Annotated in this window: 181 protein-coding genes, 1 tRNA gene and 1 pseudogene (1 of these 183 cut by a window edge); 83 read left to right on the forward strand and 100 right to left on the reverse strand. The window is 39.2% G+C overall.

Annotation, left to right across the window (positions count from 1 at the left end; translation table 11 throughout):
• Both HRT55_RS14430 and HRT55_RS14435 read right to left on the reverse strand, forming a co-directional pair.
• Positions 1 to 3,880: filamentous hemagglutinin N-terminal domain-containing protein (locus HRT55_RS14430; protein WP_291622375.1), on the reverse strand; the 3,880-nt coding region annotated here is incomplete at its 3' end.
• 214 nt (positions 3,881 to 4,094) lie between these two features.
• A complete protein-coding gene (locus HRT55_RS14435; RefSeq protein ID WP_291622376.1) occupies positions 4,095 to 5,858 on the reverse strand; it encodes an immunoglobulin-like domain-containing protein in 1,764 nt (587 codons plus the stop codon).
• 828 nt (positions 5,859 to 6,686) lie between these two features.
• Between HRT55_RS14435 and HRT55_RS14440 the strand changes: the two genes are divergently transcribed.
• From HRT55_RS14440 to HRT55_RS14465, 6 genes are all read left to right on the forward strand, one after another.
• Positions 6,687 to 7,496, forward strand: a complete 810-nt coding sequence (locus tag HRT55_RS14440) for a hypothetical protein (protein WP_291622377.1) — start codon at positions 6,687 to 6,689, stop codon at positions 7,494 to 7,496.
• 14 nt (positions 7,497 to 7,510) lie between these two features.
• Positions 7,511 to 8,827, forward strand: coding sequence for a DUF4123 domain-containing protein (locus tag HRT55_RS14445; protein WP_291622379.1), 1,317 nt, complete (start codon positions 7,511 to 7,513; stop codon positions 8,825 to 8,827).
• A gap of 21 nt (positions 8,828 to 8,848) precedes the next feature.
• A complete protein-coding gene (locus HRT55_RS14450; protein WP_291622381.1) occupies positions 8,849 to 11,281 on the forward strand; it encodes a hypothetical protein in 2,433 nt (810 codons plus the stop codon).
• Between the two features lie 67 nt (positions 11,282 to 11,348).
• On the forward strand, positions 11,349 to 12,287 hold the full coding sequence (locus HRT55_RS14455; protein ID WP_291622384.1) for a hypothetical protein: 939 nt from the start codon (positions 11,349 to 11,351) through the stop codon (positions 12,285 to 12,287).
• Between the two features lie 520 nt (positions 12,288 to 12,807).
• Positions 12,808 to 13,788 (forward strand): transposase, encoded by a 981-nt coding sequence (locus HRT55_RS14460; RefSeq protein WP_291622385.1) that lies wholly within the window; start codon positions 12,808 to 12,810, stop codon positions 13,786 to 13,788.
• Between the two features lie 570 nt (positions 13,789 to 14,358).
• On the forward strand, positions 14,359 to 16,419 hold the full coding sequence (locus HRT55_RS14465; protein WP_291622387.1) for a beta-1,3-glucanase family protein: 2,061 nt from the start codon (positions 14,359 to 14,361) through the stop codon (positions 16,417 to 16,419).
• A gap of 112 nt (positions 16,420 to 16,531) precedes the next feature.
• Here HRT55_RS14465 and HRT55_RS14470 read toward each other — a convergent pair whose 3' ends face one another.
• The 14 genes from HRT55_RS14470 to tagH all read right to left on the reverse strand — a co-directional run bounded on the left by HRT55_RS14470 (position 16,532) and on the right by tagH (position 32,767).
• Entirely contained in the window at positions 16,532 to 17,530 is a 999-nt protein-coding gene (locus HRT55_RS14470; RefSeq protein ID WP_291622388.1) for an AgmX/PglI C-terminal domain-containing protein, read from the reverse strand.
• 5 nt (positions 17,531 to 17,535) lie between these two features.
• Positions 17,536 to 18,042 (reverse strand): biopolymer transporter ExbD, encoded by a 507-nt coding sequence (locus tag HRT55_RS14475; protein ID WP_291616707.1) that lies wholly within the window; start codon positions 18,040 to 18,042, stop codon positions 17,536 to 17,538.
• A 5-nt stretch (positions 18,043 to 18,047) separates the two neighbouring features.
• The gene (locus HRT55_RS14480; protein ID WP_291622389.1) at positions 18,048 to 18,623 is read right to left on the reverse strand and encodes a biopolymer transporter ExbD; all 576 of its coding nucleotides are present in this window, start codon (positions 18,621 to 18,623) and stop codon (positions 18,048 to 18,050) included.
• The gene (locus HRT55_RS14485; RefSeq protein WP_291622391.1) at positions 18,623 to 19,240 is read right to left on the reverse strand and encodes a MotA/TolQ/ExbB proton channel family protein; all 618 of its coding nucleotides are present in this window, start codon (positions 19,238 to 19,240) and stop codon (positions 18,623 to 18,625) included. Before HRT55_RS14485 ends, HRT55_RS14480 begins: the two co-directional genes overlap by 1 nt.
• 77 nt (positions 19,241 to 19,317) lie before the next feature.
• Complete coding sequence (locus HRT55_RS14490) at positions 19,318 to 19,614, reverse strand: hypothetical protein (RefSeq protein WP_291622392.1); 297 nt, start codon at positions 19,612 to 19,614, stop codon at positions 19,318 to 19,320.
• A gap of 13 nt (positions 19,615 to 19,627) precedes the next feature.
• On the reverse strand, positions 19,628 to 22,612 hold the full coding sequence (locus tag HRT55_RS14495) for a bifunctional serine/threonine-protein kinase/formylglycine-generating enzyme family protein (protein WP_291622394.1): 2,985 nt from the start codon (positions 22,610 to 22,612) through the stop codon (positions 19,628 to 19,630).
• 24 nt (positions 22,613 to 22,636) lie between these two features.
• The gene (locus HRT55_RS14500; RefSeq protein WP_291622395.1) at positions 22,637 to 23,395 is read right to left on the reverse strand and encodes a protein phosphatase 2C domain-containing protein; all 759 of its coding nucleotides are present in this window, start codon (positions 23,393 to 23,395) and stop codon (positions 22,637 to 22,639) included.
• On the reverse strand, positions 23,395 to 23,607 hold the full coding sequence (locus HRT55_RS14505; RefSeq protein WP_291622396.1) for a hypothetical protein: 213 nt from the start codon (positions 23,605 to 23,607) through the stop codon (positions 23,395 to 23,397). The genes HRT55_RS14500 and HRT55_RS14505 overlap by 1 nt, the downstream gene beginning before the upstream one ends.
• A 63-nt stretch (positions 23,608 to 23,670) precedes the next feature.
• Positions 23,671 to 24,390 carry a type VI secretion system-associated protein TagF gene (tagF, locus tag HRT55_RS14510; RefSeq protein WP_291622398.1) on the reverse strand — a complete coding sequence of 240 codons (720 nt, stop codon included), beginning with the start codon at positions 24,388 to 24,390 and terminating at the stop codon, positions 23,671 to 23,673.
• Positions 24,390 to 27,950, reverse strand: a complete 3,561-nt coding sequence (gene tssM / locus HRT55_RS14515; protein ID WP_291622400.1) for a type VI secretion system membrane subunit TssM — start codon at positions 27,948 to 27,950, stop codon at positions 24,390 to 24,392. The genes tagF and tssM overlap by 1 nt, the downstream gene beginning before the upstream one ends.
• Before the next feature lie 74 nt (positions 27,951 to 28,024).
• On the reverse strand, positions 28,025 to 28,951 hold the full coding sequence (icmH, locus tag HRT55_RS14520) for a type IVB secretion system protein IcmH/DotU (RefSeq protein ID WP_291622402.1): 927 nt from the start codon (positions 28,949 to 28,951) through the stop codon (positions 28,025 to 28,027).
• Between the two features lie 24 nt (positions 28,952 to 28,975).
• A complete protein-coding gene (gene tssK, locus HRT55_RS14525) occupies positions 28,976 to 30,310 on the reverse strand; it encodes a type VI secretion system baseplate subunit TssK (protein ID WP_291622404.1) in 1,335 nt (444 codons plus the stop codon).
• Positions 30,311 to 30,407: 97 nt separating this feature from the next.
• Complete coding sequence (tssJ, locus tag HRT55_RS14530; RefSeq protein ID WP_291622406.1) at positions 30,408 to 30,977, reverse strand: type VI secretion system lipoprotein TssJ; 570 nt, start codon at positions 30,975 to 30,977, stop codon at positions 30,408 to 30,410.
• A gap of 14 nt (positions 30,978 to 30,991) precedes the next feature.
• Entirely contained in the window at positions 30,992 to 32,767 is a 1,776-nt protein-coding gene (gene tagH / locus HRT55_RS14535; RefSeq protein ID WP_291622408.1) for a type VI secretion system-associated FHA domain protein TagH, read from the reverse strand.
• A 498-nt stretch (positions 32,768 to 33,265) separates the two neighbouring features.
• Between tagH and tssA the strand changes: the two genes are divergently transcribed.
• From tssA to HRT55_RS14610, 15 genes are all read left to right on the forward strand, one after another.
• The gene (tssA, locus tag HRT55_RS14540) at positions 33,266 to 34,393 is read left to right on the forward strand and encodes a type VI secretion system protein TssA (RefSeq protein ID WP_291622410.1); all 1,128 of its coding nucleotides are present in this window, start codon (positions 33,266 to 33,268) and stop codon (positions 34,391 to 34,393) included.
• A gap of 95 nt (positions 34,394 to 34,488) precedes the next feature.
• Complete coding sequence (gene tssB / locus HRT55_RS14545; RefSeq protein WP_291622412.1) at positions 34,489 to 35,010, forward strand: type VI secretion system contractile sheath small subunit; 522 nt, start codon at positions 34,489 to 34,491, stop codon at positions 35,008 to 35,010.
• Positions 35,010 to 36,500, forward strand: coding sequence for a type VI secretion system contractile sheath large subunit (gene tssC, locus HRT55_RS14550; protein WP_291622415.1), 1,491 nt, complete (start codon positions 35,010 to 35,012; stop codon positions 36,498 to 36,500). Before tssB ends, tssC (HRT55_RS14550) begins: the two co-directional genes overlap by 1 nt.
• Positions 36,501 to 36,754: 254 nt before the next feature.
• Positions 36,755 to 38,290: a type VI secretion system contractile sheath large subunit gene (gene tssC, locus HRT55_RS14555; RefSeq protein ID WP_291622416.1), complete on the forward strand. Its 1,536-nt coding sequence runs from the start codon at positions 36,755 to 36,757 to the stop codon at positions 38,288 to 38,290.
• A gap of 2 nt (positions 38,291 to 38,292) precedes the next feature.
• Positions 38,293 to 38,781 (forward strand): type VI secretion system baseplate subunit TssE, encoded by a 489-nt coding sequence (gene tssE, locus HRT55_RS14560; RefSeq protein ID WP_291622419.1) that lies wholly within the window; start codon positions 38,293 to 38,295, stop codon positions 38,779 to 38,781.
• 201 nt (positions 38,782 to 38,982) lie between these two features.
• Positions 38,983 to 40,818: a type VI secretion system baseplate subunit TssF gene (gene tssF / locus HRT55_RS14565; protein WP_291622421.1), complete on the forward strand. Its 1,836-nt coding sequence runs from the start codon at positions 38,983 to 38,985 to the stop codon at positions 40,816 to 40,818.
• Entirely contained in the window at positions 40,782 to 41,957 is a 1,176-nt protein-coding gene (gene tssG / locus HRT55_RS14570) for a type VI secretion system baseplate subunit TssG (protein ID WP_291622423.1), read from the forward strand. Before tssF ends, tssG begins: the two co-directional genes overlap by 37 nt.
• Positions 41,958 to 41,960: 3 nt before the next feature.
• Complete coding sequence (locus tag HRT55_RS14575; protein ID WP_291622425.1) at positions 41,961 to 42,434, forward strand: hypothetical protein; 474 nt, start codon at positions 41,961 to 41,963, stop codon at positions 42,432 to 42,434.
• Between the two features lie 82 nt (positions 42,435 to 42,516).
• Entirely contained in the window at positions 42,517 to 45,258 is a 2,742-nt protein-coding gene (gene tssH / locus HRT55_RS14580; RefSeq protein WP_291622426.1) for a type VI secretion system ATPase TssH, read from the forward strand.
• Between the two features lie 169 nt (positions 45,259 to 45,427).
• Complete coding sequence (locus HRT55_RS14585) at positions 45,428 to 47,005, forward strand: hypothetical protein (RefSeq protein WP_291622428.1); 1,578 nt, start codon at positions 45,428 to 45,430, stop codon at positions 47,003 to 47,005.
• The gene (locus tag HRT55_RS14590; protein WP_291622430.1) at positions 47,005 to 49,863 is read left to right on the forward strand and encodes a tetratricopeptide repeat protein; all 2,859 of its coding nucleotides are present in this window, start codon (positions 47,005 to 47,007) and stop codon (positions 49,861 to 49,863) included. The genes HRT55_RS14585 and HRT55_RS14590 overlap by 1 nt, the downstream gene beginning before the upstream one ends.
• Positions 49,850 to 50,464 carry a hypothetical protein gene (locus HRT55_RS14595; protein WP_291622432.1) on the forward strand — a complete coding sequence of 205 codons (615 nt, stop codon included), beginning with the start codon at positions 49,850 to 49,852 and terminating at the stop codon, positions 50,462 to 50,464. The genes HRT55_RS14590 and HRT55_RS14595 overlap by 14 nt, the downstream gene beginning before the upstream one ends.
• On the forward strand, positions 50,464 to 50,763 hold the full coding sequence (locus tag HRT55_RS14600) for a hypothetical protein (protein WP_291622434.1): 300 nt from the start codon (positions 50,464 to 50,466) through the stop codon (positions 50,761 to 50,763). The genes HRT55_RS14595 and HRT55_RS14600 overlap by 1 nt, the downstream gene beginning before the upstream one ends.
• Positions 50,764 to 50,864: 101 nt before the next feature.
• Entirely contained in the window at positions 50,865 to 51,452 is a 588-nt protein-coding gene (locus HRT55_RS14605; protein WP_291622435.1) for a hypothetical protein, read from the forward strand.
• 205 nt (positions 51,453 to 51,657) lie between these two features.
• The gene (locus HRT55_RS14610) at positions 51,658 to 52,983 is read left to right on the forward strand and encodes an amidohydrolase (RefSeq protein WP_291622437.1); all 1,326 of its coding nucleotides are present in this window, start codon (positions 51,658 to 51,660) and stop codon (positions 52,981 to 52,983) included.
• Between the two features lie 440 nt (positions 52,984 to 53,423).
• Here HRT55_RS14610 and HRT55_RS14615 read toward each other — a convergent pair whose 3' ends face one another.
• A complete protein-coding gene (locus HRT55_RS14615) occupies positions 53,424 to 55,745 on the reverse strand; it encodes a BspA family leucine-rich repeat surface protein (protein WP_287206450.1) in 2,322 nt (773 codons plus the stop codon).
• A 210-nt stretch (positions 55,746 to 55,955) separates the two neighbouring features.
• Positions 55,956 to 57,539 (reverse strand): nitric oxide reductase transcriptional regulator NorR, encoded by a 1,584-nt coding sequence (norR, locus tag HRT55_RS14620; RefSeq protein WP_291622442.1) that lies wholly within the window; start codon positions 57,537 to 57,539, stop codon positions 55,956 to 55,958.
• 276 nt (positions 57,540 to 57,815) lie between these two features.
• Between norR and HRT55_RS14625 the strand changes: the two genes are divergently transcribed.
• From HRT55_RS14625 to hmpA, 3 genes are read left to right on the forward strand one after another with little or no spacing between them, the layout of a single operon-like run.
• The gene (locus tag HRT55_RS14625; RefSeq protein ID WP_291622444.1) at positions 57,816 to 58,088 is read left to right on the forward strand and encodes a hypothetical protein; all 273 of its coding nucleotides are present in this window, start codon (positions 57,816 to 57,818) and stop codon (positions 58,086 to 58,088) included.
• A 1-nt stretch (position 58,089) separates the two neighbouring features.
• Positions 58,090 to 59,406: an NnrS family protein gene (locus tag HRT55_RS14630; RefSeq protein ID WP_291622446.1), complete on the forward strand. Its 1,317-nt coding sequence runs from the start codon at positions 58,090 to 58,092 to the stop codon at positions 59,404 to 59,406.
• A gap of 58 nt (positions 59,407 to 59,464) precedes the next feature.
• Positions 59,465 to 60,724: an NO-inducible flavohemoprotein gene (hmpA, locus tag HRT55_RS14635; RefSeq protein WP_291622766.1), complete on the forward strand. Its 1,260-nt coding sequence runs from the start codon at positions 59,465 to 59,467 to the stop codon at positions 60,722 to 60,724.
• 379 nt (positions 60,725 to 61,103) lie between these two features.
• Here the strand turns inward: hmpA and HRT55_RS14640 are convergent, their stop codons facing one another.
• Entirely contained in the window at positions 61,104 to 61,379 is a 276-nt protein-coding gene (locus tag HRT55_RS14640; RefSeq protein WP_291622448.1) for a hypothetical protein, read from the reverse strand.
• Between the two features lie 210 nt (positions 61,380 to 61,589).
• Between HRT55_RS14640 and ppa the strand changes: the two genes are divergently transcribed.
• The gene (gene ppa, locus HRT55_RS14645) at positions 61,590 to 62,120 is read left to right on the forward strand and encodes an inorganic diphosphatase (protein ID WP_291622450.1); all 531 of its coding nucleotides are present in this window, start codon (positions 61,590 to 61,592) and stop codon (positions 62,118 to 62,120) included.
• Positions 62,121 to 62,247: 127 nt separating this feature from the next.
• Here the strand turns inward: ppa and HRT55_RS14650 are convergent, their stop codons facing one another.
• Positions 62,248 to 62,460 carry a hypothetical protein gene (locus HRT55_RS14650; RefSeq protein ID WP_291615697.1) on the reverse strand — a complete coding sequence of 71 codons (213 nt, stop codon included), beginning with the start codon at positions 62,458 to 62,460 and terminating at the stop codon, positions 62,248 to 62,250.
• Between the two features lie 404 nt (positions 62,461 to 62,864).
• Between HRT55_RS14650 and HRT55_RS14655 the strand changes: the two genes are divergently transcribed.
• The 3 genes from HRT55_RS14655 (at position 62,865) to HRT55_RS14665 (ending at position 64,647) form a co-directional block, all read left to right on the forward strand.
• Entirely contained in the window at positions 62,865 to 63,083 is a 219-nt protein-coding gene (locus HRT55_RS14655; RefSeq protein WP_291615699.1) for a hypothetical protein, read from the forward strand.
• 95 nt (positions 63,084 to 63,178) lie between these two features.
• Complete coding sequence (locus HRT55_RS14660) at positions 63,179 to 63,310, forward strand: hypothetical protein (RefSeq protein WP_291622452.1); 132 nt, start codon at positions 63,179 to 63,181, stop codon at positions 63,308 to 63,310.
• Positions 63,311 to 63,531: 221 nt separating this feature from the next.
• The gene (locus tag HRT55_RS14665) at positions 63,532 to 64,647 is read left to right on the forward strand and encodes a PepSY domain-containing protein (protein WP_291622454.1); all 1,116 of its coding nucleotides are present in this window, start codon (positions 63,532 to 63,534) and stop codon (positions 64,645 to 64,647) included.
• 41 nt (positions 64,648 to 64,688) lie between these two features.
• Here the strand turns inward: HRT55_RS14665 and HRT55_RS14670 are convergent, their stop codons facing one another.
• The gene (locus HRT55_RS14670; protein ID WP_291622456.1) at positions 64,689 to 65,084 is read right to left on the reverse strand and encodes a VOC family protein; all 396 of its coding nucleotides are present in this window, start codon (positions 65,082 to 65,084) and stop codon (positions 64,689 to 64,691) included.
• 15 nt (positions 65,085 to 65,099) lie between these two features.
• Positions 65,100 to 65,324 (reverse strand): hypothetical protein, encoded by a 225-nt coding sequence (locus tag HRT55_RS14675; protein WP_291615705.1) that lies wholly within the window; start codon positions 65,322 to 65,324, stop codon positions 65,100 to 65,102.
• 290 nt (positions 65,325 to 65,614) lie between these two features.
• Here HRT55_RS14675 and HRT55_RS14680 point away from each other — a divergent pair, with 290 nt between their 5' ends.
• Complete coding sequence (locus HRT55_RS14680; protein WP_291622458.1) at positions 65,615 to 67,747, forward strand: EAL domain-containing protein; 2,133 nt, start codon at positions 65,615 to 65,617, stop codon at positions 67,745 to 67,747.
• A gap of 36 nt (positions 67,748 to 67,783) precedes the next feature.
• Here HRT55_RS14680 and HRT55_RS14685 read toward each other — a convergent pair whose 3' ends face one another.
• Together HRT55_RS14685 and HRT55_RS14690 are read right to left on the reverse strand one after the other, a co-directional pair.
• Positions 67,784 to 68,668: a protein-glutamate O-methyltransferase CheR gene (locus tag HRT55_RS14685; protein WP_291622460.1), complete on the reverse strand. Its 885-nt coding sequence runs from the start codon at positions 68,666 to 68,668 to the stop codon at positions 67,784 to 67,786.
• Positions 68,669 to 68,670: 2 nt separating this feature from the next.
• On the reverse strand, positions 68,671 to 73,884 hold the full coding sequence (locus HRT55_RS14690) for a CHASE3 domain-containing protein (RefSeq protein ID WP_291622462.1): 5,214 nt from the start codon (positions 73,882 to 73,884) through the stop codon (positions 68,671 to 68,673).
• 327 nt (positions 73,885 to 74,211) lie between these two features.
• Between HRT55_RS14690 and HRT55_RS14695 the strand changes: the two genes are divergently transcribed.
• The 4 genes from HRT55_RS14695 to HRT55_RS14710 all read left to right on the forward strand — a co-directional run bounded on the left by HRT55_RS14695 (position 74,212) and on the right by HRT55_RS14710 (position 78,036).
• Entirely contained in the window at positions 74,212 to 74,673 is a 462-nt protein-coding gene (locus HRT55_RS14695) for a CidA/LrgA family protein (protein WP_291622464.1), read from the forward strand.
• The gene (locus HRT55_RS14700) at positions 74,673 to 75,368 is read left to right on the forward strand and encodes an LrgB family protein (protein ID WP_291622466.1); all 696 of its coding nucleotides are present in this window, start codon (positions 74,673 to 74,675) and stop codon (positions 75,366 to 75,368) included. Before HRT55_RS14695 ends, HRT55_RS14700 begins: the two co-directional genes overlap by 1 nt.
• 160 nt (positions 75,369 to 75,528) lie before the next feature.
• Entirely contained in the window at positions 75,529 to 77,439 is a 1,911-nt protein-coding gene (locus HRT55_RS14705) for a nitrilase-related carbon-nitrogen hydrolase (protein ID WP_291622468.1), read from the forward strand.
• 93 nt (positions 77,440 to 77,532) lie between these two features.
• Positions 77,533 to 78,036, forward strand: a complete 504-nt coding sequence (locus tag HRT55_RS14710; RefSeq protein WP_291622469.1) for a regulatory protein RecX — start codon at positions 77,533 to 77,535, stop codon at positions 78,034 to 78,036.
• 79 nt (positions 78,037 to 78,115) lie between these two features.
• On the opposite strand, the gene HRT55_RS14715 is transcribed toward HRT55_RS14710, so the two are convergent.
• Entirely contained in the window at positions 78,116 to 78,682 is a 567-nt protein-coding gene (locus tag HRT55_RS14715) for a lipid-binding SYLF domain-containing protein (protein ID WP_291622471.1), read from the reverse strand.
• Positions 78,683 to 79,088: 406 nt separating this feature from the next.
• On the opposite strand from HRT55_RS14715, the gene HRT55_RS14720 reads away from it, so the two are divergent.
• A complete protein-coding gene (locus HRT55_RS14720) occupies positions 79,089 to 81,413 on the forward strand; it encodes an aminotransferase class V-fold PLP-dependent enzyme (RefSeq protein ID WP_291622473.1) in 2,325 nt (774 codons plus the stop codon).
• 176 nt (positions 81,414 to 81,589) lie between these two features.
• Here HRT55_RS14720 and HRT55_RS14725 read toward each other — a convergent pair whose 3' ends face one another.
• From HRT55_RS14725 to HRT55_RS14740, 4 genes are all read right to left on the reverse strand, one after another.
• Entirely contained in the window at positions 81,590 to 82,654 is a 1,065-nt protein-coding gene (locus tag HRT55_RS14725; RefSeq protein WP_291622475.1) for a hypothetical protein, read from the reverse strand.
• A 78-nt stretch (positions 82,655 to 82,732) separates the two neighbouring features.
• On the reverse strand, positions 82,733 to 83,785 hold the full coding sequence (locus tag HRT55_RS14730) for a hypothetical protein (protein WP_291622477.1): 1,053 nt from the start codon (positions 83,783 to 83,785) through the stop codon (positions 82,733 to 82,735).
• Positions 83,786 to 84,340: 555 nt separating this feature from the next.
• On the reverse strand, positions 84,341 to 84,958 hold the full coding sequence (locus HRT55_RS14735; protein ID WP_291622478.1) for an HdeD family acid-resistance protein: 618 nt from the start codon (positions 84,956 to 84,958) through the stop codon (positions 84,341 to 84,343).
• A gap of 210 nt (positions 84,959 to 85,168) precedes the next feature.
• On the reverse strand, positions 85,169 to 87,541 hold the full coding sequence (locus HRT55_RS14740; protein WP_291622480.1) for a S8 family serine peptidase: 2,373 nt from the start codon (positions 87,539 to 87,541) through the stop codon (positions 85,169 to 85,171).
• A 456-nt stretch (positions 87,542 to 87,997) separates the two neighbouring features.
• On the opposite strand from HRT55_RS14740, the gene HRT55_RS14745 reads away from it, so the two are divergent.
• From HRT55_RS14745 to HRT55_RS14755, 3 genes are all read left to right on the forward strand, one after another.
• Positions 87,998 to 89,827 carry a S8 family serine peptidase gene (locus HRT55_RS14745; RefSeq protein WP_291622482.1) on the forward strand — a complete coding sequence of 610 codons (1,830 nt, stop codon included), beginning with the start codon at positions 87,998 to 88,000 and terminating at the stop codon, positions 89,825 to 89,827.
• Positions 89,828 to 90,107: 280 nt separating this feature from the next.
• On the forward strand, positions 90,108 to 91,823 hold the full coding sequence (locus HRT55_RS14750) for a S8 family peptidase (protein WP_291622485.1): 1,716 nt from the start codon (positions 90,108 to 90,110) through the stop codon (positions 91,821 to 91,823).
• 99 nt (positions 91,824 to 91,922) lie between these two features.
• Positions 91,923 to 95,084 carry a two-component regulator propeller domain-containing protein gene (locus tag HRT55_RS14755; RefSeq protein ID WP_291622486.1) on the forward strand — a complete coding sequence of 1,054 codons (3,162 nt, stop codon included), beginning with the start codon at positions 91,923 to 91,925 and terminating at the stop codon, positions 95,082 to 95,084.
• 211 nt (positions 95,085 to 95,295) lie between these two features.
• Here HRT55_RS14755 and HRT55_RS14760 read toward each other — a convergent pair whose 3' ends face one another.
• Positions 95,296 to 95,649 carry a DUF3718 domain-containing protein gene (locus HRT55_RS14760; protein ID WP_291622487.1) on the reverse strand — a complete coding sequence of 118 codons (354 nt, stop codon included), beginning with the start codon at positions 95,647 to 95,649 and terminating at the stop codon, positions 95,296 to 95,298.
• A 537-nt stretch (positions 95,650 to 96,186) separates the two neighbouring features.
• On the opposite strand from HRT55_RS14760, the gene HRT55_RS14765 reads away from it, so the two are divergent.
• Positions 96,187 to 96,762, forward strand: coding sequence for a DNA-J related domain-containing protein (locus HRT55_RS14765; RefSeq protein ID WP_291622488.1), 576 nt, complete (start codon positions 96,187 to 96,189; stop codon positions 96,760 to 96,762).
• 123 nt (positions 96,763 to 96,885) lie between these two features.
• Here the strand turns inward: HRT55_RS14765 and HRT55_RS14770 are convergent, their stop codons facing one another.
• The 13 genes from HRT55_RS14770 to HRT55_RS14830 form a co-directional block, all read right to left on the reverse strand.
• Entirely contained in the window at positions 96,886 to 97,458 is a 573-nt protein-coding gene (locus HRT55_RS14770; protein ID WP_291622489.1) for a hypothetical protein, read from the reverse strand.
• 297 nt (positions 97,459 to 97,755) lie between these two features.
• Complete coding sequence (locus HRT55_RS14775; protein ID WP_291622490.1) at positions 97,756 to 100,794, reverse strand: ATP-binding protein; 3,039 nt, start codon at positions 100,792 to 100,794, stop codon at positions 97,756 to 97,758.
• Between the two features lie 380 nt (positions 100,795 to 101,174).
• Entirely contained in the window at positions 101,175 to 102,131 is a 957-nt protein-coding gene (locus HRT55_RS14780) for an FAD:protein FMN transferase (RefSeq protein ID WP_291622491.1), read from the reverse strand.
• A gap of 93 nt (positions 102,132 to 102,224) precedes the next feature.
• Positions 102,225 to 104,147, reverse strand: coding sequence for a protein-disulfide reductase DsbD (gene dsbD, locus HRT55_RS14785; protein ID WP_291622492.1), 1,923 nt, complete (start codon positions 104,145 to 104,147; stop codon positions 102,225 to 102,227).
• A gap of 248 nt (positions 104,148 to 104,395) precedes the next feature.
• Complete coding sequence (locus HRT55_RS14790) at positions 104,396 to 106,378, reverse strand: WD40 repeat domain-containing protein (protein ID WP_291622493.1); 1,983 nt, start codon at positions 106,376 to 106,378, stop codon at positions 104,396 to 104,398.
• A 107-nt stretch (positions 106,379 to 106,485) separates the two neighbouring features.
• Positions 106,486 to 107,799 carry a DUF3570 domain-containing protein gene (locus tag HRT55_RS14795; protein ID WP_291622494.1) on the reverse strand — a complete coding sequence of 438 codons (1,314 nt, stop codon included), beginning with the start codon at positions 107,797 to 107,799 and terminating at the stop codon, positions 106,486 to 106,488.
• A gap of 164 nt (positions 107,800 to 107,963) precedes the next feature.
• Positions 107,964 to 108,194 carry a DUF4266 domain-containing protein gene (locus HRT55_RS14800; protein WP_291622495.1) on the reverse strand — a complete coding sequence of 77 codons (231 nt, stop codon included), beginning with the start codon at positions 108,192 to 108,194 and terminating at the stop codon, positions 107,964 to 107,966.
• On the reverse strand, positions 108,194 to 108,685 hold the full coding sequence (locus tag HRT55_RS14805) for a TlpA disulfide reductase family protein (protein WP_291622496.1): 492 nt from the start codon (positions 108,683 to 108,685) through the stop codon (positions 108,194 to 108,196). Before HRT55_RS14805 ends, HRT55_RS14800 begins: the two co-directional genes overlap by 1 nt.
• A gap of 131 nt (positions 108,686 to 108,816) precedes the next feature.
• Complete coding sequence (locus tag HRT55_RS14810) at positions 108,817 to 111,873, reverse strand: hypothetical protein (RefSeq protein ID WP_291622497.1); 3,057 nt, start codon at positions 111,871 to 111,873, stop codon at positions 108,817 to 108,819.
• 963 nt (positions 111,874 to 112,836) lie between these two features.
• Entirely contained in the window at positions 112,837 to 113,934 is a 1,098-nt protein-coding gene (locus tag HRT55_RS14815) for a site-2 protease family protein (RefSeq protein ID WP_291622498.1), read from the reverse strand.
• Positions 113,935 to 114,069: 135 nt separating this feature from the next.
• The gene (locus tag HRT55_RS14820; protein ID WP_291622499.1) at positions 114,070 to 115,113 is read right to left on the reverse strand and encodes an NADP-dependent oxidoreductase; all 1,044 of its coding nucleotides are present in this window, start codon (positions 115,111 to 115,113) and stop codon (positions 114,070 to 114,072) included.
• Positions 115,114 to 115,128: 15 nt separating this feature from the next.
• Positions 115,129 to 116,310 (reverse strand): iron-containing alcohol dehydrogenase, encoded by a 1,182-nt coding sequence (locus tag HRT55_RS14825; protein ID WP_291622500.1) that lies wholly within the window; start codon positions 116,308 to 116,310, stop codon positions 115,129 to 115,131.
• 83 nt (positions 116,311 to 116,393) lie between these two features.
• Positions 116,394 to 117,080, reverse strand: a complete 687-nt coding sequence (locus tag HRT55_RS14830; protein ID WP_291622501.1) for a type 1 glutamine amidotransferase domain-containing protein — start codon at positions 117,078 to 117,080, stop codon at positions 116,394 to 116,396.
• A gap of 210 nt (positions 117,081 to 117,290) precedes the next feature.
• Here HRT55_RS14830 and HRT55_RS14835 point away from each other — a divergent pair, with 210 nt between their 5' ends.
• Positions 117,291 to 118,235 (forward strand): LysR family transcriptional regulator, encoded by a 945-nt coding sequence (locus tag HRT55_RS14835; protein WP_291622502.1) that lies wholly within the window; start codon positions 117,291 to 117,293, stop codon positions 118,233 to 118,235.
• Positions 118,236 to 118,479: 244 nt separating this feature from the next.
• Positions 118,480 to 119,766, forward strand: a complete 1,287-nt coding sequence (locus HRT55_RS14840; protein ID WP_291622503.1) for a sensor domain-containing diguanylate cyclase — start codon at positions 118,480 to 118,482, stop codon at positions 119,764 to 119,766.
• Positions 119,767 to 119,778: 12 nt separating this feature from the next.
• Here HRT55_RS14840 and HRT55_RS14845 read toward each other — a convergent pair whose 3' ends face one another.
• Complete coding sequence (locus tag HRT55_RS14845) at positions 119,779 to 120,396, reverse strand: PolC-type DNA polymerase III (RefSeq protein WP_291622504.1); 618 nt, start codon at positions 120,394 to 120,396, stop codon at positions 119,779 to 119,781.
• Between the two features lie 120 nt (positions 120,397 to 120,516).
• A complete protein-coding gene (locus tag HRT55_RS14850) occupies positions 120,517 to 120,861 on the reverse strand; it encodes a helix-turn-helix domain-containing protein (RefSeq protein ID WP_291622505.1) in 345 nt (114 codons plus the stop codon).
• A 115-nt stretch (positions 120,862 to 120,976) separates the two neighbouring features.
• Here HRT55_RS14850 and HRT55_RS14855 point away from each other — a divergent pair, with 115 nt between their 5' ends.
• Complete coding sequence (locus HRT55_RS14855) at positions 120,977 to 121,621, forward strand: cupin domain-containing protein (protein ID WP_291622506.1); 645 nt, start codon at positions 120,977 to 120,979, stop codon at positions 121,619 to 121,621.
• 29 nt (positions 121,622 to 121,650) lie between these two features.
• On the opposite strand, the gene HRT55_RS14860 is transcribed toward HRT55_RS14855, so the two are convergent.
• The 5 genes from HRT55_RS14860 to HRT55_RS14880 form a co-directional block, all read right to left on the reverse strand.
• Positions 121,651 to 123,057: an ATP-binding protein gene (locus HRT55_RS14860; protein WP_291622508.1), complete on the reverse strand. Its 1,407-nt coding sequence runs from the start codon at positions 123,055 to 123,057 to the stop codon at positions 121,651 to 121,653.
• Complete coding sequence (locus HRT55_RS14865) at positions 123,044 to 124,429, reverse strand: sigma-54 dependent transcriptional regulator (RefSeq protein ID WP_291622510.1); 1,386 nt, start codon at positions 124,427 to 124,429, stop codon at positions 123,044 to 123,046. The genes HRT55_RS14860 and HRT55_RS14865 overlap by 14 nt, the downstream gene beginning before the upstream one ends.
• A gap of 154 nt (positions 124,430 to 124,583) precedes the next feature.
• Positions 124,584 to 127,007, reverse strand: a complete 2,424-nt coding sequence (locus tag HRT55_RS14870) for an FtsX-like permease family protein (RefSeq protein ID WP_291622512.1) — start codon at positions 127,005 to 127,007, stop codon at positions 124,584 to 124,586.
• 16 nt (positions 127,008 to 127,023) lie between these two features.
• Positions 127,024 to 127,755, reverse strand: a complete 732-nt coding sequence (locus HRT55_RS14875; protein ID WP_291622514.1) for an ABC transporter ATP-binding protein — start codon at positions 127,753 to 127,755, stop codon at positions 127,024 to 127,026.
• A 125-nt stretch (positions 127,756 to 127,880) separates the two neighbouring features.
• Positions 127,881 to 129,137 (reverse strand): HlyD family efflux transporter periplasmic adaptor subunit, encoded by a 1,257-nt coding sequence (locus HRT55_RS14880; RefSeq protein ID WP_291622517.1) that lies wholly within the window; start codon positions 129,135 to 129,137, stop codon positions 127,881 to 127,883.
• A 292-nt stretch (positions 129,138 to 129,429) separates the two neighbouring features.
• Between HRT55_RS14880 and HRT55_RS14885 the strand changes: the two genes are divergently transcribed.
• The gene (locus tag HRT55_RS14885; RefSeq protein WP_291622519.1) at positions 129,430 to 130,512 is read left to right on the forward strand and encodes a cysteine synthase A; all 1,083 of its coding nucleotides are present in this window, start codon (positions 129,430 to 129,432) and stop codon (positions 130,510 to 130,512) included.
• A 25-nt stretch (positions 130,513 to 130,537) separates the two neighbouring features.
• On the opposite strand, the gene mnmH is transcribed toward HRT55_RS14885, so the two are convergent.
• Together mnmH and selD are read right to left on the reverse strand one after the other, a co-directional pair.
• The gene (gene mnmH, locus HRT55_RS14890; protein ID WP_291622521.1) at positions 130,538 to 131,659 is read right to left on the reverse strand and encodes a tRNA 2-selenouridine(34) synthase MnmH; all 1,122 of its coding nucleotides are present in this window, start codon (positions 131,657 to 131,659) and stop codon (positions 130,538 to 130,540) included.
• Complete coding sequence (selD, locus tag HRT55_RS14895; protein ID WP_291622768.1) at positions 131,659 to 132,693, reverse strand: selenide, water dikinase SelD; 1,035 nt, start codon at positions 132,691 to 132,693, stop codon at positions 131,659 to 131,661. Before selD ends, mnmH begins: the two co-directional genes overlap by 1 nt.
• A 149-nt stretch (positions 132,694 to 132,842) precedes the next feature.
• On the opposite strand from selD, the pseudogene HRT55_RS14900 reads away from it, so the two are divergent.
• Positions 132,843 to 133,142, forward strand: a pseudogene (locus tag HRT55_RS14900) (PLP-dependent transferase); the annotation flags it as partial.
• A 169-nt stretch (positions 133,143 to 133,311) separates the two neighbouring features.
• Here the strand turns inward: HRT55_RS14900 and HRT55_RS14905 are convergent.
• A complete protein-coding gene (locus tag HRT55_RS14905) occupies positions 133,312 to 134,367 on the reverse strand; it encodes an alkene reductase (RefSeq protein ID WP_291622523.1) in 1,056 nt (351 codons plus the stop codon).
• A 128-nt stretch (positions 134,368 to 134,495) separates the two neighbouring features.
• Between HRT55_RS14905 and HRT55_RS14910 the strand changes: the two genes are divergently transcribed.
• Positions 134,496 to 135,077 (forward strand): TetR/AcrR family transcriptional regulator, encoded by a 582-nt coding sequence (locus HRT55_RS14910; protein WP_291622525.1) that lies wholly within the window; start codon positions 134,496 to 134,498, stop codon positions 135,075 to 135,077.
• Positions 135,078 to 135,132: 55 nt separating this feature from the next.
• On the opposite strand, the gene HRT55_RS14915 is transcribed toward HRT55_RS14910, so the two are convergent.
• The gene (locus HRT55_RS14915) at positions 135,133 to 136,149 is read right to left on the reverse strand and encodes an AraC family transcriptional regulator (protein ID WP_291622526.1); all 1,017 of its coding nucleotides are present in this window, start codon (positions 136,147 to 136,149) and stop codon (positions 135,133 to 135,135) included.
• Between the two features lie 271 nt (positions 136,150 to 136,420).
• On the opposite strand from HRT55_RS14915, the gene HRT55_RS14920 reads away from it, so the two are divergent.
• The 3 genes from HRT55_RS14920 to HRT55_RS14930 all read left to right on the forward strand — a co-directional run bounded on the left by HRT55_RS14920 (position 136,421) and on the right by HRT55_RS14930 (position 140,329).
• Entirely contained in the window at positions 136,421 to 138,007 is a 1,587-nt protein-coding gene (locus HRT55_RS14920) for a parallel beta-helix domain-containing protein (protein WP_291622528.1), read from the forward strand.
• Between the two features lie 81 nt (positions 138,008 to 138,088).
• Positions 138,089 to 139,384, forward strand: coding sequence for an SO2930 family diheme c-type cytochrome (locus HRT55_RS14925; RefSeq protein ID WP_291622530.1), 1,296 nt, complete (start codon positions 138,089 to 138,091; stop codon positions 139,382 to 139,384).
• A 369-nt stretch (positions 139,385 to 139,753) separates the two neighbouring features.
• Complete coding sequence (locus HRT55_RS14930; protein WP_291622532.1) at positions 139,754 to 140,329, forward strand: outer membrane beta-barrel protein; 576 nt, start codon at positions 139,754 to 139,756, stop codon at positions 140,327 to 140,329.
• Positions 140,330 to 140,516: 187 nt separating this feature from the next.
• Here HRT55_RS14930 and HRT55_RS14935 read toward each other — a convergent pair.
• The 3 genes from HRT55_RS14935 to HRT55_RS14945 all read right to left on the reverse strand — a co-directional run bounded on the left by HRT55_RS14935 (position 140,517) and on the right by HRT55_RS14945 (position 142,850).
• Positions 140,517 to 140,601, reverse strand: a tRNA-Leu gene (locus HRT55_RS14935).
• A gap of 233 nt (positions 140,602 to 140,834) precedes the next feature.
• Positions 140,835 to 141,941, reverse strand: a complete 1,107-nt coding sequence (locus HRT55_RS14940) for a DNA alkylation repair protein (RefSeq protein ID WP_291622534.1) — start codon at positions 141,939 to 141,941, stop codon at positions 140,835 to 140,837.
• A 288-nt stretch (positions 141,942 to 142,229) separates the two neighbouring features.
• Positions 142,230 to 142,850, reverse strand: coding sequence for a TetR/AcrR family transcriptional regulator (locus tag HRT55_RS14945; protein WP_291622536.1), 621 nt, complete (start codon positions 142,848 to 142,850; stop codon positions 142,230 to 142,232).
• 162 nt (positions 142,851 to 143,012) lie between these two features.
• Here HRT55_RS14945 and HRT55_RS14950 point away from each other — a divergent pair, with 162 nt between their 5' ends.
• Positions 143,013 to 144,113: an efflux RND transporter periplasmic adaptor subunit gene (locus tag HRT55_RS14950; RefSeq protein WP_291622538.1), complete on the forward strand. Its 1,101-nt coding sequence runs from the start codon at positions 143,013 to 143,015 to the stop codon at positions 144,111 to 144,113.
• A 20-nt stretch (positions 144,114 to 144,133) separates the two neighbouring features.
• Positions 144,134 to 147,232 (forward strand): efflux RND transporter permease subunit, encoded by a 3,099-nt coding sequence (locus tag HRT55_RS14955; protein WP_291622540.1) that lies wholly within the window; start codon positions 144,134 to 144,136, stop codon positions 147,230 to 147,232.
• A 147-nt stretch (positions 147,233 to 147,379) separates the two neighbouring features.
• Here HRT55_RS14955 and HRT55_RS14960 read toward each other — a convergent pair whose 3' ends face one another.
• Positions 147,380 to 147,754 (reverse strand): hypothetical protein, encoded by a 375-nt coding sequence (locus HRT55_RS14960; RefSeq protein WP_291622542.1) that lies wholly within the window; start codon positions 147,752 to 147,754, stop codon positions 147,380 to 147,382.
• A gap of 457 nt (positions 147,755 to 148,211) precedes the next feature.
• Between HRT55_RS14960 and HRT55_RS14965 the strand changes: the two genes are divergently transcribed.
• Positions 148,212 to 148,724 carry an RDD family protein gene (locus HRT55_RS14965; protein ID WP_291622544.1) on the forward strand — a complete coding sequence of 171 codons (513 nt, stop codon included), beginning with the start codon at positions 148,212 to 148,214 and terminating at the stop codon, positions 148,722 to 148,724.
• Between the two features lie 187 nt (positions 148,725 to 148,911).
• Here HRT55_RS14965 and lptG read toward each other — a convergent pair whose 3' ends face one another.
• Genes lptG through lptF form a run of 4 tightly spaced genes read right to left on the reverse strand, consistent with a single transcriptional unit; the run spans position 148,912 to position 151,404 of the window.
• Positions 148,912 to 149,976 carry an LPS export ABC transporter permease LptG gene (gene lptG, locus HRT55_RS14970; RefSeq protein ID WP_291622546.1) on the reverse strand — a complete coding sequence of 355 codons (1,065 nt, stop codon included), beginning with the start codon at positions 149,974 to 149,976 and terminating at the stop codon, positions 148,912 to 148,914.
• On the reverse strand, positions 149,976 to 150,104 hold the full coding sequence (locus tag HRT55_RS14975; RefSeq protein WP_291622548.1) for a hypothetical protein: 129 nt from the start codon (positions 150,102 to 150,104) through the stop codon (positions 149,976 to 149,978). Before HRT55_RS14975 ends, lptG begins: the two co-directional genes overlap by 1 nt.
• Positions 150,104 to 150,238: a hypothetical protein gene (locus HRT55_RS14980; RefSeq protein WP_291622550.1), complete on the reverse strand. Its 135-nt coding sequence runs from the start codon at positions 150,236 to 150,238 to the stop codon at positions 150,104 to 150,106. Before HRT55_RS14980 ends, HRT55_RS14975 begins: the two co-directional genes overlap by 1 nt.
• Positions 150,238 to 151,404, reverse strand: a complete 1,167-nt coding sequence (gene lptF / locus HRT55_RS14985; RefSeq protein WP_291622552.1) for an LPS export ABC transporter permease LptF — start codon at positions 151,402 to 151,404, stop codon at positions 150,238 to 150,240. The genes HRT55_RS14980 and lptF overlap by 1 nt, the downstream gene beginning before the upstream one ends.
• 220 nt (positions 151,405 to 151,624) lie before the next feature.
• Between lptF and pepA the strand changes: the two genes are divergently transcribed.
• From pepA to HRT55_RS15005, 4 genes are all read left to right on the forward strand, one after another.
• Entirely contained in the window at positions 151,625 to 153,130 is a 1,506-nt protein-coding gene (gene pepA / locus HRT55_RS14990) for a leucyl aminopeptidase (RefSeq protein ID WP_291622554.1), read from the forward strand.
• A 123-nt stretch (positions 153,131 to 153,253) separates the two neighbouring features.
• Entirely contained in the window at positions 153,254 to 153,748 is a 495-nt protein-coding gene (locus HRT55_RS14995; protein ID WP_291622556.1) for a DNA polymerase III subunit chi, read from the forward strand.
• Positions 153,749 to 153,943: 195 nt separating this feature from the next.
• Positions 153,944 to 156,814 (forward strand): valine--tRNA ligase, encoded by a 2,871-nt coding sequence (locus HRT55_RS15000; RefSeq protein WP_291622770.1) that lies wholly within the window; start codon positions 153,944 to 153,946, stop codon positions 156,812 to 156,814.
• Between the two features lie 474 nt (positions 156,815 to 157,288).
• Positions 157,289 to 157,498, forward strand: coding sequence for a cold-shock protein (locus HRT55_RS15005; RefSeq protein ID WP_011041587.1), 210 nt, complete (start codon positions 157,289 to 157,291; stop codon positions 157,496 to 157,498).
• Positions 157,499 to 157,719: 221 nt separating this feature from the next.
• Here HRT55_RS15005 and HRT55_RS15010 read toward each other — a convergent pair whose 3' ends face one another.
• From HRT55_RS15010 to HRT55_RS15070, 13 genes are all read right to left on the reverse strand, one after another.
• A complete protein-coding gene (locus tag HRT55_RS15010; RefSeq protein ID WP_291622558.1) occupies positions 157,720 to 158,487 on the reverse strand; it encodes a PepSY domain-containing protein in 768 nt (255 codons plus the stop codon).
• Positions 158,474 to 159,262 carry a PepSY domain-containing protein gene (locus HRT55_RS15015; RefSeq protein WP_291622560.1) on the reverse strand — a complete coding sequence of 263 codons (789 nt, stop codon included), beginning with the start codon at positions 159,260 to 159,262 and terminating at the stop codon, positions 158,474 to 158,476. Before HRT55_RS15015 ends, HRT55_RS15010 begins: the two co-directional genes overlap by 14 nt.
• 7 nt (positions 159,263 to 159,269) lie before the next feature.
• The gene (locus tag HRT55_RS15020; protein WP_291622772.1) at positions 159,270 to 160,415 is read right to left on the reverse strand and encodes a hypothetical protein; all 1,146 of its coding nucleotides are present in this window, start codon (positions 160,413 to 160,415) and stop codon (positions 159,270 to 159,272) included.
• Positions 160,416 to 160,660: 245 nt separating this feature from the next.
• Positions 160,661 to 161,770: a 3,4-dihydroxy-2-butanone-4-phosphate synthase gene (gene ribB, locus HRT55_RS15025; RefSeq protein WP_291622562.1), complete on the reverse strand. Its 1,110-nt coding sequence runs from the start codon at positions 161,768 to 161,770 to the stop codon at positions 160,661 to 160,663.
• Between the two features lie 180 nt (positions 161,771 to 161,950).
• Entirely contained in the window at positions 161,951 to 162,637 is a 687-nt protein-coding gene (locus HRT55_RS15030; protein ID WP_291622565.1) for a riboflavin synthase, read from the reverse strand.
• Positions 162,638 to 162,649: 12 nt separating this feature from the next.
• Positions 162,650 to 163,930, reverse strand: coding sequence for a bifunctional diaminohydroxyphosphoribosylaminopyrimidine deaminase/5-amino-6-(5-phosphoribosylamino)uracil reductase RibD (gene ribD, locus HRT55_RS15035; RefSeq protein ID WP_291622567.1), 1,281 nt, complete (start codon positions 163,928 to 163,930; stop codon positions 162,650 to 162,652).
• A 1-nt stretch (position 163,931) separates the two neighbouring features.
• On the reverse strand, positions 163,932 to 164,429 hold the full coding sequence (gene nrdR, locus HRT55_RS15040) for a transcriptional regulator NrdR (protein WP_291622569.1): 498 nt from the start codon (positions 164,427 to 164,429) through the stop codon (positions 163,932 to 163,934).
• A gap of 339 nt (positions 164,430 to 164,768) precedes the next feature.
• Positions 164,769 to 166,028: a serine hydroxymethyltransferase gene (gene glyA, locus HRT55_RS15045; RefSeq protein WP_291622571.1), complete on the reverse strand. Its 1,260-nt coding sequence runs from the start codon at positions 166,026 to 166,028 to the stop codon at positions 164,769 to 164,771.
• A 462-nt stretch (positions 166,029 to 166,490) separates the two neighbouring features.
• The gene (locus HRT55_RS15050; protein WP_291622573.1) at positions 166,491 to 167,198 is read right to left on the reverse strand and encodes a hypothetical protein; all 708 of its coding nucleotides are present in this window, start codon (positions 167,196 to 167,198) and stop codon (positions 166,491 to 166,493) included.
• Positions 167,191 to 167,814, reverse strand: coding sequence for a sigma-70 family RNA polymerase sigma factor (locus HRT55_RS15055; protein WP_291622575.1), 624 nt, complete (start codon positions 167,812 to 167,814; stop codon positions 167,191 to 167,193). Before HRT55_RS15055 ends, HRT55_RS15050 begins: the two co-directional genes overlap by 8 nt.
• A 123-nt stretch (positions 167,815 to 167,937) precedes the next feature.
• Positions 167,938 to 169,113, reverse strand: coding sequence for an ABC transporter permease (locus HRT55_RS15060; protein ID WP_291622576.1), 1,176 nt, complete (start codon positions 169,111 to 169,113; stop codon positions 167,938 to 167,940).
• Complete coding sequence (locus tag HRT55_RS15065; protein ID WP_291622577.1) at positions 169,113 to 169,868, reverse strand: ATP-binding cassette domain-containing protein; 756 nt, start codon at positions 169,866 to 169,868, stop codon at positions 169,113 to 169,115. The genes HRT55_RS15060 and HRT55_RS15065 overlap by 1 nt, the downstream gene beginning before the upstream one ends.
• Positions 169,869 to 169,913: 45 nt before the next feature.
• A complete protein-coding gene (locus HRT55_RS15070; RefSeq protein ID WP_291622578.1) occupies positions 169,914 to 171,365 on the reverse strand; it encodes an alpha/beta hydrolase in 1,452 nt (483 codons plus the stop codon).
• 503 nt (positions 171,366 to 171,868) lie between these two features.
• On the opposite strand from HRT55_RS15070, the gene HRT55_RS15075 reads away from it, so the two are divergent.
• Positions 171,869 to 172,087, forward strand: coding sequence for an EF-hand domain-containing protein (locus tag HRT55_RS15075; RefSeq protein ID WP_291622580.1), 219 nt, complete (start codon positions 171,869 to 171,871; stop codon positions 172,085 to 172,087).
• Positions 172,088 to 172,221: 134 nt separating this feature from the next.
• Positions 172,222 to 172,881: a hemolysin III family protein gene (locus HRT55_RS15080; RefSeq protein WP_291622582.1), complete on the forward strand. Its 660-nt coding sequence runs from the start codon at positions 172,222 to 172,224 to the stop codon at positions 172,879 to 172,881.
• Positions 172,882 to 173,002: 121 nt separating this feature from the next.
• Here HRT55_RS15080 and fabV read toward each other — a convergent pair whose 3' ends face one another.
• Positions 173,003 to 174,193, reverse strand: a complete 1,191-nt coding sequence (fabV, locus tag HRT55_RS15085) for an enoyl-ACP reductase FabV (RefSeq protein WP_291622584.1) — start codon at positions 174,191 to 174,193, stop codon at positions 173,003 to 173,005.
• A 156-nt stretch (positions 174,194 to 174,349) separates the two neighbouring features.
• On the reverse strand, positions 174,350 to 174,664 hold the full coding sequence (locus tag HRT55_RS15090) for a BolA/IbaG family iron-sulfur metabolism protein (protein ID WP_291622586.1): 315 nt from the start codon (positions 174,662 to 174,664) through the stop codon (positions 174,350 to 174,352).
• 94 nt (positions 174,665 to 174,758) lie between these two features.
• Between HRT55_RS15090 and HRT55_RS15095 the strand changes: the two genes are divergently transcribed.
• The 7 genes from HRT55_RS15095 (at position 174,759) to HRT55_RS15125 (ending at position 180,647) form a co-directional block, all read left to right on the forward strand.
• On the forward strand, positions 174,759 to 175,949 hold the full coding sequence (locus tag HRT55_RS15095) for a methyltransferase (protein WP_291622587.1): 1,191 nt from the start codon (positions 174,759 to 174,761) through the stop codon (positions 175,947 to 175,949).
• An 18-nt stretch (positions 175,950 to 175,967) separates the two neighbouring features.
• Positions 175,968 to 176,537 (forward strand): YajG family lipoprotein, encoded by a 570-nt coding sequence (locus tag HRT55_RS15100; RefSeq protein WP_291622590.1) that lies wholly within the window; start codon positions 175,968 to 175,970, stop codon positions 176,535 to 176,537.
• Between the two features lie 47 nt (positions 176,538 to 176,584).
• Positions 176,585 to 177,172, forward strand: coding sequence for a peptidylprolyl isomerase (locus HRT55_RS15105; protein WP_291622592.1), 588 nt, complete (start codon positions 176,585 to 176,587; stop codon positions 177,170 to 177,172).
• Positions 177,173 to 177,412: 240 nt separating this feature from the next.
• On the forward strand, positions 177,413 to 177,742 hold the full coding sequence (locus tag HRT55_RS15110; protein WP_291622594.1) for a hypothetical protein: 330 nt from the start codon (positions 177,413 to 177,415) through the stop codon (positions 177,740 to 177,742).
• A gap of 286 nt (positions 177,743 to 178,028) precedes the next feature.
• On the forward strand, positions 178,029 to 179,432 hold the full coding sequence (locus HRT55_RS15115; RefSeq protein ID WP_291622596.1) for an MFS transporter: 1,404 nt from the start codon (positions 178,029 to 178,031) through the stop codon (positions 179,430 to 179,432).
• Positions 179,429 to 179,599, forward strand: a complete 171-nt coding sequence (locus HRT55_RS15120; protein ID WP_291622598.1) for a hypothetical protein — start codon at positions 179,429 to 179,431, stop codon at positions 179,597 to 179,599. The genes HRT55_RS15115 and HRT55_RS15120 overlap by 4 nt, the downstream gene beginning before the upstream one ends.
• A 190-nt stretch (positions 179,600 to 179,789) precedes the next feature.
• Positions 179,790 to 180,647: an HDOD domain-containing protein gene (locus HRT55_RS15125; RefSeq protein ID WP_291622599.1), complete on the forward strand. Its 858-nt coding sequence runs from the start codon at positions 179,790 to 179,792 to the stop codon at positions 180,645 to 180,647.
• 60 nt (positions 180,648 to 180,707) lie between these two features.
• Here HRT55_RS15125 and HRT55_RS15130 read toward each other — a convergent pair whose 3' ends face one another.
• The 5 genes from HRT55_RS15130 to HRT55_RS15150 form a co-directional block, all read right to left on the reverse strand.
• Positions 180,708 to 181,106, reverse strand: coding sequence for a YacL family protein (locus HRT55_RS15130; RefSeq protein ID WP_291622601.1), 399 nt, complete (start codon positions 181,104 to 181,106; stop codon positions 180,708 to 180,710).
• Positions 181,107 to 181,197: 91 nt separating this feature from the next.
• Positions 181,198 to 181,851, reverse strand: coding sequence for a fumarylacetoacetate hydrolase family protein (locus HRT55_RS15135; RefSeq protein WP_291622603.1), 654 nt, complete (start codon positions 181,849 to 181,851; stop codon positions 181,198 to 181,200).
• Between the two features lie 50 nt (positions 181,852 to 181,901).
• On the reverse strand, positions 181,902 to 183,203 hold the full coding sequence (locus HRT55_RS15140) for a hypothetical protein (protein ID WP_291622605.1): 1,302 nt from the start codon (positions 183,201 to 183,203) through the stop codon (positions 181,902 to 181,904).
• A 56-nt stretch (positions 183,204 to 183,259) separates the two neighbouring features.
• On the reverse strand, positions 183,260 to 183,535 hold the full coding sequence (locus tag HRT55_RS15145) for a DUF2249 domain-containing protein (protein ID WP_291622607.1): 276 nt from the start codon (positions 183,533 to 183,535) through the stop codon (positions 183,260 to 183,262).
• 3 nt (positions 183,536 to 183,538) lie between these two features.
• Positions 183,539 to 183,979 carry a hemerythrin domain-containing protein gene (locus HRT55_RS15150; RefSeq protein ID WP_291622609.1) on the reverse strand — a complete coding sequence of 147 codons (441 nt, stop codon included), beginning with the start codon at positions 183,977 to 183,979 and terminating at the stop codon, positions 183,539 to 183,541.
• A gap of 267 nt (positions 183,980 to 184,246) precedes the next feature.
• Here HRT55_RS15150 and HRT55_RS15155 point away from each other — a divergent pair, with 267 nt between their 5' ends.
• Positions 184,247 to 185,506 (forward strand): outer membrane protein transport protein, encoded by a 1,260-nt coding sequence (locus HRT55_RS15155; RefSeq protein WP_291622611.1) that lies wholly within the window; start codon positions 184,247 to 184,249, stop codon positions 185,504 to 185,506.
• Between the two features lie 144 nt (positions 185,507 to 185,650).
• Here the strand turns inward: HRT55_RS15155 and argR are convergent, their stop codons facing one another.
• The 7 genes from argR to HRT55_RS15190 all read right to left on the reverse strand — a co-directional run bounded on the left by argR (position 185,651) and on the right by HRT55_RS15190 (position 195,858).
• On the reverse strand, positions 185,651 to 186,127 hold the full coding sequence (gene argR, locus HRT55_RS15160; RefSeq protein ID WP_291622613.1) for a transcriptional regulator ArgR: 477 nt from the start codon (positions 186,125 to 186,127) through the stop codon (positions 185,651 to 185,653).
• Between the two features lie 150 nt (positions 186,128 to 186,277).
• A complete protein-coding gene (locus HRT55_RS15165; RefSeq protein ID WP_291622616.1) occupies positions 186,278 to 187,390 on the reverse strand; it encodes a DUF1513 domain-containing protein in 1,113 nt (370 codons plus the stop codon).
• Between the two features lie 147 nt (positions 187,391 to 187,537).
• Positions 187,538 to 189,841, reverse strand: a complete 2,304-nt coding sequence (locus tag HRT55_RS15170; RefSeq protein ID WP_291622618.1) for a TonB-dependent receptor — start codon at positions 189,839 to 189,841, stop codon at positions 187,538 to 187,540.
• A gap of 11 nt (positions 189,842 to 189,852) precedes the next feature.
• Entirely contained in the window at positions 189,853 to 191,013 is a 1,161-nt protein-coding gene (locus HRT55_RS15175; RefSeq protein ID WP_291622619.1) for an imelysin family protein, read from the reverse strand.
• Positions 191,014 to 191,055: 42 nt separating this feature from the next.
• A complete protein-coding gene (locus tag HRT55_RS15180; protein WP_291622622.1) occupies positions 191,056 to 192,522 on the reverse strand; it encodes a di-heme oxidoredictase family protein in 1,467 nt (488 codons plus the stop codon).
• Between the two features lie 19 nt (positions 192,523 to 192,541).
• Positions 192,542 to 194,239 (reverse strand): di-heme oxidoredictase family protein, encoded by a 1,698-nt coding sequence (locus tag HRT55_RS15185; protein WP_291622624.1) that lies wholly within the window; start codon positions 194,237 to 194,239, stop codon positions 192,542 to 192,544.
• Positions 194,240 to 194,463: 224 nt separating this feature from the next.
• Entirely contained in the window at positions 194,464 to 195,858 is a 1,395-nt protein-coding gene (locus HRT55_RS15190; RefSeq protein ID WP_291622625.1) for an imelysin family protein, read from the reverse strand.
• A gap of 308 nt (positions 195,859 to 196,166) precedes the next feature.
• Between HRT55_RS15190 and HRT55_RS15195 the strand changes: the two genes are divergently transcribed.
• From HRT55_RS15195 to HRT55_RS15205, 3 genes are all read left to right on the forward strand, one after another.
• Complete coding sequence (locus HRT55_RS15195; RefSeq protein WP_291622627.1) at positions 196,167 to 198,362, forward strand: S46 family peptidase; 2,196 nt, start codon at positions 196,167 to 196,169, stop codon at positions 198,360 to 198,362.
• 503 nt (positions 198,363 to 198,865) lie between these two features.
• Positions 198,866 to 199,318 carry a hypothetical protein gene (locus HRT55_RS15200; protein WP_291622629.1) on the forward strand — a complete coding sequence of 151 codons (453 nt, stop codon included), beginning with the start codon at positions 198,866 to 198,868 and terminating at the stop codon, positions 199,316 to 199,318.
• Positions 199,319 to 199,387: 69 nt separating this feature from the next.
• Positions 199,388 to 199,624 (forward strand): hypothetical protein, encoded by a 237-nt coding sequence (locus tag HRT55_RS15205; protein WP_291622631.1) that lies wholly within the window; start codon positions 199,388 to 199,390, stop codon positions 199,622 to 199,624.
• Positions 199,625 to 199,683: 59 nt separating this feature from the next.
• On the opposite strand, the gene HRT55_RS15210 is transcribed toward HRT55_RS15205, so the two are convergent.
• The 9 genes from HRT55_RS15210 to HRT55_RS15250 form a co-directional block, all read right to left on the reverse strand.
• Positions 199,684 to 200,049 carry a cupin domain-containing protein gene (locus HRT55_RS15210; RefSeq protein WP_291622633.1) on the reverse strand — a complete coding sequence of 122 codons (366 nt, stop codon included), beginning with the start codon at positions 200,047 to 200,049 and terminating at the stop codon, positions 199,684 to 199,686.
• Positions 200,050 to 200,097: 48 nt separating this feature from the next.
• Positions 200,098 to 200,286: a hypothetical protein gene (locus HRT55_RS15215; protein ID WP_291622635.1), complete on the reverse strand. Its 189-nt coding sequence runs from the start codon at positions 200,284 to 200,286 to the stop codon at positions 200,098 to 200,100.
• Positions 200,287 to 200,393: 107 nt separating this feature from the next.
• A complete protein-coding gene (locus HRT55_RS15220; protein ID WP_291622637.1) occupies positions 200,394 to 201,170 on the reverse strand; it encodes a phytanoyl-CoA dioxygenase family protein in 777 nt (258 codons plus the stop codon).
• Between the two features lie 23 nt (positions 201,171 to 201,193).
• On the reverse strand, positions 201,194 to 201,700 hold the full coding sequence (locus tag HRT55_RS15225) for a shikimate kinase (protein WP_291622640.1): 507 nt from the start codon (positions 201,698 to 201,700) through the stop codon (positions 201,194 to 201,196).
• Between the two features lie 100 nt (positions 201,701 to 201,800).
• Positions 201,801 to 202,343, reverse strand: a complete 543-nt coding sequence (locus HRT55_RS15230; protein ID WP_291622642.1) for a hypothetical protein — start codon at positions 202,341 to 202,343, stop codon at positions 201,801 to 201,803.
• Positions 202,344 to 202,398: 55 nt separating this feature from the next.
• The gene (locus HRT55_RS15235) at positions 202,399 to 203,736 is read right to left on the reverse strand and encodes a S41 family peptidase (protein WP_291622644.1); all 1,338 of its coding nucleotides are present in this window, start codon (positions 203,734 to 203,736) and stop codon (positions 202,399 to 202,401) included.
• Positions 203,737 to 204,046: 310 nt separating this feature from the next.
• Positions 204,047 to 205,807 (reverse strand): 7TM diverse intracellular signaling domain-containing protein, encoded by a 1,761-nt coding sequence (locus HRT55_RS15240; RefSeq protein WP_291622646.1) that lies wholly within the window; start codon positions 205,805 to 205,807, stop codon positions 204,047 to 204,049.
• A 185-nt stretch (positions 205,808 to 205,992) separates the two neighbouring features.
• Entirely contained in the window at positions 205,993 to 206,757 is a 765-nt protein-coding gene (locus tag HRT55_RS15245) for a class I SAM-dependent methyltransferase (RefSeq protein ID WP_291622648.1), read from the reverse strand.
• A gap of 221 nt (positions 206,758 to 206,978) precedes the next feature.
• Positions 206,979 to 208,196: an acyl-CoA dehydrogenase gene (locus HRT55_RS15250; RefSeq protein WP_291622650.1), complete on the reverse strand. Its 1,218-nt coding sequence runs from the start codon at positions 208,194 to 208,196 to the stop codon at positions 206,979 to 206,981.
• A 235-nt stretch (positions 208,197 to 208,431) separates the two neighbouring features.
• Between HRT55_RS15250 and HRT55_RS15255 the strand changes: the two genes are divergently transcribed.
• The 16 genes from HRT55_RS15255 (at position 208,432) to HRT55_RS15330 (ending at position 229,578) form a co-directional block, all read left to right on the forward strand.
• Positions 208,432 to 210,507 carry a TonB-dependent receptor gene (locus HRT55_RS15255; RefSeq protein ID WP_291622652.1) on the forward strand — a complete coding sequence of 692 codons (2,076 nt, stop codon included), beginning with the start codon at positions 208,432 to 208,434 and terminating at the stop codon, positions 210,505 to 210,507.
• 139 nt (positions 210,508 to 210,646) lie between these two features.
• On the forward strand, positions 210,647 to 211,603 hold the full coding sequence (locus tag HRT55_RS15260) for a MipA/OmpV family protein (protein WP_291622653.1): 957 nt from the start codon (positions 210,647 to 210,649) through the stop codon (positions 211,601 to 211,603).
• Between the two features lie 19 nt (positions 211,604 to 211,622).
• Positions 211,623 to 212,090: a DUF3019 domain-containing protein gene (locus tag HRT55_RS15265; RefSeq protein WP_291622655.1), complete on the forward strand. Its 468-nt coding sequence runs from the start codon at positions 211,623 to 211,625 to the stop codon at positions 212,088 to 212,090.
• Positions 212,091 to 212,134: 44 nt separating this feature from the next.
• Positions 212,135 to 212,863: a response regulator transcription factor gene (locus HRT55_RS15270; protein ID WP_291622657.1), complete on the forward strand. Its 729-nt coding sequence runs from the start codon at positions 212,135 to 212,137 to the stop codon at positions 212,861 to 212,863.
• Between the two features lie 2 nt (positions 212,864 to 212,865).
• Positions 212,866 to 214,161 (forward strand): ATP-binding protein, encoded by a 1,296-nt coding sequence (locus tag HRT55_RS15275; protein WP_291622659.1) that lies wholly within the window; start codon positions 212,866 to 212,868, stop codon positions 214,159 to 214,161.
• Between the two features lie 120 nt (positions 214,162 to 214,281).
• A complete protein-coding gene (locus tag HRT55_RS15280; RefSeq protein WP_291622661.1) occupies positions 214,282 to 218,700 on the forward strand; it encodes a response regulator in 4,419 nt (1,472 codons plus the stop codon).
• A gap of 48 nt (positions 218,701 to 218,748) precedes the next feature.
• Entirely contained in the window at positions 218,749 to 219,624 is an 876-nt protein-coding gene (locus HRT55_RS15285; RefSeq protein WP_291622663.1) for a protein-glutamate O-methyltransferase CheR, read from the forward strand.
• 24 nt (positions 219,625 to 219,648) lie between these two features.
• Positions 219,649 to 220,260 (forward strand): chemotaxis protein CheB, encoded by a 612-nt coding sequence (locus HRT55_RS15290; protein WP_291622665.1) that lies wholly within the window; start codon positions 219,649 to 219,651, stop codon positions 220,258 to 220,260.
• A 1-nt stretch (position 220,261) separates the two neighbouring features.
• The gene (locus tag HRT55_RS15295) at positions 220,262 to 221,554 is read left to right on the forward strand and encodes a hybrid sensor histidine kinase/response regulator (protein ID WP_291622667.1); all 1,293 of its coding nucleotides are present in this window, start codon (positions 220,262 to 220,264) and stop codon (positions 221,552 to 221,554) included.
• Between the two features lie 209 nt (positions 221,555 to 221,763).
• Positions 221,764 to 223,230 (forward strand): Gfo/Idh/MocA family oxidoreductase, encoded by a 1,467-nt coding sequence (locus tag HRT55_RS15300; protein WP_291622669.1) that lies wholly within the window; start codon positions 221,764 to 221,766, stop codon positions 223,228 to 223,230.
• Positions 223,231 to 224,124 carry a sugar phosphate nucleotidyltransferase gene (locus tag HRT55_RS15305; RefSeq protein WP_291622670.1) on the forward strand — a complete coding sequence of 298 codons (894 nt, stop codon included), beginning with the start codon at positions 223,231 to 223,233 and terminating at the stop codon, positions 224,122 to 224,124.
• Between the two features lie 163 nt (positions 224,125 to 224,287).
• Positions 224,288 to 225,367 carry a phosphotransferase enzyme family protein gene (locus HRT55_RS15310; protein WP_291622671.1) on the forward strand — a complete coding sequence of 360 codons (1,080 nt, stop codon included), beginning with the start codon at positions 224,288 to 224,290 and terminating at the stop codon, positions 225,365 to 225,367.
• A gap of 357 nt (positions 225,368 to 225,724) precedes the next feature.
• Complete coding sequence (locus tag HRT55_RS15315; protein WP_291622672.1) at positions 225,725 to 226,444, forward strand: spondin domain-containing protein; 720 nt, start codon at positions 225,725 to 225,727, stop codon at positions 226,442 to 226,444.
• 9 nt (positions 226,445 to 226,453) lie between these two features.
• Entirely contained in the window at positions 226,454 to 227,197 is a 744-nt protein-coding gene (locus tag HRT55_RS15320) for a spondin domain-containing protein (protein WP_291622673.1), read from the forward strand.
• Positions 227,198 to 227,241: 44 nt separating this feature from the next.
• Positions 227,242 to 228,015 carry a response regulator transcription factor gene (locus HRT55_RS15325; RefSeq protein ID WP_291622674.1) on the forward strand — a complete coding sequence of 258 codons (774 nt, stop codon included), beginning with the start codon at positions 227,242 to 227,244 and terminating at the stop codon, positions 228,013 to 228,015.
• Between the two features lie 69 nt (positions 228,016 to 228,084).
• Positions 228,085 to 229,578: a HAMP domain-containing sensor histidine kinase gene (locus HRT55_RS15330; protein WP_291622675.1), complete on the forward strand. Its 1,494-nt coding sequence runs from the start codon at positions 228,085 to 228,087 to the stop codon at positions 229,576 to 229,578.
• A 152-nt stretch (positions 229,579 to 229,730) separates the two neighbouring features.
• Here HRT55_RS15330 and HRT55_RS15335 read toward each other — a convergent pair whose 3' ends face one another.
• Together HRT55_RS15335 and feoB are read right to left on the reverse strand one after the other, a co-directional pair.
• Positions 229,731 to 230,045 (reverse strand): hypothetical protein, encoded by a 315-nt coding sequence (locus HRT55_RS15335; RefSeq protein WP_291622676.1) that lies wholly within the window; start codon positions 230,043 to 230,045, stop codon positions 229,731 to 229,733.
• Between the two features lie 142 nt (positions 230,046 to 230,187).
• Positions 230,188 to 230,686 carry the final stretch of a ferrous iron transport protein B gene (gene feoB, locus HRT55_RS15340; protein ID WP_291622677.1) on the reverse strand. 1,736 nt of this gene lie beyond the right edge of the window, so 499 of the gene's 2,235 nt are visible here — the last part of the coding sequence; its start codon lies off the right edge, out of view; it ends in the stop codon at positions 230,188 to 230,190.

The following is a 230,686-nucleotide window of genomic DNA, read 5'->3' on the forward strand; positions in this document are numbered from 1 at the left end:
TTAAGGCATTAAAATTAACAAAATTAACTTCATCTGCGGTGCCGTCGTTTATTACACCTTTATTTTCTGCTGTGATTGACCAAGTATTAGCTATATTGCTCGCGGTTAAGGTATTACTGCCGGTGCCAGTAACCGTTTCAATGCCAGAGATATCTGTGCCGATTACAACCGTTTGATTTGTCGCACTAAGGGTTAAGCTATCATCATCACCGCCACCAGTAATAAGTCCGCTGATATGGTTCATATCGGTGATATTAAAAGTATCAACCGCGCTGCCGCCGGTTAAGTTTTCTATGCCGGTAAAAGCATTGATATACGTTTCGGGAGTTGCTTGTGTATCTGTAACATTCCCTGCACCTGCTGCAGTAACATGCCATATATTGGCAGCTTCTCGTCCTTCTATGGTGTCAGTGCCTATACCTCCAATAACAGTACCGCTAATATTGCCCGCAGCGCCAAAAACAAAGCTATCACCACTAATACCCGCGCTTATATTAGAGAAATTGTCAAAAGCGACACTACCTGCGGCATCACTGCCAGAAACATCAACATCACCACTGTCAGTTGCATCAATATCCCAGGTATTTTCAGCAGTGCCATCAGCTAAAAGATTATTGTTATTAGCTATACCACCATCAACGGTTTCAACATAAGAGACCTTACTAAGGTCTAGTGTTTGTCCGGTGCCAGTAATATTTATTTTATCTGTTGATAAAGCCTCATTGGCAGATGTGGTATCACCATAGATATGACCTGTTATATCGGCGGTGCTGGCAATATTAATCGTATCATTGCCAATACCAGCAATAATGTTGGTAACAGTGCCACCGTTGATGGTAATGGTATCGTTATCATCTTCTCCGCTAACAGTGGTAATTGCACCGGCATTAATGGTGATAAGATCGCCACCGACACCACCATTAACGGCAGTAAAATCATGACCGATATTCATGGTGTCTACTGCAGTACCACCTTGCAGTATTTCAAAGTTAGTAAAGGTAAAGTTATCGCTACCAACACCAGTAGTAGAAAGGTTTCCTGCACCATCACCTGTACTTGCGAACGTATTAGCTTTATTGGCGCCTGTTATAGTATCAATACCACCTGAACCAGTTACATTGACAGTAGAGGTAAAAGCACCAGTATATCCAAGCAAAAAACTACCGAGTGGTGAACTTGAACCAGCTAAAGTGAAGGCTACAGTACCGTTTTGAGGTCCCCCTGTATCGCGAGCATTTACATCACCATTTAAGGTAATTGATGGTGTGCCGTTAGCAGAATTATTCGTTGCTGTGATAGTGATATCAGCACCTCTTTTGGGGCCTGAGCTATTTGCAGCTCCCATGGTGATATCTTCGGCGCTAAGGGTAATTTTTCCGCCATCTTCTACGCCTGTAGTATTAATATTATCTACAGAAATAGTGTCACTGCTAATATTTACCGAGCCAGAATCATCTTTTCCTAACGAAGTGGTGATATTGCCAAAAGTGAAGGAATTTGACCCGGTAGAGATGAGTTTGTTGGCAAAGATGTTATAAGAATCAGCTTTCACGTCACCTGATGCGGTAATAGTCACATCACTAAATCCTAGACTTGCAGTACCGATGTTTCCGGTAAAAACGATATCATTTCCTATTAAAGTTAACTTATCAGTATTATTTACATCGGTTGTCAGATTGTAGAATTTAGTTGGACTAACGCACGAATCGGCAAAACAAATACTACCTGTACCTGCATCGATGACCGTTTGAGCAGTAACGAGGGTATTACCATCTATTAAAACATCACCGCCCAATGTCCTAATCGTTTGATCTGTAGTGCTAGCGTTATAGTCAATAACAATATTATTAGCACTAACAACAATATCACCACCAGCAGTCCAAATAGTGTCATTAATATAGACATCACCACCTGCTAAATTATTTGTAGGTAAGTTGGCTGAATCAGCTTCTAAAGTCAGTGTTAGTGAATCATTTATATCAGGTGAACTCCCTGCCCAAATATACTTATTGATGATGATATCGTTATGGGCACGTAGAGTTAAGGTAGAATGCCCTAGACCTGAAAAGTTTAGAACTGAATTTAGCGTAATATTGCCAATACCATCAGCTTCTGCGGGCCCACCACTGCCAGTTTCAATTAAAACATTTCCACCATTACTTAATGCTGACTTTAAATCACCAATATAAATATTTGAATCCATGGTGGTGTGAGTGAAATATGAGTCAACACTTCCTGCGGGATATGTTTCATCAGCAGAAGTGGCACTGCCAGAAATAGTGATATTGTAAGGGTCAATTAACCACAATCCACTATCACCATTAGCGGCACTAACATCTACTGTTACCGCTAAATCAACGACACCTGCTGAGGTTTCAACAAATCCGCCATCCCCACTCATTAAACCGCCTGTAGCAGAGATATTGCCATAAACCTTAGCGGAATCATTACCCCAAATAATAACTTTACCGCCATCACCGCTATTTAGTGCGTTAGCATTAATATGAGTATTTCCAGCAATATAACTGGCACTAGCACTTCTTATTAAGTCATTTTCACCACGATAATCACCGCCTATTAAAATTTCACCGCCGCCTGTTTCACCGGAAGCGTCAATAACAGAGTCATTTAGTAAGGCAACTTTATCACCTAATACTTTAATAGCGCCGCCATTGGCAACATCACCGCGCGCTGAGGTTAAACTTTGCTCGGTAAGTAGCACTGTATCTTGAGCGTGAACTTCTATATTACCCGCTTGAAACGAAGTAGAATCCGCGCTTACGTTAGCAAGTAAGTAACCACTAGAGGTGATATTTTCACCTAATACAACTATTTGACCAGCACCCGAAGTGTTGCCACCTACATTAATGGAAGATACATCAACCTTGCCGCTATTTATAACATCGGCACCACCGCCTAAAGAGAAGCTGCCATCAGCATGTACTACTACGCTAGTAGCATGTTCAATGCCTGAGTTTACCGCTTGTGAAAAGACATATTGACTGGTGCTGGCGGTTAATAATACTCGTCCGCCTTTAGCGTTTATTTCACCGCTATTAACTAAGGCCGGATCTAACCCCAGCTCTTCTTGTAATATTTCATCAGTAATACGTACCCCTAATAAGCCGCCGGCTTCAAAGGTTAATACCGCTTGTTTACCTACCGCCAAATTGACTGCGCCTAAGTTAGCTGAAATATAACCGTGGTTTTCAACTTGTTTACCTATTAAGCTAACACTACCACCAGTTGCCGCATTAATAATGCCGTGATTTATGACCGCGCCATTACCGTCACCATTAATACTATTTTCTAAGGCATCAAAAACATAATTGCCGTTAATAAAATCATCCGGAGTAATGCTAAGGCCAGAGGCAACTAAACTACCAACATTAATGTTGGCGCTTTGGGTAAAGACGATACCGTTAGGGTTAACTAATATTACCTTGCCGTTAGCGTCGATATTACCGGCAATGACAGAGCCATTGCTGCTTAAGATATTATTAAGAGATACCGATTGGCTATTGGGCTGTATATATTGCACCCGTTCATTACTGGCAACATTGTAACTGTCCCAGTTAATCGCCATATGTTGCGAGGTTTGGTTAATTATTGTGGTGGTGGCATCAAGTTTCGAGATATCGCCGCTACCGTCAACAACAACACCACCTTTAGGGCCATTGGCATAGGCAGGATTAATTAGGGCAGGTAAGGTATAAGTTGAGAGTGCTAGACACACTGAAAAGGCTGTAGAAGAGATCGCAAAAACTTGAGTTTTAGACTTGTTCAGATGAGTGTTTTTAGCCATCTGACCATTAGCTTGTATCTTGCTAACGTTGTTTTGACTACCATTGCTCTTTTTATTATTAAAGCGACTGCTCATGCGAATATCCTTACTGCAAGTTTCTAACTTTAGGGTTAACGATTGTAGCGTTATTTATATTTTCAATTTATTATTGTGATATTTTTTTTAATGCGCTTTACTATTGAAATAGCTAACCTTATAAAGGAGCTATTATGGGTTTAAACCACAACAGCCCATTAAATAAAATGTTAATCCGACTATTCAAGCCTGAAAGAAATAATCACTCAATCAATCATTGACTTGAAATAGTCCAATTATAATTAATCGACAAATTTTCAACTACTGCATCTGAGCTTGTAGAATAGCCCTTAGAACTTAAACCTAACCTCACATCATGCACATCATGTTGAATCACCTGCAGACTCCATGTTTGTAATAGGGCATCATTATTAACGGTACTCATATTGCTACCCCAAAACATTTCAATCATGTCATCGACAGAGCTAATATCCCAGAGGCTTAAATCTTGGTTAAATGCACTAGCGCCATTAAACATCTTGTCTAAATCCATTACTGAACTCACATCCCAATGACTAATATCAGCGTTAAAGTTTACCGCTTCCTCGAACATTCTCTTCATGTTATTAACTAGTCTTAAGTCTGGGGTATCTATAGCGTCGCTAGTTGCGTTTACACATTGATAAAATGCATAGCTCATATTTTCCCAAGCAATATCACCCCACTGATTAATATTGATTAACTTTAGGTTGTTATTATCGAACCCTTTAAGATTCATTAATATCCGAGGAAGTGCACCATTAATGGTAACTGTATAAGTACCCGGATTTATATAGGTGTGAGAGGCAAAATACACTGCTTGGTAATTTTCCACAGGCGTACCATCGCCCCAATCGACATCAAAATTGTAGGTATAGGTATTTGGGTCAGTACCTATTGCGATACTTTCACCGGCTGCTGTAGTTTGCCAAGTGGTAATAAAAGGTCTGGGTTCAACAACATCAACGATACGCACTAAAGTAGAGATATTACCTGCAGCATCAGTGGCAGTGTAAGTTAATTGGTACTCGGCAATAGTAGTATTATCCACTGTACCTACTGGCTCAATTGGCCCAGCTATCACGATTACTTCATTATCATAAACATCAAGTGCAGTAGCACCTAGCTCTTTATAATCACGTCCTTGACCTAAAGTAATAGTGCTATCACCATTTAAAGTAATCACAGGACCAACTAAATCGGAAACATTTACCGTACGCACAACAGCTGTTGCTTCATTCCCTGCGGCATCTTCTGCAGTGTAAGTAATGGTATAGCTATTAATTTGGTCAATGTTGACGCCACCTGTTGTAGTAACAGTTACCGAAGTATCAATGTTATCTGTTGCCGTTGCACCAGCATCGTCATAATCATCGCCATAGTTATGCTCAATAATGGCTTCACCCGTTAAGGTAATAACAGGCGCAGTCAAATCAACAACATTAACCGTACGCATAACAGTTATTGCGGCATTATCTGCTGCATCAGTGGCGTTGTAAGTAACAGTATAACTGCCTATAGCATCAGCTTTGACATCATCTGAGGTAATGACGTTGATTACTTCATCAACATTATCGCTTGCTGTAGCACTGGCATCTATATAAGGCGTGCCGACAGGGTGAATAACTTCACTACTACCACCAAGGGTAATAACAGGCGCTACATCATCAATAACATTGACTATTCGGGTTGAAGTGCTTTTATTACCCGCAGTATCAGTAGCGGTGTAAGTTAGGGTATAACTGTTAACAATTGTGCTATCAACACTACCTGTCATGGTAACGTCTACATTGCCATCCGTTGCATCATTTGCCGTAGCCCCCTCATCATCATAAGAGGTGTCGATACTGTGAGTAAGAGGAGTATTACCTATTAAGGTAATAACTGGCGCTGTAGTGTCTTTGGGTGTAGGAGTAGGCTCAGTAGAATCGCTGCCTCCACATGCGGTTAAGGTGCCAAGTGAAAATAGGAATACTGGCGCTAAAGCTGATAACTTCATAAAACGTCCCTGTGTCTGTAAAGTAAAAATAATAAGTAAAATAAGTAAACGCTTATCCTAACTTATGAGTTAATCCGTGCATTAACTCATACCTTAAATAAGGCGTTAAAGACCGTAAGCACACTAGTTCCAATGTTAATAAGAGTGTGTTTACTAGTTAAAAACAGATAACAAGCCTGTTACCGTGACGTTAACCAATGTCTATTTCGTGCGCGAAATTAACATATATTCAACTTAATTGACACTATAATAACCAGAATTGTTACTTCTTGTGTAGCTATTTTTTGTACTATCTTTGTAAATGCTACTTAACATATAAAAGTGTCGCCATTTCGCTACACCCTAATATTTATGGGCTATGGAGAGATTAAACCGCTAATAATACTTATTGATAAGTTAGCTTTTTTTATCAGCTGCAAAGTAAACAAATGATAAAGCGTTGAATTTTTCATTGATTTTATACTTAAGTCTGGCTTGCTATTGTCATTATTTGGGACTACAGGGGTATTTTTAGACAATGGATTCCCGACTACACACTTTGGCAATGACTCAAGGCGGATTACCGATTACGCACTTCGGGGGGTGACAGTCCTTGGGTTTTCAATTAAGAAACAACGACAACGACTGAGAACTTCTTCGTTATTCCGGTGTCTTTGAACCGAAATCCTCCCCTTTGAGAAAAACTAATGAATTGTCGATTATTTACCACAACAATGGATGTTGATTAACTGATAACAACTTGTAAAATAAAAGACGTGCAATCACCTTGAAAGCCTAGTTATAATCATTAGCATGAAACGATTGTATTCAATGGACTGTGCACAATAAATGTTAACCTCACAAGTATTCAAAAGCAGAGCTGGCCTGCATTACACGCTTAGGCTTACCAATAAAGGCTTTAGTTCCCTACCCAATACCATTAAAGCCGAGCCTTTTACCGACAAGAATGCTGCTTTGCAATTTGTTACTAACTTGCAGGTGCCGCTGTTTTTTTGGGAGAACTTGGCACAGTCTAATACTTTCTTTAGCTACCGAAATTGGACTAATGCCAACCCGTGGGCTGGTATAGAAAACTATATTGCTCAAGCGTTAACACAAGGTAGTATGCAAGCTTATAAAACCGCGTCAATAAGTGAGTTAAACGGATCACGTCAATTAAGAAGTTTTAAAGATACTCAAGGTAAACGCTTTGAGTTACAACCCGCGGCAAGTCTATTAGTTAATGCAACTGCCGACGTAAAACCTGTTCATGACAAAGTTAGCGCAGAAAAAGTGCTGCAAGATCTCAACATCACGGCAGAGTCAGCTGAAAGTATTAATAAATCATTTAACTTGCCTGCCAATAGTGGAACTAGTGTTGAAGCATTAAAAACAGCACTTATCAATGGTGACATTGTACTTACCCAACTGCCTGAGCCACTTAAGCCTTCTACCGGTCAAGATTTAGTTGAAACCGTTTTTGAGGCCGCTAAATCACCATCAGATCCGCCTCCTCAAGCAGCGCCGCCAGCAGCACATGCAGCAACAACAGCGTCACCTACGCGCGCTGAAAATGCCACGGCAGATGGCTTAACTAAAGCAGCAGAAGATGGCACACCATTCTGTGAAGAATGTGAAAAAGCAGCAAACGCGGCATAACCTAGGCTGATATTATGAAAATGACTACAAAACCAGTAACAAAGCACGACATTGAAGCGATTCAGCAACAGTTATGGCAAGCCAATAGTAACGGCAAAGTACCAATCGTTTATGCCATTTTAGATGGCGCCCGAGATAAACAAATTGAGCGGTTAGTAAGACTAGGTTCATTAAAGTCATCTTGCTTATATGAAGGTAAATTGACTTTCAAAATGACCCAAGCTGCCCCCTATTTAGTGCGATTAGAAAAAGATCATCCGCAAACGTTAGAGATCCTTCAAAAGGGTTGGGGTAATAGCTGGGGAATTTTTGCCATAACTTACCAAGGTGCAACACACATTAATGTACGTCATAACTGTCGTAAAATTGCCCGTGTTAAAGGTCCTAATGGTAAAAATCTAGTATTTAGATATTACGATCCGCGTGTGCTACGTACCTATATTACTCAATGTGACATAAATGATGCTGAGAAAGTATTTGGCCCAATATCAGAGTTCATTGTAGAAGGTGAACAAACCAACACTATGCATCGCTTTAAGCGAGTTGAATCGGGGGTTCAAGATAGCCATAATGCTAATGATATACATATTACCACTTGCGTAGAAGATGAAGACTTTACCCGCGGTGAGTCGGGCGCTCTTAGTATCACCAGTCATCAGTTCTCAGTATTTGAACAAGAAAAATTCAAACGGTTTATTGCCGAGATGGAATTACACCTTAGTAGCTATTTTAAAGCGCAAACGGCTGAGCTTATTGAACAAGAGCAACTTAATGATTGGGTAAGTCAAAATGTTTTACACGCTCAGGATTTTGGTTTTATCACCGAACTTGATATTTGTCGCTACCTCAATGTAGCGATAGTACAAGGTGAATCGGTAAAAGACGCACCTTGGTTGAAGGCGATTATGGCTGAAAGCTTATTTCCAAGTACTAAAGCAACGCTGCTGGAAGAAAAGTCGCTAGAATTGCTCGACCAAGAGCATCAAGTTGTTATTGAAGAACTAGATCAAGTCAATCAACAGCACTTAGAACGATTTTATCAAAAACATCATAAAAAACTACTCGGTATTGGTGTGCCCCTTTATGATTTAAGTTTTACTGATGAACAAGCATTAAAAGAGTGGATGTTCCGCGTTGGCAAGCAGTGCATTAACTTAGGATTAACCGATGAAATGGCGCTAGATATTTGGCTAGATATCGCCATGCGCTACGGTGAAAATTTTCCACAAGAAGACTGGGCAATATTATCCGAGGCGCAAAAGGAAGAGTTGTCGGCGTCAAATAAATTGTTTCATTTACTAGCTCAACAACCGCATAAGAAAAGCGCTTAAACGGATTTATAGTAACCCATTATGACCTTAAGTAACCCTACTCCAGCTGAACGTATTGTTTCTCATGAGAATAAAATCACTGAGAACATTCAGCAAATAAAAACAAATGAGCAGTTAATTGAAACCCAAGAAGCTGAACACATTGACTTACTAGCAGAAAAAACAGTATTAGATGCTAAAAGCCCAACCTTTTCTGAACGATTTATGTTTGATGACAGCTTAAAGGTAGAAAAGGCAGCAAAGAAACAAGCCGTAGAGGATGCTAGAGAAGAAACAACAGAGTTAAAGGAAGATACCTATCAGCTAAAAGAAGATACTCATGTAGAGCAAGAAAAACTTAAGGTAGCTCACGCTGACGAACAGGCTCTGCACCAAGAAAATATTGATGAGCTGGAAGACAGCAAAAATAGAAGTGAAGACAGACTTAAACGCTTAGAAGATTATGATGAAAAAGATCCTACAAAAGCAGCCGCACAAGCTGAAAACATAGAGCAAGAACAAGCAGTATTAGCCAAACGTGAAAGCGATTTAGCACAAGCAAAAGAGTCAGCTGAAAATGCAAAAGAGGCTGGACAAGCAAGAGATGCCAAAGTAGCTGATGACGTAAAAGAAGCTTGTCCGCTAAAGTGTAAAGCTACACAACTAGCGATAAAAAGTAATAACGATAAACGTAAATATCAAATGGCGACCGAGCTCAACCAAAGCTCACAAACTCTGCAGGTTATTAGTTTAAGTAAAGCGGCTGTAGAGAAAGGCACCCGCGAACCACCTGTTTCTATTATTTCGGTTGCTATTACCGGTTTATGTGAAAAAGGAAAACCTTCAGATACTGCTGCCGCCGCAGACGAAAAAATACTAGCCCGGGTAAGAAGTGGTGAATTTTGTCCTGTTGTTAAAATTGACAAGTCGCCACTTAATATTGTCATGCCCGGCACTAAAGGCAGTCCGTTAAATTTTCAAGCTTTTTGCCCAGATCCACCAACAGGATTCAATTGGGATTACTTGTTTAAAAATATGTTTATGGTGAGTAAACGTGAACCTGCTATTTATACGATGGAAACCGAAGGCTGTGATGGCAGTTACGCCTTAGTTAGTAAGGTCGAAGCTTACCCGAAGATAAAGGCAGAAATAGGCGTATCTATTGCTTATAAACAAACAAAAGATATTACAAAAGTACCAAACTGGGAAGCAGATCCAAAAGCAGTAGATAAAATTACTGATTATAACAAAGGACACCGCACAGTTGAGTGTGGCAACTGGGTTTTTGCCTTCAACATGAAAGGCAGTGTGGACCAAGTTAGTCTCGCTGCGCAACTTGAACATCTATCACCCAACGATTTACTACCTAAGTTACGTAAAGCATTAAACCTATTTATTTTTATCTTTGATGTGATAAGAATTTGTTGCGACAACAAAATGGGAAGTAATATTTTTGAAAAAGCTGCCGCAATTGCTGATGCCGCGGATAAAGACGGTCCTTATGACGAAACCGGCTTAGTTAAAAATGATAAACCGGGTAGAGATAGTGCCGGTAAAGTTATCGATGCGGATGCAAGCGGCCCGACGGGCAGTATCAGTATTAACTATCCTAAAATATCCTTTGGTTTGGGTTACGAAAACTGTGAAGCGGTTGGTAAACCTACATTAGGTAGTGCAACCTCATTACAGTTAAAACTTGACCCACTTATTGGTGTTACAGGTAAAGTAGATATTCTTGGTGCTTTAATTCAAATTGGCATTAACGGCTTAATTCCCGGTGCAGCCTTGGCGGGTAAAACGTTTGTAGAATACATTTGGCCTATATTAAAAGGCCTATTACCAGAAGATACTGAAGTTACCAAAGAGAATATAGACAAACGTAACTATTACCTTGAAGGTGGTGTCGCTCTTGTGATGAAGGTCGGTGCCAATATTACCGCTGAAGGAAAATGGACACACCATAACGATGGTGAAAACTTAACGAGCTCTTTTGTACCTTTACCTGCAGACCCAGTGAATAATCCCGTTTCAGGCGCGTTCAGTGGTATGGCTGGTGCCTCCCTAGAAATGCATCTTGAGGGTAAAGCTTATGCTAAAGGTAAAGCATGGGCAGTAACCTTTGAAGCAGGTTTAATTATTGCTGTAGGAAGTGCTAAAGAAATTGGCGCAGCTAAGTTAGAATATAAAGTTAACATCACCGAGAAAAACGAACAAATGATGGTTGATGGTGCCTTTGAGTGGAATGGCTTGGCGATTATTACCGCTTCTTATAAATCGGCGGGTATTGGTAGTAAAGATAATGATGATACAACTAAATCGGCACAGGGTGGCAGACCTAGCGCAAAATCAAAACAAAGTGAAACAAAACATACCTTTTCAGAAAAGGATTTAAAAAACCAATGGGTATTAATTGAGCCCGGTAAAACGCCAAAAGACACAAAACCGGTACCACTAAATGACTATTTCAACTCATAAAATAGCGCTAATAAGCGCAATACTTTTAACCCTTATATTTACAAGCTTATTACAGGCAGAAGACTCTATGCTCACTAAAAAACCCTATTTTACCTACCGCATTGAAACTAAAGGTGCGTTGTATCACGCTAAAATCAATGGCATTTTATTAGAGGAAGATTTTGAAGGACATGCTTTAAATTTTGAACAACCCGTCAATCAATATATGCGTACTGGTACAAATCGTATTGGATTTGATTTATATACTTTTACGCCTGAAGAATTTGGAGAAGCAAAAATTACCGTTAGCTTATACGTTAACCAAGATGGCGCGGGTGAATCACAAAAGAAATTAATTAGCCAAGTCACTTTTAAAGCCAACGACTTTGCTGTCGAGAAAAGCCCACAACAAGCTATAAAAGCAAGTATGCCTGCTGTACGTCTAGATTCTACTGATGAGTTTTTAGCAAGTGATAAGGGAGATGTAATTGTACATACACCACAAATTGAACCATCAAAAATAGAACCAACTGCATATCATGTCTATCAAGATATTGAAGTTAAAACTCCATTTCCTGAGTGGGGATTTTTTGAGGCTGAAACACTTGACTTCCCTACGCTCTGGGATGATTTCACTGATGATTTTGAGAATTATAACAAGGCATTAATTTCCCCCCTATATAGAGAACATGAAATAATATTTGAAACATTAAAAACTCAAGATTTTGATAAAATATTACCCTTATTTTCTGAACGTAATAAAGAATATGATATAGCGCTATATTACCCTGAAGGTACCTATGATGAAAAGCTGAAAAAAGCTTTACAAAGTGACTTCGATGATAAAAACTCAGTATTAAAAATACATAAAGATGAATTTGCTGCACCTGCAATTAGTGATGATAAAAAACTAATTCGTATAGGCTCCCCGCAGATGATTTACTTTGAAAACGAAGAACATTCACTGTTTTCAAAGTACCCTATCTGGTTCTACAAAAAAGACGGTAAATGGATTATTTCTCGCTAGTTTCAGTTTGAACACTCACTAAAATTAAGAAAAAAGCCTGCTATATATTGCAGGCTTTTTTATAGGCATTACTCAACGTGTCTCTTAGAAACTTAAACTTTTGTAGAACTCAATAATGCTAACGATATACTTGCTAAGAACGGGTTACCTACACAAAACGCTCTTATATTGATGAACTCATACACATGAAGTCCTTAAGCTTGTCCGCCGATAATAAGATCTATTTAAACTGCAGTAGAATCAATTGGCTGGACAAGCTACTCATATATAGGTAATAACAAATCTAATAAAAAAAAGGTAATAACTGCAAAGTTATTACCTTTTTTTGTTTGCTCTTATCTGTACTAACCTACTACGACGGCAAGAACTCCACCGGATAAATCACTGTCACCGATTTTACGTCAGCTGCGCCAAAGTTAAACTGCCTAACGCGAGAACTTATTAGGCCACCCATGATAACTTGTACATATTTACCTCAATAAACTAAGCTTAATTTACCTCGTTAAGTTTGGTGATTGTTATGCCTAAGCCTCGTTCACAACAAATCAGTTTATTAGATACGCCGTATTATCATATTTGTAGTCGCACGGTACGAAAGGCCTTTTTGTGCGGCGTCGATAAAGAAACAGGTATTAGCTTTGAACATAGGCGCACATGGATTGAAAAGCGTATTTTTCAATTGGCTCAAGTGTTTTCTATCGATATCTGTGCGCATGCTGTCATGCATAACCACTTACATCTCGTTTTACATGTTGATATAGAGCAAATAAAAACGTGGTCAATGGACGAGGTACTTGAACGATGGCATCAGTTATTCAAGGGCACACTACTGACTCAGAAATACCAAAATAAAAAATCGCTTGATAAGTTCCAACTAGCAATGGTTGAAAGCACTGCTGATATTTACAAACAGCGCTTAATGAGCATTAGCTGGTTTATGCGTTCATTGAATGAGCCAATTGCTCGACAAGCAAACCGAGAAGACCAATGCACAGGACACTTTTGGGAGGGACGCTTTAAATCTCAAGCCCTGCTTGATGAAGGTGCACTATTGTCTTGCATGGCTTATGTTGATTTAAACCCGGTACGCGCTGGTATAGCCCCTACGCCAGAGCAGTCTGCTTTCACCAGTATTCAATTACGTATAAAAGCAGCGATAAGAGGTCAACAACCTACGTCGTTATTATCTTTTACTGGCAATGAACACCAACATAAACCAACGGGTATTCGCTTCAGCTTAAAAGACTATTTAACACTTGTTGATGAGACTGGACGGGTTCTTCGTGATGATAAACGTGGTGCCATCAACCATAAAACGGCAAATATTCTTGCAAGGCTTCACATCAGTGAAGAAAGCTGGTTAAAACTCACTACGGATTTTGAAGGTATCTTCACAGGCGCCGTCGGCACAGCTGAGCACTTATGTGAATTTAGTGAGCATATTGGCCTGCAACGCACTCATGGTATTACCAATGCTCAGGCCTGTTTAAATACCGCTTAACGCCCTTTATCAATCAACCATGAAGTTTTATGTTACCTTTACGTGGCAGGCTTAACTCAGTCAAAATTCAATGGTTTAGAAAACTTCAGTAATAAACCGATTAACTAACGCCTACCTACTTTAAAATTAGGCATCATACTAAACTCCAAAGGCCAAAATTTACGTGCCCTTATTCCTTAGTACTATCATGGGTGGCAGAGTTATTAAGAGTTATTACTATCATGGGTGGCAGAGTTATTCCGCAGAGTTATTACCCCTTAGCTAAAATTCAATGGCTTAGAAAACTTCAGTAATAAACGATTAACTAACGCCTACCTACTTTAAAATTGGGCATCATACTAAACTCCAAAGGCCAAAATTACGTGCACTTATTCCTTAGTACGATCATGGGTGGCAGAGTTAAATCGCAGAGTTAAATCCATTGTCATCACACACCTTATTTATAATTAAAAAACAATCACTTATTTACTTATAACCTCATTAAACATAGCTTATAATTAATACTCAAAATCTCTACTCATTGTTAATGATTTTGACAAATACTATTACTAAAGGGACTTAGGTAACACAATGGTTAATCATCGAATTCAGACCGCTATTTATTTCAGTACGCTTTTTGCTAAACAATGGCTATTTTTTTTATTGTATTGCATTTGTTTTTTTATTGGCAGTATTCATGTCAACGCACAAACCTTGCCACTACCTTACCTAATAAACAACGCATCAGCATTCAGTGATAACGACATCTACGTTGGGCTTGTCGGCAAAATTGAGGGTAACAATGTATGGATTGATATTGCCACTGGCGAAATTAATGAAATGCAAAGCTCAGACAATACTTTGCAAGGTCCCATCCATAATGGTAACAGTGGCCCTGGAGGAGATGGCAGGTATGCTGATATTTTTACTCGTTTAGGTAATATCCCCAATAAAACCATCAATATTCCTCATATTGATACGGCACGTATTTTTATTTCATTTGAATCGCCACTTTATTTGTATTTCTTTGCTGATGGCGGAGGTTATTCAACCCCCTCTTTGACTAATGATTCAGATGCTAACCTAGGGCTTAAGTTTGAACTGATTGAGCTAAGCTATGATGATAATGGTCTTTCAACAAATACTACCCGTGTTGACGCGTATCAATACCCCATGGGGCTTGAAGTTTGGAGTACGGATGGCTTTTATAAACGTATTGGTGAAGTATTAAGTCATGATGATATTCTCACACAGTGGCGAACAGATGTAAGCCTTGCATTTCAAGCTTCACTTGATGAAGAACTTGGTATTATTTTAAATCCCTCTCTTAGTAGCAGTTTTCAAGAAGGTGAGGCAAATGAGCAATATTTTACTGACTATGTTGATGCACTATGGAATCGTTATGAAGCTGAGGAACTATATGTCTACATAGATGCTCAAGCCGTTTGGCTTGGTCGCGTTACCAACGAGCAATTTACCTTTACTAACCAAACAGACCAAACGGTTGCCATAATATCCGCAAAACCCACTACTTTAGAGATACTCACCACCAGTGGTGTTTTGGCCGAAGATGTTAGCAATACACCCAACCTTGATGCTGATAAATATATCCAACAACACTTTAGTACTGCGCTTAATATGGGGGCTATTGACCTCAATATTGAAACAAACCAATTAGCCGACTGGTCTGCAATCGACAGCTACTTTAGCAGTAATATACACAATGAATATCTCGCTTTTTGGCACTCTCAAGACATCAGTTATCAAGGACAAACTTTTGCCTACAATGATAGCCACCATAATTCGGCAATCATTCAAAGCCTTATGCCTGAAAGAGTCACAATCACTATCGGCGGCTTGGTTAATGATGCTTATCATGCAGCTGAGTCTATTGAGGTTTATTCCATTACCGGTGGTGATGGTGAGACTACTCTTATCTCTTACGGTACAAATACTAGTGAGCACTCATCGGGGATAGGGTTTGGTATCAACACTACAGGAACCGTTTTATTAGAGGCCCGATTATTACCGCTAAATGTTACCGTTCCAACAATTATTTGGCAATCAAGTGATGCTTCTGTTGCATCCGTTATTGATGGACTTATAACGGGTATCAGCACAGGTACCGCTCTGATCACAGCAAGTAATCATGATGGCGCAATATCAATAACTTGGGGAGTAGAAGTTAACGACGATAACCTGGACATTTCAACGTCCATAGATACGACTACCAACTGCATAGCAGGGACTGATAGCTCTGCTACCTTAGGCAATAAAAATGATAACTATGCTATAGGAACGACTTGTTCTATTACTGGAACCATTGAGCTCAATAATGATGGTTTGAGTATTCCCCCGGGGACAATTAATGATACCGTGATTATTGAGCCGACTAATAATAACTGGGCTGTTGTGGTAAATAATGGCGGGAGTATTACCCTGCCAATAACTGATATTACTGATGACAATACAGGTACTGACAATAACTCACACATTGAAACGACCAAAGCTAATGACAACTCAGAAACTGTTGTTGCCAGCGAAGTCAATGATACACAAGCGGCACAGACAGACAGTGGCGGTTCAATAAGTTTTGCTTTATTTAGCTTATTCGGTATGCTTTTATGGCGTAAGCATAAAGACGTTAGTTGAGAAGTATAAGTTAAACTAATTCAAAAATTAAAAAAAACTCTCAAATAAAAAAGGTAATAACTGCAAAGTTATTACCTTTTTTAGTATTTACCCTTTAATAAACCCTAAGCTATTAAGATGGCAAGAACTCCACTGGATAAATCACTGTCACCGATTTCACGTCAGCTGCGCCAAAGTTAAACTGTCTAACGCGGGCAACAATACGCGATTCCAGGCGTTTATCGTTTAGCTCGCTTGAGGCAATATTTACCACTAACACTTTACCTTCAGGTGAAATGGTTATCTCTAAGACAATCTTCCCTTTAATACCTGGGTTGCTTCTGCGCGCTTTACGATAGAGTGCGTGCAGCTTGCTTTTGTTTTTATCCATAACATAAGCAATGTCTTCTTCTGGTCGGTAGTTACCTGTGCGTTTAAAGGCTTTATCTGCCGATTGCTCAGGTTCAATTCCTTCCACTAAACTGGTATCAGCACGTGCGGCAAGTAATTGCTGTTGTGCAGCGGCCACTTGCGCACCGTCAAGTTTAACGGTACTACGACTACTATTAAGTACACTTGCAGTACTTACCCCGCCACTGCCTTTACTGGCATCAGCAGTAAGTAAGGAGTCACGTTGCGCAGCCCTTTTTTGACTACTGCTGGTATTAGTTTTAGCTAATCTATTACCGACCATGGCATCAATACTTGAGGTATCCATTAAATCAGACAACTCATTACTAAGTGCTAACAAACCACTTTCACTGGCGACTTCACGAGCCTTTACTTGTTTTTTAGTTAACACTTGTTGCTTTTTAACCTGCTGTTTTTTTACTTTAGGTTTGTCTTTTGGCTTAGGTGGATCCTTTTTAATCACCTTAGGTTTTGGTGGTTCTTTTTTAATGACCTTAGGTTTGGGTTTAGGCTTTGGTTTATCTAAAATAAATTTAGCCACTCGCTCAGGTATTACTACTTTGGCACGTTTTGTTTCTGGTGGTAGCTCCATTGAGCCGATATAAAAACCTAAACAAACAATAAGTAATACAATACTCGTCGCAAAAAAGATAAAAGATTTATCCGTTTTACTTTGAGGATGCCAAGCAAGGGCCAACTGTTGGTAAGTAGCAGTTGTCATTATTATTACCCTTTACTTTTCGCTGTTTGCACCGCGGCAAAAGCTATTTTGGTGTAATTTGTTTGACGGCAGCTCGCTAAAATTTTTCTGAGCACTTGATAAGGAATACTCTCATCACCCATGATGGTTATAGCAAGTCCCTCGCCTGGTTGTTCTTGTGCGTATAAGCGGTTATCTGCTCTGAAATTAAGCTCTGTTACTAACTCAGCAATGATGTTTTCATCACTTGTTAATAACTGAGCAACATCAACAACCTTCTTGCCTTGTACTAGCACTTCTGTCGCTGTGATACTTATTATTAGCGTTTCTTTTGGCACCTTATCTGCGACCGAAGTCGGTAAGGTGATGTCTTTACTATTGGGTAACTGCTGGGAGCCAGAGCTAACCAATAAAAAGAATACTAAAATAGTAAAAATATCCATCAGCGATACCAGGTTTAACCCAGCATTTTTATGGAGGCCTTCAAAACTCGACATGCGTTTTGAACGACCGGATAACTTAGCCTTTTTCATAATAGTTACTCTTTGGCACTTTTATCACTTGCTTGACCTGATGCTACGCCGGCTTCCACTGCTAAGTCATTAACAGCTAATTCTGCAACAGCGATGACTTGTGCATCACCAATAGAAATATCGGGAAATAACACCACAGTTTCAGCTGAAAAGCCGACAACTACTTGCGCACTGCGTACTTTATCCATGACTTTAATCATGGTTTTGTAATCAACTTCAGGTTCAAGTAATAATGAAATACTGCTTTCATCAGGAAAACGGGTTTTAATGGCAACCATGGCATCAGTAAACTGCTTCCATTGACTGTCTTTTTGCGTACGCTCAATTTTTTTGATTAGGCCGATATTAGCGTCTTGAATATCAAAGCTGTGTTCGCGTATTACCAATTCCAGTTGCAGTTTCACTTTTGCTGAGTCATCACCTTTGGCGTCTAAGGCCGGCAGGTTTAATTCAAGTACGGTAAGCCTTGAAAACACCGCAGTGATCAACAGGAATGGTACTAATATCACCATTAAATTTAAAAAGGCGGTGATATTAAGCTCTTCAGCTTGTTGTATCGTTTGTAAGCCTCTTCTTTTCATTAATCTCTAACCATTAAGTTAAGTGCTTTTAGCGCTGATTTTTCAATGCTATCCACTAGGTGAGCTGTTTTGGTTACTAGATAAGAATGTACTAGTAATAATGGGATAGCAGCGATCAAACCAAATGCAGTGGTATTCATGGCAACGGCGATACTGGCAGAAAGTAAGTCGGCTTTTTCAGCAGGGTCCGCTTGAGCAACTGCGGTAAAGGCTTGAATAAGACCAATGATGGTACCTAATAAACCTAATAGAGTGGCGATATTGGCATACATTGCTAAATAATGGGTGCGCTGAGTAAGCTGTGGCATTTCATCCATAATGCCTTCTTCTAATGCTGCTTCAATTACTTCACGGCTTTTGTTGTCGTTATGACGGGAAAAACCATAATTAAGTACATTGGCTATGGGGGTTTTTATTTCAGCCGTTAATTTTACTGCACGTTGAAAATCTAACGCTTTTAACATAGGCACCAGCTCAGTCCATACTGAGTTGGTAGCTTTTTCGGTTCTGATCAAATAAATGAAGCGCTCAACAGCAATAACAAGGCCAATAGCAAGGACTATCAGTATCGGGTACATAAACGTGCCGCCCGCTTGAAATAATTTAACGATTTCCATAAAAATACCTTTTGATTAAGTGATTATAATTTTTCTGATTAATTTAATTTATTTAAGTTAAGTTAAGTTAAGTTAACTTAACTATTGTTTGAGCCTTTGATAAAGTTCATACAAGTATCGAGTTTTTTAGCAAAATACGGCTGAGTTTTATCAAGCTGTTGATTATTTTCAATTTGCTGAACATCGCCAATGTCCGGTGTTTGTACCGATAGTGGTGCTGCAGTCACTTGACTAGCGGCGATACCATTAACGTTTAGATCGAGCGCATCTAATAATACTTTGCGCTCACGCCGATAATCAGCTAACGACAGCTTGTAATGGGCATGAGCTTTAGTCAGCTCTCGTAATTTTTTCGAGCATTGATTAATATTCATATTTAATACCTCTTTAGCTGCCTACTAAATCCCTAACTAAGCGAAAACCGGTAATTTCATCCGCTTTACCGTTATGATTGGTGATGCTCGTGCTAGTGCAAACATCCATAGCCGTTTGATATGAGCCACCGACAGCGGCAACTTTTCTACCCGATAGATACACTAATTCTTGAGCATTACCGGCATAATTAACCACACCCCAGGTATTTTGTTTGCCTGTGGTGGTTTTAATCAATTCATCACCCTTGTTAATACCGCGCGAGCTAATTTGACAGTTACGGTTGGAATCAAGGCGATTACCTTTAGACTGTGCGGCATGTAGCCATTCACGTTTATGAGGTAAACGATATTTTTTACCCGTGGTTTTACTCAACCAGTTAATGTAATTAGTCATTTCGGCTAGCGTGATATCGGTTACCGGTAAACGCTTACTGCGACCAGAAATAGCCTTGCAGGCCTTAGATTTATTGCAGTAGACATTGTATTGTGAGATTGAGACTTCGTACTTACCAATGGCAAACGATTTAATTTTATCGCTAGCCGGTATTACCACCATGGTTGGCCCGTTACCGCCAACTTTTAAAGCATCTTTACAAACAGCGCGAGAGCCTCGAGCGCCTAGTCCAGCAATAGACGACTGGCAGCCATCTTTTTCTTTAATCACTACCGCAGCTATGTCTTGGCTGTCATTAAACAGTAGTAACGCATAACGTTTAGCGTCTTTGGCGTAATCCGGGCTAACTTGTCCCATAGTAACAATACAAGACGCTAAGTTTTTGGTAATGGTCTTTTCCGACTTTTGATAGCGGGAATAATCTAAGGTGCGCAGTTTTTCAATGGCAATCTTAAAATCTCGCATATTGAGCCGTTGAGTACAGCTCAGCTGTTCATTTACGTTGGCCATGGCTAAATTATAAAAATTGGTGCTGCTTTTTTTATCGGCCAATTGTGTCTCTTTAGCTTCATTAGCTTTTGCCGTTTGTAGCGCTTTTCTTTGTTTTTCTACTGCCGCTAAACGCCTAGCTTGTTGTGCTTTTTTATCAGCCGCTTCTTTGTCACTTCTTTTTTGCGCTAAGGTAAATGTGTGTTTGTCTAGCTCACTTGGGTCATCGCTATAGCGACTGGCATTCGTTATCAAACCATTAGCGCGAGAAAAACTTGCCGCACTGATAGCCGTGGTAATTTGTGTTAGATATAACTGATAGATTTCTTCTCGTTTGGAAAAGTACCAAGAGGTCGGTTTTTCCGGAAATAAATTAGCCAGCGATTGCATCTCTTCCCACAACGAGCCTTGCCATTCTGCCGAGAAGCTGGGCGAGGCAATAAAGCGATCGATATTTTCTCGTAGTACCTGATAACGAATTTTAAATTCAAGCTGGGTCATTAATTCGGCTTGCGATATTCTCGGCTCTTCAACCTTGCTATATTCATAATAGGCAAACCCTGAAGCGGCAACGGCTACCGCAAACGTAGCAGCTAGCAGCCCATTGGCTTTTTTCTTTTCGGTAATCTCGTTATAAAAAGCTTCCACGGAAACAATGCGATCTTTACGCTCAAAGGCGAGTGCTGCTTCAATCGCTTTCCAGTAACGTTTTTTAATACCTTGAATGCGTTTAGGTTTTAATTTTTTGTCGTAGGCTTCATCAGCGGGTAAACGGGTAAAAGGATGATCGCCAGTAAGCATTTCGTAGGCAATACAACCTAAGGCATAAATATCATCTCGAACATCAGGTACTTGCCCTAAGAGCATTTCACGGCTGGCATAAGCAGGCGTTAGTGCACCAAGATTACCGGCATCAAATACCGTTCTGTCTTGTTCACTATGACTTCGATCAATTTTTTGCACTGCTCGCGCAATACCAAAATCAAATATTTTCGCAGTACCATTCTCAGTAACAAAAATATTGCCTGGTTTTAAATCTGAATGAACTATATCTTCGTTGTGTGCGTGTATTAGCGCTAGACTCATGCCCTGTAAAATATGCAATGCTTCATTACGCGGTAAACCCGTAGCGTGATATTGCTTAACCATTTCATCAAGTGGCTGCCCTATCATGTATTCCATGGTCATGAAAACCACATCACCATCACGGTCAAAATCGTATACTTTTACAGTATTTTGGTTGGCAATATGTTGCGCTTTTTTTGCCTCGCGTTGTAAGGAAATAAAAGCTTCTGGATGGGTTCTAAATTCCTCACTTAATACTTTAATAGCAATATAAGGGTCTCTATCTTGCGCTTCAACTTTTAAGAGATCTTTTGCTTTGTATACCACCCCCATGCCGCCAATACCGAGGATTTCTTCTAGGACAAAGCGACCTTTAAGTATTTTACTATTACCTGTTGATGACTGAGTTGTTGCAGCTTGAACAGTTGCAGCTTGAGTATTGCTATCAGTACTGTCTATTACCGTTGCTGTATCGATTAAATCACGGGCGCTGCCTTGAACATCATTTGTTGAAGTGGCCGTGTTCGGTGAAAAGCTACTTGGGCTAAATCGGGTTGCATCATCAAGTGCTGGCTTAGCAGCTTGTGCTGGTACACGCGCCGCAAAAATAGTTTTATCGGCATCGACGATGCTTGGGCTAATTTCAATTGCCGGCTTGATAGGCGTTCTTGGGGCAAAGACTGTTTTATCTGAGCTATTCGCTTCATTAGTAGCTGTTGTAATTTTTTTAGCACTAGCCTTTGCTTTAGCAACCGATTGAGCTATTTCTTCAGCTTTGCTCTGAGAAATCGGCTTTCTAAACACTGTTTTCGCATCGTCTGGTACTGCACGAGGGTTATCATCTTTATCAGTCGCTATAACCGCTTTGTCAGTTACCATTTGTTCTCTGGCAGGCACAGTCTTTCTAAAGACGGTTTTAGCGTCTTGGTTAACATGATTGTATTGCTTGCCTTGATTAGGTACGCCTGCTTTATCACCTTTATTCGTGCTTAGTGCTTCAGTGTTTCTTTCAGTAAGCAGCGCATCATTATGTTGATCATTAGTTGCCATGACTAAATAAGTACTCCATTACGCTTATACACTGACATTTTGGTGAATGCCTTTAACCAATATAACCGAGACATTGTCTGACGCTAGGTTGTTTAAGGCTGTTTTTATTAATTTATTTACCGATAGTTCCAGAGAAGTTTCGCGCAGACACTGGATAATCTCATCATCTGCCACCGCGTTATATAAACCATCACTGCACAGTAGAAATAGATCCCCTACGCTAACATCAAAAACATCCACATCGATATCAAGGCGCTCTGAGGTACCAACTGCTCGGGTGATAACATTGGCCTCGGGGTGAGTTTTCGCTTCTTCTTCGGAAATTAAACCTTCACTGACCAACTCTGCCACATGGCTATGATCTATGCTTATTTGGCTAAGTTTGTCGTGCCTGAAACGATATAGCCTAGAATCACCTGCCCACAAACAAACACCGACATTGCCTTTAATTAATAACGAAATGAAGGTACTGCCAATAATGCGACCATTTAACTGCGCACGGGAATATTCTAATAAGCGGTTGTTAGCGTCCGTGACGGTATTTTCAATATCATTGACGAAATCATCAAGATTATTTTTCGTGTTTAAGTGACTTAAATGCTCAACGATCATTTGGCTAGCAACACTGCCGCCATCATGGCCGCCCATACCGTCTGCCACTGTCCATAAACCTATTTCAGGCTGGCATAAAAAAGAGTCTTCATTTAAAGGTCTAACGGTGCCAACATCCGTGGCACCCGCACTTGCCCAGGTAAGTGGTCTTCTTATGGTTACGTCATTCATTAACTTGCTATCCGTATGTTATTTCTGGTGCTATCAGCAATATCATGACTAAAAACGTCATGCCCAGCCAAACAATAACCGTCTGCCACTGTCCACAAGCCTATTTCAGGCTGGCATAAAAAAGAGTCTTCATTTAAAGGTCTAACAGTACCTACGTCAGTAGCACCTGCACTTGCCCAGGTAAGTGGTCGTCTTATGGTTACGTCATTCATAATTTACTTCTTTCTCAATTTCCGTATTATTTTCAATATATGTTTCAAATGAGGATTCGAAAGTTATTTAGCTATATAGGTTTTTGGCCAGCCCCAATGGGCCCAGTTACCATCAATCATTGCCGGTAATTGGCTAGAGGGTGGTAATCCCTGCACGGTAAAAAGACAAGGTGAGATATTCTCAGATCCCGTAGTTGACCAAACACTGTAGCTATTTAATGTTGAGCTGAACAAACTATCTAGCAAATGTGCATAGACATTCATCGGTAACTCTTCTTCAAACTGAAAATCAATATGCTGACTGCTTGTTGCTAACTGTTGGCCTGTCTTTAAGTAGGCCATAGGTACCATAGCCGCTTGATGATTTGCCTGTTCAAGCAATTCTTCCAGAGAAAACTGACCATCAAGTGCTTGCAGGGCTAATTCTTCAATATGGGCAAACCAGCGACCATTTGTCGACATAAACTCTAACGGGTTAATGTCATTGCTCAATGGAATAGCAATAGTAAATGGATAGTAACGCCCTACTTGGTCAACGCTGGGTAACACTATGCCGGCCCAATGATTTTCATCAACAACACCGGCCGATAAAACAAAGCGCCAAATGGGGCTAGTTAAATAAATATCTAGCCAAGGTTCGCCAATTTGCTCTTTTGAACTGGCAACAAACAGTTGCAACCATTCATCCCACGAGGTGATAAATTTGGCCGGTAAATTACGATGAACAAAGTCACCGTAACTGGGCAGTTTTCCGTATAAACCTAAAGGTATGTCTGTATTCACTAGATTCTCTCAGGACATTTAAACAAGCTTAACAATTGTTTTTCAAAAGGATTATTGACACTTTTCGCTTTGATTTTATAAGATATTGTATGTCTAGCATCAAAAGACTGTCTTTCATCATCACTGTTATTAGAAATGGCATAGGTCACTAAATAGGTACTAGATTCACTGGTTTTGGTCAATTTGGATTGCGCTAATAACCTAAACCAAGCCCATGGCCCTTCAAAGGTTTCACTGTGCTGTTGTTCATTTAAATCTTCAAAAACAATGCGCACTCGGCTTTGTTCACTATCAGCTGACCACTTCAGAGTTTTCCAAAACTTAGGACCATGACTGTAAGTGATTCGGTTAGCGCCCACTTCCAGCATAAATCTGACATTATTTTTTGGCATAGCATTCGGTTTTAAGCTAAAGCCTAAACTCGGTGTTTCCGCATTTTCTCGAAACAAGACCTTCTTAATTTCTAAGGCGCGCTGAATTTGTCGTAAGGTCGCTTTTGACAGACCTAAGTTGTACTTATCTATGGTTTTATTTTTCCAGCCTCGGCGGGTAGTTATAAAGGGTTTAACATTCTCTTGATAGAAAGTATCAACCGTGCCATTGGGTTTAAAGAAGGCGACAAAATCAAATAAGGCGATGTCGTTATCTGAATTTTTAGCGACCGGATAACGCCCTTCAATGCTGTTCATATAAGGTTGGTAAACTGTGTTTCGCCACTCATTGTTGATATGTTGATGGGCAGAGCGCAATATCACTCGCCATGTTTCATCGGCAAGACTCGTTAGCCAACGTTTAACTGGCTTAGGCATATTTTTCGCGTAAGAGTGCAGCGCGGTAATGGCATTATCAGCGCCATTTTGATAGCGAGCCTTAACCAATTTAAACGCTTTTCGGCTAGGGTCTGACGCTAAGCTGATACTATTTACCATTTCTTGCAGCTGAGATATTTTTAACAAGGCGGTGTTTATCGCCGCTGGCTGTTTTTTACTCTCACGCAACAATACATTAATACTGCGATACCTTTTATCAACCGAGGTCCACTTGGTTTTTGAGGCAGCAAAATCAGCAAGTCCACCTGCTATGCCTGTGGTATTGTCATCAGACAGGTTAGCGGCTGTTTGGCTCGACAGCTGAGTATTGCTCGAAGTGACATTCAGTATTGCCACTATGGGTGAATAAATTGGATCAGCAAAACTGCTCAGTAAATTACTGGTTTGTAATATGTTTTTCACTGGTTTGATATTTAGGGCATCATATATTTGCTGCCAATGTTTATTATAATCGGCCAAGTAAAGTGCTTTTACTTTTTTACTGATGTCATCAAGATCATCACTAATAAAAGCAACCTCTTGCTTAGCTTCATCATGCAGTAACCAACGCTCGTTAGCTATGCTGACAATAAAGTCTGAGTCTGCTGAGAAGTCTATTTCATCGTAACTTGCTTTGGTAAATAGCATAGGAATAGTTAGCTTAGCTTCGATAGCCGGGCTAACTCGATAACTGTCTTGTACGGCGCCGCCCATTTCTGCCAGCATATTAATAGGCTGAGCATATTCAGCTGTAGTGCGAATGCGTTGATAAATACGTTGCGAGATAGGCATACGCAATAAACGCTGGCGAGTTGACACCACTAATGATTTATTTAACTCTGCCGGTCTTATAGTTAAGGCAAGTAGTGCAGTTAGATGTGCTTCAAGTGCCTGTTTGTTATCTCTTTGCTGAGAAAACTCATCTTGCCATTTGTTTAAAAACCATTCTTCAACGAGTTTCCTATCCATATGTTCAAGTTTATTAAACATAATATAAGTTCTAAAGGCGCTATAAAGCTGTTCATTGCTACCGCTTCCCTTTAAATGTATTTCAACATACTTTATTAATTTCGGATAAAAGACATGGGTTAAGTGGCTTTGATAAGCCTCATTTGCCGCCTCATCAACGCTGGTGTCATACATACCTAAACTATTTAGCCAAGGATTTTGATCTTGATCATAAACAATACTGGCTTTCGCTAAGGCGTTAAGTGTAGGTAAGGTATTGCGAATATCAGATGACCAACGGCTTTGGTTTTTAACTTGCTCTTGGTACTCGGCGACATAGCCCTCAACTTCATGCATGTAAGTTCCATGCTGAGAATAAGCGCCCGTCCACATCACCACTAAAGCAACGGAGATAGCAGCCATGGTGGTATAAGCCGCACGCTGACCCCATTTAATTACTTTTTCATAAAATCGATTGGCGCCAACCAGCTCAGATTCAGTAAAAATAACATCTTTAAAAAGCTTACCTAAGAAGTAACTTTTTCCTTGCTGTAATGCTGAGTTATTGCCGGTATTAGCAAAGCCAAAGTTAGATGAAACTGAAGCCATTAAGCGATCGATAGGGGTGCCATCTTGTGTGCCACTGGTAAAATAAACACCGCGGAGATAAGGCTGTAAGCTAAAGCGGTTTTGTACAAAAGTTTGCTGAACAAAGCTATCAACCATCTCTTGCAAGTTTTCCATTTGCTGTGGAAAGCCTTGAATAGCACTACGGCGCTTGATATCACGTTCATTGTGTACTCTAAACAGCACACGCTGATATAAGCCTTTAATGATATTTTTATATTCTTGGCTAAGTTTGGCAAAATCAGGGGCTTTCGATGGTTCAGGTGAATCTGGTAAAGAGATACCAAATACTTGTTCGCGCTCTTCTTTACCTAGGTCTTCGAAAAACTCACTAAAACCTGAGACGAGATCACACTTAGTGAACATCAAATAAACCGGAAAACGTACTTCAAGTTTTTCCATTAACTCGTCGATACGGGTTCTAATAATCTTTGCGTGCTTAGCGCGCTCTTCTTCGGTTTGTGTTAATAGCTCTTGTATACTAATAGCGACAATAGCGCCATTGATTGGTCTTCTACGTCTATGTTTTTTAAGTAACTTAAGGAAACCTTCCCATGCTGAGCTATCAACCACTTTATGGCTATCTTGGGTGGTATATCGGCCGGCAGTATCAATTAATACCGCATCATTAGTAAACCACCAATCACAATTTCGGGTGCCGCCCACGCCTTGTAAAGCGCCTTTACCGAACTGCTCAGCAAGAGGAAAATCTAAACTAGAATTCACTAACGCAGTGGTTTTTCCTGAGCCTGGCGGACCAATAATAATGTACCAAGGTAATTCATATAACGCAGACTTAGCACCACTGCCATTAAAGTTGAGCTTTTTAAGGGTTGTTAATGCTTGTGTAAAACGTTCGCTCATCTGGGTCATTTCATCAGATTTTTGCTCGCTAATTATATCGCCTGCAGAGTCTTCTTGAGCGCTTTGTAAGTCATTAACTAGGTTGTTATTACTTTGTTTTTCTTGGTGCTGAATTCTTAAGTTATTGATGCCCCACAATAATGACATCACTAAAATAGTGATTAATCGTGCGCTTTCTGACTGTAACGGTGCACTATTGTCTTCACCAAATTTAAACGCTGGGCCAATAAACCAAATAAGTAACGCTAAGATGATTAAACCAAAAGCGGAGATGACAATTCTATTTTTAAAAAAAGCTATGATATTTTTCATTAAATACTCAGATAATTTTTTAAACTACTTACTTATAACGACTTAACTAAACGACTTACTTATTAGCGACTTATTTATTGTGAGTTAGCTGCTGGTAAATCTTTTGCTACTTGGTTATTTTCGCTTTTGATCTCAGTTAGCTGCTGACTTACTGAGTCTGAGGATTGATCTAACCAATACCTAAAGCCAGAGTAAGTTAACGCCATTAGCCCAACGACCACACTGGCAACAACCCACATGGGTACATAGTTTGAAAGGGTATTTTTAGAGTTAGCTAAGCCTTGCCAACAAGGTGATAACGAGCGTTCATACTCACCTCGGTAGCTACGAATGATATGAAATAAGTCATCACGTAATTGTTCTAATTGATCTCTGCCGCGAGCGATAACCCGATACTTTCCTTCATAGCCTAAGCTCAGGCAAATATAAATCAGTTCAAGTGCATCAATATTTTCCGCAGGGCTATTGCGTAGACGATCTAAAATGGCAAAAAATTTCTCACCACCAGCGGTTTCTTTATGAAATATACCGAGCAGAGTTCTTTGATTCCAAGCACTTTCAGCGCCCCAAGGGGTATTTAATACCGCCTCATCTAAGATGGTACAAAGTAGGTAACGAGCGATCATGACAGTATCTTCTTTAACACCAGCATTTCTAGCCTTGATATCAAAGGCTTTTATTTCTCGATCAAGTTGTTGATGCAAACTACCGACATTGGGGTGACTGAGTGATTCACGCGTTTTTGAAAATACCGCTAATAAGGTAGCTGCAGCATTCACTAACGGGTTTAAGCCACAAGTAGTAGAGAAATCATCGGGCACATTAGCTCTTACCCTGCTCACAGGTTGAGCTTGCTGAGGCTGATACGGTTGCTGCATCGGCGCAGGCTGTGACGCTTGATTACTGGGTGCACGGCCACCGGGCATTGGACGAACTACCGTACCATCACCTCGGTTAATGGGTTGTCTAAATACCGTTTTATCTGGATTATCAACTGACATCTTCATTCCTTTGAGGTAAGTGAGTTACTGGCGTATAGACCAAAGCTCAAGTTCTAGCTCTGGATAGTCAGCACCGATATGGAAGGCGAAGCCGCCTGAGTGGCTGAGCTCTTTCCAGAAGTCATTATTTCGTTCAAGCTCAAAGTAACAATAACCGGCATGATAAGGGATTTGCCTTGGTGCAACCGGTAAAGGTTTCAGTGGAATACCCGGCATTGCCGCATTCACTAATTGGCGAATACGTTCAACAGGACCCACTTTAACCGTGGCAGGAAATTGATTGCGTAAATTATTTTCTGGTATTGCCGCACGTACCGCTAAGACAAAAACACCTGAGCTAAGTAAACTTCTATCGGTAATTTGCGCCACTCTAATGCCAAACTTCTTCTCAACTAGCGGCATTGATACTGCAGTTTGCTCATAAACCATGCTTAAACATTGTCTTAATGAGGTCATTACCGGGGTAAATGTTTGCTGCAAATTTCCATGTAAGTAAGCACCAAAGCTTGGTGGTCTTTTAGTTTCAGTAACAAAGGTAGAAAACTCGCCGACCATTTGCACTAGCTCTGTGTATAGCTCGAGCGGGTGCAAAGTTTGCAGTTTTGATAGATGTGCAGCCAAAGGCTCTAATCGATTGATCATTTGCAACATCATATAGTCAGCAATTTCGGCGGTACCACCACGCTGAGTATCCGCTAAACGACCGGCAATTGATTCACCGCGATGATGTAATAAACCAACCAGTTCGGTTAAGAATCCTGATAATTTTGCCGTGGTTGAGCAATCTAGACATGAAGGAATATAATTATCATCAAGTAAGACGTTTTTATCTTCTCGGGTTTCAACAATTTTTAATAAAGCGATAGTGGCATAACCACTTAAATCATCAGAGCCCAGTAATAACCTTAATCTAGGTTTGCCAACAGCAATATCTAATGATTCACCACCATCAAAAGTAACATCTCTAATAGCCTGTTTGGAAGAATAGTAGCGAGCTAAACCTTGTGATTCATCATTAGATAAAATCTCAAGTGCTCCTGGACGCTTAACAGGTATCGCAAGATAAACTATCTGATTAGTAGTATTTTCAGGTACTTCAAATACGTCTGGACGATCGTTATGATCAGGAAAGCTAAAGGGCGTACCATCGGGGAAAATACCCGAAGATCTTATTAGCGATATTTTCCCTAATTTCAATAGTTCTTGGTCTAAATCCAGTTGATTAATACCCCAAGCATAAGCTCCCATTGCTGAGCATTTACCCTGAATATACCTTTCTAAGTAACGTTCCTGCTGCTGGAAATGGTGCGGATTTAAGAACATCCCTTCTGACCAAACTACTTTACTATCTAATGACATAAGATCCCGCTAATTTATTATTATTCCATTTACTTCAATTAGTCTTCACTGGTGACTTATAATTTGTCCGCCAGTGAAGCTGATTTCTTTAAGGTGATTACTTTAAAACAATCATCTTATTTTCAAACAGTTGTACCTTAGCCGTTGAACTAACTACGTTAGTTTCTGCCACAGGTATAATGACTTTATATTTGGCATCTTCATATTGAAGAAACTCAGCGTATAAACCGATATATTTTGTGCCCTTACTTAAGACAAATCTGGCCGTACTATCTTCACTAGGCTGAATTGGCTTTAACGACTGTTGGGTAATCATAGTTTTACCTAATACCTCTGAGTCTCTTTCATATAAGTCGATAAAGTTAGCGTTTTCAAAAGCCTTGGTAGACTTTAATTCATACATTCTGATAATGAGTGGCGATGATACTTTGCTGTCATCCGGGTTGACACTTTTGTCTACCACAAAGCTCAATTGTAAATCGGTATCAAGGTCTAAGAAACCACCAACTTTACTGTTTACTGACGTACATGATGCAAGTGAAAAAGCCATTGCTGCTATCGCAATTACCTTAGCCAACTTGAGCTTACCGAAAGTAAATTTTCCGAAAGTTAGGTTGCTGATATAACATTTACTTAAATTAAGTGTACTGAAATTAAATCTGCTCATTATTTTTCCGTAAATTAGTTAATAGATTCATCGTTGTTACTGTCATTGTTAGTATCATTTGGCGATAACCTAGCGCTGATTAAACGCTGCATTTGATCTTCATAAGCTTGCACAAAGTCATAGCCAAATAAATGTTGAAAAGAATCATCAAGGTTTTCAACTAAGCCTTGGTGATATTCCTTATAGGCTGACCAACGCTTACTTTTTTGCCCTAGGCTTAGCAAACTTGAACTCTTGTATTTTTCAAAACGGCTTTCTAAATTACTGGGATCAAATCTTTCTATCATACCTCTAAATGCAGCTTGCATACCGGCAATTACCGCCACCTGGTGCTCGGCAATACCTTGAAAACCTTCTCTTACCGCAGCAACTGGCGTTTTATAAGCATTGTTCTCTTTGATGAACATATTTTCCATAGCATCATCGATATTGGCAGAGAATTTTAATGGGTTGTTTTCAACAGATTGAATGGTAGTAACATTGATGCGAAATTCTTCTTTAATTTTCTTTCTAAATTTTAATACCCGCATCATGCCTTGCATGGTTTCGCGCATTAACAGTCCAACAGTGTCATTGATTTCTGCCACTTTCTTATCGTCTAAATTCCACTTACCAAGACCCATGGAATTAACAACAGTTTGTGTTTCAGTACTACCACTTGCTGGTGAACTTGGCACACCAGATACTGATTGCACTTGCAACAATTGCTGTTTCAATTGCGCCACTTCAAGCTGTAATTGTTGGTTCTTTAATTCGAGCGCGGCATAAGCGACAGCGCTATGCTGACTAGTTGCTACCGGCGTAGGTTCATGAAGCGCATTAGTTTGCAGCTCTGGTGCGGCAACAGGCTTTGCTGTAACTATTGGCGCTGCAAAAGCTTGTGGTGCGGCTACTGGCGTTGGTGCAGGTATTGGTGCAGATATTGGTGTTTCAAACGGTGAACTTGCCCCAGAGATTGGCGCCATAGCAGGGGGGAAATCAGCAAGCAGGTCATCATCATCCCAATCATCAGGAATTAAGCCTGCTTCTTGGTTGGCCTTAGGCCAACTAATTGCATCTGTGGCAGCATTGTTACTTTCAATTGAGGTACTTGTTGCTGCGGTAAAGTTATCTGCAGTAATGCTCTCTGTAGAGAAAGCATCTGCTGAAAAACTATCAAGGCTATTTATTGGCTGGGCAAAAGGATCACTGGCTGATTGTGCGCTGTCTAATAATTCAAGTGGGTCAATTTGTTCGGCGTCAAACGCTGACAGTGGATTATTAATCGAACTACTCTGCTGAATACCTGAAGCAAATGGATCACTACTAGCTGAGGAAAAAGGATCATTACCTGATGATGTTTGAGAGAAAAAATCATCTTGTCCTGCGGTTGGAGCACTTATATCTGAGAAACCAGAAAAGTCTGCAAAAGGATCGCTACTACTATTAGTGTTAGTCGCACTTTGGAAGATATCTGCGTTAGCCATCTCGTTGGGGATATTAGCGATAAATTCATAATCACTGATGGTAAAACGGTCACCATCGTTTAAGCCAACTTGATTACCATTACCAATGGGCTCAGCTGCGCCATTAAGAAAGGTACCATTGGTACTTAAATCTGTGAGAAAATATTGCTCTGCGACACAAGCTATTTTGGCATGAACAGATGACATATATTTATTAGGATCATCTAGTACCCAGAGGTTATTGCTGCCGCGTCCTAGCGTACCACCAGCTTCAGGAAATGTATGGCTTGATTTGCCTACATCAACATTACTTGGTGAGTTAATAATGGTTATTTCAATTGCCATAAGATCATTCCTTGATAAGGGAACCTCATCATCATTAATCAAAGAACATCATGTTCTTACTTCTATCGTTAAGTTATTGATTCAATTTCCGCAATAAAGTTAGGCTTATAAAGTCAAATAAAGTTCAGGATAAAACCCTGTTTTCATAGGCTTTAGCACCTAATATTAATAAAACCTCCCAGTAAAAGAACCGATAAATTTGCAAGTCATGTTACAGATGATTAATGATAAAAGCTATCAAAATTAACATCGAAAAGCCAATGTTTAACTTAATATTTACTTAAGCAAGTATTCCAAGATAAACTTCTCTAAACCCCTACTTTAATGATTGTTTTACAGTCAATTAATGTTTTTTTCGAGAGTTAATTGAAACAGCTGGTTAACAATGTAATCAGGCTGTTAATAATTATTTATCGGGGCTATTGCAAATAAAGCCATTCCATAATAATCTTCTCAGTAAGAAGGACTAAAAATAATAATACGGAGATTACAAATTCAATGCCCTCACCCGCACTAATTGATATTCCAGCCATGCTAGCCCCTATTGAGGGAGAGCTTAGCGTTGGTAATGATCTTCGTCTTGACACTGCTCACTCATCCGATTACTCGCAAATAAAAGATGCTAGGCGCGCCGCCCGTGATGCCGAACGCAATAATATGTTTGATGGTGATAGCACAGAAGCAAATGAACAGTGGCAGAAGATTTTTTTATTAGCACCTAAAGTTATAGCAACCCAAGCTAAAGATGTTGAGCTTGCCTGCTGGCTTACCGAGGCTTTAGTGCGTAAGTCTGGCTTCCAAGGCCTTAAAGATGGCTTTAGCTTAATTAGACAATTAATTGAAAACTTCTGGGAGCAAGGTTTATACCCAGTAGAAGATGAAGATGGTATTGAAACCCGTGTTGCCCCTATCGCCGGCTTAAATGGTGAAGGTGCAGACGGTGTGTTATTAAGTCCTATCCGCAATTCATTTATCACTGAAGACGCTTCTTATGAGCCCTATAGTTTATGGCAATACCAACAAGCCATAGACATTAGTCGCCTTTCTGATGAGCGCAAACAGCACGATCAAATAGAACGTATTGGCTTTTCAATGGAAAATATTGATAAAGCTGTCGCGAATTCGTCAAGCGAATACTACAGCAACTTATATCAAGACATTGAAGTTTGCTTAACTGAATATCAAGCAATAGATAAGCTGTTAACCGAATTTTGTGGCAGCCATGAAGCACCACCAAGCAGTAAAATAATTGAACTTCTTCAAGATGCTAAAGGCGCTATTAACCATATAGCTAAAGCAAAGCTACCTATTATCACCGACACCAGTGATGTCGATGAAGAAAGTGACAGCGAGCAATTAGATGAACAAGCAACAAGCTCAGCCGCTAGCCAAAACAGTGCCGTAACTAACGCATTAAATTCTCGAGATGATGCTTTCAAACAATTAAACACCATTGCTGAATATTTTAAGAAAACAGAACCACATTCACCCATCTCGTATATGTTAACGAAAACGGTGAAGTGGGGGAATATGCCACTTGAAGAGCTGATGAAAGAGCTTATTCCAGACTCCTCTTCAAGAGATACTTATAGCTCCCTTACCGGAGTAGGTGTTGACGATTCATAGCGGACTTCACTTTGTCCGAGCAGGTAATGCGCGAACTAGTGCGAAAATATTGTCGCTAACTAGCAAACTTAATTTTTTATACACGGAGAAAAACCATGGCGGAAAGTATTCATAACAAACTGAAAAGAGTAAGGAAACCTCGTGTACACATTACTTATGATGTCGAAACGAATGGCGCAGTAGCTAAAAAGGATATCCCTTTTGTTATGGGTGTCATGGGTGATTACTCTGGTGATAATACCAAAGATAAAAAGGCCTTAAAAGATAGAAAGTTTGCACAAATTGATCGTGACAATTTTAACGATATCATGGCGAAAACAGCACCAAAATTAAATCTAAAAGTTGCTAATACTTTGGCGGATGATGGTAGTGAACTAGCTATTAACCTTGATTTTAATCATATGGAAGACTTTGAACCGCATAAAATTGTTGAGCAAGTTGAGCCGCTGAAAAAATTACTACAAACTCGTGATAGATTACGCGATTTATTAAGTAAAGCTGATCGCTCAGATGAGTTAGAGGATATCTTAGAAAATATTCTCAACAATACCGATGCGCTATCTTCTTTGTCTAGCGAATTAGGTGTCAACGCTGAAAACAATGAGGGAGATAAATAATGTCTGCAGAAGAAACTTTATCCAGCCAAACAGAAACAACTGATGTACTAGAAGTGAGCTTTTTAGAACAAGCGATTAGTGCCACTAAGCAAACTCCAAGAGATGAGACCGAGGCGTTGTTAAAAACCCTTACTCAAGAAGCGCTGAATGGCACTGTAACTTGGGATAAGAGTTTAACGGTTACCATTAATGCCGCTATTGACGCCATTGATGCCGCTTTGTCTAAGCAGCTTTCTGCCATCATGCAAGACCAAAAATTTAATAAATTGGAAGGTTCTTGGCGCGGTTTACATCACACAGTGATGAACTCTGAAACTAGTTCACAATTAAAGATTCGTGTACTTAACATCACCAAAAAAGAAATTTATAAAGATCTTGAGAAAGCGGTTGAGTTTGATCAAAGCCAGACATTCAAGAAGATTTATGAAAGCGAATTTGGTACTGCCGGTGGTGAACCTTATGCAGCCTTAATTGGTGACTTTGAGTTTTCTTCTCACCCAAATGACATCGATTTATTATCAAATATTTCTAACATTGCCGCCGCAGGTTTTTGTCCATTCATTGCAGCAACAGCGCCAGAAATGTTTGGTTTTGAATCCTTTGCCGAACTTTCTAAGCCGCGTGATTTAGAAAAAATCTTTGACTCTGCCGAGTACATCAAATGGCGTAGCTTCCGTGATAGTGACGATTCTCGTTTTGTTACTTTAACTATGCCACGTGTGCTAGCCCGTCTACCTTATGGTCAAGATACCAAGCCAATTGAAGCCTTCAATTTTGAAGAAGGTACACTTGGCGAAGACGGTCTACAACGCCAAAGCAAGCATGACCATTATTGTTGGATGAATGCAGCTTACGCAATGGGCGCAACCCTAGCACGTTCATTTGCTGAATATGGCTGGTGTACCAGCATTCGTGGCGCTGAAGGTGGTGGTAAAGTTGAAGGTTTACCAAGTCATACTTTTGTTAGTGATGATGGTGATATTGATCAACAGTGTCCAACAGAAATTGGTATTACCGATCGTCGTGAAGCTGAGTTAAGTAAATTAGGTTTCTTACCACTATGTCATTATAAAAATACTGATTACGCGGTATTCTTTGGTGCACAAACTACACAAAAACCGAAGAAGTTTGATGATCCAGATGTAACGGCTAACTATGAAATATCGGCTCGCTTACCTTATATCATGGCGACTTCACGTATTGCACATTTCTTAAAAGTAATGGGTCGCGATAAAATTGGTTCATTTATTGAAGCTTCAGAAGCAGAAGAGTGGCTTAACAAGTGGATCAATGGCTATGTAAATAATAGTGCTGATGCTAGTGCTGAAATGAAAGCACGTTACCCATTAAGAGAAGCGAAAGTGGAAGTAAAAGAAGTACCAGGTCAGCCAGGTGTTTATAGTGCTATTGCACATTTATGCCCTTGGTTACAAATGGAAGAGTTAAGTGCTTCCCTTAGACTAGTAGCGAAAATTCCAAAATCTAGTTAATTGACCGCAGTAAAGTGATACCTATTGGCTGTTAAAGTCACTTGGTATCATTTTGACTATGAGGGAATAAATAATGAAGCAGGCTGCTGTTTTTGCCAAACACACAAAAATATCGATTACGGTTGCGTTTTTTAAGCTGTCGTACTTTTGTTTTTCTGTACAGCGACAACCAGTTTCTGGGTTATTTATTTCCTCATTTAGCCAATCACTAAAACAATTTCACCCCCTCATTTTATTAGCAAAAAAGCTTTAACGTGGCCTATTCTCCTACACTCATGAGCAAGCCAACGCCAGCACAACGTGATAGCGAAAATTTTAATTCGGTACCTTTTGATGCTGTATTAGAACAACCCGCCTACCTTACTAATTTAACCCAGCTACTTGATGAAAAAGACGATACTAAAGCTTTGCAGTATTGCATTGAGCACTTTGTCGATAAAAGCAAACTGACCTCAGCTAAAACCGTCAGGAATGCCTTGCTTAGACTGGTTGCTGATCTTGATGAGCAAATAAATGAGCAAGTAAATCATATTATTCATCACCCTAGACTGCAAAAGCTTGAAGCTTCATGGCGCGGCTTATGGCTATTGGTTAAACAAGCGGAAGGTTATCGCAGTATAAAAATAAAAGTGCTCGATATGCGCTGGACCGAAGTCGTTAAAGACATCAGCAAAGCCATGGAATTTGATCAAAGCCAACTATTTCAAAAAATATACAGTGATGAATACGGCACGCCCGGTGGTGAGCCTTATGGTGCCATTATTGGTGATTATGAAATTAGTCACCGCATCAGTAAAGAACATCCCACCGATGATATCTCTACTTTAGCGGGCATAGCACAAATAGCCGCAGCGTCTTTTTCACCCTTTATCGCTGCTGCCGCCAGTGACTTATTTGGTATGGATGATTTTTCTGGTTTAGGGCAACCGATAGATTACGAGAAAATATTTACCCAAACAGAATACATCAAGTGGAATACCTTAAGAAAATCAGCCGATACCCGCTTTGTTGGCTTAGCTTTACCTAAAATATTAATGCGCCGGCCTTACCAAACAACTATGGGCAGTTATAAAGGCATTAATTTTTATGAAAAAAGCTCTGCAAATGGTGAGAACAACCTTTGGGGCAATGCCTGTTACGCTTTTGGCTGTATTTTAATTAGAGAATTTGCCGATATAGGTTGGTTTGGTCACATTCGTGGCGCGCCGAGAAATCAACTCTCTGGTGGTGTTTTTAAAGAATTAGCGGTAGATAGCCACGCCACCGATGCCAACGATATTGCTTTTAAACCAACGACTAATGTCATTATTACTGATGCTATCGAAAAGAATATTAGTGAACTAGGCTTTATCCCCCTTTGCCAAGGTTATTTATCACCTTACACCACATTTTATAATAACCAGTCGATACACAAACCTAAAAAATACAACAACCTAGATGTAAATACCAATGCAAAAATATCGTCTATGCTGCAGCATGTATTGTGTGGCGCGAGAATATCCCATTTTATTAAATTAATGGTGCGCGACAAAATTGGCTCTTTTATCAGCGCCGATAAATGTGAAGATTACATCAGACAGTGGTTGATGAAATACACCACGGGCAGTGAAGATCTAGACTGGCAAGAACAAGCAAAATATCCTTTAAAAGAAGGCTATGTACGGGTAAAAGAGCATCCCAATAAACCAGGGCATTATTTATGTGTTATCCACATACAACCCCATTATCAGCTAGACCAAATGGTTTCAGAGCTGGAGCTAGTGACTGAACTAGCCTCTTTTAGGAAGTAACCATGGCGCGTATTGATAAAGACAAGAAATTACGACCTTCAATTTTAGACCGGCTCTTTGATGATGAACCTCATAATCAAGTCGAGAAAAAATTGGAGCATCACCAAGTATTAAAACAATTACGCAGCAGTATTCGCCGAGACTTAGAATCCCTGTTAAATACCCGTTTTCACTTAATACAACCAAGCAGTGACTTGACCGAAGTTGATAAATCCATATTTAATTATGGTTTGCCCGACCTTGCCACAGTCAACATCATGGATGTTGAGCGACGCAAAAAGTTTATCAGTCATTTAGAAAGTACCTTGAAAAGTTATGAGCCTAGATTTAAATCTGTCAGTGTCTCTTTCATTGAAAACGCCGACAACATAGATAGAACCTTACGTTTTCGTATTGATACTGTTATTTACGCAGATCCACTGCCAGAAGTTGTTGTTTATGACTCGATACTTGACTCGGTGACTCGCGCTGTAAGCGTTAAGGAACTTTAATTATGTCTGATGAGCTACTACCCCAAGTTGTTGTTTATGATTCTATTATTGACCCTATGCTTGACTCCGTGACTCGTGCTGTTAGCGTTAAGGAACTTTAACCATGTCCGATGAACTACTCCAGAAACATTTGTTTATTACCCTATGCTTGACTCTGCCTTGCTATTTAATGCGCGCTGTAAGCGTTAAGGAAGTTTAATTATGTCCGATGAGCTATTACCCTTTTATGAAAAAGAGTTGGTCTATATACGCCAACTTGGTGGAGAGTTCTCAAAAGAGCACCCTAAAATCGCCTCACGTTTAGGCATTAATAATGACAGTATTGAAGACCCACATGTTTCTCGTTTAATCGAGAGTTTTGCGTTTTTAAATGCCCGTATTCAGCATAAGCTAGACGATGACTTCCCTGAAATAAGTGATGCTTTGCTTGGTACCTTGTACCCGCATTATCAGCGTCCCATTCCGGCTATGTCGATTGTGCAATTTGTTGCCGACAAAGAGCAGTTAGATTCAAATTACACCATTGCCAGTGGTACCTTATTAGAGACCACACAATTTCAAGGTGAGAATTGCCGTTTTACCACCAATTATGAAATCCCCTTACTGCCTATTGAAGTTGTATCAGCAAGTTTAATGGCTAAGCCCTTTTTTACCCCAGGCTCTGCCAAGATTAGAGGCGCAGAAAGTGTACTTAAGCTGTCACTGAAAACCTTTTCTAAAGATATTAATTTCGCCGATTTAGCAGTAGATAAGCTACGCTTTTATCTTAAAGGGCAAGCGCAACATATTAACCCGCTGTATGAGATGTTGCTCAATGATTGTAATCGCACTTTTATGGCCATTTCAGAGCAAGATACTCAACCTGTTGATTTGGGCATCAAGGCTATTCAACCAGTGGGTTTTTCCACCAGTGAAGGCATGTTGCCCTACCCCGACGCTTCTTTTATTGGTTACCGGTTATTAACCGAGTATTTCGCCTTTCCAGAAAAGTTTATGTTCATTGATATTGTTGGCTTGGCGGATAAGTTAGCCACACATAACAGTGATACCTTAGATTTTTATATCTACCTCAATGAGAGCAATGTTGAACTTGAGCATAATATTTCTAAGGCAACATTTAATCTAGGTTGTACACCTGTAGTCAATTTATTTGCCCACAGCGCTGACCCAATAAAACTTGAACATACCCAACACGAGTATAAAGTTACCCCAGACTCACGTCGCTCAACTGGCTATGAAGTTTATAGTATTGACCAAGTGACCGCGTCTTCTTATTACGGTGACGATGTTGATTTTCTGCCCTTTTATGGCATGAATCACGAGCAGCAAGAAAGTAATTCTCATGCATTTTGGTTTGCTGCCCGTCGTAATGCCAAACTTGATACTTATGATAGAGATGAAGGCACAGATGTGTTTTTATCCTTAGTGGATTTATCGTTTAATCCAAATATCCCAGAAGATCGCACCATCACTATTGAAACCACCTGTAGTAATAGGGATTTGCCGCAAAAACTGCCCTATTCAGTGGGTGAGTCGCAACTGCAATGTACCGACAGTGCGCCACCGTGTTCAGCAATACGTTACTTAATGCAGCCTACTGCGGTGATTAGACCACCGCTTCGAGATCATGCTAGATGGCGATTAATTTCTCACTTAAATCTGAATTTTTTATCGATAACAGGTGGCAGTGACGCCTGCTTAGCCTTAAAAGAAATTCTACGTTTATATGATTTTAAGGGCTCAGCGGTTACCCGTACCTTAATAGAGTCGATTACCCAAGTACAAGCGAAACCGATAAGTGCACCATTGACTATTGATGGCCATACCGCCATGTGTCGCGGCATCGAAATCACAGTGAATATTGATGACTCGTTACTTAGCGGCAGTAGTGTTTTCCTTTTTTCTACCGTATTGGAACACTTTTTTGGCTTGTATTGCTCGATTAACTCTTTCACCCGATTACTGATAAAAACAAAAAATAAAGAAGGCTATTTAAAGAAATGTCCACCGCGAGCTGGCGAAAAAATACTGCTGTAATTGATAAATTAGCTCAGCAGCCTTATCTGTTTTCCTTTAAGCAGGCTGTTAGGGTAATTGAGCGCAGCAATAACTATAACGACATGGTTGAAACTTCGGCAATTCAATCTGTGGGCCGCTTTATGCCGCCTCAATCTGAATGCATACGCTTTACCAGCCGCCAATCGCTATCATTTCCTTCCGCTGAAATTTCATCGATTGAACCCTTGTATCAAGATAACAAAGAAAATAATCAATGGAAAATGGAGCTGAATTTTATTGGTTTAACCGGTAGTAATGGTGTACTGCCTTATCACTATACTGAAACGGTATTAAAACGCTTAAAACTTAAAGACAAAACCATTAGTGAGTTCTTTAATTTATTTAATCACCGAACTGCATCGTTATTTTTTCAGTCATCGGTTAAATACTTTGCTCCACTAGAGTATGAACGCTGCCGTTTAGCAAATAACAGTTCGACCCTAACGAGTAATGGTCAAACGAATAGCACTCAAAAAAATAGGGCCGACAGCAGTAAAGCTAAAACAGATAATTTCACCCAAATGTTACTGTCATTGATTGGATTAGGCACAGCTAACCTAACAGACCGCCTTTACACCAAAGATGAATCATTACTGCGTTATGCCGGCCTGTTAAGTAGCTCGGTGCGCACAGCCTCTGGTCTCAAACAAATTCTTGAAAGCCACTTTAACTTACCGGTTGAGATAAAAGAATTTGTTGGTCAATGGCAGCCCTTGATTGACGATGTCAGAACAAGAATGCCCATGAACGGTGATGCTGGACAAAATAATCAATTAGGCAAAACTGTGATGTTAGGCAAAAAAGGTTTTTTCGCTCAGGGTAAAATAAATATTATTTTGGGGCCTCTCACGGCTAAGCAATTAAAGCAGTTCACTCCACAAACCCCTCATCTTAAAGCGTTGGATGAACTTGTTCGCCTGTATCTAGGCTTTGAACATGATTATAGTTTTATCTTGCGTACGCTAAAAAAAGATCGGCCTAGTAAGGTGAGTTTTTCGGCTAACAACAAACCCATTTTAGGCTGGACCAGCTGGTTATCTAGTAGGCCTTCAGGTGCTGAACACGGTAATACAAGTGGTGACAATACTGTGATAGATATACCGATTTCGGTGAGGTAACAGATGATAAATTCTAACCGTCATAGTAACAAACAACATTTGCCATTAAGGCGACTTTATTCGCTATTAGCTTTGTTGGCTATGACTACGATCAGTGCTTGCTCTAGCAGAGTTGCTAATGAGCTAACGGATATTACCGTGCTGGCACAAGGTGAAAGTATCAAAGAAAGGCCCGAAATGGCCGAGGCTTGTAAAGGTTTTTATGTTAGCCCAGAAAAGCTAAAAGATTTTTTCCAATACGCTGCGTTAACCCATGAAGAGCGAGTTAATAACAATTATGAAAAACTGCCTTGTTACTCTTCAGGCACCGCTTATTTAGGTGATGATGAGATCCAATGGGTGCTTAGAGCAGGTGGTGTCGGTGAGTTTCAAAGCCTACAGCATAAAACGCAAAACAATAACCAAGATCAGACACAAAAAAGTTTCACCAAAATTTGCGGCGTATCATGCTGCGACAATGTACAAGGCGTTTGTTAGTACCAACACTACTGGTGAACAAGTGGGCAATTATTTAATGAAATGTGTATAAATTAACATCACGTGAAAAAAGGGAATAGATATGGTTACAATTGATTTAAAATCATTAGTCGGTAGGTTGAATGAAACCTCTCGCAATGCGCTAGAAGGAGCTGCGGGACTTTGTCTTTCACGTACTCATTATAATGTCGAAATTGAACATTGGTTATTAAAATTATTAGAAGTACCCGATAGTGATATCTTGGCGATTTTTGATAAATTTGATATCGACTTAGGCAAACTTCATCAAGACTTAAACCGAGAATTAGACCGTATTAAAGGTGGCAATACCAGAGCACCGGCATTATCACCAAGTATTGTTGATATCAGCAAAAATGCTTGGATGCTAGCTTCCGTGGAATATGGTCATAACGTAGCAACTTCAGCCCATATTTTAACGGCCTTAATGCTCGATGATACTTTACGTCAATCAACGTCAGCATTGTCGGGTGAGTTAAACAAAATTCAACCTGAATCATTACGCGAAGTAACCCGCGCTATTGTCGGTACTACCGCTGAATCACTATCAAGCGCTATGGGCGACACCTCTAACGGCAGTGCGCCAGCTATTGGTGCGCCAAGTAAAACACCATCGTTAGATAAATTCACCATCAATTTAACCGATGAGGCCAAACAAGGCAAAATCGATCCCATTTTAGGGCGTGATGAAGAAATTAGACAAATCATTGATATTCTAATTCGTCGCCGTCAAAACAACCCAATTTTAACCGGTGAAGCCGGTGTCGGTAAAACTGCAGTAGTGGAAGGTTTTGCCCTGCGTATTGCGGCTGGTGATGTGCCTGATGCCTTAAAAGATGTTTGTGTACGCACCTTAGACCTAGGTTTATTACAAGCGGGTGCCAGTGTTAAAGGTGAGTTTGAAAATCGTTTAAAGTCTGTGATTGCTGAAGTTAAAGCCTCGCCACAGCCTATTATTATGTTCATCGATGAAGCACATACTTTAATTGGTGCCGGTGGTAAAGAAGGTCAAGGCGATGCGGCTAACTTATTAAAGCCCGCTTTAGCCCGTGGTGAGTTACGCACCATAGCGGCAACGACTTGGGCAGAATATAAAAAATATTTTGAAAAAGATCCGGCCTTAACACGACGCTTCCAAGTGGTAAAAATTGAAGAGCCAAGCGAAGAAAAAGCCATCAATATGATGCGCGCCATAGCGGAAGTATTACAAAACCATCACGGTGTCCGCATTATGGATGAAGCGATTGTTGATTCAGTTAAGTTATCAAGCCGTTATATTACTTCACGCCAATTGCCTGATAAGTCGGTAAGTCTACTCGATACCGCCTGTGCTAGGGTTTCTTTGAGCCAAAGTTCAACCCCAGAAGCCATTGAAAACACTCGCCGTAATATTACTCAAGCAAAAACCACAGTTAAATCATTGGAGCGTGAGCAAGCGACCTTAGGTGATCATCAAGAAACTATTGATGAGTTAAATGCAGAACAAGCCTCGCTGAGCGAATTATTAGTGTCACAAGAAGCGCAGTGGCAAGAGGAAATGGCCCTAGTTGCTAAAATTCACAGCTTTCAGCAGCAAATCGAGCAGAGCCTAGCTGCGGCAGATAAGTCAGAGAAATCTGCTAAAACAGTTAAGTCTGCTAGCAGTGAAATAGCTGAAAATACTAAAGCAGATGATAAAGCTGAGACTAAATTATTAACTGCCGATGAGATTGCCGCCACTAAGCAAGAATTACATGAGTTGATGGCAAGCTTAACTGAATTGCAAGGCGATGAGCCTATGATTCAAGTTAACGTCGGTAGTCAGGCTATTGCCGAAGTTGTTGCCAATTGGACCGGAATCCCGGTTGGTAAAATGGTTTCAAACGAAATCAAAGCAATTATGGGTCTAAAAGATACCTTACAAAAACGTATTATTGGTCAAGACCATGCATTAGAAGCAATAGCTGAATGTATCAAAACATCACGTGCTGGCTTAACGGATCCACGTAAACCGGTCGGTGTATTCTTTATGGTTGGCTCAAGTGGTATTGGTAAAACCGAAACCGCCCTTGCCCTTGCTGATGAACTGTATGGCGGCGAGCAAAACATTACCTGCATCAATATGTCGGAGTTTAAAGAAGAGCATAAAGTTTCTATGCTGCTTGGCTCTCCTCCTGGTTATGTTGGTTACGGTGAAGGTGGTGTTTTAACTGAAGCTGCGCGTAGAAAACCGCACAGTATTATCTTATTGGATGAAATGGAAAAAGCGCATCCTGGTGTGCAAGATATTTTCTATAACTTATTTGATAAAGGTACCATCAAAGATGGTGAAGGTCGTGATATCGACTTTAGAAACACCATTATCATAATGACCTCAAATGCTGGTGAAGAGCATATCCGTGCCATTTGTGCGCAGAGTGAAGAGCGACCGGATCCGGAAGTGTTATTAGATAACTTTCGACCACAGTTACTTAACTATTTCAAACCAGCATTCCTTGGCCGTACCACAGTTATTCCTTATTACCCACTAGGTGATGAGGACTTACTGCAAATATGTAAAATCAATATGAACCGTATAGCTAAACGCGTTAAAGATCATTACAACGCCAGCTTTAGTTATGACGATGAAGTGATGTTACACATTTTAGCGAGAAGTCAGGAAGTTGATACCGGTGCACGTAATATTGAAAATATTTTAACCCGTACCTTATTACCTGAAATGGCGGTTGAGTGTTTAACTAAACTTTCTAATAACGAGCAAATATCGCATATAGAAGTCAATGTTACCGAAGAAGGTTTGTTTACTTACCAGATAACCAGTAAATAAGCTGACGACTTATTAATGTGAATAGCAGTAGTAGCAACTGAGCGTTTTAGTTGCGACTACTGCTAAGTTCACTTTATTAGTTTTTCACTATTTTTAACAGTCCAGTTCAAACTAACAATTAATAACCTGTGATGCTGCTAATTCAGTAACATCTAATGAAGTACTTTTAATGAAACTCACTTACAGCAACATTTTTGTAGCTAGCCCTTTCTTGATTAGGCTTTGCTTAACGAGGTTTGGCTTAACTAGTTTAGGTTTAGCTAGATTAAGCTTAATTGGCTTAAGCCTAATTAGTTTTGTCATTTATACCTGTGTTGATGCCAAGGCAAATAATGCAGCGAATGACATTAATAGTTATCAAGCACAGCTTGAGTCTGTTGATAAGGCACATCAAGCCTTAACCAAAAGCTTTTATGATGAGTTAGTGAAAACGCCGTCATTAAAAGCCGCTAGATTTAATACCATTGAAGCGCTTGCTCAAGCTGTGAACCAAGCACTAGTCAATGAAAGTAAAAGTGAAAGCAATAATTCAGTAAAAGCTGTTGCCTTAATAATCCGTAATCAATCTCTGCTCAAGCGCTACTACGATAGTCTAGAAACTATCTCCTTAATTAAGCTGCTATTAGATAATAATGCCTTAATTAATGCCACATCACTGATTAAAGCCATTGAGCGCCAAGGCGATGACAATGTTATTGGCCAATTAAATTACCTGTTAGCTGATTTTTATTTTCAGCGTAAAAAATGGTCCAAGGTACTTAGTTACCTTAACGACAATGATACCGACTTACCGCTGGAGCAACATCACCATGCTTTGCTGATGAAGGGTGTTTCCCTACAGCAACAAAGCAAACATGGCTTAGCAATTAAGGCCTATGAAAAGATTCCTGCAACGGCTAAACACTATACTGCTGCCCAATTAAATTTAGCCATCGCCAATATTAGACAAGGTTGGTGGACTGATGGTCACCAGATAATTAAACAACTTCTTGCCTCACAAGAAACAGTTGCCCAAGAGAAAACATTAAACCGTTTATATATTACCCTAGGCTATTCGCTGTTAAATCAAGCCTATTATCGCAATGCTAGAAAAACCTTCCAATTAGTTGGCCTTAGCAGTCGTTATAGTAATCAAGCGCTCCTAGGTATTGCCTTAACAGCTGCCTATCAAGATGATTACCTTGGTGCATTAAACGCAAGTCGGTTTTTAAAGGAAAAGCAGCAAGATGATCTGCCCATTGATGAGGCATTTTTATTGATGCCATTTTTTTATGAAAAGTCACAACAACTTGCCACCGCATCACTGGGTTACTCACAAGCAGCAAGTTATTACCAAGATAAGATTTCAGCGCTCACTCAATTGATTGACGCACCCATTAATTTAGCAAGTCACCCGATTGTGCTCAGTAATGGCATCAGTAACGGCGTCAGTAACGGCGTCAGTAACGGCGTCAGTAACGGCGTCAGTATGAACATTAACAATATGCATATCGGCTTCTCGGCAAATTATCCCAGCTACTTCTTTACCCAGCGGCACAATGCAGAACAATTAAAGTCATGGCAGGCGCAATTAAATAATCCTAAATTAAGTCAGGACTTGTCTTCGGTAATGCAAGAGTATGATGTGTTAACAGTGAACATGGCAAAAAGCATAATGCACAACAGAGTTGCACAGTTGAGCAGCTATTTAAATCAATCTAGATATGGCTTGGCCAGACTTTATGACAACAATACGGTGGCACAATAATGCCGGGTAATTTATCAAAATTTATTTTTTCACCACTTGTTTTTTCACAGCTTAATGCCACTAAGCTATCGTTACTGCTAGTTTGCTGCTTGAGCGGATTGCTTAGTGGCTGTAACGAACAAGAAAGCTCACGACAAACACTGCAAAGCATAGATAACACTGAACAACATAAAAATGCGCAACAAAAAAAGGCCATCGCCAAGTCAGAAAATGATATTCGCGACGCCTACATAAATTATTTAAAACATGCCTCAAAATCAGATTTATCACGTGCCGATGCGTTAAATAGACTGGCGGCTATTGAATTTAAATTATCAGAAGAGTTATTACTAAACTCGGCCATAGAAGAAGCAGAAACAAAACTGGCCAATGAAAAATTAAACAGAACTATTGAGCTATTAGAAACCTCGATAAAAGATTACCCCAAGGCAAAACACAATGATGTCACGCTTTATCAGCTAGCCAAGGCTTATGATCAACAGGATGATTACGAGCAGACACATGAAGCATTAAAGCAGTTGGCTGAAGATTACCCTAAATCAATTTACTATTTAGAAGCACAATTTAGACTGGCTGAATATGCCTTTAGTGCTAAGCAATATCCGCAAGCTGAAGATAAATATACCGAAATAATTATTGCTAAAAACAATGCCGTTTTCTACGAAAAATCATTGTATAAGCGTGGTTGGGCTCGCTTCAAACAAGAGTTTTATATTGAAGCAGCCGATGATTTTGTGCAAGTAATTAACTTTAATGACTTTCAACAATATGAGCAATTAACCGCTAGTCAGCGCAGTTTATTTGATGAGTATTTTCGCGCCATGGGATTATCATTCTCCTATCTGGGCGGCGCTGAGCCACTTAACTTGTACTTTAAACAAACTGAGCATGTTAATAATTTATATTATATTTACAGCAGCTTAAGTGACACTTTCCTCAAACAACAGCGTTATAACGATGCGGTAAGTACCTTAGACAGTTATATCGACCAATACCCTGACTCTGAGTTCTCAGCACAAGCCTCTTTAAAAATGGTCGACATATGGAAGCAAGCTGGTTTTGTCGAACAAAGAAAAGCCGCTTTCGAGCAATTTTATGCCGACTATCAACCAAGCAGTAGTTATTGGCTTAACAAAAAAAGTCGCTATAAAAAACGCTATGAGATGATAAAGCTCGCACTGAAAAACCATATTTTAGTTGAGACTGCGACTTACCATAAAAAGTATCAACAAGGTAAATTGCCAGCGGACTTCACTCGTGCAGAGCGTTGGTATAAAAATTATTTAAACCATTTTTACGCCTACTCTCGCCAAGATAATATCCACTTCTTATTTGCTTCACTGTATTTACAACATAAAGATGAAAAGCTTGCCTTTAAGCATTATCAACTGGCGGGCTTTGACGAACAGATCATCACCAATAAAGATGCCGCCTATCAAGCGATTACCTTGGCAGATAACTTATTAGCTGCTGCGAAAAATCCAAATAGTCAGGCTGTTTGGCTCAGTCGATTCATTGACTCGTCAATTTTATATGCACAGCAATACCCAACTGATAAACACACTATTAAAGTCATCGCCCGTGCCAGCGATATCGCTTATAGCAATAAGAGATTTAGCGATACCATTGTTTTAGCTGAATTGGTTATCAGTGATAAAAACAGCAAACTGATCAGCAATATTAATATGGTAAGAGCACATGCCTACTTTCAAACCAAGCAGTACCTAGCAGCAGAGCATAGCTATTTTTCTTTAGTAAATAACCAAGAGCTAATTCCTAAAGATAAAACCTCGGCAACAGAAGGTCTTGCCTTAGCGATATTTTATCAAGGCAGTCGCGCGGCTGAACAAAAAGAAATGCAGTTAGCTATTGAACACTATGCAAGGATTTCTCTGCTCACACCAAAGAGTACAACCGCAGCCTCTGGTCTATTTGATGCTATTGCTTTATCAATTCAGAGTGAACAGTGGTTACCAGCCATTGACTATATTAAGCGCTTTAGAAAACTCTATCCGCATCATAAAAAATCAAATGATATCGCTAAAAAACTGTCTGTTGCCTACTTAAATTCTAAGCAAAATATTGCCGCGGCAAAAGAGTTAGAAAAATTGTCGAGCCGTGAAAATAGTAAAGAATATAAAATGGCTTCACTACTCAAAGCCGCTGAACTTTATCAAACAAATAACGATACCCTTTCGGCTATTCGATCATTAAAAAAATATATTAAAACTTACCCGCAACCTTTTACGCCCTATTTCGAAGCTATGTATACCTTAACGCAATTATATACTGAGACTAACGAACTCAATAAAGGCATATTCTGGCATAAAAAAATTCTGGCCGCGGATAAAAGAACGCCAAACTCGGCTAAAAATGAACAAGCTAAGTTTATCGCTTCAAATGCTGCAATTGCCCTAGCACGTCACGAAAATCAGCGTTTTTCCAAAGTGAAACTAGTAAGGCCATTAAAGAAGAATTTAAAACGGAAAAAGCAAAGTATGCTAGCCAGTGTTAACTATTATGCCCGCGCTTCTTCTTATGGCGTTGCAGAAACAGCAACAGAAGCAACCTATGCCATTGCCACTATTTACAACGACTTTAGTCAGGCTTTATTAACGTCTGAAGTGCCCAAGCATCTTAATGATGACGAACAAGAGCAATATCTATTTTTGCTCGAAGATCAGGCCTTTCCCTTTGAAGAAAAAGCCATCGAATTTTACGAAGTTAACCTAGCCTATACCCAAGATGATATTTACGATCAATGGATAAAAAAGAGCCATCAAGCATTGCAGCACTTATTTCCAATCAGGTATCAGCGAGAGCCAAAAGTAGAGGACTTTATTAATGTCTTACATTAAACCTAATCTGAGCATTACTTTGAACATTAGCTTAGTCATCATTTTTATCATAACTATCTCGGCTTGTAGTAATCAAGTAACAAGTAACCAGCCGGTAGTGACTAAGCAAACTGCCGAGTCTTCAATTGAAGAGCTACAACTCTATAAAAATGCCATTGTAGCGTTAAATAATAATGAGCTAGCTAAGGCTAAAAAATTATTTACCACCATGAGTGAACGCCAGCCAAATATTGCTGGTTCATGGGCTAATTTAGCGTTAATTAGTATTAAAGAAGATAACTTAGCTCAAGCAGAAGTTTATGCAAAAACAGCGTTAGTGAAAAATCCCAATATGCCACAGGCATTGAACTTGTCCGGTTATCTAGCACAAAAAAAAGGCGCTATTAATATCGCCAAGTCTTATTACTTACAGGCAATTAGCCATAAGTCGGATTACGCCTTAGCGCATTATAATTTGGCACTCGTTTATGATGTTTACCTGCAAGACATCGCTAAGGCTATTGAGCATTACCAATATTATTTAGCCTATAACAAACAGCAAGACGAAAATACGGAAAACTGGTTAGAGGGTTTACAAGCAACCATGGCGGCAAATAATTGATGAAAAAAATACTGATTAACAGCTTAGTGTCATTGGCACTTAGCCTTGCTGCAGTTTTCGGTGCAGCCGAAGCCATTGCCGAAGATAATGTAAGCAATAACCAAAGTATGACTGAGCCTGTTGATAGGGTCGAACTAAGAACAAGCTTTATCAAAGGTAATAAAGAACTGCCCCAGGTACTTTATATTGTGCCTTGGCAAGAGATAAAAAAGGTCGTCCTAAAGCCAGAAAACATGGTGTTGCATAGCTTATACGGTGATATTTTTCAGCCAATTACACCAGCAGATCTTATTGAATAATAACTAATACTAAAATTAATAAAAAACAGTGCCTGAGTAAATCGAATACATACACGGATGCACTACAACAATAATACTAATAACAATTTTTGAGGTGTTAAATGAAAAATTACTACTGGTTACCTTTTCTAGATGAAGGTTGGCATAGCGATACTGTTGCCAGAATGACCCATAGAGACGCTATCCTCCCTTTTAGTGATGGCTCTGCGGCTACTCGCACTAGAGGCGGCAATACAAAACCTGCCGGAAGATGGAGTGATATCGGCTCTGGTGATCAAGTATTAATTGGCGGTCATGGTCACAAATATTCAACTGAAAAAGTGACCTGGGTAACAGCTAACAGAAATATTAGCTGGACGGCTTCACAATTAGCTTCAGCGATTAAGCTTAACCTTGCTAATTGTGGGCAGCGTAAAATAGATTTTCATATTCTTGCTTGTTTCGGTGCTAACAATATGACGCCACTAGCGAAAAGCTTTGGTTCAAAACTTGCCAAAGAATTAAAAGTTCGTGGTCTTAGAGGCACCTTAACAGCTTATAAAGGCGCTATAGGCATGATGGCTGCTCGAGGTCATCAAACAGGTACTAGCCGCATTACCGCATTGCCTTATTTTGCCTTTGGTGACGGCGCAAGTACCACAGGTAACCCAACTAAAGATGCTGGCGTTAAGTGGCAACTTCACCCGTAAGCTAGTAGCCATGGAAAGTTAGCAGATAAAAGGCCGATAAGTAAAACTAAAGACTTATTGGTCTTTTTTATAGCTGCTAACTTATACCTACTAATTTATACCTACGAATTAAGGTCATCTAATAGTTAATACCATTTCCTGCTAGCAATTGAACACATAAGCCCATTGCGCTACTATAAAATTCAACAGCCAATTGAGTAATCCCATGAAAAACATAGTCTTTATAACCTCTGTATTATGCCTTGCCTGCTGCTCATTAACTTATGCCGCTAATGCTGCTAATAACAATGCCAAGTCAGTTCAAGCTGCCATGCCTGAACTTATGACCTTATATAAAGATTTACACCAAAGCCCTGAGCTTTCTAGTGTCGAATTTAATACCGCGAAGAAATTAGCCAAAACGGCCCGCGATTTAGGTTTTGAAGTTACGGAAAAGGTTGGTGGTACCGGTGTGGTTGCAGTATTAAAAAATGGTCAAGGGCCAACGGTCTTAATTCGTGCCGATATGGATGCGCTACCAGTAAAAGAGCAAACCGGTTTGACCTTTGCTTCCAAGGTAACAACCACAACGGAGGAAGGTCAGCAAGCCCATGTCATGCATGCTTGTGCACACGATACTCATATGAGTAGCTGGGTTGGCACGGCAAAACTACTTAGTGAAAACAAAGCAAATTGGTCTGGCACTTTAGTGATGATTTTACAGCCTGCAGAAGAGCGTGGTCGTGGCGCAAAAGACATGATAGCTGATGGATTATATAAACGTTTCCCCAAGCCTGACTATGCCCTAGCCTTTCATAATTCAGCCAGCTTAAAAGCCGGTGTTATTGGTTATACGCCAGGTTTTACTTTTGCCAATGTTGATAGTGTAAATATTGAAGTTAAAGGTGTCGGTGGTCATGGCGCTTATCCGCACGCAACAAAAGATCCTATTGTGTTGGGCGCGCGCATTGTTGGCGCATTGCAAACCTTAGTTAGCCGTGAATTAGACCCGCAAGATCCTGCTGTAGTTACCGTTGGTAGTTTTCAATCAGGCACTAAGCACAATATTATTTCTGATAACGCGCTACTTTTACTAACCGTGCGCAGCTACTCAGATAAAACCCGTCAAACTTTACTTGATGGCATAGCCAGAATAGCCAAAGGCGAAGGCATTGCTATGGGTTTACCGGAAAATTTACTGCCAGTAGTGACAGTAAAAGATGAATACACGCCAGCCGTTTTTAACGAGCCTGAATTTACCAAAGAAATGGCCGCGCTATTTACCGCAGAGCTTGGTAAAGATCGCGTTATTGAGGTACCTGCAGTAATGGCAGGTGAAGATTTTGGTCGTTATTATCGCGCGGATACCAGCATTAAAAGTATGATATTTTGGGTAGGTGGTGTGCCGCATGATAAATGGCAAGCGGCACAAGAAACTGGCGCAGCTTTACCATCTCTACACAGCCCGTTTTGGGCACCTGATGCCGAGAAAGTTATTGCTACGGCTACCCAAGCAATGAACAGTGCGGTGTTAACTATATTGGCGAAGTAATTTAAATCGTGATTAAGCTATTGCGGCCGTTATTACACAAAAGCGCTGTGGATATATCCCTATAAGCTCACTTATTCATCCATGAATAAGATGTTTTGTTCCATAAGGCGGCTTCACAGCTTTTACTCCCTTACTTTTAGCTTAAGCTAAACAAAGCGACTGCTCATGCGAATATCCTTACTGTAAGTTAAAAATAACCTTAGGATTAACGGTTGTAGCGCTATTTATGTTCTTTTTATCATTTTAAACGTGTTCCGTCTGCTCAATAGTAGACGTTGCTATCACTTTTTTTATCAGCTTAACGATTATTAAAACGGGCTAATTTATTATTATTTTAGTAGTAAAGTTACTAAAAAATTAGCTTTATAGGCACTCGCCATAAAAGCTAACTTTAAAATAATCACCAATCAATAAACTAGCTATTTATTAAGTAATATCAGTTATGGGCTACCATCAGTAATAACCCAACCTTTGCCTTCTAATGTAGCTTTAGCTGCATCAGAGTCTAATGAAGGTAGACTATCGCCAGCACCAAAAGTGACATTAGGTTGCACAACTCGCTGACTCCAGCCATTGAGTAAAGCATCATAATTATCGGTAGAGAGGGCTATATTCTTAAACATCTCACTCATGTTTGTAACAGAACTAACATCCCACTGACTTAAGTCTTGGTTAAACGCGGTAGCACCCATAAACATCTCACTCATGCCCTTAACTGAACTAACATCCCAACCACTGATATCTTGGTTAAAGCTACTTGCTCGATCAAACATACTTACCATATTGGTTACTGAGTTAACAACCCAACCACTGATATCTTGATTAAAGGCTGATGCCTCCCCAAAGGTACTTGACATTTCGGTTACTGAACTAACATCCCAACCACCAATATCATTATTAAAGACTGAGGCACCGTAAAACATACCTTCGATACTAGTTACTGAGCTAATAACCCACCCGCCTATATCCTGGTTAAATGCAAAGGCATAAGAGAACATCTCTACCATATCGGTTACAGAGCTAACATCCCAACCGACGACATCTCCATTAAATACCGTTGCCTCTCTAAACATATTCCCCATATATAACGCTGAACTAACATCCCACTCACCAATACCTTGATTAAAGGCATATGCTTGATTGAACATATCACCAAAGCTTTCGACAGAGCTAACATCCCAACGACTTATATCTTGATTAAAGGCAAAAGCTCCCCAAAACATCCCTTCCATTACGATCACATTACTAACATCCCAATCACTTATATCAGCGTTAAAAAGATAAGCGTCGCTAAACATCTCCATCAGGTCAGTAACATTCCTTAAATCTGGAGTATCGGTAGCATCACTAGTCATATTCTCACATTGATAGAATGCTTGTTTCATTGATTGCCATGCAATATCTCCCCATTGATTAATATTGAGCAATTTCTCAGCATCAGCGTTTGTATCAATAGCAGGAAAAGTACCACTGATGGTGACTGTATAAGTATCGTCTAGCAAATAATTATGCGTTAGATCGGTTGCTTGGTTATATAATATTGTGCCGTCACCCCAATCGATAGTGTAATCATAGGTGTAGTTATTATTAATTCGTATTGTTATGTCATCATTCGGACCATTCGTTTTCCATGTGGTGATAAAAGGTCTAGGTGCAACTACATTGATAGTTCGATTCAAAGTGGTAGTGTTACCCGATAAATCGGTAGCTGTGTACGTTAAAACGTAAGAGTCTATTACAGTGTTGATTACTTCACCTGCTGGAGCCTCAACAGTGATGTCACCATCAGCGTTATCTCGTGCAGTGGCACCCAATTCTTTATAGTCACGTCCCTGGCCTAAAATAATTGTATCACTACCATTTAAGGTAATAACAGGGCCAATAGTATCAACAACAGTGACGATTCGCTCTACTGGTATCGCTTCATTACCTGCAGCATCCCTTGCCGTGTAGGTAATACCATAGCTACCAATTTTATTGATAAGAATAGTGTCAGTGGTAGTAGTTTCAACATTGCTATCGATATTATCAGTGGCCGTTGCGCCAGCGTCTTTATAAGCAATACCATATTCATGGTTAATTTTTGCTTCACCATTTAAAGTGATTACTGGCGCGGTCAAATCGACAACATTTACCGTACGCATAACAGCAGTCGCTTCATTACCTGCTTCATCTTTGGCAGTGTAGGTAACAGTGTAACTGCCGATAGCATCAGCTTTGACATCATCTGAGGTAATGACGTTGATAGCTTCATCAACATTATCGCTTGCATTAGCGCTGGCATCGACATAAGGCGTGCCGACTGGGTGAATAACTTCACTACTACCACCAAGGGTAATAACAGGAGCTATATCATCAATGACATTTACTATTCTGGTTGAAGTACTTGTATTGCCTGCGGCATCTGTAGCGGTGTAAATAAGGGTATAGCTATTCACAATCGAGCTATCAACACTGCCTGTCATGGTAACGTCTACATTGCCATCAGTTGCATCATTTGCCGTAGCCCCCTCATCATCATAAGAGGTGTCGATACTGTGAGTAAGAGGTGTATTACCTATTAAGGTAATAACTGGCGCTGTAGTATCTTTGGGTGGAGGAGTAGGAGTAGGCTCAGTAGAGTCGCTGCCTCCACATGCGGTTAAGGTAGTTAAAGATAAAAATAATATCGCATTAATTTTGGCTGAAAGTGTCGGTGATTTTCGCAGAGAAAAGAGCGATGAAAAACATGAAATTACGGGGGGCACGAAAGGTACTAACATAAAACATCCTTGTGGTATTCTTGTGGTATAAATATCAAAGGTCAATCTTTGATTACTTCAACGGGGAAAGTAACATAGCCAGAGAATTATTAACAGAGTAAAAAGAAAGCTCTTTGAAGTAGTAAGCTATTCATTAACTGGTAATAAATCCCCCAAGTAGCAACTTTGAAAGGCCTCACTATTAAAGTTGCAGCTCTTAAAGCACTTCCCTTAAACGACCGACTTCACCACTTTAATATTTAAACGCTTAGCAATACGATTCAAGTTAGCCCTATCCGTTGATAGTCGTCGTGCCGCTGCCGCCCAATTACCCTGCTCTTCTTTGAGAACGCGACTAATCAATTGCTTTTGAAAATTTTCAGTCTCAGCCTTTAGGGGTAAAATAGCACGCTCATCTGTTGTCGTTGAAAAAGCATTTTCAGCAATAAGTTCTATTGGTTGCTCTACTCCTACCGCTTGCAGTGAGCCACAATCTTCTGGCTCGATAGCGATTATCGCCTTACCACGCTGACGGGCACGCGCCTTTAGCGTCGCTCGGCTGACCACGTGCTCTAATTCACGCACGTTACCTGGCCAATCATATTGTGTTAAGTGGACAATCGCTTGTTCAGTAATTTTTAACTGAGAAATACCAAGCTTACGCCTTGTTTGTTCAACAAAATATCCCGCTAACAATTGCACATCACCAACCCTTTCATAAAGCCTTGGCACTCTAATGGGATAGACGCTTAATCTATGGTACAAGTCGGCACGAAAACGCCCTTCGCCCACTTCTTCTTTTAAGTCTCGGTTGGTAGCAGCGACAATACGAACATTCACTTCTTCAACATTATCTTGACCGACAGGTTGAATTTCATTGCTTTGTATCGCTCTTAATATCTTACTTTGCGCAGCTAAAGGTAACTCCCCTATTTCATCTAAAAACAAGGTGCCGCCATCGGCGAGTGCAAACTTACCAGCACGGTTTTTATCCGCGCCAGTAAAAGCACCTTTTACATGACCAAATAATTCACTCTCAATTAGATTTTCGGGTAAGGCAGCGCAATTGACATAAACCATAGGGCCATGTTGGCGTAGTGATTTTTGATGTAAGGTACGGGCAACCAACTCTTTTCCAACACCGGTTTCACCATAGATTAAGATATTAAAATCAGATGATGCAACTATATCTAACTCTTGTTTAAGTTGTGACATGATAGGGCTATCACCGATAAGTTCTCCACCATCACGCTTCCATGCTTCTTCTGTTAACTCCGCGACCACCAGCTGAGAGTGATCAGCCCTACTTTCAAGTTGCTCTAACAAGAACGCGGTATTCAGGGTTGCTGCCGCCATGGCTGATATGACCTCAAGGGTGCGTACTTCAATATCTTCAAAGTCATGAGGCGTTAAGCTATCGATGGTTAATAAGCCTAAAAGCTTATCATCATAATACAGTGGTAAACCCATGCATGAATGCACAGGTAAATCACCCGCTCTATCGATTAACAAACCATCATAGGGATCAGGTAATGGCGAGTCCGCGGCAAATCGAATCGGCGCTTTAGACTGACAAAGCTCAGCAAACCTAGGGTGCTCTTCAATATAAAAACGTCGTCCTAAAGTATCTCTACTTAAACCCTGCAAGGCGATGGGCTTAAGTATATCGCCATGGTAGGAGAGTAATGCCACCGCATCGCAAGCAATGGTTTTCTTAACTGTATCTAATAAGCGGTCAAATCTATCTTTACTATTTAAGCTAGTAGCTAGATCAAGCGCTAGCTCAATAACTGCCGATGATGATATTTTTTTCATTTCGTTCCTAAAATAGTTTCCTGAAATAACTTTTCTTAAATAGCAGTGCTAATACCTAGAGCCAAGGAGCGCAGAGCTAAGTAACACAGAGCCAAATCATACTCTGGACAAGACAAAATAACACGAAAGAGTCTTATTGACTACGGAATAGATGAGTCATTTAGACTACACCTACAAACACAAAAAACATAACCAGCTGAATTTAATCAATAAAAACAGTTGGCATCTACTTTGCAATATAGAAAGTAAATAAACAAAACTCGAATTGAGCCCAGCATGTATTCGCAATTTATCATCGCTCGTCAACTACCCAATATAGAAAACGCATTAGGCTTGCAAAAATGCTTAGTGATTGGCAATTACCTAATGTTGACGTCTTTTTTAGTGGTGACCAGCTGCATATTTATCACCTTCGGCTATGACCAACACTTTGCCATGTCTGCGCAAATATCGGCCCATATAGCCACCATAGTTTTTGCTGGTTTACTTAAAATTGGTTATGTACTGCGCTGTGTTGCTTTACATGGCTTTGGCAAAAGGAACTTTTAACATGCTACAAATTCAAGACCCTGAAATCACTCAATTAAGCCATACCGCTCACGGAAGTGGCCTGCAAGGATATGCTCAACAAGGCCATGACAACCAAAACATTATTGTGCTCAATTATATAGACCAACATCCAGTATTTGACTTACCGTTTAGAAGCTACTTTTTGCTGGCTGTTGTTAGCTCACTATTCGCGTTAGGTATTTGGGCAGCGTACTTTAATGGTTATTTCACTTTTAGCGGTAATGGTATTTCACCGTTAACTTGGCATATACATGAAATGATTTTTGGCTTTGGCGCCACAGTAGCCGTTGGTTTTATTCTCACTGCCGCGCAAACTTGGACAGGTCAGCCAAGTATAAAAGGCTTGCCAGTACTCGGCTTCATTGTACTTTGGCTATTAATTAGGGTGGAGTTATTTATTAACTTACCTAGCACAATCATTATGGCTATCGTCTTGCAAAGCTTTTGGTGGCTTGGCTCGATAATCGTATTTACTCGTTTAGTACTAAAAAGTAGCAATCGCCGAAATTACCTTTTTATTCCATTATTATCGGTTTTGATGTTGCTTAACATTGCGTTGTTGCTGCTCGATTTCAACGGATACTATGAGTTGGCTCGTCATATTGCTCGCACCTGTGTATTAATGTTTTGCTTGTTGATGGGCATTTTAGGCGGCCGAGTAATTCCATTTTTTACTGTCTCCGGCGCTAAGCTAGAGCCGATAACAGTACCTAGTTGGCTGACACCTTTATTAACAATCACTTCAATTTCAGGTGTACTGGTGTTTTTTAGCTCTGCCTTTATTGATTTACCCTTTAGCCCCGCGGCATTGATGATAACTGCTGGCCTGCTACACCTTATTAGACAGTGTTATTGGCGTAGCTTTGCCACCAAAAATATCGCTTTATTATGGTCTTTACACCTTGCATATTTCTCCCTTGGCTTAGGGTTAATTTTATTAGGCATGAGTTACTTAACAAACCAGACCATTGAATACCTCAACATAGCAATTACCTTCGCTGATGCACTGCATTTGATCACTATCGCTGCAATGGGCTTAATGATCTTTGCCATGATGAGCAGAGTATCTCTGGGCCACACCGGCAGAGCCTTAACACCAAGTAAACTGGTGTCATGGATATTCTTTCTTATTATTTTTTCTGCGCTGACACGAGCAATTTTGCCAAGCTTAGTTCAGCAACCACTTGTTAGTTGGAATGTTAGTGCCATAGCCTGGCTAATCGCAGGGGCATTATTTTTAAAAGTTTACTTGCCAATTTTAACCACTAAAAAAATAGTTAAATCTTTTCGTCATTAAATAAGCCAACAGCAATATATATAGATCATTAAAAATTAATTCAAAAGATCCTAAGGTGATTTTACCTTGGGCATATTCATCATTTCAGTTTACCTTAGGAGTAATCATGTTAACTGATAAGCACATCGATATAATAAAAAGTACCATTCCCCTTTTAGAGAACGCTGGTCCCGCATTAACAGATCATTTTTATCAACGACTGTTCACCCATAACCCTGAGTTGAAAGACATTTTTAATATGGCCAATCAGCACTCCGGTAGACAGCAAGTTGCTTTGTTTGAAGCTATAGCAGCCTATGCTAAAAATATTGAAAATTTAGCTGTGTTAACCACAGCGGTAGAACGTATCGCGCAAAAGCATACTAGCTTTAATATTAAAGCGCCGCACTATGCTGTAGTTGGTCACCACCTTATTGAAACGTTGCGAGAATTAGCCAGTGATGCATTCACCGTAGATGTTGAAGAAGCGTGGACAGCAGCCTATCAATTTTTAGCGCAAATATTTATTGATAGAGAAGCTGAACTTTACCAAGAGCGCGCCGATACTTTGGGCGGTTGGCGCGATGCTAGAGCATTTACAGTGGTAGATAAAATAGTTGAGTCTGAACTGGTTACCAGCTTTATTTTTATGCCTGTTGATGACAAACCGGTAATAGCATATCAGCCTGGCCAGTATCTAGGTATTGAAGTGTGCGACCCAAATAGGGAGTTTAAAGAAATACGCCAATACTCTTTATCTGATAAAGCGAATAATGAAACTTATCGAATTTCAGTAAAACGTGAACTAGCAGAAGTTGCTGGCGGTACTGCTAAAGAATTAGCTCCTAAAGGCATAGTGTCTAATTATTTACATGATGAGCTACATATTGGTGATGAGATTGATTTGTATGCACCCGCAGGAGACTTTTTCTTTACTGATCGCCAAGCGCCGGTAGTATTGTTATCCGCAGGAGTAGGTATAACGCCAATGCAAGCCATGTTAGAAACTTTAGCACAACAAGGTTACAACCATTCAGTGCATTATTTACATGCCTGTGAAAATAGTGAACAGCATTCATTTGCAGCCAGAACCTCCGAGCTTATTGAGGAAAACAATTGGCAGCAAAGCATTTGGTATCGTAATGAAGTCGTTGAACAAAGCCATATTCACCACGGCATGATGGATTTCTCGCAGCTAGAGCTACCTGTTGAGCAAGGTGATTTTTACCTTTGTGGCCCAATAGCTTTCATGCAATTTGCTAAGCAGAAATTACTAAATCTAGGGGTAGTGGCGACAAACATTCATTATGAAGTGTTTGGTCCACATGCTGAACTCTAGCTAAAACTAGTTGCTTAAAACACCAAGGGAAAACAGTGCTTAGTTAAACTTAATTTAGCTTAGCTAAACTTAGTTAGTGCTGTTTTTATATAATCTTTTCTCTATAGAAAATACCATATATAGAAAAACTGCAAAGCACACCTAATTGAATTTACTTTTTCAGGACATTATCTATCGATATATTAGTCTCTACTGCAGTGGCTCTTTCAATTGCCTTAGCAAATAGCTGACCCTTACTAAATGATTACAGTAAGGCAAATTCACTCGCCGCTATAGTCATCATTTCAGTTTTTAGACCCTGCCTATAAAGCAGAATAAAAGTATTACTAGCGCCATCTATGTCTAACCCAAGACCTAATTCAAGGTCTAACTCAAGGTCTTACGGCCCATTGTCTTTGTTCATCTGCCAAAGTTCATCAATAGGATGGGTCGATTTGATTAAAGCTACTGCAGGAGCAAGTGAGAACTTAAATTTCAAGGCGTCTGCTGGGGCAACTTTTTCCAGCTTAGTCCAATCAAATCCACCACTGTCCTGTACTAATGAGCTTTGATGAAAAAGCCACTCAAGTTGGGCAACATCTTTTAGGTAAGTTAAGTATTTAGCTTGCTGTAAGTCGGCTAAATATTGTGGAAAGTTTTCGCCGTAATCATCCATGTTCCCGGTTGTTGGCCAATGGTTAAAAATATATTATCGACTTACTTGCGCAAAGGAATCTTTGCCCACTAACTTTCAACCACTGGGTAGCTGAAGCTTAACGAACTAGTAATGGCTTGCTAAGCTGAATGAGACTGCTATATACAGAGGTGATTTTTAGGCTATTCTTTTAATGATTAAGTTAATTTAGGTGAATAATAGGAGATTAATATGAGTTTAAATACTGTGCCCGCAGGTAGACATTTGCCTGATGATATTAATGTCATTATTGAAATACCCGCAAATGCCTTACCGATAAAATATGAAGTCGACAAGGATACTGGCGTCTTATTTGTCGACCGTTTTATGTCAGCACCCATGTATAATCCCTGTAACTATGGTTATATAAATCATACCCTTTCCCTCGATGGCGATCCTCTTGATGTTTTGGTACCAACGCCCTTCCCTTTACAGCCAGGTTGTGTGATTCGCTGCCGGCCAGTCGCGGTATTAAAAATGACCGATGAATCGGGGCAAGATGCCAAAATAATAGCCGTACCCCATAAAAGCTTGAGTGGGGAGTATGAAGATATCGTTGATGTCGACGACTTACCTAAACTATTAACGGCACAAATCACCTTATTTTTCGAACGCTATAAAGAACTTGAAGAAAATAAGTGGGTAACAATAGAAGGGTGGCAAGGCATTGAACAAGCCCGTAAGGAAATACTCACTAGTTATGACAGAGCATTAGCTAAATAAAGCGCTAAAAAATAGCTAAAAAATAGCTACAGCATAAATAAAATTTAGCCATAGCTAGCCATGGAGGTAACTACCTGCAAAATTTATCAACTCGCTAGTGACCTAATGTAACTGTGGCTTAAAGCACTTAGTGGCTTAAAGCGATAATTGCGCCCTCTAAAATATCCCTATCAAAAGTGTAGTTTTTTTGGTGGAATAAAATTTCAACTTGATTGTTTTTTAATACATCCGTTATATCAAACTCATCACCAAAAGCTATTTTCACATTGTCATCACGCAAATGGATATTGGTCTTAGACAAGTAATGTCCAATTGCTATTTTATTTCGGTCATATTTCATATCGCCCCCATTTAATAATAGTCGCTTAAGTGAAAAAACCACTAACGAAATTGCACATTTTCAGAAAAATCAAGGTAGGAAAAAAAGCCCTAAATACACTAAGCTTATACCCAAGCCACCTCAATATGCAGGATTCAGCTAGAATTAGAAACGTATTTAGGCAAGGCATTGATTGAAGAGAATGGTTATTCCCTGGTCGAAATCAATAACGATGGATAAAGCGTTTCTAAACCAGCCATTCTGGGGCGTCTGAGCAAATCATGTTCATCGTTGCGTAGTTCATTAAGGGAATAACCATTAATGAAATACACGCCTTGATCATGAATCGCTCAGGCGTCCTGAAACAAACATATTGAAGTCGCTTGGGTATATATATGAAACGCTACACATTAAGGGCAATCATTATGAAAATGAATGACATTCACAGTGAAATCCAAACAGGCATTATCAATTATCTATCAGTGCACCCAGAAGCATCGGCTTCAGTGCAGCGTATATGTAATCAATGGCTTGCTAATGAAAGATATGCACATAATATTGATCAAGTACAAACCGCTGTTAATGCGCTATTAACCAGAGGGGAAATGCACAAGCGTTCGGACTCAGAAATATACACCCTGTAGTATTTACCGCTTTGTTTGGCAAAATGAGTTAAGAACTGACAACGAATAATTTGTCGATGCTATGGTTGCCGGCTCGGTGCCCATTAAAGATCAGAGTGGCAATTTTTACCCGTCTTTTCACCTATGCTCCAGCGATGCGCAGAAGTTTAGCTGACTTATTAGCTTTTGAGTCAGTATTACGCCAAGCCACCATCGAATTAACTTACTTGCTCAAACAGCCACGGTAACTAATTGTAATTAAAGTAAATTACATACATAAGCTAATATTCAATGACTTAGACTTGCCTAACTTTTCTAGACATTTGGTAAGTTACGACTCACCATCAAACAAACATTAGTAAATAGGAATTACTTCTACTTGTATTTGCGTTTACACCGCTTTCGAATTCACCTATGATAGCGCTTACAAAAAAAGTGAACGACTAATTAGATAAACCAAGTGAAAAGTATGAGAAAAAAATTATATAAATGGCATTCCTATGGTGCACTTATTGCCATGTTACCTTTATTTATCATTTCTTTGACCGGCAGTATTTTAGTTTTCAAGGTTGAATTAGATACCTTGTTAATGCCGGAAAAAATGATGGTTGCCAGTAATTCACCTGTCACTCGTTTACCGTTAGATACTTTAATGGCAAAGGTAAAAATAGCATACCCAAATCATGAAATTGGCAGTTGGGAAATATTTGATGATAAGCAAAGAACGGATACCGCTTACCTGATCAAACATCAATCAAATACTTGGTCTAAACTTTATCTTAATCAATACACAGGAGAACTTCTCTCCAAGCCTGTCGGCTTATCGGACGATTTAACCGATTGGTTACTTGATCTACACTTTAAATTACTGCTTGATACCAATGGCATGTTTTTAGGTGCAATAGTCTCGTTGTTGTTATTATTTCTAGGCATCAGTGGCCTAATTTTATATCGTAAATTTTGGTTAAACTTTTTTACTTTACGGTTTTCACAAGCAGGCAGGATATTTTTTAGCGATCTGCATAAAATAGTCGGTATTTCGAGTTCTCCGGTCATACTTATATTGGCTTTCACCGGAGCTTACTGGAACATAGCAGAAGTCGTTCATGAAGTCTCAGAGCACATTATTGAAGAACCCTATTTAATTAACAAAACACTTTATGATCAGTCACTTTCAATCCAGCAACTGCATGACAGTAATAAAAATTATATTAAAGATTTTGAGGCTACCTATCTGTTAATGCCCTATGAGCCCGAAATGAATATTACCTTTTATGGTAAAGTTGCTTCGGCTAACCCACTAAACAGTGATTATTCGAGCACTATTACTTACGATAAAAAATCGGGGAAAATGCTACATGCACAAGATGTTAGATCAGCGAATGCTTTACATGTAACTATTGATAGCTTTAGAAAGCTGCACTTTGGCCATTTTGCTGGTTTGACTAGCCAATTAATATGGTGTTTTTTGGGTTTAAGTCCTTTGATACTCGCTTTTTCCGGTCTTTACTTATACAGGTATAGAAATCGTAATAAGAAAATATTTTCAAAACTTACTTACCGTAAAGTAATAAGCTCTAACTGATTATAGCCACGGTTATTTAATTGCTTTTTGAGTTGAGTTAGCTATCCGCCCAATGGCTGACCATAACTAAATTCGACTCGATTGCCATCAGGGTCTAACACCCCACAATAATAGCCAACGGGGTATGGCTCTTCTTTAACTGGCCACAACAGTCGACCGTCACTTTTAGCTTTATTGGCTATAGCATCGACTTGTTGCTTACTTGCTAAGGCAAAGCCCAAGTGTGAAAAGTCCATTGATGATTGTTGATGCCCAGGTCCGCCAGGTAAGAGCACAAAAATAAATTTCTTCGCTTTACCAGGCTCTGCTAACCAAATAATGTCTTTGCCATTCACATGCCTCTCGCGGACTAACTCCATGCCGGCATAGTCTTGGTAAAAAGTGACACAGCTAGCGACATCTTTAACATGCAAGGCGATATGAGTTAAGCAGGCCATAATAAATGCCCCCAACTAACCTAAGAAAAATGTTCGTAACTCTCCGACACTCGGCTGAGATCTAAATATCAAACTACCATTAATCAGTATATTGGGTGAGTGACGTATATGATGCGATTCAACTAATTCAGGATTATCTTCAATATATTCAACGCAGTAATTTATACCAACATCGTCGAGCTCACGCTTTAGGTTAGGTAAACAAAAATCGGTGTGTGTTACTAAAATTTGTACATGCATAATAGACCCCTAGTTAACAATTGATTAACCACTAAGTTAAGTATAGCTAGGTATTTATCTTTACTGCTTTATCACTAAACCGTAATATTTCCCATAAGAAATAATTATTAAAAAAGATCAATAATCACTATTTTAGTGTTTTTATTTAAGCTAAATCAGCATTGTTATTTGAACCCAAGCTTAGTAAGTTCAAGATTTAATAAGTTTTATCACGAAATTTCCCATTTGGTCTACACTAATAGTACTTCTTTTCTCGCTCCCCCTTAGATACAAATTACGGCAGGTTTTAAATGGATTTACAACTTAGCAAGATTCTTGTCGTAGATGATATTCAGCATAACCGTTTTGCCATAAGCAAGGTTTTACAACCATTAACAAATACTCAACTCGTTGAAGCCTGCTCAGGTAGTCAGGCGCTATCCGAATTACTTAATAATGAATTTGCACTGATATTACTTGATGTCAACATGCCAGGTATGGATGGCTATGAAGTCGCTGAGCTTATTTCATCAACAAAAGCTCATAAACACACGCCAATAGTCATGTTAACCGCACACGACTCATCAACAAACGATATCTTACGTGCCTACGAAGTTGGCGCAATTGATTATTTAACCAAACCTATAGACAGTACTATTTTACTCAATAAGGTAAGACAATTTGTCAAAATCAATCAATTACAAAATAAGGCCAACTATTTAAAAAGTGAACGAGAAGCCATTTTAGAAGCCGCCGGCCAGGGGGTTATTAAGTTTAATAATAAAGGTAACATTCAGTTTATTAATAGCAAAGCCTGCCAATTGTTCAATGCCGATTCAAGTGAAATAATTGGCAGCCATTTTAATGACTGGTTTGAAGGAGAAGAGCCTGAACCAGAATATGATGACTTATTTACCTACCTGCAAAGTAAAACCCATGAGTCAGGTCTATACCAGCAATTTATCAGTACCATCAATGATGCTAATAACAAAAAATACTCGGTTGAATTGACCTGCACTTCAGCTACGAAACAAGTAAACAGCTCAATGATAGTATTGTTTCAAGATATTAGTGCCCGTCTCGAAATGGAACAGCGCCTTATTCATTTAGCCAATTATGATGCCTTAACTCAATTAGCCAACAGGGCAAATTTTCACGATAATTTATCAAGAGCTTTGAGTAGAGCAACACGTTTAAATACCACGGTAGTATTACTGCTATTAGACCTAGATCGCTTTAAGCAAGTTAATGATTCTTTGGGGCACGATGTTGGTGATGAACTACTACAAGAGGTGGCTAAACGTTTGAAGTCGATATTACGAGAAAGTGATATTGCTGCCCGTCTAGGCGGAGATGAGTTCGCTATTTTAATTGAAGAATGTCAATCAAGTATTGATGCTGAGCAACTGGCAAAAAAAATAGTAACACTAATTTCTAAACCTTTTTTGCTTAAAGATAAGGAGATATCAATTGAAACCAGTATCGGCCTTTCCCGTAGCGTACATGGTAAGACAGATAAAACCACCTTAATAAAATGGGCTGATATAGCTCTGTATGAAGCTAAATCAGCTGGTAGAAACTGCTATAAACTTTTTGTGCCTGCAATGTCAGAGCATGCCCAAAAAACAGCTCAAATCCAAAATAGGCTAAGGGTTATCATAGAGCGAGATGAGTTAGACGTTCACTATCAAGGTCAATTTTGCATACAAACAAACAGCTTTGTCGGCTTTGAAGCTTTAGTTAGGTGGCCTAAACTAGCCAGTGGCGAAGTTCCTGTTTCTCCTGCGGAGTTTATTCCTATTGCCGAGCAATCTCACTTAATTCACGATTTGGGCTATCAAGTATTAATGAAAGCCTGTGCAGTATTACAGTCTTGGCAAAAATCTGCCGATACTCAACATTTAACTTTAGCAGTGAACTTATCAGCCAAGCAACTTAATGCTCATGACTTTTTAGATCGACTCGAAAGTGTCTTATGTCAGTTTGAATTCCCCTTTAAAAAATTGACCTTTGAATTGACAGAATCTGCATTTTTGAATAATTCTGATTATGTCATCAAGACCATACAAAGGTTGAAATCAATGGGCTTTAGCTTAGCCTTGGATGATTTTGGTACGGGTTATTCATCGCTTAATTATTTACAAAACTTACCTTTTGATATTATTAAAATAGATCGCGATTTTATTAAGCGCTTAGGTTTCTGTAAAAAAACATCCGCTTTAGTACAGGCCATTATGACAATAGCTAAGGCTTTTAATATGGATGTGGTGGCTGAAGGCGTAGAAAATGACATCCAACTAGCAAGTGTTAAAAAGCTAAAATGTAATAAAATCCAAGGCTTTTATTTCAGTAAACCCATCCCGAAAGAACAGATTAAAGCGCTGCTGTTAGCCAACCATACAGTCAATAATGAAATACACTCATTAACAGCCAAAGTACAATAACCGGACTTATAGCCACTTAGTTAATTAGCTAGCTAGTTAATCCAACTGTAATTTTTTTTGATAAATACGTGATCTTGGTGACATAGTTTCAAAATCGTAAGTAACATCGGTTAATTCTAGGGTTTCTTTATCGCCAAGCATTAAAAAACCACGTTGCACCAAACTATCTTTTATTACATGTAAAACTCTATTTTTCAAATGGCTATCAAAATAAATCATCACATTCCGACATAACACTAAATGCATTTGCGCAAAACTTTCATCTTTCATTAAATTATGTTGGGCAAAGGTTATTTTATCGCGCAAAAAACTATCAAACAAAGCACCATCATATTTTTGATGATAATAACTAGAAAAAGAACTTTGCCCGCCCGCAGCTAAGTAATTTTCATTATATTTACGGATATTTTTCAGCGGATAGATACCTTTTTCCGCAATGGCTATGGAGCTGTTATTGTAATCTGTTGCATATATTCGGCTACGTTCTAATAACCCTGCCTCATGTAACAGTATGGCGATTGAGTAAGCCTCCTCGCCAGTTGCACAGCCGGCAATCCAAATATTGATACTAGGGTAGGTTTGCAACTTGGGTATCACTATATTTTTTAGTAAATTAAATAGTTGCGGATCGCGAAACATATCAGTGACAGTAATAGACATTTCTTGCAGGAAGCGGTCAAATATATACTTGTCATGTATAATCGCGCTGGTTAGCTCTGATATATACCTTTTATGCTCTCGTCCTTGCAAATTTTTTATTCGGCGGTATAACGAGGCTTTGGCATAATGACGAAAATCATAGCCATAAAGCTGAAAGACGGCTTGCAATAATAGCTCGACCTCCAACTCCTCTCGCTCTTCCATAGACAATAAAAAATTGCACTGTTCTTTATTTTTTTGCTCTAATAATAAATCTGTCATAACTAATTAGTCATCCTACGATAAAGCCAGACTCTCAACATTGATAAGACCTTGTCCATGTCTAACGGTTTAGTCAAATACTCAGAGGCACCGGCAGTAATACAATGATGACGATCTCCTGGCATGGCTTTGGCTGTAAGGGCTATGATTGGAATATCTTGATAGTGTTCCATTTTACGAATGCGCGCTATCGCTTCAAAGCCATCCATTACTGGCATCATAATATCCATCAAAATGAGCTCTATCGGCTGTTCTGATTTCTCAATCAAATCTATCGCCACTTGACCATTTTCGGCTTGAATAACCTCGATGCCGGTTTGCTCTAATATTCGAGTAATGGCAAAAACATTACGCATATCGTCATCAACCACTAAAACTCTTCGTCCCGCCAGCATGGCATTTTCGTCATGTAGCATTTGTAAGGTTTCGTGTTGCTTATTAGAATATTTCTCCCCAACATGATGTAAAAATAAACTGACATCATCGAGTAGACGTTCTGGCGATTCAGCACCCTTGATCACAATTGATGGGGTAAATTGATTTAATACTCGGTATTCATCTTGAGTAATACTTTGGCCTGTATAAATAATGATAGGTACATTTTTAGCCCCAGGTTGTTCACTAATGGTTTTTACTAATTCAGTACCACTGAGATCGGGTAAACCTAGGTCTAAAATTATACAATCAAAATATTGAGACGAGAGCCGTTCACACGCCTCTTTTGCCGATGCTGCAAAACTGAGTTCGGTATCACGTCCGGCAATTAAGTGTTTTATAGCTTGTTGGCTGCCGTAATCATCCTCAACAACGAGGATAGATTTAATTTCAACTTTTGAGGTATCGTAAACCTCTTGTAAAGTAGATGTTATTACCGCAGGGTCAGCCGGTTTTTGCTGGTAGCTCAGTGCTCCCAAATGTAATGATTCCATTTTCTTATTGCCAGCAGAAATAACATGCACAGGTATATGACGTGTTTGCAAATTATGTTTGAGTTGTTCCAGCACACGTAAACCATCAATATCAGGTAAACCTAAATCCAGAAGAATTCCTTGCGGTACATGTTCCACCGCTAGCAATACTCCTTCGCGGCCTTTATTTGTTGCGATTACTTTAAGATCTAAATTGTGGATTAAGTCTATTAGTACTTGGCTAAAGGCATGATCATCTTCAATTAACAGTAAGGTTTTATCTTTTGCAGTTATTTTGTGCCTGTCATCTTCAAGCCAGTCACTTACTGATTGATTTTCTTGTTGTTGTGGTTGGTTGAAGGCTGCCAGCTTATCCTGACTAGCTTGCTTGTCAAAATTAAAGGGCACAGCAGTTAAGTTAGCAACGGGATTATTTAATACCTGCTCAGGCTTTTCTTCCATATTTAAAGGTAAAATTAAGGTGAAGCGACTACCATTACCAACGCCACTGACCATCTCTATTTTACCGCCCAACAAAGCAGCCAATTCTTTTGAAATAGTAAGCCCTAAGCCAGTGCCACCATATTGACGACTGGTAGAGCCATCAGCTTGCTGGAAAGCTTCAAAAATATCATTTTGTTTTTGTTCTGGAATGCCTATACCTGTGTCACTAACCGTAAAACAAACTTTTTGTTCATAACTTGCATCGACAGGCAGCAACAAGGGATTTTCTGCGGTATAAGGGTGGATATCCAGTCTAACTGAGCCATGTTCAGTAAACTTAAAGGCATTGGATAAAAAGTTTTTAAGTATTTGTTCTAGCCTCTGTTTATCCGATTTAATATCTTGATTAAGGCGGTCATCTACATGAATTTCAAAGTTAAGTTTTCTTTCCTTAGCCACCGGAGAGAAAAGCGCATCTAGATTATCGCGGACATCCCCCGGTAAAAATGAATCTAGATTAATACTGAGCATTCCCGCTTCTACTTTCGACAAATCCATAATGTCATTGATCAGGGTTAACAAGGTTTGCCCGCCTTGATAGACGATATTAGCTTCCTCTACTTGATCTTTAGTTAGGTTGCCTTGTTTATTTTCATATAAAGACTTAGATAAAATAAGCAAACTATTCAGTGGTGTGCGCAGCTCATGAGACATATTTGCTAAAAACTCAGATTTATATTTACTGGCTAAACTCAGTTGCTCAGCCTTTTCTTCCAGCATGAGTTTTGACTTAAGTAAGTTCTTAGATTGCTTCTCTAACGAGTCTTGTTGTAAGGCTAAACTTTCATTACTGGCCCTGAGCTCTTGTTGTTTCTCCTCAAGTTCTTCATTACTAGCTTTTAACTCTTCACTTTGCTCTTTTAACTCTTCTTCTGATGCACTGAGCCGTTGATTTTGATCACTCATCTCCTCGGTACTTGCTTTTAACTGGGCTGTCATATTATTAAATGACAACGCCAATTGACCAAATTCATCGGAGGAGCTGATAAATATTTGTCGTTCATAATCCCCTCGAGTGACTTTTTCTGTCGCTTTAACTAACATGGCAAGTTTACGGACAATGCTATTTGACACAAGTAATGAGACAAGAAAGGCAATAACTATGGAAATAATAGAACCCGCTATGACGATAGTTACAGTATTATTAGCTGCCTGCTCAGCCTCTGATTCTCGTATTAACATTAACTGCCGTTCCGTTTCGACAAATTCAACTAAAACGCTACGAATTTGATCAATAAGCTTTTTACCGGTTTCTTTTTCAATTAAAGCGGTAACATCGCTCATCTTGCCACTGGTTTTGTTTAACTTCCGTCGTAATGAAATTTCAGGTGCTGCGGCATTATTCTCCCATTCTATGGCTTTTAATCGTAAGAATTCTATTTGATTTAGCACTTGGGCTTGCTCAAAAGTAGCTTGAATAAGCGCGGTTAACTCTGATAGATGCTGGTTAAACGTTAATTGTCCATCTTCAAAGGGTTGTAAAAACTCATCTCTGCCGGTGACTAAATAGCCTCGTTGCCCTGTTTCTTGATCTATCATGCCTTTCTCTAATAACAAGATTAAATAGAGTGCCTTATCATTGCCAGCGCGGATGAAAATAGCTTTGAGGTCTTCAAAGGCGAAACGAAGTTTATCCAAAATACCTTTACCCCGACCTTGAGATAAAACGTGCACTATTTTTTCATAAGGTATCTCACCACGGTTAAACTGCTTACGTAGCTCTATTTCAGGAAGCGCAGCTTGTTTTTTCCAGCTACTGTTGAGCTCAGCAACCAAACTTAGCTTGTCTAATACTTTGTTTTTATCAAAGCTATCTAGAATGACATTTTTTAATTTAGGAAAAGTTTCTCTAAGTACCGACTTACCCTTATGGTATGGATCTAAAAAAGACTCTTCACCAGTGATTAAAAACCCCCGTTGGCCGGTTTCTTGGTCTACTATGGCTTTGGCAATAGTTAACAAATAATTTGCGGCTATTATATTTGAGCTAGTAAAAGAGTTGTCTAGTTGCTCTATTAGTTGTCGTATTTCATCCTGAGTATCTTTACCAGAAGAGCGGGTTAAGGTTTTCTGAATAAACATTAAACTATTGCTCGTTTTTTTATCGATCTCTCGCCTGGCATTGAGTTCTGGTTTAGCCACTTGCTCATGCCATTTAGCTTGCATATTTCTGAGCTTAAGTAAGTCTTGTTTAAGTACCTTAAGGTCTTGGTAATTTTTGTTACTGTTACTGTTACTAATACCAAGATAAAGCATCAAATCCAACATACTAGCTTCAAAATCACTTTTACCTTGATAAAAAGGTACCAAATAACTTTCTTCTCCGGTTATTAAAAAACCTCGTTCACCTGCTTCTTGATCAATCATAGCTTTTGCTAGTTTTAAGGTATAATTTTCCCCTTGCAGATCTTTGTTATTTATAAAAAATTCTCTTAAATTCTCTTTAATGGCCAACATATTAGCCATTAATGCTTTACCACCATTTCTATCAAGTGTCTGAGTTAAGAACTCTAAGGTAGACAAACCCGTTTTGTTTATTTCCCGACGAGTAGAAATTTCTGGAATGGCTGCTTCATTCAACCAACGACTAGAGAGGTTTTGAATATTATCGACATGTGCTAACACAGTAGCTGATTTATAGTTATTTTTTACTTGCTCGCGCAGCTTTTTAAATAGCGGAATGAGTGAACCCTTGGCATTTTCATAAGGCTGTAAAAACTCAGCTCTACCGGTTATTAAATAACCTCTTTGCCCTGTTTCTTGATCGACTAGATTTTTTGATATTTGTGCCAAAGTATTAATGGCTAGCTGATGTTCAGCTTTTAAAAATAGGCTCTCTAAATTCATCGTTTCAATTCTGATATTATCTAAAATACTTTTACCCGTGGCCTGAATAAGTGTTCCTTCAATATCTTTAAATTGCTTATTTCCGGCAGTAACTTCATCCCGTAACTTTATTTCGGGTTCAGCTGCTTTAATCAACCATTGCTGAGCATTGCTCTCCAGCCGCTCTATTTTGCTTAAAATATTAGTTTGCTGGTAATTATTGTCGATTAATTGCCTTAACTGGCTCATATGCCGATTAAAATTATCTTTTCCTTGATGGTAAGGTTGCAGAAATTCATCACTGCCGGTAATTAAAAAACCTCTTTGCCCGGTCTCTTGGTCTACTAAATCTTTGCCTATGGCTAGGATAATATTTTCACCTATTAAGGTATTTGATTGGACAAAAATAGTAGTTAGTTCCGCAAGTGAAACCCTCAGTTGATCTAATATTTCTTTACCATGTCCGGCTCTCAAAGTGCTTTGCATATAATCAAGGCTTACTTCATTGCTCTTTACATTTCTTCGTGCACTAATTTCAACTTGTGCCGCTTGTTGCAACCATTGTTCTTCTAGTTCATCAATCAATTTCAGTCTAGTGACCTGCTTGTCATTATCAGCAACAAGCAATTGTAATTCTTCGTTTTTTTCTTGCCAAACTTTCTGAGCCTGATTAAAGGGCTCAAGAAAATTATCTTTACCTGTGATCAAAAACCCTCGCTCACCGGTTTCCATATCTATCATCAACTTTTCAAGTTCTTTACCATCAGCAATCACTTTTTGAGTATGTTTTACCCACTTTGAGGTTTCAATAAGCTCACCGATACTAAAATAAACCACCGAACATATAATAACGAGTAACGACATAGGTACGCTAAAACCGAGTAGAATTTTTGTTCGGGTATTGAGTCTACTGAATAGTCTAATTAGTGGATGGTTTGCGGTGTCATCATTCGAGGTTGGAAATTTTTTGCTATGCATTTACGCACTCCATTGCCATATAGTTTTTTATTATTATCACTATGAATATAGTAGAAAAAATGGCAATTGCTAATATGAAAGTACTGCAGAAAGAGCCTATGGTGTGTGATTTAAAATTTCCAGTGTTAGCCGCATTTTATCTATTTTAATAAAAATAGCTAAAGTATGGTTTTTGACTGGTAGGGTTACAGCCATAATTTTATATAAAGAGCTTGATCACTTTGGTAGATAAAGTGATCATCTAGCTGTCTATTTTATCTTACAGACTTGTTAATAATTTATTGATGACTTCATTTTGGAAATGACAAAGTTATATGAGGAACTGGTATGCGCAAACTCTCCGCTAAAATAATACCGAAACTAGCACCTAAACTAGTACCTAAGCTAAAAAAGCTAAAATTAATTTCATTAGGTTTTTGCCAAATTTTTCTGTATTTACTTATCGGTGAGTTCTTGAGTACTTTAATCCCATTACCGCCAGCAATCCTTGGTCTAATCGCTTGCTGCGGGGCTTGCTTATTATTACAGAAAATACCCGAGTCACTTGATATCGCCAGTAGTTTTTTACTAAAAAACATGGCGATATTTTTCATCCCTTATGTGGTGACAATCACACTCTTTTGGCCTGCCTTAGCCGATTATTGGCTTGCTTGTTTAGTGGCACTTTTTATCAGCACCTTAGTTACCCTATCTTTGACCAGTATTGTCAGTGATAAACTCATTGAACGTACGACACAAGAATCAACAAAGCGTTCAAGATGTCATGCAGCGATGGATGACAAAAAATAATGCCAAGCGCAACTATGTTACTTATGCTCGCGCTTAATTTGTTAATAACTTACACAGTTTTTAACTTATCAAGCAAGTTATATCACTACTGTAAACATTTCCCTTTAATACATCCGTTGATACTCAGTGCTCTAGTATTGGTCGCCTTATTATCTGTCTTTGATATTGCCATTGAAGATTATCAACAAAATAGCCAAGTAATTATGATGATGCTAGCGCCAGCAACGGTGGCTTTAGGCGTGCCGCTCTATAAAAACTTAGCGGTTTTAGCCAAATACAAAAGTGCAATATTTATCCCTTTACTACTGGGTGCAATAATATCGCCCTGCTCAGCGCTATTATTACTTTGGTTATTCAAGGTTGATAGCTCATTACTGTTGAGCATGATCAGTAAATCTATCACCTCGCCCATTGCTATTGATATCACTAAACTCGTTGGTGGCATTCCTGCTATCGCGGTGATTTTTGTTATAATCAGTGGCATTATTGGCGCCGCTTTAGCAACACCGTTATTTTCCTTACTGGCAATAAAACACGATATCAGTAAGGGACTATCATTAGGGATTGCTTCTCATGCCATAGGCACATCCTCAGCGGTGCAAATTAGTGAGCAGTGTGCCGCATTTTCAGTATTGGCTATGTGTTTAAATGGCTTATTAACCACCCTGGTTATTGTGCTTTATTCACTCATTTAATTAGCCAAACTACCAACAAACAGATAACGGCATTAACTTGCTCAGCTTTATTGCTGACAAGAATGCCGACAAGTTTAATAATTTAGCCTGATCAGCGTTTTTTAAGGTAAAATCACCTTGCTAATTTCCCCTCTTCTCCTTTATCTGGAAAATATAAATCATGCGAGTAGCCGTTTCTCAGTTTGCCACCTCCTTAAATACTCAAGAAAACCTCGCAAGCTGTATTCGTGTGATAAATGCAGCTGCAGTATGTAAACCAGATCTAATTGTTCTGCCTGAATTTTGTAATACTCTTTTTACTGATACACTTTTATTTAATACACAACTTGGTAATACACAACTTGGTAATACACAAGTTGCTAATGCTCTGCCTTGCTACGTCGATCATAATCAGGCATGGCAGCAAGCCTTAGCTATTGATGGCGCTTTTTTACAAGCTATAGCAGAGCGAGCGAAAAAGCATAACTGTTACATTGTCATCAATGTCACTTTACGCAGAGATGTTTCACGAGACTTTCCGAACAATAAGCAGGGTGGTTCGATAAAGTCCAATATTAGTGTCACTTCGTGTGTATTTTCTCCCCTTGGTGACCTCGTTCAGCAACAAAATAAAAAAATGTTGCTTGGCCATGAAAATGATTTTTTTATTAGCGCCGATAACCTTACTAAGAAGATTACTGAAAAGATCACTGAAAACACTGCAGAGCACATTACTGACGTGGTAACTACGCCCTTTGGCAAACTTGGTTTGTTGAGCGGTAGCGATAGCTTTACCTTTGAGGTATCACGTGGCTTAGCTTTAAGTGGTGTACAATTATTGTGTAATTCAATGAATTCATTTGCACTCGATCAAAGTAGTTTTCATGATCCTGCTAGAGCCAGTGAAAATAAAGTATTTTTAGCGAATGCAAATAAAATTGGTTTACTAGTACCTAATGAAAAACCTGATAGAAAACCTAATGAAACACCTGATGAAAATCCGCAAGGGCAGTCACAAGAAGCTCTTGTTGGTGTAGGTCAAAGCCAAATCATTTCTCCCGAAGGTAAAGTACTAGCAAAGATAACCAACAACGAAGAAGGTTTTGTTTTTGCTGATATAGACTTGTCGGAATGCAACATCAATAATAAATGCCGTCCTGATGGTACTAACCTTATTAAGCAGCGCCGTCCTGAACTTTATCAACAACTATCAACCGCTGTAAAAAAAGCAGCTCTGCATGAAAATGTACATGCCAGCGTTCATGTTAGTGATAAGGTGCCAGTAACCACCAATGTCGCGATATTTGCAACCTATAAGTCTAATGAGCAAGCCATAGAAGATGTTTGTCATTACATTGAAAACAACCTCAGTGACATTATTCAATTACCTGAATTATTTTTCATCGGCGATAAAACAATCACTGATGATGCACAACAAAGAGCCGAAATTAGTAGCTTGAGTCAACAAGTCATTAAGCAGGTCAGCACCGTGTTAAGGCCTTTTCAATACCTGTGCACAAGTTTAATTATTGAGGGTAAACATCAGGCAGTGCTAATAAGCGAACATGGCTTATTAGCTACACAAGAGCAATTACATTTTTGTCAAAGATATCAGTGGACTGAATTAGGTAATAATTTAAACATTATCAATTTACCCTTAGAGCAAGGCAATATTAAGCTTGCTATGTTAACAGCCGATGATGCAAACATAGCTGAAATAGTCAAGATTTCCGCGTTAAATGCTATCCACTTATTACTGGTACCTTTTGATATTCAAGAGCCGTGTGAGGTTGAATATCACTTATTATCTCGCGCCGCTGAAAATAGAATTTGCATAGTAGCCGCGAGTCGTGAAAAAAGCTTTACCAATACTCTATCTTTCGATAACGCGGCTAATAATATCTATAATAAAAATAAAGTAAAATCGCAGAAGTCTACCGGTTTAATTGCCAATTTAACTACAGATCCCGCCTTATCGCCCCAATGGCAAGCACCAAGGTTTAATGGCTATATTAATCAACCTCTGGTCAAACATCAGTATGGTAAAATAACTAAAGCCGTGATCCATCCTATTGCCGCTTGTACTAAGTGATTGTGCTAAGTAACACTACTAAGACTAGAAAAGATGTACCAACGCTGTAATTGCAATGATTAACGGATACTGAGCGATAGGATTAACTTTACCATGTATAACAAAAAGAAAAATACCAAGCCACAAGTGATCTCTTATGATCGTGTTAAATCATATATGCAGTGGATGATCGAGAGATATGGTGATTACTCAGCTAAAGCATTATTGCAAAAGGCCAATTTATTGTTTAAGGACGATACCCAGTTCAATGAACCGGCACTAGCGTATTTAATAGAGCGAGGCATTGTTGATGATTTTCGTTACGCTGGGCGCTTAACGGCTAGTTTGTCAGAGAGAAAAATCGGCCCGAACAAAATAAAAGAGAAACTGTATGTAAAAGGTTTTTCATCACAGGTAATCAATGAGTGTATTAGTGCCATAACAACAAGCGAGGAAGAATATTTGCATAAAGCGCTAATCCTAAAAATAAGAAAGTTTGGTGAAGATCCTATTGAAGATATAAAGTTAAAACAGAAAGCGTTACGGCATTTAATCTCGAAAGGGTTTTCCTATGCCATCGCCAATAAAGCGGTTAGCTATTCATCTAACGAAAATTAATGCCTCACTGTTTGAAATAAAAAATATTAAAACAAACAGCAAGCAATAGTGAGATTTCACCATTAAAATAAGCACAGCATTACAGCGCTTTATAACTATATTTTTGCCCAGCTAATGCGGCTTCATACATCAAGCCACCTTTGGTTAAAGTCATCACCGCCATACCTTTGTGATATATAGCTTTATTCTGCTTAGTTGAACTCGAATCAGTACCTTGACTAGAGCTAATGCCTGAAGAGCCAACTTGTGCTTGAGCAGCCGCAGTTAGTGCGACTGCAGAAGCGCCAGCAGAAAACTCGAAATTTCCTGAAGTAAATTCATCAAATGAACGTTTATCTTGGAAAAAAATTATTTGGCTAAATACTTGGCCACCTAATTGAAAACCAATAGACAGTTGCGTCATGCTACTTTTACCAACCTTTTTATTTTTTTTGTAAACTAGACCTTTGCCATGAGCAACGCCAATACCCAAGCCGCCTTTACCAATAGTTGGGTAAACCGCATAGCCATAAGCTTTGTTAAAAAATTCCTTAGTCGCTGGTGATGACTTAAAGTCTGCAATCGTTTGGCTATAGTTATCAGCATTTGCGGAAAAACCAGTAGCTAAGATAACAGCAGCCATTAATGATAAAAGTAACCTTTTCATATTTTCTCCACCGTATTAAAAAATTGATAAAAAACTTTATAGGCTGATAAAGACAACATCATCTTATGCCAATTGAGATTAATAGTTTTATCATTTACCCAAGGAAAAAACACGCTAAATAGTTTCTAACTTTGTTACTGCTACAGTCGATATGAGTTAATTCCTGATGGGATTTCAATTTCTCAAAAAAACATTTAGATAAACTTATCTTCCAGCAACACAAGCTATTTAGGAAAAATATTCCTCTTTGTTGATACAAATCAAAATAAAACACCAAACTATCAATTTATTTAGGGCAAGTAAGCAAAAATATACCAACTAAGACATGAAATAATTTATCTATATACATCACTGTTATGTCGACTAATAAGCAGTGAGAGCTAACAGCATAACCCAAGAGAATTTCATGACAAATTTACCTAGCACTGCCAAGCAACCACTCAGCTTAATTTATCTCGATGCCAACGCTACTACGCAAGTATTACCCCAAGCCGCAGCCGCAGCCTTAACGGCCATGGAAACGCTATTTGGCAACCCCAGTAGTAGTCATGTTACCGGGCTGCAAGCAAAACAGATAATGGATAAAGCCAGACAGCAAGCTAAGCAAATTGTTGGTGCTGGCGAGGGTAAAATTATATTTACCAGTGGTGCTACTGAAGGTATTCAAACCGCCATTTTATCAGCGCTAATCAATGCTAAAAAAATTCTTAACGACACTGTGACTCAAGGTAAGGACTATTGCCTACTCTATGGTGCAACCGAACATAAAGCGGTGCCAGAATCACTTAAGCACTGGAATGAAATTCTTGAAATAAATGCCGAAGTGAAAGCTATCCCTGTTGATGAATTGGGTCGCCTTGATATGGACTTTATCGCTAGAGAAGTTCCTCAGGCCTTGATGATTTGTACCATGGCGGTTAACAACGAAACGGGTGTCTATCAAGACATTAACTTATTAGACAAAACCATACGTGCCAATAATGCCAATATTTCTTGGATGGTAGATTGTGTGCAAGCGTTAGGTAAACAAGACTTGAACTTAGCACAGACTAGTATCGACTATGCACCGTTTAGTGGTCACAAACTTTATGCCCCTAAAGGCATTGGTTTTATGTACGTTAAAGAAAACGCCCCCTTTACACCAGTTATTGCCGGCGGTGGCCAAGAAGGTGGCTTACGTTCAGGCACGGAAAACTTACCCGGTTTAGCAGCCTTAAGCGTTATATTTGATATGCTCTCCGGCGAAAGTGAGCATAGCTTTACGCCAGTGAAAACGCTGCACTTATTTCATCAACAAATAGTGGCTGCATTGATTAAAGTATTCCCTAACATCGTTTTTAATCATTGTTTTGAAAACTCAGTGCCAACCACCATTAATTTTGCTATCCCTGGCTTTAGCTCGAAAGAAATCATGGATTTATTTGACGCAGCCAATGTCCGAGTAAGCTCAGGCTCGGCTTGTAGCTCAAAAGTAACACGCAGTTTCGTCTTAGACGCCATGGGATTGCCCGAATGGCAAAGTGAGTCGGCAATTCGAATGTCGTTTGGACCAGCCATGACGCAAGTTCTAGTTGACCAGACCTGTAGCCGAATTATCTCTGCTGCTCAAGCATTACAACAAAGCTGCTTAACTATTGACATAAATAGCATGGACGAAAATCTCAGCGCTGATAAAGCTGAGCTAGATGGTCTGATGCAATTTAAAGTGGGCGGCAGCTGTAGTTGGCTATATGTCGACAACAAGACTAAGACGGCACTATTTATCGATCCATTACCGGAAGTAGCCGATCGCTTGCAAACATTACTTACTTGTCGAGGCCTTGATTTAGTCGCGGTTATTGATACCCATGGTCATGCTGATCATGTCTCTTGTCGCGACAGTATCGCGAAAACATGCTTAGCTGAACAAGAAAGTGACTGCCTTGGCTGGCCCGCTAATGCACAAACGACAAACATTAATGGCAATGAATGCCAGTACATTACGTTAGGCGACAAGTGGTTAGTTAAAGTCGCTACACCTGGGCATACCGATGACAGTATTAGCCTGTTATTGTGCGAGCCAGTATTAGATTCTACCGAAGCATTATCTGTACATTATGCCTTTTGTGGTGACCTGATCTTGATGGACAGCCTTGGCCGAACAAACTTCTCAACCAGTAGTGCTCCGGATATGTTTACTAGCTTGCAGTTATTAGCCAAGCTTATTGGTACCCAGAGCCTTATTTGTCCTAGCCACGATTATAATAACGAATTTACCACCAGCCTGAGCGCTGAAATATCACGTAACTCTTTACTCAAGCAAGTGATCAATAATGAGATTAGTGCTAATACATTTTCACTGCAAAAATTCACTATGGATAAAGCTATTATTGATGAGTCAGGCAGTGAGATTATGTGTGGTGCTTTAATCAGTACTTGCGACAAAAAACCTGTACATGAATATGATAGTGCCAGCTTAGCTGAAGCGATGAAACAATCGAACGCGATTAAATTAATTGATATCCGTGAACCACATGAATATGCATTACAGCACGATGAAAACTTTGCTGAAAATGTACCTTTAACTCGACTAGTTCAATTTGTGCAAGAACACCAAGATTATAAACAAGCACCATTGGTACTTGTATGTCGTAGTGGCAGTCGCTCCCACTTGGCAGCGCAAGCACTAAGCCGTTTAGGTTTTTCACAGGTTGGGCATTTGAAAGGTGGTTACGCTTTACACCAATACTAGTAGATCATGCAAAGGTGAATTTTCACGGGACCAGCCAAGTAATTTACCGCTTGGCTAGAACTGTAATGACTAAATCTCTAAATAACTGCCTTAGTGCTCTATTTAGAGATTTAGAAAATTAAGTTTGTGTAAATGCAGCAAACTTAGTTTTCTAAATAACAGGTCTTGTCTTTTACCTAGCCTCCTTCAGCCATATTCTGCAATAGTAACAATCGTTGCTGTTCCTGCTCAGAAGGCTGATAAGGGGTATCACTTAAACTAGATACGGAAAATTCTTTAATTTCATATTTCTTAATAGCACTATTACCATACTTTGTTGGCTCACCTGGTGCTGGCGACATTAACTCGATTGAGAAAGTCGACAAATAAAATGGTGCCGACTTGCCTTGCAATACTGATTGATGAGCTTTTAAGTTTATATGGCTGCTGCCTTTATTGAGCTTTTCTTTACTGACTAAATGCGCAATGGGCTGGTTGTTGGCATCAAATAAATTTGCTCGTATTCTATAAAGGCCTTGCTCTCTTGTAGTTAAATTAGCTGGCATCACCATGTCTGCATCTTGGTTAAATGCTGAATTGAAGCCTTCTAGTGTGGCGATTGAATCAACATATTTGAGTGCCAGAGCAATAGTAATATTCTTACCATTAACAGATGCTTTTATCGTAGCTTGCAGCTGTCTTGGCAAATCTCGCCTGCCCTCCAGTTGTGCATACCAGTTATCTTCATCCTGTTCGAACTTGCTAGTTAATAATAAATTTCCCGTGTTAGTGTCAACCAGCTGAAGCTCGGCATTAACAATATTTTCCCCAGTAAGTGTCGCAAATACCAGCTCAGGGTAGGTATAACGATATTTTGATAATGCGGCGGTGACTTGAGTGCCTTCATCATCAACGGGTATAGATTGTGGGTTGAAATGGTTTGGTTGCAAACGGTCAAAATCATTATCAGTCAAAGGTTGCGAGTATGCGGGAAAGTTTAATTCCGCGGCATATACCTTAGCGACTAACGCTGCAGAAGCATTTGAAGTGATCTTTTCTGGCATTACCGCAAGCAATGAATTCTTGTTAACGCTTTCTGCTGGCAGTTTTGTTGCTTCTATCAATGGTGTTTTTATAAGAGGCTCATTAACCGTTATGTTTTGCTGTTGCTGTTGCTGTGGCATCGATGGCCAAAAAAGCCAAACACTGACAACAACAATACTTATGGTCAGCACCCGCTTTAAATTTTTTTGATTTTTCATAGCTCATTTACTTTCCTTTATTATAAGCTGTTAATCCTTTGTCATTTCGTTAAAAGATTAACAGCTATTACTCTTTTTCTAGTTAGGAATCGCGTCATAAATTAGTGTCGACATGCTGTCATCATTGGAATTTTGCACATAAAGGTAATTACTTTTCCAAAGCCACCAGCCAAACGTTTGAGTGTAGGTATCAAAATGAATGGCCTCACCTGATAGTAAGTTTTTCTGGCTACTTGCTGCAGTAACTTTACCTTCCTGCTTTGGCTCAAGTAGTGAGCCATGGCTATAGTCTTCTCCCATAAGCATCGGATAATGATAGGGCATAAAGCCTGATACAGCATTGCTTTGATTTGAAATTTTACCGTTGAAAGCTATTTGCGCACTACAACTGCCAAAGCTACCTTGGCGATTACCACCACATGAAGAGTGGCTACCAACAACACCGTCATCATGGCCATGAATAAACGGGCTAGTTAAACCTAAATATTCACTTGAATCACCAACAAAACGTAAACGCGGAATTCTAGCATCAGGTAATGGTGCAAGTTGTCTCGCATTATTGACTTTTAAGTCATGCAGCACACCCATTTCATCACTAAGTTGGCCACCCAACCAAGCCTCTAAAGCAGCCTCGATAATAAAGGTCCATGTTTCTGTAGCTTGAGCCACACTTACCGCTAAATCGGCAAGTTCACTGCCACCGCCAGCGCCAGCAATATCAAAAGTAGCGACTATATTAAGTGGCGCTAAGCCCGCATTTTCTAACCAAGTCTCTTGGTTGTCGATAATATAGCGAGCAACCAGATCACCGGTAGAGTGAGTGACAAAGATACAGCCCGGTGAGCAAAAATTACTTTCTGAAAAAGACTTTAATTTTGGCCACAGGTAATCTGTAGCGATTTTTCCTTCGATTCGCTCATATGAGGGCCAGTCAATACGGGCATCACTTAAGTTGTCCCAATAACCCTTCCAGTAGTTTTGGCCACTTTCGGTGACATCACCGTCGTATATTAATTGTTGTGGTTGCAGGCCATGGATAAGCACTATTTTATATGCTTTGCTGTATGTAGTAGCGGAGTAAAGCGCTAAGCAGAGTGCTACAAAAGCAGCTGAGATCTTGATTATATTCATATTATCCCCATTAGTTTTTATAATTATTTTTATTTCGTCATATTTTTATTATTGATATTGGTTTTCCAATTCAACTGATCGGACGTTGGACCAGTTGAATTACAATAGAATAGTGCTTATTTTTTATCCATCGACCAAGTATTTATAATGAGAATAACGAAAATAGATGTTATTTATAATGGGTGTATCAACCTAGAAAAACACGACAACAAAAATCACAGTAAGCACTTGATTAATAAAATCAAAATAAACATACCAGCTTGCTTTGCTTAGGGTTTTATAATTAAACAACAATCAACCACATGTTAATTAATGGTTAACATATAGTTTATGTGTGGTTAAGTTAAATTAACGAATGGTTATAAAATAATTTATCGATAATTGTGAAATAGCTAAACTATGATTGGAAAAGGATAATTTACTTAGTGAAGTAAATATACAAAGGAATACAAGGAGTAGCTTGGCTTCTATCAGACAAAAAAACCAGCAGAGCTGCTGGCTTTTTATTTACTTAATGAGTCGCTTCAATAGCTAGTTATGCTATTAATTTTAGAGCTAATTAATTAATTTCTCTTGGGTTTTCTTTACTTGATTAGCAATAGTCAATAACGCAATACCATCAAAAATAAAGCTAACACCAATAATAAGGCCAATAATCCAAGCACTAGAAAAAGGCCAGTTGGTTAGCACGACGACACCTAATACAAAGGATATAGCACCATTTACAAGGCTGAATACTTTAGCCGATGATTGTAGTTCAAAAGCAAGGATCATAGAGCTAAAACCACTGATTAAAAAATAAATAGCAATTAATAAGCCAAGCACACCAAGAATTATGGCTGGGTGAGTAAAAATAATAAGCGCTAATGCTGCTAAAACAAAAGGCCTAAACCATAAAGACATGTTCTGTGTCTTGTTATGCCAAGCATTAAAAGCCAGGGCTGTTGATGCTAGTAAGAAAATCCCACCAACAAAAGTATTAAAAGCCAAACCAATAAAGTTAGGCACCAAAATAGCTAGCAGACCAATAATGATCATCACTATGCCAATCACTTTGGTATTTTTAATCAAGGCTAACTTGAGCTGTTGTGCTGGTGTTTCCCGCGATATTTCTTGCTCAACTTCTGCAGCTTTATCTGAAGTAACTTCTGAGCGAGGTACAAAATCTGTCATGGTGGTTTATCCTTAAATTGACTCGATAATTTTTTGTTAAAACTAAGGTAGCAGAAGCGACTAATAAACTGTATTTATTATTAAAAGTTCACTAAAAAAATGTTGCCATTAAATATATTTATGCAAATATAAAAACCCGATACAAGTTACCTTGTATCGGGTTTTAGTTGCTATTTACTCACTACTAATATTAGTGAGTAAATCATTTTCCTACGGATTATAGGTTACCTCTAAGCTAACACCGCTTGCTGCCGAGTAACCATACACACCGATGTGCCAAGTATCTGCTGCTGGGTTGGTAAATGAACAACTCTCTGTGTTACCACTTTTATATGGGCGACAGTCATAAGTAGCAGAAGTCGGTTGAGAACCACGTCTAATATACATATCCGCATCACCACTGCCACCGCTCATAGCGAAATCTAATGTCGCCATGCCTACTGGCACATCAATGGTGTAATATGTCCAAGCACGACGAGCAACACTTATATCTGTTACTGAGGCACTGCCGCCGGTAGCACCGCCACCAGTGCTAGGCTCGGTAAAGCTACCAGTTAAGCTGACACCACTAAAGGCCGAGTAAGCAATGACTTTAACAAAATAAGTGCCCGTTTGAGCACTAGCAATTGCACAACTTTCAGCATTACCACCCTTGTATGGACGACAATCATAACTACTGCTTGTAGGTGCTGAACCGAATTTAACGTAAAGATCAGCATCCCCCGTACCACCAGCCATATAGAAGTTTAACTCAGTGGCGCCAGCAGGAACTTCCATAGTAAAGCTCAGCTCAGTACTTGAGCCAAGGTTCGCTTTAGCAACACCATTTTCAAGGACATTGCCTGCTGTAGGAGGCGGTGTAGTGCCACCACCACAGCTAGCTGCCAATGCATCTGATGCAGCTTTTGCTTGCACTAAACCAAAACCTGTTTTGTCATCACGACCTGCTACATCTAAGTCAATCGCGGTATTTTTCAAGGCACTGCGGACATCGTCGGCACTACAGTTCGGGTTATTGCTCCATACTAATGCAGCTACACCAGTAACGTGTGGCGTTGCCATTGAAGTGCCATTGTAATAAGCATAATCTTGTGACCCATTGACCGTTAAGCTAGCGTTAGTGCCCAATTGAGACATGAGTTGCAAGCCTAAAACACGGCTAACAGAAACAGTAGGTACAGTTACGTCAGTATTGGCATCGACAAGGAAAGGATTTTGTAACCCTGGACGGGTCGTGTCACTATAAACAATAACGGCAGAAGCACCGGCATCAGCACACGCTTTAGCTGGATTGATTTCAGGGTAATTACTGCCCTTTTGATTATCATTACGCTCTGCTAAACAAATATTGCCATTAACATTGCTACAGCTATAACTGCTACCTGAAATGGTACAGCTTGCTAAAACACCGTTAGCACTGCCATCAACATTGCTAACCACATAGTTACCGCCACTTTGAATATAATGGGTTTGCGGTACCACACTGTCATTACCGTATGTCGTTGCACCAACAGTGACAAAACCTAAACGGCCATCTCCGGCAACGGTTGATAAAATAGCTTCGCCCGGCGCTGATACTTCAACTTGACTGGTATATTGAGAAAATTCTGCATGTTGGTTGTTACTATCTAACGCGCCAACAGCCATTACCACGTCGTAAGATGCCGGGTAAGACAAGGTAGCGTTACCATCATTACCTGAAGCAGCAATTAACAATACGCCGGTATCAGCCGCTGCTTGTAGGGCATTTTTTTCAGTATTACTTGAACCTGAACCACCTAAACTCATATTGATAACTTTAGCGCCGTTATTTACACAAGTATCCACTGCATCAGATAAGTCACCCGAGTAACCCCAACCACTTTCGTTGAAGACTTTAACAATATGTAGATTAACGTTCGTGCTTGGTAAAATACCAACAACACCTTCACTGTTATTTACGCCAGCAATAGTACCCGCAACGTGCGTGCCGTGAGAGCCGCCGTTCTGATACCAGTTACCTGTGCCTGAGTTATTAGTGCCTGAAGCATTATTGGCATTCAAATCAGGGTTTGTTTGCTCATAACCCGAATCAATAATACACACTGTCATGTTAGCGGCATCTGCATCGGTTAATTGATCAGATTGTGTCTTAGCTATGCCCCAAGGTTGGTTTTGCGAAAATAAGAAACGTTGATAATCAGGTTCAATTGATTCAACCGAAGGATGCTTACGTAACTTTTCAATGAATTTTTCTACATCTTTCACCGAGTGCATTTTATCAAGAGCAATTACGTGGCTGTTATTTTTTAAAACTTTAACGTGCTTTAAATTTAGACCTATTTTTTTAGCAAGACCTGGCGGAACAGTTTTACCTTGTTTCTTATCTTTAAAAGTAATAATTAATCTGTCGGTATAATCATTACGTTGAAGTTTCTGCTCTGCTTGCCACTGGGCAAAACTTAGCGTTGCTGATTGCTTAACTGTAGTAACTTTTTCCGCTTTATTAAGCTTAGCTTGAGGTGCTGCATTACTAGCAGCACTGGTCGCGGTTAAAACTGATAAGGCGATAGCACTCAGGGCAATCTTTTTATTATTTCTCATCTGACATCAACTCCATCGTTGGTATTTCACGCTTATTACAAAAGTCATTTTGACTAATGTCCTGCGTATTCTTTTTATAGGTTGGATTAACTATTCAACACTTATCAGATTGAATCTTTATTCGTTTTTTAACTAGTAAATTATCGACAAACATTAATAAAAAACCGACTAAACACTTTTACAAAAACCGTCTAAGCAACTAAAAATTAAGGATATTAATTAACCTTGTCGTTTTTGTGCGAAAAGTTGTCGGAATTTTACTAGAGGCAGTTTTACTAGCTGTTACTATCGAATTATGCAAGAGGCAGGAAGCCAAGTTAAGCAGATGTATAGAGTAAGTGAAACATATAGCAGGAGAACGGACAGTTCATCTAAACAGTTCATCTAAATAATAAAAATTAGCGTCATTAATAATAAGAATAAGACGACACAACATTAAACAGAGAGTGAGTCCATATGAAAATTTCTAAATTTGCAACTTCAGTTCTAGCCTTAGCGGTTACCGCAGCATTCTCAGCACAAGCAGCTGATGACAGATACATTATTAAAGTAGAGAACAGTAAAAAAGGTATTGTAAAAGCCTTAGCGAAGAAACTAGGCGCTGATGTAAAAGTTGATGGCAATGGTTTTTTTGCTGCATCATTTTCAGGTAAAAGCTTAAGCCAAGTTAAAGGTTTACTGAATAATCCACATATTCAGATGGTTGAAGAAGATCAACGTCGTATGCCTTTATCTATCTATAGTGATGATGTTGGTAATGCGATGACTGAACAGTTAACACCTTATGCTGTTGTACAATCACAAGCAGATCAAGTTAGCTTTAACGCTAATGCGGGCATGAAGGTTTGTGTTATTGACTCTGGTTTAGATCGCTCTAACCAAGATTTCGTTTGGAACAACATTTCTGGTACTAACAACTCAGGTACAGGAAACTGGGATGAGAACGGTGGCCCACACGGTACTCACGTAGCTGGTACTATTGGCGCTGCTGACAATAACGTCGGTGTTGTGGGTATGGCTCCAGGCGTTGATATGCATATTATTAAAGTATTCAATGCTGATGGGTGGGGTTACTCTTCTGATTTAGCTTATGCTGCTGAAAGATGTGCAGATGCTGGTGCTAACATCATTAGCATGAGTCTTGGTGGTGGTGGTGCCAATAGCACTGAAGAAAATGCCTTTAAAGCCTTTACTGATAACGGTGGTTTAGTGTTAGCTGCTGCAGGTAACGATGGCAACGATGTGCGTTCATTCCCTGCTGGTTACCCATCAGTAATGATGATTGGCGCAAACGACAATAATAATAACATTGCCGACTTCTCACAATTTCCAAGCTGTGATGAAACTACAGGTCGTGGTAAGAAACGTACTACAACAACCAATGAGGCTATCTGTGTAGAAGTAACTGCTGGTGGTGTTGATACCTTATCTACTTACCCGGCGGGTATGGCAACTAGTGCTTCAATGACTGCTGATGGCGTAGCATTTCTTTCTTCTTCAATGGAGAATGCCGGTAATGCTTCAGGTAATACTTATTACATGGGCACAGCTGAAGCGACAGATTCTGGCGCTAACGGTAATATTTGTGTGATTGACCGTGGTATTATTTCTTTTCACGATAAAGTAGAAAACTGTGAAAATTCAGGTGGTATTGGTGCAATCCTCATCAATAATGAAGCAGGTATGCTGTACGGTACATTAGGTGATGCCAACGCAACATCTATCCCTGCTGTGGGTGCAACGTTTGAAGACAGAGCGGCGCTATTAGCTGCTACTACTGCTGATGTGACTATTGGAACTAGTGATTATGGTTTCATGAGCGGTACTTCTATGGCGACACCCGCGGTATCAGGTATGGCTGCTCTAGTTTGGTCTAACCATAACGGCTGTACTGGTACAGAAATCCGTGAAGCATTAAAAGCGACGGCAGAAGATAACGGCGCTGCAGGTCACGATGACTACTTCGGTTACGGTATCGTAAAAGCAAAAGCGGCCAGCGATTACCTAACAGCCAACGGTTGTGGTGGTGGAGTTACTCCTCCAGTAGGTGGCGATATTACTGCTGATGCCTCAGCATATCGCGCTAAAGGTAAAAACAAAGTTGACCTAACTTGGTCAGGCGCTGCTACTTCAAGTGTCGACATCTACCGTAATGGTTCTTTAAGAACTACTACCTCAAACGATGGTGCTTATACGGATAGCTTCAGAACTTACGGTTCATTTACTTATAAAGTATGTGACCAAGGTAGCGATAATTGTTCAACTGAAGTAACGGTAAACTTCTAATTCCAACCGAGTTTAGTACTTAATATCCAGCTCATTATGTGGGCTGGATATTTTCGTTTAAGCCACTTTAACTTTTAATTTTGATAATTCTAAAAATAAAAAGTGATTGTGGTTGGGCCGTGTTTAGTCTATGTTTTGTATCGATGTGTTTTTTGTAACTTCTTTTTTACAATTGTAATTTAAGTAAGAATGGACGCGACAAGATGTAAGCAAGAACACCCTAATGTTTTAAGAAATGTAGATGAATTTTTTAAAGATGTAATGGACATAGGGGAATAAAATGTTGAACAACTCAGTAAAAAAAATAATCAAACCACTATCATTGTTAGGCTTTGTTAGTTTATCAGTGTGGCTTATCAGTATCTCAGTAAACAGCACAACTAATGCTCAAACTCAGTATTATACTGAATCTTATATAATCAGCTCAGCCGATTACCCGTTACTAAAAGAAAAAGTAAAAGCGCTGAACCTAGTGCCTTCCCATCAACTCGCCATTATTAATGCCGTCGCGGTTGAATTGAACCAAGAGCAGTTAGCTCAATTACAACAAACGCTTAATTTTACCATTACTAAAAACCATAAAGTAGAATTGTCCGGAGGTCGAGCTTGGGGAAAGCGTAAATGGCAACCTAAAGCTACCGTGCCACTGTATATTGAAGCTGACTCGGCCCATGCAATGCGAAATTTTGGCGATAACGTAACCATTGGCTTTTTAGATACTGGCTTAGATCAATTACAAGGCACGTCTAAAGGCTTAGGTTTATCGACAGACTTGTATGGACGCGATAAGTTCTGGGGAACTTATGACGCGATAAATAACGAGCTAAGTAACTATAGTAATGAAGAAAATGGCCATGGTACCCATGTTGCCAGTGTTGCAGGTAATGCCGACTATGACGTGTACGGTAACGTTTATGGTGTTGCGCCAAATGCTGCACTCGTAGGTATAAAAGCCTTTGATACTGAAGGCAAGGCTACTTATGCCGATGTTATCCGTGGTATTGACTGGGCACTGCAAGTAAAAGATGAAATCAATCTTCGAGTGCTTAATATGTCTTTTAGTGGACCAGCCCGCTCTTATTATTGGGAAGATCCTCTTAACCAAGCAGTAATGAAAGCATGGCAAGCAGGTATTGTTGTGGTAGCTTCTGCTGGTAATAGCGGCCCTACTCCCATGACTATTGGCGTACCAGGCAATGTTCCTTATATTATTACGGTAGGTGCGATGACAGATAATTATACTGAATCTGATTCAAGCGATGACAAATTAGCCACATTTAGCGCTGCTGGGCCTACTTTTGAAGGTTTTGTTAAACCAGAAATTGTCGCTCCAGGTGGACATTTATCGGGTTTAATGGCTTTTGACACTCAAATAGCTCAGGAACATCCAGAGTTTCATGATGGTGGCCGTTATTTTGAAATGTCAGGTACATCGCAAGCTGCTGCCGTTGTTTCCGGTGTAGTGGCACTTATGTTGAGTCAAGAGCCGACACTAACACCTGACGAAGTAAAGTGCCGCTTAATGGATACCGCCCATGCCGCATTTGATACTAATGGTGAACTTGCTTATAGTGTTTTTCAACAAGGTTCTGGCCTGGTTAATGCTGCAGGTGCATTAGCGAGTACTGCTTCAGCATGTGCCAATCAAGCCTTAGATATAGCTCAAGATTTAAATGGTGACGAACACTTCTTTGGCCCGGCCAACATTAATAGTGATGGCAACTTCTATGTTGAAGGACTAGGTGATGAATATATCTGGCGATTAAATGAAAATAACCTTGATGGTGATACTTTACTTTGGCGAATGAATTTTGCTGAAAATGCTCAAGGCTGGAGAAACATTGCATCAACGGATACATTACTTTGGCGAATGAATATAGAAACAGATACATTACTTTGGCGGATGAGCCTTGAGTCAGATACATTGCTTTGGCGAATGAGTGTAGCAAATAGCGCTACTAATATTACTGTGAATAATTGGGTTGAACAACAATAGCTTAATTAACCCTAAGCCACTGTTTCTACAGTGGCTTTTTCATTAGCATGATCCCATACTGGCAACGCCTATATATCATCACTTTATCAGAGCTGTTTTGTGAAAAAAATACTCCTACTTTTATTATCAATAACCCTCAACTTCAGTGCCCTTGCACAAGAAGTTAAACTGTTTAAAAATTTTGGCATTGATAACCCAATGTCATACAACTTTGTTCGAACGATTGCTCAAGACAAAGATGGCTTTATGTGGTTTGGTTCGTCGGAAGGTTTAGACCGTTTTGATGGCCACAAGACGCTAAACTTTCACCATGATAGTTCTCAACCGACCACCCTAAGCTCTAATGTAATCAGTCGTATTCTTATTGATAACCAACAAAGGTTGTGGGTAGGAACTTTCAGTGGTGGCTTGAATTTATATAAAGCAGTGAGTCAGGATTTTCTACATTTTACCACTAAAACAAAAAATACAACCCTGAGCAATGATACCGTTAATGCGTTATTTGAAGACAGTAAAGGTAATATATGGGTTGGCACTGAAAATGGTTTAAATATTATCAGTAACCATGCAGGAAAATGGTCTACTCAGAAAATTTTTCAAGAATTAGGTAACCCGAATAGTCTTACGCACAATGCTGTACTCACAATTATTGAAACCGGAAATCAACAAATTTTGGTAGGAACCAATGGTGGTGGTATTTCGGTATTTGATCTACAAGGAAACTTTATTAAATCGATCAAGTACGGTGATAATAATAGTGCGACCTACATCAATAAATTTGTCAGTAGTTTATATAAAGATATCAATGGAGATGTTTGGATAGGCACAGTCGATAGTGGTTTATTAAAGTATTCCCCTAGCACGGAGCAATTTATTCACTATCAATTTAATGTCGATGATCAGTCAACGATTAGCAGTAATGCCATAAAAAATATTTATCAAGACTCTGAACACAACATTTGGATTGCTACGGACAATGGTTTATCTATTTATAATTATAAAGGTAACGACTTCATCCGGTACAAATACTCACCTAATAACCCTTACAGTATAAGTAATGATTATGTTCTTACTTTTTATGAAGACAATAATAACATGATGTGGGTAGGTACTTTTTCGGGCGTAAATCGCTGGGATCCTAATATGGCAATATTTCGACAATATAGTACTCAAACAAATCCGGCTTTAAAAAGTAGTAATATCACTAGTTTTACCCAATTTGAGCAAGGAAGTTTATTTTTTAGTACCTATAGTGGTGAAATTTATCAGTTGTCAGAAGATGATAAGTCAATTTCACCTGTCGATTTCAATGATTCGTTTTCCGAGTATCGAATTATGACTCTGTTTGCCGATGGCAACATTTTATGGGTAGGAACGCGAGGTTCAGGCTTATATTCAGTAAACTTAACAACCAATAACGTTACTGAATATAAACATAATGCTGAAAACAATAACTCTATTTCAGCCAATAGTATTACGGACATTATTAAAGATCTAAATGGTAATATTTGGATCGCTACTTTTCATCAAGGAATTAATTTATTCAATAAAGATGGCACTTTTAAACGTTTTATAAAGAATAAGTCAAACAGTGAAAAAGGACCCAGTAGTAATAATATTTTACAGTTACTGGAGGACGACCAAGGCTTTATTTGGTTAGCTACTTTTGGTGGTGGCCTTAGTCGTTTTGACCCTAAGCAGGAAAAATTCACTCATCTTCGTCATAAGGAAAATAACCCTAACGGTATCTCTGACGACTTTTCCTGGATCATGTTTATGGACAATAAAAAAAACCTTTGGTTTGGTACTCAAGATGCAGGATTAAGTATATTAAGCCGAGAAAACCGTCATAGTAACAACTTTTCATTTACTCATCTTGGCGCTAAAGATGGTATGAAAAGTATGACCATATACGGTATTACTCAAGATACTTATGGAGATATTTGGTTTAGTAGTAACAAAGGTATTTCCCGCTATTCAATGAGTGATAAAAACTTTAAGCACTTCAATCTTAGCCATGGTCTAGTGGATCTAGAATACACCCACTCTTCTGTGTTTCGCTCAATGAATAACACACTATATTTTGGTGCAGGAAAAGGTTTCAACAGCATCTCACCTGAAAAAGTAAGCAGTAATTTATCTGCTCCCAAAGTCCGTTTGACCAATATTTTAAAGCTTAACGAACCTATGGCATTAGGCACAACGTTATCTGATTTAACTGAGTTGACGCTGGAATATACAGATCAACTCATTTCATTCGAATATGTCGGCTTAAACTATACGGCTCCAGAATCAACCCGTTATAAATATCGCTTAAAAGACTTTGATGAAGAGTGGATTAATGCCGGTAAGTCACGACGCGCCACTTATACCAACTTACCTTCAGGTAGTTATCAACTACAAATTATTGCCGCGAATAATGATAATATTTGGAGTGAGCCTGGCTTAACCCTTGATATTACCGTGCAGGCCGCACCTTGGAATACTTGGTGGGCGTATGTATTTTATGCGGCATTGATTGCGCTGTTATTACTGGCTTATTCGCGTTTTTTAAACCGAAAACTACTTATTGAACAACAACAAAAAGAATATTTAAAGCGGCAAGTTAAAGAGAAGACAGCAGAGTTTCATTTGAAAAATGTTGAGCTGGAGCAAGCTAATAAGCAATTGGAAGATGCCGCAACAGTGGATAAGGTAACGGGCGTTAAAAGTCGTCGTTATTTAGATATTTATATCGAGCAAGCTAGCCAACTGATGTCTCAAATTCATGAGAATCTTCTGCCCGTACAACGTAGCCTATTGCCACGTTTATCTCTTGTCATGATAAAGTTAGAGGATATAGAACAAGTAACCAATAGCCAATTAGTTAACCTCACAGACATACTGCTTTATAGTAGAAATAGTGATGACTTAGTTATTCGCTGGGCTGATGATACTTTTGTGATTATTGGTTATGAGAAGGATAATAACACCCGTGATCTGGTGACTCGCTTAACAAGTCGCTTTGAGCAAGTATTAGGTCACAACATCAAAGCCGGCATGGCGTATGCCTTTTACCCTTTTAACTTTGAACAACCTATGGCGCTGTCGTGGGATCAAGTCAGTGTGCTGACTGAACATGCACTTAAAGTGGCCCATAATAACCAATTAAACTGGTTAGGTTTTCATGCTCCTAAGGTGCAACCCTTCAACTATTTAGATGTCATCCAACAACAAGATATTGGCGAGCTAAGCAAATTAGTAAAATTAAAGCAGGGTTAGTTGCATTAGTCTGCATTTTATCTTACAAGCTAAATAATCAAGCGCAGTGCAAACATATAACACTTGTTTAGAAAAAGAAAAGTTGTCTTCATTGTTTTAAAAAATAGGAAGAAAATTGGCAGGTATCATATATTGGGTAAAACTAAGCACTTTTTATATTTATTAAGACATCCTTAATAAATATAATAAGTGCTATTGTTTACTCACCTGATTATGACTCGGTAAAGGTTACATTGATTTTTTCAATAACGGCTACATCAGTAATACTAACCTCACCCATACTTTCTTGTAATTTAGCCGCTGTTTTTGTTGCGCCATTTTTTGCTGCAAAAGTAATAATATCATCACCATTGCACATAACTTTTAAGGCAACAGTCTTATTCTGTAAACGGTGAGATTTCATTACAGATTTCAATTTAAGTACTTTATTGCTTTGAGCTGCTTTACAGACTTCAACTAATGCTGTGTTCATATATGACGTGGTTGTTGCTTGACTTGTTAAGCTAAAAGCTAATGCAGGAACAGCTGTGGCTAATGCGATAAGAGTTGTTTTGATTGTAGTCATGGTATTCTCCAAATGTTTTAGTTTACGAAACACTATTGCTTCGCTCATATTAATTATTATTCTTCTCTTGGTTGTTAGACTATTACAAGTGCTGTGCCAATCTTAATTTTATTTTTAACCACTTGATAAATAAAAGCTTTAACTTAAATCAATATAAGATTAATTATAATTTCATCATATGCCTCGCGACAATATGGTTTAATTAACCATCACAAAGGCTAAATTGACCACCTATATAGTAGAATTAACCATGGTGATGTAAAGTAATACAAATTATTTAATATTGGAGTGTTTCAACGTTGACGTTTTCATTGCATCACCCTTTATCTAGTAAGCATAACTACCCGATTTCGTATCAAAGTGAACGGTTAGATTGGATGATTTTAGTTAATTAAAAGGGTCTGCTTTGTGCCTTGAGGGGATAAGCTAACTTTGGCCTGAGCTGAAAAGATAATCACTGCTACTATTTTACGGTAGCTTATACTGGGCCTGCTGACAGCTTTGTGTTGCAATAAATGGGAAGGGATCCAAAAAATAATGACCAATCCTTTGATTATTTTGATACTGAGATATTTAAGAGAGCAGAACAACTCCTGCTCCCTAATTGATTTGGTGGCTCTTTGTGATCTGGACTTTATTTCACTTATTCCAAGGAATGTCGATCCTCAGATAGTTATTTTCCAAAAGAACTTTTTTGTTATGAACGCACTTTATCAAATTCAACATGATATTCAAGCCGAGGGGGGTTCACTTACAATTTTGCCATTAGAGATCTGTTTGATTCCGAATCGCGCTGGAGCTAAAGAGTCACTGACCACGCGCGACACTGACCTGGCCCGCTACTATTTGGACTGGTCTAATTTGAATAACATCACTGTTGAAGAGGTTGAGACACTCTTTGCTAGTTTTTGGCAAAGATATCGTACTGTAGATAAGATTGATGCTGCTCTGACGACCCTAGGGGTCGATAAAAATATGAGTTGGTTTGAAATACGTCAAGCTTACCAAAAGAAAATTATCATTAGCCACCCTGATAAAGGCGGCTGTGCAGATGACTTTATCGAAACCCGAGCAGCCTATGAGGTCTTAAAATTCAGTTATCATCGAAATTGACGCTAATGTTGTTTTTATTTATCTCAAAGTGGACGTTAGCTGATGTGATTCTACCTTGCCAATGATAACCGTCTATTCGATCACATGACCCAAGTAATTTATGCTATCGGATTCACTAATGGGTTAGGTACTAACGTTAATCGTTCGTTGTATTGATACCTGACTAACACTGACCTTTTTTTCAATCTCTCGTGGTGTTAGACCCTCACTATGTAACTTCATTATCTGTAAATGAATAACCTCGGTAATAACATTAGGAAGACCAAAAGCAGCAGCATAACCATTTTTCCGTTCTTTCTTTTTAGCAATGAAAGGCCTATTTATTGGTAGTGTTGGTTTTCTTTTTTTATGAACTACAGCATCCGTTGTTGTAATTGATTCGGCTATTACTTCAGGCGTTGCTTCGGGCGTTAGTTCGAGCATTGGTTCGGGAATTTCATCAGCTATCGGTGCTGTTTTCTTATGTTCAATCAATAGCGGTATCGCTTTACTCAGTGCTTTTTCTACAGCACGAGTAATGATATCTTCAAGTTCATTAGGCGTTAAACTAATGGCATTATTTTTCCTCGAAAATTTCGCTGCGACATTCTGTGACTTTTTAGCTATTCTTTTCTGAGAGATCTTAGATAACGCACCGAAAACACGCATTAACTCAGTAGTATCAATTTGTGGTTTACCAAGCGTATCACTCACCATAGTAAGCTTCCCGCTAGCTATATATCGCTGAATTGTTCTTCGTGACTTCTTTACTAGTAGTGCGCTATCAGTGATATTGTGAATAGCCATACGACACCTTTTCTCTTGTTATTTAACCGCGACACATTAGAAACTTTGAGGAGAGGATAGTCAAGAAAATAAGCATTAAATAAACAAGAATGATAGTGTCCATTTACCTATCAAAGTGATCATTAGACGGGATAATTTTGGTTAATGAAAAGAGTCTACAATGTGTTGCATCCACCGATTTAACTCAAGGGGGCGTTGCTGACCTAATCAATCATTCATTGAATCTTGTTGTGCCATTTGTTGTTGGTATTGTTTTGGTGTGCAGTTAAAGCTTTCCTTGAAGCAACGGCCAAAGTAAGTTTGTGAAGAAAAGCCGACATCTAAAGCAATTCGCCCTATTTGTGCACCACTAACAAGCAAGTTTTGTGCTTTTTTCAAACGAAACTCTTTGATGAAGTTATTAGGGGTAATACCTAGGATAACTTTAATTTTTCGCTGTAGTTGCCGCTCACTCATGGCTAACTCTTTGGCTAGTAATGAGATATCTAACTCGGGCTCTGTGTAATGCTTGGCGATTAACACTTCGAGTTTGTGTAAAAACTTATCATCTAGACTGCTTGGTTCACCTGTTTCTTGGCTTAGTTTCGCGGCATTATTCTGACTGTTAGTGTTTCGCTCTGCCCTTTGTTCTGCTTTATGTTGCTCGTTAAATTTTTGCAAATAGCGCTTTTGTAGCTGCTGTCTGTTGGCGATTAAGCTTTGAATACGCGTTAACAGTTCATGTTGGTTAAAAGGTTTACTTAAATATTCATCAGCATTTAACTTAAGACCTTGTAACCTACTTTCAAGATCAGATCTCGCTGTAAGTAGTATCACCGGAATATGTGCAGTCATTTCGTCTTGCTTTAACTGTGTTAAGACTTCAAAACCATCAATGCCCGTTAACATTAGATCGCAGACAATGAGATCAGGGATATATTCTTGTGCTAATTTCAGGCCAAGCTCACCACTACCCGCAAGAATACAGTGATGTTGCTGCTCAATAACTTGCTTTATATGACTCTGCATATCGAGGTTATCTTCAATAACTAACACCACTTGCTGTGAATGACTGGCTTGATTACTTGCTACTGAACGCTGCTCTATTAGTAAGGAGGCAACTTCATTTTCTGAGACACTCACAGGTACCTCAGTTTCAATATCATTTGCTGAAGCTAGCGGTATTGACAGGCTAAACTTACTACCATGGCCATGTTCACTTACTAAACTTATGCGCCAACCGTGCGCTTTAACCAGTTCATTGACTAGAGATAAGCCAATGCCAACACCAAAGGTTGCTTGGTTTTTTACATCATCCGCTCGTTGAAAACGTTCAAAAATCTTATCTTGAGAGCCTTTACTGATACCTATGCCTGAATCAATAACATCTAAAATAATGGTGTCTTGTTCAACATAGGCATTCACTTGCACAGTGCCACCTTTTGGTGTGTACTTTATTGCATTGGCAAGTAGGTTAAAGATGATTTTTTCAAAAGCTTGGCCATCACAATCGAGCCACAAATCATCTGGTATGTTGCTGGTAAAAGTTAAATTACTTTGTGATGCCAAGCGAGAAAAGGAGTCAGCAGGCATAGTCATTAGAGTTTTTAAGCGGTAAGTGCTCAGCGATAGCTGCGGGTTGTCACTTAAACGTGAAAGCTCTAGCAGTTGCTCAACCATACGCACTAAGCGTAAGCCGTTACGCTTAGCTGTGGTTAAGTCTTCACTTTCTAGTGCATCCGATGTTTTATCTATATATCTATCTATAATGCCGTTAATTATGGTTAATGGTGTTCTAAATTCATGCGAAATGTTGGCGATGAATTTATCTTTTAATTCTAAGGCTTGTTTTTCAGCATGTTTTCTTGCTGATAAATTGATAAAAGTAATAACAATAAGCGGATTTTTAGCCCGTTCTGCCCACTGTAACTCTGCTTGTGCAGGAAATTCAGTGCCATCTGAACGCAAAGAGACACACTCCACCGAGATGCCCTCACCTTTACGCTGTAATGAATAAACATTACTTTGAAAGTCAAAAAAGAAGTGCATTTCGTCCTTTTCTGCAAATAAACGACTAACTGATATACCTTTTAATTCTTGCTCAAGGCTTTGAAACATCTGCACAGCTGCGGGGTTAACCGATAATATCTCACCCGCGATCGTAGTCGTTAATATGGCATTATTTGAAGCGCTGACTATCGCTTTATCTTCACTGTTAATCATCGCATCTGTTAAATCATTATTTAGATTAGTAAGCTGTTGATGCTGTTTTTGTGCCTCAAATAACATTTTCTTGAGCTTTCTTGTATGACTACGACGGGTGTTGGCGATATTTGCTAGCAATAGCGCAGCAGAAAACAACCAAAAAAGCAGGACAATTGATTGCAGGTTGGAATCGACACTATAAAACAGCTTTTGCTCAAAACCATATAAATGCATTGCTGCGGGTATCAGCATCAGCAGTAAAATGTATAGCTCAGGATTATTTTCTTTTGCTATAGCGGTAGGTAATTTACCGGTATTTAAACTGATGTTCGCCGTGAGTATCAATAAAAAATAAGGCAGTAAAGCAATAAGCTGAACAGTGTAGTTGTGGGCATTACTTTGGCTGGTAAGTAACGGCAAGTCATCCGAAATAAAAGCACTGATATTGCCGATGAATAAAAATACTGTGCTGCAAGCTAGTAATGCAAAAGTGTAACGCCAGAAATTATCTTTAGCATTCAATAAACACTGTATTAATCTAGCAATAATCAGGGTATTTATTAGTAGATGAAATAACAGCGAAGGCTTGGCTGTTTGGTATATTTCACCGGAAAACTCTGCCGGTAAAAGAATTAAATAACAAAAACAAATCAGCGTGAAAAATATAGCCGGTACCCGGCCACTAATATATTTATTAAGTGGCATATCACTTAAATGCGGGTTGGTTTCTATTGCCAATAAAATAAAGAAATAAATAAAAAGCGAAGCAAAATCTTGATATAACTGCTGACTAATACTTGCCGGTGTGCCGTTTAAAAACTTACTGGCGATGACCGCGAGTATTGCCAGCAGTAAGTATTGCCAGAACAGTTTAAATGAGCGCGAGCTGTTTTTTTTAACACAAAAAAATAACAGGATACTGCTGAGAATTTGTAAGGTGGCTAAGGCAAAAGTTGCAGGGTTCTCAGTTAAAATGGCTAACCAGCTAGCAATAAAATGATACGGAAAAAAAGTAACAACGCCAGCTAAGGCTAATATTAACGGTCTAATAGGTCTGGGCAATGGTTATTCCTACTTAGTATTTATGCTTTGTTCTTATCCTAATTTAAACTTTAAGCTATCCTATCCTTTGCAAATAACCATTTAACATAATCTACAATAACATTTTTTTAACATCAAGTTGCTAAGCCTATCTAACCTCCCCGACTATTGGCTTATTTGTAGTTTTTGTACCCTTTATAATACAACGGCATAATTTACAAATAATGTCTAAACCAAGCGGTAGATTACTTAACAATAGGAAATATTGAAAAGGCGCAATCGCCAAAAAGAGTCACCATAAATCAGGAAAATATAAAAAAGATAAATGCTGGTTTATCTTTATCGCCTACTAACATCAAACCTACTTAGAGTATCAAAGCCCTTTAAGTAGAAACTAGAAGTTAGAAAATATTTTGATGTAAACGTAATTCATCATCGATCATAACTACGCTGATATCGCCCTCAATAACTAAATTAGAATTGACCATCAGAGATGTTGAATAAATACCACTCGTTAATACTGAATGAGAAATAACGGTTGCTGATAGTATTGCTGAAGCGTTGCTAGTTTTATCATTATGCTGTTTTTCATTAGCATTACTACTGTTTGCATTACTACTATTTGAATTGCTACTGCTTGCATTAATAATGTGTGAATAGCTTTTCCCTTCAACCAGTGTGCTACGTTCATAGTGGGCTGATGTGGTCAGCCCCTGATTACTCAGTTGTAAAATGGCTATATTTTCTTTCGGGTTCTTTGGATTTTTAATGGCTACGTTAAATGGTGAGCCATCTGGTTTGTTACCATTGACATAAATATCACCACCAAAATTGATTAATGCGGCCATGTTTTCATTTTTAGCTATTTCGCCGGCTTGATCAACAGCAAACTCTTTAATCACGCCTCCTAAATCAAGCTTCACAAACTCATTTGAAAAATGGAGACTATTTTCTGTTAAGCGCCATTTATCAGCACCAATAAAAGGCTTTAACCTAGCTCGGCAAGCTTCTATTTTCGCCACAGTAGTCTGCTTGGCACATTGTTTTAATGTGCCTACAGTAATATCAAAACTTCCTTGGGTTGTAGCTGATAACGTTTGTACTAGTGATAATACATGATGAGTTTCTTTATCAATGTTAACTATCGCTTGTTCTCGATTATTAATCTTGGCAATTAATGAGTCATCACTAAAAAAATTATACTTTTTTTCTAGTCTGCGAGTATTGCTTTCAATCAAGCGCGCAACCCTGTCCGCAGCTTTGGCGTTCATTGCATAAAGTTGCACTTCACAGGGGGTGGTCATGCAATTAAATTGATGACTATATTTTTTTAGCTTTTTATTTGAATGCGAAATCATTTAGGTCATCATTTAGTTATTATTTAATAGTTATGTATTGGCAATGCATTGCTAAGGTATTGCTAAGGTATTGCTAAGGCCTGTGATTATTCACTAATCAACCACTTTAGCAATATGTTTTAAGAATTTATCTGCATCCATATATCCTACTATTCGATGATTTTTTAACTCTTCACCTTGGTCATTAAAAAACAAGATAGCGGGCGGGCCAATAATGCCAAATTTTTTCAATAATTCAGTGTCAATATTATCATTGGCGGTAACATCAGCTTGAATCTTATGTACCTTGGCTAGTTTCAATTTCACTGCGGAATCTTTAAAAGTGACCTCTTCCATTTCTTTACAAGATACACACCAATCAGCATAAAAATCAAACATGGTGACTTGCTTGTTTTTACTGGCTTGCTTAAGAGTAGCCTTTAAATCATCAATACTTTTTACTGGTTTAAAGGTAATGCCCTTGTGTTCACTCGATACAGTTGTATTAACACCGTTGCCTAAATTAACTAAGCTTGCTAATGGCGATAACAGATTACTTTTCCCGGTAGAGGCACCAACAATCATAAGAAAGCCAACCAGCAATAGTGATAAACCTAGACCTTTCCATAACAACTGCCATGGTGTTGTGTCTTTATTATGTTGACGTAAAGCGCCCATATACACAGCAGAAACAATCAGTAACAGTGCCCACAATAGTTGAGTAATTAAGGGTGACAATATGCGCGCTAATAACCAAATAGCAACGGCTAACATAAGCACACCAAAAATACCTTTCACTGCCTCCATCCACATACCTGCACGAGGTAATATTTTACCTGCGGAGGTACCTATAACGAGTAATGGCGCGCCCATACCCAAACCTAAGCAAAACAGTGCCGCACCACCTAAAATAGTATCTCCTGTTTGACCAATATATATAAGCGCGCCCACTAATGGCGCGGTAACACATGGCCCGACAATTAGTGCTGATAACACGCCCATAATGGCAGCACTGATTAAATTACCACTTTCCTGCTTATTACTTAGGTTGTTTAACTTTACCTGAATAAAGGACGGCATTTGCACATCATAAAAACCGAACATTGACAGTGATAACACCACAAAAATACCGGCAAAACTGCTTAATACCCAAGGGTTTTGAAACCATATTTGCAAGTTGGTACCAAATAAGGCGGCTAGCACTCCCACCACGGTATAAGTTAATGCCATTGCTAGAACATAGGCGAGTGATAAAGAGAAGGCTTTACGTGTAGAGAGCTGTTTTCCTTGGCCAATAATAATGCCTGATAAAATAGGGATCATAGGAAAAACACACGGCGTAAAGGCTAAAAGCAAACCAAAACCAAAGAAACTAACCAAAGTTAAGATAAAGTTATCTGATGCTAAGCTATTCGCGATAGTGTCTTGCTCTGATTTAGCGTCTTGCTCTGATTTAGTGCCTTTCCCCACCTTAGTATCGATATCAATGGTGCTAGGATTAGCCGCCTCAGAGGCATTAGCTAAGTTAGTTAAATTAGATACATTAACGCTAGGTTTTAAATCAGCTAACTTTATGATTTTTTTAACTGGTGGATAACAAACGCCAACATCAGCACAGCCCTGATATTTAATTTTTAAACTGGTATTGGCAAATGATGTTTCAGAGCCACTAAGCGCATATTTCACTATTAAGGTATTTCTAAAAACTTCCAATCCTTTATACGCAGGATCATCAATGAACAAACTTGCTGGAAATTGTGCTGCACCTAATTGAGTTGCACGCTCTGTAGTGACATTGTCACCGTTTGAGCTATCGTCATGAATGATGGTTGCCGACAGTTTTATGCGTTTTTTATAAAGATAATATCCGTCAGCAATATGCCATTGCAGAGAAAGTATTTCAGGACTGTCTAATGTCACTGAAAATGGAAAAGCAAGTTTGCTGGTCAACAGTGTTGACTCATCAATCGCATTGGTAAATGAACTAAAAAATATAAAATACCCAGAAAGTATTAAATGAACTAAAAATTTCTTCATGAAAGTAACCCGTAAATTGGAAGTAATCACGGTAAGGGCGTTATAAATATCAGAGGAAATTTAGAGTAATAATAGAGAATTTGTCATCTTCGAGATATTTTTATCGAAGAACCATGGGCTTAAATACCATGGATTCCCGATCAGACACCTCGGGAATGACTAATATTCTATATTTCGCTCTAAAACGTTAATAATAATTTATAATGATCTTGCCGTGTGGAAGTAATGACTAAAGGTAAAAAGCTTAATTATTGATTAGTACGATGGACATCAAACCACGCTTGCTTTTTTTCATCGCTCCATGCACTAGGTGGCTCACCAAAACTAATATCTAACGTTTGTAGCGCATTTTTTGTCGCAATCAAGGCCCTGTTATTGTTAGTAAAAGCAATTGCCCCTACCTTGAGTGGCGTACTGACTAGCTCAATCTCTTTTTCAATTAACAATGTTTTCAGTACTTTACTCGTGTTATTTTCTATCGAATAAACAACTAAGGAACCACTACTGCCAATAATCACTAACGTCCCATCAGGTGAAATATCAAAACTGGTAATATTACTTTGCGCAGGTAGTGTATGTAATAAAACGGGCTCGACACTCGGCTCAGTTACGTTATATATTGAAAGAATATTACTTTTCCCTAGGTACCAAGCTATTTTTGTAAGGTCACTGCCTTGAACAAGTTTGAACTCTTTCGGATATTCAGTGCCCGTTGCCAGAGAGGTTAGCTTAGTGCCGGTTGTTACATCGAGAATTTCCATACGATCTGGTGCTGATAAACTAACATAAGCCAAAGACCCATCTTCATTTAGCATAACAGCGCGATATTTAGAATCAGAAGAAAACTCGTGCAGCAAGCTAAAATCATCCACTTGCAATACCACCATTTTTTTATTGCCTCCTGATAGAGCAACTCTGCTGCCATCACTCGATAACGACATGGCATTTAAATCAGCAAATGCATAAAAGTCTTGCCCCTCACTTACCCCGGCAAAGCGTTGAAAGGGAATGTCACTTGGGTTTGAGAAATTTGCGCGATATAAGCCAACGCCACTATCCGCACCTTCTTCACTACCACTTTTATTTTTTTTCTCGACGCCAACCAAGACACTTTGCACCGATGAGGGGGGTGTTATGCGAATGTTAGCTAAGCTTTGCTCTGAGGCACCAGTAAATCCATCAATATCATCACGTTCAACATCAGGTGATGCGGCAAAATCATTGAATGATAATGTAGTAGGTATTTCTTGTACTAAATTCAGCACAATCAAACGATTATGCCATTTTGAACCGACAACGGCATAATCACCTTGTACATGAAGGTCAGCACTTTCCTCTTCTATATAACCGATTTCCCATTCAACATGTGGTGTCGAAAGGGCTATATCCACTGCAGTTTCTTGGATATCCTGAGCATTAATACTCTCTAGACTAATTGACGTAGTGTAAGTATTTAGCTGATACATGCTGTCTAACATAGCCGCTACAGCTTTGTAGATATCAGTGGCTGCTATGGATTGAGCTTGATTTAAGCTGGTCGCAATAGCATCAATTTGTGCAAACATAGCATCATCAACACCTACTTCAACATCACTCTCAAGATAATCTTGTCCGGATAATAAAACTTCATTAGCAAAACCAAACCCATCAATACTCAACCCGTCAACACTCATTTTCAATGATTCTTGCGCGCTTGCTGTATTGGCTAACGTATAGGGATTAAATTGGGTTTCACTGTGAACTAGCGTAGTAAACACTGTTATGTTTATATTTTTATTCGTGCTATTTACCGGTGTTGGTGCATATAAGGCAATACCTTTGGAGTCTTGCTCAATATCTTTTCTAGCCAACAAAGGTGCTTTGCTACTGATACTGGCAATAATATCACTGGCTTTAAAGCTATATTTACCGTCTTCAAAAGTTACGGTACTAGGCTCTGAGGTATCACATAACGCATTTCTATTATTATCAAAACATACCACGGCATTCACCCAATAATCAGAGCCGAGTACCTTTCCTGTGACACCATCTTTTTCTATATATGCCGTTTGGTCTGGAACAGGTTCTGGTTCAGGCTCGGGTAATGGCTCAGGCTCTATAAATGTACTTGTCGATGCACAAATAGACCCAGCACTACAATCGCCAGCCTTATAATCACTTTCTTCGCAGGCGGGCAATAAACTCGCCATCATCATGAGCAGAACTAAATTGGCTTTATTATTTATTTTCATGTGTTTATCTCTAATATTTTACAACTGATTTTTACAGTTAACTATTTACAGCTAATTATTTGCCGCTAATGAGCAATAACTAATATTCAACAATTAGCTATCAACAATTAATATCTGTATTGTGCGCCAAAATTGACCCAAGCAAAGGCTAAACCAGTAGATTGCTCTTGATAGCCCAACACTATATTCCAGGTAAGCTTCTTACTTTCTAGATATTCCAAGCCAAGTTGCCCTGTCCATGCAGTAAAGTTACCTAAGCGATCATCCGCTGTTGCATAGCCGGTTTCAGAGAATATGTTATCAACGGAATCATGAGCTTTAAAAAAGTTGGCTTCGTTTTGAGTATACAAACGCAATACTGGCGAGAAGCGAACGTTATCAGTAATGTTGTGATAACTTTTTGACTCTAAAGTATGAGATTGCACTCCCCAACTGTCTTGGTAGAAGCGATAAGAGGTATGCCATGTTGTGTTTTCATTCAAAGATTTTGCCGTTTGAATAGAAATACCGCCGGCTTTTCGTTGTTCAGGGCGAGAGTCTCTTGCTAAATAATATTTAGGGTAAATATCTGCTGTAGTATATTCATCACTACTAGAGTCAATAACATTGATACGCCTTACTACATTGAAATATGGATTGGATAAATGACCCTCTTCAACCATGTAATAGGCACTAAATTTTGCGATAGTGTTTGCATCAAATACTTGAGTAATGCCGACTTGGCCATTGATTAAATCAAAGTCGTTCCATTGGCTACCTAAGCTATATTCTCCGTGTTCATCTTTTTCACCTAAATAATCATAAACCTCATTTTTCATGTAGGAGACACCGGCAGTAATCGATCTATTTTTACTGCGATCGGTATACATTAAATATTCTACTGATAGGCCGGTATTTTTAAAGTCATTCTCTTTTGAATAACTGGCACCAATACTCAACTCATTACGCATGGTAGGAGTACGATAAGTATATAAAAATGCTAATGAATCTCGGTGATCTTTTAAGGGTACATTTTTATAGACAAAATTATCTAGGTTGGTATCACCATCACCAACAACACCATTAATTAATCGGGTATTACGACAATAATCATAGTAATTCTCACCTTCTTCTGGCACACAAGCAGAAGCTCCAGTAAAGGCATCAGAGCCCGTTTCAGAAGAAGCTCCGGTTATTGAATCCCATGTAGGTGATGCCCCTGAAATGCTATCCCAATCATACTCGCCACTTAAGGTATGATTGGGCCCAAAGTCATGCTCAATACTCAGTTTTCCATCAAGAACTTTAATGCGATCATCATTTTCTTTATATTGCTGTATTTGAATGGCCACTTTATCTTCAGCCAAGCTTGTTAAAGGTATAATGGCGGTAGCAACAGAGGTGATGACTAATAGTTTCAAATGTTTACTGCTAGCTTTCATAAACATTCTCCTGAAATTGAACTGGTTTTTTTTGAGCCGGTGTAATATGACATTGATTCATTTGGTATATTTCTATGGGTAAATTCTATGGGTTATTTTTATGAGTGAAGTCTGATTAATTATGTTGAACGATTTAATTTTCCTGTTGATAAATAACTCTATTTTTAGTTACAACCACAGCCTCCACCTGACACACCGCCACCACCTTTAGTGCCTTCTTTGGAGGTATAAATATGTTCATCAAATTTTTTGATCATCGGGTTAGGTCCGCCAAAACGCATGGTTTCACCGGCAAGTGTGGCTTTTTGCCATGATTTAACTGGCACAATGCTGCAGGCACTACAGGTAAAGCAGCAGACAATTAGCAGTAATTTAATTTTCATCGATTGCGGCATCAAATTTCCACCCCTAACTTTTGTAAATCATTTATAATTTTTTCATCGATATTGGGTACAGCACCAATATGTTTACCGACTATTTTGTTATCAATGATGTAGTACAAAGCAGGCATGGCTATAGGGGAGAATTCACTAATTATGGTTTGCTCAACATCATTAATAACGGGAAAATCTATAGCTAATTCTTTTTGAAAGGCTATGCCTTCAGCTAACTCTTCATCAACATCAATGCCAACAACATACATTTTTTGTTGACTGTCTTGCTTGATCATTTTTTTTATATCTGGAATTTCTTTTGCACAAGAGAGGCACCAAGAGGCAAAAAAATCAACAACACCAACCTGTCCTTTAGGAATGTTAAGTTGCTTTTGTAGATCCTCACTAAGGGTGTCGCCAACTTCAACAGAAAACGCTGAACTCGGTGTTAGTAAAAAAAGTAAGACTAAAAGTATTGCGGAGGGTATTACGTTAAATATTGAAGATTTCATGACAGTATTCCTGTGGCATACCCGTTACCATTCAAGATGCAGATTTCAGAGTGCATTTTGATTGGTAAAAGGTATAAAAGTAATTTAATAAGCCTTGAAAAAAAGGGCTTAAATCATTGTTTGAATAATAGTTATTGGTTTGGTATTTCTATGACACCAAAATGCCTGCCTTTATTATCCCCACTTCTAACACGGTAACTAAAGTACACAGTGCCACCATCACCAGATACTGTCATTCGATCAGCACCATCACTGTCAGGGGTATTCGAGAAAGCGATTTCTTTTAAGCTGCCATCATCCATAATTTCTAGTTGATAAATGCCATTTAAAGCTGAATCAGCTCTTTGTACGGCAATATAAAGATAATCTTTACCGTTAAAAGATCGACCTGCTGCGCTGTACATGCGACCGCCAGTGCCGGTGTAGAACATTTTTCTTGATGATTCATCTAATGTTTCATTAAAGCTAACAATATTGCCTTCATACGTTAGTGCAAACACAAGGTTATCATGTGACCAAACACGCGCTATTTCATCTACCGCAGCTGAGGTAGTTGCACCATCAGCGGCTGTCATAATGACGTTATCTCCGTCTCGTTGGTAAACACGGCTACCATCATTATTAATCGCTGGCGGTCCGTAAGTTGCGTATTCGGCTGGCTCCAAGTTAATGGTATTAGTTAACGATATTTCACCCGCATCACCAATTGCGTAAAACTCAGTAATGTAAGACTCATCATCTTTTTTAATCATTACCGATGCGATTGATTGCTCAGCGTTAAAGCCTACTTTTTGTGGTACACCCGTAGTGATATCAATAGAGGTGGTAACTGCATCAGCTAATACACCAGTAGCATCCATTGCCACGCTAAATATTCTCGCTTGCCCGGCATCATTACCAACCTCAACAGCTGAACTCACACCAATACCATAACTACCATGTATACCAACACCCACAAGAGATTCAGTATCAAGGTAGGTTTTTGGCGTTTCAGCTGTACCTGAAACAATAACAGGTGAGCCGTCCACCAAATTTATGCCAATAAAACCATAAACATCTTCTTCATTGGCATTTTCAAATCTTACTGGCGCTAACATAATGCTGCCATCAACATTGGCTGCAGGATATTGCGATGAGTTATCAGCAGTTTGCACTGAAGTTGCGCTAGGTAAAATTTCAGGCATTTGACGGACACTAAAATCAAAGGCTTTTAAATCATCAAGACTAATATCACGAAAGCTGAAGTTCAAATTAGCCGTTAAAACACCTGACTGATCTCCTGCTCCATTTGTTGGACGAGTCAGAGCGCCTAGGCTAGGTTCCTCATCATTGGTAGGCTTCGATGTATTAACATGACTTACATTAGACGACCAAGTAAGTGTAGAGCCAGAGCCTGCGGGAATAATGGTCGCTAACGAAAGGTCCGAAACAACAACGGACAACGATGAACCATTATTAATGTCACTTTCAACAACCGCTGCTTTATCAGCCGCTAAAATTTGTGCCGGTGTAAGTACATTGCCAATATCAAGTTTATTAACATGGTTAAAGCCACGACCAGCGATAAAGACATTGCCTTTATCGTCGGCAGCTATGGCGCGTATACGTTCACCAACATTAAAACTTGCGATAATATTTACATCAATTGCATTCAAGTCAAACACCCAAACAGCGTCACTTGCTGAAGAGAATATTGCGTAATTATTATCAGGGCTGATCTCACCTGAGCGAACACTACTCGCCAGGGGTAAAGTTGTACTTAACACCATTTTTTCAAGGTCGATAATAGCAGCATAGTCACCATCGTAAGCTAATGCTTGTCGACCATTATCAAAGAATTTTAGCGTGCCAAAAATTTCATCTAGGTTAGTAACGCCATCAATAACACCCGTTGCGGTATTGATTTTATGTAATTGATCTGTCGAGCCACTTTCACCTTCTGTCGCGGCATATAAATACATGCCATCGGGTGAAGTGAATTGCTCTTTAACATTAATTAACGTTGCAAGTGAGGTAGTGACAACATCTTTGGCAGTAACAAACTCACCAGTATCGGTTAAATCTAAGTTTAGAATATAAGTAACTTCTTCATCTAAATCTTCAACATGAACTTTATCACCAACGATTTCAAAATTACCAACGTAAGCATTTACAAAGCGTTTTGTCGTTGGATCATCATGCGCCGCAAAAGTACCATCATCCTTAATCGCTACTCGGAATAAACCATAATTATCACTGGTACCAACAGAGTCTTCACCATTGCCAGGACGGATGTTAATGTAAACATATTGTCCATCTGGTGATGAAGTAGCACCTCGTAAACGGTGTTCACTTGCGCCTGTTGTTGCATCAATGGCGTAACGCTCACCTTCAACATTAGCGAATAAACCATTTGATTTAATAACCGGTGTCTCACCGCTGGTATCAATCACCATCAGGCCGTTATGGTAATGCATGGTCATCGCCGTCATATTACGACCCGCTAATGGCATAATAAAATCAGGTGTTTCATCATGGTCACTTTGTTCCCACGTTAATTTTTCACCTTTTAGGTTGATATCGCGCTTGGCAACATGCTGAGCATTAACTTCATCAACGTCGACAGTAATAGTAAATTCTTTTGTTTCGATAAATTTACTGACCACAGCAGCAATTACTTTTAACGGATGGGCATTAGCGTGTGTCGTTAAGGCTTTGGTTATTGAGCCTTTAATTTGTTCTGCTTGTTCAGTCGTTACCGAACCGTCAATAGCCAATGACAACTGTTCATTTAAATAAGTTGCGGCTTGCGTTTTATCTGCTGAAATCGTTGGGTTGAAGAGTATCTCGTTAGCAATAATTGTACTGTAAACATTTATTTCATCTGCACCGGGACTAGCTACATATAAGCTGCCATCGGTTATTTCTAATAATCTTGCATAGTCACTAGATTTCATATTTTCTGGGATTGTAGTAGCTGAAAAGCCCTCTTGACTAACTTCACCCTCATCACATTTACCGTTATTATTGCTGTCTATACACAATAAACCACTGGCAAGTTCAGGCTGAATAATTGCTGGTTCATCAATAACTTCTGGTTCACTATCACTACTGCCACAAGCACTTAAACTACTGGCAAGAATAACGGCAATGCTCAACGAAAGTGATTTCTTTTTAAAGATTGATAATGACTTTTTATTTTTTTTCATCAGATATTTCCCTTGTAAACGTCTATGTTTTTAATAATCAACAGTAATTTTTCGAAGATTGTAAAACAAAGTGTTACAATTGTAAATGATAATCGATCTCATTCGTGTCTAGTTGTAATTTACTTAAGCTATATCTTTTTTCCCGTTTAGTTCAGTTGCTCGTGATGAGTAATACCCTAGTTATTTACTATTTACCCCCGTCTACTAGTTCTAAATCTGTAGAAAAATAATAATTATTATCAGCTAAAACTGTAAAAAATAACAAGATAAACTGGCAGCCGAAAGCAGTTAAATTTACGCTAAGTGCTTTGGTTTTTTTTGGATGCCTTGTCAGTATAGCGCGGTATAAACGGAGTTACATCTTCAAATAGCATTACAAAAGTGACTAATGATTTTTAAATTAAAGCAAAGAATTTAAGAAATATAATGGCGCGGCTTCCTTCATGAAAGACATTTCCGTCACTTTAAAGTTGATGATAGATAAATAGCGTGCCGACCACGCCGTGCCAAGTGAACTTTGGCGCATTGAATAAATGAGAAATTACGACGTATGGCTAAGATATAGCTAAGGAATGTCACGAGAAAGTTAATATTTTGATCACTATATTAAATAACCTTCGCCGTGAATATTTGTGGAACTTTGGGCTTATCTGCAATTTTATTACACAAGCTGCGCACCAGTAGCTCTATGGTTCTATCATTTGGTGCATCTTCGATTAAGTTAAGTAATCGTTAACGACTTAACACACAACTAGGCTTAGCAACAAAAGCGACTAAAACATCGTCTCCTGCTTTGCTTACTTTTACTCGGGTATAGTTTTACTGGGATATTATTTTTCAGTAACTTTCGCTTGAGAATATCAAAACAGCAATGGCCAAAACGACATAAATCATCATCTTCTTCGATTTATGCTGTTAGTGCTGGTTTTCTATTTTCAAACGATTATTACCATTAGCTTAGGGCTAACTAGCTAATATTTTAAGTGGTAACGATAAAGCGCCATTGCCCGTTTGACCAACGATCCAAATAATGGCACTTAAACCACCAAGGGTGAGGATATACCACAGAGCCGAGACAATTTGTGCATAACGATTAAGCGGTAGTAACTCACTTAAATGTCGGCGTTTGTATTCAAAAACGATTTCAATACTACCAATAGCCAGTAAAAATCCTAACAGCGCTAAACCAAAGTGATAACTAATGTAGACACCTAACACTGCCCCTAATATACAAGCCACTAAACCAATTTTAGAATTGATTGAGAAAGCGATACTTTTAATGATGTGGCCGCCATCTAACGGCAATACCGGTAGCAAGTTAAATAAATTGAGCAGCGCATTAAATACCGCGAGTCCGGCCAATATTTCTATATCGGTTAGCCAATAGCCAATTAAACAGACTATGGATAATATCAAACCAAAGAAAGGGCCCATGATCGAGATAACAATATCTTGCCAGCGGGTATTAATTTTATCGTCGCTAAGAGCTAAGCCACCAACGAAGGGAATAAGATAAATACCTTTGGTCTTTAAACCAAAATACTTCATCGCCTTAATATGACCATACTCATGGAAAACTAAACAAAGAATAAGTGCGATGGCAAATTCAATAGAAAATAACCAGCTATAAGCCGCCAAACTACCGGCAGCAAATAACACTTTAATGACTTTGGCACTTTTTAATAACTTCAAACCAAGACCAGCCATGCCAATGAAGCTAAATTTCATCGGCTGCTTTTTATGTTCGCCTATTTGACGTTGCTCGATATCTTTTTCATTGAGGGTGTTTTCGTCAAGCAGTTCACCATTGATTAACAGCTGAAATTGCAAATCGAAAGGCTGCCACTGGAGTGAACCATTGAGTTCAACTTGTAACTCGCCCTGCTCACTTTCTTCACCACCATCGGTTTTTAACGAGAATTTATGGTTAAATGACTCGCTGTCGGCATTGGCATTAATTTGTGAGACACATTGCCCATCCCAAAAAAGCTGTTGCCATCCTGCCATTGAACCTTCTAATCGTAGTGTTTTGCCTAAACACTCTATTTCTAATAATTGCACTGAATTAACTAACCTAATTTAACAAAAAAAACCTTGCCCGATTATCGCTATATTTGCGGATCCGGCAAGGTTTATTGAAGATATTTATGAATTAATGTTAATTATTTCGGGCAATTAAACAATGTACTCTGGAAGTTATCTGAGTTGATCAGGCCCAACACGTACCACTAACTTACCGAAGTTTTCGCCTTTTAATAAACCAATAAAAGCACTGACCGAGTTCTCAAGCCCATCAATCATGTGCTCTTTGTACTTGATCTCGCCAGCCATTAACCACTTAACCATTTGTTCACTAAATTCGTTATAACGATGTCCATAATCATCAAAGACAATAAAGCCCTGCATTTTAATACGCTTAACTAATAATGTACCCATTAATAACGACAATCTGTCAGGACCACTTGGTAATTCGGTGGCGTTATATTGAGAAATCAAGCCACATAAAGGCACACGTGCACAGCTATTAAGTAATGGCATAACAGCGTCAAAAACTTTTCCACCAACATTTTCAAAATAAACATCAATGCCTGATGAACAAACTGCCGCTAATTGCTCGGCTAAATTTTCACTTTTATGATCAAGGCAATGATCAAAGCCTAAAGTTTCAACCGCGTAATTACATTTAGTTTCGCCGCCAGCAATACCAATCACTTTACAGCCTTTTAATTTAGCTATTTGCCCCACTAAACTACCAACAGCACCGGTTGCTGCAGCAACAACTACCGTATCGCCCGCTTTTGGCTGACCAATATCAAGCAAGCCCATATAAGCCGTTAAACCTGGCATACCTAATACACCTAGGGCATGTGATGGATTGACCATTTTGTCATCTAATTTAAGTAATTCACTGCCATTGATGACGCTATAATCTTGCCAACCACCAAAGGCAACTACCCAATCACCTACCTGATAATCAGCATGGTTAGACTCTTCTACTCGACAAACACTACCACCAACCATTACTTCATTTAAGGCAACTGGGTCGGCATACGATTTAGCATCATTCATGCGTCCACGCATATAAGGGTCGAGTGATAAAAATACAGTACGTAATAACACTTCACCGGCTTTAGGTGTTGGTTTTTCACTGCTTACAAGATTAAAGTTTTCAGCTGTTGGTGCGCCAAAAGGACGCGAAGCCAAAACCATTTGGCGATTTATGTCAGTTGTTTGAGTCATGTTAATTCCTTTTGCTTACAATGCTTTTGTTAAAATTTCACGGCTGATTGCTAAAGTGATATCGCTTTTTTCGCCTAATGCCGTCATACCATGTTGCTCTAATCGCTCAATTAGTAGGTCAATATCCTTACTGCCAAGATTCACATCAGATAAACGAGTTGGCACCTGCATCTGCTGGAAAAACTCTTCGGTTAAACGAATAGCTTTTTCGATACGTGTATCTTCATCACCTTCGGTTATCTGCCATACACGTGATGCATATTGTAGTAATTTTTCACGTTTTTGCTCTTTACGGACTTTCATTACCGCAGGTAAAGCAATGGATAAAGTCCGCGCATGGTCAATACCAAAAGCACCAGTTAATTCATGGCCTATCATATGTGTTGACCAATCTTGTGGCACACCTGCGCCAATAAGACCATTTAATGCCATGGTTGCCGACCACATAATATTGGCTCTAACCTCTAAATTTTCTTTAGTCGCTGGCAATAAAGCTTTTGGTCCTTCTTCAATTAAAGTTTGCAATAATCCTTCACTGAAGCGGTCTTGCACTTTGCCATTTACACTGTAAGTTAGGTACTGCTCAATAGTATGAATAAAGGCATCAACCACACCATTACTGATTTGACGATCAGATAATGACAAGGTCACACTTGGGTCTAACACAGCAAAGAGTGGGCGAACTAAAGGGCTAGAGAAAGGTAGCTTGTTACCATCTCGTGTTACTACCGAGTTGCCGTTACTTTCAGAGCCGGTCGCCGGTAAAGTTAATACCGCGCCAATTGGTAATGCTTTGGTTACTGCTTGCTGTTTAGCTAAAATATCCCAAGGATCATTACCTTCGCTATTTCCTTCACCATTACCTTCATATAACGCCGCGGCAGCAATAAATTTGGCGCCATCAACGACAGAGCCACCACCAACGGCAAGTATGTAATCAATATTCTCGCGTTTAATGATATCTTGCGCTTTCATCAACGTATCATAAGTTGGGTTTGGCTCTATACCCGAAAACTCAAAGAATGTGTGTTCATTAAGCGCAGAAATCACTTGTTGATACACGCCATTTTTTTTAATTGAGCCGCCGCCATAAACTAATAATACTCTTGCGTTTAGTGGCACTTCTTTGGCAAGTACGGAAATTTGTCCTTCACCAAAATGAATATGCGTAGGGTTTTGAAAAGTAAAATTTAACATGTATATTCCTATATTATTCTATAACAGCTTAAACAAACGAATGAACTAAGCTAATTAACTGAACTGATTACTTAAAAGGTAACTTAAGCAGAAAGCTGAGCTAGTAATTTTTCAGCCGCTAATGCAGAACTGGCTGGGTTTTGACCGGTAATAATAAGGCCATCTTGTACAACAAAAGCATGCCAATCTTGTGCTTTTTGATATTCGCCACCACGTTTAATTAGCTCGTCTTCAAGTAAAAAAGGTACCACTGCTGTTAATTGCACGGCTTCTTCTTCACTGTTAGTAAAACCTGTTACTGCTTTGCCTTTGATGGCAAAATCACCCGAAGCTTGTTTAACATTTAATAAAGCAGCACTGGCATGACAAACCGTAGCAACAGCCTTGCCTGCTTTAAGAAAGCTTTCAATCAAAGTGATTGAATCTTTATTATCGGTAAGATCCCATAATGGACCGTGACCACCAGGATAGAACACACCATCAAAATCACTTTCACTAAGGGAAGACAACTGTACTGTGTTAGCAATTTTAGCTTGCGCTACATCATCGCCGTCATAACGCTCAGTGGCTGAGGTTTGGAAGTCTGCTAATGTACTTGTTGGGTCAATAGGTGCTTGTCCGCCTTTTGGTGTCGCTAAGGTCACCTCTACACCGGCATCGATAAAGGCATAATACGGGGCGGCAAATTCTTCTACCCAAAAACCAGTTTTTTTGCCGGTATTACCAAGCTCATCGTGTGAAGTAAGTACCATCAATATTTTTTTAGTCATTATCAATCATCCATCAATTTAAATGTTTAGAAGTAAGTGTAAGTGCGTTCTCATTTTCACCTTCACTTTCAATAGAGCCAGTATATGCCTACAAACAACCATGAACAATGCAGATAAAACTGACAACATTGTATCAATAATTGATACAATGTCATTTACGGTCAATTACTGAGTAAGTAGTAATACGCTTTTAGTCAATTAGGATAGTCTATGAATGTTTCATTTGAACAACTCAAGAGTATGGTTGTTTTTGCTCAAGTCATTGAACAAGGCAGCTTAAGCGCGGCAGCAAAACATTTGGGGCTCTCTCGAGCGGTAGTTAGTTATCATTTGAAAAAGCTTGAAACACAGCTCGAGGTAAAACTACTTAACCGTTCAACCCGGTCGATCAATCTTACTGAAGCTGGCCAAGCCTATTATGAACGCTGCCGGGTTATTGCTGAACAAGCCAGTGCTGCCAACCAACAAATTGAAAATTTCAAAAATGAACCTATCGGATTACTTAAGATAACTTGCCCAGTAAATGTTGGTTTGCAAACCGTGGTACCAGCACTTAACGAATTTAAGAAGATTTATCCTAAAATTGAGCTTGATGTGATGTTGACTGATGAAGTGGTTAATATCATGAAAGAAGGCATAGATTTGGCCATTCGTGGTGCGCCATTACCTGATTCAGGTTTACAGGCAAGTAAGCTCGCCACCCTAAAAACGTGTCTGTGTGCTGCACCTGACTATATTCATCAATATGGACAACCTAAAAACCCTGCTGACTTAAGTAATCATCAGTGGGTAATTTATAAGTTAACCTCGGGAGTAGTCACGCTAACTAAAGGTAGTCGTTCGTTCAGCGTTACCACCAAAGGCAGCATCAGTACCAACAATGCCGCAGCACGTACCGCATTTGTTGAAGCCGGACATGGCTTAGGCCGTATCCCTCTTTATGATGCTTTGCCAAAAATAAAGGCTGGCAGCTTAGTAACAGTACTCAATGATTACAGCCTGAGTGATATCAATGTTTATGGGGTATTTCCACCAGGTACTGCCAACTCGAAAAAGCTCAGGCTCTTGCTTAATTTTTTGAAAGAGTATTTTACCAGCCAAATAAGTAATAAGATCCAAATAAAAACCGAGCTAATGCCACTTAACTTGATGTAGATCATATTTCAACCAAAAAGAAACACCTTATTAACAACTAGTAATGTAATTGCAACAATAGCCATGTTAATTGTAGAGTTTAAGTAGGTATCAGTTGCTTTTTGTAAAGACATTAAAAGGCTTGGTCGATACTACTAAAGCCATATGGAAATAGCTCAGTGATCAATCATTTACTTTAATTTATTTCAATAGCCACTTGTAAGCCGAACATATAACAACATACAGGCTAATAATTAGGTGAATCATGAATGAAATGCAATTAAAAGACATCTTAGATCATCAGCCTTTGGGAATTGCTGAACTTTCTGTGGTTCAAGGAAAGTATATTTATTTTAATGAAAGAGAATGTGAGTTAAGGAATTTGACCTACGAAACAATGTGGGAAATCAGCTTGTTTGACTTATTTACGGATAAAGAAAGCTTAGAGTTAAAAGCATTGTTCAATAAGTGTCTCACAGGCTCAAAAAATGCATTGTTTTTTAAATACAAAAAAGCTGACAAGCACTTTAAAATGAAATTAGTTAAAAATGAGAAAGGTAATGTTATAACTTTTTTAACTGAAATTACTAAATCTGAGCAGTTTAAAGCAGAAAGAAAAGTTGATAAAGAAAATATAAAACGCCTAACAAATGCGGTAAAAGCGGCGAACATTGGATGCTGGGATTTTTATCCTCAAGAAGGCCGTATTATTGCTAATAAGACGTGGGTTACTCAAAAAAAATATTTAGATAATAAATTTAGAGCCAGTAATGAATTATTTTCAGAGATAATAGATGGCCTTGATAAGTGGGCTTCAATTGTTCACCCCGATGATCTAGAGCCAACAATTAAGCTTATTGCAAAACATTTAAATGGTGAAAGTGAAGTTTATAATGCAAAATTTCGCATGAAGGATGGCCATGGTCAATGGCGGTGGATCCATGATATAGGTAAAGTTTGTCAACGAGATGAAAACGGTAATGCTGTGCGAATGAAAGGTGTTCATATTGATATAACTGAGTCTAAAAACCTTGAATTAAAAATTAAGCGAATATCTGAAACCGACTCTTTAACTGGCTTATTGAACAGAAGGAAGTTTGAATCTTTGTTTAATAATACTATCAAGGAATCAGGAAGGGATAATAAATTAATTTGTTTTTTAATGTTGGATATCGACTTTTTCAAAACATACAACGACACCTATGGCCATTTAGCAGGAGATGATGTTTTAAAGAAGCTTAGCAACGTCTTACAAAAGTCGTTATTTAGGGATGATGATTATTGTTTCAGATTAGGTGGTGAAGAGTTTGGCCTTGTCTTTAAAGTAGATCGTAAAGAGTCAGCCATTATTTTATCAAAAAAAATTATGCACAATATTGCCCAATTACAAATACCTCATAAGCATAGTACGGTGAGTGATTATATTACGGTATCTATGGGACTGTTATGCACTGAATACAGCAAAACAGTAAACATCGATGAACTTTACAAAAAAACAGATGCCTTACTGTATAAAGCTAAAAATAGTGGTAAAAACACCTTAAGTAGTTAGTAAAACAGTTATTTAGCTAACACTATAGTTAGCTAAAAACTTACCGACATTGGCTTTAGTGGTTTTAGTCAGCTTTTGTACTAATGAAAACGGTACATCATCGATAGCCGCTTTTTCTTGAATATCTTCTAACATTGCTAACCAAAGTTTGGCTGTCATTTCAGAGTCATATAACGCCCTATGGAAGCTACCGTTTGAGGCAATGCCTTTGTAGTTAATCAAGGTACCTAATTTATGATTAGGCGCACTTTGGTTTAGACGGCGAGACAGTAATAACGAGCAAACAAATTGACCATCATAGTCTCTTGATATCCGTTTTAGTTCACTGTCTAAAAAACGTTTATCAAACGAGGCATTATGGGCAACAAGGTTATACCCTTGAATAAAGTCAGCAAAGCGTGCCATAACTTCATCACATGGCGCCGCTTCATTTAACATTTTATTAGTAATGCCGGTGTAATCTGCAATAAAATGACTCACCGGTCGCCCAGGATACATCAGCTCTTGAAAGCGATCAGTGACCACTCCATTTTCAAGTTTAACGGCACCTATTTCAATGGCTCTATCACCATTATCAGGGGACAGGCCAGTGGTTTCAAAATCGAGAATTATTAGCGAATTGGCGTTCATAGGGTTATTTACAGCTTAGTTATAGATTAGTGGTGATTATTAAAGGCTTTTAATACTTTCTAAAGTGACGGACTTTTCACGCGACGTCTTTTTCGTAGCGCAAAGATATCATAAATAAGCTTATAAGCTACTGTCATCTATTTCTGCTTGCAGCTTTTCTAATTCAGTCAGTATGTGGATAAATTTATCCCCTAACTCCGTTACTCTATATTCAACTCTAGGTGGAATTTCATTAAAGCTTTCCCGTTCAACAATACCAAACTCTATATTGCGCTTTAAACAAGCATTTAGCACCTTGGTGGTTAAACCTTCAACACTCTTTACCATTTCTCCTGGCCGACGAATATCATGCTTCAGTAAATTATAAACAGTTAGTGACCATTTACAGCCGACAATGGTTTCGACCATACGAGCAGTTTTTTCAGGTGCTGACTTTCTTGAAAATTTAATTGTCTTATTATTCATAAAGATGTACCTAAAAGTGCTTACCAAACCCTATTGTGCGTACTTGGTATAGAATTGAGTAGAGGATATTATACCAAGTAGATTATTTAATTAATTGGTATTAGAGGAAAAAAAAATGCTCAATATGAACTTTACTGAAAAGGTATTCATTAATACTCACGAACAACCTTGGCTAGCTAGTCCGCATGCGGGTGTTTGGCGTAAACCCTTAGCCAGAGAAGATGCCGAAAGAGGCCATGCCACCAGCTTAGTTAAGTTTGAGCCCGGCGCTAGCTTTAATGAACACGACCATCCGCTAGGTGAAGAGATCCTTGTTTTATCCGGCAGCTTTTCTGATCATACAGGTGACTATCATGCTGGCAGCTATTTTAGAAATCCTGAGGGATTTCGTCATGCACCTTTTAGTAAAGACGGCTGTATTTTATTAGTAAAACTGCACCAATTTCAATCAGGTGATAATGAACATGTTGTCATTGATACCACAAAAACAAGCTGGTCACCGGGCATGGGCAACTTAATGGTTATGCCATTGCACAACTACCAAGGTCAATCTACGGCGCTAGTTAAGTGGCCAAAAGGTGAACGATTTCAACCGCACCGACACTTCGGCGGCGAAGAAATTTTTGTTATTAGTGGCGAGTTTATTGATGAGCATGGTCGCTACCCCGAAGGATCTTGGCTTCGTAGTCCGCATTTGAGTGAGCATTTTCCTTATGTAGAGCAGGAAACAATTATACTGGTTAAGGTGGGTCACCTTTAAATTAAAATCCCATTGATAATGAACGAGGGTTACTCTTGGGTAATGCTATCCTTCATAAAAGGTAAAGACAGCACCACTTCAACACCTCGGTTAGTTGGAGGGGTCTCATTTTTTCCCCTTTGAAAGTTATCTATTTTAATCGAGCCATTATGATTAAATAATATTTGTCGACACAATGCTAAACCGATACCACTGCCTTGAGATTTGGTAGTGTAAAAGGGGACAAAGATATTATCTAAATTAGCGATACCGGAACCGAAATCTCGAATATAAATATGTTGCCAATTACCCTCTTGTTTACTGTTAATTTCAATGGTTTTTTCATCAATGTTGCTCATTGCTTCAAGCGAATTTTTGAATAAATTTATTAGTACTTGTTCAAGTTGGCTTTTATCCGCCTCAATTAATAGCTCGCTATCGAAAGTACAATGTATTTTACACTGAGGATAAAGTGCCGCTAGGTTATCAATCATGAAGGCTAATTTAAACGTTGATTTATTTGGTTTGGGTAACTGAGAAAGTTGGCTATAACTGGCAATAAATTGACTTAATGAGTCGGCCCTTTCATGAATAATATTTACCCCACCAAGTAGTGACTCTTTATCTATTTCGCTTGCCGTCCTTTGTAGCCTTTTTTGCATTGATTGGCTGATGGCAACGATAGGCGTTAACGAGTTATTCATTTCATGGCTTAAGACTCGAAGCAGGCTTTGCCATGCTTTACGTTCTTTCTCCATCAATAAACGTTCGGCATTGGTCAGTGTATAAAGTTGATGCTGTTTACCATCACTTAAAAATGATTCTTTAGATAAAAAATGTTCTCCTGTAACTTGGGTAAGTTGTCCCTGCTTAAAATCAATAATACCGGCATTGGCGCTAACAATTTCAGCGCCAATTGGTAAGGAAGCTAATTGGATATTACTTATATTATCGACCTCACCCAAAATAAGTTTTTGTGCTGAAGCATTCGCCATTACAACAAAACCTTGCTCATCGGTTGCTAACACCATAGCATCCATTTGCTCCATAATACGCTCTAACAACAACCGTGATTCTTTCGCTTCAATTTTATGTTTTGACAAGGTGTCTGCTAAAACATTGATTGAATTAAGTAACTCTTGAAACGCTTTATTGGTCTGTAAGCGCCCTCTTAGCGTATAGTCGCCATCAATCATCGATTCAATTAGGTTAGATAAGGTGCGGATTTGATATTGTGAATTTTGTTTGCTCGCTACCATGGAAAAACTACACAGCAGCAATAAAACAATAAGGATAAAGGCAATTAAATAAGGAGATATTTGCGCAACAAAAAGCGCGATTGCCGTAGTGATAAAACATGGCACACACACCAACAACATAAGTGCATCTTGATTATCCGCTCTATGTTTTTTTGGCTTAGCAAAAAGTAACTGCCAAAGGCTTTTAATCCAGTTCATATTTACTTAAGCGCCGATAATAACCGCTTCGACTTAACCCTAAAGATTTAGCCGTTTCTGTAGCATTGCCATGATGAAACTTCAGTCGCTTAACTAAGGCTTTTCTTTCTATTTCATCAAGACTTAAGGTGGGATCTTCTAAAGACTCTTTATTATTGTCATCCGTATGGTTAGTGCCAGTTAGCATCAGCTCTGCGCTATCAATACTGTCTTTTTTACAAGTAAACAGCACTCGCTCCATCATATGGCTTAGTTCACGAATATTGCCCGGCCAATTATATTGCTGCATTGCTGTTATCGCTTGCTCGGAGAGTTTAGGGCAAGCTCTATGGTATTTAATACTGAACGATTGCAGAAAGTGCGCCGCTAGGGCGGGTATATCTTCAACACGCTCACTTAACGATGGCACTCTTAACTCAATGGTATTTAATCGATAATAAAGATCTTGTCTAAAATCATTGTTTTTAATGTCTGCTAATAAATCACTGTTAGTCGCAGAAATAATACGGACATCGGCATGTAAGGATTTAGAACTGCCAACCGCCTCAAATTTTTGTTCTTCTAACACCCGCAATAATTTGGCTTGCTGGGCAAAGGGGATATTGGCGAGTTCATCTAAAAATAAAGTACCTTGCTCTGCCATCTCAAAGCGGCCAATGCGATTTTCTTTTGCATCAGTAAACGCACCTTTTACATGGCCAAACATTTCGCTTTCAAACAATGACTCGGGTATCGCCCCCATATTCACTGGCACAAAAGAGTGCTTGGCTCGCAAAGAGGCGCTATGAACATAAGCAGCAAGCATGCTTTTACCGGTACCATTATCACCCGTTAGCAGTATGCTCATATCGCTTTTGGCTAAATCATCCAAAGTTGCTAATAATGTTTGCATCGCAGGTGATTGCGCAATAATCCCAGCACGATTACCCGGATGGGCTTGGGATGTCAGTAATTTATTTTGTTGGCTTAGACGTTGGGCTTTTTTATCTGATTTGGCTAACGCCAGTTGATTATCAATCGCGCTGAGCATACGCTCATTTTTCCAAGGCTTTTGAATAAAATCTTTCGCGCCAGCTTGCATGGCTTCAACTGCAATATCAATCGTTGCCCAGCCCGTCATCACGATGATAGGAATGGCTAATTCAAGTGCAGTGATCGACTCAACCAATTGAACACCTTCAGCCCCCGAAGTGGTGTCTTGCTGAAAATTCATATCAAGCAGAATTAAATCAACAGGTTGAGTTTTTAAATTCTCTAAAGCTGCTTGTGGCGTAGTGACGGCTAGAATGTCATAACCTTCGTCAGCTAAGACAAATTTTAAACTAGCAATGATATTAATATCATCATCGGCGATAAGTATTTTTTTATTCACAAGTATCTTTAATCATAAGTAGTTAAGTTTCCGAGGTTATTGCTTCACTTTAAATAAAATTAAAGCAAGGAACAAGCAGTAGATAATTATAAAGTGAGCAAAAGGTAACTGAGCAGTATTAACACCATCAGTTACCTTATTAACTTAGTATTATTTACTCGTAACGCAGCGCCATACTCGGTTCCATTTTCACTGCACGTTTGGTTGGCGCATACATTGCCAACATAACAACGGCCGATAAGCCTACAACCACAGTAATAGCGATACCGAAATAGAAGAAGACTGGAAATAGCTCTTCCGTAAACTTGTGAAAACCAAAAGCGAGTAAAGCGAAAAGCACAATAGCTAAACCCAAACCAATAATTAATTGTCGAGCACCTTGCTTTAAAAACATCGTGGTAATATTTTTATCGCTGGCACCAACAGCGCGCCTTATACCTATTTCATGAGTACGCTGCGCTACTGAATTTGCCGTTAAACCATAAATACCAACCATCGCCAATAATAAAGAAAAGAATCCTGTAGCAAAGGTTACGTTTGACATTAAGCGCATTGAATCTCGCATCAGATTACGGTTTTCAGTCGCTAATTGCACTGAGTAGGACATCTCAATGGAACGATCAATAGCAAACATCGCTTGATAGAAAATCTCTTCTGCATTTTGCGTATTGGCTACAATACGATAATAGAAAATTTGAAAGTTACTGATAAATTGTAATCCCGATAAATAAACTTCATCGGCACTATCTAAGCGACCAAAAAGTGTCGAGGGGTTCATACGATCAGTGACAACACCGACGACAAAGACTTTTTCATCTTTATCATCAATTTTTATCTGAAAACTTTTTTCTAAGGGCGACTCTCCAGGCCAATACCGCTTAGCCATTGATTGACTTATCAATGCTGTTTTACGATGACCTAATTTATCGAGATGAGTAAATGCCCTGCCAGCCACTAATTTCACCCCTACTGTTGCGGTATCACCAATAACAGAGATGGTATCAATTTTAGGCTTGCTCTCTTCTGAGGCATAATCTTTTCCTTCCAAAGTCACCGTTAATTGTCCTAACCAATCATTGGTAACAACACTAACAACACCTTTATCTTGTTCAATTCTTTCTTTTAATAATTGAAAAAATGCCAACTTCTGTGCCGGCTCAGGGTATTTAGTTTCAGGAACAGACAATCGTGCTGTCATCACATCAGTATAATTATCCCCCATTTCTAGGTTGACCAATTTATGCGATATATAAGCAGCAACAGAGCCAATTAAGAGCAGCGTCGCAACTAAAAACACTTGGCTGGTCACTAATATTCGAGAGATCCTGCCTGCTTTTTTACTTTGTGCACCGCGAGTCCCATCGCGTAAGGTCATATTAATATCTTGTCTAGCTGAGCGCCATGCAGGTAAAAAAGCCGACAATAAGATAGTCACTACAGTAAAGGCAACGCCCATTAAAAAAGTTGGCATATCCATGCCCCAATGCCACCAAAAGGCCCCACCATCAGGCAGCCAAGAATGCAGAAGAATTTCAGTGTAATCAAGGGCGGCTCCCACTAACAACAATGACAAAATACCACCAACCGTTGAGATTATAATACCTTCCCACATTAATTGACTGACTAAACGAGCAGTAGTAGCCCCGAGTGCTGCTCGAATAGCGGTTTCTTTTTGACGTTCAATCGTACGAGCCAATAACAAATTACCGACGTTAATACAGGCTAATAATAAAATGAGCCAAGAGAGTATATTAAAAAAGGTAAAGGCTATGCCTCCATCGCCACCCGTTTGTGCCATCTGAAAAGTTAGCACTTTGGCCGTTTTCACTAATTCAGGTAGATCATATAACTTAACATGTTGCTGATAAATTTGATTAACCGCTTGCCCCAACTCTAACCCCGCTTGTTTAACCGTAGCGCCTTTTTTAAGACGTGCATAAGCATAATATGAAGCACTAACATCAGGTGTCTTCGTTAATAATTGATCCTTTAACGGTAACCAAAGTTTTGAAGCATTTGGAAAAAAATAGCCTTGAGGCATAACACCGATAACCTGGGTAATTTCACCATTGAGCATCATGGTTTTATCTAAAACATTTTCATCGCCATGCAATTCCTCTTGCCAAACTTGATAACTGATCAAAGCGACAGGGCTTGCACCACCGGCGGTATCTTCAGCTTGAATAGTTCGGCCAATTATGGGTGAAGTCCGACTAAACTCAAAGAAGCCCTGACGTACTAAGCTGCTCAAATAATTTTTACCTGATTGTCCAACACTCAGTCTTATATCTAGATTGTCGTAAATACCAAGTTCATCAAAATGTTGTAACTTATCTTTTATATTTTGATATTCAAATCCCGTGATATAACGATGCTTATCATTAAAATAAACAACGATTGCTTTTGCGCTATCACCTTCCGGCAAGGGTAATGTTTTATAAATCACTGAATATAAAAACGAAAAAGTAAATAAGCTAATTGATAAGCCGCCAATTAGCACACCTAAGGTCATCGCAGTAAATTTAGGCGCTTTAAATAACAAACGAAATGCGTATTTAATATCTATTAACATCGACATAATAATTCTCCTAAAGTTAACCCACGGCCAATTCAACTGGTTTAACGATTGCTTGACGGTCATGATTGATATTGTCTTTGATCAATTGACCATCAAACATCTCTAAGCAACGACTCGCTCTTTTCGCTGACGATGGATCATGGGTAACCATGCAGATAGTTGCGCCATCATGATGAAGTTGATCAAAAAGTTGCAATACCGCTTCGGCATTTTTTGAATCTAAGTTACCAGTAGGTTCATCGGCTAGAATAATAGCCGGATCATTGACTAAAGCTCTGGCAACGGCAACACGCTGTTGCTGACCACCAGATAACTGAGAAGGATAATGATTTTTCCGATGGCCCATCGTAACTTTCGCCAACACCTCATTCACTTTATCTTCAATAAATTTTTTCGATTTTCCTTTTTGATAAGTTAACGGCAACATAACATTTTCAAATACCGTCAGATCTGAAATTAAATTAAACGATTGAAAAACAAAGCCTATTTGTTCACTGCGTATTTTTGCACGTTGATCACGTGTTAAAGCCGACACATCATTTCCTGCCAAGTGATAACTGCCTGAACTAGGCGCATCTAATAATCCTAATAAGGATAATAAGGTTGATTTACCACAACCTGACTGTCCACTTAAGGAAATATATTCACCTTTGTTAATCACCAGGTTAATGTTGTTTAACGCGCGAGTTTCTATTTCTTCGGTTAAAAATGTTTTACTAATATTATTTAAGGTAATGAGTGCTGTCATAATTATTTCCATATCGTATCAACAAGTCATGTTTCAGCTGACCTGCTTTATTGAGTTGTTATTTAGTAATGTTTATTGAGTATTTGATAATGAAGTTTTGCTTAGTTGTAATAGTAAAAAAGGTATTAATTGATCTTAATTTCTTGGTGTTCTTGCCAGCTTGATGTATCAGAAATAATAATTTCATCACCCACCATCAACCCCGCTAAAATTTGAATTTTGTTGACAGAGCTTTGCCCTAAACTCACTAATTTTTTACTGGCGAATTGCTGATCTTCGCTCAATTTATACAAACCGATTTTTGCATGCCTAGGTGCATAAACAGGCCGCTTTACATACAAGGTGTTTTCAATATGACTAATGGCAATTAAACCATCAACGGTTAATTCTGGACGTGCTTCAGCGGGTAGTTCACTGGTTAATTTTACATCTATAAGCACCATACCAGCTTTTACCGCAGGGTCGATGCGTATTACTTCACCAATGATCTCACTGGTACGGGTATCAATGGTAACCAATTGCCCTAATGCGATATCTCTGACCCTAACCTCTTGTACCTGCAATTCTGCAAACAAAGTATTTTGATCCGCTATTAGTGCAACGCTATCACCTACTTGCGCCCGCTCACCAAGTTCCAGTGAAACTTGTTGTACCACGCCTGACGTTGATGCTTTGACTTGTAATGCGGCGACTTGCTCTTTTACTCGTTGGTAATTATTTTCAACTAAACCAATACGCGCTTGTTGAGCTACTTTTGTTGCCGCCATATTCGCTTGCATTTTTTCAGTTTTTTGTTGTTGAGCCAGCCAAAATTGCATTTGTTGCTTAACGGCTAACTGGCTGCGTTGGTGTTCAAGAGCCGAAACCGTCGCATTACCTTGTGCCAAGAGTTGAGTCTCTGCATCCAATTTTAATTTCGCTGATTGATAGCTATATTCTGCAGATAATACTGAGTTTGCTAAATCAACCATTTGAGATTCCAGCATTACTAAAGCAACATGACTTTCAGCCTTTTGCGCCTCAAGCTCCCATCGTGCTTTTTCTAAATTACGATGTAATTCAGGATTCGACAATTGTACCAGCACATCACCTTTATTTACTTTTGCGCCAGCTTTAACAAAAACTTGCTCAGCCCTACCCGATACTTGTGACGATACCCAACGTATATTTAGCGGTTTCAATACACCCGTTGCACGGACATTTACGCGGAAATCACCCTGCTCGACTTTGGCGGTAACCACGGCGTTTCGTTCAATAAAATAAGAGGCATTGCCTAAAACACTTTTTAAATAATAAGTACCCATGAGTAGAATAAAAATAGGTAAAATAAACCAGTATTTTTTCCAAAGTGGTTTTTGAACGGCTGCTCTTGGTATATCCATAAATTATCTTATCTTCATTAGTACGATGATTAGTTATTACAAGTCTTGTGCCAAAGTAAAATAAAACACTAAAGGACTGATAATAGACAATATTTTTAAGAAGTGATAATTCGACAGATACTGAAGTGTATCAATTTCGACACAGTGATGAGCACCAATAGTCGCAGTTTTGATACATGCGCCCGGATGTATCAAGCAAATAATATTAGCGCAAATTGATAAATAACAGCAGCTTGACTTAACCTTAGCGAGGGCTACGCTTTTATATATCCCCTGTGACTTTGTATTTACCATGACTCTAATTTCCCGTACCACTGCCGCTAATATGACTAATAATATTGCCAATAACATCACTGAACTGATCGGCAATACCGATTTATTGCGCATCAATAGTCTAAGCGACTTAACCGGTTGTGAAATATTGTTAAAGTGTGAGCAGCAAAACCCTGGCGGATCAATTAAAGACCGAGCCGCATTACAGTTAGTACAAGACGCCATAGCAAGTGGTCAATTGAAATCCGGCATGACCATAGTTGAAGGCACCGCCGGCAATACTGGTATTGGCCTAGCGCTCGTTGCCAAAGCTTATGGTTTTAATATGTTAGCGGTAATGCCTAGAGGACAAGCTAAAGAGAAGGAGCAAATGATCGCGCTATATAATGCGCAATTGTTGTTAGTTGATGCCTGCCCCTTTGCTGACCCAAAACACTTTTATCATACAGCCAAAAATCTAGGTGAATTTCATGCAGATTATTGGTGGGCCGATCAGTTTGAAAATACCAGTAATTGTAAAGCCCATTACCTCAATACCGGTCCCGAAATTTGGCAACAAACTCAAGGTAATATTGACGCATTGGTTTCAGTAGTCGGTACTGGCGGTACTATAGCAGGTAACTCTCAGTATTTATCAGAGCAAAATCCACAATTACAAACTTGGTTGGTAGACCCCTACGGCTCAGGTATCTACCACTATTTAAAAACCGGCCAGTATCAAGCGAACGGCAGTTCTTTTACCGAAGGCATAGGCATTATGCGCTGTGTAGAGAATTTCCGTCAGGCCAAGATAAATAAAGCCATTAGCTTACCTGATCAAGACTTGGTAACTATTTCCCGAGAGCTAAGCCAATTTGATGGCATATTACTCGGCAGTAGCTCAGCTTTAAATGTTGCTGGTGCCTTATATGCTGCCGCAAAAATGGGCCCTGGCAAAACTATTGTCACCTTTTGCTGTGACTTAGCAGAGCGCTCTTATAGTAAACTTTATAATGCTGATTTCTTAAAAGAAAAAAATATTAGTACTGCGCATGAAACCCTCGCCAGCATGTTTGAACGTTATCAAGCCGAGCCAGCTAGCGTGGTGATTACAGTGCGCTGATTACATTGAGGTAAGTGAAGTAGCACTAACGAGCCAAAACGAGCTCATTTTTCACAAAAGATAAACATTGGGCATTATTGCCACGAAAAATTATTCTTTCGGCCTTTAGTCCTAATTGGTATTGATACATAGGATCATAGTATTCGCTGAGCAAAGGTTTTAGCCAATCAAAATGATAGTGAAGTTGACCCTTTTTCTGTTGGGTTAAGGCCGTACTCTGTATTGCCTTTAATTGGCCATAACGCTCGGTGCCAAGACGCTTTCGTACTTTGAACAGGCCTTGCTCTAAATACTCACTAAAAGCGACAAAGCCTTGTTCAACACCATATTTAGCTTGGTATTGGGCTGTCATTTTTATGATATATTCTTGAAAAATATGCTCAAGTCGATAATCTAAGCTTTCTTCAAGCACCACTAGTGGCGCTAATGCCATGGCTTTACGTAAGCTCTCCGGTAAATGAATGCTGCCAATTGCCCTGCCTTCATCTTCTAAGAGCAAGGTTTGCCCTGAGTTATAGTTACCCGTGATGTATTGTTCAACTAGCTTATTTTCAAAATTGATTTGATTTGATTGTCTGGTAACGAAGCCGCCAAAACTAGAACCTCGATGACCCGCTGCACCTTCTAAATCTAAACTGTTAACACAATGGCTTAGAAAAGGCGTTTTGCCACAGCCAGTATTGCCGGCTAAAATTATCAATGGATGTAATGCTAATTTGTCCAGTTCGTCCAGTAAAAACTGACGAAGGGCTTTATAACCACCGGTAAGCAGTGGATAGTTAACCCCTGATTCCTTTAACCAACGCTGTACCGTTTGCGAACGTAAACCGCCGCGAAAACAATATAAATAGCCTTGTGGATTTTCCCGAGCAAAGTCTTGCCATTGTGCCAACCGACTCGCTTTTGTCTGCCCTGAAACTAAGCTATGGCCTAGAGTGATGGCAGCCGCTTGGCCATTGTTTTTATAACAAAGGCCAACTTCCGCTCGTTCATCGTTATTCATCAGAGGGTAATTTATCGACTGATTAAAAGCGCCCTTTTCAAATTCAATCGGGGCTCGTACATCCATTAAAGGGATTTTATTGCGAATAATAGCGCGAAAATCTGCGCTGTTGGCTCGCTCTATTGTTGAAGTATTGATGGTCATTACAACAGACTCACGGTTGGTGAAGTTGCCGCCACTAGCTCACCAATAGGCTGTAGGTTAAGGCCATTATCTCGACATAGCGCTTCAAATTCTTCCTTGCCTTGTGGTTTTACTGCCACAAGTAAACCGCCACTGGTTTGAGGATCGCACAAAATTGTTCTTTGCTTGGCGCTTAACGGCCCAACGTGATCGCCATAACTGTCAAAATTTCGCTCACAGCCACCAGGTATGCAGCCTTGGTCAATATAATCATTGACGAAATCCATACAGGGTACTTGCTCAAAATCAATAACAGCAGCAACATCACTGCCTTGACACATTTCCAATAGGTGTCCTAAAAGTGCAAAGCCAGTCACATCAGTCATAGCCGTAACGACATCTAGTGCTGCAAACTTCTGTCCAATAGTATTTAAGGTTTTCATCACTTGTGGTGCTAGTTGTGTGTGTTCAGGTAACAGTTTCCCTTGTTTTTCAGCCGTGGTCATAATGCCAATACCTAACGGCTTAGTTAAATACAAAAGATCGCCAACCCCTGCGGTATTGTTTCGCTTAATCTGCGCATTATTGATCAGGCCAGTAACGGCTAAGCCAAAAATAGGCTCAGGCGCATCAATGGAATGGCCGCCCGCTAACGGGATACCAGCCTCAGCACAGATCATTCTTGCTCCATCAAGCACTTGTTGGGCTATTTCTGGCGCTAAAAGTTTTACTGGCCAGCCCAAAATAGCTATCGCCATTAGCGGCTTGCCACCCATGGCATAAATATCGCTAATGGCATTACAGGCGGCAATTTTACCAAAGTCAGTAGGATCATCGACAATGGGCATAAAAAAGTCAGTGGTTGAGATCACGGCTTGATCATTACCAATATCGAAAACAGCCGCGTCATCTTTGGTGCTATTGCCCACTAAAAGTGCGTTATTCTCGGGTAAAGCCAGTGATGACTTTAGCATCACATCAAGTACCGACGGCGAAATTTTACAGCCACAGCCTGCGCCGTGTGAGTATTGGGTCAAACGAATTGTTGTCATGATAATTGGTATAATGAAGAAGCAGGAGACTAATTTACAGTATTAACTCCGCGGTTACACCTGTGGATTAATATTTCTCCGTTGCTATTCAAAGTGCTGGGCTGCAGTGGCAATTCAAATTGCTCAAGTTATTATGGGTTGCCTAATAAGTTCTAAGCGCAGAAGTATATGCCAAAAGGTGCAGCGGTATTTTAAGTTTTGGCATTAAAGGTGGTGAACAAGCAGGTGCTAAATTTATTGATGTACTGCAGATTATTGTGCGTCTTGTTAATATTGGCGATGCTAAATCTCTCGCTTGTCACCCAGCTTCGACAACACATAGACAATTGAGCGCAGAAGAATTGGCTAAGGCTGGCGTGAGCAAGGAAATGGTGTGTTTATCAATTGCTATTGAACATATTGAAGATATTCTTGCAGACGTTGAGCAGGCGTTAATTCTTAGCCAAGAATAACTTTTTTATAGCGACTAAGCACTGATATAGCTTTAGTTGCATTAGTTAGCTAAAAAATAAAACTCTCCACTAGTGATTAGTGAAGAGCTTTAAATTTATCTCAGCTGAGTTAGCTTGAACTAGGTTAAGCCAAGCTCAATCAAGTTAAGTTAAATCTACTCTATTCATATCAAACTAAGCTGGTTAACATCTCATCAGAATAACTCACTAATGGCTGCTTATTGCGGATTTTAGCGACATAATCAGGGTTAGCAATGAAAGGTCGACCAATAGCAATAAGGTCAAACTTATTATCTTCGATTGCCTCACTTGCCGTTTCTGCGGTGTAACTACCCACACCCACTAAAGTTTTACTGTAGTTCGCTCGAACATAACTTGAGGCTTTACCGCCTAAATAATCAAACTCCATACCATCGTCAAAGATACCAATATGTAAAAAGGCTAAATCACGCTTTTCTAACTCTGGTAATAGCAAATCAAATACTTGGCGATCTCGACTGTCACCGGCCATATTAAAGTAGGCTCCTGGTGATACTCTTAACGCAGTTCTGTCATTACCTATTTTTGCGATAATGCCATCAACCACTTCTAAGGCAAAGCGGATCATATTTTCACTGTTGCCGCCGTATTCATCGCTGCGTTGGTTGCTATCATGATGTAAAAATTGGTCGATAAGATAGCCATTAGCACCGTGGATTTCAACACCATCAAAACCTGCTTTAATCGCATTTTCGGCAGCTAAAGCATAATCACTTACTAGTGATTTTATCTCATCAAGGCTCACTGCCTTAGGGGTTTTATAAGTTAGTTCGCGCATTCTAGGAACGTTACCTTCAACACCAATGGCTGATGGTGCTAATACTGGCGCATCATCATTGCCTGCACCGTAAAAATACGGATGTGCTACTCTTCCGGTATGCCAAAGCTGAGCAAATATTTTCCCGCCACTGTTGTGTACTGCAGAAGTAACTACTTGCCAGCCGTCAATTTGAGCTTGAGTAAACAAGCCTGGTGTATTTGGGTAACCTTGACCGTCAGGGCGGATAATTACCGCTTCTGAAATGATTAACCCTGACTCAGCTCTGCGAGCGTAATACTCAGCCATTGCTTGAGTGGGTACTAAATTATCATCAGCCATACAACGTGTTAATGGTGCCATTAATATTTTATTGTTTAAACTAATGCTGTTATTTAACGCGTAAGGTTTGAATAAATTTTCGGTCATGATTTTGTCTCTATCTTGAATGTGCATTCAAGATATCGTTATTTGAACGAACATTCAACTACTATTTTGAATGCTTGTTCAAAATTAGGTATAATCATCGCATCTACTAAAATGAAGACTATATTTTAATGCGTAATGCTGAGTTTGATAGAGAAAAAGTATTAAGAGCTGCCATGAAGGCTTTTATGCATAAAGGTTATGCTAAGACTAGTATGCAAGATCTTAAAAAAGCTACCGGTTTACACCCTGGCTCTATTTACTGTGCTTTTGAAAACAAACGCGGTTTATTATTGGCTGCGCTTGAGCAATACCGTTTAGATAGGAAAACTGAATTTGAGCAGTTTTTTGCTAACTCAACATTAGTCCTAGTTAATTTAAAATCCTATCTTGATAATGTTGTCGCTGAATGTATCAGTTGTGATAGTGCTCAGGCTTGTTTATTAACCAAAGCATTAAGTGAAATCGCTGACCAAGACAGTGAAATTCAACGAGTGATTAGTGATAATTTATCTATGTTACAACAAGCCCTAGCGGAAAAATTTGAGCAAGCTAAAGTAGAAAAAAGTATTAGCGCCGACAAAGATTGTCATCATCTAGCACGGTACTTTTTAATGGGTATATATGGCTTAAGAACTTTTGCATATACTCACCCCGAGGCAAAAGTATTAGAGCAACTTGCTGAGCAGCTTTATCATGATGTTTCTCAGTAACTGAAATCATAAAGTATTTCGCTAATCTGAGTTATTCATGAGTTTACTAGAATATTTAGCGTCTATAACTACCTGGTGCTTGCCCTGTCCAGCGTTTAAATGCGTGTTGAAACGCGGTTGATGAGCCAAAACCCAACAAGTAAGCAATTTCACCTAAGGATAACGTCGTACTACTTACATAACTGACTGCCAAGTCGCACCGTGTATCATTAAGCACCTTTTGAAAACTGCCGCCCTCGTTAATTAAGTTTCGCCTAATTGTCCAGGGCGCAATATTTAGCTGTTCAGCTACTTGTTCAAGAGTTGGTGTTGATACGTTGAGTAAAGGCGTAATCGAACGTGCAACTTTCTCGGTAAAACTCAAACCTAATTGAACACTGGCAAGCTCACTGTCAGCTTCACGTTTAAGTAACCGATACAGTGACTGACATGAGCTTATGCACGGCTTATTAAGTGAGGCAGCATCGATCACCAGTTGGTTAGCAGGCTGATTAAACAGTACCTCACAATCAAAAAACTCATGATATTTATCAACATAGCTTGGTGCTGGAAATTCAAAACACACCCTCTTAACTACATCGGCCGAGCCGACAAGCTCCTTAATAACATTCACCCAGCCCAGCAATACTGAATCAACAACAAAATAGTTATAGTCATTGTAAGGATTGAGCGAATAAAATTCGAGTATGCCATCCCGAGGACCTTCATTTTGAGCTAAATAAAACTTGGATTGACCACGAACGTTGAAGCTATTTAATAGCTCGTAGTGGGTAATCGCAGTGCATATTTGCCTAAGGTCGCCTGCGGTCAAAGCGATTAAACCAGGTACACCTAAATTTGTTGCTGCGGTCATCCGCCCCATCTCCAGTCCTAACCAGGGAGTCCCTGTTAGCTTAATACAAGCATGACCAAGCAGCAGAAGTTTGGGAATGCTGATGCGTGCATCGGGAGACGCGATAACGGCTGGGCTTATCGAATATAGCTCGAAAAGTTCGACCACATCACAATCTAACTTAGCCATTGTCTTCGCTATGATCTCGATATATGACACCGAAATTTCACCTAACTTCATACAACATCCTTTGCCCTTACAACAAGTGTATTGTTAGTGTACTTCAAGTGTATTGTTAGTGTAAACAATCATAAAATTGTAATTATTAGTCATTTTCTAAGTGGAGCATTAGGGATATTGTGGATGTAATTAAACGTAAACGAGGTTTGGATCAATAGAGATAAATGCGAAGCGATAGGTCTTTAGCCCCAGCCCGCTTTTATTATTTTGTGGTTCATTCGGTGTTTACTTAGCCAGCAAACAAACCCAAATAACAATAAGAGAGCACAATATGATTAAGCACTGCATCTTTGGTAAACAGCATTGGAAAAAATCTTTAATCTTGTCCGCCATATTAGCAACTCTAACGCTATCAGGGTGCGTTGACGAAGGAAGTGACGGCGCTAACGGCATAGATGGTATTCAGGGAGCAAACGGAGCCGATGGTGAAAATGCCACCATCGACCAGTCTATGGTCACCAGTTCTGGTTTCGCCTTTCCTGGCGATGCGATATTTGTTCAACCTTTTGCAGTCGATGGCGACGATATAACGGACGAGCTAGTATTGGCCCTTTTTGAAATACCAGCAGGTTCAACAGTGGTATTGCCTCAAGGAAATTTCACTGTATCCGAAACTATCGCCATTGCCGCAGCAGATAATTTTACCCTTACGGGTTATGGCATCAATGAAACCACCTTAGACTTTACCAATGCAACGGGAGACGATGGTTTTCGTTTCGAAGGTGGCATTAATATATCGATTAGAGATTTTAGTGTACTTGAAGCCAATAAAAATGGCATTAAAGTAGTGAGTGCTAATGGTGTTTATATCGCCTATACCGGCACTGTCTGGAATGGCCCGCTCGAAGCGGATAATGGCGCGTATGGTCTTTACCCTCTACAAAGTCAAAACATCCTTATTGAACATAATTATGCTTATGGCTCAGCCGATGCAGGGGTTTATGTCGGACAGTCAAACAACATCGTTATTCGAAATAACGTCGCCAAAAATAATGTCGCGGGTATTGAAATTGAAAACTCTACCATGGCCGATGTTTATGACAATGTCGCCATAGGAAACACCGGTGGCATTCTAGCTTTTGATCTTCCGGGTTTGACTCAAGCATACGGCGGAAACATCCGTATTTTCAACAATGAAATTATCGCAAATAATGCTGAAAATGTCGGTTCAGGTGCCGTTGGTATAGTACCTCCAGGCACTGGTATGCTAATATTTTCAGTCAGTGATGTTGAAATTTACAATAATACTTTCACCGATAATGAAACCTCTTCAATTGAAATAGCCAGTTATTTCTTAGCCAACGATGATGTTGCAGCATACCCCACCACCTACGGCGCAACGATGACCGATGGCTGGTCACCACTAACCAAGAATATTAATATCCACGGCAACAGCATTTCACGCTCTGGCGCTGATCCTCGAGGTGCTTTAGTTACCGAGATTGTGGCTGGGTATACCCTGATGTTGGGCCAAACGATGCCAGCGATCCTTTACGGCGGCGTTGGTGAGTCACTTTCAAATGCTGGCGTTATTGCCGGATTTAATGCTTTAGTTGGCGCAGATGCACTTGCCGACGGCGTTAATTACGACCCCTACCTAGCAAAAGATTTAGTCTGTGCCAGTGGTAATATCGACAATAACTCTGCCGCCTCATCACTCGAATTTCCCGAGGTAAATATCGGCGTTGTTTATACCGCAGATCCAACTACACCGGCACTTGCTTTTGATACTGTGCAAGGAAATTCTCATTTACTTAATTGTACACAACCGAGACTTGCCCCTGCAGTAGTTACCTTCAGAGGTAAAAAATATGGCTGTCTAGGTGATGATATCGCGACATTGGCTTGTGCTTTATAACAACAACTTATTCTTGCATTCAATATTAAACTTGCTGGCGAAATTAAAACGTCGCCAGCTTCAAATGTAGTGGTAATGACTATGATACAAACAAGAAAATACCAGAAGTCACATAATTTAATCCTAGCGGGTATAACCGCATTATTACTTACAGCCTGTGGCGGTAGTGACGAAAGCACTGATCAGGTTGAAATGCCACCTGTTGAAACAACGCCGCCTGTTAATTTAATCAATGCTAATGCTGGTGGTCCTGATGAAAACAAGGGTGATTGTGATGCAACAACTGAAGGGGTTAACTGGAATGCGTTAATGACAGAAACTTGTCGTAACTTATCTGATTACAACCTATTTCAAGACAGCATGAACCCAACTGAAAACCCAAGCAATGGTGGGGTCGCCTTCAATTTAGCGGTACCACTATTTACTGACTATGCCTCAAAATACCGATTTATTTTTATTCCTGAAGGAAAGAAAATTAATTATAGTCAAAATGAAGTACTGGATTTTCCCGTTGGTACCGTCTTGGTAAAAACATTTGCCATGCCCGCAGATACCGCAAATCGTGATGGTGAAGAGCTTATAATTGAAACCAGATTATTAATCCACCGAGAAAATGGCTGGGTAGCACGCCCCTATTATTGGTCTGATGTCACCGATGCAAAAATTGCCATTACAGGTAAAACGATTGCAGACATGACTACCACGCACAAAGGGGAAGTGAAAACCTTCAGCTACTCGGTACCGAAAGCCTCTGCTTGTACGAGTTGTCATTCAGTAGTGCCGTTAAGCCAAGGCGCAGATGATATAAGACAGCCGATATTTAAACCAATAGGTCCAAAAGCGCGAAACCTTAACATTGAACATGTTTACCATGACAGTACCGCTAATCAACTACAGTATTTAGCTGATAATCAGGTGTTAATTGGCTTACCAACGGATTTTTCAACCATAGATAAAGTTGATATTTTCAACGATGATCTTGATATTACAACGCTGCCGCATGAACAAGTAATGGACACGGCAAGAGCTTATCTTGATATTAACTGTGCGCATTGCCATCGCTCTGAATTAACTATTCCTGAAGCGAATTACGCAGGTCCAGCTGGTGGTAGCGGTTTACAGCTAGAATATAACCGTGATTACGCAGAAAACCCGCAACGTTTTGGCGTTTGTAAAGTAGCGGTAGCTGGTGGCCACGCAGATTACCCTGCTGATGTTATCCCAGGCAGCTCTGATAAATCGTACTTATTATTTAGAATGAGTACCAATGAGCAACGTCATCGAATGCCTGAACTAGGCAGGAGTACTGTTCATGCAGAAGGTGTTAATTTAGTTAAGTACTGGATTGATAACCTAACGCGAGCGGACTGTTCTTAGTCTCCCTAACAGTTAACTTTTAACGGTTAAGAAATAGGAAATAGGAAATAGGAAATAGGAAATAGGAAATAGGAAATAGGAAATAGGAAAACTATCAAGCCGAACGAGGTAAATCGTTCGGCTTTTTTAATTATACTCCCGCCAATATTACTGACCAATACAGTGTTGCTATTGAAGAAACGACACTGAATTAAAGCGAGCATTTGAAGTTGTCCTTTTTAGCACACCTTTTGGCACACTATGCAAAGCGAGTTTATTAATATCTATTTAAAATCACCTTAATCTGAAGTGCTAAGTCTTAATATGAAAAATGCACTTCATAAGAAAAATACAAAATAAACACATCAAATAGGTAATTTAAAAGTAGTTATGAAAAAGTTATTAGTTAGTTTAGCCGTTGTCACTGCACTTGGTTCGTTATCAGTACAGGCAGATGAAGCCACTAAAGTTGCAGATAAAGCAACTGTAGACAAAGTAGCTGTAGATAAGACCGTTTCTGATAAAGGCAATACAGAAGTTATTGTTACTGAGAAACAGTGGGATATTGGTATTGGTCAATCTTGGGATATGACAATGCTAGAAGCAATGTACGGTGATGATGACTCTTCGGTTGGTTTAGTTATTGGTCATGATAGTATCGATGAGGCTTATATTGATGCTTCAGCAACTATGTTCTTGCTTAATGGTAGATTTGAATTCGGTGCAAAAGAGCAGCTTATTAGAGCTTATTTTGAAGGTGGTTTTGGCTTTACACTAAGTGAGATTAACACTTACTACGGTAGTGAAAGCGATACATTACTAACGTCAATGTTAGGTGCTGGTTTAAGCCTTAACTTTACAGAGAAGTTAACTGGTCGCGTTGGTTATAGACACTTCTTCTTATCAAACAGTGATGCTTCAGATAATGACGGTGATGTGTTCTTCAACGTAAGCTATAAGTTCTAGGGATAATAAATGGGGTCAGAGTAAGATTAACCTTTTGCCCCTTGCCTCTTCACTTAGTCTGCTTTCACCTTTTGGTAAAAGCTGGCAAAGCAACTGCCTTACTGTTATGAATAAACATCAAATTTCAGCCACAAAAAAACCAGCTAGTAGCTGGTTTATTGTATTCAAGCTATTGATAAGCTTGAATTGGTACCGGAAGACGGACTTGAACCGTCACGCTCGAAAGCATCGGATTTTGAATCCGACGTGTCTACCAATTCCACCACTCCGGCAACACAGTGACTTTAGCTATAAGCTAAAGAGGATGGCATTATACGAAACTTAATTAACTAAGCAACAAGTTTTTCATAGCAATTACGTTAACTGATGTTTATTTATGCTATTCCAGCAGCGATACACCATTTCAGCTCATTATGGTCCCTGCCAATAGTCATTTAGGTAATTCAAGAAAGTAATGAACTGAATAAAATAGTTAACTGAATGAGGTAGTCGACTGAATAAGAAGTTAATCAGGCACCTTAAGGTTAAAGTCTTTTATTAAGACTTCTTTACCATTTATCTGTATCGCTACTTGGTGTTTGCCCGAATAATACTTACGTGTAGTAATAGCTTTCATCTTATGTTGCTTCGTTAGCTCAATACTTGCTTTGCTTTTTAAGGACAGCTCTTTCAATTTAAAAACTTTTGCAGATAACTGTCCATTCGCTTTCATATGATAGATGACAAAATCGATAGCAAGCTTTTGATTGCTCATTGATGTGGATGTTAGCTGCACAGTAAAAGTTAAGGTATCACCCAGTGTTAATTGAGTATTTAGTAAGGATAAATCTTCGGCCAAGAGTTTTGGGCTTTTAGTAAAACCCAACAGTGGAAATACCTGAGGATGCCCTGATTTAATTAAACTACGACAAGCGTGTTTAATAACCCATTGAGTATTACTTGAAGCATCTTTTTGCCAGCGTTTGCATATCTCAATAACAATATCAGGATTGTCTTTTGCTATATCATTTAGGTGATTGGCAACCGAGCGGCGTACATATTCACTGTCATCATCTTTAAGTTGTTCTAACAAGGCGAGGTTTGGTTTAGGGTCTAGGCAAAAGTCCTGCAACCTTATGCCCCAAGGCAAACGTGGCCTTGTGCCTTCAGAAATTAGTCGTCTTACATGGTAGTCTTCATCCGTTACCCATTGGCTTAAATATTTAGCCGATAATTCTGGGTACTTTTCAATAAAAGGTCGAATAGCAAACTCAGCTGAAAACAAACTGGTTAAATACCGTAGACAATCAAAAGCTAAATCAGGATTATCTATGCCATATTTTGCAACAAAATCAGTGACTGGCCAAGCAGCAAATGAGCGTAATGGATCTTCAGGGTTACCATAATCCCAATGAGGTTTTAGCTGGATAAAAGTTGCATGACAAGCGGCAAAGTCTTGCGGTAAATACTTAGCTAAAACATCAATAAAGTGGTTAACCCTCTGCTTAAGTTCAAGTGATGCTAAACCAATATCAATTTGTTGTAAAAATTGTTCGACTGCAAAGTCAGGGTAAACCTGACTAATCGCACTAGCAATACGCTGTGCCGATACAGCATTTAATCCATCTTTCATTAACATGTAATACCAATTTCATTAAATTATTGCTCACTTGTGCAGGTTAAAATACACCATGTCTGCGTTGCTCTCAATCCCAATAGCTAGCTATTGCTCAATCGAGCGCCTTGCCCTGATATATTCTTCCTATACACAACAAGATCACAAACTTAATGAAACTGGTATAACTACCTTGTTTCCCTTAGAAGAGAATGCTTATTTTTATAAATCACGTTATTAATTACCAAACACTATCACTGACATTCAAACTTCAAACTTCAAACTTCAAACTTCAAACTTCAAACTTCAAACTTGATGAGCATTTAAAAAGATATCAACAGCCTTGGCAACCTGATGGGTGATTTCTTCATCACTGGCTTTTTTATTGGGTAATAATAGGCTTCTGGTATGTAATGGTCCTTTTGCCATTTCAATTAGCATTTGAGCACTAAAGTGACAATTATCAATTTTTAAGATTTTTTGATCTTTCAGCCATTCTAAGTAATCTGCTAAAGGTAGGATGCCAGTCATAGGTCCTTTTTGATAAATCATTTCGCCCAATTCTGGAAACTTCACCACTTGCTGCACCACTAAACGAAACAGTGACATCAACTCTGGTGATAACATGCCTTTAACAAACTTAAAACATACTTGGTTTAGCGCTTCTTTGGCTGGTATGTCGCGATTAATCGAAGTTAAAATTTCAGATTGCTCTTTCACTTGCCTTTGAATAACGGCCATCAACAAGCCCTGCTTATTACCAAACTCATTATAAATTGAGCGTCTTGAACCACCCGCCTCATTAATGATCATTGCTAAAGACGTTTCATCAAAGCCTTGATGATAAAAAAGATGTTGTGCTGCATCTAATATCAACAGACCTCTTGCGCTGAGTTTGGTAATTTCTATAGTGCTGTCTTTAACCATCTTGGATTGCCGTATTGTAACTATATTGTTGACTTTGGTACTGTATAGTACCAAACTATCCGGTACTAGGCAGTACCAATTGTACAGCTTAGTAAAAATGAACTTTACTCATAGGGACATCCCTGCACTTTTGCCAAGCCAAAAGTAACCAAAGGAACAAGCATGCGCGCGCTCTCATTTATACTAATGACTCTATTACTCGTTGGTTGTAATAAACCAGCAAAAGACATAATCGAACCAATTCGCCCGATAAAGTGGACACAAGTTAGTCTTTCATCACTTGAACAAATACGGGTATTATCTGGTATTGTAGCTCCCGTTGAAGCGACAAAACTCAGCTTTGAAGTCAGCGGTAAAATTGAACAGATTAATGTTAACTTGGGTGCGCATGTCCGAAAAGATCAACCATTAGCCCTATTATATAAACGTAGTTTTAATCTAGAACTGCAATCTGCTAAGGCAAAGTATCAACAATCGAAGGCGAGTTTAGCTGATGCTAAAAACACTTATGCTCGTTATCAAGCCTTGCTAAAACAAGGTGTTGTTTCACAATCAGGTTTTGACAATGCCAAAGCAAGTTATGATTCTAACAGTAGTGCTGTTGCGGTTGCACAGGCGCAATTAGATATTGCCAATAAGAACCTGCAAGACAGTATTTTACGTGCTCCCTATGATGGCATTATTACTCGGCGATTATTTGAGCCGTCTCAGCAGATTACTTCCGGACAGTCTGTCTTTGAAATCGAAGGTAAACACGGCTTAGAAATTCAGATTATGGTGCCCGAAACCTTAATTCAAGAATTAACCCAAAACGCTATTTTACCGATAATGTTCCCAGTATTACCTAAGATAAAAATGAATGGTCGTATCACCGAAATAGGTACTAGAGCAGAGTCTGCCAATGCATTTCCGGTAACTGTAGTTTTGCAAGGTGATAACCCATTATTACGCGCAGGCATGACAGCGGAAGTTGAGTTTATGTTTGAGGGCGTAGGTAGAACAGGACATAAAGGCCCTTCTATCAAGGTACCTCTTACAGCGATTAGCGCCGGACTAGAACAAAAAGCTTATGTATTTGTCTATAACAGCGATGAAAAAGTAGTACACCGCAGAGAAATAAAAACAGAAAACATCTTAAACAACCAAGTATATATATCTTCTGGATTACAGCCGGGTGAAATAATCGCCACAGCTGGGGTTGCCTTCCTTAGAGATGGCCAACAAGTTAGTTTGCTAGATACTAAAATCAAGCGATTTAACTAAGCCGAGCCTAAGGAAAAATAATGAATTTAACCAAAATCGCCTTTAAGTATCGTAAAAGTGTTTTTTTACTACTGGGTGTCATGTTGATCAATGGTGTTTTTGCCTACTTCACCTTGCCTGCGCAAGAAGACCCGACTATCACCATACGTGAAGCTATTATCAGCACATCTTTTCCTGGTATGTCGCCAGACAGAGTTGAACAACTTATCACCAAAAAGTTGGAAGAGGAAATACGCAAAATCCCCGAGGTTGAGGAAATTAAATCAACCTCCACTATCGGTTTATCCATTGTCCATGTAAAAGTTTATGATCGTTATTTCAACCTTGACGATATATGGCAAAACGTACGTAATAAAACCACGGCAGCACATCAAAAAATGCCATCGGGTACACGTACTCCTTATGTAAATGACGAATTTGGTGATGTTTCAGTTATCACCCTAGCCTTAACCGCCGATGGTTTTGGTATGGGTGAAATGTATGATATTGCCCAACATATACGCGACAGTTTATATGGTGTGGAAGGTACTAAAAAAATTGAAATACTCGGCCGTCAAGAAGAACGAATTTTTCTCGAAGTATCTAATGCCAAATTAGCACAACTGGGCATATCGCCAGAGGCGTTAATATCGGAGCTGCAAAATCAAAACATTATTAGCTCTGGTGGCCAAATAGACACCGGAGCCATCAGTTTTATTGTTGAGCCTTCAGGTAACTTTAATAGCACCTTAGATATTGCCAATACCTATATCAACATCCCCAATAGCGAGAATTTTATCGCCTTAAAAGATGTGGTAACCCTACGTAGAGACTATCTTGATCCGCCTGACAAACTTGCTTACTTTAATGGCCAACCAGCAATATTCTTTGCCATTTCTATGTTGCCCGAATATAACTTATTGGAATTTGCCCCACGGGTGATGGAAAAATCAGATGAGGTAGCCAGCACTTTACCGGTAGGTTATACAATCAATGTTGCTACTTACCAAGCCGATCAAGTAGAGAAAACCATTAGAGGTGTCTCGGTAAATGTATTACAAACACTGGCGATTGTACTGGTGGTGGTGATTTTATTTTTAGGTCTGCGAGTTGGTCTTATTGTTGGCGCTATTGTTCCTTTTGTTATGCTTACCACACTCACCATAATGCATTTTGCCGATATGAAATTAGAGCGGATGAGCTTAGCGACCTTGATTATTTCATTAGGCTTGTTAGTAGATAACGGCATTGTTATCGCCGAAGATTTTAAGCGTCGTTTAGAGAAAGGCATTGCCCGTTATGATGCTATGTTACAAGGCAGTCAAGAATTAGCAATTCCCTTACTTAGCTCATCTATTACCACTATTTTATTTTTCTTACCCCTGATGCTAGCTGAACATGTTGCCGGTGAATATACCCGCTCTATTTCTTTGGTGATATTAATTACCTTATTAACTAGTTGGATATTGGCTTTATGTGTCACGCCATTATTATGTTATTTCTTCATTACTCCCCCAAAGAAAACTGATACAGAGGGTTTGGACGTCAACAATGAACAGAGCAGTGTTGGAAAGTTTTATGCCTACTACGAGGTGTTTTTGCATTGGTTATTAACACATAAAGCATTATTTATCGGCGCTATGCTGATGCTCTTTGTTACCTCGATAATAGCAATGGGTTCGGTCGCTAAACAGTTTTTTCCGGACTCTGATCGCACACAAATCATTATCAATATTGACTTGCCTAATGGCACCTCATCAAAAGAAACTAACCGCCAGATGAAAGAGATATTCTCATGGCTAGATAACAAAACACGTTTTGATTTTATCGACAGTTACTCTGGTTATGTCGGCTTTAGTGGCCCACGTTTTGTTATGTCACTGGCGCCAGAAGATCCTGCGCAGAATAAAGGTTTTATTGTTCTTAATGTAAAGGATGAAACCGATATTTCCGCTAAGGTACTTATGTTAGACCGTGACATAGAACATGACTTCCCTAATGTATCAGCTCGGGTAAGTAAGATGTTTTTAGGTCCATCTGACTCGAATACCATTAAAATACAAGTAAAGGGCCCAGACAAAAATATTATCTATAAGAAGGCGCAGCAGATTATGGATGTACTGCATGACACGCCAAATACCCTAGATATTAGAACCGACTGGGAAAACCTGATTGTTAAAATTGACGTGCAAATTGATCAACTCAGAGCAAAACGTTCCGGATTAACTTCTTCTGAAATAGCGCAAGCACTGGAGACCTACTTTTCAGGTACACAAATCACTGAATATCGTGAAGGCGATGAAATAATTCCCGTGATCCTTAGAGCAGAACAAGCTGAACGAGAAAACTTAGACCGGTTAAGAACCTTAACTATATACTCTAAAAAAACCGGAAAAAGTGTACCCTTATTTCAAGTAGCAACACTGGCACCCAATAATCAATTTTCAATTATTCAGCATGAAGATTTATTTAGAACGGTAAGTATTCAAGCGCGAAATACTGGCATGGCAGCAGAAGACTTAAAATCGATAATAGATGAAAGGATTCAAGCACTAAAACTCGACTTACCTGTTAACCATAGTATTGAATATGATGGCGTGATTAAAGAGTCTCGTGAAGCACAAAAGGCTTTAGGGGCAAGTATGCCAATAGTGTTAGGACTTATTTTGATGTTGCTAGTGGCACAATTTAATTCTTTCAGACAAGCGGCAGTGATCACCCTAACTATCCCATTAGCCTTTATCGGCGCTGTAATGGGATTGTTTTTGATGCAAGCACCGTTTGGCTTTATGGTGACTCTAGGGCTATATAGTTTAGCGGGTATCATCATTAATAACGCTATCGTCTTAATTGATAGAATTAAGATTGAAACTGCTTCTGGTAAGTCTGACTATCAAGCTGTGGTTGATGCCTGTTTAACTAGACTAAGACCCATAGCGATGACCACCATTACTACCGTGATGGGTTTATTACCACTAATAATCAGTAAAGACCCGCTATTTTACGGTATGGCCAATGTTATTGCCTTTGGATTAGGCATAGGCACTATTTTAACCCTAGCGGTAGTGCCGGCATTATATTGTAGCTTTTATAAAATTACGGATACTCGCCCTAGTACCGCCCAGTTAAACCTTAGTTAACTAGAGTACAGGTTAGTTAACCAAGTGAAGGCTCTTCGAGCTTTAATTATCTAACAAACAAAAAAGCCAATTTTCTTTGATAAGGAGTCTCCTTCAAGAAAATTGGCTTTTTTTGTTAGCGCTTAAAACTAGTGCTATTAACGCTATTTAAGCTGTTTTTTTCACTATTTTCATATGTCTTGCAAATAGCACGTTTCTATTGACATAAACTAGCGCCATTGCCATCACAAACAACCAGATACTGATTGGTGTAAACAATTGACCTTTATTTACATTGGTAAGTTCTGCCTTTACTTGAACATATTCAGCGGTAGTAACCTCTGTGCTGCTATTAAGTACTTGAGCTGGGTAAACTGACTCTCCTACATGAAGAGTTTGATGTTCGCCTGCTGCGGTAAAATCATTTTTGACAAATTCATTAGATTTACTCATCGAGCCTAAGTCAATTTGTTCCGCTGATGTTGGCATTGCCATAAGTGCTACAACAATTAATGCACTTACTGATAAAAATGTATTGCCCATACCAGCCCTTTTGTTTGTTAGTTACTTACTATTTTTTAACATATGTTGCCAAACGGCGACATATAAAGATTTTCGCAGATTATATACTAAGCAAGTAGCCACGGATATCGCAATTATTACAGCTACTTATAACTTAAAAGTATATGCAAAACACCAGTTAACATTATATTTACATAAGTTACGGAATTAGTTGAGGTTATTTCTAATGAGCTGACCAAAAGAGTAATTATATTATCTTCCATACTGAGCTTTACATCACGTATGCAGGAAAGTTAATAACCTTTTGCTTGAGATTATGCCTAATGCAAAAGGCAATACACAACAATAAAAATACCCTGCCGAATACTTCACTCTTTCATCCTCGCTCACAGAGATACTCAATTAAGGTAAACTTTGTTAAACTGCAAAATTATTTCCCGCCATTTTGCTCGCAAAAACTTAACATAAAGAAGATTCAATGACTGATACAACCCCTGACACTACCGCTAACAGTTTTCCTCGCGCTGGCTTTAGACGACGCTTTGGCTCGTGGATTTATGATTTTCTACTTTCTTTCGCTGTATATATGGTCGCTGGAGCAGCTTCATTTTTATTGATATACCTAGGCTATTATTTTGGTCTGTATGGCATGCAAGGTGAACAACATTTTTCCGATACTATTGCCAATACTTACTGGTTAAAGTGGCCAAATGAATTATGGAAAATGGCTTGGGTGGTGTTTTTCTTTGTCTATTTCTGGACTAAAAATGGCCAAACGTTGGGCATGAGAGCATGGCGTTTACGCGTACAAAACCTTGATGGCTCACTGTTAAGTAAAACCACAGCCATTAAACGCTTAGTGCCGACGTTCTTAGGCTTAGGGAATGTTTTGGTTATTTTTGATAGAAAAAACAAATTGAGTTTACAAGATAGACTAACGAAAACTGAAGTAGTGGTATTATCGCTTGAAGCAAACAGAGGTCGTTTATAAGTGCTGTTTTCTGGGTAGACTAAGCCATTTTCATTAGTTAAGTCGAATTCAGGTTAGTTATTAGCTATCTAATTATGGAACGCTATTCCCTTGGTGAATAGCGTTCATTATTAAGCATTTATTTACTAAAGCTACTTTACTGCCAGTTCATTATCGGGCTATTAAAGTTTTACTTTATTTAAAATTTCTAAGCTTTCTTGCTAATAAAGTACCAAGCAGCACCAACAAAACACAAACTCGGCATCGTTGCCCCTAGTATTGGCGATAGTTGATATACCAAACTCATTGAGCCCAAGACTTCATTACTAATGAAGAATAGAATGCCGGTAAAGACGCCCATCATAATGCGTGCGCCCATAGAAACTGAGCGCAGAGGCCCAAAAATAAATGACAGTGCCACTAAAAGCATTACCGCAACCGTCAATGGTTGCATTATTTTTCGCCAAAAAGCGAGTTCATAACGACTGGTATCTTGCTCATTCGCTTCTAAATAATCCAGATAATCAATCAAACCACGTAAAGACAGTGACTCAGGTGTAACCGTTACTACCCCTAATTTTTTGGGTGTTAACGATGAGTTCCAAATTTTTTGACTGTGATTCTTCGTAATAATTTCGTTTTCAATTAACACAAACTCCTCAACATCCGAGAGCAACCAAGTATCACCTAGATAAATAGCACTTTTAGCCGTAAGCCAACTATCAATTCTTAATTGCTCATTAAAACCATAAATTTGAATGCTCTTTAACTTACCTTTATCTTGTACTTCGCCTATATTGACAAAGTAATCACCGTCTTTGGCCCAAACACCATTTTTAGCTGAGATTAAGCTGCCGCCAGAAATGGCTTGCGCTCGGATTTCACGTGCTTTAGCTTCACCACTTGGCGCTAACCACTCGCCAATAGCCATGCTGACAAAGATCAACAGTATTGCAGTTTTCATCACTGACTTAATGATATCTAATTTTGATAAGCCTGCGGCTTGCATAACCACTAACTCACTATTACTAGCGAGCATACCTATGCCAATTAAGCCGCCAATCAATGCCGACATTGGAAAGAATATTTCCACATCACGTGGTACAGCATAAAGTACATACAATGCGGCATGGGCTAGGTCATAGTTGCCTCGCCCAATAGCACGCATTTGCTCAACAAATTTGATGATACCACTGACACTTACAAATACAGCCAGGGTGATGAAAGTAGTAGAAGCAATAACGCGGCCAATATAGAGATCAAGAATTCGCATTAATTGCCCTTAACTTGTTCGACAAATTTAATAATGCCACTGACGCTAACAAATACCGCCAAATTGATAAAGGTAGTAGAAGCGCTAGTATGAGTAAAACGCCCAATATATAAATCAAGTATGCGCATTAATTACCCTTAACTTGTTCAATCAATTTAATCTCACCATTCATGCAGACACCTCTAAAGAGTGCCAAGGTAACAAAAGTAGTAGCAGCGCTATTATGAGTAGAACGACCAATATAAAGATCAAGTATGCGCATTAACTGTCCTTGCCTTGATTGTTTTTCTTATGCTTCTTACGTCTAAAGCTAGGGAATTTTGCTTTAATCAATCGGCCACTACTGCGCTCCTTCATTAACAGCATCATACCGATAAATAAGGCACTAAAATGTATAGGCCATAAGCCAATAACGCTAGGGATGGCATTTTTCTCTATGGCTGAGCGCATTGATGTTAACAATAATAAATAGCCTAAAAATAACATCAAGGCTGGTAACATTTTGCCAAACTTCCCCTGTCTAGGGTTGACCACACTTAAGGGCACGGCAATAAAGGTGAGGATAATACAAATCAACGGGAAAGCAATTCGCCATTGAATAGTGCCGCGATAAGCCGATTCTAACTCTGGGGAGGTATTGTTATATAACTCCAGCGTTGTTATCGCGCTTAATTTACGGTGTTTGTGTTCAACTTCTTGATCTTTGATCTGAATATAGTATTTGTCGAAGGCCACAGACTGGAATTCACCGCTATCAATATCTCTGTGGTAACGAATACCGTCACCTAATACTAGCTGTTGCGAGCCCAATTCATCTTCAAAAACTCGTCCAGTTTTTGCGTACACTAAACTTGAATGGATAATACTGGCGCCACTGTGCTCACCTTTGGGTAATTGCGCGACAAATACTTTATTAAAACTATTCGTTTCTCGGTCTTTATCATGAATAAAAACCACAGCATCTTGGTTGCCCGTTTGCTGAAAACGACCTGAAACTAAGGCACTTAAGCCAGAGTCGGCAGCAAGCTCTTCTTTTACCTGATATGTATATTCCGAGGCAAGCGGCGCAAGGTACAAAGTAAAAATCCCGGTAAAAATGGCGGTAATAACGGCCAACACTAAAGTAACTCGAACCACGTACCACTCACTGATACCACAAGCGTGCAGTACTGTCATTTCACTGTCCGCATAAATCCGACCATAAGCCAACAGTACCCCTAAAAATAAGCTAAGCGGTAGGATAAATCCGGCAAGGTCTGGTATTTTCAAGGCAATAAAAGTCATGACCAGTTGCCCAGGGATACTTCCTTCTGAAGCATCGCCGAGCACACGGACGAATTTTTGACTGATAAAAATAGTCATCAACACAAAAAATACTGCTATTTGTGTTTTGGCGACTTCTTTTAATAAATAACGAAAAATGATCACAAAAAGATCCTGTAAAAACTTAGTTTTTATCTGACATATTGGCAAATATTGAGTAAACTTGCCGTTTTCATAAGTAAACTATATAGTCAGTAACTAACGAATATTGATGAGTGCGGCTATAATTATAGCCCTTAGCAATATCACTTGAATAGACAAGAGTGCTATTTTTTACTTATTTTAGCAAATTAATTACCTTATAAAAATTGTAAAAGGAAAAGTCATGGAGTTTAGTGTAAAAAGCGGCAGTCCAGAAAAACAACGTAGCGCATGTATTGTAGTGGGTGTTTTTGAGCCACGCAGACTTAGCGGTACCGCCGAACAGCTTGATGAAATCAGTGAAGGCTACATTAGCAACCTTTTACGCAAAGGTGACTTAGAAGGTAAATCAGGACAGATGTTATTATTACATCATGTACCTAATATTTTAAGCGAACGTGTTTTACTCGTTGGCTGTGGTAAAGAGCGCGAGCTTGATGAACGTCAATATCGTCAAATCATTACCAAAACAATCAATACCCTTAATGAAACGGGCTCTATGGAAGCGGTATGCTTCTTATCAGAGTTACATGTTAAAGGGCGTGATATTTACTGGAAAGTACGCCAAGCAGTAGAAGCAGCACAAGATGCTTTATATAGCTTCGACAGTTTAAAAACGCGCATTGCCGAGCCACGTCGTCCATTACGTAAAGTTGTTTTTAATGTACCAACGCGCCGTGAACTGCCTATTGGTGAACGTGCCGTTGCTCATGCTTTAGCCATTGCTGAAGGTATTACTACCTGTAAAAATGTTGCTAATATGCCGCCAAACATTTGTAACCCTGCTTATCTTGCTGAACAAGCTAAGATTCTTGACAGTGATTATGAAAAGGTCACCACAACGATTGTTGGCGAAAAAGAAATGGAAGAGCTTGGTATGGGTTCATACCTTGCCGTAGGTCGAGGTTCGGTTAACGAATCATTAATGAGCATCATAAAATATGATGGTGCTGGTGATGATTCCAAGCCATTAGTATTAGTTGGTAAAGGTTTAACATTTGATAGTGGCGGCATTTCATTGAAACCAGGCTTAGGCATGGATGAAATGAAATATGATATGGGTGGCGCTGCCGGTGTTTTAGGTGCTATGCATGCACTAGCCGAGCTTAACTTATCTATCAATGTCATAGGTGTTTTAGCCGGTTGTGAAAACATGCCAAGCAGTAACGCTTATCGCCCGGGTGATATCTTAACAACTATGTCTGGTCAAACCGTTGAAGTATTAAATACTGATGCCGAAGGCCGTTTAGTGTTATGTGATGCACTTACCTATGTTGAACGCTTTAACCCTGAGGCAGTAATTGATGTGGCAACCTTAACGGGTGCTTGTGTAGTTGCCTTAGGCGCACACGCTACCGGCTTACTCAGTAGTCATAATCCGCTTGCCCATGAGCTTTTAAACGCTTCTGAGCAAAGTGGCGACAGAGCATGGCGCTTACCTTTATGGGATGATTATCAAGATCAACTTGAAAGCCCATTTGCTGATTTTACCAATTTAGGTGGCAAAGAAGCAGGAACTATTACTGCAGCTTGTTTCTTATCAAAATTCACTAAGAAGTATAACTGGGCACATCTAGATATTGCTGGTACAGCATGGCGCAGTGGCAAAAACAAAGGTGCTACCGGTCGTCCGGTAAGCATGTTAACGCAGTTCTTACTTAACCGTGCAGGTCAAGAGCAAGGCGAGTAAACCAGTCTTTGTAAAAGAAAAGTGTAAACTGAGATAGTAGGTTTACTCATTAAGTTTATGGCAGAAAGCATAAACCCTAGTAGCTCCGCTATTAGGGTTTAGTTATAAAATTAGGCGAATGAAATGCAAACCCAAGTAATGTTTTATCTACTTAAAGATGAGCTTAAAGTTGAAGGGACAGACGAGACAGAAAACGATACTCGTTCTGCTCTCTATCATGCTTGTTTGCAAGCCAGCTATTTTTATCGTCAGAAACAGCGAGTCTATATTTACACACAAGACCAGCAACATGCTGAACAAGTTGATGAAATGCTTTGGGCATTTGATAGCGATAGTTTTGTACCACACAATCTCGTCGGTGAAGGTCCTAAGCAAGGCGCAGCTGTTGAAATAGGTTTTCAAGCTCCACAAGGGCGCCGTCAAGTACTTATAAACTTGACCAGTACTGTGCCTAACTTTGCTAATCAATTTCAATTTATCGTTGATTTTGTACCTAGTGATGAAGCACTTAAACAACAAGCGAGAGAACGCTTTAAAACTTGCCGACAATGGGGTTTTCAAGTGGATAACCAAGCGGTACCCGTACCAGGTTCTGTATCAAAAGAAGCTAGTAATTAGCGATTCGCCTTGTACAAAAAGATAAGCTCAAAAGTAAGTGAAAAATAAAGAATACTATAAGCAATGAATTTTACTTTGTTGCACTTTTATTTTGTTGTGATTTTACTGCTAAATTTTTACTGCTGAACTAATGCAGAATAAGCAGTAATACAACAAAACTACGAACAACTATTAAACCTATTACCGGATAAAATGATGGAAAAAACCTTTAACCCTACCGACATTGAACAGTCCCTTTATACTAGCTGGGAAGAGCAAGGTTACTTTAGCCCAACAGGCGAAGGTGACAGTTACAGCATTGCTATTCCACCACCGAATGTTACTGGTAGCTTACATATGGGTCATGCTTTTCAGCAAACCATCATGGATACGCTTATTCGTTACCAACGCATGCAAGGTAAAAACACCTTATGGCAAACAGGTTGTGATCACGCTGGTATAGCGACACAAATGGTAGTTGAACGTAAGATTGCTGCTGAAGAAGATAAAACGCGCCATGATTATGGTCGTGAAGGTTTTATCGATAAAATCTGGGAATGGAAAGAAGAGTCTGGCGGCACTATAGGCAAACAAATGCGCCGTTTAGGCAACTCTATCGATTGGACTCGTGAACGCTTTACTATGGATGAAGGTATGTCTGAAGCAGTACAAGAAGTATTTGTGCGCTTATTTGAAGACGACTTAATCTACCGTGGTAAACGCTTAGTAAACTGGGATCCTAAATTCCATACCGCTATTTCAGATTTAGAAGTTGAAAACAAAGATAAAAAAGGCCACATGTGGCACTTGCGTTACCCGCTTGCTAATGGTGCAAAAACAGCCGATGGTCTTGATTATTTAGTGGTAGCGACCACTCGACCTGAAACTATGCTTGGCGACACGGGTGTTGCAGTAAACCCAGACGATCCTCGTTATAAAGACTTAATTGGTAAACAGATTTTATTACCGTTAGTAAATCGTTTAATCCCAATAGTTGGTGATGACCATGCCGATATGGACAAAGGCACGGGTTGTGTAAAAATCACCCCTGGACATGACTTTAATGATAATGAAGTTGGTAAACGTCACGCCTTGCCACAAATAAACATCTTAGATAAAGATGCCGCTATTTTAGCTAACGCTGAAGTTTATGATAGCAAAGGCGAAAAATCTGATGTTTACAGCACTGAATTGCCAAGCGAATTCGCCGGTATGGATCGTTTTGTTGCCCGTAAAGCTATCGTTGCTAAGTTTGACGAGTTAGGTTTATTGGTTGAAGTTAAAGACCATGATTTAGTTGCACCTTACGGTGATAGATCCGGCGTTATCATTGAGCCACTTCTTACTGACCAATGGTATGTACGTGTTGAAAAATTAGCAGGCCCTGCAGTTGAAGCCGTTAAAGACGGTCAAATTGAATTTGTACCTAAGCAATATGAAAATATGTATTTTTCTTGGATGAACAACATTCAAGATTGGTGTATTTCACGTCAACTATGGTGGGGACATAGAATCCCAGCTTGGTATGACGAAAGCGGTAAAGTGTATGTTGGTCGCACCGAAGCAGAAGTACGCGCAAACAATGACATTGCTGCTGAGATGAAATTAAGACAAGACGAGGATGTGCTTGATACTTGGTTCTCATCAGCTTTATGGACTTTCTCAACGCTAGGTTGGCCAAAAGAAACTGAAGATTTAAAAACCTTCCATCCTACCGATGTCTTGGTAACAGGTTTTGATATTATTTTCTTCTGGGTTGCCCGCATGATCATGATGACCATGCACTTTAACAAAGATAAAAATGGCAAAGCACAAATTCCTTTCAAAAAGATTTACATGACTGGCCTTATTCGTGACGAAAATGGCGATAAGATGAGTAAATCAAAAGGTAATGTGGTTGATCCATTAGATATGATTGACGGTATATCTCTTGAAGACTTATTGAAAAAACGTACCGGCAATATGATGCAGCCAAAACTTGCCAAGAAAATTGAAAAACTGACCAAAAAAGAATATCCGAACGGTATTGAAGCACACGGTACTGATGCGCTACGTTTCACCTTAACCTCAGTTGCGACTACCGGCCGTGATATTAGCTGGGACATGAAACGTCTTGAAGGTTACCGTAACTTCACCAATAAATTATGGAATGCTAGTCGTTATGTAATGATGAATACCGAGGAGTTCGATTGTGGTCAAGCTTCAGAAAACGGCGCACCTGGCGAAATGGAATTATCTCTTGCTGATCGTTGGATCATAGGCCAGTTCGAACAAACAGTAAAAACGGTTCACGAAGCCTTTGATACTTATCGTTTTGATCTTGCCTCACAAGCTTTGTATGAATTTACCTGGAACCAATTTTGTGATTGGTACTTAGAGCTTACTAAACCGGTATTATTCAAAGGTAATGAAGCACAACAACGCGGTACTCGCCATACCTTAGTGAACATACTAGAAAGCTTATTGCGCTTAATGCACCCAATTATGCCATTTATCACCGAAACTATTTGGCAACGTGTACAGCCATTAAGTGATTTTGACAAAGTTGGTGATTCAATCATGATTCAAGCTTTCCCTCAATTTGATGAGAGCAAATGTGATCAACAAGCGATTGACGACTTAGAGTGGGTAAAACAATTTATAGTTGCTATTCGAAATATCCGTGGCGAAATGGATATATCACCAAGCAAGGCAATTCCAGTATTACTTAAAAACGTTAGCGAAAATGACCAACGTCGTTTAAGCGACAATGAGCAATTCCTATTAACGCTCGCTAAATTAGAAAGTATTACCGTACTCGCTGATAACGAACAAGGTCCTGCCTCAGCATCCGCTGTTGTCGGTGATTTATCAGTACTTATCCCAATGGCAGGCTTAATCGATAAAGAAGCTGAATTGGCCCGTTTAGATAAAGCGATGGATAAGCTTGAAAAAGATGCGGCAAGAACCCGTGGTAAACTGGCTAATGCTAATTTTGTCGATAAAGCTCCTGCAGCTGTTATCGAAAAAGAAAAAGCTAAATTGGCCGAGGCTGAATCTGCATTAGCAAAAATGCTGGAGCAAAAAGAACAAATAGCTGCGCTATAGTTCACAACACTGCTCAAGTTTAAAAAAGTGACAACTGGTCTAACTAGTTGTCACTTTTTTATTTAACTCTCAGCTAATATGTCTTATCACTACACTTCCACTAGCTTTGATAGCTAGTCTCATATAAAACGCAGAAATGTTGAACTAATCTAATTTTTTATAAAGCATATTAAAAATAACTATGCTAGACTGCTTTTGCGTTGAGTTCTTGCGTTGCAGATGAAGGTTTATACTGACTTTTGTTGTAGGTTTTCTATCTTATACACTTTAGTGTATTGATATACTTGATTATTCTACACAGACAGATTTTAAACAATGCAAACTGTTGTTTGAAGCATTATTTGTGTCGAATATGGTTTGTTCCTTCCTCTTCCTGTACTTTTTGGTAGAGGGCATTTACTCGGGTGAAAACGGTTTCTATCCATTCTGGAATAGAGCCACATTATTATTTTATGACTACGGGAAAATGTTAGTATGTCTGATACAGTTACTGGTAAAGTTAAATTTTTCAACGAAACTAAAGGTTTCGGTTTTATAGAGCAAGAAAATGGTCCTGACGTGTTTGTTCACTTCAGCGCTATCTCTGGAGACGGTTTCCGTACTCTAGCTGACGGTCAAGCAGTTACTTTTACTGTTAAACAAGGTCAAAAAGGCCCTGAAGCAGAAAACGTACTAGCTGTATAAGTTTAACTTATAAGCTAAGCTAAAAAAACGAAGCATGAGTTTTACTCGTTCTTCGTTTTTTTGTACCTGTTACTTTATTTCTGCCCTACCTTTTCGATTTAAACGCTGCTTTATTACCTTTGCAACGTTAGCTCGTTAGAGCTTAGCTTCCATAGTTATTCTATAAAACTCTACTGCCTTGACACTCAATAGACCTACAGCCAAAGACTCCTTAATAGCTTCTACTTAAACTTATAACGTCCTTTTATTAATAACTCCAAAGTCCAGATCAAACCTGTTAAACAAAACAGCAAGGTTAATAAGGCAAAAAAGATGATCTGCCAATTATTAAAACCGCCAACAGCGTCTTGCCCAAACAAAGCGTAATCCATAAAGTGCAGCATAAAAAAGAAATCAACAAAACGTTTGTCTTCATTACTGTGCCCGACTAATCGACCAGAGCTGGCATTAATATAAACACTGGTATTTAGCTCATCGGAAAAATTAACTTGCCACAAGCTATTCTGCTCTTTTAAAAAGTCTTCAATGGGTGGTTCAACAGCTAATACTGTACTTACCTTAGCCGTTCCGTTGTAGCTCGCTCGAGCAAGCGCTGATGCCACCGTCTTATCAATTTCAAGTGTGACTCCGGTATATGCATCAACTAAGCTAAAGTCGCTGTCAAAATGCTTATATAAGCCTTTATCATGGGTTAATAGGTAATACGGCTGACCAAGTCGCTGAACTAAGGTGATTTCGCTCGCAGGTAGGTGAGTGGCTTTTAACACCGCTTGAGGGTCAAGCAAGCGAATATGTTCAATATCTTGCTTAACCACTGCTTGTCTATAATGATTGCCACTCGCTTTGTCATGATCCATCCAGTTAAAAAATATGCCGGTGCCAAGCCAAATAAATAACTGAATAAAGACCAGTAACGATAACCATTTATGAAGAGACTTGATTGTTGATAACTTAAAGAGTTTCGAGCTCTTTTTATTAGGTTTTTTCATTAACTGCCCCTAACTTTGCTTTGGAGGTTTGCTTTGGATCGGATTGACTTAGCTTAACTCTACGAGGCTTTCTTTTTCTACGCTTATTCTGCGCAGGCGCTAGACGATAGTAGGTCAGTACTAGGCCAAATATACTGGCAATAAAAGCGACTATAGAAACAATTCGAAGTAGTTTATTGTCCGGTGATTCATCAACATAATCCATAACATGAAAAGCAAACATCCAGTCAAATATTCGCCAGAAGCTATGTCGCTTGGTCACCAGCTGAGCTGAGTTAGCACTAATATAAAAACTTGGACTGACAAAGTCATCAAATTCAACGCGCCACACCGGTAAATGACGAGCACTTAACTCCCGTGGTGGGTTTTCGGTGATCAGTTTAACAGTCGTTATCACGGCAACTTTATTGGCGTAATTTTGTTTAGCAATTTCAGTCGCTAAGTGTTCATTTATCGGCGAGAGTTGCTGACCATCTTTGGCAGAAATTGTTACTAGCTTTTTATTGATGTTAAAACGGTAAACAGCTTGCTTTAACATTAAACCAAGCTTAATTTTACTTGCCTGAGGATGTTCTGCTAATAGCTGCTTAAAACTATAACTAACTAGCTCAGGCGCTATGGTTTTCTTTTGCTCTACAACTAACGAGTCTCCATGAATATAATCAATATCCATTAGTACCATATAGGTGCCAGAAACAGACCAGACAACAAACTGTAAGCCAATGAATAACATTAACCATTTATGATATTTTCGACTATTTCGATGTAATGGCATTAGAGTCCTAAATTTCGGTTAAGGCTTGTACTAACATGGCTTCTATTTGCGCAATGATTGCTTGATTGGTATTTTCATCAAAACCACTAATACGCGGGGTATGAATATGACCTGTGGGAATGGTTGAGCCGAGCTTGTTGCGCAGCACAATACTTCGATAAGAAATTTCATTGGAGAGATAGCCACCACCGCCGCCTTGCACAGATATTTTATCGCTAAGCTCTGCTAGGTTGTTAGCGGTAATATCTTCTGCTTTACCTGATTCAGCCTTTCCAGATACGAGTATAGTCACGCCGCGGTTATCATTAATTTTATACTTACCTTTAGCTTTCATCATCGCCTGATAAGGCAGAGTAAACAGTACAAATTCATCACCTAGCAACGGCGATTTAAGTAAGCTAGGTACTAGTGGATTGGTTTTATTCGCGCCAGTATACACATTGACATTATCTGGCGCAGTAGAGCTTCGTCTCAAACCTGGAAAGTGCTCTAAATCGAAATCACTGCGCCCCATTGAGATGGTAGTAATCAAATCGACACTATTGAGAGCATAAAAAGGCGCCAGTAAACTTTCTATTTCACCTTGATCAAAGTCTTCATAACGTACAGGCACCATAGCAGTATTGATTTCTGCGGTGATTGTTGTTTTTACTCCTGCGATTATGCCTTGGTATTTAATAACTTTGCCATCAAGTAACAAAGCCGCCAAACCCGATGGATTAGATTGCTTTAAGTTTCGGTCAAGCAGAAAGGGATCAAAACCCGTTAAAAATATGCGTTTATCAGCCTGTTTTACATAACCCATATCACTATAACCGCGAGAGCTCTTTTCAAAGCTTTCTAGCAAACTTTCCAGTTCAGCTTGAGTAAAGTTATTTTTCAGAGATTTAACGTAAGAATGAATGGATAACCTGGTCCAGTATAAAGGTCTATCATCTACTAATTTTCCATTTTGTGCTTGCTGCTTACTATATTGCCAAAGCTCATCACCAAGTTGATTCATGGCACGATGTGCAATTGAAAAATCACTTAGTTTTACCCAGCTACTTTTGAAAAAAGACCAATCAAAGTAATCATTGAGCATAGGCATTGCTTGCTGTGCTTTTTCTACTCGTAACTCTTCAATGGTAAGTTCATTGTTAGCACTTTGCATAGAGCTTGTAGCACTAGTTATAAAGCTTGTTGTCGTTGCAATAATAAACGCAGTGAATGGCGGGAAAGATAACTTCATGATGAACCTTTTATAATATCTATTTAGACCATAATGCCATGAACAATATTGAAATAAACTTGTTATCTGATATTAAAAGTAACACATAACAAAAATGGCGCTATATGTTGTAAACATATAGCGCCATTTAATAAGCTATTGAGTGTGATTAACTAATCTGCAATGCTCTAGTCAGCAATATATTCAACTACTTCCAAGCCAAAGCCAGACAGTGAGTGATACTTGGTTTGTGAACTTAATAAACGCATTTTACTTACGCCTAAGTTAGCCAGTATTTGTGAGCCGACACCAACGTTACGTGAGCCAACATGACGGCTAATTTCTTTAACCACTTCACCGCCATCAATTTTGGCATATTTTTCAACTAAGTTAATCAACTCAGTTGGAGATTCATGCTTGCCGAGTAATACTAAAACGCCGCCTTCTTTAGCAATTTTTTCTAAGGCACTTGCCATAGGCCAAGTCGCCACACTCTCACGCTGACTGAATAACAAGTCACGGAAAGTATTTTCTAGATGAACACGAACAAGCGTAGGTTCGTCAGCTTTAATTTCACCTTTAGTTAAGGCAAAGTGTGCTTGACCATCGATAGTGTCTTTAAACACGGTTAAATCAAACTCACCAAAAGCAGTGGGTAATTTACATTGAGAAACACGCTCAATAGTGGTTTCAGTCGCATTTCTAAATTCGATTAAATCGGCAATAGTGCCCATTTTAATATCATGCTTTTGCGCGATAACCTCTAAATCAGGTCGACGCGCCATGGTGCCGTCTTCATTTAAAATTTCAACAATAACAGCAGCTGGCTCAAAACCCGCCATGCGGGCTAAATCAACACCCGCTTCAGTATGACCGGCACGATTTAACACGCCGCCATCTTTAGCAATTAAAGGAAAAATATGACCAGGCTGGACGATATCTAGATGTGTTGAACCTTTATGAGCAGCAGCAAGTACCGTAGTAGCACGATCCGCAGCAGAAATACCTGTTGTTACACCAGTAGCAGCTTCAATTGACACGGTAAAATTAGTACTAAATTGCGCGTCATTTTTATCTACCATCAAAGGTATTTTTAATATTTCACATTTTTCACGACTCATTGGCATACAAATTAAGCCTCGACCATGAGTTGCCATAAAGTTAATTGCAGCTGGGGTTACGGCTTCAGCAGCCATAATGAAGTCGCCTTCATTTTCCCTGTCTTCATCATCCATTAAAATAACCATCTTACCTAAGGCGATGTCTGCGATGATTTCTTGTGGGGTATTTAAATTCATTTCGGCCTCTTTGATGGCTAGCTATTTTGTTAGCGCCATTTTAACTGTGCATATTTGTTATATTTTAATGAGTTCATAATTTATATACAGCCATCATTTACTTATTTTGACTATAACTAACGTTAATTATGTACTGAGCTTAATTCTTTACTTAACTCTTTATTTTACCGTAAAATCTGGCTACTTGATAAAGCCCGCTTTCAATAACATAGCTTCACTAATGTTCGACTTTGGTGTTTGCTCATTTGGTTCGCTTTTAGTCAGTAAACGTTCAAGGTAGCGAGCAATTAAATCCACTTCAATGTTAACCTTAGTGCCTATTTGATAGTCGGCAAAGATAGTTTCTTTTACTGTGTGCGGCACTATTGTTAGTCGAAACTTACCTTTAGTGCCATTTTCAGCAAGGGCATTTACCGTTAAGCTGGTACCATCAATGGTGACTGAGCCTTTTTCAGCAATATAATGTGCTAAATCGCTTGGCATACTAAGCCAGTATTCAATACTGTTACCATTGTTATTAATGGCTAATACTTCACTTACACCATCAACATGACCTGAAACCATATGACCACCAAAACGTGTACTTGCTAGCATAGCTTTTTCTAGGTTTACTTTACTACCTACCTTATAACTAGCAAAGCCAGTGCGCTGTAAGGTTTCATTAGATACATCGGCGCTATAACTGCCATTGCCTTTGCCGCTATTAAAATCAACGACGGTAAGACAAATACCGTTAGTAGCAATGGAGTCACCCAGTTTAACATCACTCATGTCCAAGCCATTAGTAGCAATAACTAAACGAGCACCTTGGGCATTAACATTGATGGCCTTGATAGCACCAACCGCTTCGATAATTCCTGTGAACATAGACTTCTCTATTTAATTTTTTGTTTGTTGGTTTGGTATTAGTTGGCTGGTGATGCGAATATCACCACCGACCATACGAATGTCACTAATGGTTAATGCCTTAGCTTGACTTAATTTGGCTATTGTCGGCATTGCCACTAAACTTTTACCATCGCTACCCATTAACTTAGGTGCTTGATAAAGAATAAGTTCGTTAACTAAGTCTTGCTCAATAAAGGCACCACTTAACTGTGCGCCTGACTCAATTAAAATATCATTGAGCCCTCGCTTTGCTAACAATGTTAACAAAGCCGGCAAGTCTATTTTTAAGTTACCTTGTGCATTTTTTACCATAGGCAATTGCACATGTTCTACGAAATGAGGCCATTTTGGTAAGTTTTCAAGATTTACTTCAAGTTTATTTTCAACTTTGTCATTAACTATGCCATTTGATACACCATGAATGATTAAAATTGGTGATTCATATTCGAATAAAGCGAGGTTTGGCGTTAATCTATTTTGACTATCAATAACAACACGTACTGGCTGACGGAGCGTATCTTCTGCATAGCTATTTTTTAATTCACCTAATTCAGACCAACGTACCGTCATTTTCGCATTATCGAATATGATGGAATCAGCACCCGAAATAATCGCACAACTTTGTGCTCTTAAACGTTGTACATCTTGGCGTGCTTCAGTTGAGGTTATCCATTTACTTTCACCACTGGCCATGGCAGTTTTGCCATCTAGACTAGCGGCCAATTTACAACGTACATAAGGAAGCTTATTTTCTCTCTGATGAATGAAACCGACGTTAAGTGCTCTTGCACTTTGCTCTAACAAACCGGATTTCGTCTTGATACCGGCTTGCTTTAGCATAGCTAAACCATTACCTGAAACACGAGAGTCAGGGTCAACCATAGCGGCAATAACATGACTAATGCCAGCATCGATCAAAGCTTGTGCACACGGCGGTGTTCGACCAAAGTGGCTACAAGGCTCTAACGTTACATACGCGGTAGCGCCCTTGATTAAAAAAGCATGATTTATCTTTGCATCAATTAAAGCCTTAACTTCAGCATGACCCTGTCCTGCTATTTGGTGATAGCCAGCACCAATAATTTTGCCAACGCCATTATGATAACTAACGAGAACACAACCCACTCTCGGATTAGGTGAAGTGGTAAAGTGGCCCTTTTTAGCTAATTCAATAGCCTGAGCCATGAAATGCTTGTCTTGGTCGGTAAAGTCTTGCTCAGTAGACCTTTGTTCCGGAGAAACTCGCTTGTTATTCGCCACATTAGCTTTCATATTATTTTACGGCTTTCACTTGTTTAGTTTTTTTTGTCTTACCGTTTTTTTCTTTACCTAAGCGCATTATCTCATCTGCAAACTCACTGATATCTTCAAATGATAAATACACGGAAGCAAAACGTAAATAAGCGACTTTATCTAATTCTTTTAATTGTGCCATGATCAAGTCACCGAGCATTTCACTAGTGATTTCTCGCTCGCCAGTAGCACGCATTTGTGATTTTAACTTATTAACAGCTAGCTCTATTTGTTCCATGCTAACCGGGCGTTTTTCTAGGGCGCGGGATAAACCACTACGCATCTTATCTTCGTTAAAGGGCTCTCTGCTACCATCACGTTTAATAATACGTGGCATAACCAACTCAGCATTTTCAAAGGTGGTATAACGCTCATGACAAGCTAAGCATTCACGGCGACGACGTACTTGATGACCGCCAGAAACTAAACGTGAATCTATGACTTTAGTGTCATTAGCTGAACAAAATGGACAATACATGGATTACCTTCGAAATTTAAAGCTAAAAGATATAAGCGGTAAGTTAGTGAACAAAAAACGAAAAATGGCCGCTCAAGGCGACCATTTTAATATAAAACAAGTGATTAAGCTAAATAAACTGAGTACTCGTAAATACTGCCGAGAAAAGACTTCGGCAATGACGTTCATTAACTACTAGCTTACTTTACCAGACACTCGTTATAGCAAGTCAGTAATAGCTTTAAGCTGTAAGGCTCAATTTAAAGGAAAAAGCACGGAGTTGACGTTAGTCAATGAGTACTTTTGACGCCTAAATTTTTTCTTACAGCAACAAGTTATGCTGACTTAAGTACTATCTGATTACTTTTGGTAAACCGGGAAACGGCTACATAACTCTTTAACTTGACCTTGAACACGCGTAATAACGTCTTCATTATTAATGTCATCAAGAATGTCACAAATCCAGCCAGTTAACGCTTTAGTTTCTTCTACAGCAAAACCACGACGAGTGATCGCTGGTGTACCTAAACGTAGACCAGAAGTAACAAACGGAGAACGTGGATCGTTTGGTACTGAGTTTTTATTTACTGTAATGTTTGCTTTACCTAAAGCAGCATCGGCATCTTTACCGGTGATATCTTTATCGATTAAATCAAGAAGTAATAAATGGTTTTCAGTACCGTTAGAAACAACTTTGTAACCACGTTCTTGTAATACCGCTACCATAGCTTTAGCGTTATCTAAAACACCTTGCTGGTAAACTTTAAACTCAGGCTGTAATGCTTCTTTAAATGCTACTGCTTTAGCTGCAATGATGTGCATTAATGGGCCACCTTGGCCACCAGGAAATACAGCGCTGTTAAGCTTTTTGTAAATAGCTTCGTCATCACAAGCTGAAACAATTAAACCGCCACGTGGGCCAGCTAATGTTTTATGGGTAGTAGTAGTTACTACATGTGCGTGTGGCAATGGGCTTGGGTAAAGACCTGCAGCGATAAGACCTGCAACGTGAGCCATATCAACGAAGAAGATAGCATCAATTTTATCAGCAATCTTACGCATACGTGCCCAGTCAACAACACCTGAGAATGCTGAGAAGCCACCGATAATCATTTCTGGTTTGTGTTCTAAAGCTAAACGCTCTAATTCTTCGTAATCAATGTCGCCAGTTTCTGGGTGTAAACCGTATTGAAAAGCTTCATATGATTTACCAGAAAAGCTTACATGTGAACCATGAGTTAAGTGACCGCCATGAGCCAAGCTCATACCTAACACTTTACCGCCTGGTGAAACTAAAGCTTGGAAAACTGCTGCGTTAGCTTGTGAACCAGCATGTGGTTGCACGTTAGCGTAGGTAGCACCAAATAATTCTTTAGCGCGGTCAATGGCTAATTGCTCAGCAACATCAACATATTCACAACCACCATAATAACGTTTGCCAGGGTAACCTTCAGCATATTTATTGGTAAGTTGAGAACCCTGTGCTTCAAGAACACGTGGGCTACAGTAGTTTTCAGAAGCGATTAACTCAATGTGCTCTTCTTGACGAACAACTTCATTGCTTATTGCTTGAGCAAGTTCTGGATCAAATTCAGCAATATTCATATCACGAGTAAACATGGTTTATTCCTTAAGTATTTCAGCCCAAGGCTGCAAACGATGCTCTAATAACCTCTACAAAAAGTTGATTAGAACACACAAAAATTAATGGCGGTATTTTGCCTGATTTTTATGACTATGTACACGGCAAAACGCCTTTGCTTTAGTGCATTTAGCACTGCTTTATAGCGTAATGGGTTAAGCATTCTCGCTTAGTATTTAATTAAATTTCGCATACAAGCAAGTGAACAAACTATAACTAATAAAAAACCAAGTTACAACGAATATAATACAGGAAACAAATGAATTACCCGAACAATTAACAACAGAATAAAGTAATGTGCAAATATTTCAACAATGACATGAAGAATATTACACTGTTGAAATAAAAGCGGCACTACCGAATATTACTCAGTAGTGCCGTTTTATGTCTTAACGTTATTTGCTATTTCACCGGCTATTTTAACCCTACTTTATAAATTGCTATATAGCGTCAAATTGTGATAATTCTTTATCACGTTTTTTGTGGAACCAGTGGGTAATTAACCACATAGTTAAAATAAAAATATTGATAAAGATAAAAGGTGGCCAAGGTGACTTCTCTGATTCTGCCATCATGGCATAAATATACCAATTGACGGCAGGCAGCAGAAACCAACACGACAGTTTAATTAATTTTATATATTTAATTGAAGATTCAATCCCTGAAACTGCATTAGCAACGGCTTTATCAGGACTATCACAGCAATGCTGCCATATACGTAAACGTATTTTAATTTCATAATAAACAAATATTACCGAGCCTAGGCTGCCAAAAGTAAGATAAGCAATGGTAGCAGTGCCCCAATCGCCTTGATACAAGCCGATTAATAGCGCAATGATAAGAGCAACTGTAGCGATTACATCAATAGCTAATAAAGATTTAGCAAGTAAGGTACGCTTTTTAGTTTGCTTTAATAGCGCTTGAATATCTGTTTTTTCATAGGGCTGACTTTGCCAATCTTGGCTAAGTGCCAGCCACTGTTCATCAAGTGGTTGCTCATCTGTTGGTGGATGTTCTGGCTCGGTGTTTTTTTGAGGTAATGAAAGTACATCAATCGATTTTGTTTTAACAATAATACTATGTTCGGCGTCTAGTTTATTGGGCTCTACCGACGATGTATCTTCATTGTCCAATATTGATTTATCCATTTACTGATCCCTCCAACAACTGTGCTAATGATGTTTTAGCGCGTTGTAATCTCACACCAACTAAATTGGTCGTTATAACTAAAATATCTGCTATTTCTTGATAGCTCATCCCCTCTAATGCTAGTGTGATCACTTGTTGCTGTTCAAGCTTTAACTGACGAATAGCATCGGCTAATCTTTGCTGTCGCTGGCTCTGATTGAGTGATTGATAGGGCGTAGGTTGATGTTGATCTTTTTCTGCCTCCATACTCATGGTACTCAAGTCTTGATCTGCTTTAATCGTTTTCACCGCTTTGGCCACATGAGTCGCTAATACATTATGAGCAATACGCGCGACAAAGGTTTTCACCGCCGAGTCTTGACGAAACTTGGGCAAAGCACGCCAAATATTTAAAGCGATCTCTTGAAACAGTTCATCCTGAATAGCAACTTTTGCCTCAAAACCGGTAATGATATGACGCAGCAGTTTTTCGTGCTCCCTCATCCACTGGGTGAATAGTGCTTGGTGATCGACAAAGTAATGATGATCCAATTCGCTTTCCTGGCAGTCAATTTCCTTAGTCGTAGCAAAGGCTAATTGTGCTTTTGATAATATTAATTTACCAGAATTTAACATAATACTTGCTTATGGATCATCATTTAATCATCACTGCCATCATAATTCACGTCAACAAGAGCAGTACTGACTGAGCTCAAGGTACTACCACAGCACGCTAACTCAGCGCACCAGCACTACCAACTAACTAAGCGCCATCACTACTTTTTCTGATTTAAGCCTTTGAGCCAATATCAGTACTAAAGCAGCGGTAATAGCGATGGTGACACCACTAGTAGTGAAAACGGCTAACCAATTCACATCAACGCCTTTAAAAATATCTTCAATGATAAGTGACTGCCCTGCAATGGGTAACCAACTTAACCATTGTGGCCTGTCATCCATCATCATAAGCACAAACGGTATAAATGCCGGTACACCAAGAATCATAGTTACCGTTGACTGCGCTTCTTTAAAACTTTTAGCTTGAAAAGCAAAGAAAAGTTGCAATGCTGAAGCAAAAAAGCAAATAGGTATTAACAATAGTATTAATACCAACGTAGAAGATAAGCCTAAGCTGAAGGTTGCGCCTATCTTTGTTAAGTCAATAAAACCAACTGAGATGGAGGTGAGCACTAAGAGCAGCACGACCCCGATAACTGAAATAGTCGAGGCACCAATTAATTTTGCTATGACTATTTTTAAGGTGCTGACCGGCTGACAAAGTAACATTTCAAGTACGTTACGTTCACGCTCTCCGGCACTTGAGTCGATGGCAACTGATAAACCAGACATAAACGCTGCCAGCATTAAGTACATACCTAAGATCATAGCGATCATCATAAAGGTGGCATCAGGTTTGGCGGTATCTTGCTCAACTAATTTTATCGGATTTAATAATCGCACATCAACACCGCGCAACTGCAGACGTTTATAACCAATAGTCATTGAGAATTCACGCACAGCACTATTAATACGGCTTACCGGCACTAAAACAGCTTTATCGGTATAATCAGCTTTTAAATGTATTTTTATTGGCTTACCTTCAGCCATGTTCTGTACATAGTCTTCAGGTATTTCTATAGCAATATTACGATCATCCCAAATTGCTTGATCACTTTCTGGAATATCAGCAAAAGCTAAAATATTCTTATCACTTAGATGCCTGATTAACTTAGGGGCATATTCTGCGCCAGTAAACTTAATATAAACCGGCGGTTGATCAACCGATTTTTCAATCATTATTTTTGTACCTACCACAATCATAATGGGCGCTAATATGGCGAAGCCGAGTGCTGCCATTAAAGCGCGTTTATCACGAAAAGCTTCTTTATACTCTTTTACAATAAGCGCTTTTAGTTGGATGAAATCTAAGTTCATTATGCAGCTACTCCTTCATCTGAACCAATCAATTTAACAAAGGCATCTTCAAGTTGTTCTTCACCGGCAAGGTCACATAACTCTTGTGGTGTACCTTGTGCTGCTACCTTACCGTTAGCAACAATAATCACCCGGTCACATAACGCAGCGACTTCTTGCATCACATGGGATGAAAACAAAATACAGTGCCCTTTAGCTTTAAATTTAGCCAAATGATTACGTAATACTCGTGTACTCATAACATCTAAACCACGGGTTGGTTCATCAAGTACAAAGTTTTTTGGCTGATGCACCAAAGCTTGCGCGAGTGTGACTTTCATTCGCTGTCCTTGTGAAAAACCAACGGTTTTACGGTGTGCTAACTCTTCCATATCTAAATCTTTGAGCACTTGTTCAATCGCTTGTTTTTTGGCTTCGCCAGTCATGCCATGCAGACTAGCAAAGTAATCTATTTGCTCGTAAGCCGTTAAACGTTCATACAAGCCAAATTTATCAGGGAAAACACCTAAGTTAGCACGTGCTGCAATTGGGTCTTCAGTAACTTTAATACCGTCAATAGTCGCAAAACCTTCGTCAGCAGAAAGTAAGCCATAGAGGGTACGTAAACAGGTGGTTTTCCCGGCTCCATTAGGCCCTAAAATACCGGTAATTTCGCCGTCTTTAGCTGTGAACGAAAGGCCGTCTAATGCTTTAACGGTATTTTTTTTGTCTTTTTTATCTATAAAGCTTTTATGTAGGTTAAATACTTCAATCATAATTTTTCCTTTGCTTTTTCTTTTACAAGAAATGAATGTGTCCTACTAAATACCGTTAACGCTAGTCATAAATTTTTCTGCTGGAATGTCATCAAGACACGACTCATCTAATGATTTAGGATCTTTTGTCGTTAAAAATTCATTAATTATTTTATTTGCACAAGTACTGGTCGCAACGATGTGCGCTGTGTTTTTAGCTACTATATGATGACTATTTGGCAAGGTTTTCGCTGTGCACTCACCATTGCTTGGTGGAGTTACGGGATCTAAATCCCCTGATAGAATAAGCGTAGGAATATTAGCGGTAACCGCTTGGTAGAAATCGTCACTTGGACGATACTGTGGAAACAACGGACAAATATTGTCAAAGATGAAATGACCTGTATCGCCATCAAAGTTATTATTGGCATCAGCAGCTTTCATTTGATCTGATATTTTAGGCACATCCTCATTACACACTATATTGAAGTGCAAGCCGGTATAAACTTGTTGTTCACCTTCAGTACTTGCCATTAAACCAATGAGTGGTTGGTAATTACCTAAATACGCTTGATTAATAACTAAAGGCACCAATGACCGACCTCTTGTACTGTATAATTGCATACGTAGGTTGCTAGTAAATTTATCTTCATCAAGTACAAATTTTATCGGGGTACCTAAACGTGGGTGCTGAATATCAAGCACTACCGGTGCTTTAGCTAAGCGTGTTTTCACTTGTTGAAATTCTTCGACTAAGTTAGGAAAGGCAGCATTACATGAGTCACTGTTTTTACAGTTTTCAACTAATGAGTCAAATGCACGCGCTACACTTTGTCCAAATAAACCAATAGGCACTTCAATAGGGCCAACACCGTCTAAGACAACACTTTCAAGTGATTCAGGAAACATGCGCATATACACTAAACTAGCTCGTGTACCGTAAGAACCACCATACACATTAATTTTCTCATGGCCTAAAGCTGAACGAACAGCATCAAAATCACGAATAGCGTTCTCTGAATTAAATTGACTTAAATCACCTTTAAACTGACTAATACAATCGGTTACATCACTTGCTTTAAAGTCTTTAATAATCGAACTGTAAACACTTTGTTCGTCTTCAAATTCGCAAGATAATGGGTGACTTTCTCCGGTACCACGTTGATCGACTAAAATAATATCGCGTGTTTTTCTTACTTCACGAAAAGTACGTTCTAAAAGTGTGGCGAGTTCAGTTGCTGCTTGTCCTGGGCCGCCCGCTAAAAACATTAACGGTGCTTTGTATTCGCTATTATCTATGGCTGGTAATACCGCAAAGTTTACCGATATTTTATCACCGTCGGGCTTTTGGTAGTTTTCTGGTACTTCAAGCTTGCCACATTTTACTTGCGAACGTATCTCACCTAAATGGCAGTTTTCCAAGGTTAAGTTATTATCACTCGCCCAACTTGTAGAGGCCATTGACAACAAACCTAGCGTAAAAATTTTTTTCCACGTTTTTTCCCACAGTGTTTTCATTCTATCTTTCCTTAATAAAGCGTTGAACAGTTAGTCTTCGCCATTTCAGATTTATTACAAAAAAGTTAATAAAATAACAAAATAAAATTAAACGACTGATAATTAAGTAATTAATATAATACCATTTTCATTAAGTTTGTGATCTTGTTGTGCATAGGAAAAATACATCAGGCCAAGGCGCTCGATTGAGCAATAGCGTGCTATTGGGATTGAGAGCAACGCCGACCTGAAGTATTTTAACCAGCACAAGTGGGCAATAATTTAATGAAATTGGTATAAGGTAGCAAAAGTCACTCTCTAGGTTTTTTTTATAGATATAACTAGATGCTTAATAGCAAAGATATCCGACCACTTCGTGCCTACTGCCCGCTAAAGTAGCCAATAAGCAATCAATTCGCTCCTTTATCCCGCCCAAGGGTAAAAAAAATTAAATAGCCATTCCCAAACGCGCAAATAAGGGATATGGTTTAGTCATAGCTTTTTAATAATATTGAGGATTACATATGGACTTAAATCAGTGGGTAGATGAATTATTTGAAGTGTTTGATGAAGACAAAGATGGTGTAATTAATCGCACTGAATTTGTTGAGCTAATTGATGTTTTATTACAAGACAAAGGTATTCGCATGTGTGAAACCATTTTTAATCGTTTTGATAAAAATCACAGTAACTCTATCTCTAAAGATGAATTAAAAGATATGGTTATTGAATTAGCCCTTTAAGCTAGATTCATAAATAGCGCTAGCACTGCAAGGCTAAACGAGTTTTAGCCTTAAACTTACTCTTAGACAAAACACTTTCTTTGCTTTGCGATTGAGCGTACACTTGTACACTGAATAAACTCAAGCGATGACATATGCCTTTCCAGAAAAATATTCCTGCAAACAATTCACAACTAACGCCCTATAGCCGCAGTGAAGAAGCCCTTAATGCAATCAGCCACGCCTTTGGCCTATTACTAAGTTGCTTAGCGCTATTTTTATTGTTAAAAAATAGCCATGGTGATATTAATCGCATCATCAGTTTTAGTGTCTTTGCTAGCAGTGGTATTTTGCTCTTTCTAGCATCAACTATTTACCATAGCTTGACCAATGTACGCGCTAAAAGCGTATTCAAATTACTCGACCACTGTGCGATTTACCTACTTATTGCCGGCACCTATACACCACTATTCGCCATAACTTTAGCCGGTCCACTTGGCTATAGCTTACTGGCTATTATCTGGCTGTTGGCTATTTCGGGTATTATTTTTAAAATAAAGTTTGGTAATAAATATAAAAAAATATCCTTATGCACTTATTTAGCCATGAGTTTTATTTCCCTAGGCATTCTAGGTGAACTATATAAGGCTCTACCTGAACAAGCGGTTAGTCTATTGGCATTAGGTGGGCTAATTTATTGTCTGGGCGTATTATTCTATGTCAAAAAATCTGTAGCTTACACCCATGCTATTTGGCACCTTTTTGTTTTAGGTGGCGCCACTTGTCACTTCTTGATGATTTATTGGTATGTTTAATACTGAAAATTAAAAAGTTAATAGACACAAAAAAGCCACACTCTATATTAGTTATAATTAAAGAGTGTGGCTTTAAAATGTTTACCTTTGTCGGCCAAAGGCTGGAAACTACTTTATATAACTATATAAGGTTGTTAATCGCTATTTCTTGATTCACGTCAGCGTCATAATCAACACCTTCAATACCAAAACCAAACAGCTTTAAGAACTCTTGATGATAAGCAACATAATCTGTTAACTCATCAATAGTATCAGTATCAACCTTGTTCCAAATATCAGTAACACGTTGCTGAACGCTATCTTCTAATTCTTTATAATTTTGACGGAAACGGCCTTGCTCGTCTAAACGTGGCGAGTCACTGTAAATATTCTCTTTGAATAAGTTAGCAATTTGTTCGATACAACCTTCGTAAGTACCGTCAGCTTTCATCACTTTAAACATTGCTGAAATGTATAACGGCATAATTGGAATGGCAGAGCTTGCTTGCGTTACTACGGCATTTAATGAGGTAACACGGGCTTTACCATTTAAATCAGCCGTTGCTGCATTAATTGCTGTTGCAGCTCGGTCTAAATCTTCTTTGGCTTTACCTATGGTAGCTTTACCGTAAATTGGCCAAGTTAATTCTTTACCAATATAAGTGTAAGCTACAGTTTTAACGCCTTCTGCTAATACACCTGCTTCAGCTAGCGCGTTCATCCATAATTCCCAGTCAGCACCGCCCATTACATCGATAGTACCTTGAATTTCAGCTTCATTTGCTGCTTCAACAGATATTTCATCAATAGTACGCTTTGAGGTATTAAGGTTCTTAGTGGTAACACTTTGACCAATTGGCTTTAACGTAGAAGAATAAACTTCACCGGTATCTGGATCAGTTCTACGTGGAGAAGCTAATGAATAAACAACTAAATCGACTTTGCCCATATCGGCTTTAATAGCTGCAATCGCTTTTGCTTTTATTTCATGAGAAAAAGCATCGCCATTAATGTTCTTAGCGTAAATTCCTGCTGCATCTGCCGCTTTTACGAAAGCTGCAGTGTTATACCAACCAGCAGAAGCGGTTTTTCTTTCTGTCGGTGGCTTTTCAAAGAAAATACCCAAGGTTTTAGCATCATGAGCAAAAGTTGATGTGATACGTGAAGCTAAACCATAACCAGTAGAAGCACCAATAACTAAAACATTTTTAGGACCCGTAGTCGCAGATGTTTGCGATTTTACATAAGCAATTTGCTTATTCACATGCGCTTCACAACCTACAGGGTGAGCATTAGTACAGATAAAACCACGAATTTTTGGTTTGATAACCATAAGTAAACCTTTTTTATTTATATTAGTGACTCAGCTACCGTATACCATTTGCATAAATTATAGCTAAGGTTTGAAAGAGACTTTCAATAATTTTGTCACATTGTACCCTGCCTTAAGCATAAAGAGGTACGACCAGAAGGCAATGTGCTCTATCGCTTATTTTCCGCCGCCTAAGCAGTTTGGCGAGCTTGGTGTATTGTTAGCGTACTGCTCTTGCCATTGTGACTCGGTATAGGTGTGTAATGCCAGCGCATGAATTTTTTCAGCAAGCTCTTCTGCCAGCACTGCATTAATTAAGCGATGACGCTTAATTAATCGTTCACCTTCAAAAGCCTTAGCAACAATAACCACTTTAAAGTGTGACTCACTGCCTGGCGGTACATTATGGTTATTGCTTTCGTTGATCACATCTAGGTGTGAAGGCTGAAAAGCATCAATTAGTTTTTTTTCGATAATAGCGGCAACAGTCATTTTTTTCTCGCTGAATTAAGTGGATAGACCAACAATATGCTGTGAATTATGACACAATAGCGGGCAAATTTTCACTGCCATTTTAGCCAATTATATGATCAGCCCTTTTATTGTTAATGATAAGAACTTATTCCTAAGCCGTTTCCCTGCTGCGCAAGTAAACCGTAGTTTACAAGCATGGGACTCAGCCGATGAGTACCTAATAAACTATATTGAAGAACAAGGTTTAATTAACGCTAATACCAAGGTGGCTATTTTTAATGATGCCTTTGGCGCATTGGCAACGAATTTTTGCCATTCGGGTAGTGAGAATGCTGAAGTAGTTTGTATTAATGACTCTTATATCAGTAGCCTAGGCATAAGCTACAACATAGAGCAAAATTATTTAGACGATAGCAATATTACCCAGCTAAACTCGCTTGATGCCTTACCTAATGACATTGATGTCATTTTATATAAAATTCCTAAAAGCAAAGCAATGTTAATTGAACAGCTTATTCAAATTAAGCAATCGGTTAGCGATAACTGTATTTTTATCGCCGCAGATCGCGCTAAAGAAATACACAGCGCCACCTTAAAAGTGTTTGAAAAATACCTAGGTACAACTAAAACCTCTTTAGCGGTAAAAAAAGCCCGCTTAGTATTTTGCCAGTTTGACTGTCATTTAACTAATCAACAGGTAAATCACTCGCCTTTTCCAACGGTATGGACCATAACGCATAAATCTACCAATGACTCACCTTCACGTGAACTTAGCATTAGCAATCATGCCAATGTTTATGCCAGAGAAAAGTTAGATATTGGCGCGCGATACTTTATTGAAAACTTACCTGAAGTTGCCGCTAACAGCAAAGTAATTGATTTAGGCTGTGGTAATGGCGTGATTGGTCTAACCGTATTGGCTAACCAACCTGAAGCACATGTTCAGTTTATTGATGAATCAACTATGGCCATCGCTTCTGCTAAAGAAAACATAAAAACAAACCTACCTGAATCAATTGAAAATTGTGAGTTTATCCTTAATGACTCATTGACCGATATAGAAGGTGGTAGTGTTGATTTAATTTTGTGTAATCCACCTTTTCATCAAAATACCGCTACCACAGATCATATTGCTTGGCAGATGTTTAAAGACAGTCATAGGGTATTAAAGAAAGGCGGAGAGTTACGCATTATTGGTAACCAGCAGTTAGCTTATCATATTAAGTTACAACGTCTTTTTGGTAACGAAACCTTAATCGCCAGTAATAATAAGTTTGTCACGCAATCTGCAATTAAACGATAAGAGAAGATAGATAAAATAATGAATTTATACAGATTACAATCAATAATTCTAGCTTCATTACTTGTCAGCATTGTTGGTTGTAGTGCCGCGCCTACTCATTTAATAGTATCGCCACAAGTGAACATAGCGCCATCGAACCAGCTATCTCATAAAGAAGCACAGCTAAATGTTGTTGATATGCGTACCAGTACGCATATTATTCAAATACTGGAAAAGGATGAAGCAGCAACAATACTTTCATCCGAACAGCGTCTTGAAGATATTATTCAGGGAATTTTAGTTAAACAATGGCAACAGCAAGGTTTATCTTTTACTGATAACGCAACAAACAAGATGACTGTAACTATAGAAAAAGCAGTCATCAGTGTTGATCAAGAAAGTGTTAGCTATAACACCCAAAGTGAAATTATCATTAAAGTTTCTATTGATAACAGCAAGCAAACCCTGACCAGTCGCTTTAAAACGCGTGGCCATAGCGAAGGTGCTCTTAATGCTGATATCGCGGTGTTAGAACGTGAATTTAATCAGCATTTGAGTAGTTTGTTAAAACAAATTTTATCCAGTAACGACATTAAAACTTTTTTATAGAAGATTGCAGGGGGGCTATTCGCCTCCCCCATAATCGGTAGGTAATTATGAAACTTTTTTTTCAATTTATTATTTTAAGCACTTTGCTAATCAGTAGTACGTTTAGCTATGCGGTTGATCCAACGAACATTTATCCTAAAGTAAAATTGCAAACCTCTATGGGGGTAATTGTTGTTGAACTTGATAGAGTGAAAGCCCCTATTACCGTGGATAATTTTCTCGAGTATGTGGTAAAAGGTGAATATAACAACACCATTTTCCATCGTATTATTGATGACTTTATTGTCCAAGGTGGTGCTTATGACGCTAAGTTTACCGCCAAGAAGCTAGGTAAAAACATTATTAATGAATCTGGTAACGGTTTAAAAAATGAAATGGGTACCATTGCCATGGCTAAAGAAAATCGACCACATACAGCCAATCGCCAATTCTTTTTTAACCTAGCAGACAACACTACATTAGACCCTGGCAGAAAGTGGGGCTATGCTGTTTTTGGCGCCATCGTTGAAGGTGAAGAGGTACTAACAGCCATAGCTAAAGTACCGACAGATTACAACGAAGAAATGGCTTGGAATGATGTACCACTAAAACCAGTCATGTTAATCAAAGCAACTCTTTTACCGGCAGATAATTAAGCCAAGTTTACTTTATCTATGCTAACCAACATTTTACAAAAAAGTAACAAAAAAAAGCGCTATTTTTTTGACAAAAATCCAATTATCACCGATAAATAAGATAGCCAATAAAAAAGATCACAAATAAAAATAAAAATGTGAATCAATAATAAGGCGCTAATTCTTTGCCGGTGATCACCATTACCCTAGCTAAACACCGCCATTCGTAGTGCCAAGTAGTATATGTATTAAGGGGACTTCATGATAATTGAGCAGTTTATCGATCAAAAAATACTAGAAATGCACGCCTATGTTGGCGCAGTCATCGAACAAAAGCTTCACTATACTGAGTTAGACCGCTTTATTTTAGACACAATGTCCGAGTGGACTTTATTAAATGTTATTGATGAAACGCCACACAGCGCTAAAGAGCGGGTATTTTGGCATTTAATGCACGAAGTGAGCTTACATGGTGCGCAAGCACTAGGCCAAGATCTATTTTTCAAAAGTGAAATGAACACTTGTTTAGATTTCTTCAACGGCTCCGGTAGTTACCCTATTGACTGTATTGGCTGGCGCCCCATCGCTTAGCTAAACGGAGCTTAAATTTAACCAATCATTAAATAATCACTCAAATAACATGATCCTCTTCTGCTAGTAGCAAGCCTCTGATAGACTGAAAGTATTACCTTTTATCATCTTGAATTACTTGTTAATGCCAACGAACTTTCCAGCAAAAACTAGCTCTTTTAAAGAAGCAATCTTAAATAAGCGTATGCTTATTTGTATTTTTACCGGTTTTAGTTCTATTTTAAGCGCTGGTGTTCCTGTTATGAATCAACAATTCCCCTCGGTTTATTTTAAAGGTAACGTCTAAATGCCACAAAATAAAACATGGTTGCAAAGCGCCAAAATTTATTTGGAAAGACGTGTCGCCATCCTATTTTTCCTAGGGTTTTCTGCCGGATTACCTATCCTTTTAGTTTTTTCGACACTTTCATTCTGGTTGCGTGAGGCAGGTGTTAGCCGTGCAAATATCGGCTATTTTAGTTGGATAGCACTCGCTTATGCATTTAAATGGATTTGGGCACCTTTTGTTGATCGATTATCGATTCCTATTTTAACTAACTACTTAGGCCGTCGTCGTAGTTGGCTACTAGTATCTCAAATATCTATTGTCTTTGCGCTCGTGGGTATGGCTATGAGCGACCCGCAAGTCAACCTTACTCTCTTCGTTATTTTTGCAATGATTGTGGCATATAGCTCTGCAACACAAGATATTGTCATTGACGCTTACCGCATCGAATCAGCCCCTGAGAAGTTTCAAGCAGCAATGGCCGCTGCTTATATGACCGGATATCGCCTTGCTATGATTATGGCCGGTGCAGGATCTCTTGCTATCGCTGCTTGGGCGAGTCCTAGTGATGCCTATCAACTGAGTGCATGGTCACTTTCCTACCTTGTAATGGCGGGTTGCATGTTTGTGGGTATAATAACTACTTTTATCTGTCATGAACCGGCATACCTCGATAAGCACAGCAATAAGCTTAAACAGATAGAAACTAAACTTGAACATCAGCACATCCCCCATTTTTTTTCACGGTTTATCGCATGGCTTGATATCGCGGTTGTCGCTCCTTTTTCTGACTTCTTTAAACGTTATGGTAAACAATCTCTACTAATATTATTATTAATTGGCACATATCGAATATCAGATATTGTCATGGGTATCATGGCCAATCCTTTTTATGTAGATATGGGATATACCAAAGGAGAAGTTGCAGCTATAAGTAAAGTCTTTGGTGTTATTATGACGTTAATCGGCGCAGGTCTTGGGGGAATATTACTAACCAGATATAGTACCTATTCCATTCTTTTTTTAGGTGCTTTTTTAGTAGTTATCACTAACTTAATTTTTGCTGTGCTTGCTTTTTCCGGCAAAGATCTTATCCTTTTAACAGTGATTATCTCAATGGATAATATTAGTGCAGGTATTGCCACAACCGCCTTTATCACTTATATATCTAAACTAACCAATATAGAATTTTCAGCAACACAATACGCACTATTAAGCTCGATGATGTTGTTACTGCCCAAGTTTATTGCAGGTTTTTCAGGGGTGTATGTAGATAGTTTTGGGTACATAAACTTCTTTATTAGCTCTGCTTTAATTGGTGTACCCGTTTTAGGCTTAATTGTACTATTGAAACGGGTGATTGAAGAAGATAACAGCGATGATGTGAATGAAAATTCAAAACAAATTAACAAGGTAACACTATGATAAAATTTTTCTTCTTACTGCCTATTATTATGTGCGCCATTTGGACTTGGTATCTTAGCGCTAATGATTATTCACTAAAGCAAGGTGTCAAAGGCTTTACCTACATCCTTGCCTTCAACACTATCATTGTTGGCTTCTTTGTCATGATGATTTATGTAACCCACTGATTTACTCTAAATAGTAATATTAAATATCACCAATACAGGGTTATTTAAGGCGTAATAATTTATTCTGACCGGCTTCTTACTGGTACCTGCTCAGACAATAAATTAACCCGCTATATTGATAAGAAATAAAGCAAAAGCTCTTTTTATGTCATACACTTAAGCTATGTTTTTATAGGGTTTTATTTGTCTTATGTTAATTGTCGATCAAAGTGTCTTAGATGATATTAGCCGTGGATTTTCTGTACCGGCCCAGCCAAAATTACTCCTCGAATTACTTAAACTTATGGCTGAGACTAGCCCTGATGTTAATGCTATCAGCGCCGCTATCAGTAAAGATATCGCCGTCAGTGCCGCTATTTTAAAAACCATTAACTCACCGCTATACGGTTTAAGTAGAACAGTGACGGATATCAAGATGTCCGTGAACTACATTGGTATTTTTGGGGTTGTCATGTTAGTTACTGGCAGCTTACTTAAAAAGAGCTTTGATCCTAAAAACTGCAGTATAGATTTAGAAGATTTTTGGCAATTCACATCAGATATTGCCAGTGTAGCAATGATAATAGGTCAAAGATTCAAACCCCAAATTGCCAATGATAAATTTTTTAGTTTAGGGTTATTTCATGCCTGCGGTGTGCCTGTAATGGCAATGAAATATGATGATTACCAGAAAATACTCGATGGTGGATTAACAACACCTGAGTTAGAGCTAACTACCGTTGAAGAAGCACACTATGGCTTTAATCATACAACCATAGGTTTTTATGTTGCTAGCTCGTGGCGTTTACCCAAAGATGTTTGCCAAATCATTCTAAGGCACCATGAGCGTTCTTTTTTAACTGAACTGAATGGCTCGGAAGCACAAGATTTATTTGCCGTATTAAAGCTATGCGAGCATTTGATGTCTTTAAAGTACTTGGAGCGCCCTTCTACTGATTGGCCCTATGTTGAAGAAAAAGTGCTCACAGTTATGGCTATTGATAACAACACATTACAAGCTCTCATTACGGAGTTTACTTGCATCAGTGCGGAAAGTACCAATGAGTAAATATAACTTTTTATGGTGTGATTCACTTAAGCTAAGTTAATTTTTCTTAGTTGAATAGCTTTACGATAAACCGTTGGTGAATTGCCCCCAAGAAAGTAGCAAGGCTCTAAAATCATCTAAACCACAAGCCGCTATTTCATTTTGATCAAGGTGAATATGCTCATCTGTTAACATCTCAGGCAAACCTTCACCACTACCATTTAATGAACCATTCATGCTGACGTTAGTTTGAATCGAAACATCTTCGTTATTTAAGGTAATAGAGTATTCGCTTCCGGTGATTAGTATCTCTTGCGACTGACCAGTTTCAATATTGTCTATCGCTGTGAGTAAGTCGGTAAGTTTGTTGACGTTATGTCCTACTTCAACTTCCATCCATGGACCTATGACCTCATGCTCTAATGAAAAGAGCGCTCTGGCTTCGCCTGTGATGGCGTCGTGTACAAATTCATATTCCATAGCCTTTCCTATAAATGGCAGTATAAAAGGGCCTACATTAAGTGTAGCAAAGCTTTACAGCTTTAAGACCAATTCTAATAAATTAAAGCGACTATTGTGCTTGCCACTGGCAAGTAAGTAAGGCACTGCTAGCCATTTGGCTATCTTCTTGCTGTAAGTATATTTGACCAACAAAGCTATCTTCAGTAGCAATAACACCGACACCTTTAGGTGTGCCTGTCATCACAATATCGCCATCTTCAAGACTAATAAAGCGCTGTAATTCTTTTAATATTTCATCCGGTTTAACCATCATTAAGCTGACGCCACCTTGCTGTTTTAACTCATCATTGATGACTAAAGACAAGTTTAACTGACTGAGGCCTTCTTCAGGTATAGCAACAAAGTCACTAAATACCGCAGAACCATCAAAAGCCTTAGCGCGCTCCCAAGGAAGGCCTTTAGTTTTTAACTTTCCTTGTACTTCTCGCTTAGTTAAATCTAAACCTAGGGCCACCGCAGTGAACTGCCCGCCTTGATACAAAAAACTTAACTCGGCTTCATAGTGTAAGGCATCATCATTATGCTTAGCACTAAGTGTTGTAGTAATGGCTGAATTTGGCTTTAAAAACACCACCATTTCATCCGGTATTTCATTGGCAAGCTCTTTGATGTGGTCGACATAATTACGGCCGATACAAACTACTTTTGATGGCGTGACTTGCTGCACCGATTTATCAATGGCAACTAAGGTGACTGTATTCATAAACGAACCTATTTAGCTTACTAAGTGATATTAGCGGGCATAGTAATGAGTTACGCCTTATTGGACAAGTGGATTTTCTGACTAACGGTAAAATATAAATGCATACACTTGATCATTAAGAGCAGTAGCCAACTAAACTCAAGCAAAAGACAAGCAGCAAAGAACACATACAAACTGGGCTCACATATTACCGCCAACAGTGATAAGCCACTGAGAATATGTAGATAGTAGAGCGCCAAGCCCTGTTTTTTGTTTAAAAACTCATGCATATGCGGAATAAACTGCATCGCTGAAAAGTCAATTAAACAACGCTGTTGCAAGTGGGTGTAACTCAAGAATGGCAATATTTTTAGTAACATAGCCTGGATTACTGACAGCAGATAAAAGTAGATGAAAATAGCGGTTAACAGCATAGTTTTATCTGGTAGTGCAATGAATAACGGCGTATCAGCTGAACGATAAAAACTATCGGGTAAGAAGTACAGTACATTAAGTAACAACAGCGTTGCCGCAGCCAGTTGCCAGTATTTAATACTGGTGTCGTCTATTTTACGCTTGCGTTGATTGATCACATAAAACAAGGTAAGTGCAAACACACCATGACTAATAACAATTAGCCCCAAGGCAAACTCGGCATAGACCATATAAACCAGCAAGAAGATAAAAATACTGACACTAAGATACTGCCTGATATATTTCGGCATATTAGGCGCGACATGAAACATAGGTAACACTTGAAAACTCACCGAAATAATTAAGATACCCGCCCAACCAACTAAACCGAAAAGCGCATGGATGTTGGTGAACTGCTTATCAAGAGTAAATGGCATTGTAATGCCTGCTCTACTTGCTAACAGTAATACTCCTAACAGCAAAACCACAACCAAGGATGTTAACGCTAGTCGAAAGCCATTAATGGCATCGCTCTGGCTTATTTTTTTTACTAATAGCCAAATAATAGCGCAGAGATAAATGCCAAAACCTAAACTGAGCAGTATTAATGCCGAAATCGTTAACCAGTTTTCTGCAAAGATAAAATTTAACATTAAGGCAATCACGCCAGCACTATATAGAATATGACTAGTGCTAGCCATTAGCCTAGGCTTGGCCAAGCCAATCCCGCCAATAACGGGCAGCAATTGTAATAATGCTCCCATCATTACCATAGTTAAAAAGCCTAAGGTAAAACCGTGAGTGAGCGCTAACATATTAGCTTGCCACCGACTGAGCCATAATGCTTCACCGGAAAATAAAATTAACAAAGCACAAGCAATGATAAAAAGTGGTGCACTGATAAAAAATCGAAAAGGTAAGTCGATAGGAGGTAACGCATTAAATGATAAGCCAGACATGTTCATGGCGAGCCTTTATTTTAACAAGGGAATGATTAACAGCTGCAAACAATTGCCTATGGAGGGTTGAACACTTCACCGTCAAAGTGCTGCTCAAACAAAAGCTGATCAATTTGACGGTAGATGAACAGCGAAATATTATTATCATCATGTACTTGGCAATGATAAGCCCAAGCCGCTTGATGTAATTTTTCATACAAAGGAAAGGGCTGTCGTCTATGAGTCACTAATAAGCAATGATCTGCTGGCAAACGCGCCAAGGCCGTAATTATCACAGTCATTGGCTCTGGCGGGGCAAGCTCAGTTACATCAACAACGACAAGCTTCATCATCCTTTAAGCAACTTTGCTGCCTTTAAAACCTTCAATAAGCTGATCACCATCGCTTAAGTGTTGCGCCATCATAGGATAAAGCATCATCTCTTCTTTCATATTATGCTGTTGCATCATCACCATTAAGGTTTCAGCTAAACCTAGGTACTCATCTTTGGCTTTTGCCGCCAGCGCATTATCTAACTCTTGCACCAAAGCACGCATCTGTTGATGTTCCATACGCATAACTTGAGTTGGCCCAGTGGTCATGCCCGTTGCTTGTTCAAATTGTGGAAATAACACCTCTTCTTCTTGCGCTAAATGTTCAGTTAATTCACTGGCAAAACATTGCCAATTTGTTAATGCTAATGGCCAGTTTCTCTCTGCCACAGCGGCTTCAGCTTGACAAAAAACTTCATCACATTCTCTATGTTTTGCTGTCATATACTCGGGAATTGAACTCATAACACTTCCTATTTTTTACTGTCAAATACCATTATCAATATTTGTATAGTAAAGCAGCGACTGAATTTGACCTTGACCTACATTAATAAAAGCGCGACAAACGAGAATTTTTTCTAATACCAATATGAAAAAAATAACAGTTCAACAATAGTTCGACAATAGCCTGGATAACAAACTGGTTACCAGTTCTCACTATTGATAACAGTTCTGGTCTGACCTTTGCGGTAGGCTCATTACCTTAATATTATAATAAATGGTCCCAAAGTCATGAGATTCAAGAAATCCTTATTAGCGCTATCGTTAACCTGCTCATCTTTTTACAGTGTTGGTGCTGCCTTTCAGTTAGCTGAGCACAGTGCTGCTGGTTTAGGTAGAGCCTTTGCTGGTGAAGCTGCCATTGCAGATGATGCTTCTGTTGTTGCCCGTAACCCTGCGCTTATGGCGCAGTTCGATACCATGGAATTCTCAATGTCAGGCACTTATGTAATGCCTGATGTCAGCTTAACCGGTATAGATGCATCAAACGGTACAAACCCTGCTGCATTAAATAATGACAGCATAGCGCCAAGTGCAATCATTCCGGCAATGTACCTAGTTATGCCTCTAAATGACAAATTTGCTCTCGGTTTTGGCACTTTCTCTAACTTTGGTTTAGCGACTGAGTTTCCTGAAGACTACGCTGCTGGTTCACTAGCTGGTGAAACTTCAATTACTACGGTTAACTTTAATACCAGCCTTTCTTATAAAGTGAATGACCAGTTTGTCATTGCTGGTGGCCTGAATATTATTTATGCCGATGCTTCGTTAGTGCGTAACTTTGGTGAAAATCCTTTGGGACTACCTGCTGACTTTGAAGCAGCCAATTTAGCCGGTGATGATATTTCTTATGGTTGGAACATAGGTCTGTCGTATGATTTTAATGAGAATCATCGTTTAGGCTTTAGCTATCGCAGTGAAGTAAAGCTAGAACTTGAGGGTGATTACAGCAATGACCTACCTCCAGAATACCTTGGTCTAGGCGGAAAAGTGGTACCTGGCACTATGAATATCGACTTACCGGCTATTATGGAATTTTCTGGCTTACATCAATTAACTGATACGGTTGCAGTGCATTACTCAGCAATGTGGACAGGTTGGAGCAGTTTTGATCAACTAGCCGGTTATATGGAAGGACAAAATGATCCAGTTTTTGCAAAAGAAGAAAACTTCTCAAATTCGATGCGTTATGCTTTAGGTGCTACCTACCAACTTAGTAGTAATATCAAGCTAAGAACGGGTATTGCTTATGATGAATCACCAGCCGATGAAAATCACATGTCTATCTCAATTCCTGATACTAACCGTATCTGGTTAAGTGGTGGTTTAAATTATACTTTCACCAATAAATCATCATTAGATTTTGGTGTTAGTATTGTTAAAGGTGAAGCTCAAACATTTACTGAAACTGATGATTTTGACCAAGATTGGACATTTGAGTCAAAAGGCGATGCTTACCTTGTTTCTGCACAATATAACCACGTTTTTTAAACGTGGTACTTTAGGCTAGAAGACTAATCAACCTTAAATCATTGAATAGTTGAATAGTTTTTTAAGAGAGTCCTCATCAACTTGGTGAGGACATCTTTAATCTAGCAAGCTTAGAAAAGAGTTTTTTAACACTTAGCTTTACCGCTAGTCTTTTACCGCTAAAAGATTACGAATAGACTGAGTAATTTCTTCAATATTATCCACATCAACTGGGGCAATGAAAATAGTATCATCGCCAGCTAACGTGCCTAAAATCCCCGCAGATTCACCCATACTATCTAGCATACGAGAAATTAATGGCGCTGCGCCAATACCGGTCTTTAAAATTATTTGCATATTATTATGCTTTACACTCAACACCACTGATTCAATTGACTGTTTAGACTTAGGTACTGCTAGCTCATCTGGCAGAATGTAAATCATTTCATTATTAGTATTGCGCGTTTTTACTGCGCCAAGCTTAGATAATAAACGCGAGATTTTCGCTTGTGACATATCATCGAAACCCTGTAGGGCAAGAGCTTGTGCTAACTGACCTTGAGAGCCATAACATTGCTCTTTTAATAAGCGCTTAAAGGCCTGAACTAATAAGGATTCTCTCTCTTTACGACTACTAGTCATTTAGCTTCTTCATATAATTAATTGGTATATCGTGATTCTACACTAATGATGCTTGCCAAGTGAATATTTATTCACTTGTCGATGCTTTATTTTAAACATGACTGTAGCCTTAAGCTAAGGCATTAATTTAGGTATAAGTTAAGGAATAACTTAAGCTTGAATAGCCGCCATATGGTTATCCCAACGCAGCTCATTGAAATCACCGCTAATTTGATAAGGTTTTAGCGGCTCATTTTGCCAAATAACCAACCCTCTACCGGTAGTAGCAATAAAACTGTCGGCTATTAACGTTGCTCCCGCAGCATCTTTTAGTTTATGACTGGCGATAAACTCATTGCTGTCTAGTTGCCAATAGGTCAGTAAATTTGCTTTAGGGCAAGTGATGGCTACGGTATTACGCTTACTGTTAATACAAACGCTGGCGGTATATTGCTTCATGCTACGCCAAGTTTTGGTCTCAGCCTTTAATAAGGTTAATTGCTCTTCGCCATGGTGAGAAATGGCAAGAGGCACTTCATCGGTTGAAGCGCCTTGATATTGCAATCCTGCAACCACTTTACCTTGTGAGCTAACCGCTAAATGTCGAATACTGAGCTGCTTATTTTCCAACTCAAATTTGGCTGCTATTTGCCCTGAGTCTAAAGCCATATAAGCAAGATTTGGCCGCATTGAATTAAGGTTTAACTTTTTACGAGCCTGATCTGGATGTGTTTGAATACCGCCATTAGCTATGACAATCTGTTGTTCATTTGAATTTGGCATCACCGCCAATTGATGTGGGCCAATACCACCCGAGTCATATTGCTCAATAATTTGTTGAGTTTTCCGGTCACGTAAAACAATAAGGCCTTTACCGCTGTGGTAATCATTTTCCGTAGTTAATAAAACACTATCATTTGCTATTAGTATTCCATGGCCATAAAAGCGCTGACCGGCACTAACGTCAATAGTATTAACCACTTCACCACGGTTAAAGTCTATCTCCAACACATAGTTCCCCGGGCGACGAGCAAATACCAGCGCATGGCCAGGTTTACTTTTTATGCCAATAACCTCATGGCCACGGGCAGGTAAGGCTACCTTACTAATTAATCGTCCTGTTATGTCAAAAGCTGCAGCAAAGAAGTTACCTTTATTATCACTACAGCCACTCACTAACCAATTTTTTTTGCCATTTAGCAATGAAGTAAGTGGTAAGGTGCTGATAGCGCCAACAGCACCAACAAAACCTAAACCACATAAAAATTTTCGACGACTGATCATATACTTATCTTCTTTTACTGCAAATTAAGCTCTTGTTTTAATAAAATACTTTTTGACCGAGGCGCGTGGAAAATATCATAGCTTCACTAGATAACTCCCTCGTCCTCACTTTTGATAAAAAGCGCAAAAAGCATTTAAACTAACACCCTAAAAACTATATTTAACACCGACGATTACTTGCCTAGGTTTACCTGGACGAGCACCAAATGGTCGACGAGAAACAATCACTTCTTCATCGGTAATATTATCAACTTTACCGTATAGTTTTATTTGCTTATTAACTTGATACCAAGCAGAAAAATCAACTTGTATTAACTCATCTGTCGTTAAGCCCTCAAGCTCAGTATTACTGCCTGCCGCTTCACTCATCTCAGTGATATATTTAAACAACAAAGAGGCTTGCCAATACTCAGCTTGTAAGCCAGCTTCTATCGATAATTGCTGTTCCGGTAAATAAGGTAATTCATCGCCCACTTCGACACTGCCCCATTGAGAGAAAGTTGAATCAAAGCTATTTTGGAATTCCGACTGACTATAGGTATAAGCCACTTTTACCGGCACAGTTAAGCTATCGGTTAATTGCCAACTAATGCTAGTCGACGCTTCGATACCATAAACATCAACTTCACCACCATTGAACTCTTGATCAAGTTTTTGTATACAACCACTAGAAAAAGTACAGGCGCCTTTTAGATTACTGTAATCATTATAAAAGCCAATCACCTCTCCTTGAATATCGTCTGTGCTGTAACGCCAGCCAAATTCATAATTCCAACTTTCTTCGGGAGCAACATTACTTGCTTGTCCTGGGCTATTCGGCACATAACCTTTATTAACACCAACCAGTAAACCGTGATCTGCGGTTAACTGGTAAAACAAACCTGCGCCGGGTAAAAACACCGTATCTGAATTTTTGTCAATGCTTGGTGCATCAACACTAGTATTACCATTAGCAAGATAATCTATCGCCTCGCCTTCAATGTGTTCAACACGCAGACCAAGGGTAATATGAAAATTATCAATTACCGCATTAACATTGGTAAAGGCAGCAATTGCCGTTGCCGTATCATCATTATGGGTAATAATCTCACTAGGCGTGCCGTTTAGCTCCATAACACCCGATTTCATATCATAATAACTCGCCGTATGTTTGCGAGTAACATTGTCTTGATGCAGACGAATGCCGCTGTCAACAATCACTTCAGCCGAAGCAATGCTAGTATCCCAAGTTAACTTAGTTTCGATACCTTTTGAGTAATAACGGCGATCATTTAAGGTAAAAATTAACGCTTCTTTATCGGTTAAACTATCACGGTCGCCGCGCAGCACTTCCATAAAGAGTTTATTCACACCGGTATCAGGCGAGGTTAAAATCGTTTGCATACTGCGGTTAGTATTAAAGCTATTAAATCTGTCCCAGTCTCTATCAAACTCTCTGTGATATGCCTGACTGAATAGACTAATGTCATCAGTTAATTCAATATAATGTGATAGCTGAAATTGGTAGTGCTCCCAATCCATTTGATCTTTTTGACTGGCTAAGTAACGAACCTTGCCATCTTGGCCAAAATCTTCATCAGTTAAACCTAAGTAAGTTTCATTCGATACTTCTTCACCATAGCCCATTTTAAATTGGAAGAATTGATTGCTTGCGGATGAAGATGGCACATAGTTCAGCTTCATTATCACTTCGTTTTTTTCAAAACCGGTATCGAGCGAATTACCCTGAGCATTGATCAATGATTTAAAACCATCAGAGCCCAAGTGAATAGCTTCCACTAATACGCCAATTTCTCCTTTGCCGGTTATCGCATTATCACTGGCGATATTTTGCGAATAGTAGCCATGGGCTTTTTGATAGTTGTCTTGACCGTAAGCCAAGTCAATCATGCCTTCTCCGCCCTGATCGACAGTATTTTCAGTAATACCACGGGAGACCATATTAATTGCACCGCCAACCGTATTAGGTCCATATTGAATAGCCGATGGGCCTTTGAAGATTTCGACTTGGGTCATGCGTGACATCATAGGGAAATAATAAGCCGCCGGTGCTGCATAAGGTGCTGGCGCAATTAAAATACCATCTTCCATTAAAGCAATTTTACTACTTCGCTCTGAAGTCGCGCCGCGCAGACCAATATTAGGGCGTAAGCCATAACCATCTTCTTCGCGTATATAAACGCCTGGCACACTTTGCAATACCCGGTGTATATCATCAAATTCGAATAAATCTAATTGCGCGGCACCAATCACTACTGCCGAACCTGTCGCAGTCTCCAGCTGATTATGACTACCAAAAATGCTAATCACTTCTACTTTCTTATTTACTGAGGACTTTTCATCGCCACTTGGGCTTTGCTCATCTGCAGCAAAACTATGCTGACTAGCGAATGTTAAGGCTAAAGTCAGTGCTAACGCCACAGGTGTTTTTGCTACTACTAATGTTGTCATTTCCTGAACCTCTAATCGCCGTCATTTGAGTTAAAACCGATATTAATATCAGTGGCTTGGACAAAGTCGACGGTCAACACATCTCTAAGCGCTCGTAATGCATCAATGGTGGTGGTGATTTGCGCACGACCTTCCGCGGTTTTCAATAAGGTTTCATAGTTGCCGGTTAGCTCGTTAGCGGCAGTAATTGAGCCATCAATTGCCGTTAACATTTCCGTGGCTATATTTTGTTGGCTTAAATGGTCAATTAAAATGTTATCAAAGCCATGACCTCCACCTGCGCTATAGATAACCTTGAAGGTGGCGATATTATTTTGAAGACTAGTAACCGACTCATCACTTAATACATGCTCGGCAATCGTTGGAATGCCAGGACTAGCAACCGATAAAGGTACTAACATTTTTTCATCTTTAACACGTTCAATTTGCTCAAGCCAGTTAGTGACTAATTCTTCAACGGCATCTTTTTTACTGCTGAAATCACCTGTGCCTTGGGTAAGTTGTGCATGATAATTACCTCCCGCTATTTGCCATTCACTATTAACTGCTGCACTGATAGTGGCAACGTTGGCGCTTATTGCCGTTAATACTTGACAGCGCTTGTCTTTATCACTGGCATTAAGCAAGTTATCTTGATTTTCTTCGGGAAATAATAATAGCTCTAGTGCTGGCAAACCTTGGCTACCGACACTTTGCTTAGCAATAAAAGCTTCGTTAATTTCTTCACTGCTAGCAAGTAAGTTAGCAACCCCGCGGCCGACATTGTCTTTACTATCAGGCCAGTAATGCAGTCTAAAAATACGATTATCATTAATAATCGGCCCGACTTTTAACCAGGCAATAGTTTGCCAACTTGCTACTACTGCACGCCATGATTGTTGTAGTACTACTAGCTCGTCATTGTTATTGCTTGCTTTAGCACAAAATTCAGAAGTTTGGCTGCTAAGCGCAGTGGAGCTAGCTTGCAAGTTTTGATAACTTGGCAAAACATGATTATTGGCTAAATCAGTAAGCCACAAACCGAATTCATCTTCGATAGTGGTCCCTGGTGTTGCCGGTTCAGGATCAATAGGATCAGTAATTGTTTCAGAGCTACCGCCACAAGCTGTTAACGCAGCAGCAAAGAACAAGCTAGTGAATACTCGCGTTGGTGTTTTAGTTAGAAATTTCATGTTAGTTTTTATCATTGTCTGGTTAACTTCCATTGAATTGTCCTAGATTGCCTTTACAAATTTAACTAAGGCATCTCGTTGTTGTTTGTTTAGTGCTACATAAGCCTGTTTAGCAGGTCCTGCTTCTCCGCCATGCCATAAAATAGCTTCGCTGATCGTGCGCGCTCTACCATCGTGTAAAAAGCGTTGCTGCCCGGTTTTATATTTCTGTAAGCCAATTCCCCACAAGGGCGCGGTACGCCACTCTCGACCACTGGCGTTAAATTCATGAACACCGTCGGCTAAGCCGTCACCCATATCATGTAAGGCTAAATCGGTGTAAGGCCAAATGGTTTGTTTGGCTAGTTCCTTCACTGGATAGTTTTCATCGGTGACATAACTTGGCCTATGACATTGCTGGCATTGCAGTTGATAGAATAATTCTCTACCTGTTTGCACTGTTTTACTTTTTAGATTTCTAGCCGGAGGCACGCCGAGTAATTCATTAAAGGTGACGGTAAAGTCGAGGCGATTATCCGGTATTTCTAAATCAGCCAAACTATGGCCGCCATACTCGGCAGCATAGTTACAAGCCATTTGTGTTTTAGTACAACTTTCATCGGGGAAGCTAGTATTAGTAATACCAATGTCATCGCGAAAGGCGGCAGCGACTTGCTGATGCAAATTAGGTTGTTTAGCTTTGAAACCAAAGCGCCCTACTTCTATGTCGCCAGTTATGACATTAGGCACACGGTTATATTTTGCCGAGATACCATTACCATCACTATCATTGATGTCTTCTTGACTAAGTAAATCAGCCGTTTTGATGGCATTGAGTAAACCCATACCAAAAATATTGGGCGCCAACCTAACCGACAAACCTATATGCGGTGCAAGTTCGCCATAAGCTAACTTTGTTAGTTGATAACTCGGTTTAAATAACTGATAAAGCTCACCATCGGCAAAACTGCCTGATATTTTGTCATAACTTTTATCTAGCCAAGCTTCACCAACGTTGTCCGTGTAAGGCGATTTTTTTATCATGGCAGCATCAGTTAAACGGTAGCTGATTGCCCTTGGCTGAATTTGACCGCCATAGATAGGATCTACACCGGTTATGTTTGCATCCTTACTGCCTAAACGCACCACTAATGATAAAGGTAAAATATGACCTACTTCATCAATTCTGGCGCGTGAACCTGCGGTATGACAGGCAATACAAGAGCGAGTATTAAATAGCGGCCCTAAGCCATCACGATTACCGGTGGCACTAGGCGCCGCTACCCAAGGATCACGGAAAAAGGAAAAACCTGTCCAAAAATCTAGTTGTTGTTTACTACTAAGTTTCTCGCCCGGATAGAGGTAACTGGCATACAAACGTTTATGAGTGATACCACCACCGGTTTTAATTTCACTTTGCTCAAATACAGGAGCTTGCGCTTTATTTTTAGTATCTGTTTCCGGCTTATCACAGGCCGATAAAGTCGCTACCAGTCCGGTGATAAATAGAGATTTTGTTATTAATCGCATTAAACTACAGCGCCACATCTTATAAGGATTTAAGGAAAGCAAGTAGCTGTTCACGCTCAGCTTTGCTGTAATTCATAAAGACTTCTTTAGATTTTTTAGCTTCACCGTCATGCCATAAAACCGCTTCTTCAATGGTGCGAGCACGTCCATCATGTAAAAAACTTGCATCTTGATTAACAGTTTGTACTAAACCTAAGCCCCATAACGCCGGAGTTTTCCATTCAGTGCCGCTGGCATCACCTTGAATAACGCCATCTGCTAAGCCATCACAGCGCTGCACATATAAACATTCTGCGCCCGATGAACAAGATAAACCATCCGTTGTTTCTCTAGTCACTACACATGAGCCGCCCATGTCATGCAGTAATAAATTGGTATAAGGATAAATAGTTTGATTTGACAATACCGCAATAGATTCAGCATGCTGAGTGTCAGTATTAGCAGTTAAACCACCTAAAGTTAATTCACCAAGTTCACTACCTTTAGCATCACCAGTTACATGACGTGGTGTATGACAGCCACTACAATTTGCTTGTAAAAATAATTTTCGGCCCGCAGTCACTTCCTCAGTCCAAATATCGCTATCTTTATCATAACCACGGCGGGCAGGAACGGCTAAAACACGGTTATAGAATTCAACTAAGGCAAGTGAGTGATCACCTAAATCAACCACATCACCCGTTTTATTTTCTTGTTCAGCAGCAAATAGACAAGCAAGTTGTGTGTCTAAACACGGCTCACTAGAAATGACACTGGTAGATACACCCATATCGCCGTTATAAGCACCAGCAACTTGTTGTAACACCGTAGGGTTTTGCGCTTTGTATGCGAAACGACCAATGACCTTTTCATCATTGCCTTTAGTCGAGAAAACATTTGTCACCATGGAAGCGCGACCAGAAATACCATCGCCGTTAACATCATCTTCATCAACAAGGGCAAGTAAATTTTCTTGTGGAATAGCATCCAGTAAACCAACACCAAATGCTTGCGGAGCCACACGCGCAGAAAAACGTATATCGTCCATAAAAGGGCCATAACTTAAATCACGCACTTTATAAACTGGGTTACGTAAGGCGTAAGCTGTTCCATCTGGATATGAACCAATGATGGTTTCAAAAACGATGAATGGAAATGCTTCACCATAAAGCTGGACACCACTGACAGAACCATCATGTTTAGAAAAACCGGCACTCAAAGCATTACCATCCATAAATCCATGAATGGAAAAAGGTTGAATTTGGTCACCATACATTGGATCCGCTTCACCTTTGCCATTGGCTAATTTAACCAACATACTGCTCATTGGTGTAGTAGGTGTACCAGGGACTACGCCACGACCATCATTTAAATGACAACCTTGGCAACTACCGGTACTTAAAATTGGCCCTATATCATCATCTGGCGTGCGAAATAGGTGATCACCTTGGGTAAAAAATCCGTCTAACTGAAAGTCATCAATAATCAATGCTGGTTTTCTGCTAAAGGCATTCTCATTACTGACAAATACGGTGGCATCACCACCTGATAAATATTCCAACTTATCTATTACATCGATACTTATAGGTGTTAAACCACTGTGGTCCAGTACTGGCTCTGGCGTTGTTGGCTCAGGTATTGGCGTAACTGTCTCTACAGGATCAGAGCCTCCACAACCTGATAAAACTGTACTGAGTAAAAAGAAACTTAGGAAAATAACGACTGCGCTTTTATGCATTATTGTGCTCTCAATTTATACCCAAACTACTTCAAGGTGCTCATTTCAGGACGGCTGAATCCTGCTTCTTGAGGTTGTTTCGGTATATACATGCTTGGCTTTAAACGAATTAATCCACATAAATGAATACTCACTTATGTGGATGGTGATATCTTTGTATATGGTAATGGGCTCAACTAAAGCCCATTACCTACAAACAAAATATTTACTAAAACAATTGCGTTTTAGATATCTTGGTCTGTATCACCTCTAAGGTCATTTTTTGTAACACCAAGTGCATCAATTACAGCTTCAATATCATCAGTTTGTGCAACTAATGCGTCAATAATTGCTTTAATATTTGGTTGAGTAATGCCTTCTTGAATTAAAATATCAAATGGCATGCCTGTTTTAGCTTTAGTATCAATTACCGCAGCAGCAGCCATAGTTGCTTCTAACGCACCACGTAATTTGTTAGCTAATTCATGCTGTTCTTCAACTACTAGTAAGTCATAAATTGAAGCGCCTTCAATCACTTCACCGTCAATGCGAACATATTTAGCGTTAAAGCTGTTTTGTACACCTTTGGCATTTAAGAAAATATCTCTGTGAGTGTTATCACTAAAACAAGAATGTTCATCTTCTTGAGAATTTTCAATTAAGGCAATATTGATACGTTCGCCGGCTAATTCACCGAAACTTAAACGACCCATGCCTTCAAGAATTTTTGCTAACGATACATCGCCACCAGCAACAAAGTTCTGGTAGTGTGCACCGGAAACTGGTTCCCATTGCTCGGTAACTGCTTTCAATTCTTTAATAAGTAATTCAGCAGTAGTCACTAGGTATTGACCACGACGAACACAAATATTATCCGTTGTAGCAACCGTACCTGAAGTACATGCGTTAACTGTATTTGAATAATCTGTTACTGGACGTTGACCAGCCGAATTATCACGTGTACCAGCACCTGATAAATCTTTGTTTAAATCCTGTCCCCATAATAAAAACTCAATCGCGTGGTAACCTGTAGTTACGTTACGGCCATCTTCACCATGCTCAAAAAGGCCTTCTAAGGTCGCAGCATCAATGGTTGAGTAATCAGTGGTGTTAGCAATAATGTTATCAGTGATTGCATTAGCTGGGCTTTCCGGACCAGATAAACCATCTACAGGCTCTACGTAATCAATAATTGCTTCACCTAATGGCCATGCATTGATTAAACCTTCAGGGCCTTCACCAGCATCATCTTTGCCTAATGTGCCATCAGCTTTTAATTCATCGATAGGACCTTGGCGAAAACGGTAAACTTCAGTTTGTCCGTATGGTTCGCGTGAATCTAGCCAAGCTTGTTTTGCTAAAGCAAAATTAGCCGTTGTTGGCGCTGCAACAAATGACTCAAGAACAACTTTAAGCTCAGTAGCACTGATTAGTGCGTCTGAATAAGCTGCATAAGCAATATTAGCGTTAGTTTTAATAACATCGTCACGGGTAACAAAAGTACTTACACCGCTTTTACCGGCAGCACCGTCTACGCCAACAACACCTGAGATACCGTCATCGCCGTCTTCTACACAAGCCGTTAAGCTTAAAGCAACGATTAATGCTGCTGATATTTTTGAAAAAGAACTAAATTTCATGTTTACCCTAATCCCTAAAAGTTAAATTACAAATGATAATGGTTCGCATTATAACTATGATTAAGATTATGTCTACACTTTGTTACATCTTTTAAACATAAATAACGCATTTTTCATATAGCGCGCGGTATTAACAAACTACCTTTGTAGTGATAACGGCCATTTACACGCTTTTAACCATTATTTTTAGTGTTTTTTTGACTCTAGCCCTGTACTAGCGCAAAATCCGCACGTGTTAACAAATAGTAACGTCGCTATATGCGAGCTATTAACGAAGAAATAACTAAGAAATTTTTGTTAGGGATATTATGAAAAAACTTAAACAATTACTTACCTTAAAAGTAATGCTGCCAGTACTAGCGCTAAGCAGCACGGTAGCATTAGCCGATGAAGGTATGTGGCAACCAAACCAATTACCAACAATCGCCAAAGAATTAACTAAAGCGGGCTTAAAATTAAACCCCAATGACTTAACCGAACTAACCGGCTTCCCTATGGGCGCCATTGTTAGTCTTGGTGGTTGTACCGCATCATTTGTTTCTGACCAAGGCTTGGTGGCAACTAACCATCATTGTGTATACGGCTCAGTACAATACAACTCAACCGCAGAAAACAATTTACTTAAAAATGGTTTTTTAGCTAAAAATTTCGCTGAAGAATTACCGGCAACACCAGGTAGTCGCATTTATGTAACAGAAGAAATTACCGAAGTAACTAAACTAGTAAAATCAGGTATTTCGAGCAAAATGTCCGGTAGTGACCGCTATAAAGCAGTTGACACAAATTCAAAAAAATTAGTCGCTGAATGTGAGAATGATGATAGATACCGCTGTAGCGTAGTTAACTTCCACGGCGGTTTAGAGTATTACTTATTTAAACAGCTAACTATTCGTGATGTGCGTTTAGTCCATGCGCCAGCTAGCAGTATTGGTAAATATGGCGGCGATATCGATAACTGGATGTGGCCACGTCACACCGGTGATTACGGTTTTTACCGCGCTTATGTTGGTAAAGATGGTCAACCTGCTGATTTCAGCAAAGACAACGTACCTTATAAACCTAAACATCACTTAAAAGTAAACAAAAGCAGTGTTGATGACGGTGATTACATCATGGTACTTGGCTACCCAGGCCGTACTAACCGTTACCGTACAGCTTATGAAGTTGAAAATACTTTTTCTTGGACTTACCCACACGCTAAAGCTTATCGCGAAGAGATTATTGATTTAATTCATACTCACTCTGAAGTTGGCAGTGAAGCACGTATTAAATACGAAAGTACCTTAGCGGGCTTAGCAAATTATGCTAAAAACTATGGCTCAATGATCCACAGCTATAACAAAGGTACTTTTTTACAACGTAAACAAGAGCTTGAAACTAACTTAGCTAAGTGGCTAAAAAGCAGTTCAGAGCGTAAAGCACAATACGGTGATACCTTATCAGGCTTAAATAAGCTTATTAAGCAAGATGACAAACAACAAGCACGTGACTTGATTCTTGGTTATATGCGTTACAGCAAAATGTTAAGTACAGCTAAAAGCTTACACCGTTTAGCTATTGAGCAACAAAAACCTAATCTTGAACGTGAACGTGGTTATCAAGAACGTGATATTGCCCGTTTTGAACAAGGCATGAAGTCTGTTGATCGTCGTTTTGATGAGAAAATTGATAAAGAAATCTTAGTTGCCATGATTACGCACTATGTTGCGCTACCTAAAGCTGAACGTCTTAAATCATTTGATCAATTCTTCGGCTTAACTAACAGCACAGCTAAAAACTTCAATGAGAAGAAGCTACGTAAGCAATTAAGAAGAATGTACAAAAGCACCAAACTTAACTCACAAGAGCAACGTTTAGCCTTGATGAATAAATCGGTTAGCGACTTTAACAACAGCAAAGACCCGTTTATTCAATTAGCGGTAACTAGCTTTAAAGAGCGTAAATCCATTGAAGATCAGTCAAAAGAATTAGCGGGTAATATTCAAGCTTACCGTCCTAAATACATGGAAGCGTTAATTGCTTATTTTAACGATAACAACTTACCAGTATATGCCGATGCGAACAGCACTTTACGTATTACTTACGGTAATGTTAAAGGTTACTCTCCGCAAGATGGTTTAACGGCTACGCCTTATACCACCCTTGAAGGTATCGTTGCTAAAGATACTGGTGTTGCACCATTTGATGCGCCACAGAAGCAATTAGAGCTAATTAAGAACAAGCATTACGGCGAGTACGCGAAAAAAGCCCTTGGCTCAGTACCAGTTAACTACTTAGGCACCCTAGATATTACCGGTGGTAACTCAGGTTCACCTACATTAAACGACAAAGCTGAATTTGTTGGTTTAGTGTTTGACGGTGTTTATGAAAGCATTATTGGTGATTGGGATTACGATACTAAGTTAAATCGCTCAATTCACGTTGATGTGCGTTACATGCTTTGGGTTATGGAGCACGTAGATGGCGCCACTAACCTAATTGAAGAGATGGATATTGTTGAGTAAACATTAGCTCAATTAGGGTTTAACAGCCTCTGAACATAAAAATCCGGCTATATGCCGGGTTTTTTATTATCTTTGTTAAAAATAAGTTAGGTGCATTTTGTATCACTAACACTTAACTAATGTTAAACCGGCAACTAAGTCACCTTGATGTGCGTTACATGCTTTGGCTTATGTAGAATGTAGGTGGAGCACTTAGATGGCGCCACTAACCCTATTTTAAAAATAGATGAAGAAATGGATATTGTTGAGTAAACATTAGCTCAATTAGGGTTTAACAACCTCTGAACATAAAAATCCGGCCATGTGCCGGATTTTTATTTTTATCAGGTAGGAAATTCGCGGGTTCACTTGTACGGCTTGGTAAAATACAGAATATTAAAATTAATCCCAACACATTTTTTACTATCACTCTTGAAAAAAAACCTAATGACCATATTAATTAATTAGCTAAGGCCGTCATTTACTTAAAATGGCGTATGGATTAAAAATAAAAGGGAGGGACAATGCATAACTTTTTGATACAGTTTTTAATAAAATTATTACTACTACTTAGTGCATCCCTGTCATTACATTCAGCTCTGGCTTTACCTTTATCTTCGGTATTAGCAAACAAATACTATGCTGTTACTGATCCTGCTGACCTAGCAGAACAATTCAACGCTAGCACAGTGCTTAACGACTTTACTTATCGGAAAAGTGTTCAGTCAAACCTTCATTTGAGTCTACAGACATTATTACAACAAGAGCATAACTACAGCCAAGTTAGCGCACTTTTTCTCGCTGCAATGTTTGCAGCTGATATCGATATTACCCAAGTCAATGTACAAACACTTGCTCGCTTGGCCTATCAAGAACAACTCATCACTCACACTTATATCCAAGGCAGGCAAAACGCTTTGTATACTCAAAAGTCTTGTTATCAGGCAAAGTTACAATCCCAGCAAAATTTTTCTTAATTTAACTTTACGCTAGCGCCATATTTTTTTGGTAATAGCAGCAGCTACTGTTTATTTTAGGAAAATCCTATGGAAGATTTATTTTATTTGATGCTGGCCCCGTGGCTACTTTTTGTTGTATTGGCGATTACTGCCTGTTGGTTATTAAAGCTAGCCAAAAAACGTAAAGGCATCGCTTTTGCCTTTGGTGTATTTGTGCAGATGTTCAGCCCTGACCCTATGGTCGAACAAACCATAAAAATGGTGCAAGTTGATAAAAGAGTCATCAAACAAAAGCAAGTGGATGCTATAAAGGAAAAGAGCTGATTTCTATGGCTAGTCAGTTGCTTATGGCTAATAGCATTACCTCGAGATGACTACATATTTTAAAGCCACTCTTGCTCTGATGAGGCAACTGTCATGTCACTAACCGTTTCACCGGTATGAGCAGTACTTGCCGGCTCTACCATTAAAAAGTGAGTATCCGGTAACGCTTTCGGACAATGTTCAACCCCCTTAGGCACTACATACATTTCGCCCGGATTAAGCACTATATCCCCAGCTTTTAATTGTAAGGTCAATTGACCTTTAAAGACGATAAATAACTCATCTTCCTTATCATGTTTATGCCAAACGAGTTCACCATCACCTTTTGCTATTTTGACCAGTTGACCATTAGACTCGGCAATGACTTTAGGTGACCAGTGATCATCAAACAATGAGAATTTTTCGTTGATATTAATTTTATTCATAATTTTTATTTAGCTTATTTTTAGGTAATTATGGCGTTAATGATAGCGCTAGCTTTTAGTTGAGATTTTTCGGCCTTTTAGACTAATGATAAAACCAATAGCGATCAACAATGCAGATAAAATAAGAAATATACCCACACCGACAAAATTTTGCCTAAACAAATGAAAGACCACAACTAAAGACATCACGATGGACGCCCAATAATAATTTTTTGCTGTTGTTAATAACTTGCTCATACTCGCTCCTTTGATCAAGTAACTATAGTTAAGTTTGAGCTAAGTTTTAGCTATGTTTTTATTCGTCGGTTGCGCTAGCGTTATTTCTTATCGTGGCTTGCTAAGCTTTACTTTACCGCTTTCCGTAGTGCTTTCTTTAAAAGAAGGCTATTAACAAAAGCACTACTGTCATCAAGCTTGGTTAGGATACTTTTAGCAGGCAAACAATCATCATTAACAAATTCAATGATGCTTGGCTCTGGCGAGCAAAAAAGCAGATCAAATGTCAAACGATCCATGCCATACAAACCGCGATGGATCATATTGGCAGAGAAAACTAATAAATCTCCAGCGAACAGTTTTATTGATTTTCCTTGCGACAACGGCTGATTATTTTTATGACCGTCAAGCTCAAGACGGACCTTTAGCTCTTCGGCACTATCCCAACGCTTATGTGTTCCAGGAATGAGTTCAAGGCCGGGCTCATCAACTAACGGCAGACGAAAGTGAAGAGCATCACCTCCAGCTAAAGCCGCTTTCTGTTGTTCAACAGATAAATGATATTGTGGATCTCTATGCCAATAATTACTTTGCTGCTTATTAACGGGATCAAAGAATAACTGGGTATTTAAGAAACAAGGCTGTTGTGGTATTAGCTCATTAACAATATTCATAACCTTAGTTGAGCCAATAAAGCTGAACAATCGATTTCTTTGTGTATTATTTAAATATTCATTACTGGTAAGATACGCCGAGTTAACCGCTTGTTGACGATAAAATTGTGCATTTTTCTTCTGCCATAACTGATGAAATTCAGTTAATACCGAATGTAATTCAGAAACTTCCATATCGTTAAGGAAGTTTCGAATCAGTAAGTAGCCCTGTTTTTGATATATTTCTTTCATCACTGCCCGCCTGATTTTACTTGCTAATTATGGCTAGGCTCAGCTATGCACTCAACATTACTAGTCAGCATTTTCTTCATCCCTGCATAGTTTTGATAAAAATCCAGGTGAGCGGATTTTGAGAAAGTATCCTCTCTTAGCTCATATTGAGAAATCCACTCGATTAACATAGCTAAGTTCGCATCTTGTGTCGCTTTAGAATCATATTTATGAGGCTCCCACGGACGATTTTTGGCATTGACAATGCAATCATCAATGCATAGATTCATAAATAGTATTTCTGTTGATGCTGACTGCGCAATGGTTAATAAGTCACTATAACAGCCTTCGATAACCCAGCTTTCATGCTGTTGAATAAATAGCTCTATGGCTAGCGTACTTTCAACTAAAGGCGTTCTTGTTGGTGGAGTAGTAGCTTGCCAAGCGAGCAAATCGAGATCTAAGTGGGCTAGCTTTTCTGTTTTAGCTAATCGCTTAGCTAAGGTAGATTTACCACTGGCTGAATTGCCAAAAATTAATACCTTTCTCAATATTTACTCCCATCAACCTAAAAACTATGTCAGTTAATATCACATACTTTTAAGGCTTACGAAACCTTGCTACCTTGCAAGAACAGGTTAAATAAACATACTAATGTGCTTCTTGAACAAGCCAATTGTCTATTAACATAATAAAGTCATCTTTTTCTGTTAGCTTTAATGCAATTGAAAGCACTGTATTTTCATCAACTAGGTTCACGTCTTTGGAGAAACTAACTCCTGCCGATAGACCGACATTTTTTTTATTACCCGACTTTCTTTCAAGGTTAATCATTGCCAAGTTTTCAATGGCTGGTTCACTTAGCTTTAAGATGAAGATATCCATTGCCGGCCGACTGAAGAAATAGCCATTTTCTGCAGGGATTTTATCTATGCTTACCCGCTCGAGAGGAAAAGAGTATGTTCTTTGGCCCATTTCATCCTCAACGATTGCCGATAAAGTTACCGAATCAACAGGATCAAAAGTAGCATTACTATTTATAGTTACTTTAACGGTGATACCAAGCGGGTCAACGAGGAAAAAATCGTCCGGTTTAGCATCCGAAAAATGCATCATGGTGGCTAGCGGCACACTCGAACATGCCGTTGTCAGTATGGTGAAAAGTAAGGTAAAAATAACTATTGAATACTTCATTACTTGTCCTTGTGAGCCAATATGTTGATGAGAAAGTGGGCTAATGGAATGTGTGCTAATGAGCAAGTGTGTTAAATGGCTTGGCTATAAATAAATCGCGATACGATGGCTTAGCAATCAGTCTTTTTATTTGGCTTTGATTTTTTTGAGTCGTAGCAGAACATTGTCCATTCTCTAATAAATATATCGCCTCGGTTAACATCGGATCATTACTAGAGCCCCAATCTCCTGCCACGCTATCAATCGCCGGACAATCCACCTCGAAGCCATCAAAAAAGTCACCATAGCCGTCGGCATTATGATTATGATGCGTAATAGCAAAGACAACTTCATCACAGAGTTGCGACGCTCTCATGCCCACAGGTTTACCATACGTTTTTTGCCCTACTAATTTAACGTCTAAAAAAGGCTTTAACGAATTGATCAATACTTCACTACCCGATGCAGACTCTTCAGTAGTGATAAAAACCACCCTCGTTAAACTTAAATAATGTTCTGCGTTATTAAGATTAAACAATTCAACCGCACTGACATGGTTGGCGTTATTAGTCGCGGCATTATAAATTTCCCCTAGTACATTATCACCCCCAATTTGACTGGCTAATTGGTTAGACATTCGAGAAGTACCGCCATGGTTATAACGTAAATCGACAATGAGTTCATCGACATTTTGCTCATTGAAATAGCGAAAAGCTTGATTGAGATCTTCACTACTTGGGTCAATAAAACTGTTATAAACCAGATAACCAATTTTACCAATATCTGACTCAATCACCTCAGTAGCAAAAATGGTATTGGTGGTTACTGTACTTTGTCGCATTTCGTTGGTAACTACGGTGCCATCAAGCTTACGCCAAGTAAAAGCAACCAACTGAGTTTGGTCAATAGAGTCCCAGAACCCTGACCAGGTAAAATCATCCTGGCTGAGTACTTCACTTAATTTTATTCCTGCTATGTGAGTAATGCGATCGCCACGACTTAAACTAATTTTTTGTGCATTACTAAATTCAAAAACAAAGTTAACGATTAGTTCATGGGTAATGGCATCTGTGCTATTACCCATGCCATAACCAAACGTTTGCGCATTAACAAACATGTCATCACTTTCTTTTTTAGAGACAACAAAACTGAAACGATCAATCGGATTTTTCTCTTTAATGTCTGCTAATAAGTCTTCTATAGAAAGAAAGTCTGCCAGCACTGTGTTTTGATCTAAGGCATCATTCCATAGGTACCAATCATTCATATAACCCCACATGGCAATATTTTTTTGGTTTTGGTCACTACATACTTGTGCATCCATAGTGATTACCTGACTATCTCCTTGGCCTTGTTCTTCTTGGCAAGCTTGCAGCACAAAAACCAAGCACAACATATTCAATATTTTTAACATTAATATTCTATTCCTTTAAATTGAGTTGTTAAAACGTCATACATAGCCATATAGATAACCATAAAAATAGCCCTCAGATTTTGAGACATAATCTATGTTAATCGACTTTGAAAATACTACTTTACGGTGAGAAAAAGCCAACAACAAGGGGTAAAACCCCAAAGGATTACAGCAAATAAGTGAAGCGTATATCACTACCACTAAAAAAGGATTAACTAGCTGTTATAAAAAGATAATAACAACAAAAATAAAGTGATTTTATTTGTTAAACGGTAGATGAATAACTGAGAAAAAGTAGAGTTATTTAGGTCTAAACCAGCTTTTTGGCTTCATTTAAATATTTTCGTCCGACGGGCACTGTTTCTTTGCCTAGCTGTAAATCATAATCGGCTGATGTTCTGCGTTGAAGTGACATAACTTGCAGTGGATTAACTAAGTAGGATTTATGTATACGTATTAAATATTCATCACCAAAGCTTTCAAGCAAATTCTGTAAATTACAGGCTAATTCAATTTTACTTTTACGGTGATTTTTTTTATAAACAACTAAGCTGTCATTACCTAAAGCTTGCACATAAATAATATCCGGTAAAAAGGCGGTTACTTTAGCAAGCTCTGGAAAGAGTTTATGATCAACAACATTGTTTAAAACTTTATCTTTAAGTTGGTTACTAATTTCTAATTGTTTAACTAACTTTTGCTGAGCTTGTTGTAGTTCTATTTCTACAGCCATTTCATTTTGTTGCTGTTGATAATAGATCGAGACTAAACCAGCACTAAAAATAATAATTTCAATGGCCGAAGTCATTTGCAGTAAAGGCCATGAAAAGTGAAAATCAATAATATTGCCCGCTGATAAGCCCATAATAGTCGCCATGACAAAAAACAGAATGGTGGCGGTTAAATAATATCCTGCGGCGTTTTTTTGTTTTTTAACACCAATAATCGCTGCGGAAAAACAGGCAATGAAAATGATAAAACAAGTCGATAGACCAAGCCCATAAGAAAGCTGTTTAATTGATGCCGGTAATAGACTTTGTAAACTTAACCTAGCGACTAATAATAAAAGTAACAGTAATTGAGCAAGGACCAAAACCTTGTATATCCTACGAGAAAGCGTGCTTATTTGTAAATAATGTTTAGCAAACTCACCAATAGAAACTATTAATAGCCCACCGATGATCACTGTCATATTTTTTAAATAAGTAGCATTTGGTAAGAAATACTCTATCCAGCCTTGTCCCGATAAAAACCAGCTACCCAGTAGCAACAACATAACGCTGTAGGCAAGGTAAGAGGGTTCTTTTAAACGCAAATATAACATCAGGTGATAAAGCGAAAAAAGTAACAACATGCCATAAAATAAACCGCTAACTAATGAGGTCTGCTGCAGATCATCAAAAAAGGCTTTATCATCAAATAAATAAAGTGAAGTTCTTAAATACCGGCCATGTAATTTCAAATAAAAAGTATTAGCGAGTATTTCATTAGGCAAACGAATGACAATGTTTTGATGAAATTGAGGACTACCCTGTACTACTTCCTTGGCCCACCCCTCGTTTAAGGTTAAATAATGCAGCTCTACCGGGGTATAAATGCGATTTTTTTTAAGTACTAATATTTGTGTCTGTTTAGGGCTTTTTTCAGTACTTGTTTTAAGGCTTATTTCAAGACTTGTGTTGAGGCTTATTTCACGGGGATTGGGCGGTAAAGTTACCGTTAACCATAAAAAGTCACGCGAGCCTAGGTTAATAAAATTGCCCTGATGAGGCTCAAAAGTTACCTTGTTCAATGGCGAAAGTAATGCTTCGATATCCCAATCATGCTGGGTAAAAGTCGCTACTTCAACGGTTAATGGACTTTGTGCTATTTTTTTCCCTGCAGCTGTTTCCGTAACTGTTTGTGTAGCTGAATGAATAAGCCAAACGATGCCTATTGAGATAATGGCCATTAGCAGCACAATAAAAATTCTATGATTACTGTTAAAACTAAATCTTGCCGTGAATAATGCTAGCTGTTGGACAATAAAACTATCGGTGATTTTTTTGGGGAAATAAGTATTTATATTCATGGGACTAGTTTCCCCCTAGTTGTAAACGACATGCCTGAATAACTCGAGTAGAAAGCAAAATATCAGAGCTGAAATGTATGGCGCCAAAACACCTTCACCATCACCGATACCAATAGCTAAGCACTATTTTAATGGCTAATGTACTAACTCATTCATTAATACATTAGCTCAAGGTACTACTGAGGCTAAATTTTCTCAAATAACATCACAAAGCGGTCGGTATTACGACGTAACTCAGGCACAAAAACTAATTTAGAATGATCATCAGCACTATTTTCTAATAACTTAGAGGTTTTGATTAATTTAAAGCCACGCTTTTCTAAATCAGCTTTAACAAAAGCGCTATCAATTCTATGTAGCGTTTTAACATCACGAATACCACTTTTATCAGCGGCATCATGATCAATCACTAATAATTTGCCACCTGACTTCAGCGATTTAAGCACTTGTGGCATCACTTCATCGGCAGTAAAATCCCAGCCTTTGTCTTGAAAAAACATGTCATGGAAGCCCAAGACTAAAAATGCACTATCATAAGTATTTTCAGCAAGCTTTAAGTTATCCGCTTCACTGAGTAGATAGGTAACGTTTTTTAGTCTGTCATTGGCAAGACGTACTTCTAAGGATTCTTCTGCATATTTAAGATAGGCCTTGGGGATTTGCAAAGTGACCGCGCCTTTATCACCAACTACACGAGATAATAGCTCAGAGTAATAACCACCGCCGGCTAATAAATCCAGTACATTGTCACCTTTTTTAACGCCGACAAAGTCGATAACTTGTGCCGGCTTTCGGTTGACATCTTGTTGAGTATCTTCATCACTACGTGCTGATAAGTCCAGTGAACCAGCTAAAAGTGGAGCACTAAATGCCAATAAACTTAAGGTGGAAAATACGGCTAACTTTGCAGTTACTTTTTTTTGCAAGTTAGGTTGAATTGTCTTCATCATTATTGCTATATCCCTGACTGTCGTTAATAAACCAAATGGCGCATAACTCACATTAAGTAACTCACTTTAGGTAAGTACAGCGCCATTAAATGCAAATGACAGTTTATAACAAGGTTTTCTTTGGGCAATAACTAACTTGTTTCAAAATATGTAACAGCTATGTAAATAACCACTAAAGATGGCGTTAAGGTAAAGGATCTGAATAAGCAGTTTAATTAGCGTTAAAAGAACGCCTGCAAACCCGTTTGTGCTCGCCCTAATATTAAAGCATGAACATCATGAGTGCCTTCATAAGTGTTAACCGCTTCTAAGTTCATCACATGACGAATAATATGAAATTCATCACTAATGCCGTTGCCACCGTGCATATCTCGCGCTTGGCGAGCAATGTCTAACGCTTTGCCACAGGAGTTACGCTTGATCAGTGAAATAGCTTCGGGGGCTAAATTGTTAGCATCCATCAGGCGCCCTGCTTGCAAGCAAGCTAACAAGCCAATGCTAATTTCGGTTTGCATGTCGGCTAGTTTTTTCTGAATCAATTGCGTTGCCGCTAAAGGTCTGCCAAATTGCTCTCTATCTAAAGTGTACTGACGCGCACCATGCCAACAGAATTCAGCCGCGCCAAGTGCGCCCCAAGCAATGCCGTAACGTGCCTTATTCAAACAACCAAAAGGACCTGATAAACCACTAGCCTTTGGTAGCATATTGTCGTTTGGCACAAAGACATCTTCCATCACTATTTCGCCGGTGATAGAAGCACGAAGTGAGAACTTACCTTCAATTTTTGGTGCTGATAAACCAGGCATACCTTTTTCAAGAATAAAGCCTTTAATGACGCCATCAAGCTTGGCCCAAACAATAAAAACATCGGCAATGGGAGAGTTAGTGATCCACATTTTACTGCCATTAAGTTGATAACCACCATCAACCGCGACCGCTTTCGTCGCCATACTGGCGGGATCTGAACCTGAATTTGGCTCAGTTAAGCCAAAGCAACCGATATACTCACCGGTTGCCAATTTAGGTAAATATTTCATTTTTTGTTCTTCACTGCCATAAGCATGAATAGGATGCATCACCAATGAGGATTGCACACTCATAGCACTGCGATAACCACTATCGACGCGCTCAACTTCCCGGGCAATTAAACCATAGCTAACATAGTTAATACCTGCACAACCGTACTTCTCTTCAATGGTTGCGCCCAGTAAACCAAGTGCGCCAAACTCTCTCATAATTTCAACATCAAACTTTTCATGGCGATTTGCCAGTAAAATACGTGGCATGAGTTTTTCTTGGCAATACTGATGAGCGCTATCGCGTACTAAACGTTCTTCTTCAAAAAGTAGCGAGTCAAGCAACAGCGGGTCTTGCCAATTAAAGTGTACTTTTTTTGTCTTGGCTGTTTGACTCGCTGTGCTTACCTTTGTATTGGACATAAGATTTACCTAAAATTGCGGTTGGGCATAATATATTTGAAATAGTAATAGAAAGCTTTCACAAGTCAATGCAATGCTGATGGCATCATGCGATAGAATAAGAAAAAGTGTTAACTTACACTTTCTGACAATTTGTCGACATTTGGGTTACTGATTTATACAACTGGATTAGGCAAAATCCCCCCCATATTAAAACTAAGTAACCACAGTAAAAACTGACAGGGATTGCCCACTAATGAAAATAACACCCGCCACTGGTATGGCAAGCTCACTACTTTTACTTTCTTTTGTACTGCCAATGGCAGTCGCCGCGCAAAATAGCGAAACTAAAGAAAAAGAGCAGAAAACAGCTGGACAAGATATTGAGGTTATTGAAGTGACTTCAAAGCGTAATCAAGCCAATAGCGAAATGACCGAGCAAACCGAGCAATTAATGAGTGTTGCTGGTATTGGTAATGATCCGTTAAGCGCCGTTTATAGTTTACCTGGCATTGTTTATGCTGGCGGTGATGGTGGTTCGCCGGCAGTACGTGGCTCATCTCCAGATGATAACGCCTTTTATATTGACGATATTCCTGTCGCCTATATTTTTCATTTATTTGGCGACAGTATTTTTAATGAAAACCTTATCCAAGACTTTAACTTACACCCAGCGGCCTTTGGTAGTGAATACGGCAACGCCACGGGTGGCATCTTCGATGTAAAACTACGCGATCCTCGTCAACAAGAGATTGCCACCACCATTGATTTAAGCATGCTTAAAAGTGGTTTTATGATCGAAGGTGAAACATTTGAAGAGCAGGCTTTTTACCTCTCATATCGTCGTAGTCAAATTCACCTCTTTTTACCTGAAGGCACAGAAGAAGATGGTTATACCATATTTAAAGCCCCCATTAGTGACGATTATCAAGCTAAATATCAATGGCTAATCGGTGACGCTCACAAGTTAACGCTTAGCGCATCAGGCGCCAGTGATACTGGCGGAATTAATATTTCAGAAAACTCTGAGTCCGGTAAAATAAACCCAGATAGCATAGGTGATTTTAAAATTACCACTCAATTTGATAGTCAAAGTCTTTCATGGCAATACTATGGTGAACAACAAAAAATCATGCAATTGGTTGCTGGCCATACCGTGGAAACAACAGAGCAAAAATTTGGTCAAGGGCAATTTATTGAAGTCGAAGAAGAGAAATACCATGTACGATTTTCCTCACAAATTAACTGGCTAACAAACCACAAACTCGGTTTTGGCGTTGATTACAGTAAAACTGAGATCGATTATAGTTACGATATTATTCCTTATTTCTGCACAGAAAATGATGCCGATTGTAATACTTTTAAAGGCGATAGAATCCAAGACAAATCCTCACTGAGCGATGAAGACCTTGCCATTTATCTTCATGATATTTGGAAAATGAGTGATAACTGGCAACTCACTTATGGCATTAGAGCCGAACGTAACGATTATACCGAGCAAGATTTTATTCATCCAAGGCTAGCGCTAGATTGGCTTGCCACCGATAGCTTAACCATCAAAGCCAAGGCCGGAACCTATAGCCGTTTCCCTGACGTAGATACCGCACTACCAAAACTTGGTAATCCTAAAATTAAGTCACCACAAGCGACTCATTATTCATTAGGTTTTGATTATGACTTAAACGGATTATGGTTCACTTCAGTTGATATCTACCATAAAGAGTTAACCGAGTTACCTCGCTCAATTGATGAACATACCGCTGAAGCCGACTGGCAGGCTAATTATACCGATGATACTTCCGGCGATGCTCAAGGGGTTGAGTGGCTAGTTAGGCGTGAGCGCGAAAGTGGCTGGTTTGGTTGGGCATCGTTAAGTTGGTCGCAAAGCCAGCGTACTGACGACTTAACCAATGTTAGCGCCGATTATTACCTCGATACACCTCTGGTTGCCAATGTAGTGGTCAATTATGAGCTGAACGAACACTGGGATTTTGGCTTACGTTTTACCCTACGTAGTGGCGCAAAATATACCCCTATTGTTGGTTTGCGTGAAAATCCTGATTATGAAGATAACTTCCTACCCGAGTATGGTGAGCTCAACGCAAAAACCTTACCTGTTTATCATCGATTAGATTTAGAGGCGAATTACCAAACGACTTATTGGGGTTATGACGCTCAATGGACCATGGCGGTTATTAATGCCATGGCACAAAAGAATGTTTCCGGTTACTACTATGAACCAGAAGACGGCGACACCTTAACTGAATTTAATATTAGCGGTGAGGAAGATGTTGGCATGTTCCCTTATATAGGATTAAAAATGAGTTTTTAGTTAATATTTTCAGCCCTGATGTTCAGGTATTAACTTTACTTACACTTTTTAAACAATAAATTTGCTCGGCTAAGCGCAAGTAATATTTACAAAGTGGTAACATAGAGTTACTTTTTGTAAATTTACTTTGTGTTCTGCTATGGCCTTTAAAAAAAATAATACCAAACGAATATATAGTCACGGCTTTAGTTGGCTAGTTGCCATTTTATTATTGATGTTTAGTTTCATAAGTTATGGACAAGAAACTAGTGATAACTTGGAGCACAGTGATAGCTTAGAACTGAGTGCAGAGCAAGAATATGACGCCAACAAACCAATACTCAAAGATGAGTTTGAATGGCAATTTGCACTTGATTTCTCTTTAGTTTATGACCCGGTAATTATTGCTGGCATCGAGCAAGATGAATTATTACATTACTTTATGCCAGGGTTGTTGTTTGACATATCTTACAAAGGATTTTTTTTACAAACCAATCAAAGACGCTCCAATGCGTTACTTGGCGGTACAGAATTTGGTTATCAACTAGTAGTTGAAAAAAATTGGCAACTTGATGTTATTGCCAAAGCTTATATGCAAGGTTATGACCCGGCATCAGAAATAGAATATAGCAGTGGTGATGAAAAGTTATTAGCTGGATTAAGAGAGCGTAATGCGACACTAGGTATAGCCTTGCGCTACTCTCAATACTTTGAAAATTCTTTATTTACCTTGGACCTTGCAGCTACTACTTCAGGAGATGATGAGTTTGATAAAAGTGTAAGAGGCGTAATTATTGATAGCTTTTACAGCTATTTATTACCCTACCGAAATTGGGATATTTATTTTGGCGCTGGCTTAACTTACTTTAGCCAAGATATTGTTGATTATTATATTGGCGTTGGCAGTGATGAAGTAAGCGAAACTAGACCCGAATATACAGCTAAAGGCGGCTTTAGAGGCCAAGTTGAATTTTATGCGCAACACCCTTTATCGGCAAGTTGGTCTTTTAATGCCGGCATAACCCATAGCCTTTATTCCAGTAATGTAAAAGCAAGCCCCTTGGTTGATACTAACCAGGTAACCCAAGTGATGCTTGGAGTGCTGTATGTATTTTAATGTTGGCAAAGGAATTGCCATGTCACAGGTAAAAGTACAGTTCAAAGTACGGTTAAGAGTACAGCTAAAAGTAAAATTCATAGCACAGTTAAAAGCACCGTTATTATTACTCTGCAGCTTACTCCTAGCTGTGCAAGTAAATGCTAATGAGGTCAAAACGGTTAATAGTCCCGAAGTAACATTTACTGCCCTGCCCGAACAATGTGTCACCTTAAGGCAAGGCCGAGATTGTTTTGCTACGGTAGAATTGCAATGGCAGTCATCTGACAAGCAAAGTTTTTGCTTGTATCAAGAAGGTAAGAATAAGCAGCTAGGTTGTTGGCAAAACAATAACAAGGTGCAAATAAAAATTGAGTTTGAATCTAACAAGAGCATTAACTATCAGCTACGTACTGTAAGTGATAATAAAGTCATCGCCGAGACGAAAGTCGAAGTTAGCTGGCAACATAAAAACACCACCCGTAAACGTCGCTGGCGACTGTTTTAATAAAGGCAAATGGTGTAGCTAGATACATTGGTAGGAAAAATTAAATGCACAATATTTTATTGGTAGAAGATGATATTAGCCTTGCTGATTGGGTCTGTGAATATTTAAGCGAACAAGGCTTTAATGTTACCCATGTTGCCCGTGGCGACTTAGTGATGGATGTTATCAAAAAAAATAGCACTGATATCGTTTTACTCGATGTCATGTTACCTGGCTTAAATGGCATAGAAGTTTGCCGCCTTATTCGCCAGAATAAACAAAGCCAAGCAACTCCAATCATTATGCTAACCGCCCGTGCTGATGAATTTGATGAAGTAATTGGCTTAGAAGCCGGTGCTGATGATTATGTTATCAAGCCAGTTCGTCCGCGCGCCTTATTAGCGCGAATTAACCGTCAATTAAGTCAAAGTAATAAAGCAGCAAGTAACCTCAATAGCGAGCTTGTTTTTGGTGATCTCACCATAAACCAAGAAGCAAAACGTGTCGTTTATCAAGGTAAAGAAGTCGATTTATCAACCAGTCTATTTGCCTTTCTTACCTATTTAGCTCAGCATGCTGGTAGTGTTGTTGATAGAGACTCGGTTTTTAAAGCACTGAAAAAACGTGAATATGATGGCCAAGATAGACGTTTTGACGTGATGTTATCAACCTTACGAAAACTATTTAATGACGATCCACAAAAGCCACAAAAGTTTAAAACTATTTGGGGCAAGGGCTATTTATTTGTTAGTGATGCTTGGCAAGAAAAACCAAGCTTGGGTAGTGACGAATAACCATGCGTGGCCTCTATATTAGTATCATTTTTACCGTGTTAGGCTCGTTATTCTTTATTGGTTGGGGTCTCGATGAGCTAGTAGAATATACCACTGAAGACAAAATCACCGAAACGCAAACTACCATAGTCTACCGACAGCTTCTCAACGGTCTTGCCAGCGATCTTAGCGCTATTAACGGTAGCCAGTTAAACGCACGAGTTAAACAATTCCAACAGCATTACCAAATAAAAGCCCGCTTAGCGTCGAGTAAAAAAATAGCCCTGCCTAGCTCCCTGATTGCACAATTAACCCAATCAGGAGGTTTACTACTTGCCTCAAGCAGCAATCAATACTTATTAAAAAGCATTAGCAATCATCCTGAGTTCCTCTTACGCCTTGAGCTACCCGTAGCAGCAGCAGATAACGAAAACATTAATTTTCTTTTAACCTTAATACTCTACGTGAGCATATGTGGCATATTGATTTTATGGTTAATTCCCTTAACAAGACGGTTATACCTACTTAATAATGCTGCCGCTAAAATTGGCTCAGGACAGCTTGATGTGCGTATCGCCAGCAGCCGCTTATCCTATATAAAAGTGTTAGAGCAAAGTTTTAATACCATGGCCAGTAAAATTGAAAAACTTGTCGCTGATAATAAGATTCTCGCCCGCAGTTTATCTCATGATATTCGCACACCAATGGCTTGTTTACGCTTTGGCATAGAAGCGGCCTTAGACAGTAAATCAGTTGAAAAGAAAAATAACTACCTATCCCGTATGGATAATGAATTAACTAATATGGAGGAAATGACCAGTGCCTTTCTTGACTATGCCTCGATGGAGCGCCAAGGGTTAAATTTAAAAAAGCAGCAAACTAATGTTTATGCCTTACTTACCTCTGCTATTAATGATTGCCAAGTATTAGCGGAACAAAGAAAGATTACTGTCGGTTTAACTGGCGATGAAAGCTTAGATTACCTATTAGATTATCACTGGAGCTATCGCGCCTTAGTGAACCTTATTAGCAACGCTATAGGCTACGCCAATACCCAAGTATTACTGACCATTGACAATACTAATCAGCACCTGACCATTACCGTGGAAGATGATGGCAAGGGTATTGCCGATGATAAACTCGCCATCATATTTACTCCCTTTGTCAAACTTGATGCCGATAGATCAAGAGAGCAAGGTCACTTTGGTCTAGGCTTGGCCATCTGCAGTAAAGTGATGGATTGGCATCAAGGCAGTATTAATGCCAGCAATAGCAAGCAACTATCCGGTGCATGCTTTACTTTAACCTTTCCCAAATAAAATGCTAAAACACTAAAACCAAGTTAAAATAATGACAAAAAACAGATGAGAATTAGGGTTTTCATCATACTTTACTATGCTTTGTAGATAGCGATTAATCAGCAAAGATAGACAAAAGTTATGCATAATAATTCTACCGATAAATCTGGTTTTCAGTTCACCATAAAGAAAAAACTCATCCTTAATGCCTTCATTAACATTACCTTAATGTTAATGATTGGCCTCTATGCTTTAAATCAAATGAAGTTGATTGGCGAAGAGGTTGAAGAGATTGCTGAAATTGATATGCCGTTAATACGTAGCATAACCAGTATAGAAGCCCATCAACTTGAACAAGCGCTATATTTAGAGCGTTTATTACGCTTAGGTACACAAACATTTCAATCAGCGTTGACCGTACAAGAGTACGCCATGGCAAAAGCAAAGTTTCTCAGCTACGGTGAGCAAGTTAAACAAGAATTGGTTCTGGTAGAGTCTAAGGTAAATGATGACATAGAGATCACGCCTTACGAGACAGACAGACAAGAATTTCAATACGTATTAAAACAAATCATAAATATCAGCACTGAGCACAAAAGTTACCAAAAACATGCCATGAAAATCATTGGCCTACTCAATGCAAAACTTAAAGGTCTAGCATTCAAGGGCTCAGTTCCCCAAGCCAATGCTACTACCACCTCAACTGAGCAGCACTTCACCGAGAATATAACTCAGCTTCAACAAGGTAGCTTGCTGGCGGAGCTGGCGGAGCTGGAACAGCTTATCCACGACATTGAATTAGAAGAAGATGAGATAGACCACGAGCTTGAGCAGTTACTACAACAAATCGAAGATTTTACCCAAGAATCACTTTCCGCTGCCGAAGCACACGAAAAGTCAGCTATTGAACAGATTATTTTATTGATCATTATTGGCACTATTCTAGCTACATTAGGATCCTTTATTATTGCTCGGCTTATCAGTTTGCCTATTACCCGATTAAAAGAACTCGCCAAGCAAGTAGCAACCGGGGATTTGAGCCAACAAGTAACACAAATCAGCAATGATGAACTCGGCGAGTTATCAGTCTCAATTAATAGCACCATACAATCCATTGCCGAAGCGGCTCAACAGGCAGAAGCTATCGCATCAGGGGATTTTAGCCAGGAAATTCACCCTAAAAGTGCGCAAGACAAGCTAGGCCATGCTTTACATAATATGAAAGCGCAAATTATTGAACAAAATGCTAGCTTGGCGGAAAAGATCGCCCTTAATGAGGGCATAGTTAATACCAGTTTGGATGCTATTTTAACCATAGATGAGCTAGGTACTATCCTTTCTTGCAATACTTCGACTATGCGTTTATTTCATTATCGTCGAGAAGAAATCATAGGGCAAAATATTAAAATGTTAATGCCCATGCCATATACGGCCGAGCATGATAGTTATCTAAGTAACTATAAAACGAGCGGTATAAAAAAAGTGATTGGTAGTGGCCGAGAGGTTAAAGCACTGAAAAAAGATGGCGCTATATTCCCTATTGCGCTGTCTGTTGGCGAAGTCACCAAACAAGATGCTCAAAAAAAGGTTTTCACTGGCTTTATTAGAGATATCTCCCAAGAGAAAATATTTGAAGCCGACTTACAGAAAAATAACGACCAGCTATCTAAACAAAATGAGCGCCAGCATCAATTAGCTGAAATTAACGAACTGACTCTGGGCATCACAGATCTGAGCAAATTGAGTGATGACATCATCACCAGTTTAGCCAACGCCTGCCAAGCAGGACATGGCGTGATATATATTAAGGAACAACAAGATAGTAATAGCTTATCGCTAGTTGGCAGTTACGCTTTCCACTCTAGAAAAAATATTGCCGCTACTATCAATATCGGCGAAGGCTTGGTTGGCCAGTGCGCGAAAGAGAGAAAAGTTATTCTACTAACTAAGGTGCCGGGTGATTATATTCAAATAAATTCAGCCTTAGGTGAACAAACGCCACTTAACTTAATACTGTTACCGGTACTTTTTGAAACAAAACTCATGGCGGTTATTGAGCTGGCTTCCTTCCACGCTTTTACCGAGGAACAACAGCTAACATTAACGCAAGTCGCTCAAAGTCTCGGCATAGTCATTAACAACCTATTCAATCAGCAGAGAACCAAACAACTATTACACGAAACCCAGCTACAGGCTGAGGAATTACAAACCCAACAAGAAGAATTAAAAAGTGCCAATGAAAACTTAGTTGAACAAACCCAGCAATTAAAAGCTTCAGAAGAGGAGTTAAGGCAACAAAGTGAGGAACTGCAAGTATCTAATGAAGAGTTAGGTCAAAGACAAAAAGATTTACAAGCGCAAAGAGATAAGATTGCGGCCTCAGAGCAAGAGTTGGTGATAAAAGCCAAAGAGCTGACTATAGCTAGTAAATACAAGTCAGAGTTTTTAGCCAATATGAGTCATGAATTAAGAACACCACTTAATAGCTTATTACTCTTGGCTAAGGGCTTAGCTGACAATGCCAGTGGTCACTTAGATGAAACGGAAGTTGAAGATGCCCATATTATCTATGATGGTGGCCAAAGCCTGCTGCACCTGATTAACGATATTCTCGACTTATCAAAAGTAGAAGCGGGAAAATTGAATATTCATCTGGAAAAAGTACAACTTAGTCAAATCAAAGAAAAGTTATTGCAACTCTTTAACCCACTGGCAAAAGAGAGAAACATTCAACTGTCCGCTAACATAGACAAAAATGTACCTGCGAACATAGTCACAGACAGTCAACGCCTTGAGCAAATTTTACGAAACTTACTTTCTAATGCGGTTAAATTTACCGAAATGGGTGAAGTAAAAATAAGCTTTACCCTGCCAGCTGAAAACACTCACTTTAGACACCCGCACTTAAACGTAACAAAAAGCTTGGCTATAGCAATTACTGATACTGGCGTAGGTATTGCGGAAGATAAACTACAAGCCATTTTTGAAGCCTTTCAACAAGAAGATGGCTCAACTAGCCGAAAATATGGCGGTACCGGTTTAGGTTTAACCATAGCGAGAGAATTAAGCCATTTACTGGGCGGGGAAATACAACTGACCAGCACAAGATATAAAGGCAGTACCTTTACGCTATTTTTACCACTATCCTCGGATGAGGTCGCTAGCTCAGCCAGTAAAAGTGAAAGCGAGGCAATAGCCAGCCTCGAGAGTAAAAATAGCGCAGCAAGCACATTACCTCAGCAAGCAGTTGCTAACGCCCCTGCAGCTCACCAAGCTAATACCTCTGAATTAGCGAGTATTGATAGAGAAATAGATTTAGAGCTAAATATTTTTATTGATGACGATAGATTCAATATTATCGCTGGCGATAAAACGCTGCTAGTTATTGATGATGACAAGATCTTTGCGAAAATACTACGTGATTACGCCAGAAAAAGTGGCTACAAATGCCTAGTCGCGGGTGATGGGCGTTCGGGTATCTATTTAGCACAACATCATCAGCCCAATGGTATTATTCTTGATCTTATGCTACCCGATATTGATGGCCACCAAGTATTAGAGCAATTAAAATCCAGCTTAAAAACCCAACATATTCCAGTCGAAATTATATCAGCTCATAGTGAAAATCGCAGTGAAGCACTAGCAGGAGGCGCTATTGGTTTGCAAACCAAACCCGTTAGCAGTGAACAGTTGCACCAGGTATTAGTTGAAATTGAAAACTTATCGAAAGCCAAAATTAGCCAAGTATTAATTATTGAAGATAATCCGCACCATAGTAAAGCTACCAAACGATTATTGGAAAATATCGGCTTAAAAACCACTTGTGTTGCTACCGGTGAAGATGGCTATGCCGAAATTTTAACCGGTAAATATGACTGTGTTATTTTAGATTTAGGTTTACCTGATATGACTGGCATCGAGCTATTAAAACAAGTTAATGCTGGCAAGCTAGCAGTATTACCTCCGGTGATTGTCTATACCGGCAAAGAAGTTACTGACCAAGAGCAAGCGGAGCTCGATAAATACTCTTCTACCGTAGTGATAAAAGGCAGTGGTTCTCCTGAGCGCTTACTTGATGATATATCACTATTCTTATTCGACATTGAAGAGAAGTTCGGCAAGATAACGACGGCGAAAGATAAAAAGTCCATGCGACTGTTACATGACGAAGATGCCATTTTGCAAGGACGTAAAATTTTATTAACTGATGATGATATGCGTAATACCTACGCCTTGTCGAAAAAGTTAATTGATATAGGTTGTGATGTTGAAATGGCCAACAACGGTAAAGAAGCTGTGGAGATCCTCAGAGAGCAAAACGATTTTGAACTTGTTTTAATGGATACTATGATGCCAATAATGGATGGCAATGAAGCTACCCAAATTATCCGCACCATGAACAATTATAAAAAAATTCCTATCATAGCGCTAACTGCGAAAACGATGCCTGAAGATAGGGAGTTAGCATTAAAATCTGGTGCATCTGAGTATTTAACTAAACCAATAGATTTTGACAAATTGGTTTCCATTTTGCGAATTTGGTTATTTAAAAAAGACTGATAGCCGATTTTACTTTACCGACTTTGACTCGATAATAAGGAACAGCTCTTGACGCCAACCCCTCAAGTAAAGCCCCAAGTTTATAGCCTCCGTCCTGATGAAGACGAGGTCATGGCACTAGAGATTAAGCTGCTGCTACAAGCAATAGAGTTTCGTTATGACTATGACTTTAGTCATTATGCACAAGCTTCACTCATTCGCCGTATAAACAACTGCCTTAAAAAGTCGCAACTAAACAACATTGCCGAAATGATCCCAAAAGTATTACACCAGCCAGAGTTTTTTGAACTATTCCTTAAGGAGATGTCCGTAACAGTGACCGAAATGTTTAGGGACCCTAGGGTATTTAAAGAACTCAGAAATAAAGTTTTTACCCAATTAAAAACCTACTCACGGATAAATATTTGGCATGCTGGTTGCGCCACAGGGGAAGAAGTCTATTCATTAGCCATCATGCTAAAAGAGGAAGGTTTACTGCATCGCTGCCAAATATATGCAACAGACTTTAACAATCAATCATTAAAAGTAGCAGAGCAAGGCATTTATAAAGCAGAAAAGATCACCGAGTATACTCATAATTACCAACTGGCTGGCGGCAAAGCCTCTTTCGCTGATTATTATCAAGCTAAACATGGTTATGCCAAAATACATAATGATCTTAAAGAGCATATTACCTTTGCCCACCATAACCTGATAAAAGACCAATGTTTTGCTCAAATGCATTTAATCATTTGTCGTAACGTACTTATCTATTTTGATAAAAAGCTACAGAACAATGTCTTATCACTATTTAATCAAAGTCTATTGCATCGCGGCTATCTATTATTAGGAGATAAAGAATCGCTCGAATTTAGCAACCAAAAAAACAACTTTGAAACTATTGCTAAAGATCAGCGTATTTATCAAAAAATCAGCTATGAATAATTATCTAAAAGCAGTTCATTTATAATGCCCGTTAAGAGCAGCTCTTCTTATCAAGCTTTAGTGATCGGAGTATCTGCTGGTGGCCTGAATGCGCTTCATAACATACTGCCTAAACTACCCAAAAGCTTTCCGCTTGCCATTATTGTCCTGCAACATAGAGGAGAAGTAGTCTTTGACGGCGCCAGTCACAATGACTTTCTGATCAGTTATTTTCAAAAAGATTGCGCTATGTCTGTTACCGAAGCCATGATAGGCGCAGAAATAAAGCAGGGGAATATTTACATTGCGCCAGCAAAATACCACTTACTTATTGAAAAAACTAAAGTGTTTTCTTTGAGTCTTGAACCTCCCGTCAACTTTGCGCTACCCTCAATTGACGTGCTCTTTGACAGTGCTAGTGCTTGCTACAAAAATCAATTAATTGGTCTTATACTTACAGGTGCAAGCAGTGATGGCAGCATCGGGCTTAAGACGATTAAAGACCGTGCTGGCCTAACACTGGTACAAGAGCCAAAAACAGCCGAAGTAGATTTCATGCCAAAATCAGCCATTAGCTTAAATGCGGTTGATCATATATTACCCTTAGATGATATTGCCGAATTTTTGTGCCAACTCATCCAAGGAGACAAGGAATAACATGGGCTTAGATACATTGCCAAAAATACTCATTGTCGATGATGAACCGAACAATTTACGCGTTTATGAGCGAACCTTGGCTTCGCTAAATGTTGATATTGTTAAAGCTCTTTCTGGACAACAGGCACTTGCTGTTGCCCATAAACATGACTTTGCCCTGATATTGATGGATGTACAAATGCCTTGTATGGATGGCTTCGAAACGGCCTCCTTAATATTGGAGCACCCAAAAACCAGCCACATTCCTGTTATATTTATCACCGCATTTGCCCGTGACGAAATGTTTGAGTTTAAAGGTTATGCCAGCGGCGCAGTAGATTACTTAATAAAACCGATCAATGAAGATGTCGTCCGCAGCAAGGTAGCGGTATTTTTGGAATTACATAAAGAAAAACAGCGATTAGACCATGCTTGTAAAGTACGCGCGAAAGCCGAAGCAGAGCTGAGAGTACATAAAGAACACTTGGAAGAGCTAGTGAAAGAGCGTACCCAAGAGTTACAAGATTCGATTGAAAGTTTAATGGCAACACAGAATCAGTTGGTCGAGTCTGAAAAGATGGCTTCTTTGGGGCGTTTAGTGGCAGGTGTCGCCCACGAACTTAACACCCCAATCGGTATTAGCATTACCGGTGCTTCTTTTTTACAAGAAAAACTGCAACAGCTAAAAAGTAATTTTGAGCGAGGTGAAATTCGTCGAAGAGATCTAGCAGACTTTGTTGAATGTGCACCACAATCTATTGATATTATTTTAACTAATTTAGATAGAGCCGCTGAACAAATTACCAACTTTAAGTTGGTTGCCGTTGATCAAACCAGTGAAAGAAAACGTAATATCAACTTGGTCAGTTATATTAAAAAGGTTATTAATAGCCTATCACCGGCAATTAATAATGCTCATCACTCTGTGGAGATAAGCGGTGATGAAGCGATTGAATTACACACCATTCCGGGCGGTATCTCACAAATTATTACTAACCTGATAATGAATTCAATTGTCCATGCTTATCAAGAGGGTGAACAAGGTAAAATCAAAATAACCATCAAAGAAAATAACAGCAATGTTTTACTAACTTATGCTGATGATGGTCTGGGCATGGAAGAATCCGTTAGTCAGATGATTTTCGAACCCTTCTTTACCACTCAGCGTGGCTCTGGCAATAGTGGCTTAGGTATGTACATTGTTTATAACCTTGTTAATCAAAGCTTAGCAGGGAAAATCACCTGCAAAAGTGAACCTGAACAAGGTACTGAATTTATTTTGAAATTCCCTATCCACCACAAAGACGCTGAATAGTTAATAGCTTTCAACCGCTCATTCCCTACTAACACTCCTTACTATTGACTGACGTTGTCAATATATCTCGCCAGTTCAGCCATGCTTGCTTTGTAATGATTAGTAACCCCTTGCTACATCGACAAATAAATCGTATAAAATCAAACAATCATCATTTTAATCACCGTAATCTTATACGGTAATTCATAAATTAAGTCAGAGACAAGTCTATGAGCCAAGATCGCCGTCAATTTTTAAAATCCTTTGCTGCTATAACTGCCGCAGGTGTCGCTACTAGTGTAACTACAGCTTGTACAACAATGCCGAATGGCCCAATAATTACCCCCTCAGCACAAGGTAAATCAGTGATGGGCTTAGTGGTTCCGAAAATGGATGTTGTCCGTATCGGTTTTATTGGTGTAGGTGAACGAGGCTCTGGCCATGTTAAACATTATTGCCATATTGATGGCGTTGAAATAAAGGCCATTTGCGACACCAATGAACGCGTGTTAAATGAGTCTATTGCCACTGTGGTAAATAAAGGCTTCGCCAAACCTGATAACTATACCGGCTCAGAGTTAGCTTATAAAAAAATGCTTGAGCGTAATGATATCGATATCGTCATCATTTCTACGCCCTGGCGCTGGCACACTCCAATGTGTGTTGAGACCATGGAAAGTGGTAAACATGCTTTTGTTGAAGTACCTGCAGCGACTACGATAGAGGAATGCTGGCAGCTAGTGGATACTGCTGAACGTACCCAGAAAAATTGCATGATGATGGAAAACGTCTGCTATGGCCGTGATGAACTCATGGTATTAAATATGGTGCGCCAAGGGTTATTCGGCGACTTATTACATGGTGAAGCGGCATACATTCATGAATTACGCTGGCAAATGAAAGAGATTACCGAGAAAACTGGCTCTTGGCGAACCGCCTGGCATGCGAAAACTAATGCAAACTTATACCCTACCCATGGTTTAGGTCCTATTGCTCAATATATGAATATTAACCGAGGTGATCGTTTCGATTATTTAACCTCAACTAGCTCGCCGGCACTGGGAAGACAAGCTTATGCTGCTAAAGAATTTCCAGCAGACCATCAACGAAATCAGTTGAACTATATTGCCGGAGATATGAATACCAGCATAATTAAAACCATCAAGGGCCGGACGATAATGGTGCAACATGACACCACCAGCCCACGCCCTTATTCACGCCATAACTATATTCAAGGCACTAATGGTACCTTTGCCGGTTTCCCAAATAGAATTGCGCTAGAAAATGTCCCGAACAATATTAAAGCCCAGTATCAACAGCAATATGAATTGGCAGTAAAACAATGGCAGAAAAATGATCAACAAGGTCGTAAACCAAGCCCGACAAGTTTCCACCGCTGGGATCATGACATGGCTAAATGGCAAGATAATTACGATCATCCATTGTGGCTACAAATGGGCGCAGAAGCAGAACGCAATGGTGGTCATGGCGGTATGGACTTCTTAATGCTTTGGCGCATGGTTTACTGCTTACGCAATGCTCAGCCATTAGATCAAGATGTCTATGATGCTGCTGCATGGTCTGTTATCACGCCGTTAAGTGCCCAGTCGGTAGCTGACCGTAGTAATTCCAAAGATATCCCTGATTTTACTCGCGGAATTTGGCAACACGCTAAACCACTTAAGGTTGTTAGTTAAATGACTAGTCTTGTTATTTTAGCCGCGGGATTAGGCTCTCGCTTTGGTGGTAATAAACAACTGGCTGAGTTTGGTCCCCAGCAACTAACGCTGATGGAGTACAACTTAATCAATGCCGTTAATGCCGGCTTTAAACGGGTAGTTTTTGTCATCCGCCCAGAGTTAGAGCCACTATTAAGACGACAAGTTATCCCGCGACGGCCAGAAAATATTGAATATGCTTTTGCTGTGCAGAGCTTTGCTGACTTGCCGCCTGCATGTACTCTACCGACACAGCGCAGCAAACCACTTGGCACAGCACATGCGCTTTGGTGTTGTCGTCATCTTATCAAAGAAAGTTTTGCCGTGATTAACGCTGATGACTTCTATGGCAAGCAAGCCTTTAGTTTATTATTACAACAAGCAAATAAAACACCGAAAGATTATTTGATGGTGGCTTATCAATTACGCAATACCTTGTCAGACTTTGGTGGTGTTAATCGAGGTCTATGTCAACTCGATGGACAAAACTATTTAACCGCTATTGAAGAATGTGAACAAATACAATCGGATGGTCAAACTATCAAGGGTATTCTCAGCGAAAATCAGCGAGATATAGAGCTAACGGCAAAGAGTTTAATTTCAATGAACTGCTGGTTTTTCACCCCTGATGTTTTTTTGGCACTAGAGCAAGCACTGACTCGTTTACTCTGTGCAATAGAAGCTAAGCAACTTAGCGTTAATCAAGAATGTTACTTACCCGCTGTAGTAATGGAGCAAATCCAACAAAAAAACCATCAACAAAAAAAGAGAGTAAAAGTACTAAGCACTGACGACAATTGGTTTGGTTTAACTTACTCACAAGACAGCGAACAAGTCGATAAGAAAGTTACTGCACTATTTGGTAAAAAATAGTAAAATCGTGCGCTCATTTGTCACGCCTTTGTTTATCTAAGCTTGATTTAGCTAAGCTTCGTTTGCCAGATATTAAAGTATTAGCAAAACCAGGCTAGTAAGCACTTACTAGAATAATCACATTGCTAACAAAATAGTCACTAAAAAATAAGTATTAAAAGCAATGGATAACAAAGCAAGATCACTGAAAATGGATATAGATACCGTTCTAAACAATTATGATTATGACTTTTCTAAAGTTGAAATAACTTCTTTAGGTAACGGTCATATTAATAATACTTATAAATTGACGACCCCTGATTTTGAATTTGTCTTGCAGCAAATTAATCACGATATATTCCCTAAAACCGTTGAATTAAGCTGTAACGCGCAAAAAATCAACTTGCACTTATTAGCACAAAAAAATAGTGGTAATTATCCGTTAAGGGTACCAAGTCAAGTATTGAGCAAAACAGGTGAAACCTGCATTAAAATAGGTGCTAACTACTGGCGTTTAATGGAGTTTATTAGTGGTTCTTATACCCTCGATGAAGTTGAATCTGTGCAGCAAGCAGCACTTGTTGCAACAGCCTTCGCGCAATTCAGTTGTGCGTTGAGTGACTTTCCTGCAAATGACATCGCTGTCATTATCGAAGACTTCCATGACATTAGTTTTCGTATGAACCAGCTTAAAGAAGCGGTAGAAAATAATCATCAGGATCGTTTAGCGGGCTGCCAAGCTTTAGTAAAATTTTGCTTTGACCAACAAAGCTTTATTGAACATGTGGTCAATATTAGTAAAAAATTACCCCTGCATGTCACCCACAACGACACTAAGATAAACAACTTATTATTTACTACCGGTGACAAACCCTGCGCAGTCATTGACCTTGATACCTGTATGCCTGGCTTATTAATGCATGACTTTGGCGATATGGTCAGAACCTGTTGTAGTAATCTTGCCGAAGACGATACCAGTACAGATAAAATGATTCTCAAGCTTGATATCTTTGAAGCACTTATTCAAAATTATCAAAATGCTTTTGGCGATAAAATGACGGCACTTGAAAAAGAAAGTTTAATTGTTGGTGCCAAATTACTACCCTTTATTATTGGGACACGTTTTTTAACCGATCATTTAAATGGCGATAACTATTTCCAAGTAAGCCGTGAAAACCATAATTTAGACCGTGCTATCAGCCAAGTGCAATTATTTACTCTAGTGTGTGAAGCTGAGCCTGAGTTAGTAAAACTCGCCCAGTAAGTTGCTTAACTCTTTACTTTGCTTGCCCTTTCCCCGCTATCAACAACTGGCAAGCAAAGTAATAAGCAAATCAGTATTCGCCTAACAGTTCAATCCTAATTTACCTGCCATCCCTATTAATTAAGCCCTCTCCAAGGCTACAATTCGCTAGCAATCACCAACATTCAATTACATAACTGTGATACTTCTGTGATTAATTTTTCTTTAATAAGTGATAAAAGCGTGATCTGCAAGCGATAATTCTCCGACATACTTTCCTTACGCTAACGAAGTCTGTTCTAACGACAAAAGCATTAACAACGTACGTTATAACAAGATAAGTGTTAACAACATAAGTCTAACTACCAAGGAATGATCATGAAAGTAATCAAGAAATCGCCAATTAAAACAGCACTAAGTGTACTAGCACTCGCTTTTGCCAGCTCAACAACAATGGCCCAAGAATTATCCATTACTGTCACTAATTTAACTCAGGGTTTGCATTTCACCCCAGTGGTGACCGCTGCCCATAGCAATGAAAACCGACTCTTTATGCTCAGTACTATGGCTACGACTGAGCTACAGACAATGGCTGAAGGTGGTGATATTTCAGGCTTAGTAAGTATGTTAACCAATGCCGACGCGAATATTAATGAGAACCCTGCAGGCGGATTATTAGCACCGGCAATGTCTGCAAGCTTCACTTTAACCAATGATAGCGCCAATACCCACTTATCACTTGCCGCAATGATTTTACCTTCTAATGATGGTTTTGTTGGCTTAGATAGTTGGGAAATACCTGAAGAAGCCGGTACTTATACGGTTTTTTTAAATGCCTATGACGCCGGCACTGAAGCCAATGATGAAGTTCGCGGCAGCGGCGCACCAGGAGAGGCAGGCATGCCAGTACCACCACCACTTGATGCCAGTATAGGCATGAACGGCACTGGCGTTACAGATATGGAAGCGAATGACAAAATTCATATTCACCGCGGTAGCCTAGGTGATGATGATATGTCTGCTGGCAAAAGTGATATAAACAATAGTGTACAACGTTGGTTAAATCCTGTCGCTAAACTCACCATTACCGTGCTATAGGGGTACATCATGTTAACCTTTAACGCTCAACCTAAAATCACTAAAAAACTATCCTCTCAATTAGTTATTGCTAGCTTACTTAGTTTTGGCTTAGCCGCCTGTGGAGATAGCTACAATGACAGTGATAATACTTATACTCCCCCGGTTGAACCGCCGATGGAATATAGTTATTCATTAACATTAACTAACTTAACCTATGGTCAACCTTTATCACCTATCGCGGTAGCACTACATGGCGATACTAAAATGTGGCAAGTTGGCCAAGCAGCTTCAGTCGCCTTAGAGAAATTGGCCGAAGGTGGAGATAATACTGACTTCATTGCACTTGCAGAGAATCTGGCAACTACCAGTAGTGACGGGCCAGTACCACCGGGCTCTAGCGTCACTTTGGCTATCAGTACCACTGAGGCTATGGCAAAGTATTTAACGGTTGTCACCATGTTGGTGAATACAAATGATGCTTTCTCGGGTCTTACTGGTGTAGATATATCAACATTAACGGTTAATCAGGAAAAGTCATGGCGATTAAATGTCTATGATTCAGGTACCGAGCTAAACAACGAAGCGGTCGGTACCATTCCGGGTCCCGCTGACGGTGGCGTAGGTTTTGACGCCGCTCGCAATGATATCGACCTAGTCGGCTATCATTCCGGTGTAGTTAGCAAAGATGATGGTTTATCTAGCTCAGTTTTAACTCAGGCGCATCGTTTTGATAACCCTGCAGTTAAATTAACCATTACTCGAACGAAGTAGTGCGCTAGGCCAATGAGCAGCTCGGCGCACTCATTGGCCTATATATGAAAGATAAAATTTTAATCATTGAAGACGAAATTGATATTGCCAAGCTTATTAAAGTGCATTTATCCGAGTTAGACCTGCACTGTGATATTTGCACCCAAGGAGAGCCAGCATTACAGCAAGCCTTAACGCAAGAATACCAACTTATTTTACTTGATGTGATGTTGCCAGGTATTAGTGGGCTAGATATTTGTCGGCAAGTTAGGCAAGCGAAGCCATTGCAGTCCATTATTATGCTGACCTCTAAAACCTCTGAAATTGATCGAGTATTGGGTCTTGAGCTAGGGGCCGATGATTACATGACTAAGCCTTTTAGCATTAGAGAGTTACAGGCCCGTGTTAGGAGTCAGTTACGTCGGGTACATGCAATTCACGCCAAAAATGCTGACCAATATAATAGTCATCTTAAGGAAAAGTCAACGCAAAAAGAGTCGAATCAGCAAGAGCAAGGGGTACGTATTGGCCAGCTTCATATTGACCATAGATATCACCAAGTCACTTATAAAAATAAAGCCATCAATTTAACCGCGACCGAGTTTGAGTTAATAGATTTTTTCTGCCAGCACCCTGATCAGGTGTTTTCACGGGCGCAATTACTCGATGGTGTCTGGGGCTATCATCACAATGGTTATGAACATACGGTGAATTCTCATATTAATCGCCTGAGAAGCAAGCTTGAGGAAAACTGTAATGAGCCTCAAATAATTCAAACCGTCTGGGGAGTTGGTTATAAACTTAATTCTGCCGGGGTAATGCCACCAATGGCGTGTTAATTAATTATGATTATTATTGATATTGGTAGTAAAAATACTGCTAGCAATAATACCAGGAGCTTTCTTTAGATGAAAATATCACTTTATCAACGCTTAGCATTAATACTCTGTGCATCTTTTATGGTTATGGCATCCTTACTGGTTTATTGGAGTAACTCACTGGTTCAGCAGTCTAAGTATCAAGCTGAACAAAAGTTGCACTTACACTTAGCTGAACATTTAGCCCATGATAACCCGCTATTACAAGACGGAGTTTATGATAAACCCGCGCTAGAAAACCTGTTTCACACCCTAATGCTACTCGGCCCTGCTTTTGAATTTTACTTTCTTGATGCCCAAGGTAATATTTTAACTTATTCAGCCGAGGCAACTAAAATAAAGCGCAAGTCTGTTGCCCTAGCCCCCTTAAAGCAACTAATTGCCAACCCGAAAAAAATGCCGGTTTTTGCTGATGATCCTCGAGGCATCAACAAGCAAAAAATATTTTCGGTCTCGCCGGTTTATCAAGGTGAACTGCTCCAGGGTTATTTGTATATTATTATTGGCGGCGAAATTTATGATTCGATTTTTAGCCAAGTTCAAGCCGGTAAAGACTTACAAAAATACGGCGCCTTTGTACTCGCCAGCTTATTATTACTACTACTGGTTTTATTGGCGGTATTTCATTATTTTACTCAACCGGTAAAAGAATTAGCAAAACAAATGCAAGCGCTTAAAGCGGTGCAATTTGACCAAAGTAAGATTCAGCTCAAGCAATGGGGTTCAGCGGCAAACCATGGCATTGACCATAATGAAGTACACTTTCTCGGCGCTACTTTTAACGATATGGTTATCCAGATTAACCAGCAATTTTCTTTACTAACTGAAAATGACAGAATCCGCCGAGAGTTATTAGCGCACTTGTCTCATGATCTGCGCACGCCATTAGCGACCATGCAAGGCTATATTGAGACTTTAGCGATTAAGGGTGATGACTTATCTAGCGCCGAGCGACAAGATTATTTAGCGACAGTGCAGCGCAATGTATCTCAGTTAAAACGGCTGATAGATCAAATTTTTGAACTGGCCCATCTAGAAAATGGTCAAGTGACGGTCAATTTAGAAACCTTTGCCATTGGTGAGCTTTTACATGACATTTTGGCTAAATTTACCCTAAAATCCGCAGATAAAAAGATTTCATTAATTTTAAAACCGCAACCTTGCCAATATATTGTTTACTCTGACATCGCTAAATTAGAGCGCATCATGACCAACTTATTAGAAAATGCCATCAGACATACTGATCTTGGCGGTGAAATAGTGGTGACAGTCGCACAGCTAAGGACACAAGTTAAAGTCAGTGTTACCGATAATGGTAGTGGCATCAGTAAAGAGGATATCGCCTATATATTTGATGCCAGATATAGAGCGAGTAACGCCATAGAAGATAATATTCAGCATACTGGCTTAGGTTTAGCGATTAGTCAGAAATTATCTCAAGTACTTAACTCTGAGCTGATGGTTAAAAGTGAACTAGGCAATGGTAGTAGCTTTTCATTATCACTACCGACCCTTAAGCCATAAGGCATTAAGCATGCACCGGAAAATCAATCAGCACTGAACTGTGCTTATTCATGTCTTTTAAGCTGTTAGATTAACTTGTTATTGATAAAACTCGGCTTATCAATAACAGGTTAAATTTACTTGCTAATTCACTAAGAATGTTACTCAGGGATTTAGTCAATAATACGATATATTTCCCACTTGGGTGTACCTGAAACTACATGAGGCTCTAAGGTTTTACTCCATTCTTTATGGGCATCTATATCAGCCAGTTTTTGCCAAGCATCATTGAGCTCAGTTAAATTCTTAATAGTCACCTCTGAAATAATACTCGATTCTAATGCACCGACAGAGCCCACTAAAATACGTGAATTCTCTTTAGTCCAACCGATTTGTGAACCGACTTCATCAAACCATTGAGTAAGCGCTTCAACCACTTCTGGCTTGTGGCCAAATTTTGCATCAATACACCATCTTGCAATCATCATAACAATGCCTCCAATCAAACTAATATCGCGCTGATAGCAGCGCAATATAATCAACAGAATAAGTATGAGTGATATTAATGAATTTGCCATTAAAGCAGTAACTCTCAGCTAATGCTGAGAAATAGCGGGTTATAGCTACTTACTAGGAATAACTAACTTTTACCGGGATCGTTAATACCCGTTTACCTTTATGTTTAAGCCAAAAATAAATCATAACAAAGGTTAATAAGGCAATCGCAATCGTTATGCTGGCACTTAACGGCGCGACCATGAAATTACCAATTTGATAACATAATGTTGCCACTAAATAAGCAAAAGTAAAACTCCAAATACCTGCAAATCCGGCCCAGCGACTACCCACTTCATTTTTGATTGCTCCCATAGCAGCAACACAAGGCGTATAAAGTAAGATAAACAATAAATAACTAAAAGCGCCTAACTGGCTGACAAATGCTAATTGCATTCGTTGATAGGTAGTTAGTTCAACACCTTGCTCTTGGGCGGCAAGGCTTAAGTCACTAATCTCACCTACGCTAATCCCCAAAGGATCATCGGGGGAAAGACCGAGTAAATTTTCTTTGATGCTATCAGTCGCATCTTGCCAGCTTTGCACTAATGAAGGCTCTGCTGCTTCCCCTGAG

This window comes from Colwellia sp. (genome assembly GCF_013214175.1).
GTDB lineage: Bacteria > Pseudomonadota > Gammaproteobacteria > Enterobacterales > Alteromonadaceae > Colwellia.

Coding starts and splice junctions, on each gene's coding strand:
- HRT55_RS15220 (WP_291622637.1), bottom strand. CDS start 201,170: ATGAAAGAAATATATCAAAAACAGGGCTACTTACTGATTCGAAACTTC.
- argR (WP_291622613.1), bottom strand. CDS start 186,127: ATGACTAGTAGTCGTAAAGAGAGAGAATCCTTATTAGTTCAGGCCTTT.
- HRT55_RS14715 (WP_291622471.1), bottom strand. CDS start 78,682: ATGAAAAGGTTACTTTTATCATTAATGGCTGCTGTTATCTTAGCTACT.
- HRT55_RS14665 (WP_291622454.1), top strand. CDS start 63,532: ATGAGAAAAAAATTATATAAATGGCATTCCTATGGTGCACTTATTGCC.
- HRT55_RS14650 (WP_291615697.1), bottom strand. CDS start 62,460: ATGAAATATGACCGAAATAAAATAGCAATTGGACATTACTTGTCTAAG.
- HRT55_RS15065 (WP_291622577.1), bottom strand. CDS start 169,868: ATGATTGAAGTATTTAACCTACATAAAAGCTTTATAGATAAAAAAGAC.
- lptG (WP_291622546.1), bottom strand. CDS start 149,976: ATGCGAATTCTTGATCTCTATATTGGCCGCGTTATTGCTTCTACTACT.
- HRT55_RS15070 (WP_291622578.1), bottom strand. CDS start 171,365: ATGAAAACACTGTGGGAAAAAACGTGGAAAAAAATTTTTACGCTAGGT.
- HRT55_RS14920 (WP_291622528.1), top strand. CDS start 136,421: ATGATTAAGCACTGCATCTTTGGTAAACAGCATTGGAAAAAATCTTTA.
- HRT55_RS15195 (WP_291622627.1), top strand. CDS start 196,167: ATGAAAAAACTTAAACAATTACTTACCTTAAAAGTAATGCTGCCAGTA.
- HRT55_RS14470 (WP_291622388.1), bottom strand. CDS start 17,530: ATGACAACTGCTACTTACCAACAGTTGGCCCTTGCTTGGCATCCTCAA.
- HRT55_RS15115 (WP_291622596.1), top strand. CDS start 178,029: ATGCCACAAAATAAAACATGGTTGCAAAGCGCCAAAATTTATTTGGAA.
- HRT55_RS15235 (WP_291622644.1), bottom strand. CDS start 203,736: ATGTTAAAAATATTGAATATGTTGTGCTTGGTTTTTGTGCTGCAAGCT.
- HRT55_RS14765 (WP_291622488.1), top strand. CDS start 96,187: ATGACCAATCCTTTGATTATTTTGATACTGAGATATTTAAGAGAGCAG.
- tssB (WP_291622412.1), top strand. CDS start 34,489: ATGGCGGAAAGTATTCATAACAAACTGAAAAGAGTAAGGAAACCTCGT.
- HRT55_RS14955 (WP_291622540.1), top strand. CDS start 144,134: ATGAATTTAACCAAAATCGCCTTTAAGTATCGTAAAAGTGTTTTTTTA.
- pepA (WP_291622554.1), top strand. CDS start 151,625: ATGGAGTTTAGTGTAAAAAGCGGCAGTCCAGAAAAACAACGTAGCGCA.
- HRT55_RS15120 (WP_291622598.1), top strand. CDS start 179,429: ATGATAAAATTTTTCTTCTTACTGCCTATTATTATGTGCGCCATTTGG.
- HRT55_RS15230 (WP_291622642.1), bottom strand. CDS start 202,343: ATGAAGTATTCAATAGTTATTTTTACCTTACTTTTCACCATACTGACA.
- HRT55_RS15305 (WP_291622670.1), top strand. CDS start 223,231: ATGACTAGTCTTGTTATTTTAGCCGCGGGATTAGGCTCTCGCTTTGGT.
- HRT55_RS14745 (WP_291622482.1), top strand. CDS start 87,998: ATGAAAATTTCTAAATTTGCAACTTCAGTTCTAGCCTTAGCGGTTACC.
- HRT55_RS14460 (WP_291622385.1), top strand. CDS start 12,808: ATGCCTAAGCCTCGTTCACAACAAATCAGTTTATTAGATACGCCGTAT.
- HRT55_RS15250 (WP_291622650.1), bottom strand. CDS start 208,196: ATGTCCAATACAAAGGTAAGCACAGCGAGTCAAACAGCCAAGACAAAA.
- HRT55_RS14605 (WP_291622435.1), top strand. CDS start 50,865: ATGAAAAATTACTACTGGTTACCTTTTCTAGATGAAGGTTGGCATAGC.
- HRT55_RS15300 (WP_291622669.1), top strand. CDS start 221,764: ATGAGCCAAGATCGCCGTCAATTTTTAAAATCCTTTGCTGCTATAACT.
- HRT55_RS15290 (WP_291622665.1), top strand. CDS start 219,649: ATGCCCGTTAAGAGCAGCTCTTCTTATCAAGCTTTAGTGATCGGAGTA.
- HRT55_RS14780 (WP_291622491.1), bottom strand. CDS start 102,131: ATGATTTCGCATTCAAATAAAAAGCTAAAAAAATATAGTCATCAATTT.
- HRT55_RS15315 (WP_291622672.1), top strand. CDS start 225,725: ATGAAAGTAATCAAGAAATCGCCAATTAAAACAGCACTAAGTGTACTA.
- HRT55_RS14450 (WP_291622381.1), top strand. CDS start 8,849: ATGACCTTAAGTAACCCTACTCCAGCTGAACGTATTGTTTCTCATGAG.
- HRT55_RS14670 (WP_291622456.1), bottom strand. CDS start 65,084: ATGGCCTGCTTAACTCATATCGCCTTGCATGTTAAAGATGTCGCTAGC.
- mnmH (WP_291622521.1), bottom strand. CDS start 131,659: ATGACCATCAATACTTCAACAATAGAGCGAGCCAACAGCGCAGATTTT.
- HRT55_RS14690 (WP_291622462.1), bottom strand. CDS start 73,884: ATGCATAGCAAAAAATTTCCAACCTCGAATGATGACACCGCAAACCAT.
- HRT55_RS15015 (WP_291622560.1), bottom strand. CDS start 159,262: ATGCCATTACATCGAAATAGTCGAAAATATCATAAATGGTTAATGTTA.
- HRT55_RS15240 (WP_291622646.1), bottom strand. CDS start 205,807: ATGAATATAAATACTTATTTCCCCAAAAAAATCACCGATAGTTTTATT.
- HRT55_RS15130 (WP_291622601.1), bottom strand. CDS start 181,106: ATGGAATATGAATTTGTACACGACGCCATCACAGGCGAAGCCAGAGCG.
- HRT55_RS14740 (WP_291622480.1), bottom strand. CDS start 87,541: ATGAGAAATAATAAAAAGATTGCCCTGAGTGCTATCGCCTTATCAGTT.
- HRT55_RS14855 (WP_291622506.1), top strand. CDS start 120,977: ATGCTCAATATGAACTTTACTGAAAAGGTATTCATTAATACTCACGAA.
- HRT55_RS14435 (WP_291622376.1), bottom strand. CDS start 5,858: ATGAAGTTATCAGCTTTAGCGCCAGTATTCCTATTTTCACTTGGCACC.
- HRT55_RS14980 (WP_291622550.1), bottom strand. CDS start 150,238: ATGCGCATACTTGATCTTTATATTGGTCGTTCTACTCATAATAGCGCT.
- HRT55_RS14810 (WP_291622497.1), bottom strand. CDS start 111,873: ATGAAAAAAAATAAAAAGTCATTATCAATCTTTAAAAAGAAATCACTT.
- tssA (WP_291622410.1), top strand. CDS start 33,266: ATGCCCTCACCCGCACTAATTGATATTCCAGCCATGCTAGCCCCTATT.
- HRT55_RS14445 (WP_291622379.1), top strand. CDS start 7,511: ATGAAAATGACTACAAAACCAGTAACAAAGCACGACATTGAAGCGATT.
- HRT55_RS15135 (WP_291622603.1), bottom strand. CDS start 181,851: ATGAATACAGTCACCTTAGTTGCCATTGATAAATCGGTGCAGCAAGTC.
- tssM (WP_291622400.1), bottom strand. CDS start 27,950: ATGAAAAATATCATAGCTTTTTTTAAAAATAGAATTGTCATCTCCGCT.
- ppa (WP_291622450.1), top strand. CDS start 61,590: ATGAGTTTAAATACTGTGCCCGCAGGTAGACATTTGCCTGATGATATT.
- HRT55_RS14455 (WP_291622384.1), top strand. CDS start 11,349: ATGCTCACTAAAAAACCCTATTTTACCTACCGCATTGAAACTAAAGGT.
- tssK (WP_291622404.1), bottom strand. CDS start 30,310: ATGTCATTAGATAGTAAAGTAGTTTGGTCAGAAGGGATGTTCTTAAAT.
- HRT55_RS15170 (WP_291622618.1), bottom strand. CDS start 189,841: ATGACAACATTAGTAGTAGCAAAAACACCTGTGGCGTTAGCACTGACT.
- HRT55_RS14630 (WP_291622446.1), top strand. CDS start 58,090: ATGCTACAAATTCAAGACCCTGAAATCACTCAATTAAGCCATACCGCT.
- HRT55_RS15185 (WP_291622624.1), bottom strand. CDS start 194,239: ATGCATAAAAGCGCAGTCGTTATTTTCCTAAGTTTCTTTTTACTCAGT.
- tssG (WP_291622423.1), top strand. CDS start 40,782: ATGTCCACCGCGAGCTGGCGAAAAAATACTGCTGTAATTGATAAATTA.
- fabV (WP_291622584.1), bottom strand. CDS start 174,193: ATGGTTATCAAACCAAAAATTCGTGGTTTTATCTGTACTAATGCTCAC.
- HRT55_RS14465 (WP_291622387.1), top strand. CDS start 14,359: ATGGTTAATCATCGAATTCAGACCGCTATTTATTTCAGTACGCTTTTT.
- HRT55_RS15175 (WP_291622619.1), bottom strand. CDS start 191,013: ATGAAATTTCTAACTAAAACACCAACGCGAGTATTCACTAGCTTGTTC.
- HRT55_RS14490 (WP_291622392.1), bottom strand. CDS start 19,614: ATGAATATTAATCAATGCTCGAAAAAATTACGAGAGCTGACTAAAGCT.
- HRT55_RS14750 (WP_291622485.1), top strand. CDS start 90,108: ATGTTGAACAACTCAGTAAAAAAAATAATCAAACCACTATCATTGTTA.
- HRT55_RS14440 (WP_291622377.1), top strand. CDS start 6,687: ATGTTAACCTCACAAGTATTCAAAAGCAGAGCTGGCCTGCATTACACG.
- HRT55_RS14480 (WP_291622389.1), bottom strand. CDS start 18,623: ATGAAAAGAAGAGGCTTACAAACGATACAACAAGCTGAAGAGCTTAAT.
- HRT55_RS14940 (WP_291622534.1), bottom strand. CDS start 141,941: ATGAAAGATGGATTAAATGCTGTATCGGCACAGCGTATTGCTAGTGCG.
- HRT55_RS14975 (WP_291622548.1), bottom strand. CDS start 150,104: ATGCGCATACTTGATTTATATATTGGGCGTTTTACTCATACTAGCGCT.
- HRT55_RS14735 (WP_291622478.1), bottom strand. CDS start 84,958: ATGACAGATTTTGTACCTCGCTCAGAAGTTACTTCAGATAAAGCTGCA.
- HRT55_RS14790 (WP_291622493.1), bottom strand. CDS start 106,378: ATGAAAATAAATAATAAAGCCAATTTAGTTCTGCTCATGATGATGGCG.
- HRT55_RS14925 (WP_291622530.1), top strand. CDS start 138,089: ATGATACAAACAAGAAAATACCAGAAGTCACATAATTTAATCCTAGCG.
- HRT55_RS14695 (WP_291622464.1), top strand. CDS start 74,212: ATGCGCAAACTCTCCGCTAAAATAATACCGAAACTAGCACCTAAACTA.
- HRT55_RS15155 (WP_291622611.1), top strand. CDS start 184,247: ATGAGATTCAAGAAATCCTTATTAGCGCTATCGTTAACCTGCTCATCT.
- HRT55_RS14475 (WP_291616707.1), bottom strand. CDS start 18,042: ATGAAAAAGGCTAAGTTATCCGGTCGTTCAAAACGCATGTCGAGTTTT.
- nrdR (WP_291622569.1), bottom strand. CDS start 164,429: ATGTATTGTCCATTTTGTTCAGCTAATGACACTAAAGTCATAGATTCA.
- HRT55_RS14930 (WP_291622532.1), top strand. CDS start 139,754: ATGAAAAAGTTATTAGTTAGTTTAGCCGTTGTCACTGCACTTGGTTCG.
- HRT55_RS15000 (WP_291622770.1), top strand. CDS start 153,944: ATGGAAAAAACCTTTAACCCTACCGACATTGAACAGTCCCTTTATACT.
- tssF (WP_291622421.1), top strand. CDS start 38,983: ATGTCCGATGAGCTATTACCCTTTTATGAAAAAGAGTTGGTCTATATA.
- HRT55_RS14905 (WP_291622523.1), bottom strand. CDS start 134,367: ATGACCGAAAATTTATTCAAACCTTACGCGTTAAATAACAGCATTAGT.
- HRT55_RS14610 (WP_291622437.1), top strand. CDS start 51,658: ATGAAAAACATAGTCTTTATAACCTCTGTATTATGCCTTGCCTGCTGC.
- HRT55_RS14705 (WP_291622468.1), top strand. CDS start 75,529: ATGCGAGTAGCCGTTTCTCAGTTTGCCACCTCCTTAAATACTCAAGAA.
- HRT55_RS14870 (WP_291622512.1), bottom strand. CDS start 127,007: ATGTCGATGTTAATAGATATTAAATACGCATTTCGTTTGTTATTTAAA.
- HRT55_RS15140 (WP_291622605.1), bottom strand. CDS start 183,203: ATGTCTGGCTTATCATTTAATGCGTTACCTCCTATCGACTTACCTTTT.
- HRT55_RS15330 (WP_291622675.1), top strand. CDS start 228,085: ATGAAAATATCACTTTATCAACGCTTAGCATTAATACTCTGTGCATCT.
- HRT55_RS14625 (WP_291622444.1), top strand. CDS start 57,816: ATGTATTCGCAATTTATCATCGCTCGTCAACTACCCAATATAGAAAAC.
- HRT55_RS15265 (WP_291622655.1), top strand. CDS start 211,623: ATGTCACAGGTAAAAGTACAGTTCAAAGTACGGTTAAGAGTACAGCTA.
- HRT55_RS14505 (WP_291622396.1), bottom strand. CDS start 23,607: ATGAATGACGTAACCATAAGACGACCACTTACCTGGGCAAGTGCAGGT.
- HRT55_RS14795 (WP_291622494.1), bottom strand. CDS start 107,799: ATGAAAGCTAGCAGTAAACATTTGAAACTATTAGTCATCACCTCTGTT.
- HRT55_RS15295 (WP_291622667.1), top strand. CDS start 220,262: ATGGGCTTAGATACATTGCCAAAAATACTCATTGTCGATGATGAACCG.
- HRT55_RS14590 (WP_291622430.1), top strand. CDS start 47,005: ATGCCGGGTAATTTATCAAAATTTATTTTTTCACCACTTGTTTTTTCA.
- HRT55_RS15245 (WP_291622648.1), bottom strand. CDS start 206,757: ATGATGAAGACAATTCAACCTAACTTGCAAAAAAAAGTAACTGCAAAG.
- HRT55_RS15030 (WP_291622565.1), bottom strand. CDS start 162,637: ATGTTCACAGGAATTATCGAAGCGGTTGGTGCTATCAAGGCCATCAAT.
- tssC (WP_291622415.1), top strand. CDS start 35,010: ATGTCTGCAGAAGAAACTTTATCCAGCCAAACAGAAACAACTGATGTA.
- icmH (WP_291622402.1), bottom strand. CDS start 28,951: ATGTCAGTTGATAATCCAGATAAAACGGTATTTAGACAACCCATTAAC.
- HRT55_RS14675 (WP_291615705.1), bottom strand. CDS start 65,324: ATGCATGTACAAATTTTAGTAACACACACCGATTTTTGTTTACCTAAC.
- HRT55_RS14495 (WP_291622394.1), bottom strand. CDS start 22,612: ATGGCAACTAATGATCAACATAATGATGCGCTGCTTACTGAAAGAAAC.
- HRT55_RS15020 (WP_291622772.1), bottom strand. CDS start 160,415: ATGCAAAGTGCTAACAATGAACTTACCATTGAAGAGTTACGAGTAGAA.
- HRT55_RS15210 (WP_291622633.1), bottom strand. CDS start 200,049: ATGAATAAAATTAATATCAACGAAAAATTCTCATTGTTTGATGATCAC.
- HRT55_RS15215 (WP_291622635.1), bottom strand. CDS start 200,286: ATGAGCAAGTTATTAACAACAGCAAAAAATTATTATTGGGCGTCCATC.
- HRT55_RS14685 (WP_291622460.1), bottom strand. CDS start 68,668: ATGACAGATTTATTATTAGAGCAAAAAAATAAAGAACAGTGCAATTTT.
- norR (WP_291622442.1), bottom strand. CDS start 57,539: ATGAAAAAAATATCATCATCGGCAGTTATTGAGCTAGCGCTTGATCTA.
- HRT55_RS14700 (WP_291622466.1), top strand. CDS start 74,673: ATGCCAAGCGCAACTATGTTACTTATGCTCGCGCTTAATTTGTTAATA.
- HRT55_RS15260 (WP_291622653.1), top strand. CDS start 210,647: ATGGCCTTTAAAAAAAATAATACCAAACGAATATATAGTCACGGCTTT.
- HRT55_RS14805 (WP_291622496.1), bottom strand. CDS start 108,685: ATGAAATCTTCAATATTTAACGTAATACCCTCCGCAATACTTTTAGTC.
- tssE (WP_291622419.1), top strand. CDS start 38,293: ATGGCGCGTATTGATAAAGACAAGAAATTACGACCTTCAATTTTAGAC.
- ribB (WP_291622562.1), bottom strand. CDS start 161,770: ATGAATTTAAATACCCCACAAGAAATCATCGCAGACATCGCCTTAGGT.
- HRT55_RS14585 (WP_291622428.1), top strand. CDS start 45,428: ATGAAACTCACTTACAGCAACATTTTTGTAGCTAGCCCTTTCTTGATT.
- HRT55_RS15010 (WP_291622558.1), bottom strand. CDS start 158,487: ATGAAAAAACCTAATAAAAAGAGCTCGAAACTCTTTAAGTTATCAACA.
- HRT55_RS14770 (WP_291622489.1), bottom strand. CDS start 97,458: ATGGTGAGTGATACGCTTGGTAAACCACAAATTGATACTACTGAGTTA.
- HRT55_RS15310 (WP_291622671.1), top strand. CDS start 224,288: ATGGATAACAAAGCAAGATCACTGAAAATGGATATAGATACCGTTCTA.
- HRT55_RS14640 (WP_291622448.1), bottom strand. CDS start 61,379: ATGGATGATTACGGCGAAAACTTTCCACAATATTTAGCCGACTTACAG.
- HRT55_RS14840 (WP_291622503.1), top strand. CDS start 118,480: ATGAATGAAATGCAATTAAAAGACATCTTAGATCATCAGCCTTTGGGA.
- HRT55_RS15325 (WP_291622674.1), top strand. CDS start 227,242: ATGAAAGATAAAATTTTAATCATTGAAGACGAAATTGATATTGCCAAG.
- HRT55_RS15105 (WP_291622592.1), top strand. CDS start 176,585: ATGAAACTTTTTTTTCAATTTATTATTTTAAGCACTTTGCTAATCAGT.
- HRT55_RS14710 (WP_291622469.1), top strand. CDS start 77,533: ATGTATAACAAAAAGAAAAATACCAAGCCACAAGTGATCTCTTATGAT.
- HRT55_RS14680 (WP_291622458.1), top strand. CDS start 65,615: ATGGATTTACAACTTAGCAAGATTCTTGTCGTAGATGATATTCAGCAT.
- HRT55_RS15205 (WP_291622631.1), top strand. CDS start 199,388: ATGGAAGATTTATTTTATTTGATGCTGGCCCCGTGGCTACTTTTTGTT.
- HRT55_RS15060 (WP_291622576.1), bottom strand. CDS start 169,113: ATGAACTTAGATTTCATCCAACTAAAAGCGCTTATTGTAAAAGAGTAT.
- ribD (WP_291622567.1), bottom strand. CDS start 163,930: ATGAAAGCTAATGTGGCGAATAACAAGCGAGTTTCTCCGGAACAAAGG.
- HRT55_RS15335 (WP_291622676.1), bottom strand. CDS start 230,045: ATGATGATTGCAAGATGGTGTATTGATGCAAAATTTGGCCACAAGCCA.
- HRT55_RS14500 (WP_291622395.1), bottom strand. CDS start 23,395: ATGAATGACGTAACCATAAGAAGACCACTTACCTGGGCAAGTGCGGGT.
- HRT55_RS15145 (WP_291622607.1), bottom strand. CDS start 183,535: ATGATGAAGCTTGTCGTTGTTGATGTAACTGAGCTTGCCCCGCCAGAG.
- HRT55_RS15320 (WP_291622673.1), top strand. CDS start 226,454: ATGTTAACCTTTAACGCTCAACCTAAAATCACTAAAAAACTATCCTCT.
- HRT55_RS14760 (WP_291622487.1), bottom strand. CDS start 95,649: ATGACTACAATCAAAACAACTCTTATCGCATTAGCCACAGCTGTTCCT.
- HRT55_RS14875 (WP_291622514.1), bottom strand. CDS start 127,755: ATGACAGCACTCATTACCTTAAATAATATTAGTAAAACATTTTTAACC.
- HRT55_RS15180 (WP_291622622.1), bottom strand. CDS start 192,522: ATGCGATTAATAACAAAATCTCTATTTATCACCGGACTGGTAGCGACT.
- HRT55_RS15055 (WP_291622575.1), bottom strand. CDS start 167,814: ATGTTAAATTCTGGTAAATTAATATTATCAAAAGCACAATTAGCCTTT.
- HRT55_RS14820 (WP_291622499.1), bottom strand. CDS start 115,113: ATGACTCAAACAACTGACATAAATCGCCAAATGGTTTTGGCTTCGCGT.
- HRT55_RS14845 (WP_291622504.1), bottom strand. CDS start 120,396: ATGAACGCCAATTCGCTAATAATTCTCGATTTTGAAACCACTGGCCTG.
- HRT55_RS15125 (WP_291622599.1), top strand. CDS start 179,790: ATGTTAATTGTCGATCAAAGTGTCTTAGATGATATTAGCCGTGGATTT.
- HRT55_RS14595 (WP_291622432.1), top strand. CDS start 49,850: ATGTCTTACATTAAACCTAATCTGAGCATTACTTTGAACATTAGCTTA.
- HRT55_RS14885 (WP_291622519.1), top strand. CDS start 129,430: ATGACTCTAATTTCCCGTACCACTGCCGCTAATATGACTAATAATATT.
- HRT55_RS15200 (WP_291622629.1), top strand. CDS start 198,866: ATGCATAACTTTTTGATACAGTTTTTAATAAAATTATTACTACTACTT.
- glyA (WP_291622571.1), bottom strand. CDS start 166,028: ATGTTTACTCGTGATATGAATATTGCTGAATTTGATCCAGAACTTGCT.
- HRT55_RS15110 (WP_291622594.1), top strand. CDS start 177,413: ATGATAATTGAGCAGTTTATCGATCAAAAAATACTAGAAATGCACGCC.
- tagH (WP_291622408.1), bottom strand. CDS start 32,767: ATGGCAATTGAAATAACCATTATTAACTCACCAAGTAATGTTGATGTA.
- HRT55_RS15280 (WP_291622661.1), top strand. CDS start 214,282: ATGCATAATAATTCTACCGATAAATCTGGTTTTCAGTTCACCATAAAG.
- HRT55_RS15165 (WP_291622616.1), bottom strand. CDS start 187,390: ATGATCAGTCGTCGAAAATTTTTATGTGGTTTAGGTTTTGTTGGTGCT.
- HRT55_RS15255 (WP_291622652.1), top strand. CDS start 208,432: ATGAAAATAACACCCGCCACTGGTATGGCAAGCTCACTACTTTTACTT.
- tssJ (WP_291622406.1), bottom strand. CDS start 30,977: ATGAGCAGATTTAATTTCAGTACACTTAATTTAAGTAAATGTTATATC.
- HRT55_RS14950 (WP_291622538.1), top strand. CDS start 143,013: ATGCGCGCGCTCTCATTTATACTAATGACTCTATTACTCGTTGGTTGT.
- HRT55_RS15275 (WP_291622659.1), top strand. CDS start 212,866: ATGCGTGGCCTCTATATTAGTATCATTTTTACCGTGTTAGGCTCGTTA.
- HRT55_RS14860 (WP_291622508.1), bottom strand. CDS start 123,057: ATGAACTGGATTAAAAGCCTTTGGCAGTTACTTTTTGCTAAGCCAAAA.
- HRT55_RS14655 (WP_291615699.1), top strand. CDS start 62,865: ATGAAAATGAATGACATTCACAGTGAAATCCAAACAGGCATTATCAAT.
- HRT55_RS14960 (WP_291622542.1), bottom strand. CDS start 147,754: ATGGGCAATACATTTTTATCAGTAAGTGCATTAATTGTTGTAGCACTT.
- HRT55_RS14850 (WP_291622505.1), bottom strand. CDS start 120,861: ATGAATAATAAGACAATTAAATTTTCAAGAAAGTCAGCACCTGAAAAA.
- tssH (WP_291622426.1), top strand. CDS start 42,517: ATGGTTACAATTGATTTAAAATCATTAGTCGGTAGGTTGAATGAAACC.
- HRT55_RS15090 (WP_291622586.1), bottom strand. CDS start 174,664: ATGACTGTTGCCGCTATTATCGAAAAAAAACTAATTGATGCTTTTCAG.
- HRT55_RS14725 (WP_291622475.1), bottom strand. CDS start 82,654: ATGAAAAATCAAAAAAATTTAAAGCGGGTGCTGACCATAAGTATTGTT.
- HRT55_RS15150 (WP_291622609.1), bottom strand. CDS start 183,979: ATGAGTTCAATTCCCGAGTATATGACAGCAAAACATAGAGAATGTGAT.
- HRT55_RS14910 (WP_291622525.1), top strand. CDS start 134,496: ATGCGTAATGCTGAGTTTGATAGAGAAAAAGTATTAAGAGCTGCCATG.
- HRT55_RS14485 (WP_291622391.1), bottom strand. CDS start 19,240: ATGGAAATCGTTAAATTATTTCAAGCGGGCGGCACGTTTATGTACCCG.
- HRT55_RS14835 (WP_291622502.1), top strand. CDS start 117,291: ATGAATGTTTCATTTGAACAACTCAAGAGTATGGTTGTTTTTGCTCAA.
- HRT55_RS14720 (WP_291622473.1), top strand. CDS start 79,089: ATGACAAATTTACCTAGCACTGCCAAGCAACCACTCAGCTTAATTTAT.
- HRT55_RS14995 (WP_291622556.1), top strand. CDS start 153,254: ATGCAAACCCAAGTAATGTTTTATCTACTTAAAGATGAGCTTAAAGTT.
- HRT55_RS14825 (WP_291622500.1), bottom strand. CDS start 116,310: ATGTTAAATTTTACTTTTCAAAACCCTACGCATATTCATTTTGGTGAA.
- HRT55_RS15190 (WP_291622625.1), bottom strand. CDS start 195,858: ATGAAATTTAGTTCTTTTTCAAAAATATCAGCAGCATTAATCGTTGCT.
- HRT55_RS14800 (WP_291622495.1), bottom strand. CDS start 108,194: ATGCCGCAATCGATGAAAATTAAATTACTGCTAATTGTCTGCTGCTTT.
- HRT55_RS14730 (WP_291622477.1), bottom strand. CDS start 83,785: ATGAATATAATCAAGATCTCAGCTGCTTTTGTAGCACTCTGCTTAGCG.
- HRT55_RS15270 (WP_291622657.1), top strand. CDS start 212,135: ATGCACAATATTTTATTGGTAGAAGATGATATTAGCCTTGCTGATTGG.
- HRT55_RS15050 (WP_291622573.1), bottom strand. CDS start 167,198: ATGGATAAATCAATATTGGACAATGAAGATACATCGTCGGTAGAGCCC.
- HRT55_RS15095 (WP_291622587.1), top strand. CDS start 174,759: ATGATCAGCCCTTTTATTGTTAATGATAAGAACTTATTCCTAAGCCGT.
- HRT55_RS14600 (WP_291622434.1), top strand. CDS start 50,464: ATGAAAAAAATACTGATTAACAGCTTAGTGTCATTGGCACTTAGCCTT.
- HRT55_RS15080 (WP_291622582.1), top strand. CDS start 172,222: ATGCCTTTCCAGAAAAATATTCCTGCAAACAATTCACAACTAACGCCC.
- HRT55_RS14915 (WP_291622526.1), bottom strand. CDS start 136,149: ATGAAGTTAGGTGAAATTTCGGTGTCATATATCGAGATCATAGCGAAG.
- HRT55_RS14575 (WP_291622425.1), top strand. CDS start 41,961: ATGATAAATTCTAACCGTCATAGTAACAAACAACATTTGCCATTAAGG.
- dsbD (WP_291622492.1), bottom strand. CDS start 104,147: ATGAAGAAATTTTTAGTTCATTTAATACTTTCTGGGTATTTTATATTT.
- HRT55_RS14945 (WP_291622536.1), bottom strand. CDS start 142,850: ATGGTTAAAGACAGCACTATAGAAATTACCAAACTCAGCGCAAGAGGT.
- HRT55_RS14880 (WP_291622517.1), bottom strand. CDS start 129,137: ATGGATATACCAAGAGCAGCCGTTCAAAAACCACTTTGGAAAAAATAC.
- HRT55_RS14830 (WP_291622501.1), bottom strand. CDS start 117,080: ATGACTAAAAAAATATTGATGGTACTTACTTCACACGATGAGCTTGGT.
- HRT55_RS15100 (WP_291622590.1), top strand. CDS start 175,968: ATGAATTTATACAGATTACAATCAATAATTCTAGCTTCATTACTTGTC.
- HRT55_RS15005 (WP_011041587.1), top strand. CDS start 157,289: ATGTCTGATACAGTTACTGGTAAAGTTAAATTTTTCAACGAAACTAAA.
- HRT55_RS14965 (WP_291622544.1), top strand. CDS start 148,212: ATGACTGATACAACCCCTGACACTACCGCTAACAGTTTTCCTCGCGCT.
- HRT55_RS14615 (WP_287206450.1), bottom strand. CDS start 55,745: ATGTTAGTACCTTTCGTGCCCCCCGTAATTTCATGTTTTTCATCGCTC.
- HRT55_RS15075 (WP_291622580.1), top strand. CDS start 171,869: ATGGACTTAAATCAGTGGGTAGATGAATTATTTGAAGTGTTTGATGAA.